A 230,686-nucleotide genomic window follows, 5' to 3' on the forward strand; every position below is an offset into this window, starting at 1 on the left:
CGCCGGGACTTTCAAAAAGGTCGCCGCACCGGTCAAGCGCAACTCCATCTCACGGTCCTGGGGCAGGTCGATCAGGCTGACTTTCAGTCGCGAAGCCTTGAAGGCCAGCTTCAGCAATGTCAGCCCGAAGCCCACCAGCACACCGGTGAGCAGGTCGGTAAAGATGATCGCCAGCGCCGTCGCGGCATAGGTGAACATCGGCATCCGCCCATAGCGGCCCAACGCCCGGAACGCCTTCACGTCCACCAGCTTGATCCCGGTGTACACCAGCACACCCGCCAGGCTCGCCACCGGAATGCTTTGCAGCACGCTCGACAGCAACAGCACGAACCCCAGCAGCCACAGGCCATGGAACATCGCCGACAACCGCGTGGTAGCGCCGGCCTGCACGTTGGCCGAGCTGCGCACGATCACGCCGGTCATCGGCAGGGCGCCCACCAAGCCGCAGAGCATGTTGCCCACACCTTGAGCAGACAATTCCTTGTCGAAATCAGAACGCTGACCGCTGTGCATACGGTCGACTGCAGCGGCAGACAGCAGGGTTTCCGCGCTGGCAATAAACGCCACGGCGAACGCGGCGATCAACAGCTGTGGATCAGCCAGGTTGAGGAGGTCACTGGGGCGCAACCAGTCGATCGCGTCAGCGAGGTTTTCCGGGACTTCCACGCGCTTGACCTGCAACGCCAGCACCAGGCTGGTGACCGTTGCCAGGCCCACGCCCAACAAGGCACCCGGCACAAACCGCAGTGCGTGGGGACGGAATTTGTCCCACAGGTACATCACCAGCATCGTCGACAGCCCCAGTAAACCGGCCTGCCAGCCAAGGCCACCGCCGAGGGTCGGAATGGCTTCAGCCACTGCGGCGGGGAAGCCTGCCAGGTTATCCAGCCCGGAAGGTTTGGGGGCGCCATCGAGCATCACATGCACCTGGGACAGCACAATCAGCACGCCGATCCCCGCCAGCATGCCGTACACCACGGCCGGGGCCGTGACCCGGAACCAGCAGCCCAGGCGCAAGCGCCCCGCCACCAATTGCAGGAAACCCGCCAGCAGCAGGATCGGTCCGAGCATCATCATGCCGTGCTGGCGCACCAACTCGAACACCAACACCGCCAGGCCCGCTGCCGGGCCGCTGACCTGCAGCGGCGAACCCGCCAACCAGCCCACTACCAGGCCACCGATAATCCCGGTGATCAGCCCTTTGGCCGGGGGCATACCGGAAGCAATCGCGATGCCCATGCACAAGGGCAGGGCGACCAGAAACACCACCACGGAGGCCAGCAGCTCCCGTGGCAAAACAGCTTTCAATTGAGCAGCACGCATGATGACTCTCCCGAGGCATTCGCCGGGAGCGGTAAAGCCTGGCTGCATCCATGGCAGCCACCGCTTTACCCGGCAGGGAAGTGTTTTAGAAGCGCGCTTTAGGCGTCGCGCAAGGGATTGGCCCGTCGCCGCCCAGCGGTCGGAACGCCGCCTGGTCTGCGTCGTATGCGCGAATTTCGCTGGTCTCGATGTTGTAGATCCAACCATGGATAAACAACTGACCATTGGCCATGCGCGAGGCCACGGAAGGGTGGGTGCGCAAATGTTGCAACTGGGCGATGACGTTTTCTTCGGTCAGCACCTTCATGCTTTCGCCTTCATTGGCGCAGTCGCAGTTGTCCTCGACCATGGACTTGGCGACCTCGGCGTGGCGCAACCAGGCCCTTACCGTCGGCATCTTTTCCAGGCTCTGGGGGTTGAGCACTGCGCGCATGGCGCCGCAATCGGAATGCCCGCACACAATGATGTGCTGCACGCCCAGGGCCAATACCGCGTACTCGATGGCGGTGGAAACACCACCGTTCATCTGGCCGTAGGGCGGCACCACGTTACCTACGTTACGGGTCACGAACAGGTCGCCGGGCGAGCTTTGGGTAATCAGCTCGGGCACGATGCGTGAGTCGGCGCAGGTAATGAACATTGCGCGCGGGCTCTGGGCCGTGGCGAGTTTCTTGAAGAGTTCTTCCTGCTGAGGGAAGACGTCGTGATGGAAATGCAAAAAGCCGTCAACGATGTGCTTTAGCGCTGCATCGGCGGTTTCCGCCACCTGAGGGGCTGAAGCCGACGCAGCCAACGGCTGTTTATCCTTGTCACTCATGATTCATCCTCTTGATTAATGCAGGGTGAGTGTTCAGGTCTATTCGACGCCCAGGCTGTGAAATAGTTGGAAAACCACACAAACCGAGGCGCCGACTCATCAGTCACTCGCTGAACAAGGTAACCGTCGAAACTTAACTCAAACTGAATGAACCGCTCTAGATCGTGGGTTTCATTGATGTCAAAACGCGACTATTCCTACAGAAACAATGCGTTCTTCCTCGTCAGTCTACAACAATGCCATTTGCCTGCCAGGCGGGCAAAACGCCGAACAATCCAGGTTAAACCCCTCCCGGCGATTGAGTCCCAGCCGCTTGATCGCCTTGCTGAAGCGCTGCGCCAACAAATCAGCAAACGGCCCCTCGCCGCGCATGCGCACACCAAAGCGGCTGTCGTACACCTCACCCCCACGCACCTGGCGCACCAGGCTCATCACATGGGCCGCCCGCTGCGGGTAATGCGCCGCCAGCCACTCCTCGAATAACGGCGCCACTTCCAATGGCAAGCGCAGCATCATATACGCGGCGCTCTGCGCCCCGGCCGCGTGAGCTTCGGTCAGCAGGCTTTCCAGTTCACTGTCGTTGATCATCGGAATCATCGGCGAGCACAGCACCCCCACCGGGATACCGGCCTCACGCATCACTCGAATCGCCCGCAATCGCGCCTTGGGCGCCGCCGTGCGCGGTTCCAGGATGCGCTTGAGCTCGTCGTCCAGGCTGGTGAGGCTGATCATCACCGCCACCAGGCGTTGGCGCGCCAATTCAGTGAGCACATCGAGATCGCGCAGGATCAGCGAACCCTTGGTGATGATCGTCACCGGGTGCCGATAACGCAGCAGCACTTCGAGGGTTTGCCGGGTGATTTTGTATTCGCGCTCGATAGGCTGGTACGGGTCGGTATTGGAGCCCAGATTGATCGGTGCGCACACATAGCCCGGCTTCGACAGCTGTTGTTCGAGCACGTCGGCGGCATTGGTTTTGGCGATCAGTTTGGTTTCGAAATCCAGCCCCGGCGACAGGTCCCAATAGGCATGGCTGGGCCGCGCATAGCAGTAGATGCAGCCATGCTCACAGCCGCGATAAGGGTTGATCGAGCGATCGAAGGGCAAGTCCGGCGAATTGTTGCGGGTGATGATGCTCTTGGCCGTCTCGATCCGCACTTCGGTGCCCTGGGTCGGCGGCACTTCCTGAAACCAGCCGTCGTCCTCGACCACGCTGGCAGTCGGCGCAAAACGGTTGTGCAGGTTGGTGGCCGTGCCCCGGCCACGGGGCGGCAACGGAGTAGACATGAAAACGCCTCGATACTGTTTTTATATACAGTATCGAGGCGCGAGGGTTCTGACCAGTGCCGTTTGGCGGTCAGGCCAGGATCAGTGCTTTTGCGTTACCTGCCCCAGGTCATCGCCTGAGGTGGTGCGCATGTCACTCTTGCGCAGGTCGGCCACGTCACTGGCTGTCACGGGCGCGCCTTTGTTACCCCAGCTGCCGCGAACGAAACTGACGACATCCGCCACTTCCTGGTCCGACAAACGCCAGGCAAAAGCCGGCATGGTGAATGTCGACGGCGCCGTGTGAGTTGCCGGCAAGGTTCCACCGTTCAACACAATGTTGATCAACGACGTGGCATCCGCCGTCTGCAACACCGGGTTACCCGCCAGTGCCGGGAACACCCGCGTATAACCATGGCCGTCCGTACGGTGGCAGGCGGCGCAGTTGTCGATATACACCGACGCGCCCGGTTTGCTGTCATCGCCTTTCCACAGCGCGTCGGCCACCTGTTTATCGTACTGATGCGGCTGATCCTTGGGATCGACCGCCGGCAGGCTTTTGAGGTAACGGGCGATAGCGGTCAGGTCGTCCTGCGACATGTACTGCATGCTGTGCACGACAACATCACTCATGCCGCCAAACACCGCGCTGCGGTCACTGCGACCGGTCTTGAGGAACTGCACCAGTTGCTCCTCGCTCCAACTGCCGAGGCCGTCCTTGTGGTCGCCACGCAGGCTTTTCGCGATCCAGCCTTCCAACGGCGCGCTGCCGGACAGGAAGGCAGTGCCGTCCGCGGCACTCAGGGCTTTTTCCTGCATGGTTAGCGCGCGCGGCGTATGGCAGGCGCCACAGTGGCCGAGGCCTTCAACCAGGTAGGCGCCACGGCTGATCACCGGGTCGGCGGCGACCTGTGCCGGATGCTCCTCAACCGTCGGGGCAAACATCCAGCGCCAGGCCGCCAACGGCCAGCGCATGCTCAAGGGCCACGGAATGTCACTGTCCTTGTTCGCTTGGGCGACCGGCTCAACCCCTTTCATGAAATACGCATACAACGCCTGCATATCGCTGTCGCTGACGCGTGCGTAGGACGGATACGGCATCGCCGGGTAAAGCGTACTACCGTTCTTGGCGACACCATGGCGCACGGCCTTGTCGAAGTCTTCGAAGCTGTAGTTGCCCAGGCCCGTGTTGTCCGGGGTGATGTTGGTGGAATAGATCACGCCGATGGGCGTTTCCATCGGCAGGCCGCCAGCGAACGGCTTGCCGCCCTTGGCAGTGTGGCAGGCCACACAGTCACCCGCGCGAGCCAGGTATTCGCCCTGCTTGATCAAGTCGGTTTCGGCGGCGCTTACCGAGCAGCTGCTGAGCAACGCCAGGGAGGCGATAACGAGTGCTTTCATGGTCATCGCTCCTTATGCCTGAACCAGTGGGCCGGGATTCTTGAGGTACTGCTCGCGGATCGCCCGCGCCGACCAGTAGGTCAACGCCGCCACCAGGCCGGTAGGGTTGTAACCCAAGCCTTGTGGGAAAGCGGATGCGCCCGGGACAAATACGTTGTGCACATCCCAACTCTGCAGGTAGCGGTTCAGCGCGCTGGTTTTCGGGTCGGTGCCCATGATCGCGCCACCGTTGAGGTGAGTGGTCTGGTAGGACGCCGTGTTGAAATGCTCGCCGACCTTTTTGCCCAGCACGGCAATGGCCTTGGGGTTCATCGCTTCAGCAACCTTGCCCATTTTTTCCATCATGAAACGGTTCATCTTGATGTCGTTTTCCTGCCAGTCGAACGTCATCCGCAGCAATGGCAAACCGTAGGCATCGCGGTACACCGGGTCGAGGTCCAGGTAGTTGGCTCGGTAGGATTGATGCGCGCCGTGGGAGTCCATCGACACCTGGTGGGTGTAGTAATCGGCGGTGGCACGTTTCCAGGCACTGCCCCACGCCGGGGTGCCCGGCGGGTTGGACGTACCGGCAATCGGCCGGCTGCCGGCCTGGTTGACCCACATCGGCGAGCCTCCCACAAAGCCGTGCGGCCCGTGGTCGAAGTTATCCGCGTTGAAGTCATCAATGGCCACGCCATTGCCGCCCGCACCGATGAAGTTGTTGGTGTGGGTGTCCTTGTCGAAGAAGGCCTTGATGGTGCCCATGTTCTGGTAGGCGAAGTTCCTGCCTACCACACCCTCATTGGTAATCGGGTCGTAGGGTTTGCCGATACCCGAGAGCAACATCAGACGTACGTTGTTGAACTGGAAGGAGCCGATGATCACCAGATCCGCCGGTTGCTCGCATTCCCGACCCTGGCCGTCGATATAGGTCACGCCGGTGGCCTTGCTCTTGGTGCTGTCGAGGTTGACCTTGAGTACGTGGGAATTGGGCCGCAGCTCAAAGTTCGGCACCTGGCGCAGTGCTGGCAGGATGTTTACGTTTGGCGAGGCCTTGGAATACATGTAGCACACGTAACCGCTGCAGAACCCGCAGAAGTTGCACGGGCCCATCTGCGCGCCGTAGGGGTTGGTGTACGGCCCCGAGGTATTGGCCGACGGCAGGTTGTAGGGTTTGTAACCGACCTCGGCAGCCGCCTTCTGAAACAGCTGTGCGGACACGGTGTTTTTCTGCGACTCCAGCGGGAACGGGTTGGAACGATCCGGTGCGTATGGGTTGCCGCCACGCCCTTCGCCCACCACCTGACCTTTTACGGTCCAGGCCTGACCGGAGGTGCCGAAGACTTTTTCCGCGTAGTCGAAAAACGGCTCCAATTCTTCGTAGCTCACGCCGAAGTCCTGGATGGTCATGTCTTTGGGAATGAAATTTTTGCCGTAGCGCTCTTCATAGTGGCTACGCATGCGCAGTTCGATAGGGTCGACGCGAAAATGCACGCCCGACCAGTGCAAACCCGCGCCGCCCACGCCATTGCCGGGCAGGAACGCGCCCAACTGGCGGTTGGGCAAGGCGACGTCATTCACGCTATGGCGAATGGTCACCGTCTCCTTGGAGATGTCCTGGAAGAGTTTTTTACGCACGCTGTAGGTCAGTTCGTCGATGACCTGCGGATAGTTGCCGTCCGGATAGGTGTCCTGCATCGGGCCGCGCTCCAGCGCAACCACATTGAGGCCTGCCTCGGTCAATTCCTTGGCCATGATCGCGCCTGTCCAGCCGAAGCCCACGATCACCGCGTCCACTTTCTTCATGATGGTCGCCACGTTTATGCCCTCTCGCCGCGAATGGAAACAGCCGGGAAGGGGTATTGCTCGTTGCGTTCAACCCAGTCCATGAAATCGGCGCGCGCGCCGGGGAAGCCGATCATTGTCCAGCCGACCATGCCTTTATTGCCGCCGTGGACCGGGTCGCAGAAGAACCCTTCCTTGGTGTTTTGCAGCAGCAGGTTGAAAAACATTTTCGCGGGCACGGCTTCGAAATGCGCCGTCATTTCACTGCCGCCAGCCTCCATGCGCCGTAGCATGTCGTCCTGGGTAGCGCTGTCTTGCGCAGCAAAAGCTTTGCCATTGAACGCCTTCGACCATGCATCCGTCGCGGCAATGCCCAGGCGATAGATGTCCTTGGGCACCAGTTTGCTCTGCCAGCCCATCTCCGGCGCCGCATCGGCGTTGAACGGGCCTTGCATGAACCACAGGGCGCCGGCGGCATACGGCGTGTTCATCTGGCGGTCGATGTATTCCGGCGCGCCGGCTTCCAGGGCGCCAGGGCCTTGGGCGTCAGCGGGAATCAGGCGGGCGACGGCCGCGTTGATGAACGCCCATTCTTCGGCGGTGAAGTAGCTCGGTTCATAGGCTTTGTCGCTGGCGGGCGGCTTGGCCGGAGCGGCCTGGGCCGGCTCCGGCGTGGCCATCAACATCGAGCCGCCAAGGCCGGTGCTGGCAACCGTGACCACCGGGATCAAGGTCAAGGATTTGCGCAAAAAGTCACGCCGGGGGTTGTCTTGATCTTGATCAGACATGGGTGCACCTCATCATGTGGTCACGGATTGATCAGCCGCTTCTGGGAGCAGCGTGAAGGTTTGCCGAGCAACTAGGAGCCAATGGGCTAGAGCAGGCTCGCAAACAATAGTTACAAATGATAGCAGGCTAAGAATTGAGAAGAATCGATTAACCGAGAAAAACAGCGGATCAGGTCGGGTCTTCACGATTCTTTGACGAGTACCTCACGCCATGTTGACCCCGCGCAGGCGAATCTGTGGCCTATCAGCCCTTCCTATTCGGTCCCAACGCGCATGTTCACAATCCGTTTGCTGCCTGCCCTCGGCCTGGCGTTCATGGCTCTGCTCAGCACACTGCAGGCTCAAGCCGACGAGGCCACGTCCCTGCGCTCAGCGGAGTGGGCCCAGCCTGTGGGCGGCCAATTCAACCTGCACCAGATGACGCCCACCCTGTATCGCAGCGCATTGCCGGACAGCAGCGCCGTGCCCGTACTGGAAAAACTCAAGATCGGCACGGTGATCAACTTCTTGCCGGAATCTGATGCGTCGTGGCTGAAGACATCTGATATCAAACAGGTGCAGCTGACTTATCGCACCAACCACGTCGACGATTCCGACGTGCTGGCGGCGCTCAGGGCCATCCAGCAAGCAGAAGTTAACGGCCCCGTGCTGATGCACTGCAAACACGGCTCTGACCGCACAGGCCTGATGGCCGCGATGTATCGCGTGGTGATCCAGGGGTGGAGCAAAGAAGACGCGCTGAACGAGATGACCTTGGGCGGCTTCGGCACCAGTAACGGCTTCAAGGACGGCGTTCGCTACATGATGAAGGCCGATATCGACAAGTTGCGTACAGCCTTGGCGAATGGCGATTGCAGCACCAGCGCGTTTGCCCTGTGCTCGATGAGCAGTTGGCTCAACACGGCCAGCAGCAGCCGTGTGGAGCCAAAGAAAGACACTGATTGGGTACGCACACCCTAAGCGGGCATCAGTCCTTTTTCAGCTTGGGATTGGGGAAAAACTGCACGGCCTGCACCTTCGGGTCCGGCGCCTTCAGCGCCGATGTATTCACCCGCGTGCCCAATTCCTTGGGCACCGACAAGCCTTGATCATTCAGCGTGTCGGTATAACCGCAGGCCACACACTCACGGTGCGGCACGCTGTCTTCAGTCCACATCTTCAACTTGTCCGGCTCGCTGCACGCCGGGCAGACCGCCCCGGCGATAAATTGCTTTTTGGTTATCACAGGCCCTTCGCTCATGCTGCCGCGTCCTCACTCAGGCCGCTGTGACGCAAGAGTGCGTCAATCGACGGCGCCCGTCCGCGGAAGTCGACGAACAGCACCATCGGCGCCTGGGAACCGCCCCGCGCCAGAATCGCTTCGCGGAAGGCGCGACCGGTTTCCGCGTTGAGCACACCCTCTTCCTCGAACTTGGAGAAGGCATCCGCCGACAACACTTCCGCCCACTTGTAGCTGTAATAGCCCGCCGCGTAACCGCCGGCAAAGATGTGCGCAAAGCTGTTAGGGAAGCGGTTGTAGGCCGGTGGGCGCATGACCGAGACTTCATCGCGCACGCCTTCAAGCACCTGCGCCACGGTGCGACCATCGCCATGGGTGGCGTGCAGCTCGAAGTCGAACAACGAGAATTCCAGTTGGCGCACCATCATCAGGCCGGACTGGAAGTTCTTCGCCGCCAGCATTTTTTCCAGCAGGTCCTGAGGCAGCGGCTCACCGGTTTCATAGTGGCCGGAGATCAGCGCCAGGCCTTCCGGCTCCCAGCACCAGTTCTCCATGAACTGGCTCGGCAACTCCACCGCATCCCAGGCCACACCGTTGATGCCGGACACGCCAGCGTGTTCAACGCGGGTCAGCAGGTGGTGCAAGCCGTGGCCGAATTCGTGGAACAGCGTGGTGACTTCATCGTGGGTCAGCAGCGCAGGTTTGCCGCTGTCGGCCGGGGTGAAGTTGCACACCAGGTTGGCCACCGGGCTTTGCAATACGCCGTCGATCGTGCGGCGACGGTCGCGCGCGCCATCCATCCAGGCACCGCCCCGCTTGTTGGCGCGGGCGTACAGGTCGAAGAAGAAACGCCCGACGTGCTGGCCGTTTTCCTTGATTTCAAACAGGCGAACATCCGGGTGCCAGGTGTCGAAGCCTTTTTGCTCGGCGATTTCGATGCCGTACAGGCGCTGGACGATGGCAAACAGCCCGCTGAGCACTTTGTCGATCGGGAAGTAGGCGCGCAGGGCTTCCTGGGAAACGCTGTAGCGCTGCTCGCGCAGTTTTTCACCGTAGAAACCGCTGTCCCAGCTTTGCAGGTCGGCGCAGCCTTGTTCGGCGGCGTAGGCCTTGAGCTGTTGCAGGTCCTGGGCGGCAAACGGCTTGCTGCGCTTGGCCAGGTCACGCAGGAAGCTCAGCACCTGGTCGCTGGATTCAGCCATTTTGGTGGCCAGGCTCAGCTCTGAGAAGGACGCATAACCCAACAGCGTGGCCAGTTCCTGACGCAGGTCGAGGATCTGTTCCATCACCGGGCCGTTATCGTTCTGACCGGCATTCGGGCCTTGGTCCGACGCACGGGTGCAGTAGGCCGCGTAGACTTCTTCACGCAGGGCGCGGTCCTGGGCGTAGGTCATCACCGCGTAGTAGCTCGGAAATTCAAGGGTGATCAGCCAGCCGTCGAGGCCTTTGGCCTGGGCGGCAGCCGCCATTTGCGCCTTGGCGGAGTCGGTCAGGCCGGCGAGAGTGGCTTCATCGGTGACGTGTTTGGTCCAGGCCTGAGTAGCATCCAGCAGTTGGTTGGAAAATTTGCTGCCCAGCTCGGACAGCTTGCTCTGCACCTCGGCGTAACGTTTTTGCTGCTCAGGCGGCAAATCGATACCCGAGAGGCGGAAGTCGCGCAGGGAATGTTCCAGGATGGTTTTTTGCGCCACATCGAAGCCGGCCGCTTCGGGGCTGTTGGCCAGGGCCTCGAAGGCCTGGAACAGTGCGCGGTTCTGGCCCATCTCGGTGGAGTAGGCGCTCAATGCTGGCAGGCAGCCTTCGTAAGCTTCGCGCAGCTCGGCACTGTTACACACGGCGTTGAGGTGGCTGACCGGGCTCCAGGCGGCGCCCAGGCGGTCATTCAGCTCGTCCATGGCCAGTATCAGACCGGCCCATGTCGGATTTTTGCCCTGGCTTTGCAGGATGCCTTCGATGGCAACGCGGTTGTCGGCGAGGATCTGTTCGATGGCCGGCTGAACGTGCTCGGCACGGATCGCCGAGAACGGCGGCAGGTCGTAGGACTGCAGAAGAGGGTTGTTCGCGCTCACGGTTGGCACCTTGGCTGAAGAAACATGTAAGAACAAAGATGGGGCCATCTTAATTACAATCAACGCCCACCGCAGCTATCAGCAGAAGAGAGAGAGGCTATCGTGACCCTTCGCACCTATCAGAACCACACGCCAACCCTGGGCGCCGGGGCTTTTGTCGATATTTCGGCGGTGGTGATCGGCGATGTCGAAATCGGCGCCGACAGCTCGGTTTGGCCGCTGACCGTGATTCGCGGCGACATGCACCGCATCCGCATCGGTGCGCGCACCAGCGTGCAGGACGGCTGTGTGCTGCACATCACCCATGCCGGGCCGTTCAACCCGGATGGCTTCCCGCTGCTGATCGGCGATGACGTGACCATCGCCCACAAGGTCATGCTGCATGGCTGCACCGTGGGCAATCGGATCTTGATCGGCATGGGCAGCATCGTGATGGACGGCGCGGTGGTCGAAGACGACGTCATCATCGGCGCCGGCAGCCTGGTGCCACCGGGCAAGACACTCGACAGCGGCTTTTTGTATGTGGGCAGCCCGGTTAAACAAATCCGTCCGTTGACTGACAAGGAACGCGCGTTCTTCACCTACAGCGCAGCAAACTACGTGAAGCTCAAAGACCTGCACTTGGCGGAAGGATTCGATCAATGACCCTGCATTACCCAACCGTCCTGTTCGACCTGGACGGCACCCTGACCGATCCGCGCGAAGGCATCACCCGCTCGATCCAGTATGCCCTCGGCAAACTGGGTATCGACGAGCCGGACCTGACCAAGCTGGAACACTTTATCGGCCCGCCGTTGCTGCAAGCCTTCATGCAGTTCTATGGCTTCGATGAAGCCAAGGCCTGGGAGGCGGTGAATTTCTATCGCGAGCGTTTCAAGGTCACCGGTCTGTACGAAAACCGCGTGTTCGACGGCGTCATGCCGTTACTGGAAACGCTGAACGGCCAGGGCCGTCAGCTGTATGTGGCCACGTCCAAGCCGTGGGTGTTCGCCCGCGAGATCGCCCGGCATTTCGATTTTGCCAAGCACTTCAAAGTCATCTACGGCAGCGAGCTGGATGGGACGCGCACGCATAAAGTCGAGCTGATTGCTCACTTGATGAGCGAAGAAGGCCTGGACCCGGCGACCACCTTGATGATTGGTGATCGCAAGCACGACCTGATCGGAGCACGCAGCAATGGCCTGGATTCGGCGGCGGTGGGGTATGGGTTCGGCAGTTTTGAAGAGTTGAATGCCGAGGCGCCGACTTGGCATTTTGCGACGTTGGATGAGATGCATCAGGCGTTTTTGCAGCGCGCTTGAGATCGCCTTCGCGAGCAAGCCCGCTCCCACACTTGACCGCATTCCAAGTGTGGAAATCGATCAACTGTGGGAGCTGGCTTGCCTGCGAAGAGGCCCTAACGGCCACCACTCTCCAATTGCCTTAACGCCGCCTTACGCTGCGCCACCGGCAACCCACCCAATTTTTCAACCGCCGCAAAAAACTTCACCCAATCCCCGCCTTCCTGCGCAAACAACGCCGCAAACGCCGGCACCCATTGGTCATACAGCCCGAACGGCAACAGCCGCGCATTGTTCATCGGCTGGTTGACCCACACGTCGTAACGTTTATCCCCGCCCCATTGGCTATCGCGCATGTGCTGATACGCTGTGCGCAAGCGCTCGAACTCTGCGGCTTTGGCCTGGCGCATTACATCCGTCGCCAGCGGTTGGGCGTAGAGTTGTTCCAAGCGCTTGCGGGTATCAAGTACCAGCCGAATAAACTGATCGCGTTGCTGCAACGCCGCATTGCTCAATGGCGCCAAGCCACGCGCCGCACGCCATTGGCGGGTGCCTTCCTGCTCGACGAAGTTGGCATAAGACTCGTTGAACTCGGTGTCATCCTTCACATAAAAACGCTGATGCGCCAATTCATGAAAAATCAGCGTGGCCAGGCGCTCATCGCCCCAGTGCATCATCGAACTCATGATCGGATCGTTGAACCAACCCAGCGTGGAATAAGCCTCGACACCGCCAATCGACACGTCCATTCCCCGTTGCTGCAGCACCGCCGCCTCGCCGCGCGCAGCGCCCTGGTTGTAGTAGCCGCGATAAGCGACGCAGCCGGCGATTGGAAAGCAATGGGTTTGCGGGGATAGAGAGAATTCCGGCGTGGCGAATACATTCCAGACCACATAGGGTCGGCCAATGTCGGCGTACAACCGGTAACTCTGGTTGTCAGGCAAGTGCAGGTGCTCGCTGGCAAAGGTGCGTGCCTTCTGCGATTGCGCCAGGTGATCGCGCAGCGCCTGTGGCCGAGAGGGGTCGGCGATGACCTCGGCAACCGGCTCGCGGGCCCTCAGCAATTGCCATTGGCCGTCAGCCAACTGGGCGTAATAACTGACGCTGGAACAGCCGCTGAGCAACACGACGATTAGCCCTGGAAGAAAACGCCTCAACATGCTCCGACCGCTCCTGGGTGACTGGCTCGCCAGACTATCCTGCCGGCGCGGAATTTTTCCATGCCGTGACGTGTTTATACTCATAGAGAGTCTGCCGCCTTGTGCGCCCGGCTCAATTCTTTCCTTCCGTTGAGTGCCTGCCATGCGCCAGCTCTTGCTTCCCGTCACCGCCTTGTTCCTCAGCGCCTGTGCTTCGACGCCATTGCCACCGGTCGATCCGCACCAGGCATGGGTCGATTTCGCCACCCCGACCCCGGGCGCCAAACTGGTGATGGCCCAGCGCCTGGACGGCAAGAACCTCAACGACGGGCGTTTCTTTCAGGTGCCACCCGGCAGCCACGAACTGATGGTGCGCTTTGATTTCGAGGTGCCAACCGGGGGCAGTTTGGGCGGGTTGTCGCAGACCCAGGACCGGACCTGCTTCATGACCTTGCAGTACGACAGTTTCCAGGCAGGCCAGCGCTATGTGCTGGAGGGCCGCTCGCTGGGCTACACGCCGAACATCCGGCTGTACAACACAGCGCGGCAGTTGCTGGCGCAAGAACGCAGCGTCAACTGCATCTGATCAGTCGTTGTTCTTTTGGTAGACGATAGCTTTGGTACCGTTCTCACAGCTGCCGACGACCATGGCAACGTCGTGCTTGTCGGCTTCTTCCTTGCTGACGATTTCCAAGGTGTAGGACGGCACTGCATTAGCCTGGATTTTGACCTCGATCTCTTTCCTGAGCTCTTCACAATCTTTTGGCGCGGCCACGGCCGACGTGGCCAAAACAGCGCAGATGATCGCCAAGGCAAAACGTTTCATGTGTGTAGCTCCCTGAATGCATGCGCACGGGTGTGCGCCTAAGTTGCATAGCGTATAGGACCACATCTGGGAAACACGAGTTCTGATTTAACGCACAACTAAATGTGGGAACGGGCTTGCTCGCGAATGCGGTGGGTCAGTCACAGTGATATTGACTGGTCCACCCCGTTCGCGAGCAAGCCCGCTCCCACATTGGAAGATGCTTTATCAGTTAACCAGCGTCGCATCCAGGCTGATGTTCGCATTCAGTACCTTGGATACCGGGCACCCTTCCTTGGCTTTCTTGCTCAGTTCGTCGAACTGGGCCTGGCTTGCGCCTGGAATCTTGGCCTTGAGGATCAGGTGCACGGCGGTGATTGCAAAGCCACCTTCCACTTGGTCCAGCGTCACTTCAGCCTGGGTGTCAATGCTGTCGGCCTTGAGGCCGGCGTCGCCGAGAATCATCGAAAACGCCATGGAGAAACAGCCGGCGTGGGCCGCACCGATCAATTCTTCAGGGTTGGTGCCCTTGCCTCCTTCGAAACGGGCCTTGAAGCCGTAAGGCGCTTCACGCAGCACGCCGGTTTCGGTGGAAATGGAACCCAGCCCAGTCTTCAGATCACCTTCCCAATGCGCGGATGCTTTTTTAACGATACTCATAGCGGTCTCCTCGAACGGTGGTTTTGCTTCAGTAAGGGTTCTGAGGATAGATGCGCGGGCAAAGTTCATCTTGTCGGAAAAACCTAGTTATTTAGTAGGAAATCTCTCCACCTCTATTGAATCTCGGGTATATGCCCTCATTGCATAGAACATGCACATGAAGCGGCAGGTTTTGGTTCGTCTATAAGCCTGCGCACCTAATGGAGAAGCAGGCTTATGAAATCGCTGTCCGACGTGAAGTTCTCGACCCTCGACCTCGTGCCCGTGCGCGCCAACGGGAGCATCGCGCAATCGTTGCGCAACTCTCTGGACCTCGCCCAGCACGTGGAAAAGTTCGGCTACAACCGTTTTTGGGTGGCCGAACACCACAACATGGACGGCATCGCCAGCTCGGCCACCTCGGTGTTGCTGGGCTATCTGGCCGGTGGCACCTCGACCATCCGCGTCGGCTCCGGCGGCGTCATGCTGCCCAACCACGCGCCCTTGGTCATTGCCGAGCAGTTCGGCACGCTGGAAAGCCTGTACCCCGGCCGTATCGACCTGGGCTTGGGCCGCGCGCCCGGTTCCGACCAGATGACCGCCCGCGCCCTGCGCCGTGAACGCTCGGGCAGCGCCGACGATTTCCCCGAAGACGTGGCCGAACTGATGGCCTACCTCGGCCCACGCACGCCTGACCAACGGGTGATCGCCGTGCCGGGCACTGGCACCAACGTACCGGTCTGGCTGCTGGGTTCCAGCCTGTTCAGCGCGCAGCTTGCGGGAGAGAGGGGTTTGCCCTACGCCTTCGCCTCACATTTCGCACCGCGCTTGATGCACGAGGCGATTCGCGTGTATCGCAATCACTTCAAGCCTTCAGCCGTGCTGGACAAGCCCTACGTGATGCTCGGCATTCCGCTGGTGGCGGCCGATACCGACGAGCAGGCCGATTACCTCGCCACGTCCGTGTACCAACGCATTCTGGCGCTGATGCGCGGGCAAAGCCTGGTGCAGCGCCCACCGGTGAAAAGCATGGACGGCCTGTGGCTACCCCATGAAAAAGACGCCGTCGGCAGCTTCCTCGGCTTGGCCATGGTCGGCGGCCCGGCCAAGATCCGCGCCAAACTGGAAGTGCTGATCGAGCAAACCGGTGCCGATGAGCTGATCTTTACCAGCGACCTCTACGAGCACGCTGACCGGATTCATTCCTACGAGCTGCTGGCACAGCTGATGAAAGGCTGAGCCCGAGGCGAAAAAAAACCGACGCACTCGCGTCGGTTTTTTATGTCTGGAACACGGGATTAACCGCGTTTGTAGACGATTTCCTTGGTGCCGCCTTCGCAGGAGCCAATCACCTTATCTCCATCGGCTGCAGCGCCTTTATCGACAACATCCAGGGAATAATGCTGAACGCCTTTCGCATCAAGCTTTGCTGCGAGTTCACTTTTCAGCTCCTCACAAGGCTTGCCCGCCGCCAGGGCTGTACCCGCGATGCTCAACAAACCTACCGCCAACAGGAACTTCTTCATCCGTTACTTTCCTTGCGCTGATCGAAAAGAGCGTGCCGATGCATTGCATCGGCACCCTAAGGGTGTAGCGCAGGTTATGGCAATCGGCCAGTCGGCAAGTTCAACCGACGTGATCAACTACTGGCAATTCGGAACCCCACCTTCAGCGTGACCTGGAAGTGCGCGGCCTTGCCGTCCTTGATGTGGCCACGGGTTTCGGTCACTTCAAACCACTCCAAGTGCTTGATGCTCTTATGCGCTTCGGCAATCGCGTTGTTGATGGCGTCTTCGATGCTGGTCGTCGACGAGCCCACCAGTTCGACTTTCTTGTAAGTGTGATGATCTGACATAGCGTTTCTCCTGAGGTCTCTACTGAGCGTAGCAGTCAATGTTCGTACTGCTTCTGGCGGCTATTCGTAGGTGAAAGTTCAGATTTACTGCACTTTCTGAAAACGCCGTAGTCGGTATCTACACACGCCACTCAATCACTTCAGGAGAGCCCACATGGCCAACACTTCTTTACGCAAAGCGTCGCTGGAAAGCATGGAAGCCGAGATTTCGAGCCTGCTCAAGTCCCTTGAGAGCCTCAAGGATGATGCATCCGATGAGTCGCGCAAAACGCTGAAGGCCCTGAAAAGTAATGCCGAGAATGCTCTCAAGCACTCCCGCCACCTGATCAGCGATGCCTACGAAGAAAGCAAAGTCAAAATCCGCGAAACCGGCGTCGCCACCCGCGACTACGCGCAAGAGCACCCATGGACTACCGCCGGCGTTGCCGTTGGCGCGTTGGGCCTGCTGGCCGCTTACCTGCTGTGCAAACGCGGTGACTGATTGACCGGCTACAGCGGTTGGCGCAGCAGCTCTGCCTTGAGCCACTGCGCCAGCTGACCGGCGCGCCCGTCTGCGGCGCGTTTGGGTAGCCACAACGCCAGGTGCGCCGGGGTTTCACTGAAACCCCACGGCGCCACCAGGCGACCCGCTCGCAGGTCCTCTGCCACCAGCGGTTCAGGTGCAATCGCCACTCCCAGCCCGGCAACAGCCGCCTCCAGCAAATAATACAAATGCTCAAAACCCTGGCCGAGTTTCAGCGCGCCGGGCTCGATGCCGTGTTGCTGCGCCCAACTGGGCCAGGCCTGCGGGCGCGAGGTGGTGTGCAACAGCGCTTCGCCACACAACGCCGAGGCAGGTGCATGACGCAGAGGCTCATAACCGGCGAAGCGCGGGCTCATCACCGGGCCAATCCGCTCGCTGGCCAGTTCGTACACTTGCATATCCACCGGCCACGGCGGTTCGGCGAAAACCAGCAGGGCGTCAAGACCGGGCCGCCGAGGATCAAGGTCGCCGTCACCGGCGGACAGGTGCAGGCGCAGGTCCGGTAAGTCTGCGTTCAAGCGGCCCAGGCGCGGGATCAACCAGCGCGCCAACAAGCTGCCCGAGCAGCCCAGCACGAAGGGCGCATCGGCGCTGGCTTGGGTGAGTTCTGCGCACACGTCCCTCAAGCGCTCGAAGGCTTCGGCACTCGCGTCGCGCAGGCGCACACCGGCATCTGTGAGTTTAAGGCCGCGCCCGTCCTTGACGAACAGGCTGACACCCAAATGCTCTTCCAGCACCTTCAACTGGCGACTGACGGCACCGTGGGTCACATGCAGTTGCTCAGCGGCCTGGCTGACGCTGTTGAGCCGGGCAGTGGCTTCGAACGCGCGCAGGGCATTGAGGGGCGGAAGGTCTCGGCTCATCTGTGAGTTTTCCTGACAGGTTACGGCGATCTTATCGGTTTTCAGCGCCGGATGTGAGGGGTAGAGTGACCGTCATTGCCTCTCACACGAATTATTTCCTGGAGCGCCCCATGACTCAGTCCCAGACCGACCTGCGCAACGGCCCCGACGCCAACGGCCTCTTTGGCGCGTTCGGCGGCCGCTACGTCGCTGAAACCCTGATGCCGTTGATCCTCGACCTGGCCCGCGAATACGAAGCGGCGAAGATTGATCCGGCTTTCAACGAAGAACTGGCCTACTTCCAGCGCGACTACGTCGGACGCCCAAGCCCGCTGTATTTCGCCGAGCGCCTGACTGAGTTCTGCGGCGGTGCCAAGATCTACCTCAAGCGCGAAGAGCTGAACCACACCGGCGCGCACAAGATCAACAACTGCATCGGCCAGATCCTGCTGGCGCGGCGCATGGGCAAAAAACGCATCATCGCCGAGACCGGCGCCGGCATGCACGGCGTGGCAACCGCCACCGTGGCCGCACGCTTTGGCCTCGACTGTGTGATCTACATGGGCACCACCGACATCGAGCGCCAACAGGCCAACGTGTTCCGCATGAAGCTGCTGGGCGCCGAAGTGATCCCGGTGGTCGCTGGCACCGGCACCCTCAAGGACGCAATGAACGAAGCCCTGCGTGACTGGGTGACCAACGTCGACGACACCTTCTACCTGATCGGCACCGTGGCCGGCCCGCACCCGTACCCGGCGATGGTGCGCGACTTCCAGGCCGTGATCGGCAAGGAAACCCGCACCCAGATGCAAGCCCAGGAAGGCCGCTTGCCGGACAGCCTGGTGGCCTGCATCGGCGGTGGCTCCAACGCCATGGGCCTGTTCCACCCGTTCCTGGATGACGCCAGCGTCGAGATTATCGGTGTTGAAGCAGCCGGCTACGGCATCGAAACCGGCAAGCATGCCGCCAGCCTCAACGGCGGCGTACCGGGCGTGCTGCACGGCAACCGCACCTTCCTGCTGCAGGACGACGACGGCCAGATCATCGACGCCCACTCGATTTCCGCCGGCCTCGACTACCCCGGCATCGGCCCTGAGCATGCCTGGTTGCATGATATCGGCCGCGCCCAATACACCTCGGTGACCGACGACGAGGCCCTGATCGCATTCCACAAATGCTGCCGCCTGGAAGGGATTATTCCCGCACTGGAAACCGCCCACGCCTTGGCCGAAGTGTTCAAACGCGCACCGAATCTGCCGAAGGATCACCTGATGGTGGTCAACCTCTCCGGCCGTGGCGACAAAGACATGCAGACCGTGATGCACCACATGGAACAGTCCCAGCAGGAGAAACACTGATGAGCCGCCTGCAAACCCGCTTTGCGCAGCTGAAAGTACAAAACCGCGCGGCCCTGGTGACCTTCGTCACCGCCGGCGACCCGGGTTATGACACCTCGCTGGCGATCCTCAAGGGTTTGCCGGCGGCCGGCGCCGACGTGATCGAGCTGGGCATGCCCTTCACCGACCCGATGGCCGACGGCCCGGCGATTCAACTGGCCAACATCCGCGCGCTGGAAGCCAAGCAGAATCTGGCGAAAACCCTGCAGATGGTTCGCGAGTTCCGCCAGGGCAATAACGACACACCACTGGTGCTGATGGGTTACTTCAACCCGATCCACAAATACGGTGTGCCACAGTTCATCACCGACGCGAAAGAAGCCGGCGTTGATGGCCTGATCGTGGTCGACATGCCGCCTGAGCATAACGGCGAGCTGTGCGACCCGGCCCAGGCAGCAGGCCTCGACTTTATCCGCCTGACCACGCCAACCACCGATGACGTACGCCTGCCGACCGTGCTCAACGGCAGCTCCGGCTTTGTGTATTACGTGTCGGTAGCCGGTGTCACCGGTGCCGGTGCGGCCACCCTGGAACACGTTGAAGAAGCGGTGACCCGCTTGCGCCGCCACACCGACCTGCCCATCAGCATCGGTTTTGGTATCCGCACGCCTGAGCAGGCTGCGGCCATCGCACGCTTGGCTGACGGTGTGGTGGTGGGTTCGGCGCTGATCGACCACATTGCCAATGCCAAAAATGATCAGCAAGCGATTGATGGCGTATTGGGCTTGTGCGCGGCGCTGTCGGAAGGTGTCCGCAACGCCCGTAAGTAAACGCCATGTAGCGGTAGGTAAAGTTCCTGATACAGAGGAATCATACTGTCGAATCAGTACCTAAACTGACAAGACCAAGGGATTTCGAACTCGGTTCGAAATCCCTTTTTTGTTGGTGCAGTACTGAGGAAACACCCCATGAAAATGCCTAAACGCTTGATCGCCGGTCTCGGCGTGCTGATGCTCGGCGCGAGTGCCTTGGTGCAGGCCGCGCCGCCTGACCAACGGGGTGATGGCGACGGCCCCGGCCGTGGCGGCCCGCAAGGCCAGCACGAGCAACGTGGCGACGACCATCGCGGCCCGCCGGACAACCGTCGCGGCGGCCCACCTCAGGACTTCGGCCCGGTGCGGCAGATCATCCACGACAACCACGGCCAATTCTCGCGCGGCGCACCGCCGCCGCCGAATGTACGTCTGGTTCGCGGCCAGCCCCTGCCACGCGGCTATTACGGTGAACGTCTCGACAATCGCGCCCTGGCACGCCTGCCGGTTTACCCAGGGTATGAATGGCGCCGTTCCGGGCCGGACGTGGTGTTGATCGCGGTGGGCACGGGGATCGTCTACGAAATCCTGAACGGCGTGCTCAACTGACCGCAATGCTTGGGTGGCAAGCCGGCTTGTTGAAGCGAGCGGGCTTGCCACAGGGGTCAGCCGCCGCCCTGATAATGGGTTTACAGTTCGATGCGTTCGACTTTGCCCACCAGCAACACGTAGGAAAGCGCCCCGAGCAATGCCAGCACCGCGATGTAGGTAATCGCTGGCGCAAATGAATCACCACTGGCCAGAAAGCCGATCACTATCGGCGTGGTAATCGCCGACAAGTTACCGATAAAGTTAAACACGCCCCCGGTGAGCCCCAACAAACGCGCAGGCGCCAAGGTCGATACCAGCGACCAGGTGATCGACGCCAAGCCATTGCCGAAAAACGCTAGCGCCAGAAACGCAATCACCCACGCTGTCGAGTCCACATAGTTGGCGCCGATGATCGCCGTGGAAATCAGCAGCCCGCCAATGATCGGCAACTTGCGCGCAAAGCCTACCGACGCGCCCCGGCGAATCAGCCAATCAGAAAAAATCCCCGAACACAGCACGCCGACAAATGCGGCGAGAAACGGCAACGACGCCAACAACCCGGACTTGATGAAGTCCATGCCCCGGTATTTCACCAGGTAGGTCGGGAACCACGTCAGGAAGAACCACAGCGTGGAGTTCAGGCAGAACTGCCCCAGGTAGATGCCCCACAACTTGCGCTGGCTCAGCACCACCCTCAGGTCGACCCAACTGAACGGCGCCTTGGCCGTTTGCGCCTGGATATCCACCAGCCCGCCACCGTCGCGGATCAGTTCGATTTCAGCCGCGTTGGCGCCTTTGAAATCCTTCGGCTCGCGGTACACCGCGTACCAGATCAGCGCCCACAGAATGCCCACACCCCCGGTGGCGACGAACACCATGTGCCAGCCAAACGCGTGCTGCAGCCAGGCCAGTACCGGCGTGAGAAAGGCGAGCCCGACAAATTGCCCCGAGGTGTAAACACCAATCGCCGTGGCGCGCTCGCGTTCCGGAAACCAGGTGGTGACCACGCGGCTGTTGATCGGGTAGGCCGGCGCTTCCAGCGCACCCACCGCCATACGCAGCACGAACAGCGCGATAAAGCTGGCGGCGAACCCGAGCAGCACGGTGGCAATCGACCACAGCAGCAGGGCGACGGTGTAGAGAATGCGCGGCGGCACCCGGTCGACCAGCCAGCCGCCGGGGATCTGCATGGCGGCGTAGGTCCAGCCGAAAGCCGAGAAGATCAGCCCGACGTGCACTGGGTCGATCCCCAGCTCGCTGGTCAGCGCCGGGGCGGCAATCGACAGGTTGCTGCGGTCGAGGTAGTTGATCACCACGGTGATAAACAGCAACACCATGATGAAGAAACGCTTTCTGCTGGGCGTGACTAAAGACGCCTGCCCGGTGAAGGATTCAGGGTGCATGGGGGAGTGCCTCTTCTTATGGTTATTGAGGACAAATCTGGCTGAACGAACGCGGTCAGTGTGGGAGCTGGCTTGCCTGGATGGCGGTATACCTGCGCCAGAGATGCAAGCTGGCCCACCGATATCGCCGGCAAGCCAGCTCCCACATTGACTGTGTTTCCTCAGGAGGGGCTTACCACTCGGCGAAGCTGCCGTCGGCATGGCGCCAGATCGGGTTGCGCCAGCGGTGGCCGATGGCCGCGCGTTCGATCACATACTCTTCGTTGATCTCGATGCCCAGGCCCGGCCCATTGGGGATCTTCACAAAGCCTTTGTCATAGTCGAACACGCCCGGGTCGCGCACGTAGTCGAGCAAGTCGTTGCTCTCGTTGTAGTGGATGCCCAGGCTTTGCTCCTGGATAAACGCGTTGTAGCAAACCGCGTCCAGTTGCAGGCAGGCCGCCAGGGCAATCGGACCCAGCGGGCAGTGCAGGGCCAGGGCCACGTCGTAGGCTTCGGCCATGTTGGCGATCTTGCGGGTTTCGGTGATGCCGCCGGCGTGGGACGCGTCCGGCTGGATGATGTCGACGTAACCTTCGCTGAGCACGCGCTTGAAGTCCCACCGCGAGAACAACCGCTCGCCGAGGGCGATCGGCGTGCTGGTCAGCGGCGCCAGTTCTTTCAGCGCCTCATAGTTTTCACTGAGCACTGGCTCTTCGATAAACATCAGTTTGTACGGGTCCAACTCTTTCATCAGCACCTTGGCCATGGGCTTGTGCACGCGGCCATGGAAGTCGACGCCGATGCCGACGTTAGGGCCGACGGCGTCGCGCACGGCAGCCACGTTGGCCAGGGCCAGGTCGACTTTTTCAAAGCTGTCGACGAACTGCAGTTCTTCAGTACCGTTCATTTTCACTGCGGTAAAACCACGCGCGACCGCCTCTTTGGCGGCGCGGGCGGTGTCGGCCGGGCGATCGCCGCCGATCCATGAATACACGCGGATCTTGTCGCGCACCTGGCCGCCCAACAGGTCGCTGACCGATACGCCAAGCGCCTTGCCCTTGATATCCCACAGCGCCTGGTCGATACCGGCCAGGGCACTCATGTGCACGGCGCCGCCACGGTAGAAGCCGCCCCGGTAGAGCACGGTCCAGATGTCTTCGATATTGCGTGGGTCTTTGCCGATCAGGTAGTCGCTGAGCTCTTCGACGGCAGCCGCCACCGTGTGGGCGCGACCTTCAACCACGGGCTCGCCCCAACCGGTCACGCCCTGGTCGGTTTCAACCTTGAGGAAGCACCAGCGCGGCGGCACGATGAAGGTAGTCAGTTTGGTGATTTTCATCTCTTATCTCTCTTGTCGATGCAGCGCCCAAGGCGCAAAGCTTGCACTCAGTTCAGGGGCATCAGTTAAGCGCGTTCCAGGCCGCGACATAGGCCTGGGCGCTGCTGGCGACTTGCGCCACCGACATACCCGGCTTGAACAACCCGGAACCCAGGCCGAAGCCCTTCGCGCCGGCGTCGAAATACACCTGCATGTTGTCCGGGGTCACACCGCCGACCGGCAGCAGCAACGTGCCCGTCGGCAATACCGCCAGCCACGCCTTGATCACCGCCGGGCCCATTTGCTCGGCCGGGAAGAGCTTCAATACGTCGGCACCCTCGGCCAGCGCGGCGAAGGCTTCGGTCGGCGTGGCGACACCCGGCGACAGGTACAGGCCCGCCGCTTTCGCAGCACGTAGCACCTTGGCGTCGCTGTGGGGCATGACAATCACCTGGCCGCCGGCCGCTTTCACCTGCGCCACTTGCTCCGGCGTCAACACCGTACCCGCGCCGATCAGGCAATCGGCGGGCAGGCTGCTGCGCAGCGTACGGATGCTGGTGTAAGGGTCGGGGGAGTTCAGCGGTACTTCAATCACGCGAAAGCCAGCCTGATAGAGCACCTGGCCAACCGCCTCCGCTTCGTCCGGTCGTATACCGCGCAGGATTGCGATCAAACCATTGTGTGCGAGTGCTTGCTTGAGCATGTCAGGCCTCCGATACAGGTTGAGTGAGCCCGGCCGCGACTGCCAGTTGCCACAAGCCGCGCTCGGTGGCTTCCTGCGCCAGGCTGACCGGGGCGAAACCGCACAGCGCGAGGGCGCGTTGGTAGCGGGCGCAGAGCGGTGCGGCGCCGACTAGGACGATGGGTTGGTGTTTCGCCTGGCGCGGCAAACCGGCGAGTTCATGGCCAATGAGCAGGCCGGACAGATAATCCGGTTGCTGTTCGGGTGCCAGTTGCGCGGTCAAGCCCAGGGTGCGCGCGCTGAACAGCGTCGAGAGCACGCCACGTTGGCCATCTGCTGATAACGCCACGTTCACGCCGCGATCAAATGCCTCGGCCTGGAAGTGTTCGGATGTTTTTTGAGTACGCCCGAGGAGGCTGTGCTTGCTCAGCACCGCGAACAGCTCGCCGGTCATGAAGGTGTCGAAATGAGTGATGCAGCCGCCTTTCACCTCGACCCATTTGGAATGACTGCCGGGCAGACCAATCAGGACCTCGGCCTCAAGGCCTTGCAGCACGCCCAGCACTTGGGTTTCTTCGCCGCGCATCACATTGGGCAAGCCGACCTGTTCGATCACGCCAGGCACGATATGCACATCCACCCCGCGCAGGCTGCGCACTGTGTGGAGCGCCTGGCCCAGGCTGGCGACATCGACTGGCGTATTGCGATAGGCCGCCTCGCTCCAACCCTGGGCGCTGCCCACCATGCCGCAGGCGATCACCGGCAAGTTGGGTTCGGCGTCGAGCCAGTCGCCGCAGGCGGCATCGAACGCCAACTCGAAGCCATCGCTGCAGCGAACGCCGGCAATCTCCCGCGGCTCAGTGGGCAGGTGCATGATGCCGAATGCCAGCGAGCGCTGTTCCAGCACCTCGCCGGCCGGCCCGAGTTTATAAGCACGAAGGGAGCTGGTCCCCCAGTCGAGCGCGATCAATTGCGCCTGCATCGCTTCACCTGAAATGAGTGGGTGCTGAAAAAAGCAGATGGGCGAATATAAACCTATGGCTGGCGAGATCTCAATATATAAATAACAGTCCCATATATTGGGTAATCATGAAAAAAATCCCGTCGCCTTTGCACAAGGGAACGGGATTTGTTTGGACACTGGTTAAAAAACAGACAGGTCCAGCGCGCGCATTGCGCCCATCCAGATCGCGTAATCGGTGTGGTCCTTCAAGTCATCGCCGGTCTCAGGGTGCAGAAACACCACCAGGCCTTCGCGATGCAACGCCAACCACGGCAGCACGACGCCGATGTACTCCGGCTCGAATGCCAGTTGGCAGCTCCAGTCAGGGTGCGGGCCCACTGGCCGTTCGTGCACACGGCCCATGCGCAGCGGGAACAGGCGCGCCGCGTCTTCGCACAGGTTGCGCGCCTGGCCGATAGTGCTGGCGTCGAAGTAGATATGGGCGTGGTAGCCCTTGATACGTTGCATGGAGAAATCCGCATCCAGTAGGCCCCGATCCTAGACCGCAATCGACGGCAGGGCCAGCCCGGTCAACGATTGCGCGCTGCTGGCTTGCTCGGCCACCAGCCAGTCGACAAAGCGCTCGACTAACTGACCGCGGCGCTTTCGCTGGGGCTGCACCACGTAATAGCCAAAACGCGAGATCACCGTGTCGGTGATCGGTCGGCACAGCCAGTTCTGTTCCAGCAGGTTATCCACCAAATGGCGCCAGCCGATGGCCACGCCCTGGCCAGCAATCGCGGCCTGGATCAGCAGGGTGTAGTTGTCGAAGCGTAATTGGCCAGGGGTGGGCACGGCGGTGATGCCCAGCTCGCGAAACACGCCGCTCCAGTCGAACCACTGGCTGTTGTTTTCCTGGCGCAGGTGCAACAGGGGATAGTCCGGCAAGGTCTGCACGGTCAACGCGGTGGCCTGGTCCTTCAGCCATTGCGGGCTGCACACCGGGAACACTTCCTCATTGAACAGCCAAAGACTGTCGCCCTGCTTGAAACGACCGTCGCCGAACAACACTGCCACGTCGATATCGCTGCGCAAGGTGGCGTGGTTGCGCTCGCTGGTGACCAGGCTCACGTCAACGTGTGGGTTGGCCTGGTGGAAGCGATGCAGGCGCGGCATCAGCCAGTAGGCGGCAAAGGCAAAGTCGGTGGCCACTTGCAGCACTTCATGCTGGTCCTGTTGAGTGATCGCGCTGAGGCCCGAATTGATCGCCTGCAAGCCGCCCTGGACGTGCTCGAACAACAGCGCGCCAGCGTCGGTCAGTTCGATGCCGCGGTAGATGCGATCAAACAGGCGGATCGCCAGCTGTTCTTCAAGGCGCTTGATTTGCTGGCTGATGGCCGGCTGAGTGGTGCCCAATTCCATCGCGGCGGCGGTGAAGCTGCGATGGCGTGCCGCCGCTTCGAAAGCGCGCAGCAGGTCGAGGGATAAATCGCCGAGGGCTTCATACATAAGCTGTGCTTATCCTAGACATTGCTTTTCATGGGCTTTACCCCATTTTCCATGGGCTGCATGCTCATTCGCATAAACACCGCCTATGGAATGCCGAAGACTCATGAAGCGCAAGAACATTCTTTTCATCATGGCCGATCAAATGGCCGCGCCGATGCTTCCGTTCTACGGACCTTCCCCGATCAAGCTGCCCAACCTGAGCCACCTCGCCGAACAGGGCGTGGTGTTCGACGCTGCTTATTGCAACAGCCCGTTGTGTGCGCCGTCGCGTTTCACCCTGGTCAGTGGCCAGTTGCCGAGCAAGATTGGCGCCTACGACAACGCGGCGGATTTCCCCGCCGATGTGCCGACTTACGCCCATTACTTGCGTCGCCTGGGCTACCGCACCGCGTTGTCCGGCAAAATGCACTTTTGCGGGCCAGACCAACTGCACGGTTACGAAGAACGCCTGACCAGTGACATCTACCCCGCCGACTATGGCTGGGCGGTGAATTGGGACGAGCCGGACGTGCGCCCCACCTGGTATCACAACATGTCTTCGGTGCTGCAAGCCGGCCCGTGCGTGCGCACCAACCAGCTGGATTTTGACGAAGAGGTGGTGTTCAAGGCCCAGCAGTATTTGTTCGACCATATTCGTGAAGACGGCGACCAGCCGTTCTGCCTGACCGTGTCGATGACTCACCCACATGACCCGTACACGATTCCCAAACCGTTCTGGGACCTGTACGACGACAGCGACATCCCATTGCCTACGACGCCAGCCCAGGCCGACCTCGACCCGCACTCCCAACGCCTGCTCAAGGTGTATGACCTGTGGGACAAGCCGCTGCCGCTGAACAAGATCCGTGATGCCCGCCGCGCCTACTTCGGCGCATGCAGCTATATCGACAGCAACGTCGGCAAACTCCTGCAAACCCTGCAAGACACCGGGCTGGCCGATGACACCATCATCATCTTCTCCGGCGACCACGGCGACATGCTCGGCGAGCGCGGCCTCTGGTACAAAATGCACTGGTTTGAAATGGCCGCCCGCGTGCCGCTGCTGGTCAGTGCGCCAGGCCAGTTTGCCGCTGGCCGCGTGTCTCGGGCCGTGTCGACGGCCGACCTGTTGCCGACACTGGTGGAACTGGCCGGCGGTGAACTGGACCCGCGTTTGCCGCTGGACGGCCGCTCACTGGTCCCGCACTTGCAGCGGCTGGGCGGGCACGACGAAGTGTTCGGTGAATACATGGCCGAAGGCACCATCAGCCCGCTGATGATGATTCGCCGTGGCACTTACAAGTTCATCTACAGCGAGGACGATCCGTGCCTACTGTTTGATGTACGCAACGACCCGCACGAGCGGGAAGACCTCAGCCAATCACCGGAACACCGGCCACTGTTCGAGGCGTTTTTGCGTGAGGCGCGGGCCAAATGGGACATCCCGGCGATCCACCAGCAGGTGCTCGCCAGCCAACGCCGTCGTCGCCTGGTATTTGAGGCGCTGACCCAGGGCAAGCTGAAGAGCTGGGACCACCAGCCACTGGTAGACGCCAGTCAGCAATACATGCGCAACCATATCGACCTCGACGATCTGGAGCGCAAGGCACGTTATCCACAACCCTGCCAAAACCAATAAAACTGAGGGGAAGGCCATGCAAAAGTTATCCACCGTGTTGAGCGTTGCACTGCTGGCGTTGAGCAGCGCCGGCGCCTATGCCGACTCAAGCTGCGATACCGTGAAGATGGCCGATCCGGGCTGGAGCGATATCGCCGCCACCAATGCCATCACCGGTTTTCTGTTGAACGGCATGGGCTACAAGGCCAAGGTCGACACCCTGGCGGTGCCGATTACGTTTGGCGGTCTCAAGGACGGCCAGGTGGATGTGTTCCTGGGTAACTGGATGCCGGCGCAGCAGGGCTTCTATGACAAGTTCGTGGCCAATGGCGACGTGGTGCAACTGGCGAAAAACCTCGACGGCACCGAGTTCACCCTCGCCGTCCCGGACTATGTGTGGGACGCCGGGGTGCATGACTTTGCTGACTTGAACAGGTTTGCGGATAAGTTCGACAAAAAGATCTACGGCATCGGCTCCGGCGCGCCGGCGAATATCTCGCTGCAGGAGATCATCAAGAAGAACGACTTCGACCTGGGCCAGTGGAAGCTGATCGAGTCGAGTGAGCAGGCGATGCTGGCTGAGGTGTCGCGCGCGGTGAAGAAACAGCGCTTCGTCACCTTCCTCGGCTGGACACCGCACCCGATGAACGTGCAGTTGAAAATGCATTACCTCAAGGGTGGCGAGAAGTACTTCGGTGACAAAGGCAGCGTGTTTACTCTGACCCGCAAGGGTTATGCACAGGCCTGCCCGAATGTCGGGAAGCTGCTGACCAACCTGAGTTTTACCCAGGACATGGAAAACAGCATCATGGCTGAGGTGGCCAATAACAAGGTCAGCAATGCCGACGCGGCGAAGGCGTGGATCAAGGCGAATCCGGCGGTGCTGGATAAATGGCTCGATGGCGTAAAAACCGTGGATGGCCAGGATGCGTTAGCGGCGGTAAAAGCCAAACTCTAATGCCAAACGCTAATCCCTGTGGGAGCTGGCTTGCCTGCGATAGCATCACCGCGGTGTATCGGTATTACCGAGGTGCCTGGATCGCAGGCAAGCCAGCTCCCACACACCCCCGCTCCCACAGGGGTCGGTGTGGACTGATACTCTGAGCCAACCCTTTCGACCGAGTTTGCGATGCCCCGGCTCAACCGCCATACACTCTTGCCCTTCCTCGCCTGGCTCCCGCGCCAAACCCGCGCCAGTGTCGGCCGGGATGCGATGGTCGGCCTCAGCGGCGCGGTACTCGCGCTGCCGCAGTCGATTGCCTACGCGCTGATCGCCGGTCTCCCACCCGAATACGGCTTATACGCCGCGATTATTCCGGTGCTGATCGCCTGCCTCTGGGGCTCCTCCTGGCACCTGATCTGTGGCCCGACGGCGGCGATTTCCATCGTGCTCTACGCCAGTATCAGTCCATTGGCCGTGCCGGGGTCGCAGGACTACATCACCTTGATCCTGTTGCTGACCTTCCTCGCCGGCGTTTTCCAGTGGTTGTTGGGCATGCTGCGCTTCGGCGCGCTGGTGAATTTCGTCTCCCATTCCGTGGTGCTGGGTTTCACCCTGGGGGCTGCCGTGGTGATTGCATTGGGGCAGTTACCCAACCTGCTGGGGCTGGAGTTACCAAGCGAGGCCACGGCGATCAATAGCCTGTTGGCGCTGATCAACCATGCTGGCGAGTGGGACCATGCCTCACTCGCCCTTGGCTTGGGCACCTTGCTGGTGGGCGCATTGCTCAAGTACCTGATGCCACGCTGGCCCACGCTATTGATCGCTCTGTCTCTGGGCAGCCTGGCCGCGTGGCTGTGGCCGACGATGTTTGGCCAGGTGGCGCTGGTCAGTTCGTTCGTGGGCAAACTGCCGCCATTCAGCCCATTGCCGATGGACCTGGATATGCTCCTGCGCCTGCTGCCCAGCGCCGTGGCGGTGGGCATGCTGGGGCTGGTGACGAGCCTGTCGATTGCCCGTTCGCTGTCGGCGCGCTCGCAGCAGTTACTCGACGCCAATCAGGAAGTCCGGGCGCAGGGTTTATCCAATATCGTCGGCGGATTTTTCTCTGGCTACTTGTCAGCCGGTTCCTTTACGCGTTCCGGCCTCAGCTACGAGGCAGGCGCGTGTTCGCCCTTGGCAGGTGTGTTTTCGGCCGCGTGGGTGGCGCTGTTTGCGCTGTTCGGCGCGGCGTTGATCGCGCACATTCCGATTCCCAGCATGGCCGCGAGCATCCTGTTGATCTGCTGGGGCCTGGTGGACCACCGCGGCATTCGCGCATTGTTTCGCGTGAGCCGGGCCGAGTTTGTGGTGATGAGCCTGACCTGCGTGGCCACCTTGCTGCTGGAGCTACAAACAGCGATTTACGCGGGGGTGCTGGCGTCGCTGTTTTTCTACCTCAAACGCACGTCGCAACCACGGGTTCAGCAATGGCGTGACGGTGACGAGGATGTATTGCGGGTCGGCGGCTCGATTTTTTTTGGCGCCAGCCATTACCTGCAAGTACGCCTGCAAAGCCTGCAAGGCGAGCGGGTGGTGATCGAGGCGCAACAGATCAACTTTATCGACTATTCCGGGGTGGAAATGTTGCACCAGGAGGCGCGGCGTTTGCACAGAGCGGGACGTAGCCTGACGTTGCGTCGAGCCAGGCCGCAGGTAGTGGAAGAATTAAAGAAATTGGAAGGGGCCGACAACTGCCCCATCCATTTTGAAGAATAAACACGGTTAAGACTGTGGGAGCGGGCTTGCTCGCGAATGCGGTGGCTCAGTTAAGTAATTATTGACTGACACACCGCTTTCGCGAGCAAGCCCGCTCCCACACTGACTGTGCCCACATTCGCTTTGTGTCAGGCCAACTGCCTACGCAACTCAGCCAACACCGGCGCCGAATCCGGGCGCACACCGCGCCACAGGAAAAAGGCTTCTGCGGCCTGCTCCACCAGCATGCCCAAACCGTCCATCGCCACCGCCGCGCCTTGCTCAGCAGCCCAGCGACAGAACGCGGTCGGTTCCTTGGCGTACATCATGTCGTAGCAGAAGGTCTTGCCCGGCTCGATCAGGCTGCCGGCAATCGGCGGTACATCGCCTGACAGGCTGGCGGACGTGGCATTGATGATCACGTCCACCGGCTCACGCAGCCAGTCGAAACCGCTGGCAGACACCGGGCCCAGGTCGTCGAACAGTTCGGCGAGCAACTCGGCTTTTGCCACGGTCCGATTGGCGATGATCAGCGAGGCCGGTTGCTCAGCCAACAACGGCTCCAGCGCCCCACGTACCGCGCCACCGGCGCCCAGCAGCAGGATACGCTTGCCTTTGAGGCTCAACCCGGCGTTCACCGTCAGGTCGCGCACAAGGCCCGCGCCATCAGTGTTATCGCCAAGCAGGCTGCCATCGGCCAACTGGCTTAAGGTGTTCACCGCGCCGGCGCGCTGGGCGCGTTCGGTCAGGCTGTTGGCCAGGCGATACGCGTCTTCCTTGAACGGCACGGTGACGTTGGCGCCACGGCCTTGCTGAAAAAACTCACGGGCACAGCCGGTGAAATCCTCCAGCGGCGCAAGCAGGGTGCTGTAGTCCAATTGCTCACCGGTTTGCGCGGCGAACATACGGTGAATCAGCGGCGATTTGCTGTGGCCGATGGGGTTGCCGAAGACGACATAACGGTCCATCAGACAGCTGCCTTGGGCGCGGCAATGCCGAGCCAGTCGCGATCTTGCAGGAAGTAATCAGTGAGGCGCGCTTCTTCGCTACCGGCCTCGGCTTTCCAGTCATAGCTCCAGCGCACCTGCGGCGGCAGCGACATCAGGATCGACTCGGTACGGCCGCCCGATTGCAGGCCGAACAGGGTGCCACGGTCATAGACGAGGTTGAACTCGACATAGCGCCCACGGCGGAACTCCTGGAACTGACGCTGCTGCTCGGTGTAGGCGGCGGCCTTGCGGCGCTGCACGATCGGCAGGTAGGCGTCGATGTAGGCGTCGCCGATGGCGCGGATGAAGGCGAAGCAGGTGTCGAAGTCCCACTCGTTCAAATCATCGAAGAACAGGCCGCCAATACCGCGTGGCTCATTGCGATGCTTGATGTGGAAGTAGGTGTCGCACCAGGCCTTGTAACGCGAGTACACATCCGCGCCGAACGGCGCACAGGCCTGCTCGGCCACGCGGTGCCAATGGATACAGTCTTCTTCATTGCCGTAATACGGCGTGAGGTCGAAGCCGCCACCGAACCACCACACCGGCTCTTCACCTTCTTTTTCGGCGATGAAAAAGCGCACGTTGGCGTGGGACGTCGGCACATGGGGGTTGTGCGGGTGGATCACCAGCGAAACGCCCAGGGCTTCAAACCCACGACCGGCCAGCTCAGGACGATGCGCGCTGGCGGACGGTGGGAGGCCGCTGCCAAACACGTGGGAAAAGTTAACACCGCCTTTTTCGATCACCGAACCGTTTTCGATCACACGGGTGCGACCGCCGCCGCCCGCAGGCCGGGTCCAGGCGTCTTCGATAAAGCGAGTGTCCGTCTCAAAGGTTTCCAGGGCGCTGCAAATACGGTCTTGCAGGTCAAGCAGGTAGGCTTTAACAGCCTCGGTGCGGGTAGTCATGGCATCACCTTGAATCGGGCAAAGCTACGCGAGGCCATTGGGCGTCGGCGGCAAATGGGCGCACAGGATACCACTGCACTCCAGTAAGCCGCAGTTGACGAAGATCAAGCTTAGGAGTCCGATAGAGGGCTACGCAAATGCGACCTCAGGAGAAGTGCAGATGGCCAAACGTATCCAGTTCCGTGCCCATGGCGGCCCCGAAGTACTTGAGTATGTGGACTACACCCCGGCAGAACCAGGCCCTCAGCAGGTTCGCGTGCGTAACGAGGCCATCGGCCTGAATTTTATCGACACCTATTTCCGCAGCGGTCTCTATGCGCCGCCAGCCCTGCCATCGGGCCTGGGTGCAGAAGGCGCCGGTGTGGTGGATGCGGTGGGCAGCGAGGTCACCCAGTTCAAGGTCGGTGACCGCGTGGCCTACGGCAGTGGCCCACTGGGCGCCTACAGCGAGCTGCATGTATTGCCCGCCGCCAACCTGGTGCACTTGCCGGATGACATCAGCTTCGAGCAAGCCGCCGGCGCCATGCTCAAAGGCCTGACCGTGCAGTACCTGCTGCGCCAGACTTACGAGCTGAAGGGTGGCGAGACCATTCTGTTCCATGCCGCTGCCGGTGGTGTGGGCTCCCTGGCCTGCCAATGGGCCAAGGCGTTAGGCGTTAAGTTGATCGGGACCGTGAGCTCCCCGGAAAAGGCCGCCCTGGCCAAATCCCTCGGTGCCTGGGAAACCATCGACTACAGCAAGGAAAACGTCGCACAACGCGTACTGGAATTGACCGACGGCAAGAAAGTGCCTGTGGTGTACGACGGCGTCGGCAAGGACACCTGGCTGACCTCGCTGGACAGCGTGGCGCCGCGTGGGCTGGTGGTGAGTTTTGGGAATGCGTCGGGCGCGGTAGACGGGGTGAACCTGGGCATTCTGGCCGCAAAGGGCTCGCTGTACGTCACTCGGCCGACCTTGGCGACCTATGCCAGCAATCCAAAAGACTTGCAGACCATGGCCGATGACCTGTTCTCGATGATCAAGAGCGGCAAGGTGCGCATTGATATCAACCAGCGGTTTTCGCTGGCCGAAGCGGCGAAGGCGCAGACGGAATTGTCAGGGCGACGCACGACGGGGTCGACCATTCTGTTGCCGTAAGGCGATTGATCTACTGAGGCGGTGAGGGCCTCATCACCGCCAAGCCCGCTGCCACATTTTGATCGGATTCCAACTGAAGGAACGCGATCGAATGTGGCAGCGGGCTTGCTCGCGAAGGCCGCACCTCAATCTTAAGAAGGCCGCACAACCTCGCCTGTCGCCAAATCGCGAATCAGGCTTGGGTTCTTGCGCCCACCCAGGGCGCCACCCAATACCCGATCAACCTGGCCACGGAAATACTGCTCCACACGAAGCCGCGTGCGCGCTGCCGGGCGGCCCTGCGGGTTGGCCGACGTGGAAATCAGCGGCCCGACCAATGAGCATAAATCCCTTACCAGCGGATGATCGCTGACCCGCAAGGCGACGGTGTCATGCACACCTGTGACCCATTCAGGCAGCAAGTCCTGATGGGGGACCAACCAGGTATTCGGCCCAGGCCAAGTGCTGGCCATGCGCTCGATCCAAGTGTCCGGGAAATCTTCAAAGAGAAAATCGAACTGGCGAATATTGTCCGCCACCAGGATCAGCCCCTTGTCCACTGACCGATTCTTGATCGCCAGCAGCCGGTCCACCGCCTCTTCATTCCACGGGTCGCAGCCAAGGCCCCAGACCGCTTCGGTCGGGTAGGCGATCACCGCGCCTGCGCGAATTTCTCGTGCGGTTTCCAGCACACGCCACCTGTTGACCATTGCTCACTCTCCGAACTAAAGCTCTGCGCAGTTTACCGATGTTCTTTACAAAACCTAGCAGCGCGCAAGCCACCGCCCGCTTTCGCAGATGACCTGGCCTTCGAGCTCCAGCTCGGTAAGGGTCGCCAGCACGTGGGACAAGGGCCGCCCGCTGGCAATCGCCAGGGCCTCGCTGGTGTGAGGCGCGGCATGCAGCAGCGCCACCAGCGGGTGCGTCACCGGCAGCGGTGCCGGGCGAGACAAGGCCTGCCAGCCGCGCAACCCGTCAAGAATATGCTCGATGGATTCCACCAACGTCGCACCATCGCGAATCAACTGATGACAGCCCTTGGCCCCCGGATGATGGATGGAGCCGGGGATCGCGTACACCTCACGCCCCTGCTCGGCAGCGAGCTTTGCTGTGATCAGCGAGCCGCTGGCCATGCTGGCCTCCACCACCAGCACCCCCAGCGACAGGCCACTGATGATCCGGTTGCGCCGGGGAAAGTTAGCGGCCTGGGGCGCGGCGCCCAGTGGAAACTCGGAAACCACCGCACTCCCTTGGGCAATCATCGCGGCTGCGAGCCGCCGGTGGCGCTGTGGATAAAAATTTTCCAGGCCGGTGCCAAGCACGCCGATTGTCTGCCCGCCGACATCCAATGCAGCTTGATGCGCAGCGCCGTCAATGCCCAGGGCCAACCCGCTGGTGATGACAAAACCGGCGCTCGCGAGGCTGCGGGAAAAGGCGGCGGCGGTGTCCAGCCCGGGCCTGGAAGCGCGCCGACTGCCGACCATGGCCAACTGCGGTTTCTCCAGGATTTTGGGGTCGCCGGCGACGAACAATAACGGCGGGGCGTCGTCAATCTGCGCAAGCAAGGCAGGGTAATCAGGTTGGTCCCACATCAGTAAATGCTGGGCGGGATGCTCCAACCACGCGAGCGCGTCACTGGCGCTGTCACGGATTTGCGGGCTGCGTCGGGCATCCGCGCTGGCAGGCGGCAACCCGAGGGAGCGCCAGGCACTGGCAGGCGCGCTGATAGCCTTTGAGGCAGAGCCGAATGCCTCGATCAACACGCGAAAACGCTTGGGACCCAGTTCTGGCAGCCTGTGCAAGCGTAGTCGGGCTTCCAGTTCTGACGGGGAAATTTCATCGCTGTTTGTCGGATACATTTGATCATCCTTGATCGGAACAAGCTGTGGATAACTCTGTTGGTAACTTATTTAGCAGGCTATTTATTGTGTTTGTTGGGCAGTCTCAAAACGGTCCAGCACCGCCAGCGACCTTGAAGCGCTGAGTACCAGGCCATAACTGAGCTTTTCATAGGTGCGGAACACCTGCAGGGTGCCGGCGCGCTCATCAGGCAGTTTCGTCAAAGCGCCGGTGAGGACATCCCTTACGGTCGCGCCCAGCTTGATCACCGTGAGCAGTTGGCCTTCGACCAGGCCGTCGCGGCGGCCCTTGTTCAAGGTGACGGCGTCCAACACGCCGATCTGGGTCACGCCTTTGGGGACGTCGATGATATGCCCTTTGATCAAGGCACCGGGGTGCGGCGGGGTTTGCAGCCGGGCCAGCTCGACGCCAGGTTCGGCGCGCAGCAATCGGTCGCCTGGGCGGACCTCCTGGGTCACTCGTTGTACTGCGAGGGTGCTCAGGTCACCGGCCGTCAAAAAACGTGCGGTGCCGATGTCATCGGCGTTAACCCCCAGCTGCTCCTGGGTGTTCGGGTCGGTGTAAACCTTGCCGCGGCGAAAGATTCCATAATTTGGCTGGGCCGGGTCCAGGTGGCCTCTGGCGTGCACACGTTCGCCACTGGCCCCCAACACTCGACCCGCCTCAGCCGCGACAATATAAGGCGCGTTATCCAGATCCTGAGGGGTATCGAGGATGCGGTTATGCAGCAAAAAGCGCTGCATGGCCTGTTGCGCCGCCTGATTCAGGCGCTGTTCGGGCGGTGTCAGCAGCGCCAGGGTGAGCGGCGCCCATAGCAGCAAGACGAGTAGCGATTTCCTCATGGGGTGAATCTCCTTTATTATGTACGTTCGCGTGAAATGCCATAGCCTTCGCGGCTTTCGAACCTTTCACACCGGCTGTCTGGGTCCATCCCAACGCCGATTTGCCTCTACCTCACATGTGCAGCAATTACGCTTATGGCTATTTTGAACATCCTCGAATTCCCCGACTCGCGCCTGCGCACGATCGCCAAACCGGTGGCCGTAGTGGACGACAAGGTTCGTCAGTTGGTCGATGACATGTTTGAAACAATGTATGAAGCTCCGGGCATCGGCCTCGCCGCGACCCAGGTCAACGTGCATCAGCGTGTCGTGGTCATGGACCTGTCAGAAGATCGCAGCGAGCCTCGGGTGTTTATCAACCCCGAGTTCGAACCGCTGACCGACGAGATGGGTGAATACCAGGAGGGCTGCCTCTCGGTGCCGGAGTTCTACGAGAACGTCGAACGCCCGGTGCGCGTGAAGATCAAGGCCCTGGACCGCGACGGCCAGCCCTACGAGCTGATCGCAGAGGGCCTGCTGGCGGTGTGCATTCAGCACGAATGCGACCACCTCAACGGCAAACTGTTTGTCGATTACCTGTCCACGCTTAAACGCGACCGGATCAAGAAGAAGCTGGAAAAAAAGCATCGCCAGCAAGCTTGATGCCCTTCTTCCAAAGGCTTGCTACGGCAAGCCTTTTTCTTTTGTGACTGTTTTTAACCGAGAACTCCGATGACCGAGCCACTGCGCATTGTTTTTGCCGGCACTCCTGAATTTGCCGCCGAACACCTGAAGGCCCTGCTTGCCAGCCCTTATGAGATCGTCGCGGTGTACACCCAGCCGGATCGTCCGGCCGGTCGCGGGCAAAAACTGATGCCAAGCCCGGTCAAGCAGCTGGCGCTTGAGCACAACATTCCGGTGCTGCAACCACCGACCCTGCGCAACACCGATGCCCAGGCGGAACTCGCCGCATTGCAGCCGGACCTGCTGGTGGTCGTGGCCTATGGCTTGATCCTGCCTCAGGCGGTGCTGGATATTCCGCGCCTGGGTTGCATTAACAGCCATGCCTCGCTGCTGCCGCGCTGGCGCGGTGCGGCGCCGATCCAGCGCGCCGTGGAAGCCGGTGACAGTGAAAGCGGCGTGACCGTGATGCGCATGGAGGCAGGTCTGGACACTGGCCCGATGCTGCTCAAAGTCACCACCCCGATCACCCGTGAAGACACCGGCGGCAGCTTGCACGACCGCTTGGCCGAGATGGGCCCGCCCGCCGTGGTACAGGCCATCGCCGGCCTGGCTGCCGGCACTCTGGAAGGCGAAGTGCAGGACGACAGCCTCGCCACCTATGCGCACAAACTGAACAAAGACGAAGCCCGTATCGACTGGAGCCGCCCGGCCGTGGAGCTGGAGCGCCTGGTACGCGCCTTCAACCCGTGGCCAATTTGCCACAGCACCCTTAATGGCGAAGCCTTGAAAGTATTGGCCGCCACCTTGGCTGACGGCAAAGGCGCTCCCGGTGAAGTCATCGGTGCCAGCAAGGAAGGCCTGCTGGTCGTGTGCGGTGAGCAAGCGTTGTGTCTGACGCGTCTGCAATTGCCCGGTGGTAAGGCGCTTAACTTCAGCGATTTGTTCAACAGCCGCCGTGAGAAGTTTGCGCTGGGCACGGTTCTCGGGGCGGTCGCTCAATGAACCCGCGTCTGGCCGCCGCCAAGGCCCTCGCCGCCGTCCTCAACGGCAAGGCTTCGTTGAACAGTTCGCTGCCTACGCAGATGGATAAAGTCGAAGACCGCGATCGCGGCTTCACCCAGGACCTGGCGTTTGGCACGGCCCGCTGGCAGCCACGCTTGTCGGCGCTCGCGGCCAAGCTGCTGCAAAAGCCATTCAAGGCAGCCGATGCCGATGTGGAAGCGCTGCTGCTGGTCGGCCTCTATCAGTTGCTCTACACCCGCGTACCGGCTCATGCCGCCATCGGTGAAACCGTCGGTTGCGCCGACAAACTGAAAAAGCCCTGGGCCAAAGCCCTGCTCAATGCCGTGCTACGCCGCGCCCAGCGCGAGAGCGAAGCGCTGCTGGCTGAACTGGAACACGACCCGGTGGTGCGTACTGCCCATCCGCGCTGGCTGCAAAAGTCCTTGAAAGCCTTCTGGCCTGAACAATGGGAAGCCATTTGCGCGGCCAACAATGCACATCCTCCGATGATTTTGCGGGTTAACCGCCGTCATCACAGCCGTGACGCGTACCTGCAATTACTGACTGACGCAGGCATTAATGCCTCGCCGTGTATGTACAGCGTCGATGGCATCGTGCTGGAAGCCGCCGCCGACGTCCGCAGCCTGCCGGGCTTTGCCGAAGGCTGGATCAGCGTGCAGGACGAAGCTGCGCAACTGGCCGCCGACCTGCTCGACCTGGCACCGGGCCAGCGCGTACTCGACGCCTGCTGCGCACCGGGCGGCAAGACCTGTCACATACTGGAGGTCGAAAAAGACCTCGCTGGCGTGGTCGCCGTCGACCTGGAAGCCAAGCGCCTGGTACGCGTGCGCGAAAACCTCGCGCGCCTTGGCCTGAGTGCCGACCTGATCGCCGCCGACGGCCGCGACACGGCCGCCTGGTGGGACGGCAAACCGTTCCAGCGCATCCTGCTGGATGCGCCATGCTCCGCCACCGGCGTGATCCGTCGCCACCCGGACATCAAGCTGACCCGTCAGCCCGACGACATCGCCGCCCTGGCGGTGCTGCAAGGCGAGCTGCTCGACGCCTTGTGGCCGACCCTCGACGTTGGCGGCATTCTGCTTTACGCCACCTGTTCCACCTTGCCCACCGAAAACACGCAGGTGATCGAAGCCTTCCTCGCCCGCACCAGCGGCGCGCGCGAGCTGGACCTCGCCACCACGGCCGGCATCAAGCAGCCCCATGGCCGCCAACTGCTTGCACAGGAAGGCGGGCACGATGGCTTCTACTACGCCAAACTGATCAAGATCGCCGCCGCGCGCGGCTGAACGGGTTTAAGGGAGTGACCGGATGAAAATCATCATCCTTGGGGCTGGGCAGGTCGGCGGCACGCTGGCTGAACATTTGGCCAGCGAAGCCAACGACATTACCGTGGTCGACACCGATGCCGAGCGCCTGCGCAACCTGGGTGACCGCCTGGACATCCGCACCGTGCAAGGTCGCGCGTCATTCCCGGCGGTGCTACGCCAGGCCGGTGCCGACGATGCCGACATGCTGGTGGCCGTCACCAACAGCGACGAAACCAACATGGTCGCCTGCCAGGTCGCCCACACTCTGTTCAACACCCCGACCAAGATCGCCCGCGTACGTGAAGGGGCTTATTTGAACCGTGCAGGGCTGTTCGATAACGACGCGATTCCGGTGGACGTGTTGATCAGCCCCGAGCAAGTGGTGACTCACTACATCAAGCGCCTGATCGAAATTCCCGGCGCGTTGCAGGTGATCGACTTTGCCGAGGGCAAGGCGCAACTGGTGGCGGTGAAGGCTTATTACGGCGGTCCGCTGGTGGGCCAGCAACTGCGCCAACTGCGCGAGCACATGCCGAATGTGGAAACCCGCGTAGCGGCGATTTTCCGGCGCGACCGGCCGATTCTGCCCCAGGGCGATACGGTGATCGAAGCCGACGACGAAGTCTTTTTCATCGCCGCCAAAGCCAATATTCGCGCGGTGATGAGCGAAATGCGCCGCCTGGATGAAACCTACAAGCGCATCGTCATCGCCGGCGGCGGGCAGATCGGCGAGCGTTTGGCGGAGGCGATCGAAAGCCGCTACCAAGTCAAGATCATCGAGATGAGCCCGGCACGCTGCCGGCATTTGTCCGACACCCTCGACAGCACCGTCGTACTCCAAGGCAGCGCCTCGGACCGCGACCTGTTGATGGAAGAGAACATCGCCGATGCCGATATCTTCCTGGCCCTGACCAACGATGACGAGGCCAACATCATGTCGTCCCTGCTGGCCAAACGGCTGGGGGCCAAGAAGGTGATGACCATCATCAACAACCCGGCCTATGTCGACCTGATCCAGGGCGGCGATATCGATATCGCTATCAGCCCGCAGCTGGCCACCATCGGCACGTTGCTCACCCACGTGCGCCGCGGCGATATCGTCAGCGTGCACTCCCTGCGCCGAGGCGCGGCGGAAGCCATTGAGGCGATTGCCCACGGCGATTCAAAATCGAGCAAAGTCATCGGCAAGGCCATCCGCGATATCGGCCTGCCGCCGGGCACCACCATCGGCGCAATCATTCGTGACGAAGAGGTGCTGATCGCCCACGACGATACGGTGATCGCCACGGGTGACCATGTGATTCTGTTTCTGGTGGATAAAAAACATATCCGCGATGTGGAGAAACTGTTCCACGTGGGGTTGAGCTTTTTCTGATCAACACACTCAGCGGAGCCTGCCGCCGCCATCGCGGGCAAGCCTCTCCCACAGGTGATCATGATGCTGCTATGGGAGCGGGTTCGCCCGCGATGCGTTATTGAAAACCCTACCTAGCTAAAGGATCCACAGCCATGCTCGAATCCCTCGAAAAAATGCTCGCCAAGGGTGTGGATAATTCACTGCTGCGCTTTGGCTTGGGCAAGGGTTATCTGGACGCAAAGGAAAACGCCAAGGCGGCGGAGCACCTGCAAAAATGCGTCGAGTTCGACCCGAAGTATTCGGCGGCGTGGAAGTTGTTGGGCAAGGCGCAGCAGGGGCTGGGGGATAGTGCAGCAGCACGGCAGGCGTGGGAAAAGGGTATCGAAGCGGCCCTGGCGCATGGCGACAAGCAGGCCGAGAAAGAGATGACGGTGTTTCTGAAAAAACTCGATCGCCAAGCCTAAGCGGATCCAAAATGTGGGAGCGGGCTTGCTCGCGAAGGCGTCGTGTCAGTCACTTAATGTGTGTCTGTTACACCGCATTCGCGAGCAAGCCCGCTCCCACACTAGTTTTGCATCGACCGTAAGTCAGTCGTAAATCAATACCACCGCGCCTCACCGGGCGGGCGTTTCTTGAAGCGTTTCATGCTCCACATGTACTGGCTCGGATACGCGCCGACATAGCGCTCCACCACCTTGCTCATCGCCGCGCAGGAGGTGGCGGTGTCGGTGCTGTACATATCTTCCGGCGCCGCTTCCAAAATCACTTTGTAACCCGAGCCGTCCGGCAGTCGCAGGGCATGCAGGAACACGCCCACGGCTTTGTGGCCCGCGAGCATGTTAGGCACGAACTTGCTGGTCAGCGCCTGGGTCGCAAAGAACGGCACGAAGATGCCTGCCGATTCCGCCGGTTCCGGGTCGGCGGGAATGCCGACCTGGCCACCTTTGCGCACTTCCTTGATGACACTGAGAATGCCTTCCTTGGTCGACGCGGCTACTCGGTTACCCAGCTGAACCCGCTGCTTGCGCAACAATTCGTCGACCGCTTTCAGCTTTGGCGGCCGGTAGAAGATGATCGGTTTGCACTGGCTGCAATAGAAGTGGTTCAACACTTCCCAGTTGCCCAGGTGACTGGTGATGCCGACCACGCCTTTGCCCGAGGCCAATGCTGCATGCAGCACTTCCAGGCCTTCGACTTCACGTACCAGGTCGATGGAGCGCTGGGCGGGCCAGATCCAGGCGCAGGCGCTTTCAGTCAGGGACTTGCCGATATCCATGAGGCTCTGGCCGACCAGGCGCTCACGTGCGACCGGGTCCATGTCCGGGAAGCACTTGGAGAGGTTGATCCGTACCGTGTCGCGGGAACGGTTGGGGGTTTTCCACATGATCCAGCCAATCGCCGTGCCGACCGCTTGAACCGCGCGCCAGGGCAATAGGGCAAACAACCGAAGAGCGCCTACCAGCAAGGCGCCTTTAAACTTTTCCACAGGTCACTCCTGATCGTGTGTGGTGCGCAAAGCCGCCATTCTAACCGGCGTTGGCCAAGTCCGCGTAACGGTCGCAGTCTTGAGTGTGGTCCATGACCATGCCCGAGGCCTGCATGAACGCGTAGCAAATGGTCGGCCCGACGAACGTGAAACCGGCTTTTTTCAAGGCTTTGCTCATGGCTTCAGCCTCTGGCGTAATGGCCGGGACTTGGCTGCGATCCTTGAAGTGATTGACCTTGGGCGCGCCGCCGACAAACGACCAGAGCACGCCCACCGGGTCTTCAAGGGCCAGCCAGGCTGCGGCGTTGCGGCGGGTGGCGTTGAGCTTCAGGCGGTTACGCACAATGCCAGGGTCGAGCATCAGTGCGTCGATTTCAGCATCGGTCAGGCGTGCCAAACGCTGGGCATCAAAGCCGAACAAGACCTTCCGATAATGCTCGCGTTTGCGTAAAACGGTGATCCAGGAAAGGCCCGCCTGGAACCCTTCGAGCAAAAGCAACTCGAACAGACCCTGCGCATCGCGCAGCGGCGTTCCCCACTCCTGATCGTGATAAGCCATGTACAGCGGATCTTCAGAACACCAAAAGCAGCGTGGCATAAGGCTCCAGGGGATGGTGGCGCGGCCGAATCGGGTATACTCCCGCTCTTTAAATCGCAGCCCAAGTAACAGGTGAATTTCGTGAGCCAGCCTACGCCAGCCGTGCGTACCTTCCAAGACTTGATCCTCGCCCTCCAGCAGTACTGGGCCGAGCAAGGTTGTGTGGTACTTCAGCCCTACGATATGGAAGTAGGCGCCGGCACTTTCCACACCGCTACATTCCTGCGGGCCATCGGCCCGGAAACCTGGAACGCCGCTTATGTGCAGCCCAGTCGTCGCCCGACTGACGGCCGCTACGGCGAAAACCCGAACCGTCTGCAGCACTACTACCAGTTCCAGGTGGTATTGAAGCCGAACCCGGACAACTTCCAGGAGCTGTACCTGGGCTCGCTGAAACATGTCGGCCTGGACCCACTGGTGCACGACATCCGTTTCGTCGAAGACAACTGGGAATCGCCAACCCTCGGCGCCTGGGGCCTGGGCTGGGAAGTCTGGCTCAACGGCATGGAAGTGACGCAGTTCACTTACTTCCAGCAAGCCGGCGGCATCGAGTGCTACCCGGTGACCGGCGAGATCACTTACGGTCTTGAGCGCCTGGCCATGTACCTGCAAGGCGTGGACTCGGTCTACGACCTGGTGTGGGCTGACGGCCCGTTCGGCAAAGTGACCTACGGCGACGTGTTCCACCAGAACGAAGTGGAGCAGTCCACTTACAACTTCGAACACGCCAACGTCGAGAAGCTGTTCGAACTGTTCGACTTCTATGAAAGCGAAGCCAAGCGCCTGATCGAACTTGACCAGCCGCTGCCGCTGCCGAGCTATGAAATGGTGTTGAAGGCGTCCCATACCTTCAACCTGCTGGACGCCCGTCGTGCCATTTCGGTAACCGCGCGCCAGCAATACATCCTCCGTGTACGCACCCTGGCGCGTTCCGTCGCCCAAGCCTACCTGATGGCTCGCGCCAAGCTGGGCTTCCCGATGGCTACCCCGGACCTGCGTGATGAAGTGTTGGCTAAGCTGGAGGCTGCACAATGAGTGCTCAAGATTTTCTGGTTGAACTGGGCACCGAAGAGCTGCCTCCCAAGGCACTCAATACCCTGGCCGACGCGTTCCTGGCCGGTATCGAAAAAGGCCTGCAGAGCGCCGGCCTGAAATTCGCCGCAAAAAAAGTCTATGCCGCGCCACGCCGCCTGGCCGTGTTGCTGACCGCGCTGGAAACCCAGCAGCCGGACCGCAGCATCAACCTCGACGGCCCGCCGCGTCAGGCCGCTTTTGACGCTGAAGGTAACCCGACCCAAGCGGCCCTTGGCTTCGCCAAGAAGTGCGGCGTCGAGCTGAGCGAGATCGACCAAAGCGGCCCGAAACTGCGTTTCAGCCAGGTCATCACCGGCAAGCCGACTGCCAGCCTGTTGCCAACGATCGTTGAAGACTCGCTGAACGACCTGCCGATCCCCAAGCGCATGCGCTGGGGTGCACGCAAGGAAGAATTCGTACGCCCGACCCAATGGCTGGTGATGCTGCTCGGTGACCACGTCATCGACTGCACCATCCTCGCCCAAAAGGCCGGTCGTGATTCCCGTGGTCATCGCTTCCACCATCCACACGCCGTGCGCATCACCTCGCCCGCCAACTATGCCGCCGATCTGCGCGCCGCTTATGTACTGGCCGATGCCAATGAGCGTCGTGAGCTGATCAGCAAGCGCACCGAAGAACTGGCGCGCCTGCAGGAAGGCACCGCCATCGTGCCGCCAAGCCTGCTCGACGAAGTGACCGCGCTGGTTGAATGGCCGGTGCCGCTGGTGTGCTCGTTTGAAGAGCGTTTCCTCGATGTGCCGCAAGAAGCCCTGATCACCACCATGCAGGACAACCAGAAGTACTTCTGCCTGCTGGATGTGGACGGTAAGTTGCTGCCGCGCTTTATCACCGTGGCCAACATCGAAAGCAAAGACCCCCAGCAGATCATCGCCGGTAACGAGAAAGTCGTTCGTCCGCGCCTGACGGATGCCGAGTTCTTCTTCAAGCAAGACAAGAAGCAGAAGCTCGAAGACTTCAACCAGCGCCTGCAAAACGTGGTGTTCCAGGAAAAACTCGGCAGCGTCTACGACAAGGCGGTGCGTGTTTCCAAACTGGCCGCGTACATTGCGCCGCGTATCGGCGGTGACGCTGCCTGGGCCGCACGTGCAGGGTTGCTGTCCAAGTGCGACCTGGCCACCGAGATGGTCGGCGAGTTCCCGGAAATGCAAGGTGTGGCCGGTTACTACTACGCCCTCAATGACGGCGAGCCGGACGATGTGGCGCTGGCCCTGAACGAGCAGTACATGCCACGCGGTGCCGGTGCTGAACTGCCGACCACCCTGACCGGTGCGGCGGTGGCCATCGCCGACAAGCTGGACACCCTCGTGGGTATCTTTGGTATCGGCATGCTGCCTACCGGCAGCAAAGACCCGTATGCCCTGCGCCGTGCGGCGCTGGGCGTGCTGCGTATCCTGATCGACAAGAAGCTTGACCTCGACCTGACCCAGGCCGTGGTGTTCGCTGTCGGCCAGTTCGGTGGCAAGGTCAAGCAAGCCGGCCTGGCCGAACAAGTGCTGGAATTCGTGTTCGATCGCTTGCGAGCGCGTTACGAAGACGAAGGCGTGGACGTTTCCGTCTACCTGTCGGTACGTGCCCTGCAGCCAGGTTCGGCGCTGGACTTCGACCAACGCGTACAAGCCGTCCAGGCGTTCCGCAAACTGCCGGAAGCCGGGGCCCTGGCCGCGGTGAACAAGCGTGTGTCGAACCTGCTGAGCAAGGCCGACAACCTCGGGAATGCCGAAGTCGACCCAGGCCTGTTTGCCGACGCCAAGGAGTTCTCGCTGAACTCGGCCATCGCCAAGGCAGAAAACGCAGTGAAGCCGCTGCTCGCCGAACGTAACTACGCCGAAGCACTGGCGCGCCTGGCCACCTTGCGTGAGCCGGTGGATGCGTTCTTCGAAGCGGTGATGATCAATGCCGAGGATGCGGGCGTACGGAAAAACCGCTACGCCATGCTGGCGCGTCTGCGTGGCTTGTTCATCAACATCGCTGACATTTCCGTACTGGGCTGATCATGTTGAAACTGCTGATTCTCGATCGGGACGGAGTGATCAATTACGACTCCGACGCTTACATCAAATCGGTGGCGGAATGGATTCCACTGCCGGGCTCGATCGAGGCCATCGCGCAGTTGAGCAAAGCCGGCTGGACGGTGGCCATCGCCACCAACCAGTCCGGCATCGCCCGCGGTTACTACGACATTGCCACCCTGGACGCCATGCACGCGCGCTTGCGCAGCTTAGTGGCGGCGCAGGGCGGTGAGGTGGGGCTGGTGGTGTACTGCCCCCACGGGCCGGATGAGGGCTGCGAATGCCGCAAACCCAAACCAGGCATGTTGAAAACCATTGCAGAACATTACAACGTGCCCCTGGCTGGGCTATGGTTCGTCGGGGACAGCCTCGGTGACCTGGAGGCTGCCAAAGCCGTCGACTCTCAGCCAGTTTTGGTTAAAACCGGGAAAGGCGAAAAGACCCAGGCGAAAAACCTGCCGGTAGGCACCTTGATTTTTGACGATCTGGCGGCCGTTGCCGCAGAACTTATCAACAACTAGCCGCCCTCGACTTCCTGGCCAAGGACTGTTCGGGCGTGCGCTTTTAACAGGCGGGCCGTGTCCCGCAACGGTAAATGCCGCCATGTCGATTTTGCAGGCCATCAGAACCTTCTTCTTTTACCTGCTGTTGGGCACCAGTTCGTTTCTTTGGTGCACCCTGAGCTTTTTTATCGCGCCATTCCTGCCGTTCAAGGCGCGCTATCGTTTTATCAACGTTTATTGGTGCCGCTGCGCGTTGTGGTTGTCCAAGGTGTTTTTGGGTATTCGCTACGAGATTAAAGGCGCTGAAAACGTCCCGGACCAGCCCTGCGTGATTCTGTCGAACCACCAGAGCACCTGGGAAACCTTTTTCCTTTCGGCGTACTTCTCGCCCCTGAGCCAGGTGCTCAAGCGTGAGCTGCTGTACGTGCCGTTCTTCGGCTGGGCGATGGCCATGTTGCGTCCGATCGCGATCGACCGTGACAACCCGAAGGCTGCACTCAAGCACGTAGCCAAGAAGGGTGACGAGCTGCTCAAGGATGGCGTTTGGGTGCTGATTTTCCCGGAAGGTACCCGGGTGCCGTATGGCACTGTGGGCAAGTTTTCGCGAGGCGGCACCGCGTTGGCGGTCAATGCCAACCTGCCGGTGTTGCCGATTGCACATAATGCCGGCAAGTTCTGGCCGAAGACCGGTTGGGCCAAACGTGCAGGCACCATCACCGTGGTGATCGGCGAGCCGATGTACGCCGAAGGTGAAGGCCCACGTGCCATTGCCGCGCTGAACGACCGTGCCGCCGCATGGAATGAAGCGCAGCAGCGTGCTATGGGTTCGTTGCCTGCACAGGCTGCCGTGGTTGAAACACCTGAGGTTTGAGGATCTGTGGATAACCTGTGTACGGTTTGTTGGCGAATGCATGTTTTTGATTCATAACAAGCTGATTTACTTACATATTTCTCAAGCTCATAAAATCTCGAAAAACGTGCATAAGTTTTTTGCGCATTAAAAAACCGGTCCTTGTGACCGGTTTTTTATGCACAGGCAAACAGTCCGTTTTTCACTCATCAAGCAGCGGCAGTTGCAGGCTGAAGGTTGAGCCTTTACCCAGCTCGCTTTCACACGTGATGCGGCCGCCATGACGCTCCACCACGGCCTTGACCATGGTCAATCCCAACCCCAGCCCCTCAACGCCTTGGGCCGAGTCGAAGCGTCGATACTGGCTAAAGAGTTCGGGCAAGTCTTCTGGCGCAATGCCAGGCCCCTGATCGCTGATGCTGCATTCCAACCACCCTTGCGTACAGCCATGGCTCAACGTCACGGTGGTGCCGGATGGGGAGTATTTAATAGCGTTCTCCAGCATGTTGAACAGCGCCCGAGTCAGCAGTGATTGATCGGCAGAGATCATGCTCTCATCTGCCTCGTCCAGGTCGTGCACCAAGTGAATGCCCTTGAGCTGCGCAATCACCGCCACCTGATCAAAAGCATCCATTACCAGCATGGCAAACAGTGAGGGATGGAAGTGGTAGCCGTCAGCTTCGGCTTTGGCCAACTGCACGAAAGACTCGGTGAGGCTCAAGGCGCGCTTCACCTGTTGTTCGATCTGGGAAAAGATCGGGGACTCACCGTTGTGCACATCCAGCATCGCCAGGATCGCCGAGTGTGGCGCACGCAGGTCGTGGGAAAGGAAGCGCAGCATCGTCTCGCGGTGCAATTGGGCTTCACGCTCCTTGCTCAGGTCCGTCAGGCTCAGCAGCCAGCCGAGGGCAACGTCGCCTTCTGCCGGCAGCAACGGCGCGAGTTCCATGCGCAGGCTGCGTTGGTGGATGTCACGGAACTCTACGAGTTCCAACACTGACAGGGCAGGGCGCACGCCATTGTGCAGCGGTGGATAGCCGAGGTCGGCCAGTTGCTCGAGCAGGTTTTCACTCACCAGGTCATTACCGAACACCTCACGCGCAATTCGGTTAGCCAGCAGGATGTTGCCTTTTGGGTCTGTGATCAGGGTTGCCACCGGCAAGCATTCCAAACCGTCCGCCATAAACCGTCGGGTGTCGCGTGTACGGCTTACCGCTTGTTCCAGGGCAAAGATCCGCGCTTGCAATACATCACCCTTACTGGCGGGCGCACGGCGACGTTCAGGGAGCACCTTGGGTTCGTTATCCAACCGCGCGAGCTCCCAGCCGAAGTAGGCAAGGATCACGCTGAGGCGGCGCCAATTCCAGATCAGGTAGCTGAGCAGCAACCCAATCAAACACGCAGCAGGCGACCACCAGTAGTCCAGGCGCAACAACACCCACGCGCCAAGCAACGCCGTCGTCATGCACCCCAGGGTCATCCACAGCGCATAGCGGGGGCGGTATAACAACAGGCCCAGCAGCAGGGCAACCAACGCTGTCGCCATGAGTGCCGACAACCCGCCAGGAAGGTCAACGAGGCTGCGCCCTAGCAAGAGACCATTCAGGACGTTGGCCTGGATCTCAACGCCGGCCGTCGTGCCGACCGTAGAGGAGAGCGGCGTAACGAAGCGATCACCCATACCGGATGCGGTGGAGCCCACCAGGATAAGGCGACCGCGCAGGCGCTCTGGAGGCACTTCACCGCGTAATACGCTGGCGTAGGACACACTGGGAAAGTGGGCACTGGCAGCGACGAAAGGAATACGAATGGCATTCTCCCGGTGCCAGTACTGGCTGATCGGCTGCAGGGGCTTTCCAGGCATTTCAGAGACTTGTCCGCTCGCCGTGTAGGCGATCCATGCCAGTTGCGGCGCCATGTTATCGGGCGGGCCTTCGCGCAAAAACAAGCTGCGGACTATGCCGTCGCTGTCCGCTTCGACATTGATATGCCCAAGGCCTTTCGCGCAATCGAGCAACGGCAACATTTTCGCGTCCGGTTGGCTGTAGCTGGTGACTTCTTCACGCAGCAGCGGCAACACAACATTGCCGGCACGACACACGGCTGCTGCGAGGCGTTGGTCGTTGGCGGGTACACCGGGCTCATTGAAAATCACATCGAACAGGATGGCTGACGGTTGCGCAGCACTCAGGCGATCAATCAGGTCCGCGTGCAAATTGCGCGGCCAGGGCCAGCGTCCCAGCTCTTTCAAACTTTGGTCGTCAATGGTCACCAGCAAGATACGTGGATCGACTGGCAGTGGCGCCAGACGTCGAAGGCTGTCGTACAACGGGTTGTTCAACGCCAAGCCCGGGCTCAACGATAGGTAAGCAGTGATAGGTAACAACAGCAGCCCTATCCACAACCACTCGCGAACCAACCCATGGAATAAACGTTGGGCGTGGGTGGGTTGGCGTTTCTCGGCCTTGTGCAAAAACATCATTGGTCAACCGCCGGAGGCCTGGACCTGGGTTGCAGGTGGGTAGTAGAAGATGTCATAGACCCCGGTTTCCCCCTCCAGGCCGTCCGCGTCATAGGCCGACAGGCGCACGTGATAAAACGATGCTTTGAGCCCAGTGAAGCGCATTTTCGGCTCACTGGAAAAGTTTTCCTGCTTGATGTTCAAGAAGGCCGTGTCGGTAGCAACCTGCGCGCGATAACGCTGTGCGCCGGGTAATGGCCGCAGGTACAAACTCCAGATTGGTGCCTCGCCTTTCTGGCCATCCTGACCAATCAACTCAGGCGCAGGGAGAAGGTTCACTGGCTTGAGTTCACCTTGTGCTTTGATCAGCAAACCTTGTCGCGCGTCCACCTTGACCTCACCTTCGACAGGCGTGGTTTTGATTTTGCGATTGACCGCCACCTGTCCGTTGAGCACTTCCAGAACCGATTGCTCGCCGTCGCTGCGAACGCGAAAGTGTGTACCTCGCACGCCCAGGACGCCCACCGGTGTCAGTATCTGGAAGCGATCATAGTCACTGGCCCGCTTGATCACATACGTCTCGACTTGGCCTTGCTCCAGAATAACTTGGGGAATCGACTGTTTATCTACCAAGTGCACTCGCACTTGCGAGCTGGAGGGCAGCACCACTCTGGAGCCGTCCCCGAACAGAAGGCTGACAAACGCCGATGTCGATGTCTTCACGCCTTCTTGCTCATCAATGGTCATGCCTTCCTGCAGCGGCTGCGCTTTACCCTTGGCATCGAGCTTCCAGGCTTCCCCGGTCAGATGCTGCACAACCGCCGGCAACGGTTGCGCACGACATAATGATTGATCGTCGATGTAGGCAGCGCGGTGCACCGTAGAAGCCTGCGTAGCACCTATGACCAAGATCAGTAATGAGGGCAGGGCACGGCATAATCGGTTAGCAGAAAAGGTCATGGCGCTCATCACGTTGGTAGTTCGAGAAGGCAACTGGCATCAAGACGCACATGTTTGCGAAAGCGCATGTGTCGGCTGATCCTTTTCCTCTGGGATGGGAGCCGGTATCTTTCCCACTTAGGTACGGAAGACTTTAAACGGATTAACAGCCCTTTGATATCAGCGTACCGACAGATCCAATGAGGCGTTGAGTCTGGCCACAATTATTCAGATTCACCCACCGACCCTGCGCAGTATGTAGGTGATTGAACAGGCCGTCGGCTGCCGTATTTTTTTGGAAAAGGACCCACCCATGCGTGTCGCAATACTGGACGATGAACCCGCTGAATTGCGTCGGGTTGAACAGACACTGCGACAGATCCCAAGCACCGCAGAGCAACCCTGGTCACTGCATTGCTTTGAGCGCGGTGAAGATCTGTTGCGTCAACTGCGCCGGGAAACGTTTGACCTGTTGATACTCGACTGGCAATTGCCCGATATCACGGGTATCGCACTGCTGCGCTGGACGCGCGAACACATGGACTCACCGCCTGCCGTAATCATGCTCACCAGCCGGGATGCCGAGAGCGATATCGTCACGGCGTTGAACAGCGGGGCGGATGATTACGTCAGTAAACCCTTTCGGCCTAACGAACTTAAAGCTCGGGTCAGTGCCGTCTTACGTCGTCATGGGCTGCAAAAGTCAGCCAGCAATGAGCTGCAAAGCTTCAACGACCTGACCTTTGATGACGCCGAATTGACGGTTACGCGAGCAGGCAAGCCGATCAATTTAACCGAGCGAGAGTATCGATTGGCCAGTTGCTTGTTTGCCAACCTGGCTCGACCACTCTCTCGCGAATACCTGTATGAACGGTTTTGGTCCCATGAGGAAATGGTGTCTTCAAGGCCACTGGACACTCATATCTATCGGTTGCGTAACAAACTGGGATTGACTGCCGACAGAGGCTGGCAACTGCTGACGATCTATGGATACGGCTATCGATTGGAAAGTGTTGCGGCTGCGACCCCAAGCTAAAACAGTGATGTTCCACGTGGAGCATTTGAAAATCAGCTATTCATCACCCAATAAAAAAGGCCAACGCTGAGCGTTGGCCTTTTTGTTTTAGCCGCGTTACCGGGTGCATGCAGGTTCGAAAAATAGACGATTCGGGAGGCCCGCTGACCAGGATAGTTTTTTCGCGGATAAACAAAACCCCTACCTGTATGCGCAGGTAGGGGTTTCGGAATTTAATCTTGACGATGACCTACTCTCACATGGGGAAACCCCACACTACCATCGGCGATGCATCGTTTCACTACTGAGTTCGGGATGGGATCAGGTGGTTCCAATGCTCTATGGTCGTCAAGAAATTCGGGTACTGAGTCGTGGCCAGTTGGCCTCGCTTCAGCAAATTGGGTATGTGATAGCTTTCGGTGTTTTGTGAAATTCGAACTTTCGGTTCTATCGTCTTCACACACCGCAATCTGATGCTTCTGCTTGTTTCCAAGTCAGGAGTAGTCAAATTGCTTGGGTGTTATATGGTCAAGCCTCACGGGCAATTAGTATTGGTTAGCTCAACGCCTCACAGCGCTTACACACCCAACCTATCAACGTCGTAGTCTTCGACGGCCCTTCAGGGGACTCAAGGTCCCAGTGAGATCTCATCTTGAGGCTAGTTTCCCGCTTAGATGCTTTCAGCGGTTATCTATTCCGAACATAGCTACCCGGCAATGCCACTGGCGTGACAACCGGAACACCAGAGGTTCGTCCACTCCGGTCCTCTCGTACTAGGAGCAGCCCCTCTCAAATCTCAAACGTCCACGGCAGATAGGGACCGAACTGTCTCACGACGTTCTAAACCCAGCTCGCGTACCACTTTAAATGGCGAACAGCCATACCCTTGGGACCGGCTTCAGCCCCAGGATGTGATGAGCCGACATCGAGGTGCCAAACACCGCCGTCGATATGAACTCTTGGGCGGTATCAGCCTGTTATCCCCGGAGTACCTTTTATCCGTTGAGCGATGGCCCTTCCATACAGAACCACCGGATCACTAAGACCTACTTTCGTACCTGCTCGACGTGTCTGTCTCGCAGTCAAGCGCGCTTTTGCCTTTATACTCTACGACCGATTTCCGACCGGTCTGAGCGCACCTTCGTACTCCTCCGTTACTCTTTAGGAGGAGACCGCCCCAGTCAAACTACCCACCATACACTGTCCTCGATCCGGATAACGGACCTGAGTTAGAACCTCAAAGTTGCCAGGGTGGTATTTCAAGGTTGGCTCCACGCGAACTGGCGTCCACGCTTCAAAGCCTCCCACCTATCCTACACAAGCAAATTCAAAGTCCAGTGCAAAGCTATAGTAAAGGTTCACGGGGTCTTTCCGTCTAGCCGCGGATACACTGCATCTTCACAGCGATTTCAATTTCACTGAGTCTCGGGTGGAGACAGCGCCGCCATCGTTACGCCATTCGTGCAGGTCGGAACTTACCCGACAAGGAATTTCGCTACCTTAGGACCGTTATAGTTACGGCCGCCGTTTACCGGGGCTTCGATCAAGAGCTTCGCGTTAGCTAACCCCATCAATTAACCTTCCGGCACCGGGCAGGCGTCACACCCTATACGTCCACTTTCGTGTTTGCAGAGTGCTGTGTTTTTAATAAACAGTCGCAGCGGCCTGGTATCTTCGACCGGCATGAGCTTACGGAGCAAGTCCTTCACCCTCACCGGCGCACCTTCTCCCGAAGTTACGGTGCCATTTTGCCTAGTTCCTTCACCCGAGTTCTCTCAAGCGCCTTGGTATTCTCTACCCAACCACCTGTGTCGGTTTGGGGTACGGTTCCTGGTTACCTGAAGCTTAGAAGCTTTTCTTGGAAGCATGGCATCAACCACTTCGTTAACTAAAAGTTAACTCGTCATCAGCTCTCGGCCTTAGAATCCCGGATTTACCTAAGATTCCAGCCTACCACCTTAAACTTGGACAACCAACGCCAAGCTGGCCTAGCCTTCTCCGTCCCTCCATCGCAATAACCAGAAGTACAGGAATATTAACCTGTTTTCCATCGACTACGCTTTTCAGCCTCGCCTTAGGGACCGACTAACCCTGCGTCGATTAACGTTGCGCAGGAAACCTTGGTCTTTCGGCGTGGGTGTTTTTCACACCCATTGTCGTTACTCATGTCAGCATTCGCACTTCTGATACCTCCAGCAAGCTTCTCAACTCACCTTCACAGGCTTACAGAACGCTCCTCTACCGCATCACTTACGTGATACCCGTAGCTTCGGTGTATGGTTTGAGCCCCGTTACATCTTCCGCGCAGGCCGACTCGACTAGTGAGCTATTACGCTTTCTTTAAAGGGTGGCTGCTTCTAAGCCAACCTCCTAGCTGTCTAAGCCTTCCCACATCGTTTCCCACTTAACCATAACTTTGGGACCTTAGCTGACGGTCTGGGTTGTTTCCCTTTTCACGACGGACGTTAGCACCCGCCGTGTGTCTCCCATGCTCGGCACTTGTAGGTATTCGGAGTTTGCATCGGTTTGGTAAGTCGGGATGACCCCCTAGCCGAAACAGTGCTCTACCCCCTACAGTGATACATGAGGCGCTACCTAAATAGCTTTCGAGGAGAACCAGCTATCTCCGAGCTTGATTAGCCTTTCACTCCGATCCACAGGTCATCCGCTAACTTTTCAACGGTAGTCGGTTCGGTCCTCCAGTTAGTGTTACCCAACCTTCAACCTGCCCATGGATAGATCGCCCGGTTTCGGGTCTATTCCCAGCGACTAGACGCCCTATTAAGACTCGCTTTCGCTACGCCTCCCCTATTCGGTTAAGCTCGCCACTGAAAATAAGTCGCTGACCCATTATACAAAAGGTACGCAGTCACAGAACAAAGTCTGCTCCCACTGCTTGTACGCATACGGTTTCAGGATCTATTTCACTCCCCTCTCCGGGGTTCTTTTCGCCTTTCCCTCACGGTACTAGTTCACTATCGGTCAGTCAGTAGTATTTAGCCTTGGAGGATGGTCCCCCCATATTCAGACAAAGTTTCTCGTGCTCCGTCCTACTCGATTTCATGACTAAGAGATTTTCGCGTACAGGGCTATCACCCACTATGGCCGCACTTTCCAGAGCGTTCCGCTAATCTCAAAGCCACTTAAGGGCTAGTCCCCGTTCGCTCGCCACTACTAAGGGAATCTCGGTTGATTTCTTTTCCTCAGGGTACTTAGATGTTTCAGTTCCCCTGGTTCGCCTCTTACGCCTATGTATTCAGCGTAAGATAACCATCTTATGATGGCTGGGTTCCCCCATTCAGACATCTCCGGATCAAAGTCTGTTTGCCGACTCCCCGAAGCTTTTCGCAGGCTACCACGTCTTTCATCGCCTCTGACTGCCAAGGCATCCACCGTATGCGCTTCTTCACTTGACCATATAACCCCAAGCAATCTGGTTATACTGTGAAGACAACATTCGCCGAAAATTCGATAATACTCAATTACGAGTAACTCACAAATTTTACCTTAGCCTGATCCGTTACCAGTGAAAGTAACGTTCAGTCTATCTTTCTATCACATACCCAAATTTTTAAAGAACGATCTAATCAAAGATTAGAAATCAACATTCACCATCATCACAATGGAATGCTCATTTCTAAGCTTTCATGCAACACAGTCACTCTCTTACTTAGAGAGCACACTGATCGTCTTCTTCAATGAATCAAGCAATTCGTGTGGGAACTTATGGAGCAGCTGATGTCGTCGATTAAGGAGGTGATCCAGCCGCAGGTTCCCCTACGGCTACCTTGTTACGACTTCACCCCAGTCATGAATCACACCGTGGTAACCGTCCTCCCGAAGGTTAGACTAGCTACTTCTGGTGCAACCCACTCCCATGGTGTGACGGGCGGTGTGTACAAGGCCCGGGAACGTATTCACCGCGACATTCTGATTCGCGATTACTAGCGATTCCGACTTCACGCAGTCGAGTTGCAGACTGCGATCCGGACTACGATCGGTTTTATGGGATTAGCTCCACCTCGCGGCTTGGCAACCCTCTGTACCGACCATTGTAGCACGTGTGTAGCCCAGGCCGTAAGGGCCATGATGACTTGACGTCATCCCCACCTTCCTCCGGTTTGTCACCGGCAGTCTCCTTAGAGTGCCCACCATTACGTGCTGGTAACTAAGGACAAGGGTTGCGCTCGTTACGGGACTTAACCCAACATCTCACGACACGAGCTGACGACAGCCATGCAGCACCTGTCTCAATGTTCCCGAAGGCACCAATCTATCTCTAGAAAGTTCATTGGATGTCAAGGCCTGGTAAGGTTCTTCGCGTTGCTTCGAATTAAACCACATGCTCCACCGCTTGTGCGGGCCCCCGTCAATTCATTTGAGTTTTAACCTTGCGGCCGTACTCCCCAGGCGGTCAACTTAATGCGTTAGCTGCGCCACTAAGAGCTCAAGGCTCCCAACGGCTAGTTGACATCGTTTACGGCGTGGACTACCAGGGTATCTAATCCTGTTTGCTCCCCACGCTTTCGCACCTCAGTGTCAGTATTAGTCCAGGTGGTCGCCTTCGCCACTGGTGTTCCTTCCTATATCTACGCATTTCACCGCTACACAGGAAATTCCACCACCCTCTACCATACTCTAGTCAGTCAGTTTTGAATGCAGTTCCCAGGTTGAGCCCGGGGATTTCACATCCAACTTAACAAACCACCTACGCGCGCTTTACGCCCAGTAATTCCGATTAACGCTTGCACCCTCTGTATTACCGCGGCTGCTGGCACAGAGTTAGCCGGTGCTTATTCTGTCGGTAACGTCAAAACACTAACGTATTAGGTTAATGCCCTTCCTCCCAACTTAAAGTGCTTTACAATCCGAAGACCTTCTTCACACACGCGGCATGGCTGGATCAGGCTTTCGCCCATTGTCCAATATTCCCCACTGCTGCCTCCCGTAGGAGTCTGGACCGTGTCTCAGTTCCAGTGTGACTGATCATCCTCTCAGACCAGTTACGGATCGTCGCCTTGGTGAGCCATTACCTCACCAACTAGCTAATCCGACCTAGGCTCATCTGATAGCGCAAGGCCCGAAGGTCCCCTGCTTTCTCCCGTAGGACGTATGCGGTATTAGCGTCCGTTTCCGAACGTTATCCCCCACTACCAGGCAGATTCCTAGGCTTTACTCACCCGTCCGCCGCTCTCAAGAGAAGCAAGCTTCTCTCTACCGCTCGACTTGCATGTGTTAGGCCTGCCGCCAGCGTTCAATCTGAGCCATGATCAAACTCTTCAGTTCAAACATCTTTGGGTTTTTAAGAAACCCTAAACTTGGCTCAGCAATCGTTGGTTACATCTTTGATTTCTCGCGGAGTAACTTGTGATGCTGATAATCTTGTTGACTATCAGTCTGACTCCACAAGCACCCACACGAATTGCTTGATTCAGTTGTTAAAGAGCGGTTGGTTAAGATCTTTCGTCTCAACCGAGGCGCGCATTCTACAGCACCTCAGCCGCTAACACACTTAATATTTTATGATCTTTTAACAAAATCAAATACTTAAGTAGCAACTCTGTTCAAGTTGCTCGTCAGCGGGAGGCGAATAATACAGTATTCAAATACGTGGTCAACCCCCCATCTAAAAATTATTTTTCCCATACTAAAAGCCGGGCTTTTGTTATCAAACGCCCCAAGACCTGTAAGCAAATAATGTGGGCAAAAAAAAGCCCGCTGTGCGCGGGCCTTCTTCGTAGGGTCGGCCTATCAGTGATGATTAGCCGAACCACTTTGTGACCTACACCTGATCAGAAGTCCAGGTTGGACACCGCCAAGGCATTGCTCTCGATGAAGTCACGGCGAGGTTCGACCGCATCACCCATCAGGGTGTTGAAGATCTGATCTGCGCCAATGGCGTCTTCGATGGTCACGCGCAGCATGCGACGCTGTGCTGGATCCATGGTGGTTTCCCACAACTGATCAGGGTTCATCTCGCCCAGACCTTTGTATCGCTGAATGGTGTGACGCTTGGTGCTTTCCGCCATCAGCCAGTCCAAGGCTTCCTTGAACTCCTTGACCGCTTTCTTACGCTCGCCACGTTGAATGTAAGCACCATCATCCAGCAAGGTGCTCAACTGCGCGCCGAGGGTCACGACCGTCTTGTAGTCATTACTGCCGAAGAAGTCGCGGTTGAACGTGACGTAATTCGACAGGCCGTGGGAGATCAACTCAACCTCTGGCAGCCACACGTTACGTTCACGGTCTTCACGCAGACTGGCTTTGTACACCAGGCCAGACTTCTCAACAGTGCGCAGGCGTACTTCGTACTGAGCCAGCCACTCTTGCATCGCTGCATGATCACCCAACTGCTCCAGACTGACGGCCGGCAGGTAGATGAAGTGCTCGGTCAGTTCCTGAGGGTACAGACGCGATAGACGCTTGAGGGTCTTCATCACCATACGGAAGTCGTTAACCAGACGCTCCAACGCCTCACCGGAGATACCCGGTGCTTCGTCGTTCAAGTGCAGGCTTGCATCTTCCAGGGCCGACTGCGTCATGTACTCTTCCATGGCGTCGTCGTCTTTGATGTACTGCTCTTGCTTGCCCTTTTTCACTTTGTACAACGGCGGCTGCGCGATATAGATGTAGCCACGCTCAATCAGCTCAGGCAACTGACGGAAGAAGAAGGTCAGCAGCAAGGTACGGATGTGCGAACCATCGACGTCAGCATCGGTCATGATGATGATGTTGTGGTAGCGCAGCTTGTCGATGTTGTACTCATCGCGGCCAATGCCGCAGCCCAACGCCGTAATCAAGGTGCCGACTTCCTGGGAGGAAATCATCTTGTCGAAGCGGGCCTTCTCTACGTTGAGAATCTTACCTTTCAACGGCAGGATCGCCTGGGTGCGACGGTTACGACCCTGCTTGGCGGAACCGCCAGCAGAGTCACCTTCCACCAGGTATAGCTCGGAGAGCGCTGGGTCCTTCTCCTGGCAGTCAGCCAACTTGCCAGGCAAGCCAGCAATATCCAGCGCGCCTTTACGACGGGTCATCTCACGGGCTTTACGCGCCGCTTCGCGAGCACGTGCAGCGTCGATCATCTTGCCGACGACCAGCTTGGCTTCGTTCGGGTTCTCCAGCAGGAAGTCGGAGAAGTACTTGCCCATCTCCTGTTCCACGGCGGTCTTCACCTCGGAAGAAACCAGCTTGTCTTTGGTCTGGGAGCTGAACTTGGGATCCGGCACTTTCACCGAGATAATCGCGGTCAGGCCTTCACGCGCATCGTCACCGGTGGTGGCGACTTTGTGCTTCTTGGCCAAGCCTTCGGCTTCGATGTAAGTGTTCAGGTTACGCGTCAGTGCGGAACGGAAACCCACCAAGTGAGTACCGCCATCGCGCTGTGGAATGTTGTTGGTGAAGCACAACAGGTTCTCGTTGAAGCTGTCGTTCCACTGCAGGGCGATTTCCACGCCGATGCCGTCTTCACGCTGAATGTTGAAGTGGAACACTTGGTTGACCGCGGTCTTATTGGTGTTCAGGTATTCAACGAACGCGCGCAGACCGCCTTCGTACTTGAACAGTTCTTCCTTGCCGCTGCGCTCGTCCTTGAGGACGATACCCACACCGGAGTTGAGGAAGGACAGTTCGCGAATCCGCTTGGCCAGGATGTCCCAGCTAAAGTGGATGTTCTTGAAGGTTTCAGCCGATGGCTTGAAGTGGATCTGCGTACCCGTGGATTCACTGTCGCCAACGATTTTCATCGGCTCTTGTGGCACACCATGGACGTACGTCTGCTCCCAAATCTTGCCGCTACGGCGAACGGTCAGGATCAGCTCTTCGGACAGTGCGTTCACTACCGACACACCTACACCGTGCAGACCGCCGGAGACTTTATAAGAGTTGTCATCGAACTTACCGCCGGCGTGCAGCACGGTCATGATGACCTCAGCCGCTGAAACACCTTCTTCTTTGTGCACATCGACCGGAATGCCGCGACCGTTGTCGCGCACCGTGATGGACTCATCCGGGTGGATGATAATGCTGATGTCGTCGCAGTGACCGGCCAAAGCTTCGTCGATGGAGTTGTCGACCACCTCGAACACCATGTGGTGCAGACCGCTACCATCATCGGTGTCGCCGATGTACATACCGGGACGTTTGCGTACGGCATCCAAACCTTTCAGCACTTTAATGCTGGTCGAGTCGTACGTGTTTTCTTCGCTCATGCCTTCACTCCCGATGGTCGTGGGTCTGGGTGATACGGCCCTGTTCCACGTGGAACAAAGCGACTGGCGTTTCCGTCTGCCAGCCTTCCCTCAATAATTCGTGGTCTACACAGGTGATAAACACCTGGCAGCGTAAGTCTTCCAACAAGCGGCATAACGCTCGGCGGTGTTGTTCGTCTAGTTCAGACGGCAAATCATCCACCAGATAAATACACTGACCGCGCCGGGCTTGGCTAACCAAGTGCCCTTGGGCAATACGCAGCGCGCACACCACCAACTTCTGCTGACCACGGGACAAGATATCCGCGGCATTATGAGCGCCTAGTCTAAGACGCAAATCAGCTCGTTGGGGCCCCGCCTGGGTATGGCCGATCTGCTGATCCCGTTGCAAGGACGTGGCGAGCACCGCGCTCAGTTCACGCTCTTTATCCCAACCACGGTAGTAGCTCAGCGTCAGCCCTTCGAGATCCAACAACTCACTCAAGGTCTGCTCAAAGACTGGTTTCAAGGCTTTGATATAGGCACGGCGGTATTCATCTATTTCGTCGCTGGCCAGGCACAGTTCCCGGTCCCAGGCCGCTTGCGAAGCGGCGTCAAGTGTACCATGCCGCAGCCACGAGTTCCGCTGCCGCAGGGCCTTCTGCAGGCGCTGCCAAGTGGCCATGAACCGCGGCTCCACATGGAAGACGCCCCAATCGAGGAACTGTCTGCGGATTTTCGGCGCACCTTCCAGAAGGCGAAAACTGTCAGGGTTGATCAGTTGCAACGGCAGGATTTCGGCCAGTTGCGCGGCACTACGGGCGTTTTGCCCGTCGATGCGAATTTGAAACTCCCCCTGGCGATCACGAGATATCCCCAGGCTGCTACACCCACCCTCAGCCAATTCGACTTGGCCAAATACCGTGCACGCCAACTGCTCGTACTGAATCACCGGCAATAGGCGAGCGCTGCGAAAGGAACGTGCGAGGCCCAACAGGTGAATGGCTTCCAGCACACTGGTTTTGCCACTGCCATTGGCGCCGTGGAGGATATTGATGCGAGGTGATGGGGAGAAGGTCACCGGGTGCAGATTGCGCACCGCGGTGACCGAGACGCGACTAAGGGACATCTAGCTTCTGCTGAGCATGATTACAGGCGCATCGGCATAACAACGTAAGCCGAGTCGTCGTTGTCGGATTCCTGCACCAGGGCGCTGCTATTGGAGTCCGACAGAATCAGGCGAACCTGTTCGGTGGTCATTACACCCAGCACGTCCAGCAGGTAGCTCACGTTAAAGCCGATTTCGAGCGAGCCGCCGTTGTAGTCGACACCCACTTCTTCTTCAGCCTCTTCCTGCTCCGGGTTATTGGCCTGAATTTTCAGCTGACCGTTGGCCAGTTGCAGGCGAATACCACGGTACTTTTCGTTCGACAGAATCGCAGTACGGCTGAACGCTTCACGCAGGGCCTGACGATCACCAATCACCAGCTTGTCGCCACCTTTAGGCAGCACGCGCTCGTAGTCCGGGAACTTGCCATCAACCAGCTTAGAGGTGAAGGTGAATTCGCCAGTGGTAGCTCGGATGTGGTGCTGACCCAGGACGATGCTGACATTGCCATCCGGCTCGGTGAGCAAACGCGCAAGCTCAAGAATACCTTTACGCGGCACAATCACCTGGTGACGGTCAGGCTGGCCGATATCGGCCTTCATCGAGCACATGGCCAGACGGTGACCATCGGTGGCAACGGCGCGGATAATGCCTTCCGATACTTCCAGCAACATGCCGTTGAGGTAGTAACGTACGTCCTGCTGGGCCATGGCGAAGCTGGTGCGCTCGATCAAACGGCGCAGCTTGCTTTGCTCCAGGCTGCAGGTCAGCGAGCCCGGGCCCTCTTCCACCGTTGGGAAGTCGTTGGCAGGCAACGTCGACAGGGTGAAACGGCTTCGACCGGCCTTGACCACCAGCTTCTGCTCATCAACCTTGATGTCGATCAGCGCGTCGTTGGGCAGGCTCTTGCAGATGTCCATCAGCTTGCGTGCTGGCACAGTGATTTCGCCCGGCTCAGCAGGCTCTTCCAGTTGAACACGGCCAACCAGCTCGACTTCCAGGTCGGTACCGGTCAAGGACAATTGCTGGCCTTCGACCACCAGCAATACGTTGGAGAGCACCGGCAAGGTCTGTCGGCGCTCGACGACGCCTGCGACCAGTTGCAGGGGTTTCAACAGGGCTTCGCGTTGAATGGTGAAATGCATGGTCTAGTCCCTTGCCTTAATAAGCTGCACTGGTGTCATCAAGTAGTCAGTGTACGCAGCAGGTTCTTGTAGTCCTCGCGAATATCCGCGTCGGATTCCTTAAGTTCGTTGATCTTGCGGCACGCGTGCAAGACCGTGGTGTGGTCGCGACCGCCAAACACATCACCGATTTCCGGCAGGCTGTGGTTGGTCAGCTCTTTGGAGAGCGCCATGGCCACCTGACGAGGACGTGCCACCGAGCGCGAGCGGCGCTTGGAAAGCAGGTCAGAAATCTTGATCTTGTAGTACTCAGCCACGGTGCGCTGAATGTTATCCACACTCACCAGCTTGTCTTGCAGTGCCAGCAGGTCTTTCAGGGATTCCCGAATCAACTCGATGGTGATGTCGCGACCCATGAAGTGCGAGTGAGCAATGACCCGCTTGAGCGCACCTTCCAACTCACGCACGTTGGAGCGAATGCGTTGAGCGATAAAGAAAGCAGCATCGTGGGGCAGATCGACTTTCGCCTGGTCGGCCTTTTTCATCAGGATCGCGACGCGGGTTTCCAGCTCCGGCGGCTCTACCGCAACGGTCAGCCCCCAGCCAAAGCGCGACTTCAAACGCTCTTCCAGGCCTTCGATTTCCTTCGGATAACGGTCACTGGTCAAGATGACCTGTTGGCCACCTTCGAGCAACGCGTTAAAGGTGTGGAAAAACTCTTCCTGGGAACGTTCCTTGCGAGCGAAGAATTGAATGTCATCGATCAGCAAGGCATCAACCGAGCGGTAGAAACGCTTGAACTCGTTGATGGCGTTGAGCTGCAACGCCTTGACCATGTCCGCTACGAAGCGCTCCGAGTGCAGGTACACGACCTTGGCATTCGGGTTCTTCTTTAATAGGTGGTTACCCACAGCATGCATCAAGTGCGTCTTACCCAAGCCAACACCACCATAAAGGAACAGCGGGTTGTAACCATGCTTGGGGTTATCGGCCACCTGCCAGGCTGCCGCGCGGGCCAGCTGGTTGGATTTACCTTCGACGAAGTTTTCGAAGGTGAACGTACGGTTCAAGTAACTGGTGTGCTTGAGCGCACCTTCTACCTGGACGGTGCGCTGTTCTGCGCGGACCGGCGCTTGCTGAGAGCTGGCACCGGCCATTGGATCGAAGCTGTCGCGCGACGGCTCTTCATTTATAGGTGCGTTTTTTTGCGACGCTGATTTCGAAGGCGTCTGGGCGACCGGTGCGGGTGAGTTATTAACAGGTGCCACTGCTGCCTGAGCCTGAGAGGCACTCGCGGCCAACGGCGCATTCGGCGCAGCACGCGGTGCAGAGCTGCGTTTGCTGCCTATTAATAAGGAAAGCACAGGCGCAAGGCCATTACCGTGCTCATCGAGCAATTCGAGAACGCGGCTCAGGTACTTCTCATTGACCCAGTCGAGAACAAAACGATTCGGCGCGTAGACACGCAACTCGTCGCCTTCGGCTTCGACCTGTAGCGGACGGATCCAGGTGTTGAATTGCTGGGCAGGCAGCTCTTCGCGCAAAAGCTCCACGCACTGCTGCCAAAGTTCCACTGACACGGATATCCCCTAAGTTGAAAGCCGGTGAGGCAAAAACAGCCGCCATTGTAGCGGTCAGTCGCCTACTTATCCACACGTAGGTTGCTCACAGGGCACCCAAAATCAATGCGTTAAGCGTAAAAAAGCCGACCAGTGGTCTGTGCATAAGCTCTGTGGATAAGCGCACCTAAGCTCGTTGTACAAGTGGGGTCGAAAGTCTGTGGGTAACTGGCCTGTGGATAAAACCCCATTCCACACACAGCTTATCCGACAGCGCAGCACAGGCAGAGCACCGTTTCTCCCCCGTGTTGTCATTCTCTGTACACCACGTGGAATATGGCCTTAAGGAAGTTATCCACAGATGATCGCCACCCTAGCTTTTATAAGCTTTACAGAAAAGCTTTAAATAACTTCCTTCTTTATTTTTATATCTATCGTCCTGCTCATGAAAGCCGAGCGAACAGAAACGCGCTGATAGGCCAGAAGAATCTAATTAAAGGAAAAGCTGGTTGGAAATTGACCTAGAGGCTTGCTTTCTCTAGAATCGCCGGTCTCTTAAAACGGGGGCCATTCCGGCCCGTTGTGGACGAACCAGGTAACAACGCCATGAAACGTACTTTCCAACCAAGCACCATCAAACGCGCCCGTACTCACGGCTTCCGTGCTCGCATGGCTACCAAGAACGGCCGTGCTGTCCTGTCGCGTCGCCGCGCCAAAGGTCGTGCGCGTCTGGCAGTTTGATAATCCGGTACTGGTGGTGAGTCAGGACTTCAGTCGGGAAAAGCGTCTGCTAACCCCCCGGCACTTCAAGGCAGTCTTTGACTCCCCCACCGGCAAGGTTCCGGGGAAAAATCTCCTGCTCCTTGCGCGTAACAACGATCTGGATCACCCCCGTCTCGGGTTGGTGATCGGCAAGAAGAGCGTAAAGCTCTCCGTTGAGCGCAATCGCCTCAAGCGTCTGATGCGCGAATCGTTTCGCCTCCACCAGGACACTCTGGTTGGTTGGGATATTGTTATCGTCGCGCGCAAAGGCTTGGGGGATGTAGAAAACCCCGAATTGATTCAGCATTTCGGCAAGCTCTGGAAACGTTTGGCGCGTACCAACAAGCCAGCACCAGCAGTCAGCACCGAAACTGTAGGGGTAGACAGCACCAATGCGTAAACTGGCCCTCGTTCCGATCCAGTTTTACCGTTATGCCATTAGTCCTCTGATGGCCGACCACTGTCGTTTCTACCCCAGTTGTTCCTGCTACGCGTTAGAGGCCATAGAAAATCATGGTCTTCTGCGCGGTGGCTGGCTGGCCTTTCGTCGTTTAGGCCGCTGTCATCCGTGGAATCCCGGTGGTTTTGACCCGGTTCCACCTATCCCTACCTCCCGTTCTTCTTCGATGGCCGAGTAATCATGGATATTAAACGCACGATCCTGATCGTCGCCCTGGCAATCGTGTCCTATGTCATGGTTCTTAAGTGGAACCAGGACTATGGCCAGGCTGCCCTGCCGACTCAGAATGTTGCTACCAATCAGGCTGCTCCGGCTATTCCGGACACCCCGTTGGGTAACAATGCGTCCGCCAGTGCCGATGTACCCAGCGCGAATGCCGATACCAGCACCCCTGTAGAAACGCCGGTTGTCACTAACAAAGACCTCATCCACGTAAAAACGGATGTGCTCGACCTGGCTATCGACCCTCAAGGTGGTGATATCGCGCAGTTGAAACTGCCGCTGTATCCACGTCGCCAAGACCATCCGGATGTTCCGTTCCAGCTGTTCGATAATGGCGGCGAACGTGTTTATCTGGCCCAAAGTGGCCTGACCGGCACTGACGGTCCGGATGCTCGTGCTACCGGTCGTCCGGTTTATTCGACCGAACAAAAGACTTATCAACTGGCTGATGGCCAGAACCAGTTGAACGTTGACCTGAAATTCAGTCACGACGGCGTCAATTACATCAAGCGTTTCAGCTTCACCCGTGGTTTGTACGACTTGAAGGTCACTTACCTGATCGACAACGAAAGCGCCAAACCGTGGACGGGCAACCTGTTTGCCCAGCTTAAGCGTGACAACAGCGCCGATCCTTCTTCCAGCACTGCCACCGGCACCGCGACTTACCTGGGCGCCGCCCTGTGGACAAGTAGCGAACCGTACAAAAAAGTGTCGATGAAAGACATCGACAAGGGCGCGCTGAAAGAAACAGTCCAAGGTGGATGGGTCGCCTGGTTGCAGCACTACTTCGTGACCGCATGGATCCCGAACAAGGGTGAAGCCAACCTGGTTCAAACCCGCAAAGACAGCCAAGGCAACTACATCATTGGTTTTACTGGCCCGGCGTTGACCGTCGCTCCAGGTGCCAAGGCTGAAACCAGCGCCACGCTGTATGCCGGCCCGAAAAGCCAAGCGGTACTGAAAGAGTTGTCCCCAGGTCTGGAACTGACTGTGGACTACGGCATTCTGTGGTTCATTGCCCAGCCGATCTTCTGGTTGCTGCAACATATCCACAGCATCGTTGGTAACTGGGGCTTCTCGATCATCTTGCTGACCATGCTGATCAAAGGGATCTTCTTCCCTCTGTCGGCAGCCAGCTACAAGTCGATGGCACGTATGCGGGCCGTGGCTCCGAAACTGGCCGCGCTGAAAGAGCAACATGGTGATGACCGGCAGAAAATGTCGCAGGCCATGATGGAGCTGTACAAGAAAGAGAAGATCAACCCGCTGGGTGGATGCTTGCCGATTCTGGTACAGATGCCGGTGTTCCTGTCGCTTTACTGGGTACTCCTGGAAAGCGTCGAAATGCGCCAGGCTCCGTTCATGCTGTGGATAACTGACCTGTCGATCAAAGACCCGTTCTTTATCCTGCCGATCATCATGGGCGCGACCATGTTTATCCAGCAGCGCTTGAACCCGACTCCGCCGGACCCGATGCAAGCCAAGGTAATGAAAATGATGCCAATCATCTTCACCTTCTTCTTCCTGTGGTTCCCTGCTGGTCTGGTGCTGTACTGGGTGGTCAACAACTGCCTGTCGATCTCTCAACAGTGGTACATCACACGTAAAATTGAAGCGGCTACCAAAAAAGCTGCAGCATAATTTACTCTGTGGATAACCACTCAAGACGCCCCCTAGTGGGGCGTTTTGCTTTCCGTCACTTTTGTTCTGGAACCTGCTGATGAGCGCTCCTCGTGAAACCATCGCTGCTGTCGCGACCGCCCAAGGTCGTGGCGGTGTCGGTATCGTTCGAATTTCCGGGCCTCTCGCCAGCGTGGCAGCCCAGGCCATCAGCGGCCGCGAGTTGAAACCCCGGTATGCCCACTACGGCCCATTTCTGGACGCCGATAGCACCGTGCTGGACGAAGGCCTGGCCCTGTATTTTCCTGGCCCAAACTCGTTCACGGGTGAAGATGTACTGGAACTACAAGGGCATGGCGGCCCGGTGGTATTGGATATGTTGCTACAGCGCTGCCTGCAGTTAGGTTGCCGCTTGGCTCGCCCGGGAGAGTTCAGCGAGCGGGCATTCCTCAACGATAAGCTTGACCTGGCCCAGGCCGAAGCGATTGCTGACCTTATCGAGGCCAGTTCTGCGCAAGCGGCGCGCAATGCGTTGCGCTCGCTGCAGGGGGCTTTTTCCCTGCGTGTGCACAACCTCACCGAGCAACTGATCAGCTTGCGCATCTACGTTGAGGCCGCCATTGATTTCCCAGAGGAAGAAATCGACTTCCTTGCCGATGGCCATGTCCTGGCAATGCTGGATAAAGTTCGTGATGAGTTATCCACAGTTTTGCGTGAAGCCGGACAGGGTGCATTGCTGCGCGACGGCATGACGGTAGTGATTGCCGGTCGTCCGAATGCAGGCAAGTCCAGCCTGCTGAATGCCCTGGCAGGTCGTGAAGCCGCCATCGTGACCGAGATTGCAGGCACCACCCGGGATATCTTGCGTGAACATATCCACATCGATGGCATGCCGCTGCACGTGGTTGATACCGCCGGCTTGCGCAATACCGATGACCAGGTCGAAAAGATCGGCGTGGAACGCGCGCTCAAGGCGATCGGCGAAGCGGATCGGGTGCTGCTGGTGGTGGATGCCACAGCACCTGAGGCCGTGGACCCGTTTGCCTTGTGGCCGGAGTTCCTTGAGCAGCGACCAGATCCCGCCAAAGTGACCTTGATCCGCAACAAGGCGGACCTGACCGGCGAAGCCATCGCCATGGAAACCAGCGAAGATGGCCACGTTACCATCAGCCTGAGTGCCAAGTCGGCCGGTGACGGCCTGGAGTTGTTACGCGACCATCTCAAGGCGTGCATGGGCTATGAGCAGACCTCGGAAAGCAGCTTCAGTGCACGCCGCAGGCACCTGGAGGCACTGCGTCATGCCAGCGCGGCGTTGGAGCACGGTCGGGCTCAGCTGACGTTGGCGGGCGCAGGGGAGCTGCTGGCTGAGGATTTACGTCAGGCACAACAGCTGCTGGGCGAAATAACCGGCGCATTCAGCTCCGATGACCTTCTGGGAAGGATCTTTTCCAGCTTCTGCATCGGTAAATAACCCTTCGTTGTCCACAGACAGGCCATTCGTGCCTGTCTGTTTCGCCCGCTTCAGGGCATCTCATTCCATCTTTTGATTCACCACTGTGCCTATGGCGGCTTTTGTGTGCGCGCTATTGGGTCACGTGGGCCAATTTCTGTGGATTAAGCCCTGTGAATAACCGCCCTTGTGCCCAGTTGATAACAGGGCTTGAAACCTGAGTAAAAACCCCTCTGTGGATAACAACCTGTTTAATCCACAGGCTTAAAGCACTTATCCAAGGGCCTCATTGGCACATGACCACAGACTTTTGAATCGCTGTACACATTGTAAATAAAGGCCTGTAGAGATCTATCCACAGAAAGTAGGCTCAGTAGAAATAAACATAAAAACAAAGATCTTATAAATTTCTTCTCTTTTAATTTCTATTGTCTGTGATTCATCCACAGCTGGTTAAATTTTGTGCAAAGGGTTCTTTAGGAAGGGCTAAGTCCCTATACTTGCCGCCAAAGCTCTAAAACTCTTTCAACAATCAATTCCTGATTACCTACATAAGCAGGCACGAGGTGCGTGGTGGATTTCCCTTCCCGTTTTGAAGTGATCGTCATCGGCGGCGGTCATGCCGGTACCGAGGCAGCACTGGCCTCAGCACGCATGGGCGTCAAAACCCTGTTGCTGACGCACAACGTGGAAACCCTCGGAGCCATGAGTTGCAACCCCGCCATTGGTGGCATCGGCAAAAGCCATCTGGTCAAAGAAATTGACGCCCTGGGCGGTGTCATGGCCATGGCTACCGACAAGGGTGGTATTCAATTTCGCGTGCTCAACAGCCGCAAAGGCCCGGCCGTTCGTGCGACTCGGGCGCAGGCTGATCGCATCCTGTACAAGGCGGCGGTTCGCGAAACCCTGGAAAACCAACCGAACCTGTGGATATTTCAACAAGCCGCGGATGACCTGATCGTCGAACAGGACCAGGTACGCGGTGTTGTCACCCAAATGGGCCTGCGTTTCTTCGCTGAATCCGTGGTGTTGACCACCGGTACATTCCTCGGCGGACTTATCCACATCGGTATGCAGAACTATTCCGGTGGTCGCGCTGGCGATCCGCCGTCGATTGCCTTGGCAAAACGCCTGCGTGAATTGCCGCTGCGTGTCGGTCGCCTGAAAACCGGGACCCCGCCGCGTATCGATGGGCGCTCTGTGGATTTTTCGGTAATGACCGAACAAGCCGGCGATACGCCGATTCCGGTGATGTCGTTCATGGGCTCCAAGGAACAGCACCCGAAACAGGTCAGTTGCTGGATTACCCACACCAACGCCCGTACCCACGAAATCATTGCCGCGAACCTTGATCGTTCGCCGATGTATTCCGGGGTGATTGAAGGCATTGGCCCGCGTTATTGCCCGTCGATCGAAGACAAGATCCACCGCTTTGCCGACAAGGAAAGTCATCAGGTCTTCATCGAGCCCGAAGGCTTGACCACTCACGAGCTATACCCGAACGGGATTTCCACGTCCCTGCCCTTCGACGTGCAGATCCAGATCGTGCAGTCGATTCGCGGCATGGAAAACGCACACATCGTGCGCCCGGGCTACGCCATCGAATACGACTACTTCGACCCGCGTGACCTGAAGTACAGCCTGGAAACCAAAGTGATCGGCGGCTTGTTCTTCGCCGGGCAAATCAACGGCACGACAGGTTACGAAGAAGCCGGCGCCCAAGGTTTGCTGGCCGGGACCAACGCAGCGCTGCGTGCGCAAGGCAAAGACAGCTGGTGCCCGCGTCGCGATGAGGCGTACATCGGCGTATTGGTCGACGACCTGATTACCCTGGGGACCCAGGAACCGTATCGGATGTTTACGTCCCGGGCGGAATACCGCCTGATCCTGCGCGAAGACAACGCTGACCTGCGCTTGACCGAAAAAGGTCGCGAGCTGGGCTTGGTCGACGACGCCCGCTGGGCCGCCTTCTGCAAAAAACGCGAAAGCATCACGCTGGAAGAGCAACGCCTGAAAAGTACCTGGGTTCGCCCGGGCACCCAGCAAGGCGACGCGATCGCCGAAAAATTCGGCACGCCGCTGACCCACGAATACAATTTGCTCAACCTGCTGTCCCGTCCGGAAATCGACTACGCTGGTCTGGTCGAAGTGACAGGCGAAGGTGCCGAAGACCCACAAGTGGCCGAGCAGGTTGAAATCAAGACCAAATACGCCGGTTACATTGACCGCCAGCAGGACGAGATCGCTCGCTTGCGCGCCAGTGAAAACACCAAGCTGCCTGTGGATATCGACTACACCGGGATTTCCGGTTTGTCGAAAGAAATTCAAAGCAAGCTGGGGATAACTCGGCCGGAGACATTGGGTCAGGCGTCACGTATTCCCGGCGTCACCCCGGCAGCGATTTCGCTGTTGATGATTCATTTGAAAAAACGCGGCGCGGGCCGTCAGTTGGAGCAAAGCGCTTGAGTTCGTTGGTCACCTCGCAACACGCCGAAGAGTTATCCACAGGGGCACGCCAGTTGGGTGTTGACCTGACTGCTGCCCAGCACGAATTACTGCTGGGCTACCTGGCCCTGTTGATCAAATGGAACAAGGCTTACAACCTGACTGCGGTGCGCAATCCTGACGAAATGGTTTCCCGTCATTTGCTCGACAGCCTGAGCGTGATGCCGTTTATCGAAAACGGCCGCTGGCTCGATGTTGGCAGTGGCGGTGGCATGCCAGGTATTCCCCTGGCCATCCTGTTTCCGGACTCGCAAGTGACGTGCCTGGACAGCAACGGCAAGAAAACCCGCTTCCTGACCCAGGTCAAACTCGAGCTCAAGTTGGATAACCTACAAGTTATCCACAGTCGGGTCGAAGAATTCACGCCTGAACAGCCTTTCAACGGAATTGTTTCCCGGGCGTTCAGCAGCATGGAGAACTTCAGTAACTGGACTCGCCACTTGGGCGACCGCGACACTCGCTGGCTGGCAATGAAGGGCGTTCATCCAAGCGACGAGCTGTTAGCATTGCCGGCAGACTTCCACCTCGATAGCGAACACGCCTTGGCCGTACCCGGTTGCCAAGGCCAACGCCATCTGCTGATACTGCGCCGCACGGCATGATTGGGAACACAAGCAAGAATGGCTAAGGTATTCGCGATAGCGAACCAGAAAGGTGGCGTGGGCAAAACCACCACCTGCATCAACCTCGCAGCATCCCTGGTTGCTACCAAGCGCCGGGTGCTGTTGATCGATCTCGATCCACAGGGCAACGCCACCATGGGTAGCGGTGTGGATAAACACGGCCTGGAAAACTCGGTCTACGACTTGCTGATCGGCGAGTGCGACCTGGCCCAGGCCATGCACTACTCCGAACACGGCGGTTATCAACTGCTGCCGGCCAACCGCGATTTGACGGCGGCGGAAGTGGTGTTGCTGGAAATGCAGATGAAAGAAAGCCGTCTGCGCAGCGCCTTGGCGCCGATCCGCGAGAACTACGACTACATTTTGATCGACTGCCCGCCTTCACTGTCGATGCTGACGCTGAACGCATTGGTGGCGGCCGATGGGGTCATTATCCCCATGCAGTGCGAGTACTACGCACTCGAAGGGTTGAGCGACCTTGTGGATAACATTAAGCGAATCGCTGAACTGCTCAACCCGAACCTGCAGATCGAAGGCCTGTTGCGCACGATGTTCGATCCGCGCCTGAGCCTGATGAACGATGTGTCGGCGCAGCTCAAGGAACACTTTGGCGATCAGCTTTACGACACCGTGATCCCACGTAACATCCGCCTGGCCGAAGCGCCAAGCTATGGCATGCCCGCGCTGGCGTACGACAAATCATCGCGTGGTGCCATTGCCTATCTGGCACTGGCCGGCGAGATGGTTCGCCGTCAACGCCGCAACTCACGCACCGCTGCTGCCCAGCCAACTTAAGGAATTCCCATGGCCGTCAAGAAACGAGGTCTCGGACGTGGACTGGATGCACTGCTGAGTGGTCCTACCGTCACTTCGCTTGAAGAACAAGCGGTGCAGGCCGACGAGCGCGAGCTGCAACACCTGCCGCTGGACCTGATCCAGCGTGGTAAATACCAGCCACGCCGCGACATGGACCCGCAGGCGTTGGAAGAGCTGGCCAATTCGATCAAGGCCCAGGGCGTAATGCAGCCGATCGTGGTGCGCCCGATCGGTGGCGGCCGCTTCGAAATCATTGCCGGCGAACGCCGCTGGCGTGCCAGCCAGCAGGCCGGTAAGGACACCATCCCGGCGATGGTGCGCGATGTGCCGGACGAAACCGCCATCGCCATGGCATTGATCGAGAACATCCAGCGTGAAGACCTCAACCCGATCGAAGAAGCGATCGCGTTGCAGCGCCTGCAGCAGGAATTCCAGCTGACCCAGCAACAAGTGGCCGATGCGGTGGGTAAATCCCGCGTGACGGTGTCCAACTTGCTGCGTTTGATCGCGCTGCCCGAAGTGATCAAGACCATGTTGTCCCATGGCGACCTGGAAATGGGTCATGCACGTGCTTTGCTCGGTTTGCCGGAAAATCAACAGGTTGAAGGGGCGCGACACGTTGTCGCACGGGGGCTCACCGTTCGTCAGACCGAGGCCTTGGTTCGGCAGTGGCTGAGCGGCAAACCTGCACCGGTCGAAACCGCCAAACCTGATCCGGATATCGCGCGTCTCGAGCAGCGCCTGGCCGAGCGCCTAGGCTCTGCGGTGCAAATTCGCCATGGCAAGAAAGGCAAAGGGCAATTGGTGATCGGATATAACTCGCTTGATGAGCTTCAAGGCGTCCTTGCCCACATCCGCTGAAACATTTGCTTATGTAGCGCGCGATCGGAAAACACTACCCGACAGTTGAATAGGGGCAGAACCGCCCCTATACTCTGCGCGCATTTTGTCGGCACAAATTATGCCAAGTTATTGATTTCCGGCAGCCGACCATTGAGGAGCGAGAGTGATGGAAACCCGCACGCCAAACACGTTGCCGTTCCATCGCTTGGCCGTTTTCCCGGTTTTATTGGCTCAATTTGTCGTTTTGCTGATCGCCGCATTGGCGCTTTGGTATTGGCATGGAGTCGTAGCCGGGTATTCAGGACTCTGCGGAGGCCTGATAGCCTTGCTGCCCAATATGTATTTTGCTCACAGGGCCTTTCGGTTTTCCGGCGCCCGAGCAGCCCAGTCCATCGTCCGGTCTTTTTATGCTGGCGAGGCAGGGAAATTGATTTTGACGGCAGTGCTGTTTGCACTGACCTTTGCAGGTGTGAAGCCATTGGCGCCGCTGGCTGTATTCGGCGTCTTCGTGTTGACCCAACTGGTCAGCTGGTTCGCTCCCCTGCTAATGAAAACAAGACTTTCGAAACCTTAGGGCGTTTGAGGCAACCATGGCAGAAACAACCGCTTCGGGCTATATCCAGCACCACTTGCAGAACCTGACCTTCGGTCAGCTTCCCAACGGCGGCTGGGGCTTCGCCCACACCGCAGCAGAAGCCAAAGAAATGGGCTTCTGGGCATTCCACCTGGATACTCTGGGTTGGTCTGTCGCATTGGGTCTGATCTTCGTCCTGATTTTCCGCATGGCGGCAAAGAAGGCGACTTCCGGTCAGCCAGGTGCTTTGCAGAACTTCGTTGAAGTATTGGTCGAATTCGTCGATGGCAGCGTGAAAGACAGCTTCCATGGCCGTAGCCCGGTGATTGCACCGCTGGCACTGACCATCTTCGTCTGGGTGTTCCTGATGAACGCCGTCGACCTGATTCCGGTCGACTGGATTCCTCAGCTGGCCATCCTGATCACCGGCGATCACCACATTCCATTCCGTGCGGTTTCCACCACGGACCCTAACGCCACCCTGGGCATGGCCCTGTCGGTGTTTGCGTTGATCATTTTCTACAGCATCAAGGTCAAGGGCATCGGCGGCTTCATCGGCGAACTGACCCTGCACCCGTTCGGCAGCAAGAACATCTTCGTTCAAGCCCTGCTGATCCCGGTGAACTTCCTGCTGGAGTTCGTGACCCTGGTCGCCAAGCCGATTTCCCTGGCCCTGCGACTGTTCGGCAACATGTACGCCGGCGAGCTGGTATTCATTCTGATCGCTGTGATGTTCGGCAGTGGTCTGCTCTGGCTTAGCGGCCTGGGCATCGTTCTGCAGTGGGCGTGGGCTGTGTTCCACATCCTGATCATCACCCTGCAGGCGTTCATCTTCATGATGCTGACCATCGTCTACCTGTCGATGGCGCACGAAGAGAACCATTAAGACCAGTCTCGACTAGTCTGATGTCCTTCCCGGTAACACGGGAAGGTGGCCCACCAGGGCTATGAAACGATTTGTTTTACCGCTTTAAAATCTAAAAAACCTAAACCATACGACGTAAAAGTCGGGAGGAAAGATGGAAACTGTAGTTGGTCTAACCGCTATCGCTGTTGCACTGTTGATCGGCCTGGGCGCCCTGGGTACTGCCATTGGTTTCGGCCTGCTGGGCGGCAAATTCCTGGAAGGCGCAGCGCGTCAGCCAGAAATGGTCCCAATGCTGCAAGTTAAAATGTTCATCGTCGCCGGCCTGCTCGACGCCGTGACCATGATCGGCGTTGGTATCGCTCTGTTCTTCACCTTCGCGAACCCTTTCGTTGGTCAACTCGCTGGCTAATCACTCGAATTTTTCGAGTTGATTGGGGTGATGGACAACGAATGAGCGAGGTGTTGGCGTGAACATTAATGCAACCCTGATTGGCCAATCCGTTGCGTTCTTCATTTTTGTAGTGTTTTGCATGAAGTTCGTGTGGCCTCCGGTCATCGCGGCTTTGCACGAACGTCAGAAGAAGATCGCGGATGGTTTGGACGCTGCCACCCGTGCAGCTCGCGACCTGGAGTTGGCCCAAGAGAAAGCGGGTCATCAACTGCGCGAAGCTAAAGCACAGGCAGCTGAAATCATTGAGCAAGCCAAGAAACGCGGTAACCAGATCGTCGAAGAGGCTGTTGATAAAGCCCGCGTCGAAGCTGACCGTGTGAAGGCTTCGGCTCATGCCGAGATCGAACAGGAACTGAACGGCGTCAAAGACGCGCTGCGTGCCCAACTGGGTGCTCTGGCGGTCGGCGGTGCTGAGAAGATCCTCGGTGCCACAATCGATCAAAACGCGCACGCGGAGCTGGTTAACAAACTGGCTGCTGAAATTTAAGCGAGGGCGATCATGGCAGAACTGACCACGTTGGCCCGACCTTACGCTAAGGCAGCCTTCGAGCACGCCCAGGCCCACCAGCAGCTGGCCTCTTGGTCAGCCATGCTCGGCCTGGCTGCAGCAGTGTCGCAAGACGACACCATGCAGCGCGTGCTCAAGGCCCCGCGCCTGACGAGCGCAGACAAGGCCGCCACTTTTATTGAAGTGTGCGGCGACAAGTTTGATGTGAAGGTGCAGAACTTCATCCACGTCGTTGCCGAAAACGACCGTCTCCCGCTTTTGCCGGAGATTGCCGCTCTGTTCGACCTGTACAAGGCCGAAGCAGAGAAATCGGTAGACGTTGAAGTGACCAGTGCTTTCGCATTGAACCAAGAACAGCAAGACAAACTCGCCAAGGTTCTCAGTGCACGACTCAATCGGGAAGTGCGCCTGCAAGCTACGGAGGACGCATCCCTGATTGGTGGTGTCGTTATCCGCGCCGGCGACCTGGTTATCGATGGCTCGATTCGCGGCAAAATCGCGAAACTTGCCGAAGCATTGAAATCTTGAGTTTGAAGGGGCAGCAGAGCAATGCAGCAACTCAATCCTTCCGAAATAAGTGAAATTATCAAGGGCCGCATCGACAAGCTCGATGTGACCTCCCAAGCCCGTAACGAAGGCACTGTCGTCAGCGTATCTGACGGCATCGTGCGGATTCACGGTCTGGCCGACGTAATGTACGGCGAGATGATCGAGTTTCCGGGCGGCGTCTACGGTATGGCCCTCAACCTGGAGCAAGACTCCGTAGGTGCCGTTGTATTGGGCGCGTACACCAGTCTGGCTGAAGGCATGAGCGCCAAGTGCACTGGCCGCATCCTGGAGGTTCCGGTTGGTAAGGAACTGCTGGGTCGCGTAGTCGACGCACTGGGTAACCCTGTTGACGGTAAAGGTCCACTGGGCAACACCGAGACCGACGCGGTCGAGAAAGTTGCTCCAGGCGTGATCTGGCGTAAGTCGGTAGACCAGCCTGTACAGACTGGCTACAAGGCTGTCGATGCCATGATCCCAGTCGGCCGTGGCCAGCGTGAGCTGATCATCGGTGACCGTCAGATCGGTAAAACCGCTCTGGCGATCGACGCGATCATCAACCAGAAGAACAGCGGCATTTTCTGCGTCTACGTAGCTATTGGTCAGAAGCAATCGACCATCGCCAACGTGGTTCGCAAGCTGGAAGAAAACGGCGCCCTGGCCAATACGATCATCGTGGCTGCCAGTGCTTCGGAATCTCCTGCGCTGCAATTCCTGGCACCGTACTCCGGTTGCACCATGGGTGAATTCTTCCGCGACCGCGGTGAAGACGCGCTGATCGTTTATGACGATCTGTCCAAGCAAGCAGTGGCTTACCGCCAGATTTCCCTGCTGCTGCGCCGTCCACCAGGCCGTGAAGCTTACCCAGGCGACGTGTTCTATCTCCACTCCCGTCTGCTGGAGCGCGCATCCCGCGTTTCGGAAGAATACGTAGAGAAGTTCACCAACGGCGCAGTGACCGGCAAAACCGGTTCCCTGACCGCATTGCCGATCATCGAAACCCAGGCTGGCGACGTTTCCGCGTTCGTTCCGACCAACGTGATTTCCATCACCGACGGTCAGATCTTCCTGGAATCGGCCATGTTCAACTCCGGGATCCGTCCTGCTGTGAACGCCGGTGTTTCGGTATCCCGTGTGGGTGGTGCCGCTCAGACCAAGATCATCAAGAAGCTCTCCGGTGGTATCCGTACCGCTCTGGCTCAGTACCGTGAACTGGCGGCATTCGCCCAATTCGCGTCTGACCTGGACGAAGCGACCCGTAAGCAACTTGAGCATGGTCAGCGCGTTACCGAGCTGATGAAGCAGAAGCAATACGCCCCAATGTCGATCGCTGACATGGCGTTGTCGCTGTATGCCGCTGAGCGTGGGTTCCTGACCGACGTTGAAATCACCAAGATCGGCAGCTTCGAACAAGCGCTGATTGCTTACTTCAACCGCGATCACGCCGAATTGATGGCGAAGATCAACGTGAAGGGTGACTTCAATGACGATATCGACGCTGGCATGAAAGCCGGTATCGAGAAGTTCAAGGCCACCCAAACCTGGTAAGCCGCAGCGGGAGCCGCAAGGCTCCCGCTTGCTAACCTGATAGGTGTTACATGGCAGGCGCAAAAGAGATTCGCAGTAAGATTGCGAGCATCAAAAGCACGCAAAAAATTACCAGCGCCATGGAAAAAGTGGCGGTCAGCAAAATGCGCAAGGCACAAATGCGCATGGCTGCTAGCCGTCCTTATGCGGAGCGTATCCGCCAGGTAATTGGGCATCTGGCCAACGCCAACCCGGAATACCGCCACCCGTTCATGATCGACCGCGAAGTTAAGCGTGTGGGTTATGTGGTAGTGAGCAGTGACCGTGGTTTGTGCGGTGGTTTGAATACCAACCTGTTCAAGGCCCTGGTCAAGGACATGGCGGTAAACCGCGAAAAGGGCGTCGAGATCGATCTGTGTGTTGTTGGTAGCAAGGGTGCGGCCTTTTTCCGCAACTTCGGCGGTAACGTCGTTGCAGCTATCAGCCACCTGGGTGAAGAGCCGTCGATCAATGATTTGATCGGCAGTGTGAAGGTGATGCTGGATGCGTACCTGGAAGGCCGGATTGACCGCCTGTCCGTGGTATCCAACAAGTTCATCAACACCATGACCCAGCAGCCAACCGTGGAGCAATTGATTCCACTGGTGGCGACTCCGGATCAGGAACTCAAGCACCACTGGGACTACCTCTACGAACCAGACGCCAAAGAGCTGCTTGACGGCTTGATGGTGCGCTACGTGGAGTCGCAGGTGTACCAGGCGGTGGTCGAGAACAACGCAGCTGAACAAGCGGCGCGGATGATCGCGATGAAAAACGCTACCGATAACGCCGGTGATCTGATCAGCGATTTGCAGCTGATCTACAACAAGGCGCGTCAGGCTGCGATCACCCAAGAGATCTCGGAAATCGTCGGCGGCGCTGCCGCGGTTTAACGGTTCAAATATTCAGAGGATCCAGCTATGAGTAGCGGACGTATCGTTCAAATCATCGGCGCCGTTATCGACGTGGAATTTCCACGCGACAGCGTACCGAGCATCTACAACGCGCTGAAAGTACAAGGCGCGGAAACTACTCTGGAAGTTCAGCAGCAGCTGGGCGACGGCGTAGTTCGTACCATTGCGATGGGTTCCACCGAAGGCTTGAAGCGCGGTCTGGACGTTGTCGACACTGGCGCAGCCATCTCCGTACCGGTCGGTAAAGCGACCCTGGGCCGGATCATGGACGTACTGGGCAACCCGATTGACGAAGCTGGCCCGATCGACACCGAAGAGCGCTGGGGCATTCACCGTCCAGCACCTTCGTTCGCCGAGCAAGCTGGCGGCAACGATCTGCTGGAAACCGGCATCAAGGTTATCGACCTGGTTTGCCCGTTCGCCAAAGGCGGTAAAGTCGGTCTGTTCGGTGGTGCCGGTGTAGGCAAAACCGTAAACATGATGGAACTGATCCGTAACATCGCCATCGAGCACAGCGGTTATTCCGTGTTCGCCGGTGTGGGTGAGCGTACTCGTGAGGGTAACGACTTCTACCACGAGATGAAGGACTCCAACGTTCTGGACAAAGTGGCACTGGTTTACGGTCAGATGAACGAGCCGCCGGGAAACCGTCTGCGCGTAGCACTGACTGGCCTGACCATGGCCGAGAAGTTCCGTGACGAAGGTAACGACGTTCTGCTGTTCGTCGACAACATCTACCGTTACACCCTGGCCGGTACTGAAGTATCCGCACTGCTGGGCCGTATGCCTTCGGCAGTAGGTTACCAGCCGACTCTGGCTGAAGAGATGGGCGTTCTGCAAGAACGTATCACTTCGACCAAAGAAGGTTCGATCACCTCGATCCAAGCGGTATACGTACCTGCGGATGACTTGACCGACCCGTCGCCAGCGACCACCTTCGCCCACTTGGACGCCACCGTCGTTCTGTCCCGTGACATCGCTTCCCTGGGTATCTACCCAGCGGTCGATCCACTCGACTCGACTTCGCGCCAGCTGGACCCGAACGTGATCGGCCAGGAGCACTACGACACCGCTCGTGGCGTTCAGTACGTGCTGCAGCGTTACAAAGAACTGAAGGACATCATTGCGATCCTGGGTATGGACGAGCTGTCGGAAGCCGACAAGCAGTTGGTAAACCGTGCTCGTAAGATCCAGCGTTTCTTGTCGCAGCCGTTCTTCGTGGCTGAAGTCTTCACCGGTGCATCGGGTAAATACGTTTCCCTGAAAGACACCATTGCTGGCTTCAAAGGCATCCTCAACGGTGACTACGACCACCTGCCAGAACAAGCGTTCTACATGGTCGGCGGCATCGAAGAAGCGATCGAGAAAGCCAAGAAACTGTAATCCCGGCGCCCGGCAACGGGCGCTCATCAGGTTGAGGCAATCAGATGGCTATGACAGTCCATTGCGATATCGTCAGCGCGGAAGGGGAAATCTTCTCCGGTCTGGTAGAAATGGTGATTGCACACGGCGAACTCGGTGACCTGGGTATTGCCATGGGCCACGCGCCATTGATCACCAGCTTGAAGCCAGGTCCGATCACTCTGACCAAGCAAGGCGGGGAAAAGGAGGTGTTTTACATCTCCGGTGGTTTCCTCGAGGTTCAGCCGAACATGGTCAAGGTACTTGCCGACACCGTGCAACGTGCTGGCGACCTGGATGAAGCCTCCGCTCAGGAAGCCGTCAAGGCTGCCGAGAAGGCCCTGAACGAAAAGGGCGCGGACTTCGACTACAGCGCTGCTGCTGTACGTCTGGCCGAAGCTGCAGCTCAGCTGCGCACGCTCCAGCAGATCCGCAAGAAGTAAGCGGCCCAGCCGCCATGCTTCAAGCGCGATTGATTAAAAAGGGTAGCCTCGGCTACCCTTTTTCTTTTTTAGCAAAACACTTCTCTGGTCTGAAGCCGGACCGTCCAGGATTGGTAGCCATTCATGTCTCTTGAAATTGTCATCCTCGCCGCAGGCCAGGGCACCCGCATGCGTTCGGCCCTGCCCAAGGTGCTTCACCCCGTCGCGGGCAACTCCATGCTTGGCCATGTTATCCACAGCGCCCGGCAACTGGACCCGCAGCGGATTCACGTGGTGATTGGCCACGGTGCCGATGTGGTGCGTGAACGCCTGGCTGCGGATGACCTGAATTTCGTATTGCAGGACAAACAACTCGGTACCGGCCACGCCACCGCGCAAGCCGTGCCGTTCATCAGTGCCGATACGGTGCTGATTCTTTATGGCGACGTGCCGCTGATCGAAGTGGAAACCCTGCAACGCCTGCTCAAGCACGTCGTCCCTGGCCAGATGGGCCTGCTTACCGTCGAGCTGGATGACCCTACCGGCTATGGCCGCATCGTGCGCAATGCCGACGGCAAGGTAGCGGCCATCGTCGAACACAAAGATGCCAGCGAAGCCCAGCGTGCGATTACCGAAGGCAACACCGGCATTCTCGCCGTTCCTGCCAGCAAACTTGCTGACTGGATGAGCCGTTTGTCCAACAACAACGTCCAGGGCGAGTATTACCTCACCGACGTCATCGAAATGGCCGTGAGTGATGGCCTGCTGGTTGCCACCGAGCAGCCCCACGACCCAATGGAAGTGCAGGGCGCCAACGACCGCAAGCAGCTTGCAGAACTGGAGCGCCACTACCAATTGCGCGAAGGCCGCCGCTTGATGGCCCAAGGGGTGACCTTGCGTGACCCGGCGCGTTTTGATGTACGCGGCGAGGTCACCGTGGGCCGCGACGTGCTGATTGATATCAACGTGATTCTCGAAGGCCGGGTGATCATTGAAGACGACGTGGTGATTGGCCCGAACTGCGTGATCAAGGACAGCACCCTGCGCAAGGGCGTGGTGGTCAAAGCCAACAGCCATATTGAAGGTGCGGTGATGGGCGAGGGCAGCGATGCTGGTCCATTTGCGCGGTTGCGTCCGGGCAGCGTGCTCGGCGCCAGGGCACATGTGGGTAATTTCGTCGAACTGAAAAATGCGCGTATGGGCGACGATGCCAAGGCCGGCCACCTGGCCTATCTGGGTGATGCGGTCATCGGTGCTCGCAGCAACATCGGCGCAGGTGCAATCACCTGCAACTACGATGGCGCCAACAAGTATCAGACGACGATTGGTGAGGATGTATTCATTGGCTCGAATAACTCGCTGATTGCACCCGTCACCATCGGCGATGGATCCAACACTGCTGCGGGCTCCACCATCAATCAGGATGTGGATAAGTCTCAACTGGCAGTGGCGCGAGCCCGCCAGCGCAACATCGACGGTTGGAAACGCCCGGTCAAAATCAAAAAGACCTGAGTTATCCACAGAGTCGAAATCAGCACCGTTCAAATGTGGGAGCGGGCTGCTCGCGAAAGCGTCGGTTCAGGCACTGAAAAGTTGACTGACACACCGCATTCGCGAGCAAGCCCGCTCCCACATTTTGCTCAGTGTTGTGTCAAAAAGACTTTTCGATCTGCTTGACGATTTCCTGCCAATAGGTTTTGATTGCCTTCGTTATCTTTCGAAACGAAACTTAAGACCATCATGTCGAAACGAAATACGCCCCAACGACGCCACAACATTCTGACGATGCTCAATGAACAGGGCGAAGTCAGCGTGGACGAGTTGGCCAAGCGTTTCGAAACTTCGGAAGTGACTATCCGCAAGGACCTGGCCGCTCTTGAGAGCAACGGCCTGTTGCTGCGCCGTTACGGTGGCGCGATCACCATGCCTCAGGAACTGGTGGGTGATGCCGCCCAGCCGATTTCGGCCTACAAGCGCGCCATCGCCCGTGCAGCCGTCATGCGTTTACGTGAACACGCGCGCATCATCATCGACAGCGGCAGCACCACCGCCGCCATGATCCCCGAGCTGGGCCACCAGCCAGGTCTGGTCGTCATGACCAACTCGCTCCACGTGGCCAGCGCCTTGAGCGAACTGGAACACGAGCCGGTGCTGTTGATGACGGGCGGCACCTGGGACCCGCATTCGGATTCGTTCCAGGGCCAGGTCGCCGAGCAAGTGCTGCGCTCCTACGACTTTGATCAATTGTTCATCGGCGCTGACGGCATTGATCTGGCGCGCGGTACTACCACCTTCAACGAATTGCTGGGCCTGAGCCGTGTGATGGCCGAGGTCGCCCGTGAAGTGGTGGTGATGGTCGAGTCCGACAAGATCGGCCGCAAGATTCCCAACCTGGAACTGCCCTGGAGCAGCGTCCATACCCTTATTACCGATGATCGCCTGCCGCTTGAGGCCCGCGACCAGATCCAAGCCCGCGGCATTACGCTGATATGCGCGGCAATCATCTAGGAGACATACCATGTGTGGAATTGTAGGCGCAGTCGCTGAACGCAACGTCACCGCCATCTTGCTCGAAGGCCTCAAGCGCCTGGAATATCGCGGCTACGACAGCGCCGGTGTGGCGGTTTTCACCAACGCCGGCAAGCTTGAGCGGATGCGTCGCCCGGGCAAGGTCGCTGAGCTGGAGCAAGCGCTGCTCGGCGAGCCGCTGGTCGGCCGTCTCGGCATTGCTCACACCCGCTGGGCCACCCATGGGGCGCCGTGCGAGCGCAATGCCCACCCGCACTTCTCCGGTGACCTGGCAGTGGTGCACAACGGCATCATCGAAAACCACGAAGTGCTGCGCGAACAGCTCAAGGGCCTGGGCTATGTGTTCACCTCGGACACCGACACCGAAGTCATCGCCCACCTGCTGAACCACAAGCTCAAGGACCTCGGCGACCTGACGGTTGCTCTCAAGGCCACCGTCAAGGAACTGCACGGCGCCTATGGCCTGGCCGTGGTCAGCGCCAGCCAACCCGACCGCGTGGTTGCTGCGCGCAGTGGCAGCCCGTTGGTGATCGGCCTCGGCCTGGGGGAAAACTTCCTCGCCTCCGACCAACTGGCCCTGCGCCAGGTCACCGACCGCTTCATGTACCTGGAAGAAGGCGATATCGCCGACATCCGCCGTGAAAGCGTGGCGATCTGGGACGTCAACGGCAATTCCGTCGAACGCGAAGCCGTGCAATACCGCGACGGCGCCGAAGCTGCCGACAAAGGCGCATTCCGCCACTTCATGCTCAAGGAAATCCACGAGCAACCGGCCGTGGTGCAGCGCACCTTGGAAGGTCGCCTGGGTGACAAGCAAGTACTGGTCAACGCTTTCGGCCCGCAAGCGGCCGAGCTGTTCGCCAAAGTGCGCAATGTACAGATTGTCGCCTGTGGCACCAGCTATCACGCCGGTATGGTTGCCCGTTACTGGCTGGAAGAACTGGCCGGCATTCCGTGCCAGGTCGAAGTCGCCAGCGAATTCCGCTACCGCAAGGTGGTGGTGCAGCCAGACACCCTGTTTGTGACCATCTCCCAGTCCGGCGAAACCGCCGACACCCTGGCCGCACTGCGCAACGCCAAAGAGCTGGGCTTCCTCGGTAGCCTGGCCATCTGCAACGTCAGCATCAGCTCCCTGGTGCGCGAGTCCGACCTGACCCTGTTGACCCAGGCCGGTCGCGAAATCGGCGTGGCGTCCACCAAAGCCTTCACCACCCAGCTTGTGGGCCTGTTGTTGCTGACCCTGTCCCTGGGCCAGGTTCGCGGCACCCTCGCCGAAGGCGTCGAAGCCACTCTGGTCGAAGAACTGCGCCGCCTGCCAACCCGCCTGGGCGAAGCCCTGGCCATGGACAGCACCGTAGAAAAAATCGCCGAACTGTTTGCCGACAAAAACCACACCTTGTTCCTCGGCCGTGGCGCGCAGTACCCGGTGGCGATGGAAGGCTCGCTGAAACTCAAGGAAATCTCGTACATCCACGCCGAAGCCTACCCGGCCGGTGAGCTGAAACACGGCCCGCTGGCCCTGGTGGATGACGACATGCCGGTGGTGACCGTTGCGCCGAACAACGAACTGCTGGAAAAACTCAAATCCAACCTGCAGGAAGTGCGTGCCCGTGGCGGCCAACTGATCGTGTTCGCCGACGAGAAAGCCGGCATGACCAACGGTGAAGGCACCCACGTCATCAACATGCCGCACATCCACGACACCCTGTCGCCGATCCTCTACACCATCCCGCTGCAGTTGCTGTCGTACTACGTGGCGGTGCTCAAGGGCACCGACGTCGACCAACCGCGCAACCTGGCGAAGTCGGTGACGGTGGAGTAATCCCCCAAGCGCCTGGAGGCCGTCGCGTCTCCAGGCCCTATCGAAAGGATGCGTCGTCGATGCAACCGTGCCTCGTTCACGAACGCTTGAACAACCGCCGATTTATAGTCGCCAGCAACACCCAAGGGCTCTCCGGTACCGGCACCGTGTTTCACTACCGTGTCGATGGGGACGCTGTTTCGGGCACTTACCAAGGCGGTCGAATCCGTATAGGCCAGCAGGTCGGACGTGTCACCGGGCCCGACAGCATTGAGCTGCTTTATCAGTGCCTGAACACCGAAGGTGAGCTGTTGGCCGGTTGGTCCCGGGGCACGGTAGGCCTTGATTCTGCCGGGCGCACTACGTTGAGTTTTGTGTGGGGGTGGCTGTCAGGTGCGACGGGCGGCGGCGAGTCCTGTTACGTGGAGGTCGGCGCCTAGAGGCCACGTGTTTCGCTGGGTCACGGCACAAACTCCACCTTCAACCCACGGCTCGCACTGCGTCCCTGATCATCACTGACCCGCAGCCGGTATTCCCCCGACTTGCCCGGCCGCCAGTTCAGTGTGGCTTGCGGCGGGCCCTGGCCGATCAGGGTCTGGTCGGCAAACCAATACAGCGTCGCCGCATCGCTGGCCGCATTGGCAGTGAGTGGGATACTTTCCTGCGGCTGGGACAGACGCAACTGATAGCTCACCTGCGTCAGCGGCGAGCGTATCTGCGGCGCTTCGGTTTGATCGCTGATGCGGTTGGGTTGGCAGTTCTTCATCACGTTGGGCGGCGTACGTCGAGGCAGGCCGGCTGCCCGGTACAGGCGCTGCACGTCACTGGGCCAGAACTCGAAGACTTCTTGGCGGGTGTATTGTGCATCGAACGGCGGGCACGCGGCCTTGCCGGTACGCGTGTCGATCAGTACCGGGCGGTGCAGGTTGGACACGCGAATCGGTGACACGCCGGGAATGTACCAAGTCTTGCGCGTCTGCGGGCACCAGCGGTTGGGTAACTCGCCGGAGGCGGCGCAAACATCAATGCGCACCAGCCCGGCGGGCGGCTTGTCGGCTTTAATCACGACATTGGGCAGCGCCAGAGGCAAGGCGTCGGCGATCCGAAAGAACAACGGCGCAGCGGTCTTGGCACCGATAAACGCCGGGTTCGGTCGGCCATCAAAGTTACCCACCCACACCACCAGCACGTACGGGCCGACCAAGCCTGCGCTCCAGGCATCGTGAAAACCCCAAGACGTGCCGGTTTTCCAGGCGGTGCGCCAGCGGCGGCCGGGCAAGCCATCCGGGCGTGGGTTGCGCCGTAGCATGTCGCGCACCATAAATGCGGCCTGGGGCGTGAGCAACGGCGCACCGGTGGCTTGCGGTTGTTCCTGCAAATAGCGCAACGGCCGCAAATGCCCGTCACCGGCCAGCATCACATACAAGCGCGCGAGCTCTTCCGGTGTCATCTCGCCGCCGCCCAAGGCCAGCGCCAGGCCGTAATGGCTTTCGTTGCGCAACCCTTTGATGCCGGCACGTTGCAGCAACCCATACAGCGAAGGCGACTGCACTTGGCTGGCGAGCCACACCGCCGGGATATTGCGACTGCGGATCAAAGCATCCCGCGCCGTCAGTGGCCCGACAAAGCTGCCGTCGAAATTTTCCGGCTGGAAGTAGCCGAAGTTACTCGGCAAGTCCTTGAGGATACTCATGGGGTGGATCACCCCCTGATCCAGCGCCAGCCCGTACAGAAATGGCTTGAGCGTCGACCCGGGTGAGCGGCGTGATAACACGCCGTTGACCTGGCCGTGGATGCTTGTGGATAAGTAATCCGCAGAACCCACCAAGGCCTTGACGCTCTGGTCGCGGCTGTCGATCAGGATCGCTGTGGCGTTTTCCACACCTGTACTGCGCCGTTCGGCAATAAAGCCTGTGATCAGGCGTTCGAGCAATTGCTGTAAGGGCAAGTTAAGCGTGGTGTTGAGTTCGTTGCCGGCCTGGGACGCCAACAGTTGTTCGCTCAGGTGTGGCGCCAGAAAAGGAATTTGCTGGCGGTTGCGCGCCTCCAGGGGCAAGTCGAGCAAACTGGCGTTGCGCGGGTCCTGTGGATAAGTTTCGCGCCATTCAGTCATCAATCGCAGCCGTGCATGTTGCAGCGATGGCCCGAAGCGCGCACGCCGACCCGGCTGTTGCGGAATCACCGCCAACGCCAAGGCTTCGGACAACGATAGCTGTGCCGCCGACTTGCCGAAATAAATGCGACTGGCCGCCTCGGCGCCTTCGATATTGCCGCCCATGGGCGCCAGGTTCAGATAGGCCTCAAGGATGTCGTGCTTGCTGTAGCGCGCTTCCAGCCACAGCGCCAATGCCATCTGCTGCAACTTGCCCGGTACTTGGCGAGTGTTGAGGTCCCACAGGCGGCGCGCCAGTTGCATGCTCAGTGTCGAGCCGCCCTGGCGCTGGCCACCGCTGTAGGTGGCCGCGGCCGCGCGCAGCAGCGCGGGGGGATTGATGCCCGGGTGCCAATAGAAATTGCGGTCTTCCTTGAGCAGCAACGCCTCGACCAGTGACGGCGACATACGCTCAAGGGGCAGCCACAGGCGGTACTGTCCGTCGTCCGCCAAGGTCATGCGCAGCAGCGAGCCGTCGTCGGCCAGCACTACCCGTGACGACGTCACGGCCTGTTCCAGCGGGGCATAGGGCCACAGCCGCAGCCCCGCCAGTAACACCGCCGCTGCCAACAGCGGCGTCAGGCGTTTAAGGCTTGGTAATTTCAAGCTGGCCTACTTTGCCGCGCCCTTGCAGGGTGGTTTCGTACATACCTTCGGCATAGGCCGGTGGCGTATTGAACGTACCTGCGTTGGTGGCGCGCACGCGGTAGACGAACGTGCCTACATCGCGCAGCGCGGTGCCGTACAACACCACGCGATCGTCACGCACATCCACATAGTCCGGCTGCCAATTGCTCAGCTCGGTCTCGCCGATAGGCGCTTGCCAGGTGTCGGCTTCTTCGCCGTCTGCGGTTTCGGCGTATTCGGAATCTTCACCCTCGCTTTCATCGGTACTGGCGGACTCCGGCTCCGGCGGCACGTTATACACAGGCTCGACGCCACCCGGCAGCAGGTCGACCACGGCCACTTGCTGCACTTGGTCACGGTCGGTGGCGCGCAGGCGCAGACGCACCAGGAACTCATCGCCGACCGCGACTTTGCTCACCGGCTCGCCTTTGAGGTCGAGGTACTCGTGGATGATTTCCAGGCCGTTGTTGATCGGCTTGAGCTGAGTACCCTTATCGAAGCCGGCTTCGCTGAGCATGTAGAACGCGGCTGGGCCGGCGGATTTTTCCATCACCAGCTTCTGCGTGGTGAGCGGCACGGCGGCGCGCGGTGGCTGGCCGGCCATTTCCAGCAGTTGCTGTTGCTTGTTACCCAGCCAGGCGGTGGCCTTGAGGGTCATGTCGCTTTGCGCACGCTGGCCATAGTTATCCAGGGCGCGCAGCAACAGGGCGGCGGACAGCGAGTTGTAACGCTGTTCGTTGAGGCGCTTGCCGAGTTTGTCCAGTAACGCCGTCGGCACATCGTCCAGCAGCTCGGGGAAATGACGCGCCAACAGATGCAAGTGTTCAGCGTCGTGCACCAGCGGGTCGTAGTACAGGCCGTCGCTGTCCCACTTATCCACAAGTGAACGCCACGGGACTTTACGGAACAGTGCATCCGCCTGGCGATCCTGTTTGAGCAGCTTGTAACTGGCAGCCAGGTAAGCGGCGCCCAGGTCGTCCTGCCAGGCGTCCTTGAAGTAATTCTCGTAGCGCTCGCGGATATCGCTCAAGGCGCCGCTCACCAGAATCCCCTGACGGCTCAGCAAGTAGCTGGCGTAGGCACGGTTGCGCAATTCCGACAGGCCTTCACTCGGACCATTGGCCAGGTCTGTCAGATACGCATTGGCGCGTACCAGCAGGTCTTCCGGCACCGGTAGCCCGCGTTCCCTCGCTTCGATCAGGAAGTCGGTCGCATACAAGCTGGCGTACGGCGCCACGTCCGGGTTGGCCGCCCACAAGCCAAAGCCGCCGGCCGAGTTCTGGCGTTGGCGCAGCATGCGGACCGCGCCACTGAATGCTTGCTCGGCTTCTGGCGCAGTGCCACCCCAGATCAACGCGGGCATGGCCTTGGACACCAGTTGTTCGGTGCAGGCATACCCATAGTCATCCAGGTAATGCTTGAGGCCGTTGGCCCACACCAGTGGCGAGGCCGCCACACCCAGTTGCACATCACGCAATTGGCTGAACAGTTCACGCGTTGGTTTGAGTTCTTTGCTGGCGCTGTCAAAGCGGCCCAGGCTCAGGGCCACGCGTTGCTCGCTCAGTGGGCGAATCGACGTGGTTTCCGCGACCTGAATGCGTTTGCCGTCCGGCAATACCGCGACAAAACGCAGGTCCGCCGAGCCGAGGGTTTCGCCGACCTTGATCTTGAACTCTGCCGTGCCTTCCTTGCGCGGTTGCAGTGACAAGGTGCTGCCCTTGTCGCCCTGCACGTTGAGGCCGTCGCTGGTCTGCACTTCAAACTTCACATCCGTCGCAGCCTCCAGGTTGCTGAACACCCCGGCGCTGACATTGAACACATCTCCCGGCGCGACAAACGCCGGTACGTTCGGCGTTATCACTATTGGCCCGCGCACCTCGGTATTGGCCTCGCTGACACCGACGCTGTCGGTATCCACCGCCACCGCAAACAGGTGCAGCTTGCCGTTGAAGCTGTCCGGCACCTGGTAATGCAGCACCGTCTCACCGGCGGGCAAATCCACCAGCCCAGACCACCAGGCCACTGGCGGCTGATGCTTACGCTTGAACGGGTTGAGATGATTGGCCAGGCCGCCTTCTGTATCGCCACCGGGTGCTGCGCCACTGAGCAGGCGGCTGAATTCCGGCAGGATCAGGTCAAGAATCTGACTGGTGCCGACTTCAAGCGCACGCTTCTGGAAGAAGAAGCCCAACGGGTCCGGCGTCTGATAGCGCGCCACTTGCAGGATACCTTCGTCCACCGCGTAGACCACCGCGCGACCGGGGCGGTCGGCAGTGACCTTGATATCCAGAGTCTGCCCCGGCTCAATCTTCGCCGGGCCTTCGACCTTCAGCGCCATGCGCCGTGCATCCAGGTTGATGCTGAACGGCACCACGCCATAGGACAGCGGGCTCATGTAGACCTCGGACGAGCCGATGTCCCGCACAAACTGCACGTTGACGTAGGCATTGCCCTCAAGCCCTGCAGGCACGCGGATATGTTGCACGCTGTTGGTGCTGTCGGCTTTGAACCACTGCTGTGTGTAAACCTTGTCACGCTCGATGGTGATCAAGCCGGCACCGGTGTACGGCGCGCGAATGCTGATCGCGATCTCGTCACCTGTGGCGTAGCTGCGTTTATCCAGGCGCAATTGCAACTCGGCGTTACGCTCCAGGGAGCGCGAAGTGTTGCCGCGCCCGGCCACGCTGTAGTCGATCTGGTTGAGCAGGTTGCCGTTGGCGTCCTTGAGTTGCAGGGTGAAATCGCCCGGCGTGCCGGTGTTCAGGGGCTGCTTGGCACCTTCCTTGGTCATCACCAGCGGCGAGGCCGGTTGGCTGATGTTCTTGATGCGCGACTCGTACTTGTAGGTGCCGTTGGACTGTTTCACCAGCACCGACACATAGCGGTGCTCGATGACTTCGCTGGTCAGGCCGTCCACCGCCACGGGTGTAAGGTCCGGCGCGACGGCCAGCCATTGCACTTGGCGTGGGGCGTCTTTGGCAACGTACGACAGCGAATCCTGACTTTTCACACCGACCAGATAAGGCGCGGATGACACCAGCAGCGCATTTTGCGCAGCGACGTTACGGCCACCTTCAGCTTCGAACACTTGGGTCATCACTTGCAGGCGATAGGTGCTATTGGCGAAGCGTTGCAAGTTGAGGTCAAGCAGCGCCTGGCCGTTGTCGTCGACCGTGGTTTCCGCCAGGTCTTCGGTGCTGGCTTCTTCCAGCGAGTCGTTGAGGCGGAAGCGGTACTCGGGGTAACGGTCGAAGGCCGCCAGTGTGGGGCTCAGGGACATTTTGGCGGTGACGCGACGGCCCGATGCCGGGGCGCCGAACAGGTGCATCGCGGTGACTTTGGCCACCACTTGGTCGGGTGGAATCCAGCCCAACACCGGGGTGTCGTGCAGGCTCAGGCTGACCTTCATGCGGTCTGGCTCGAAATCACGCACTTTGAAGCTGACACTGCCCAGGTCGGTGCGCGTGTTTTTCTGGCCAATCAGTTGCAAGGTCGCGGTGTAGTCCCCGGCGGGGGCGACTTCACTGCTGGGGAAATCAAAGGTTTCAAAACCGCTGGTGGACAGTTTCAGCGGCTGGCGAATGACTTCCAGGCCCCGTGGGTCGGTGATTTGCAGCTCCACTGGCAGGCCTTGTAATGCGCCTTTCCAATTGCCGCTGCGCACGATCATGCCCAGGTGCGCCGTTTCGCCGGGCCGATACAGGCCGCGGTCGGTGAACAGGTAGGCGCTCAGGCGATCAATCGCGCCGTCTTCTTCCAAACCGCCAACGTCAAAACGCGACAAATCCAGCTGTTGCGACTGACGGGCAATCGGCAGGAACGACTGGTCGTTGCCGCGAGTGACGACATACATCAGCGGCGTTTTCTCACGGCGCAATTCATCCAGCTTGGCGAAATGCGCATGGCCTTCGGCATCGGTGCGGCCGCTGCTGACCGGCAACCCGTTACGACCAATGATGTCGACTTGTGCGTCGGCCACTGGCGAGCCGTTATCAATGGATTGCACGTAAACATCGTGGCTGCCGTCGCTGGAGCGTTTGGCGATGATGCCAAGGTCGGTGACCACGATGAAACGCAAGTCACTGGTGCTGCTGCGCGAGTAATCGAACGTGCGCTCGGCGGGGTCATCCTGAGGGCTGAGCTTGAGCACAAAGATGCCGCGACGGCCGCCGTTGGCGGTGAGGTAGTGGCTCAGGTCGACGTTGTCGTAGACGGTTTTCGCCGGGTCATTGGACGACAGCGGAATATCCAGCGACTGACGCTCCACCATGCGGTCGAAATACTCATTGCCAAAATTCGGACGGGCGAAGCTGCCGCTGCTCTGGTCCACCAGGTGCTGCAACTGATTGGGCAGCAGGCGGGCGATTTCCACATGGGCGCCGGGCACGCCACGGGCCATGAAGCCCAGGCGTTTTTCGCCGTTGAGGCTGAGCAAGGCGCCGTCGGACAGGAACTGCAACGTGCGCGGGTACGCCGGCATGCTGATCAGCGACGCCGTAGGGTCTTTCGCCAGGTAGCCGCCGATGGCTTCCAGGTTGGCGGGCACGCGTACATACAGTGCGCGGCCTGCCGGCGCCTTGAACTTGAAGGCGTGAAGCGTATTCAGCGGTTCGACGCTGGGTACGTGGGTCAGGTTGACCTTTGAACTACGCGCCAGCAGTGCATCGTCGATCTCGTTGCTGTAATAGGGGCGGGTATCATCCTGGGCTTTTTCCGGCAGCAGCCAGGCCTGGACCTTACCGGCAATGGTGTCATCGGCCACGGCGCTGGAACTGCTGAACATCAGCACGGGTTCGGGTTCACCGCGCGCGTTGTCGACAAAGCTGACTTCGGCGCCGGTAAAAGTCAGGCGATAGCGACCGGGTACGGTGACTTCAGAGACCAGCGGTGCGGTACTGGCATTGCCGCCGTCGCGGGCCTTGATCCCCTCATCGAGCTTGGCGCTGACGGGCGTGCTTTCCAAGGGCGTGGCCAGGGCGGCGGAGCGTACGTAGGCGTTGAGCCTGGTGTCGTCGAAGGTGATTTCCGGGCGGTTGGGTAACTGGGCATCGCGGTAGGCCAAGCCTTTGCCGAGGGTTACCGAGACGCGCTTGCGTAGGCTGTCTTCATCGACGGGGTGGGAAAAATGAAAAGTCGCCACCAGCTGTTTCAACGTCGGGTTGGACGGGTCTTGATACAGCTCGTTTTGCGCCAGGGTGGCACGGAACGGTTGAGTGGAAAACTGACTGCTGTACTGGGTGAGCAATACACCGTCGGCCAGCAGCTTTTTCTTGGCCAGGTCGAGGGTGTAATGGGCGTCGACGGGCCAGTCTTTTTCCGGTACGAACAACAAGGTGTGGTCGTCGGACCAACGCCAGGTGCCGGCCACTTCAGGTCTTAGGGTGATGCCTTCAGTGACGGGCTTGCCAATGGCCGCCAGCGGAGCCACGGACTCGGCAAAGCGCACCTGCAAGTTATCCACAACCGGTGGTTGTTGGGTGTAATCAGTCAGGTTCGGTTTGTGCAGCGAATAGCCGACGGTGTGCGGTTGCGGCAGGTGCGAGTACCACTGCCAGCCATAGAAGCCGGCAGCGGCCAGCAATACCAGACCCAACAGCCCGGCACCGGCCTGGCGCGGGTAAGCGCGTGCTTTATGGCCCAGGTTTGCCAGGCCATGGCCAATGGCGCGCAGCCAGGGCGGCGGTTGCCATTGGCCGAAGAGAGCACTCACCACAGTCAGTAAAGCGCCGAGAATCCGGCGGCTGGTCGCTTTCAACGAATCGAGCATGGTGAGCATCCCTGGCTAAGTGCGGCCTATATTACACGCGTCTTTGATACAAAAGATGACGTGAAATCGCCGACTTGCTCAGGCGTGCTGCACAAAAGTGAGACGCACCGCAAAACCAATCAAAAGACTGCCAAATAACCACTGTTGCACGCGCTGTGCCGAGCGATTGCGCGCCAGCCAGTGGCCGATGCGCGCGCCGGCCAGGGCGTAGCAGCCGTCGAATACGAAACCGACGCTCACCAGGATCACACCGAGTAACGCAAACTGCGCTGCCACCGGGCCTGCTTGCGGGTTGATGAATTGCGGCAGCAGCACCGAGCAGAACAGCAGCGCCTTGGGGTTGAGCAGATTGGTGAGCAGGCCGCGCTGAAAGGCCGTGCGCCAGGCATGCACCGAAGGTGCGCCCTGGCTTTCGTTGAGCGACGTCAGCCGATTGGCGCGCAGGCACTGCACGCCAAGCCACAACAAGTAGGCCGCGCCACCGAGGCGCACCACGTCGAACGTCCACGGCGCCACTTTGAACAAGGTCGCCAAGCCCATACCGGCCAACGCCACATGGCATGCCCGGGCCAGCCCCAAGCCGAGTGCCGTGGTCAGCGCCAAGGCCTTGCCCTGGCGTGCGCCGGTTTGCAGCAGCAGGATCATGTCCGGCCCCGGCAACAGGAAAGCGACCGATAAGGCCAACAGAAATAACCAGAGCTGCGCCATGTTTCACCTCCCTCGATTGGTCGGCCAATTCTAGGATTGAAAGGCAGGGCAGGTGCTTGCGAAGTCAGCCAGATAAGCGTCTAGTCTTGGCACTATCTGCCACCAATACAGCCTACGGCCATCCACTTATGCCAAATTTCAAACTTGACGCGTTCGACCGCAAGATTCTTGAGGCCCTGCAACGGGACGGTCGCCTGAGCAATGTGCAACTGGCTGATGAGATCGGTCTGTCCGCCTCCCCGTGTTTGCGCCGCGTGCGTCTGTTGGAAGAGGCCGGGGTGATTCGCGGTTATCAGGCCACGCTGGACCGCGATGAAGTGGGGCTGGGCATGATGGTGTTTGTGGGCGTGAAGGTGGAGCGGCACAACGACACCGAGGCGAATGCCTTTCGCGAGGCGGTGACGGCATTACCCGAGGTGATCTCGGCATTTTTGGTTTCGGGGGAGTCGGACTTTCTATTGCAGGTGGTGGTGCCGGATTTGCGCGGCTATGAACGGTTCGTCACTGGCAGCCTGTTGAAGCTGCCGGGGGTGAGGGATATTCGCAGCAACTTCGCGATCCAGACCGTGAAAACCCCAGGCGCCTTGCCCCTGGGGCATTTGCCGGGTTAAGGGCTGGAAAACACTGCAAAACCAGTGTGGGAGCAGGCAAGCCAGCTCCCACCGTTGCTCCACATTGGGCTTGAGGCGCTATTTCTCAGGTCCACCAGTAGCGAACGAGATGAAAGAAAATCGGCGCAGCAAAACACACCGAATCCAGCCGATCCAGCATCCCGCCATGGCCTTCGATCATATGCCCCCAATCCTTAACGCCCCGGTCGCGCTTGATCGCCGACATCACAATGCCGCCGGCAAAACCCAACAGGTTGATCAACAAGGCGATCAAAAATGACTGCCACGGATTAAACGGCGTCGTCCACCACAACGCCGCACCGATCAGGGACGACAGCAGAATCCCGCCAACAAACCCTTCAACCGTTTTGGAGGGCGACAGGTTGGGCGCGATCTTGTGTTTGCCGAACAGTTTGCCGCACACGTACTGCAGCACGTCAGACAGTTGCACCACGATCACCAGATAGGCGATCAGCAAGAGGTTGCGGCCTTCGTAACCGGGGATGTCGAGGGTCAACAGGGCCGGCACGAACGACACGCAGAAGACCGCGATCATCAGGCCCCACTGCACTTTCGACGCCCGTTCGAGAAAGTGCGTGCTGTCGCCTCCGAGGGACGCGAGGATCGGCAGCAGCAGGAACACGTACACCGGGATAAAGATCGAGAACAGCCCATACCAGTCCGAGTAGATCAGCATGTATTGCAAGGGCAGGGCCACGTAAAACGCGGCCACCAGCGCCGGGTAGTCGCTGCGGCGCGTGGGGGTCAGGGTGAGGAATTCGCGCAGGGCATAGAACGACACCGCGTAGAACAGCAGGATCACCGCGCCGGTACCCAGCCAGAAGGCAATACCGATGACCACCACCATCACCCACCAGGCGTTGATGCGGGCGTTGAGGTTGTCGATCACCGCATTCGGCGTGCCACGGGTGCGCAGTTTGAGGATCAGTCCGATCAATGAGGCGAGTACCAGGATCGCGCCGATCCCACCGAACAACATCAGGGTTTGGCTATCCATCTCAGACATGCTCCGGGGCAAGGGCGAGCAGGGCGTCGCGGGTACGGGCGAGGAACGCGGCTTTGTCTTCGCCCTCTTCCAGTTGCAACGGCGCGCCGAAGCTGGTGGTGCACAACAACGGCAGTGGCAGCACGCGGCCCTTGGGCATGACGCGGTTGAGGTTGGCTATCCACACCGGGATCAATTCCGCCTGTGGGTAACTTTTTGCCAGGTGATACAGGCCGCTTTTGAATGGCAGCAGGCCGTCTTCCAGATTGCGCGTGCCTTCGGGGAAGATGATCAGCGAGTCGCCGCCTTCAAGCGCGGCCAGCATCGGCTGCAAAGGGTTATCCACAGGGTCTTTACGCTCGCGGTCGATCAGCACGCCATTGAATACGCGGTTGATGATGTAGCGGCGCAACGCGCTTTTGTTCCAATAATCGCTACCGGCCACCGGGCGCGTGAATTTGCGCAGGTTCTGCGGCAGTGATGCCCACAGCAGCACGAAGTCGCCGTGGCTGCTGTGGTTGGCGAAGTAAATGCGTTGCACCGGGACCGGCGCGCAGCCCAGCCACAGGCTACGGGCGCCGGTGACGGTGCGGGCCATCGAGGTAATCAGCGTGGCGACCACAGGTTCGAACATGGGAATTCCTTATCCGGCAAAAGGTAGCCAAGGGCTGGCGAGTATCACGAGCAGGGTCAGCAGCACTTGCGCGCCCAGCAGCCAGGCCTGCTTGCGCAACAATTTAAGGGCGCCGCGACGGCGCTCGGTCCAGGGCCGGCCAGCGCGTTTGGGCGATTGCAGGCCGAGGGTTTGCAAGGCCTGGTCGAGATCGGGTGTGCGCTGGGGGTCGCGGGCCAGCAGCGCGAACAGGTCGGCGTCGAAAGCCACGCGCAGCGCCCAGTACTTTTGCAGCAGGCCGAGAATAATCATCCACAGGCTGAGCAGCAGGCAGATTGTCGAAATACTCGCCATCAGCAATTGAGCCAGGCCGAACAGCACACCGACCACGGTCAGGCCTGTGGATAACTGATCGAGTGATCGGCCACGGCGCAGAAGGCTGGCGACCACTTGGAGTTCCATATCAGCAGGCATGGGGTAAACCCTCCAGAGCTTCACGGTGAGTGGGATGCAGGACCACGCTGGGCCTCGCTGTACGAATAATAGCCAGCGCTTCCTCGACACTGGCCGCGCGACCACTGTGCAGCAACCAGGCAGCGACTGCCGTGGCGCTGCGCGAATAACCCAAGGCGCAGCACACCAGCACGGGGCCGCTGAGGCGCAAGCGTTCAATGGCTTGCGCGGCGTGCAGGCATTCGGCGGGGGTTGGGGCGATCAAGTCGAGCACAGGGATGCATTGATAGGCGCGGCCCTGGGGATTCATCGGCAATTCCGCACACAGATCGACGATAGCCTTGAATGAACCCTGCTCGCTGACGGTAGGAATTCGACCCAGCCAAACGTTATCCACAACCTGGTCAGATTGTGGATGGTTTCGCGTCCACCACCGCGAGTTAATCCAGGCCGCAGCCAAGTAGGGCGCGTACAACCAGCGTGCGGCGGGCGTCAGACGGCCATCGGCGCGTTTCTGAAAGCCTGCGGCGCCCAGCACCAGGTAGTTCGCCTTTATCAGCGCAAGGGACACCGCCGGCCAGATCAGCCACAGCCACCCGCCGCCCAAGGTCAGCGCCACAATCAACAGCACCACCGACCCCGCGCCGTAACGCAAACCCAGCCGCCAGTGCTGCGAATCCCGCGCAAGCCGTGCATTCAACAGCGGGCTCGGGTGCTCCACTGGCCACAACCACACGCATAACCAGCCCGCGAGGGCGCCTGTGGGTAAGTCAATAAAGTGATGTTGATAAGTGGACAGCACCGAAATGCCGATCAACGTGAACCAGCCATGCACCACCCAACGCCAGAGCCCTTGAGTGTGGCGCTGGTACATGACCCACAGGATCACCAGCAGCGCGATGTGCAGTGAGGGCGCCTGGTTAAACGGTTTGTCGAAGCCGGCCAGCACCGCAAACAGCCAGCCAAACACACCGTCCAGTTCCGGCCGTTCAAAGGTGAAACGCAGTGGCCAGATGAGGAAGCAGCTCACGGCAATCACTTGCGCACTGAGCAGGCGCAACGCGTGTTGTTTCAGCTCATGGCGAGTGTTGGGCAACAGCAAGGAGAACCCGTAGAGCAGGTCAATGGACCAATACGGCACGATGGTCCAGGCCCAGAACGGCATATGGGTTTCCCAGCCGAATACCAGTGTGCCGACATCGCTGCGCTGGCTGGTGACCCAGGTGGCGAAGCCGTAGGTAGCGAAAAACAACGGCGCCAACAACAGCAGCCACAGGACGGCCGGTTTCAATAAGCCGGGTTCGCGCATGCTCAGATCTTCTGTGCCAGGGACACGGTGAAAATGCCCCACTCGTCCACACGCTGGGTGAGCTTGCGAAAGCCTGCGGCCTCAACCAACTGATCCATTTCTGCCTGGCTGCGCCGGCGCATCACCCAGGCCTGGCCCTGGCGATGGCTGGTGAGCGCGCGGGCGATCAATTCCAGCTGCGGATGCCACGGTTGGCCGGTGTAAACCAGATAACCGCCAGGCTCCACCGCTTCGGCCAGACCTGCCAACGAACCGCCGACCATGCCGTTATCGGCAAACAACTCATACAGCCCGGACACCACTGCCAAGCTCGGCTTGGGGTCCAGGGCCGCCAGATCAGCCCGGTCAAACGCATCACCTTTGACGAACTGGGCGATATCCCCAAGGCCTTTTTCGCGGATCAGCGCGCCACCGTCGCGTACGTTGATGTCACTGTAGTCGCGCAGCAGGATTGATTCCGGCAGCGGCGAAACGCCCTGCAAGGCTTCGAGAATGTAGCGGCCGTGGCCGGCGGCGATATCGACAATTCGCACCTCACGATCATCTGCACGCAACTTGGCCATGGCCAGGCGCAGCAGTTCTTCGACATTCAGCTTGCGCTGGCGAATGCCCCGCCAGCCGATGGAGTTGAGGTAATTGGTGTCGATCATCCGCCCCAGCCCGCCCTTGCCGGTGGGCGTGTTGCGGTACACGTAGTCCAGCGTGCTGCCGGAGTCGAAGCCGGTGTCGAAGCCCAATTTCACCCCGGCCGACAGGTTCTTGCCCAAGCCCATGCTGGCGCGGGTCATGCGCCAGTACAGGTCGCGCAATGAATGACGGGGCAGCGGCGCGGCGAGGGATTCTGACTCGGCGCAGGTGGCGCCCAGTTTGTCGGCGTCGAGCAAAGACGCGCGGTCCAGCGGGTGAGCGAAGTTCTGCAGGATAAAGCGCTTGGCGCTGCTCAGGGCGATCGCTCGGTCGCGTTCGCCGAGGGTGTCGTGGAAAAAGCCGGGAAGAATATGCAGCTCTTTTTTCAGGCTGCCGAGGCGGTCGAAAAATTGCTGCTGGGGTTTACGGTGCACCACAAAGTCGGAGCCGGAGATCAACAGCTGTGTGGGCACTTGAATCGCCTGGGCATCGGCTACAACGCGATCGGCAGCTTCGTACAACCCGAGCAGCACATTCACTGAAATGGCTTTGGTGATCAAGGGGTCGCTGTCGTAGGACGCGACTCGCTCCGGGTCGTGGCTGAGGAACTTGGCCTTGACGTAACTGTTGACGAAAAAGTTGCCGCGCACTTTGCGCATCAGCGCCAGGCCCGGTCGCGCAAAAGGTACGTAGAGCTTGACCTTGAACGCCGGGGAGGCCAGCACCAGGGCGCGGATTTTGGGGGCGTAATCGTGCACCCAGGTGGCGGCGATCACGGCGCCCACGCTTTGGGCGATGACGGCGACGTTCTCTTCGTCGATGCCGTAAGTGGCGCCGATATGCTCGCAGAAGGTCTGCACGTCGCGCGCGCTGGTGGCGAAGCTGGGGCTGTCACCGCGTGCACCGGGGGATTGGCCGTGGCCGCGTGCGTCCCAGGCGAAGAAATCGAATTGCGGCAGGTCGAGTTCGTCGACCAAGTGAGCAATGCGCCCCGAATGCTCGTGGCCGCGATGAAACAGCAGGATCGCCTTGCGCGGCTCGTCGCCCGCAGGCGCCGTGGCCGGCCAGTGCCGATAGAAAAGCTCGACGCCATCATGGGTACTGAAGGTGTGATCGTGCTGTTCGCGCATCGCAAATTCCTTATGCAGAAGGGGAAGTGGTTTCTTTGAGACCTTGGCGCACGCGGTTGACCAAGGTATAGGCGAGCAGGGCGGCGACCAGCCACATCACCGTGTCGACCCAGCCAGCATTGAGCCAACCCAGTGCCACGCCGGTGGCGAGCACCCCGAGTACAAACGCGCGATCACTCTTACCCATCGGCCCGTCGTAGCGGCGCGAAGCGCCCACCATTGGCCCGAGCACGCCAGCGTATTCACTGAACACGGCGAGCAGCGCCACCAGCAATACGGGCACCAGGCTGGCATCGGGGATCAGCGCAAAGGGCAGGATCAGCGCGCTGTCGGCGATGACGTCGCACAGTTCATTGAGGTAGGCGCCGAGGCGCGACTGCTGGCCAAAGTCCCGGGCGAGCATGCCGTCGATGGCGTTGAGGGCCATGCGCAGGATCATCCACAGCGGGATCAGCGCAAACAGCCAAAGGTGTTGGGCGAAGCTGGCGATCAACAGGCCGACCAGCAGGGAAATCACGCCAGCCAACACGGTGATCTGGTTGGCGGTGGTGCCGTTGTCATAGAGACGCTGCACGAGGGGGCGCAGCAGGTTTTGAAAACGCGGCTTGAGTTGATAGATCGAAATCATGGGGAGTGGCGCTTCCTTGTCCGTGAACCCGCGAAAAACTGTTTTGGAGTGTGCCGATTAATCCGTGCCTGCACCAGTGATGGCGCGTGTTTATGGGGGTTTAGTCACGGTCTCGCCGGTGCCGCAGGGAATTTGTGGCAGGCAGCTTGCGCCTGATAGCGGTGGGCCAGGCAGTACAGGCATCAACTGCCCCATCGCCATCGCGAGTAAGCCCTGTGCACAGGGGCACAGCGCAGGGCTCAAAAACGGTGTTTAGCGAACAAAAATTTCACGCCGCGTGTTATATCGTAACGAACTGTGTGTAAGCGGGCGTTAAGTGGATGCAAGTGGATTTGGAAGCTGATGGCGCTTCGGTTGAAGGCCTCGCGCGTTTTCAACAAGGGGTGTTCCATGCCCGTCGATTGAGGCAGGCCGGCATCAGCCTGACCGCCCTGGCTGTCGCCGGTTGGGTGCTGGCGTTGTTTGTCGCGCTGTTTGCGCCGTTGTCGATCTGGCCCGTGGTGCTGATCAATTGCGCGAGCGCTCTGCTGGTGCTGGTAGCCGGGTTGCAATCGGCGTGGTGGGTCGCCGATTGGCGTGCCCAGGCGCTGGAGGAACCGGCAGCGGAATTAATCGAACGGCCCCTCGAAGAGCGGGGCGGATACACGCGTCTGCTGGAGCGTTTCGGCAGTGGCTTGCTGGCCCAGATCGGCGCGCCGGTGTTGTGGCTCTGTGGTTGGTCGTTGTTGGCGTTGCTCAGCATCATTGAATTCTGGAACCTGGCCTTGCCCGCATCGCCCGTGGGGCAATCCGCGAGTATCGGCGCTGCGCTGGCGTTGGCGCTGGCCTTTGGCTTGCTGGTATTGGAGCGCCGTCTGGCTCAGGAAACCGCTGCGCAATGGCCTGAAGCGTCGCAGTTGGCGCAGTTGGTCCGGGTGGCGATTGTTGTTTGGGTGGTCAGTGCGATCTGCTTGTTGTTTGCCGGCGCGCAATCCGTGTGGCCGTTGCGCTTGGCGACGGTCATTGGCCTGTTGCCAGCGCTGGTGGCGCTGGAGTTCCTCTTAAGAGGCACGCTGTCGCTGTTCAGCCCGCGCCAGCCACGGCTCGAACCCCGCCTGATGGCGCAAAGCTTCATCGCCGGTCTGCTGCGTTGGCCGCCACAACCCTTGCTCGCTTTGCAGCACGAACTGCACAACCGCTTCGGCATCGACTTGCGCCAGATCTGGGCGTTTACCTACATGCGCCGGGCGTTCTTGCCGGTGCTGCTGGTGGTGCTGGCGGTAGGCTGGTCACTGACCGGCGTGCACGAAGTGCCTCTGCAAGGCCGTGGGATTTATGAGCGGTTCGGCAAACCGGTGGAAGTCTTCGGCCCGGGCCTGCATGCCGGGTTGCCGTGGCCATTGGGTCGCGTTTTGAACGTGGAAAACGGCGTTGTGCACGAGCTCGCCACCAGCGCCAGCGACGCCGCCGCAGTGCCGTTGGCACCTGCCGAAGGCCCGGCGCCGCTGATCGCCAACCGGTTGTGGGATGCCAGCCATGTGAATGACAAGTCCCAGGTGATCGCCAGCAGCAGCGGCGACAAGCAAAGCTTCCAGATCGTCAATATGGATGTCCGCTTCGTCTACCGCATTGGCCTGACCGACCAGGCCGCACTGGCTGCCACCTATAACAGCGCCGATGTGCCGACGCTGATTCGCAGTACCGCCAGCCGCATCCTCGTGCACGACTTTGCCTCGCGCACCCTCGACGAGCTCCTCGGCGAACAACGCACCCGCCTCGCTGATGAGGTCGGCCGCGCAGTGCAGGCGGACCTGCAAAAACTTAACAGTGGCGTGGAAATTCTGGCCACGGTGGTGGAGGCCATTCACCCACCGGCCGGCGCCGCCAATGCCTACCACGGTGTGCAGGCGGCACAGATTGGTGCCCAGGCGCTGATTTCCCGTGAGCGCGGCGCCGCCAGCGAACAAACCAACCAGGCTTTGCTGCAGGCCAGCACTGCGCGCGACCAGGCGATGGCCACCGCCCGTGAAGTCAGCGCGGGCGCCCAAGCGGCAGACCTGCGCTTTGGCGCCGAACAAAAGGCTTACGCCACCGCAGGCCGTGCCTTCGTGCTGGAGCAGTATCTCGCTCAACTGAGCCAAGGGCTGGCGCACGCCAAGCTGCTTATTCTGGATCACCGCCTGGGCGCCGATGGCGCGCCAACGATCGATCTGCGTTCTTTTACTTTGCCGGCCGATCCTTCGGTGCCGCGTAAAGCCGTTCAATAAGGAGTCTGTCTGTTGAGCGCTCATTCTCACGATCACGGTCATCACCACCACGGCCATCATCACCACCACCATGGCGATGAGCAGGCGGCCGGGCCATTTCCTTGGAGGCGCATGGCCTGGGCCGTGTTGCTGGTGCTGTTTGCCGTCGCGGCTGCCAGCCTGGTGCAAGTGCGCTCCGGCGAGGCCACAGTGATTACGCGGTTCGGCAACCCGTCGCGGGTACTGCTGGAGCCGGGCCTGGGCTGGCGCTGGCCGGCACCGTTCGAAGCGGCGATCCCGGTGGACCTGCGCCTGCGCACTACCTCCAGCGGTTTACAGGATGTGGGTACCCGCGACGGCCTGCGGATCATCGTGCAGGCCTATGTGGCGTGGCAGGTGCAGGGCGATGCCGACAATGTGCAGCGCTTTATGCGTGCGGTGCAGAACCAGCCGGACGAAGCGGCGCGGCAGATTCGCACGTTCGTCGGCTCGGCGCTGGAAACCACAGCAGCCAGCTTCGACCTGTCGAGCTTGATTAACACCGACGCCAGCCAGGTGCGCATTGCTGATTTCGAGGCGCAATTGCGCCAGCAGATTGATCAACAATTGCTCACCACCTACGGCGTGCGCGTGGTGCAAGTCGGTATCGAGCGCCTGACCCTGCCGTCGGTCACCCTCACGGCCACCGTCGACCGCATGCGTGCCGAGCGTGAAACCATTGCCACCGAACGCACCGCTGTCGGTAAGCGTGAAGCCGCGCAGATCCGCTCTGCCGCCGAGCGTGACGCGCGTATTGTGCAAGCCGATGCCACGGTGAAAGCCGCCGATATCGAAGCCCAATCGCGGGTTGAAGCGGCGCAGATTTATGGCCGGGCCTACGCGGGCAATCCGCAGCTGTACAACCTGCTGCGCTCGCTCGACACCTTGGGCACGGTGGTCACGCCGAGCACCCGAATCATCCTGCGTACCGACGCGGCGCCGTTCCGTGCACTGGTGGACGGGCCGAAGGACGTTCAACCATGACCGAGCGTGACGGCCCGGACAGCCCGTGGATCCAGGCCGGGCGCCTGACCTTCCTGGCGCTGTACGCGGTGACGGTGCTGGCGGCGCTGGCCTGGGCGTTTTCCAATGTGCGGCAGATCGACCCGCAAAACCGCGCCGTGGTGCTGCACTTCGGCGCGCTGGACCGGATTCAGAACGCCGGGCTCCTGCTGGCGTGGCCGCAGCCGTTCGAGCAGGTTGTGTTGTTACCCGCTGCGGACCGTGTGATTGAACGTCGGGTGGAGAACCTGCTGCGCTCCGATGCGGCAACCCAGGCCGACCGTGTCGCCAGTTTCGCCACGCCGTTGAGCGATGCACTGGCCGGTTCCGGTTACTTGCTGACCGGCGATGCCGGTGTGGTGCAGCTGGATGTGCGGGTGTTTTACAAAGTCACCGAACCCTATGCGTTTGTGCTGCAGGGCGAGCACGTGCTGCCGGCGTTGGATCGTCTGGTGACGCGCAGCGCAGTGGCGCTGACGGCTGCGCGGGATCTGGACACGATTCTGGTGGCGCGCCCGGAACTGATCGGCACCGACAACGGCGCCGCCGAGCGCCGCGAGCGGCTGCGCGCCGACCTGGTGCAAGGTATCAATAAGCGCCTGGCGGAGCTGGCCGCGACGGGTTTGGGGCTGGGCATTGAGGTCACCCGCGTGGATGTGCAATCGAGCCTGCCGGGCCCGGCGGTGAATGCGTTCAACGCGGTGCTGACCGCCAGCCAGCAAGCCGATAAAGCCGTGGCCAATGCGCGCACCGAAGCGGAAAAACTCACCCAGACCGCCAACCAGGCGGCTGACCGCCTGGTGCAAGTGGCCCACGCCCAGGCCAGTGAGCGCCTGGCCAGCGCCCAGGCGCAAACCGCCACCGTCGCCAGCCTGGCGCAGGTTAAAGACCCTGGCTTGCTGCTGCGCCTTTACCGCGAGCGCGTGCCGAACATTCTTGGCCAGGCCGGTTCAGTCACTACGGTCGACCCTAAAGACGACTCCCGCTTGATCATTCAGGGAGCCGAGCAATGAGCGCACCCATGTTGACCTCCGCCGAGCAGCGCAGCGCTGCCCGGCAATTGACGCTGGCCATGCTGGCCCTGGGTTTGCTGATGTTGGGGCTGGTGTGGCGTTGGTTGGCGCCGGATCAGACCGGTGTCAGCCAATTGCTGCTCGGCGTCGCTTCCTTGCTGGTGGCCGTGCCGGTGATGCGTTCGGCCTGGTACAGCCTGCGTTACCCGAGCCTGCATGGCATCACCGACCAATTGATCGCGCTGGCGATGATGGGCGCGTGGGCCACGGGCGACCTGCTGACCGCTGCCTTGCTGCCGATCATCATGATCTTCGGCCATGTGCTGGAAGAGCGCAGCGTGATCGGCTCTCAGGAGGCGATTCACGCGCTGGGCAAACTGACCCGCAGCCACGCGCGCCTGGTGCAGGCCGACGGCAGCATTGTTGAAGTGGATAACGGCACGCTGAACACCGGCGATATCGTCGAAGTGCGTGCCGGCGACCGGGTACCCGCCGATGGCGTGGTGCTGTCGGGCCAAGCCAGCCTGGACACGGCGCCTATCACCGGGGAGTCGGTGCCGTTGGAAGCCAGCGTCGGCGTGCAGGTGTTTGGTGGGGCGATCAACCTTGATGGCTTGTTGCGCTTGCAAGTGACGCGCACCGGTGATGAGTCGACCTTGGGCAAAGTCATCGCGCTGATGCAGAACGCCGAGCGCTCCAAACCGCCGATCACGCGGCTGCTGGAGCGCTATGCCGGCAGCTATATGGTGCTGGTGTTATTGCTGGCGGCGGTGACCTGGTTTGTCACCCATGACGCCCAGGCAATGCTCGCCGTGCTGGTGGCGGCGTGCCCGTGTGCGTTGGTGCTGTCGGCACCGGCCACGGCGATTGCCGGGATTGCGGTGGCAGCGCGCCATGGGATTTTAATTCGCAGCTCGGCGTTTCTGGAGGAGCTGGCGGACCTGACCTCGTTGGTGGTCGACAAGACCGGTACGCTGACCTTTGGCACCTTGCGCCTGCAGTCCATTGAAACCACGGCGCCGGATCGGCAGCGGGTGTTGAACCTGGCGGCCAGCCTCGGTTCGGCCAGCAGCCACCCGGTCAGTCGTGCACTGGCGAGTTTGGCGACTCAGGAACAAATGCTGGCACTCACGGATATTCGCGAACGCCAGGGCCTTGGCGTGGTGGCACAGACCGAGCAGGGCGAAGCGGCCCTTGGGCGACCGGAGTTATTTGAGCAATTGGGCATCGTCAGCACCCACGTCCCCCGTCACGATGGCCCGATTGCCGGGCTGGCGCTGAACGGGCAATTCCTCGCCTGGCTGTTGCTGGCCGACAGCGTCAAGCCGGAGGCACGGCAGGCACTGCAAGAGTTGCGGGATCTAGGCCTGGGCCGCCAATTGCTGCTGACCGGCGACCGTCAAAGCGTGGCCGACAGCCTCGCGCTGGACGTAGGCATCAGCGACGTCGAAGCGCAGGCCTTGCCGGAAGATAAGCTCAACCGCGTGTTGGGCGAGATCCGCAGTGGTTTCCGGCCGATGGTGGTGGGCGACGGCATCAACGACTCCCTGGCGCTCAAGGCGGGTGTGGTCGGCGTGGCGATGGGCGCGGGCGGGGCGGACATCGCCCTCGCGTCGGCGGACGTGGTGTTGATCGGCAGCGACCTGCGTCGCCTGGGCACCTGTGTGCGCTTGAGTCGTCAGTGCCGACACACATTGCAGGTCAATGTGATCATCGGCTTGGGCTGGACCTTGGCCATCGTGGTGTTCGCGGCGTTTGGCTGGTTGGGCGCAGCAGGCGCGATGATCGCGGCGGTGTTGCATAACCTCAGCACCTTGCTGGTACTGGGCAACGCCGGGCGTTTGCTACGCTTTCAGGAGCCGCTTTTGAAGCTCGACGAATAATTTTCAGAAATATTTTCACTGGGCTGTAACGCCAATGCGGGACCTCACTCTAGTGGTATGTCGAGACTGAACAATCCGTTCAGACCGACTCCATTAGCTCATGAGGAATACGAGAATGAACATTAAATCCGCTGCTGCCGGTGCCGCCCTCGCTATGGCTGCCGCTACCATGTTTGCTGGTGTTGCCACTCAGGCTCAAGCCGCTGATACCGCTGTGCATTGCTATGGCGTCAACGCCTGCAAAGGCCAGAACGACTGCAAAACCAAAGACCACGCGTGCAAAGGTCAAGGTTCTTGCAAAGGCCAGGGCTTCCTCTCCATGAGCAAAGCCATGTGCGACCAAAAAGGCGGCAAAGTCGGCGAATAACCGGCAAACCAGTGCAACCGCAGCGGACGCCCCCTGCCGCTGCGGACACTTTGCCCAGGAGTTGTCGTATGTCCGCTTCCTTTCCCAATCTGGGCTACGGCCTGGGTTTACGCAGTGAGTATTACCAGCAGATCCTTGAACAGTCGCCGGCCGTGGATTGGTTCGAAGTGATCTCCGAGAATTATCTGGTCCAGGGCGGCAAAGCCTTGTACTACCTGGACGCGATAGCCGAGCGCTATCCCCTGGTGATGCACGGTGTGTCCCTGTCCATCGGTGGGCCCCATGCCCTCGATACCGATTACCTGAAACACATCAAACAGCTCGCCGAGCGCATTCAACCCGCGTGGATTTCCGATCACTTGTGCTGGAGTCGCGGTAGCGCGCATCAGTTGCACGATTTGCTGCCATTGCCTTACACCGAAGAAAGTCTCTACCACGTGGCCGGCCGTGTGCGCCAAGTGCAGGACGTGTTGCAGCGTCCGTTGGTGCTGGAAAATGTCTCCAGCTATGTACGCTCCAAGGCGGACGAATTCACTGAGTGGGAATTCCTCAATGCCTTGGCGCACCTCACTGGGTGCCAGTTGCTGCTGGACGTCAACAATGTGTGTGTCAGTTCGCGCAATCACGGGTTCGATGCGTGGACGTTTATCCGCAGCCTGCCGCCCGAGAGTATTCGCCAACTGCATTTGGCCGGGCATATGGACTACGGCGATTATGTGGTCGATACCCATGACCATCCGGTGTGCGATCCGGTGTGGGCGCTCTATCAACAGACACTTGAGCATTTGGGGCCGGTGTCGACGCTGTTGGAGCGCGATGATCATTTCCCACCGTTCGAAGAACTGCTTGCCGAGCTGAGCAAGGCCCGTGAACTGGGGGCTACCGCGCTGGCCCGGAGGTCGCTATGCGCCTGACCGATTGGCAGTTGGCCTTTGAGCAGCATCTGCTATCCGAAACGACGGTGGACAACCGGGGTTTCGCCGCCACTTTGCTCGGTGGCCCGACCCTGGATGTCGACACGGGGCTGGCGATTTATCACAACGCCTACGTGTCGCGGTTGCAGGAAGTGTTGCGCCATGATTTCGGCGCCATCTGGTATTGGCTGGGGGATGATGAGTTCGCGTTATTGACACAGGCCTATGTGCGACGTTATCCGTCCGCTCATTACAGCCTGCGTTGGTTGGGTGAGCGGTTCCCGGCGTTCATTGTTGAGCACCTGGTGGCTGAGCAGAGCGCCCCGCTGGCTGAACTGGCGCGGTTGGAGTGGGCCTTTACCCTGGCGTTTGATGCGCCGCAGGGTGAGCCGCTGACCCTGAATGATATGGCGCAACTGCCACCCGAAGCCTGGCCGGGTTTGCAGGTAGCCCTGGCGCCTTGCGTGCAGCAGATGCTCTGCCAGTTCAATACCGTGGCGATTTGGCGAGCGAGTAAGGATGAGTCGGACTTCCCCGACAGCCATGCACTGGAGGTCGCGCAGATTTGCCTGGTATGGCGCCACCAGAACGTGTGCCACTACCGCAGCCTGGAACCCGCTGAAGCCTGCGCACTGGCAGGCATGGTCGCCACCGGCTGGCGCTTTTCAGAACTGTGCGCAGAGTTGGCAGTCACTTATAAAGAGGGTGCAGCGCTGCAAGCGGTGACGTGGCTGAAACAGTGGGTCCAAGACGGTTTGCTCGAGTTTCGGGCGCAGTAGAGCGGCGCTATCGATTCGATAGCCCCCTACTTTGTCTTTGGATGGTCTACCCTCATTCCAGACGTCTGAAACAAGGGGGGACTACTCATGCTCGCGCCACTTCCACCGGCCTTACAGAATCTAAAGCTACCGCTTCGTCTTCGACTCTGGGATGGCCATGAATTCAACTTGGGCCCTGAGCCCAGTGTGACCATCGTGGTGAAGGACCCCACAGCGGTTTCCATGCTGACCCATCCAACGCTCGACTCATTGGGTGAAGCGTTCGTCGAAGGCAAACTGGAGCTTGAGGGTTCCATCACCGAGGTCATTCGGGTCTGTGACGAGTTGAGTCACGCGCTGATCGAAGACGACCTGGAAAGTCATCCGGTGCGCTCGATCCACGACAAGGCGACCGACGCAGCCGCCATTTCCTACCATTACGACCTGTCCAACGAGTTCTACCAACTTTGGCTGGACCAGGACATGGCGTACTCCTGCGGCTACTTTGAAACCGGCAGTGAATCCATCGACCAGGCTCAACAAGACAAATTTCGCCACTTGTGCCGCAAGCTGCGCTTGCAACCGGGTGAGTATTTGCTGGATGTGGGCTGTGGCTGGGGCGGGCTGGCGCGTTTTGCGGCGCGGGAATTCGGGGTCAAAGTGTTTGGTATCACCCTGAGCAAGGAGCAGTTGGCACTGGCCCGGGAACGCGTCAAAGCGGATGGCCTGGAAGACCAGGTGGACCTGCAATTGCTCGACTATCGCGACCTACCCCAAGACGGTCGTTTCGACAAAGTGGTCAGCGTGGGCATGTTCGAACACGTTGGCCATGCCAACCTGGCGCAATACTGCCAAACCCTGTTTGGTGCGGTGCGTGAAGGCGGCCTGGTGATGAACCACGGCATCACTGCCAAGCACACGGATGGTCGACCTGTCGGCCGTGGCGCCGGGGATTTTATCGAGCGTTACGTGTTCCCCAACGGTGAGTTGCCCCATCTGGCGATGATGACTGCCGAAATCAGTGAAGTCGGGCTGGAAGTGGTCGACGTCGAGAGCCTGCGCCTGCATTACGCGCGCACGCTGGACCATTGGAGCGAGCGGCTGGAAGACAACCTTGAAGCGGCGGCGAAGATGGTGCCGGAGCAAGCGTTGCGTATTTGGCGGCTGTACCTGGCCGGTTGTGCCTATGCGTTCGCCCGTGGCTGGATCAACCTGCATCAGATCCTGGCAGTAAAACCTCATGCCGATGGCAGCCATGAATTGCCGTGGACGCGGGAAGATATCTACCGCTGAAACAGTGCTGCGAAGACCCAGAAGATGTAAATGTGTTCTGTGTTGGCTGTCAGAGAATCGGTGAAATAAGCCGCGCGACTCGCATGCCCAGTTGTTGCAGGCGGCGGGTTTCGCGGCTTTCTTCCTGGCTGACTTCGTGGGCGACGGCGAAGTCGTCCAGCAGCATCTGTTCCACTTCGCTGGCAAACGCCTCGTCCACGGTCAGCAGCATCACTTCGAAATTAAGCCGGAACGAACGGTTGTCCATGTTCGCGCTGCCGATGGCGCTGATTTCGCTGTCCACCAACACCACTTTTTGATGCAGGAAGCCCGGCTTATAGCGGAATACCCGCACACCGGCGCGCACCGCTTCGATGGCGTAGAGGCTGGAGGCGGCATACACAATGCGGTGATCGGGCCGCGACGGCAGCAGCAGGCGCACATCCACCCCGCGTAACACCGCCAGGCGCAGGGCGGCGAATACGGCTTCGTCGGGCACGAAATAGGGGCTGGTGATCCACACCCGCTCGGTCGCGGCATGGATCGCTTCGACGAAAAACAGCGAGCAGGTTTCATACGGGTCAGCCGGGCCACTGGCGAGCAGTTGGCAGAGCACGCCGTCTTCAGGGTAAGTGTCCGGCAGGATCAGTGGCGGCAACTCGCGCGCGGCCCAGAACCAGTCTTCGGCAAACGATTCCTGCAGGCAGGCCACGACCGGGCCGGTGACCTGTACATGGGTATCGCGCCATGGCGCCAACGGCGGCTTTTTGCCCAGGTACTCATCGCCGACGTTATGCCCGCCGACAAATCCGGTAACGCCGTCCACTACCACGATCTTGCGATGGTTGCGGAAGTTGACCTGGAAGCGGTTGAGCCAGCCGCTGCGGGTGGCGAATGCTTTGACCTTGACGCCGGCGTCGCGCAGCGATTGCACGTAGCGAGAGGGCAGGGCGTGGCTGCCGATGCGGTCGTAGAGCACGTGGATGTCTACGCCTTCGGCGGCCTTCTCCTTGAGCAAGGTGTGCAGTTGGCGGCCGAGTTCGTCGTCATGGATGATGAAAAACTGGAACAGCACCGCCGTTTTGGCCGTGCGGATAGCGTCGAAGATTGCGCTGAAAGTCGCCTCGCCATTGATCAGCAAGCGTACTTCGTTATTGGCCAGGCATGGCATGCGGCCAAGTTTGGGCATGGCACGCAGGGACGCATAGGCATCGGAGTTGCGTGCGGCGAGCGCTTCATCGACCCAGGGGCGCCAGTTCAGCGCGGTGATGGCGGTGTGCATTTCCTGGTTGGCCTGGCGACGCGCCTGGATATAAGCGTCGAAGGTGCTGCGACCAAAAATCAGGTACGGAATCAGCGTCAGGTAAGGCATGAACATCAGCGACAGGGCCCAAGCGATTGAGCCTTGGGCGGTCCTGACGGTCAGCACCGCGTGAATCGCGGCCAGAGTCCCGAGAAAGTGCAGCGTGGCAATGAAGTAGGCGAGCAAGTGCGGGCCAAAAAAATCCATGAACGACGTAACTCCAGGCAATCAAGTGCCTAACAGACCATGTTCGACGGTGAATGTCGCTATTTTATTTGTCGTGCAACACTGGCAGCTTTGCGGCGTCTAACGCCCACAATTATCCAGGAGTTACCCGATGAATGCTCGCCTGCTTGGTTTGGCCATGGTTGTTGGATTGTCGCTGCCCGTGGCGGCTCAGGCGCAGATGTTGGCGCCGGGCTTGTGGGAATTGACCACCAGTAATATGAAAGTGGATAACCAGGACTTGCCCGACCTGTCGCTGATCCTCGGTCAGCTCAAACAACAGATGACCCCTGAACAGCGCGCGATGCTCGAAAAACAGGGCATCACCATGGCCGGTAAAGGCGTGCAGGTGTGCCTCACGCCGGCCCAGGTTGCCTCTGACTCAATCCCGCTGACGGACCCGCAATCGGGTTGTAAACAGCAAGTGACCGACAAGACCGGCAACCAATGGAAGTTTCGTTTCAGCTGCCCGAAAGCCCAGGGCACCGGTGTAGCGACGTTCCAGAGCCAGCAGGAGTTCACCACGACCGTCAACGGCACTTTCAATGCCACCGGCGTTCAGCAGAAGGGCAGCCTGGACACCCACGCTCAGTGGCTGGGTAACGATTGCGGTACGGTCAAACCCCGCGCTTAACGCAGAAAGAGCAGGGGCAAGCCCTGGCAACTGTCGACCACCTGGCCGTTGTGCCACGCCAGGTGGCCTGACACCAGCGTGGTGCTGACGCTGTGGCGAAAGCTGCGCTCGGCGAAGGGCGTCCAACCGCAGCGCGCGAGAATGGGCTGGCTGTTGACGGGTCTGCCTTCGGGCTCAGGTTTGATCAGCACCAGGTCTGCCCAATAGCCTTCGCGCAAGTAGCCGCGATCGGGAATGGCGAACAGGTCGGCTACCCGGTGACTGGTCTTGGCCACCAGGGTAGGCAGGGGCAAGAGCCCGTCCGCAACCAACTCCAATAACGCCGGCAACGCGTGCTGCACCAACGGCAGCCCGGACGGCGCTTCGCGGTAGCTCAACTGTTTTTGCGCCCAGGTGTGTGGCGCATGGTCACTGCCAATTACATCCAGACGATCAGTCAGCAAGGCACGGCGCAGGGCGTCGCGGTCGGCGCGGGTCTTGATCGCCGGGTTGCATTTGATCTGGTGGCCGAGGCGGTGATAGTCGTGGTCATCGAACAGCAGATGGTGCAGGCAGACTTCGGCGGTGATGCGCTTTTCGGCAAGGGGAATGTCGTCGAACAGCGCCAACTCGATGGCGCTGGTCAGGTGCAACACGTGCAGGCGGGTGCCGTGACGCTTGGCCAGTTCCACTGCAAACGATGATGAGCGATAGCAGGCTTCGGCATCCCGGATCAGCGGGTGGGCAACCGCGGGAATATGTTCGCCGAAGCGCTCGCGCAGGCGTTGCTCGTTGGCCAGGATGCTGGGTGTGTGTTCGCAGTGAGCAAGCAGGAGGGTGGGGACTTCGGCAAACAGTCGCTCCAGAATCCGTGGGTCGTCCACCAGCATGTTGCCGGTGGAGGCGCCCATGAACACTTTCACCCCGGCCACTTCGCGTGGGTCCAGGGCGGCGACCGTGTCGAGGTTGTCGTTGCTGACCCCAAAGTGAAAGCCGTAGTTGGCCACTGAGTGCAGCGCGGCGCGGCGCTTTTTATCGGCCAGGGCCTCCAGGTTAAGTGTGGCGGGGTGGGTGTTGGGCATGTCCATGAAGCTGGTAATGCCACCCGCCACTGCGGCGCGGGATTCGCTATAGAAACTGCCTTTTTCGGGCGCGCCGGGTTCGCGAAAGTGCACCTGGTCATCAATCATTCCCGGCAGCAGCCATTGGCCTTGGGCGTCGATTTCTACCGGTTCGTTGTAGCCTTCAAGGCTGGTAGCGATCTTCTCGATACGGCCATTGGCGACCAGTACATCAGCGTCGAATAACTGGCCTTCATTCACCAGGCGGGCATTGCGAATCAGCAGGCGGCTCATGGTTCAGAACTCGTTTTGCAGGGCTTTGTAACCGCGCACCAGATCGACGTTGGTGCGCGCCACGTCTTCGGAAAACTCCGAGGCACTGACACTCACCGGCGGGAATTGCGACAGGTCGGTGTTCGGGCCGATGCGGGTGGTGGAGGGCACATAGAAGTCGGCGGGCAAGTCACGGCCGTCGACCACCGAGTTATGGCGCACCACGCAGCCATCACCGACGGCGCAGTTGAACAGCACGCTGTTGAAACCAATGAAGACGCGGTCGCCGACGGAGCAGGGGCCGTGGACGATGGAGCGGTGCGCGATAGAGGTGAACTCGCCGATGGTCACCGCCGCCCCGGATTTGGAGTGGATGACCACGCCGTCCTGGATATTGGAGTTGGCACCGATGGTGATGGGGTCCATGGCACCGCTGGCGTCGACTTCGTCGGCGCGGATGACGGCGTAGGGACCGACGAACACGTTCTCGCCGATGATGACCTTGCCGCAAATGATGGCGGTTTTGTCGACGTAGGCTGATTCGGCAATCACCGGCAGATCGCCGGAGGGGTTCTTGCGGATCATGCAGCGGGCTCCGTAATGATATGAACGTAGGCGCCATCGATGGCGTTGTAGAAGCAGGTGGGCCGGCCGGTGTGGTAGGCCGGGCCTTGCTGGTCGACAATCAGCAGCACGGCGTCGCCATCGCAATCCAGCCGCGCTTCGACCAACTGTTGCCAGTGGCCGGAGCTTTCGCCTTTGCGCCATAGTTGCTGGCGCGAGCGCGACCAGTAGCAGACCTGCCCTGTGGCCAGGGTTTCATCGAGGGCCTGGCGGTTCATCCAGGCCAGCATCAACACCTGGCCGCTGCCGTGTTGCTGGACGATGGCGGCAATCAGGCCATCGCTGTTCCACGGCAGGGCGTTGAGTACCGGCTCGAGTGGAAAGCGGCTGCCAATGGCAGCCCCTTCCAGGTCGCGCATGCTCAAGGTCATGGCTTGCTCAGGGCGGCGCACAGGGTGTTGAGGTTGTACTCGAACAGACCGGTGAAGGTGCTGGCCGGGCCTTCGGCAGCGAGGGCGTCGGAGTACAGCGTGCCGCCGATCTGCGCGCCGCTTTCGTCAGCGATTTGCTTGAGCAGGCGCGAGTCCTTGATGTTTTCCATGAACACGGCTTTGACCTTGTCCTTGCGGATCTGGGTGATCAGCGCAGCGACTTCGGCCGCTGAGGGTTCACGCTCGGTCGACAGCCCTTGTGGCGCCAGGAACTGGATGCCGTAGGCCTGGCCCAGGTAACCGAAGGCATCATGGGAGGTAATGATGCGGCGGTTGCCAGGCGGCAATGCACCGAACTTGGTTTTGGCTTCGGCCAGCAGGCGGTAGATTTCTTTCAGGTACGCTTGGCTGTTGCGCAGGTAGTCGGCCTTGTTGGCCGGGTCAGCGGCCACCAGCGCCTTGGTGATGTTGTTCACATAGATTTCGGCGTTGGCCAGGTTGTGCCAGGCGTGCGGATCGGGAATGGTTTCGCCGTCTTCTTCCATGGTGTGGGAGATCACGCCTTTGCTGGCGGTGACCACAGTGGCTTTGGTTTCGGTGCTGGTGACCAGGCGGTCCAGCCAGGGTTCGAAGCCGAGGCCGTTCTTGATGATGACCTTGGCCTTGAGCAGCGCCTTGGCGTCATCCGGTGTCGGTTCGTAGGTATGGGCGTCGGCGTCCGGGCCGACCATGTTGCTGATCTGGATGTGCTCGCCACCGATCTGGTGGGTGATGTCATCGAGAATGCTGAAGCTGGTAACCACTTGAAGTTTGTCGGCGGCCTGAGCCATCGACAATGGCAGCAGAATGCTGAACAGCACGAGTAGAGCGCGCATCGGAAAACACCTCATTGGGATGTAAGCAAGGGCGGGCGGCGCAGCAAGCCGTGCACCGGACCGAAGACCACGGACAGCAAATACCCGCCGCCAGCCACCAGCACAATCGCCGGGCCGCTGGGTAGCGAGTAGTAGAACGACAGCAACAAACCCAACCACACCGACAGGCATCCCAGCACTGCCGATACCGCGATCAACACCGGCAGGCGCCGGCTCCAGAAGCGTGAAGCAATGGCCGGCAACATCATCAAACCCACCACCATTAACGCGCCGATGGCCTGGAAACCAATCACCAGGTTCAGCACCACCAACGTCAGAAATAAGCCGTGGGCGAGTGGGCCCAGGCGGCTGACGGTTTGCAGGAACAGCGGGTCAAGAGTGTCCAGCAGCAGCGGTTTGTAGATCAGCGCCATGGCGATCAGGCTGAAGCCGGACACCCAGAGCATGCCGGTCAGGGTGGTCTCATCCACTGCCAGGGCTGAGCCGAACAGCAGGTGCAAGAGGTCCAGACGCTTGCCGGCGATGCCCAGGATCAGCACGCCCGCTGCCAGGGAGATGGGATAAATGGCGGCGAGGCTGGCGTCTTCGCGCAGGCCGGTACGGCGGGTGATCCAGGCTGACACGCCGGCCATGCTCAGGCCTGCGCCAAGGCCGCCGATGGTCAGGGCGGGCAGGCTGAGGCCGGCGAACCAGAAGCCCAGTGCGGCGCCGGGCAGGATGCCATGGGCAACGGCGTCACCGATCAGGCTCATGCGGCGCAGGATCAGGAACACGCCCAGCGGCGCGGTGCTGCACGCAAGCACCAGCCCGCCGATGAGCGCGCGGCGCATAAATACGAAGTCGAGGAACGGCATCCACAGGTGGGCGGTGAAGTGCATCAAGCCACCTGCATGTGCGGTTGCGGGCGGATCAGCTCTTTGCTGGGCCCGAACAGGCAGCCGGTGCTTTTGATCTGCACCACTTGCTGGGTGTGCTGACGCACCGACGCCAAGTCATGACAGACGACGATCAGCGTGCGGCCTGCGTCGTGCCAGGCGTGGATGTGTTTCCAGCAGAGTGCCTGGCCTTCTTCGTCGAGGGCGGCGTGAGGTTCGTCGAGTAGCAGGACCGGCGCTTCGGCCAGGCTCATGCGCGCGAGCAGGGCACGTTGCAGTTCGCCGCCGGACAGCGCCATCAATGGGCGGTGTTCCAAACCACTGAGGCACCATTCTTCCAGCACCGCTTGCAGGCGTTGGCTGCGTTGTTCCGGGGTGAGTTTGGTGCCCCAGAAACCGGCGGCGACCAGCGCTTGCAGGCTGATCGGAAACTGCCGGTCCAGGTGTTGCTGCTGCGGCAGGAATGACAAGCCGCCACGGCGTGGAACCTCCACGCTGACAGTGCCTGCCAACGGTTTTTGCAGGCCGGCAATGACTTTGAGCAGGCTGCTCTTGCCTGTGCCGTTGGCGCCGATGATGCCGGTGAGGCTGCCTTTTTCCAGCGTCAAATCCAGCGCCGGTGTGAGCGGTTGCCCGGGGGCACCCCAGCGCAAAGCGTTGCAGGTGATCATGCAGAGTCTCTCGTCCAGCGGCTTTCAGCCACGGCATCGTGCGCGTGCAGGCTTTCGGCGTGGATCACTTTGAGGTGGAAGGCTTTGACGGCATCCGAGCGTTTCAAGGCGAGGTTCAGGCGGCGAGCGGCGTCTTCGCAGAACATCAGGTTCTGCCCATTGGCCAAAGCGAAGGCTTGTTCATCCGCACGTTTCACAGCAGTTTGCACGGCAGTGCCGAGGGCGGCCTCGACATCATCGATCAGGTCGGTAAGCGGCAAGGTGGACTGATTGGCGTCCAGTTGGATCGACAACTCTGCGCTGCTTCGTTGGCTATGAGGCGTGGCGACGATGCCATTGGCGCTGCCGAGCCAGGTCAGCACATCCTCGTGCTGCAACGGCGTGTTGGCGAAATCTTCGAGAAATTGCTGTTGAATCAACTGCCTGGCGAGCGCGGCCGAGCACGGGCAGGTTGACGAGTAAGTAACGTCAATTTTTAGTTCCACGTGGAACATCTGGTTTTCCAGGCGTGCTTCGATGCACACCGGGTAGCCTTTCCAGCCAGCTAATGGACTGACCAGCGCGGGGCGTTTGAGCAATAAGTCGGTGTGGATACGCAGGTAGGCGTTCTTAGATAAACCTTCATGACTCTCAAGAAAGCGCTCAAGTAGAGTACGCAGAAGCGCAGGCGTCAGAGGCTGTTGGTCGAGCATTTCCAGGGCCAGGTACAGGCGTGACATATGAATGCCACGGGCCTCGCCATCGTCCAGGCTGACGCCCGCATCGGCAGTGGCGCTCAAGCGTTGGCCGTCGATGAGGATCGGCAGGGCAATGCCACACATGCCTACCCAGTCGAGTGGCACGGCTTGGCGTGAAGCCTGCGCGGCAATATCCGGCAGAGTCAGCGCATTCATGGGCAGGTCCATCGTTGGAAATAAAAAGACATGTTATATTATAACTATTGAATCGACGATGATTTTTCTGCTCCCGCCTTTCTTCAGTCATGTCGAGCAAGGACGCTCCTCTATTTGCGGTATATGTCATGCACAGACGTCAGCTCCTCAACCTGCTGCTGCTCAGTCCCCTGTTCACCTTGCCTTTGGGGGCCTACGCCACGCAGATCCGCAATGCGCGCCTGTGGCGCTCGGACGATAAATTACGCTTGGTGTTCGACCTCAGCGGCCCGGTGCAATACAAGACCTTTTCCCTGACCTCTCCGGAACGGTTGATCATCGATCTGAGCGGCGCCGGGCTGTCGGGGGATTTTTCTCAGTTGGCGTTGAAGAACAGCGGGATTACTTCAATCCGCTCCGGGCATTTCGGCAAAGGCGACACACGCATCGTGCTGGACCTGGCCACGCCGATGCAGCTCAACAGCTTTCTATTGCCGCCCCAGGATGGCCAAGGTCATCGCCTGGTGCTCGACCTGACCAACGCCACTCATGCCCCTCGCCAAATCGCAGCGGAACCGCCGCCTCTGGTTGCGCCGGTCGATAAAGCACATCCCAAGCGCGACATCATCGTGGTGGTTGACCCCGGCCACGGCGGCAAAGACCCTGGCGCCATCGGCTCCAGGGGCCAGCGCGAAAAGGACGTGGTGCTGTCCATCGCCCAATTACTGGCCAAACGTTTGAAGCGTGAGAAGGGCTTTGACGTGAAACTGGTGCGCAACGATGACTTCTTTGTGCCGCTGCGCAAGCGTGTGGACATTGCCCACCAGCACAAGGCCGATATGTTTATCTCGGTGCATGCAGACGCCGCGCCACGACTGACGGCGTCCGGGGCCTCGGTGTATGCGTTGTCTGAAGGTGGCGCAACTTCCGCCACGGCGCGCTTCATGGCGCAGCGCGAAAACGGCGCGGACCTGCTGGGTGCCACAACCTTGCTCAATCTCAAGGACAAGGACCCGATGTTGGCCGGGGTGATTCTCGATATGTCGATGAACGCCACCATCGCTTCCAGCCTGCAGCTGGGCAGCTCAGTGTTGGGCAGCCTGCAAAGCATCACCACGCTGCACCAGAAACGCGTGGAGCAAGCTGGTTTTGCGGTACTTAAATCACCGGACGTCCCCTCTATTCTGGTCGAGACCGGGTTTATCTCTAATACCCAGGACGCCCAGCGGTTGGTGACTGCGCGTCATCAAAAGGCGGTGGCGGATGGTCTGTTTGAGGGGCTGAAAAAATACTTCGAAAAGAACCCTCCGATGAACAGCTACATGGCCTGGGTTCAAGAGCAGAAGAACGGCCAGGTCTAACAGCCGGTCATACGGCTGCACGTGAACTTGGCACTGGCACCACCTGAGCTGGAAAACCGGTTGAGGGTGGTCCAGCCCACGCGCCGTGTGTAGCCGACCCACGCCTCTCCGTCGGACGCTAACCCAGTAAAGAACGTCAACTGCCCATAGCGGCTGTTGGTTTGTGCCCAGTAGCGTTTGCCGATCACCTCGAACCCTCGCAAGTACGTGGTGCTGCCCACGGTCGCCACGCTGTAGGCGTTCCCCAGCGGGTCCACGCAGGCCAGCAGGTTGGCGCTGCGCGTGCAGTTTGCCAACAGGCTTGGCGGTTGAGCGCAGGCAGGTCCTGCCGCTGCCAATAACAGGGCGCACAACAGGCGTTTCATGGCGATTCTCGGGGTAAGGAAGGGCTCAAGCATTGCGCCCTTCGTCGTGGTGAGCAAGTCGGATTGGCTTATTTGTGTTGTTATACTATAACATAAAAACACAGCCTGACCCGTGACCCGCTTCCCATGACTGAACAAGACCTCCTGGCCCAACCGCCCACCGACTACATGAATGAAGCCCAGCAACGGTTCTTCCGTGAACTGCTGCTTGCCCAGCGTACTGAGCTGCAGGCGCGCATCGAGGGCGAGTTCCTGGCGCTGCGTGAGCAGGAAACCAACAGCGACCCGGCCGACATGGGCAGCGCCGAAGAACAGCGCCAGTGGCAACTGCGTCTGTTAGAGCGGGAAAAGAAGCTGTTGGACAAGATCGACGACGCCCTCGAATTGCTGGCCCGCGGCGAGTACGGCTGGTGCCGTGACACCGGCGAATCGATTGGTCTGCAACGCTTGCTACTGCGCCCCACCGCAACCTTGTGTATCGAAGCCAAAGAACGTGAAGAGCTGCGCGAACGCCATCGACGGGCGATTTGACCGGCCAACCCTGATGAGGAATACCTGATGCCCGATCGTCTCCCCGTTACCGTGTTGTCCGGTTTTCTCGGCGCCGGTAAAAGCACGCTGCTCAATTACGTCCTGCGTAACCGCGAAAACCTGCGGGTGGCGGTGATCGTCAACGACATGAGCGAAATCAATATCGACGGCAGCGAGGTTCAGCGTGATGTCACCCTGAACCGCTCCGAAGAAAAACTGGTAGAAATGAGCAACGGCTGCATCTGCTGCACCTTGCGTGAGGACTTGCTGGAAGAGGTCGGAAAACTCGCCAAGGAAGGTCGGTTTGATTACCTGTTGATCGAATCCACTGGCATTTCCGAGCCATTGCCGGTGGCCGAAACATTCACCTTCCGAGATGAAAACGAGCAAAGCCTGGCCGATATCGCGCGTCTGGACACCATGGTCACCGTGGTGGATGGCATGAACTTCCTGCTCGACTACCAAGCCGCTGAAAGCCTGGCCTCACGCGGCGAAACCCTCGGCGAAGACGATGAACGCTCGATCACCGACCTGTTGATCGAGCAGATCGAGTTCGCCGACGTGATCCTGATCAGCAAGATCGACCTGATCAGCAGCTGCGAGCGCGAAGAACTGATGGCCATCCTCGAGCGCCTCAACGCGCAGGCAGAAATCATCCCGATGGTCATGGGTGAGGTGCCGCTGAACAAGATCCTGAACACCGGCCGCTTCGACTTCGAACGCGCCGCCCAGGCCCCAGGCTGGTTGCAGGAATTGCGCGGTGAACATGTACCGGAAACGCAAGAATACGGCATCGCTTCCACGGCTTATCGTGCGCGCCGGCCATTTCATCCGCAGCGCTTTTTCAACTTCATCGACCGTCCGTGGGTAAACGGCAAACTGCTGCGCTCCAAAGGCTTTTTCTGGCTGGCCAGCAAGCACCAGGATGCGGGCAGTTGGTCCCAGGCCGGAGGGTTGATGCGCCATGGTTTTGCTGGGCGCTGGTGGCGTTTTGTGCCGAAAAGCCAATGGCCTCAGGACGAAGAAAGCGTGGCAGCGATCATGGGCAACTGGCAGCTGAGCACCGGCGATTGCCGCCAGGAACTGGTGTTTATCGGGCAAAACATCGACTTCAGCCAGATGCGCGCCGAGCTGGACGCCTGTTTGCTCACGGATGAAGAAATGGCCCTGGGTGTCGACAGTTGGCGCCTGCTGGCCGACCCCTTTGGCCCTTGGTATGAAGAGGTCGCGTGATGTTGGCACCGGTTATTCCCCTGCGTCCCGTGATACGTCAGACCCACGGTGAAACCCCGCTGGCACTGTCCGATATCCTGGAAGACGGCGTAAATCTGGCGTTATGGCAGCGCCAGTTGCCCCATCATATTGCCGAGTTCGGCGCCTTGCTGGTGGCGCTCAATGAACCGTTGGCCGATGCCCTGGTGATCGAGCTTAACCAGGACGACGCTGAGCCGAACTTGCAGGGTTTGGCGTCCAGTTGTCGTGATCTTGAAGGCTACGAAGGGTTTATCGCCGATGTGTCGTGGCTGGTCAGCGCGTTCGCCTGCCTGCTCGGTGCCAAGCGTATAGGCGTGCGTTTGCGGCTGTTGGACAAAGCCATGTGCCCACGTTTTCACGTTGACCATGTGCCCGTTCGGTTGATTACCACCTATGCCGGAGTCGGTAGTCAGTGGTTGCGCGAAGGGGTGATGGACCGCCGAAAACTGAGCCAACCGGATGCCGAACCGACTGAGCGCATTGAGCAAATCCACTGTGGCGAGGTGGCCTTGCTCAAGGGCACCAAGTGGCACGGCAACGAAGGCCACGGCCTGATCCATCGCTCGCCCGCACTCAAAGCCGATGAGCGACGGTTGATCCTGACGCTGGATTGGCTGGCATAACCGGGTAGGATCAAGCTCTCTATATGGTCTGAATGATGCCCCTCATGCTGCAGAACATTCCCACCCACGTGATTGCCGGGCCGCTGGGCGCCGGCAAGACCAGCCTGATCAAGCACCTGCTGGCGCAACGCCCGGCCAACGAGCGCTGGGCGGTACTGATCAATGAATTCGGGCAGATTGGTCTGGATGCGGCGTTACTCACTCAGGACGATGATGGCATTGCCTTGGGTGAAGTCGCCGGTGGCTGTTTGTGCTGTGTGAACGGCGCACCGTTCCAGGTAGGCCTGGGCCGCTTGTTGCGTAAGGCTAAACCGGACCGGTTGTTTATCGAGCCCTCGGGTTTGGGCCATCCCGCGCAGTTGCTCAAGCAATTACGTGAGGCGCCCTGGCAACACGTGCTGGCAGTCCAGCCCTGTGTGTTGGTGCTGGATGCCCAGGCATTGGCGGCGGGCAAACCTTTGCCGCCAGCGCAGCGCGAGGCCTTGGCCAGCGCCGGGTTGCTGGTGTTGAACAAGGACGAAACGCTGGATACCGCGCAGCGCCAAGCCGTCGAACGCCTATTACCCGACTGCCCGCTGCACTGGACCCGCCAGGCACACTTGCCGCTGGCGCTGTTGCCGGGCCTCCATACCCAGGCCGGCGCCGCTGTGGATAACGTTGAGGTGCCCAGCGGCGTGGCGCAGATGCCAGCCATCTGGAGCGATCCGACACTGCCCATCTGCCTGAGCCAGGCTCAAGAGGGAGGCTGGAGCATCGGGTGGCGCTGGCACCCGAGCCAGCAATTCGACACCGGGCGCCTGGACCATTGGCTCACAAGCCTTGCGTGGCGCCGCGCCAAACTGGTTATCCACAGCGGCCATGGATGGGTCAGCGCCAACGCTGTGGATAACAGCCCACTGGCTTGGCAACCCAGCGAATGGCGGCGCGACTCGCGCATTGAATTGATTTTCAGCGAGCCACAGGACGTAGTCGCATTGCAGAGCGCGCTGGCCGCCTGTCGTCAGTGACGCGTCTTGGTGGCGTGGTCCTGGCGCCACTGGCTTAGCTCGATCACTTCCGCGCTGGGCAGCGGCGTCTTGATCTCGAACGGGTAGGGCGCCAGTTCAATCTGCGCGCTGTGGGCGCCGAACTGGGTGATAGTCCCGGGATGGCGGGTTTCGCCGGTCACGGTGAACTCAAAGTTATAGATACGTGCCAGGCGCCGACGACCCTTGGCATCCCTCACAAAACCGATGCGTTTTAAAGCCACCGCACCGTCGAGCAGTTCGATATCGAGCTTGGCGCAATGCTGCTTGACCCGCTCCAGCGCCCGCTCGCGCAGGCCGTGGTTGTGCCACACCCAAGCGGCGCCAGTCGCCAGCAGCATCAACACAAAGATGTTTCCCAGGGTCAGCATGCGATGAACTCCAACAAAGTGAGAGCAGCTTAACTGTGTCTCTGGTCTGTCGTATAGGCCGTGTTTAGTCGCATACTGCGCGGCCAGAATTTCAACGGCTTTACGGAAATCTCCCGCATGAAACGCACACCTCATCTGCTTGCGATCCAGTCTCATGTGGTCTTTGGCCACGCCGGAAACAGCGCCGCCGTGTTCCCCATGCAGCGGGTCGGGGTGAATGTCTGGCCGCTGAACACCGTGCAATTCTCCAATCACACTCAGTATGGCCAGTGGGCGGGCGAAGTGTTGGCGCCGCAGCAAATTCCGGCATTGGTGGAAGGCATTGCCGCCATTGGCGAGCTCGGCAACTGCGATGCGGTGCTGTCCGGCTACCTCGGCAGTGCAGACCAGGGCCGGGCGATTCTGACCGGTGTGGCGCGGATTAAAGCCATCAACCCCAAGGCCCTGTACCTGTGCGACCCGGTGATGGGCCATCCGGAAAAGGGCTGTATCGTGCCTCAGGAAGTCAGTGATTTCCTGCTGGACGAGGCGGCGGCTATGGCGGATTTCCTGTGCCCCAACCAGCTGGAACTGGACAGCTTTGCCGGGCGCAAGCCGCAATCGCTGTTCGACTGCCTGGGCATGGCCAAGGCATTGCTGGCACGCGGGCCGAAGGCGGTCCTGGTCAAACACCTGGATTACCCGGGTAAGTTGCCGGATGGTTTTGAGATGCTGCTGGTGACTGCCGATGGTAGCTGGCACTTGCGGCGGCCGTTGCTGGCGTTCCCGCGCCAGCCGGTGGGCGTGGGCGACCTGACATCAGGGTTGTTCCTGGCGCGGGTGCTGTTGGGCGACAGCTTGGTGGCGGCCTTTGAGTTCACGGCCGCCGCGGTGCATGAAGTGCTGCTGGAAACCCAGGCCTGCGCCAGTTACGAGTTGGAACTGGTCCGCGCCCAGGACCGTATTGCCCATCCCCGGGTACGCTTCGAGGCCACACCGATCAGTCTGTAGTCACACCAAACCCAGTGTGGGTGCTGGCTTGCCTGCGCTGGCATCACCGCGGTGCAACTTGAAAACCGAGGTGAACCCATCGCGGGCAAGCCCGGCTTTCACGCTTGATTGGGTTTACAGCCTGGGATTTACGGCGCGTCGGCTTTGATTTCCTGATAGCGCTTTTCCAGCTCCTGGCGAATCTGCCGACGCTGCTGGGCCTGCACAAACCGGCGCTTGTCTTCGCTGTTCTGCGGCTGCAGCGGCGGTACGGCGGCGGGTTTGCGCTGGTCGTCGACGGCCACCATGGTGAAAAAGCAGCTGTTGGTATGGCGCACCGAACGCTCACGGATGTTCTCGGTCACCACCTTGATGCCCACTTCCATCGAGGTGTTGCCGGTGTAGTTGACCGAGGCAAGGAAGGTCACCAGCTCGCCGACATGAATCGGTTCGCGAAAAATCACCTGGTCGACCGACAGTGTGACGACGTAGCGGCCCGCGTAACGGCTCGCGCAGGCGTAGGCCACTTCGTCGAGGTACTTGAGCAGGGTGCCGCCGTGGACATTGCCTGAGAAGTTGGCCATGTCAGGGGTCATCAATACCGTCATCGACAGCTGGGCGTTTCCGGGTTCCATAGCACACTCACGGGTTGTAGGCATTGGTTGGGGGAGGCACCTCTGCGGGTGCTGAACGCTTTGCAGCGCGCTCCCTAACGGGACGCCGGCGGGTCGCTTGCCGTCACGCGTGCAGCGATCTGTTTCCATATATTGCACCGGCTTTCTGCCGGAAGTCGCGGTGTTACCCTTCAAACGCCCATCTCAGGGCATTTCTTACGATCAAGGCAGACTTTTCCTTCCGCTCTTTGCGACTGTTCAAAGGTGCGAGTGGAAGTGGGAAAAGCGCCAGTACCCTCAAGGAGCCCCTCGCCATGCACGCCATCAGCTTTATTCAGGACTTGGCCGTGATCATGCTGGTAGCAGGGGTTGTGACTGTCCTGTTTCATCGTCTCAAGCAGCCCGTGGTGCTGGGGTATATCGTCGCCGGGTTCATCATCGGCCCCCACACCCCGCCATTTGGCCTGATCCATGACGAAGACACGATCAAGACCCTTGCCGAGCTGGGGGTGATCTTCCTGATGTTCTGTCTGGGCCTTGAGTTCAGCCTGCGCAAGTTGTTCAAGGTCGGTGCCACCGCGTTTATAGCGGCGTTCCTCGAAATCATTCTGATGATCTGGATCGGCTACGAAATCGGCCGCTGGTTCGACTGGAACACCATGGACTCGCTGTTCCTCGGCGCGATCCTGGCGATCTCCTCGACCACCATCATCGTCAAGGCACTCAATGACCTGAAGATGAAAAACCAGCGGTTTGCCCAGCTGATTTTTGGCGTATTGATTGTTGAGGACATCCTCGGCATCGGCATTATCGCCTTGCTGTCGAGTATTGCCGTCAGTGGTACGGTCAGCTCCGGCGAGGTGTTTTCCACGGTCGGAAAACTCTCGCTGTTCATGATCGTCGCGCTGGTCATCGGTATTTTGCTGGTGCCGCGCCTGCTGGCCTACGTGGCCAAGTTCGAAAGCAACGAGATGCTGCTGATCACCGTGTTGGGCCTGTGTTTCGGCTTCTGCCTGCTGGTGGTCAAGCTGGAATACAGCATGGTGCTGGGCGCGTTCCTGATCGGCGCGATCATGGCCGAGTCCCGCCAGTTGATTAAGATCGAGCGCCTTATCGAGCCTGTTCGCGACATGTTCAGTGCGATCTTCTTTGTCGCCATCGGTTTGATGATCGACCCGCAAATCCTGCTGCAGTACGCCTGGCCGATCGCGGTGATTACCGTTGCGGTGGTGCTGGGCAAGATGTTGTCCTGCGGCCTGGGGGCTTTTATCGCTGGCAACGACGGCCGCACCTCACTGCGGGTTGGCATGGGGCTGTCACAGATTGGCGAGTTTTCATTCATCATCGCTGCGCTGGGCATGACGCTGCAGGTCACCAGTGACTTCCTCTATCCGGTGGCGGTTGCCGTTTCGGCAATTACCACCTTGCTGACGCCTTACCTGATCCGCGGTGCCGACCCGTTGTCGTTAAAGATTGCCTCGGTGATGCCTAAGCGCATGAGCCGGGTATTTGGGATGTATGGCGAATGGCTGCGCAGCATCCAGCCTCAGGGTGAGGGTGCAATGCTGGCGTCGATGATCCGCAAAATCATCCTGCAAGTGGGGGTCAACCTGGCGCTGGTGGTGGCGATCTTCTTCACCGGCAGCTTTTTCGCGGTGCGTATCGGCGGTTATCTGGAAGGCTGGATCAGTGATCCGAGTTGGCAGAAGGCATTGATCTGGGGCGCGGCGTTGCTGTTGTCGCTGCCGTTCCTGATTGCGGCGTATCGCAAACTAAAGGCGCTGTCGATGTTGCTGGCGGAGATGAGCGTGAAGCCGGAAATGGCCGGGCGGCATACCCAGCGCGTGCGGCGGGTGATTGCCGAACTGATCCCCATCCTCTCGTTGCTGGTGATTTTCCTGCTATTGGCAGCCTTGTCGGCCAGTATTCTGCCGACCAACAAGTTGCTGGTGCTGATTGCCGTCGTCACGGCCGCGGTAGCGGCCGTGCTCTGGCGGTGGTTCATCCGCGTGCATACGCGGATGCAGGTCGCCTTGCTGGAGACGCTGGATAACCATAAGGATACGCCGGAGCACTAGAGGCCCGGGCGCTGCGACTCAGCTTTCCAGCCAGACGTCCCGCGCCCAGTGCCATACCGATTCCCAGGTCTCTTCGGTGACGAGTTCTTCTTCGCCGGACCACAGCACCACGGTGCCGTCTTCTTCGACGCAGTAGTAGTCGTCGCCGTCCTGGCAGATCGGGATCATGCTGCGGTCAACACCGGCATCCCAGGCGTTGGCGGCCACGTCCGGCAGGTAGGTATGGGACTGCGGGTCGGTGACGGTCACCGGCTCGAGGCTGCCATACACCACGTCGCTGACGGTCAGCAGGAATTCGCGGAAGACAAAGGGGATGTCGATGAACAGTTGTTCTTCGATTTCCACCAGTTGGTCTTCGTCAGGCAGCTCCAGAGGAACCGGGACCGGTTCGTTGGCTTCACGCAATTGTTCGATGATTTCTTCCACGGCCGGGATCCTCTTGCTAGATGGCGCGGTTTATAGGGGCGTTTTATACAGTAGCTCGCTATAAGTGCAACCGTGAAATAGAAAACCCCGGAACATGTCCGGGGTTTTTATCACCAAGTGCTCAAACGCGCAGCTATCAGCCGTTCTGGCGGATACCGGCGACCAGCCAAGGCTGGTTGTCGCCTTGGGCGCGTTCCATGTTCCAGCTTTCGCTGAACACTTCGCCCTGGTCGAAACGTGAAGTCTTCGACACGCCACTGAACGTCAGGGTCGCGATGGTCTTGTCGGCGCGATCATCCACACCGTCCAGCTGGACACGCAGGTCGTCGATGTAGGTCGACTGGAAGCCGTCGCCCAGGTCGGCGCGTTCGCGCTTGAGGAAATCCAGCAGTTGCGGGGTCACGAACTCGGAGATCTTGTCCATTTCGTTGGCGTCCCAGTGTTGCTGCAGGGACTGGAAGTGGCTGCGGGCCGCTTCGACGAAACGCTCTTCGTTGAACCAGGCCGGTGCATTGATTACCGGACGGGCGGCCGCCGGTGCAGCCGAACCACCGAAGATCGAACCCATGGCTGGTTTTTGCTCGAACACTTCACGCTGCATCGGCGCGCCGGCTGGAGCCATGTGCTCCTGCTGCTTGCGGCGACGGGCGGCGATAAAGCGGAAGATCAGGAAGGCGATGACCGCCATGATCAGGATGTCGAAGATCTGCATGCCCTGGAAGCCGCCGCCCATGAACATGGACGCGAGCAGGCCACCGGCGGCGATACCGGCCAGAGGGCCTAACCAGCGCGAAGCACCGCCGGCCTTGGCTGCCGCGCCAGCCGCACCGGCTGCGCCTGCGGTAGCCGCTGCGCCGCCGGCACCGGCGGCGGGAGCCATTTGGCTGGTCTGGTGAGTCGGTGCCGAGCCCATGCTTTTGCCGCCACCGAAGCGCTTGGCGTTGGCGTCGAGGCTCATCGTCAGGCCGATGCACAACGCCATGGCGATGCTAAGAAAACGTTTCATAAAGGGAATTCCCATTTGTGGATTGCACGCGCGCCATGTTGCACAGGTGTCGTGACAGTGGCTAGCGACATAATGTTTCGGGCTTTTGCGTAGGACCGAATCAGAATGGCCTGTAGGACTTATTACTGATATTGGCCCGCGCTTGTTAAAAACAAGGGCGGGCCAACAACCTTCATACAGTGAAGATGTATCAGATTGCTTCGAGCTTCGCGTAGCCCATCATCAGCCACTTGCTGCCTTCGGCGAAATTCACCTGCACCCGTGCCTGGGCGCCGGCGCCTTCGAAGTTGAGAATCACGCCTTCGCCGAAGATCGCATGTTTGACCTGCTGGCCAAGGCTGAAAGGGGTTTCCGGGATCTCGGAACCGGCAAACATGCTGCTGGAGTTCTGCTGCTGGCCGCCGCCGAACGGGCGGCTGACACTGTTGGACAGGCGCACTTCCTGGATCAGCCCCTTCGGCACTTCACGTACGAAGCGCGACACCTTGTTGTAGGTCTCGCTGCCGTACAGGCGTCGGGTCTCGGCATAGGTCATCACCAGGTTCTGCATGGCACGCGTGATGCCCACGTAGGCCAGGCGGCGTTCTTCCTCAAGGCGGCCGGGCTCTTCCAGGCTCATCTTGTGCGGGAACAGGCCTTCTTCCATGCCCACCAGGAACACATACGGAAACTCCAGGCCCTTGGCGCTGTGCAAGGTCATCAGCTGGATGCTGTCTTCATGCTCGTCGGCCTGGGTATCGCCGGCTTCAAGCGAGGCATGACCAAGGAAGGCGGCGAGCGGGGTCAGCTCTTCATCGTCTTCGGTATTTTCGAACGCGCGCGCGGCGCTGACCAGTTCCTCAAGGTTTTCTACTCGGGCCTGGCCTTTCTCGCCTTTTTCCGCTTCGTGATAGGCAATCAGCCCGGACTGCTCGATCACGGTCTGGGTCATCAAGTGCAGCGGCATTTCTGCGCACTTGGCCGCCAGGTTCTCGATCAGTTCGACAAACACGCCCAGGGCACCGGCGGCGCGGCCGGTCAGGCCTTTATTGGCGATCAGCAAGCGCATGGCTTCCCACATCGACACATCGGCGTGGCGCGCATGGTCGCGAATAGCCTCGACGGTTTTTTCGCCGATGCCACGCGCCGGGATATTGATCACCCGCTCCAGCGCCGCATCGTTGCCACGACCTTCCAGCAAGCGCAGGTAGGCCATGGCGTTCTTGATTTCCGCCCGCTCGAAGAAGCGCTGGCCGCCATAGATGCGGTACGGAATGCGTTCGCGCAGCAGGGCTTCTTCCAATACCCGCGATTGGGCGTTGGAGCGATACAGAATGGCGATATCGCTGCGCGCCAAACCGGTTTTCAGCGCGCTCTCGATGGTTTCCACCACATAGCGCGCTTCATCGTGCTCGTTGAACGCGGCGTACAGGTTGATCGCTTCGCCTTCGCCGCCGTCGGTCCACAGCTCTTTGCCCATGCGCCCGGTGTTATTGGCGATCAGCGCGTTGGCCGCCTTGAGGATGCCGGCCGTGGAGCGATAGTTCTGCTCCAGGCGGATGGTGATCGCGTCCGGGAAGTCGTCGGAGTACTGGTAGATGTTCTCGATTTTCGCGCCGCGCCAGCCGTAGATCGACTGGTCGTCGTCGCCCACCACCATCAGGCTGTCACCGCCCTTGGCCAGCAAGCGCAACCAGGCGTACTGCACGGCGTTGGTGTCCTGGAACTCGTCCACCAGAATGTGCCGGAAGCGCTTCTGGTAATGCGCCAGCAAGCCGGGGTTGTCGCGCCACAGGTCGAGGGCGCGCAGCAGCAGCTCGGAGAAGTCGATCACGCCGGCGCGCACACAGGCCGCCTCGTACGCTTCATAGATGCTGCGCATGGTCGCCAGGAACAAATCGCCGCTGGCCTGGATATGTTGCGGGCGCAAGCCTTCGTCTTTCTGGCCGTTGATAAACCATTGCGCCTGGCGCGCAGGCCAGCGTTGTTCGTCGAGGCCCAGTTCGCGGATCACGCGCTTGACCAAGCGTTGCTGGTCGTCGCTGTCGAGGATCTGGAACGTCTGGCTCAAGCCCGCTTCTTGCCAGTGCGCTCGCAACAGGCGATGTGCCAGGCCGTGGAACGTGCCCACCCACATGCCGGCGGGGCTGATGCCCATCAACTGCTCGATGCGGTGACGCATCTCGGCAGCGGCCTTGTTGGTGAAAGTCACCGACAGGATCGAATGCGGGGACGCGTTTTCGACCTGGATCAACCAGGCGATACGGTGCACCAGCACGCGGGTTTTACCGGAGCCAGCACCGGCCAGGACCAACTGACGGCCAACGGGGGCTGCTACGGCCTGGCGTTGGGCATCGTTGAGGGAGTTCAGCAAAAGAGAGAGATCATCGCGCATCGACGCATTCTATGGGCCTAACGGGAGTGGGGCAAATCCCAATGCCGGGTGGTCGATGGAAAACAACCGGCGTGCCCGTGGCCGGGCAAACTTTCTGCCGCGGGTGATGACTGGTTGGTCATGGGCCACAGCCCGCGCGGGCCCTCGCTCAAGCAGTCTGGCTCCAAGGTTTGCGGCCGATTCCAGGGCGGTTTTTATGACGTGGAGCAGTTTGGCCCAAGCGCTTGCTTGTGTATGCTCCGTCCACGTTTCGGGCTCACCATTATAAGAACACTGCCTATGACCCTCAGTCCTGATCTGTTCGGCCCCCCGGCGGCGCCCGCGCAGGTCATCCGTAAACATTACGCAACCGAGATGGCGGTCGAGCGCACTCGCCTCTTGTATCAGGGGTCATTGCTGCCGACGTTATTGATGTTGGTCAACGGCCTGGTGTGTGCCTGGTTGCTGTGGAACCCCAAGCAATATGTGTTGGACAGCATCTGGTTGGTCTGGCTGCTCGCCCTGGTGGCGCTGCGTGTGATCCAGGTAGCGGCTTTTGATTCGGCGATGCCCAGCCGCCAGGCCCAGCCGATCTGGCGACGCATGTTCATGCTGGGCTCGGCGGTCAGCGGCCTGACACTGGCGACTGCCGCCATCGCCCTGGTGCCGGTTGACAGTTTCATGCAGCAAGCCTGGGTGTTCGGCCTGATCGGCGCCGCCACGCTGTCGGCCAGCGTGGCCTATGCCGTGAGCCTGTCCGCGTTCCTGTCATTTGCCCTACCGTGCCTGGTGCCGGCGATTGTCTATCTGTTCTGGAATGGTGCCCCGCAGCAGCAAGGTTGGGGTGTGCTCGGCCTGATTCTGCTGGCCTCCTTGAGCCTGGTGGCGTGGCAGGTCAACCGCCTGATTCAGCGCGGGTTGCTGCGGCGCTTCCAGAACCAGGCGCTGATCGAGCATCTCCAGCAGGCGCAGCAGCGCAGCGAGCAATTGAATCAGGAACTGGTGCGTGAAGTTGGCCAGCGCCGTCAGGTCGAACAGGAATTGCGCGAGGCGCAAACCGGTTTGCAAGACCGTGTGGCGCAACGCAGCCAGGAGCTGGACGCCGCCAGCCTCGCCCTGAACAAAAGCGAAGCGCGCCTGGCCATGGCCCTGCAAGCCAGCGAACTGGGCTTGTGGGACTGGAACCTGCAAACCGATGAAGTGCACCACACCCAACTCAAGGAGCTGTTCGGCCTGGAGCCTGAGTACGTTACGGCGATGCTCAGCCATCTCAAGCCACGCCTGCACCCCGACGACCTGCCGCTGCTCAAGCGCGCCCTGGTGGAACACCTCAAGGGCCGCAGCGAGGATTATCAGGTCGAATACCGCGTGCGCCATGGCGCAGGCCATTGGGTGTGGATCGAGGACCGTGGCCGCGCCGTGGAACGCACGCCCAGCGGACGCGTCACGCGCATGCTCGGCACCCGCCGCGACATCAGCGCCGGCAAGGCCCTTGAAGAGCAGCAGCGCCTTGCCTCGACGGTGTTCGAAGCCGCCAGCGAAGGCATCGTGATTCTCGACCCGGAATACGTACTGATTGCTGTCAACCAGGCCTTCAGCCGTGTCACCGGCTTTGAAATCGACGACATGATTGGCCGCAATGTGGTCGAACTGCCCTGCAGCCGTGACGCCCGTCGGCATTTTCCGGTGATCCGTCAGGCGCTGCTCAGCCACGGCACCTGGCAGGGCGAGTTGGTGGAAACGCGCAAAAACGGCGAGCTGTACCCGCAATGGCTGCAATTGAATGTGGTGCGCGATGCTCGCGGAAAAGTCAGCCATATTGTGGGCTTCTTCGCCGATCTGTCTGCGCGGCGTGAATCCGAAGAGCGCATGCGCTACCTCACTCACTATGACGAGTTGACCGGCCTGGCCAATCGCTCGCTGTTTCGCGAACGGCTGCGCGAAGCTCACCAACGTGTACGCCAGGGCGGGCGCAGCCTGGCACTGCTGCATATCAACCTGGACCGCTTCAAGCTGCTTAACGACAGCCTCGGCCATGAAGTCGCGGATCAGCTGTTGCAGAAAATGGCGCGGCGGTTGATCAATGCCTTGCCCGAAGCCGACACCATTGCACGGCTGTCCGGTGATGAATTTGCCGTGCTGTTCGACGCCTACGGCAACTTGTCGAGCCTGGCGCGCGTGGCGACGCGGCTCCTGGCCAAATTGCGCGTGCCGGTGACGGTAGAGGGGCATGAGCTGGTGGTCAGCGCCTCAATGGGCGTAAGCCTGCTGCCGGATAATGCGCGGGAAATTTCTGCGCTGGTCAGCCAATCGAACATGGCCATGCAGCACGCCAAACACTTGGGCGGCAATAATTTCCAGTTCTACACCGACAGCCTGCAAGCCAGCACCCTGGAGCGTTTGCAACTGGAGAACCACTTGCGCAAGGCCATCGACGAGCGCCAGCTCACGGTGTTCTACCAGCCGAAACTGTGCCTGGCCACGGGCAAACTGAACGCTGCCGAGGCGCTGGTTCGTTGGGAGCATCCGCAATGGGGCATGGTGCCGCCAGGGGACTTTATCGGCCTGGCCGAAGAGACCGGCCTGATCGTACCGCTGGGCGAGTTCGTGTTGCGCCAGGCGTGTTGGCAGGCGTGCGAGTGGCAGCGTCAGGGGCTCGCACCGATTCGGGTGTCGGTGAACCTGTCAGTGCATCAGTTGCGCCAGGGCAAGCTGGTCAGCCTGGTGCGCCAGGTACTGGAAGAAACCGGCCTGGACCCGCAATACCTGGAGCTGGAGCTGACCGAAAGCCAGCTGCTCGACAGCGTTGAGCACATCATCGCCACCTTCCAGCAGCTACGCGATTTGGGCGTGAAGCTGGCCATTGACGACTTCGGCACAGGCTACTCGTCCCTCAGCTACCTCAAGCGTATCCCGGTGGACTACGTGAAAATTGACCAGACGTTTATTCGCGGGCTGGGCCAAGGCCGTGAAGACGCGGCCATTACCCGGGCGATTATTGCCATGGCCCATGGCCTGGCACTTAAAGTGGTGGCCGAAGGGGTGGAAGATCAGCAGCAGCTGGATTTCCTGCGAGGGGAGCGATGCGATGAGGTGCAGGGCTACCTCATCAGCCGGCCGATGCAGGCCGAGGGGTTGGCAGATTTGTTACGGAAAAATGCAGATTTTTCTTAATGACGCCAAGGCCGCCCATGTGGCTACAAAGCCTCTGCCCTTTGAATTAGAGGGCAGCAGGGCGATTTAGTGATGCATCGGACGGGCAAAACGACAATTCTTGTAGTATAACTACAAGCTTGCTACATCCCTGGCACCCGCCAATAACAAGAGTCCTGCCCTTTGAACCTGTTGCAACATATCGCCCAGTCGCGCCACCTGTTACGCAAATCGGAACTCAAGGTTGCCGATCACGTGCTGCTTGATCCTGCGGCTGTGATGCACAGTTCCATGGCCGACCTGGCCCACAGCGTGGGCATCAGTGAGCCGACCATCGTGCGCTTCTGCCGCGCCATCGGTTGCTCCGGGTTCCAGGACTTGAAACTCAAGCTGGCCCAGAGCCTGGCAGCGGGTGCGAGTTTCGGGCAGTTTGCGATTCACGAAGACGATTCCGTCGCCGACTACAGCCTGAAAATCTTCGACACCACCTTGCACACCCTCATGGAAGTGCGCGAGAAGCTCGACCCGGTGGAGCTGCAGAAAGCGGTGACGGCCATGTCTCAGGCGCAGCGTGTGGAGTTTTATGGCTTCGGCGCGTCGGGCGCCGTTGCTGCGGATGCCCAGCACAAATTCTTCCGCCTGCTGCTCACTGCGGCGGCGTATAGCGACCCGCACATGCAGGCGATGTCGGCGGTCACGCTGAAACCGACTGACGTGGCCATCTGCATTTCCCAGTCCGGTCGCTCCAAAGACTTGCTGATTACCGCCAACCTGGTGCGTGAAAGTGGCGCGACGCTGATCACCCTGTGCCCAAGCCAGACGCCGTTGGCGGAACTGTCCACGGTGAACCTGGCGATTGATGTACACGAAGACACCGAGATCTACACCCCGTTGACCTCGCGTATCGCCCATCTGGTGGTGATCGACGTGCTGGCGATGGGCGTGGCCATGGCGCGCGGGCCGAGCCTGGTCAACCACCTCAAGAGCGTTAAACGCAGCTTGCGCAGCCTGCGGTTGTCGCCAAAATCGGTCAAAGCCCTCGACGATTAATGGGGTGTACGCAGGTCAGTGTGGGAGCGGGCTTGCTCGCGGATGCAGAGCGTCAGTCACTATAAGTATTGGCGGACCGGTCGTATTCGCCAGCAAGCCTGTTCCCACATTGGGATTTCCTACCGATCCAGAATATTCATCGTCCTGTAACCCCTGCGCCGCCAAACCGTCATCCCCTGCGCTCATCCTGACCTCCCCGTACTCGCATTGGGAGACTCAAAATGGCCCGGCAATACGAAGACAGCAGCACCGTCAAAACCCGTCGTCAACAGGAAGATCAGCGCCGTATGGCGTTCCGTCGCGCAATCGAAGACCGTTGCGAGGAGCGCCAATTGCTCAAGAGCATCAGTGACTACCCGGAACTCCACTGGCAGGCACCCGCGGCTGCCCAGCGAAGCGTTCAGCCAGCGCGCTGATCTGCACCCGTTCGCTGCGGATAAAGCCCAGGAACGCATGGGCCACCGGTGACAGGCGCTTGGCTTTGGCTTGCACCAGGCACCAACTGCGGTACAGCGGCAGTTCCTCCACCGGCAGCTCCTTGAGCCCGCCGGTGGCCAGCTCCAGGTTGACCGCGTGGCGCGTCAGCAGCGCCACGCCCAACCCCGCGCTCACACACTCGCGCTGCGCCTCGGCCGAGGCCACTTCCACCGTCTGGGTGAAGTGCACGCGCTTTTCCTTGAAGTACTCCTCGCAGGCCATTCGCGTGCCCGACCCCGGTTCACGTGTCAGCAGCGTATAAGGCTCCAGGTCCTGCAGGCGCAGCGGACCTTGCTGGCTCAACGGGTGATCGAGGGGTGCCACGGCGACAATCGGGTTGTTGAGAAACGGCAGGAATTCCAGGCCCATGTCCTGGGGCACCATGGACATGATCACCAGGTCATCGCGGTTATCTGAAAGCCGGCGAATCACCTGGGCGCGGTTGACCACCGTCAGGTGCAGTTGGACCTCGGGGTGCTGGCGCTTGAAGGCGGCAAACAGGTGCGGCACGAAGTACTTGGCGCTGGACTCCACCGCCAGTTTCAGTTGGCCCTGCAGCGAGCCCTGCATGTCCGACAGCTGCATATCGAGGTTTTCCAAACGCCCGAAAATATCGCGGCTGGCCCGTTGCAAGGCTTCGGCGGCCTCGGTCATGTAGAGCTTTTTGCCGACGTAATCAAACAGCGGTTGGCCGATCAGTTCTTCCAGCTGGCGAATTTGTAGGCTAACGGCCGGCTGTGTGAGGGACATTTCTTCGGCTGCGCGGCTGTAGGAACGCAAATCACACACCTCATTAAAGATCTGCAACTGACGTAATGTCATACGCATCAATGACTTACGCATTATTTAAGTCCTCTCGCTTCGGGCCGGTCGGCCAACTATAAGTCTTTACTTATGCACGACCCAATAATTATTGATTTTTGTTAATCCTCCGGTGCGCATAGTGTGTGTCTCGCGACTGTCATGAAACATTTGGTCACGCGCCGACCCTGATTCAGAGGGTTGAAGAACGCAGCAATCGGCTCAAGGGAATTTCCAAGTGATAAAAAAGATCCTGATCGCCAACCGTGGTGAAATTGCCGTACGAATCGTGCGTGCTTGCGCCGAGATGGGCATTCGCTCGGTCGCGGTCTATTCCGACGCCGACCGCCATGCGTTGCACGTCAAACGTGCCGACGAAGCCCACAGCATTGGTGCCGAGCCCCTGGCCGGTTACCTGAACCCGCGCAAGCTGGTGAACCTGGCGGTGGAAACCGGTTGTGATGCGCTGCACCCCGGCTATGGTTTCCTGTCGGAAAACGCCGAACTGGCGGACATCTGCGCCGAACGCGGCATCAAATTCATTGGCCCGTCGGCAGAAGTCATTCGCCGCATGGGCGACAAGACCGAAGCGCGGCGCAGCATGATCAAGGCCGGTGTGCCGGTCACGCCGGGCACCGAAGGTAACGTTGCGGACATCGCCGAAGCCCTGACTGAAGGTGACCGCATTGGTTACCCGGTAATGCTCAAGGCCACCTCCGGCGGTGGCGGTCGCGGTATCCGTCGTTGCAACAGCCGCGAAGAACTTGAACAAGCCTTCCCCCGCGTTATATCCGAAGCCACCAAGGCGTTCGGCTCGGCGGAAGTGTTCCTGGAAAAATGCATCGTCAACCCCAAGCACATCGAGGCGCAGATCCTCGGTGACAGCTTCGGCAACGTGGTGCATTTGTTCGAGCGTGATTGCTCGATTCAGCGCCGTAACCAGAAGCTCATCGAAATTGCCCCAAGCCCGCAGCTGACCCCTGAACAGCGCGCCTACATCGGCGACCTGTCGGTGCGCGCTGCCAAGGCCGTGGGTTACGAAAACGCCGGCACCGTGGAGTTCCTGCTCGCCGAGGGCGAGGTGTACTTCATGGAGATGAATACCCGGGTGCAGGTGGAACACACCATCACCGAAGAAATTACCGGCATCGACATCGTGCGTGAGCAGATCCGCATCGCCTCGGGCCTGCCACTGTCGGTGAAACAGGAAGACATTCAGCACCGTGGCTTCGCGTTGCAGTTCCGCATCAACGCCGAAGACCCGAAGAACAACTTCCTGCCCAGCTTCGGCAAGATCACCCGTTACTACGCACCCGGCGGTCCCGGCGTGCGGACCGACACGGCGATCTACACCGGCTACACCATCCCGCCGTTCTACGACTCCATGTGCCTGAAACTGGTGGTGTGGGCGTTGACCTGGGAAGAAGCCATGGACCGCGGCCTGCGTGCCCTGGATGACATGCGCCTGCAAGGCGTGAAGACCACCGCCGCCTACTACCAGGAAATCCTGCGCAACCCGGAATTCCGCAGCGGCCAATTTAATACCAGCTTTGTGGAAAGCCATCCTGAGCTGACCAACTACTCGATCAAGCGCAAACCCGAAGAGCTGGCCCTGGCCATCGCCGCCGCCATCGCCGCCCACGCAGGCCTGTGAGGAATATAAGAATGAGCAAGAAGATCTTCGTAACCGACACCATCCTGCGCGACGCCCACCAATCGTTGCTGGCCACCCGCATGCGCACCGACGACATGCTGCCGATCTGCGGCAAGCTCGACAAAGTCGGCTACTGGTCCCTGGAAGTCTGGGGCGGCGCGACTTTCGACGCCTGCGTACGCTTTTTGAAAGAAGACCCGTGGGAGCGCCTGCGCAAACTGCGCGCCGCATTGCCTAACACGCGTCTGCAAATGCTGCTGCGCGGTCAGAACCTGCTGGGCTACCGGCATTACAGCGACGATGTGGTCAAAGCTTTTGTCGCCAAGGCCGCCGTCAACGGCATCGACGTGTTCCGCATCTTCGACGCAATGAACGACGTGCGTAACCTGCGCGTGGCCATCGAGGCGGTCAAAGCCGCCGGCAAACATGCCCAGGGCACCATCGCCTACACCACCAGCCCGGTGCACACCATCGATGCGTTTGTGGCCCAGGCCAAGCAAATGGAAGCCATGGGTTGCGACTCGGTGGCCATCAAAGACATGGCCGGCCTGTTGACTCCGTACGCCACCGGCGAGTTGGTCAAGGCGTTGAAGGCCGAGCAGAGTCTGCCGATCTTCATTCACTCCCACGACACCGCTGGTCTGGCCGCGATGTGCCAACTCAAAGCCATCGAAAACGGTGCCGATCACATCGACACCGCCATCTCCAGCTTTGCCTGGGGCACCAGCCATCCGGGCACCGAGTCGATGGTCGCCGCCCTTAAAGGCAGCGAGTTCGACACCGGCCTCGACCTGGAACTGCTGCAGGAAATCGGCCTGTACTTCTACGCCGTGCGTAAGAAATACCACCAGTTCGAAAGCGAATTCACCGCCGTCGACACCCGTGTGCAAGTCAACCAGGTGCCGGGCGGGATGATTTCCAACCTGGCCAACCAGTTGAAAGAGCAAGGCGCACTCAACCGCATGGGCGAAGTGCTGGCTGAAATCCCACGGGTGCGTGAAGACCTCGGTTTCCCGCCATTGGTGACGCCGACTTCGCAGATCGTTGGCACCCAGGCGTTCTTCAATGTGCTGGCCGGCGAACGCTACAAGACCATCACCAACGAAGTGAAGCTCTACCTGCAAGGCGGCTACGGCAAAGCGCCGGGCACGGTGAACGAAAAACTGCGTCGCCAGGCCATCGGCAGCGAAGACGTGATCGACCATCGACCGGCTGATTTGCTCAAGCCGGAAATGACCAAGCTGCGCGGCGAAATCGGTGCGTTGGCCAAGTCCGAAGAAGACGTGCTGACCTATGCCATGTTCCCGGACATCGGTCGCAAGTTCCTCGAAGAACGCGACGCCGGCACCCTGGCCCCTGAAGTGCTGTTGCCGATCCCTGAGGCTGGCGGTGTGGCCCGTGCCGGTGGCGAAGGCGTGCCGACCGAGTTCGTTATCGACGTGCACGGCGAAAGCTACCGCGTCGACATTACGGGGGTTGGCGTGAAGGCTGAAGGCAAGCGTCACTTTTACCTGTCCATCGACGGCATGCCGGAAGAAGTGGTGTTCGAACCGCTCAACGAGTTTGTCAGCAGTGGCGGCAGCAAGCGCAAGCACGCCACGGAGCCGGGCCATGTCAGCACGGCGATGCCGGGCAATATCGTCGACGTACTGGTCAAGGAAGGCGACGTGGTGAAAGCCGGCCAGGCCGTGCTGATTACCGAAGCCATGAAAATGGAAACCGAAGTGCAGGCAGCGATTGCCGGCAAGGTGACCGCCGTTCATGTGGCCAAGGGCGACCGGGTGAACCCTGGCGAGATCCTGATTGAAATCGAAGGCTGATTCAGCCTTCGACACTACCGCTTAATCCTCGGGGGGGCAGGTGCCCCCCTTTTTTTTGCCCGGGATTTACTGCTCGGCGCAGTTAAAAGCTCATCTTCCATTGCCCCATCAGGCCCTGGCTTTGGCTTCGGCTGCCGGTTTGGGCGTTATAGGCCAGGCCGACGGTGTGTTGGCTGGATAAGGCGAGGTCCAGGCCGGCTTGCACGTCGAGGCTGTTGCGGTCCAGTGATGTGCCGGTGATGTTGAAGCCGTCAATCAGGCCTGGCGCGTAGCGATAGGATTGACGCACCTGGCTGTCGACTTCGCCGTAGAGGCGTTTCCAGCCGGCACTCACGTGGGGTGTGAGGCTCATCCGGTTGTCGAATCGGTACACGGTGGCCAGCCGCAGGCCAAGGGTGCTGCTCAGATTCTGCTGGGTTTGTGAGCCGACATTCAACGCGCTCAGGCCAGCCTTTTCCTTGAAGCTGTTGCGGTGATAACGCTGATAGCCAAGGCCTGCAAAGGGTTCCACGTGCAGGTCCGCACTGCCCAATTGGTAGCCCAGCTCGGAAAATACGGTTTGGCTTTGGGCGCTGTAATCGCCTCTTATCTGTTCCTTGTAGCTGAGCAGGTTGACGCTGCGTTTGTTTTTCCCGGTGTGATCGCTATAGATCGCCCCCAGGCGCAGAGCCAATGGGCCGTCCTGGCGCACCGCGTAACCGCCCAAGTGCAAGCTGTCGAGCTCACCCCGAAAGTGTTGGGCGCTCAGCTCACTGGAAGATTTTGCCCTCATCACACCGACTCGCCAGGCGTCGGCCACCGCCCAATCGGCGCCCAGCATCAGGCCTTTGGTGTCATGTTTGAGGCCGTCGCTGCCGCCTCGCTTGTCGAGCTTGCCGTCGTTGCCCAGGCCTTGCACCCAGAAGTGGCCATCGCCGTCAGTGGGCAGCGTGCGCAGGGTTGAGAGCAACTGGCTGCTGATTTGTCCCGTGACGGCCTGGGTTGCACCCGCCAGATTGGCATTTTGGCTGCCCGCCAATTGTTCGAGCGCAGCGCCGGTCCCTCCGGGCTGGCCAGCCAAATCTTCACCGAAGCGTTGCAGTGCGTTGACCTGTGCTCTGGACAATTCACCGGACGCCAGCAGGCGACTCAATGCGGGTTCCAGGACCTTGGCGACCTGCAAACCGTTATGCGTGGTGGCCTGCCGAGTGAGGTAACCGTCGATGGAGGGTGCTTGCTCTACGGGGGTGTAAAACCCCGCGTCGTTAAATGCGGGGAGGGGATCAAATACGGAGGGTGTTGAAGCGATATCACCTCGCGCATACGCGGGTTGCAGGCTGGCGGCACTGATCGTAAGGGCTATGAGCAGGGCAAATCTGTGATGTGTAAGGAGCATGTAATCCCGACCTCTGATGAATGAGGCCGGGAATTTAGCGAGGTAGCGGGGTGATAACTGTCAGGTCATCGCCCCTTGGTTTGCGGGAGCTTTCTCTAGTACGGCGCGATTAAAAACTCATCTGCCTTTGCCCCGTCAGCGCATCTGTTGTTGCGGATGGCTGTGATGCTTTGAAGGCGTTGGGCTGCAAGGTGGGCAAAGGCGGCTGAACCCATCGTTTGAAATCACTGAAGATCTAAAGTGTGGTGCTGTGTTGTCAGTGCGAATCAGGCTCGGCACTCGGCCAGTGTCTTCAGCTGGCCGGAACGGCTCTGGTTCGCCTCGGACAACCACGCTTCAAACCCGGCCTCAATGGTTGGCCATTCAGAATCCAGGATCGAATACCACGCCGTATCGCGGTTCTGGCCCTTGACCACCATGTGCTGGCGAAACACGCCTTCAAAACTGAACCCCAATCGCTCGGCCGCGTATTTTGAGCGTGCATTGCCGTTGTTGCACTTCCATTCCAGGCGACGGTAGCCCTGTTCAAACGCGTACTTGGCCAGCAAGTACACGGCCTCGGTGCTTTTCGGTGAGCGCTGCATCGGCGCGCCGAAGGTGACGTGGCCTATTTCGATACGGCCCTGGGCCGGGACGATGGACATCAGGCTGAGGATGCCTTGGACGTCGCCGCTGGCGCGGTCGATGATGCTGAAGAAATACGGGTCGCTGTGCTGGGCATGGTTGTTGAGCCAGGTATCAAACGCGCCGCGTTCGGTAAACGGGCCGTAGGGCAAATAGTCCCACAGCTTCGGGTCGGCGCCGGGGCCATTCAGGGCTTCAAACAGTTTGTCGCTATGGCGGGCCGGGTCGAGTTTTTCCAGGCGAATGTAGCGCCCTTCAAGCAACTGAACCGTGGGCGCGGGGACGCCTTTCCAGTCGGCGGGTGAGATAGGCATGCTGCGCTCCTTAAAGACTTAAAGACCTTTGCGAAATTGAATGAAACCGGGGCGTTCGGCAATGCGTTCATACAGTTGAATTGCCGTGGCGTTGGTCTCGTGAGTCAGCCAATGAACCTTGCAGCAGCCATCGTGCTTGGCGGTGGCGTAGACGAATTCGATGAGCTTACGCCCCACGCCGGTACCGCGTTGCGCCGGGTCCACCAGCAAGTCCTGCAAGTAGCAGGCGTTTTCGATGCTCCAGTTGGAACGGTGGTAGATGAAGTTGACCATACCCACCGCCTTGCCGTCCTGCCAGGCGAGGGCCGAATGAGTCGGCTCGCTGGCGTCGATCAGGCGTTGCCAGGTGTTTTGGCTGACGGCGTCCGGCAGTTCGGTGTTGTAAAACTTTAAATACGCTTGCCACAGCGGTAACCAGGCACCGTGGTCGGCGGCAGTCACCTGGCGGATGTCGATCTGGATCATTCTGAAACTCCTTGGGAAATAAAGCGGGCGAGGGTCTGGTCGCGCACATCCACGCTGGCAGCCAGGCCCTCGCGTACGCCTGCGATGTCGGCCGGGTTGCGGTTCTGGCTGAGTTTGCGCTTGCCGAGCAGGCGCTCGATCGGCAGGGCGAAGCCGACGATGGCCTTGAGCATGCCGTCGATATAGTCGGCGGGGGCGTCGCTGACTTTCCAGGGCTGGGCGCGGCGGCCTTCGTGACGGTCGGTGAGGGCGCTGACCACCGTCAGCAGGCGCTCAGCGTCGGTAAACACCTCGGCTTTGCCATAGGCATGTACAGCGAGGTAATTCCAGGTCGGCACCACTTTGCCGTGCTCGGCCTTGGACGGGTAAAACGCCGGGCTGACATAGCCTTCGGCACCGGCAAATATCACGAGGGCTTCGCTGCCATTTTGCAGCTCGCGCCACTGCGGATTAGCCTTGGCGAGGTGCCCGTAGAGCGTGCCATTCGGGCCTTCGTCGGGGTTGAGCAGCAGCGGCAAGTGGCTGGCTTGCAAGCCTTGTTCGCCCAAGGTCACCAACTGCGCCAGCCGGGTGTGCTGCATCAGTTGCTGCAGTTCAGGCAAATCTTCGAGAGCAAAGGCGCGTGGTGTGTACATGAAATTTTCCTTGGCGAATGCCTGCATCCTAGGCAGGCTAATGGTTCGTTGTAAGAGCCATCTAGCACCAATTTCATGGGTCCAATATGCCGCCTATTTCGCCGCCGTTGTTATTCAACCCCGCAGGCATTGAGCTGGATCGCCGTCAGGGCCTGACTCGCCAACTCTACGGCGCGTTGCGCCAGCGAGTGCTGGACGGGCGGCTGGTCAGTGGTACGCGGTTGCCCGCCACCCGCGACTTGGCGGCAGCACTTTCAATCTCGCGCAACAGTGTGGTGCGCGCCTACGATCAGTTGTATGCGGAGGGGTTTATTGAGAGCCGGGTGGGTGATGGCACTTATGTGGCCCAATTGCCCACGCCAAAAAAACTATCCACAAAAGTATCCACAGGGTTTTCCACAGGCTTACCCACAGCCTTATCCACAAAATGGGCGGATTTGCCGGAAGATCTCGACAATGAAGTTATCCACAGCGCGGGCTTGGCGCGGGTAAAAAACAACCACCTTTCCCTGCCTCCCGCGGGGCCACCTCGGGCATTTCGCGTGGGGGTGCCGGCCTTTGATCTGTTTCCGTTTGAGGTGTGGGCCAAGCTGAATGGGGCGTTTTGGCGCAAGCCGGACCTGCAACAGCTTTGCTATGGCGACCCGGCCGGTGACAGCCGTCTGCGTGGTTTGATCGCCGCTTACCTGCGCAGCTCACGGGGGATGCAGTGTTCGGCTGAGCAAATTGTAATCACCTGTGGTGCGCAACAGGCAATCAGCCTTTGTGCACAGTTGCTGGTGGAGCCGGGAGATGGGGTCGCGGTGGAAAATCCGGGCTATCGCGCGGCTGGGCATGCATTTGCCCTGGCGGGTGGCCGACTGCAGGGCGTACCGGTGGACGGCGAGGGGATTGATTGCCAGGTGCTCAACACACTGGATGACTGCCGTGTGGCGTATGTCACGCCTTCTCACCAGTACCCGTTGGGTGTGGTGATGAGCCTGGCGCGGCGCCTGGAGCTGCTGGCCTGGGCTGAACGTACGGGCGGCTGGATCATCGAAGACGACTACGACGGAGAGTACCGCTACAGCGGCGCGCCTCTGTCGCCGTTGGCGGCGTTGGATCGCAGTGGCCGCGTGCTGTACGTCGGCACCTTCGGCAAGGTGGCGTTCCCGGCCTTGCGCCTGGGCTACCTGGTATTGCCGGCGGGCCTGGTGGACGCATTCACCCGGCGTCGCGCCGTGGACATGCGCCATTCTGAAGTCAGCACCCAGGCGGTGATGGCCGAATTCATGGCCGCCGGGCATTTCCAACGCCACATTCGCCGGATGCGCCGCGCTGCGCTGAGCCGGCGCAATGCTTTGTTAGCCGGTTGGCCGGACGGGTTACCCGGCGTCGGCGCCTTGCCCAGCGTTGCGGCCGGGCTGCACCTGACAGTGCGAGTGGACAGCCTGGCCCGCGAGCAGGTGTTGCTCGCACAGGCCCATGCGGTAAATGTCGAGATCAACGGTTTGAGTAGCTATTGGCTGGCTGGCAAAAGCCCATCATCGGACCAGCGCGCAGGCCTGGTGATGGGGTTTGCCGCCGTGCCAGAGGCGGCCATTGCACAGGCGCTGGCACGTTTGCGCCAGGCGTGGCAGGCATAAAAGGCGATCAGCTGTTGAAGAACAGCGACTTGGCCAGTTGATCACCGATGCTGCTGCGGTGGATTTCTATCATTTCCCAGTCACTGGGGCCGGTGCGTTGGCGAGAGCCACCAAGCCGCTGTTGTTCACGAGTTTTGAGGTGGGCCTTCTCGAATCTCTCAGGGGCGGCGCCTTTCGTTGCGTAGTGAAAGTGCGCGTACCACAGCACAGTGTTGGTCTCTTTATCGCGTACTTCGTACTCATCCAGATAGCCCTTCGGAGGCCCTTTGACGGCGCGGCGGCTGAAGGTTTTGGCGATCCTTATCAGCCCTTGGCTATGCAGCCACTCCACCCGCGCGGCAGTGGGCGGTTGCTGTTTGATCATGTCGATGTAGGTTTTTCTGCCCAGGCGATAAAGCCGCTGTGCTGCGTCGTTGAGGTTGCGCTTGGTCGACGCGGCGGAAGTATGATCGCTTTCGGTGAGATTGCGCCGAGTCAGCGCCTGCTCGATATCGTTTGATGCGTCCTCCAGTTTTTTGGCGTAGGCGTCGAACATATCCTGGAGGTCCTGGGGCGAATGCCAGGGTTTACGCGAGAAATTCCGGTACTTGTGGGTTTCCGCGTGCTCGTTATCCAAAAGCGTTTGCCCGGTGTTGATGCTGGTATCCAGGTCTACAGCGGCAGGCGCTGGCGGTGGCGGGGTGACCTTTTGCCGTTTGACCCAGACGCCTGGGGTTTTTTCATGAAACGTAGCGAGCACCTTACCCGTCACGGACGCCCTGACATCAGCCAGCGTGCTGTCGGACTCATGGGGGTGGGCTATCAAAATGCCGTCGTAGCGTGTCTTGATGACTTTGCGCTGTGGCGCACGTGGGGCCTTTGAACCGCCGGGCTTGGGTTCCAGGGCTTTTTTCTCGCGCAGCAGTTGCGCCAGGTCGTGAGTGGCCCGCTGGCTGAAGTCGCTAATTTGCTGTCGAAAGCTTTCCAGGCGGGATTTCAGCAGAAACTGCGGGTGGTCGGCATGCAGGTCCAGCAGGCGTTGATCTGCGCTGGAAAATTGCTCAACCAGGCTGTTGAGCACATCAATGCGTTCATCCAGCGTGCCGTTACCCCGTTTCATGATTTCATTGAAACTCTCGACGTTAAGTTCGGCTGTATCGACGCTTTGGTTCATCTGCTCTCGCAGCGTGGCAGGGATCTGGCTTTGCTCTTCATCGATACACAAGTAGCGAGCCAAGCCGATCTCCAGAGATTTGAGCTCAGCGAGGGTGAGCGGTGGCAACTCGCCCATGGTTTTGTGAATGACCGCTGCGCCGTCATCTCCCAGCACTTTGAGATCGCTGAAACGGTCGTTGATGAACTCCAGGCGCTTGATGATTGCCAGGTTCAAGGTGGACAGATTTTGCGCGCTTCGCGCCTGGCTTTTATAGTCAATGTCTACCTCGGCATCGAGGATTGAGAACGACGATTTTAAGGCCTCGCTATAGCTCACCAATTGTTGTTCCACGGCTATCTGAGTCAGTTGTATTTGCTGCTTCAGGTAACCACTCATGTTGCTCTGATAGGCGGGCATGGCGTCGATGATGCTCAAGGACTTCAGCTGACTGATCGCTTCATCGTATGCCACCAGCCGGCTGTCGACCTCACCTATGAACGCTGTACGCCGCAGGTCGGTGGAAGGGCCGGGGGCCGCATCCAGCGCGGGCCTTGACTCAAGCACGTCCAGTTGTCTGCGGGCGGCGACCGCGTCGAAGGTGTTGAGCTGGGTCCTGAGTGCCGTAATGCGCGCAGGCTGATTGATCTTGACCGCTCGCCGACGGTTTCGAAGACCTCCGCCTCGTAGTCGCAAACGGACATCGACAAACCATTGGCCCGCCAGGTTGCTGATCAGCGGCGGGCCGGTACGCAACGGTGCCTTCGGGTCGATGGTGATGACACTGTCGTTGTCATCCACTATCACCTCGAACCAGCGCTTGCCAACCGGTGCATACCATTTGTCTGCAAGCGGATAGAGATTTAGGTGGCGACCGGGGGCTTTGTTTTGTTCGCCAAGCTTATTGGGTTTGGTGACATTGAAACTGTCGAGTGCCTTGGCCAGGCTCTGGTGGCTATTACTCAAGGCCCCGCTGGTATGCACGTCGCCTTGATGCTTGGCGGGAAGTTGGCCGTCGGGGATATTTGCTTGTTGCACAGCAGTATATTTTTTCTCGGCAACTGACGGTTTACGCGCCGCTTCGATTGTCGTTGGCTCCGATTCAGTATTGATCTTGAGGCCATCGAGTTGCTGCTGCGGGCGAGGGTGGCGCAGAGCCGTGTGCAGGATCAGCGCCATACCCAGGTTGAGGAATACATCCACCAACGCTGCCCAGGACGCGGGCTGGTCATCCTTGCTCACGGCCTGCGCGGCGTCTTGCAAATCATCCATGATTTGCCAGATCCAGGCGGCGATTCCGAGGGTTCGCCCCATAAAGGGCAGCGCGGCATTGAATATTTGCCAGCCGGCCTGTCGAAAGGTCGCCCAACGTTTCTGCACGTTGGACACTGACTGGCGTGTCGCCAACTCGACCATGGCATTGGCATTGGCCTTGAACAGCGTCGCCAAAGTGTCGCTCCCCATCTCTTCATCGGTCAGCATCACCGGGCCGCTCATGTACAGCACGGTAAGCGGTTCGACCAGCACGCGCACCACGGTCCAGGGGGAGGGCAGGGTATCGGGAAAAACGTACTGGGCGTAATTGAACCTTTGTGCTTCGGGTAGCCATGCCAACACCGACTCGCGCAAGGACCGGTCATGTTTGATGGCGTACAACAGGTTTTGCCGCGACGCAAATTGCACCAGGGTTGGTTCAAGCATGGGCCGATAAAGCATGCAGGGGCCGGCGTCGGATTGCCTTGGGCCTATCACGAACATATTGGCAACCACGTCTTGCTCATGGCCGGGGCGCAAGGTGGGTATGAAGGCCAGGCGACGGATGACGATGGGTTGCCCATCTACGTGGCGCTCATGTCCATCGGTGCGCATCACGGCAGCGATGTAGCGGTAACCGAGTTCATCAATGCCGCCCTGGTTGCGGATTTTCATTTGCAGAGCCAGCAACGGCAGTTGTATCTGCAGGTGACTGGTGTAGAGCTGCTGTCGGTGGCTGGATTGCAGCGGGTCGTCGAGTAACTTTTGTTTGATCAGGGCGGGGTAGTACTGGCCTATATTGATGTCTTCGATCACGCCTTTCAGGTAGTCGTAAGTCAGCCAGGCCGGTACGCCGTTCTCCTCGCCGTCGTAGTGCACCGTCGCATTGCCGGTGGGCAGGCCCGTGAGGTTTTCCAGGGCCAGGTCGATCAGGCTGCGGCGGGTGGTGTCCACAGCTCCCGGTACGATAAACGTGCCCCACAGAACCGGGCTTTGGATAACAATCTCGATTTTGTCCAGGTTCAGGCTCACGTCCTTTTCAGGCGCGCGGATACGGCTGTGCAACTGTGCCCGGGCATAGTCACGAATGGGAGGAATATCGCCCTGGAACGTTTCGCCTTGGTAACGGGTGTGCAGGTGGGCCAGGTCGATCAGGTAGCGGCTGTAGGCGGCGGTATCGTAGTCCGTCGCCGAGGCCAGCCAATCTGGAAGTTGTTGGTGAATCTCGCGGATACTCGACAGTTGGTGATCGCTCATTTCTTCGATGCTGGGCGCGATGTGGGCGACGGGGGGAGCACCTGACCCGGACCCACCGAAACTCCCAATGACCTGGATTTGCAGCGAGACCAGAGTGCAGGCCAGCGTATCGAAGAAGTTGCCGTCGGGCTCATACAAGCGCCATTGTAAGGTGGTGTCTCGCTCGGGCGCAGGCAGCCGGGCAGCCAGCGAGTCGCCGAACTGGGTCAGGGACTCGAACACCTCATATCCGCTCACCAGCGAGTGCGTCAGTACTATCTGGCGCTTCTCGTGCTCACCTACCAATACGGTGATGTCCAGGAAGCTGGTGTGGGTGGACTGGCCGTCCTGAAGAGTATCTATATCAACCATGTAAGCATGGCTTTTGTAAGGGTCTTTCAGTGAACGCTTGGCCCGGTCGGGTTCCTGGAAAACCGTGCGAGCCATGGCACATTCGTGTTCACCCAGGTCTTGCTCTTCGCTGATGTTCCACACCTTTCTCAGAGAGTGGGAAAGGGACTGCCAGCGGGAGCCGGTGGCACCGTTGGACCCGTTCCAGAAGTCCAGCTGCTGTTCCTGGAAGGCGGTGAACAGCAGATCGGATAACTCGTTGATCAGACGTGCGATGGCATCGATTTTCACCGCGAGGTGTACAGGCGCCGCAGCGTTCGGTTGCAATGTGAGGAAGTGTTGGCCGTCGATGTAGGTCACTCTGTCGCCGGACAATGCCTGATGAGCCAGCACCGAGGCGAGCGATTCGATAATGGCCGGTGCACGCTCGACGGCGTTACCGACCACCTCCCATTGAGGGCTGACCACCACGGCCAGATCGGGGTCGATATTCAGCGAGGGGTACAACTCTTTGAGTGCCGAATGTAGTGTGGCGGCGGCGACTTCCCGGGTGGTAGGGCCGGTGGTCAATTGGGTGAGCAGTTCATAGGTACTGGGTGGGCGGTGGTTATCAGCGATGTCATTGGGCATGTGCTGCTCCTTTGCATTCGATGGCCCGGGCGGGCTTCAGGAATGGGCAAGGTAGCGAGCGGCGTTGCGGCTGGAGCGGTAGATACGTCGAGGTGCAGCCGTTACGCCAAACAATGAGGGCCGCTGTCGTTGTTCTGGTGCCCGTAGGTGACCAGCTGTTGCTGGAAGGCCAGGCTCGGCCAGCCAAGTAGGCGGTCTTACCTGAGCCTACCGCTATACCCGCGCCTGGCGCCGCCTCACATCCCGGATTTGATCTTGGTCCAGGCCCTTGTCCTGGCGCGCTCGACTTTGCTGTCCAGGGGCTTGAGCGTGTAAAGCGTGGCCATCGCCGCCTCGGTCGGGTACAGGTTGGGATTATTGCGAATCGCCGGGTCGACCTGCTCGGTAGCGTCCTTGTTCGGGTTGGGGTAGCCGACAAAATCACTGATCGGCGCAATCACCTGAGGTTGCAGCAGGTAGTTGATGAAGGTGTAGGCGTCCTGCGGGTTTTGCGCGCCCTTGGGGATGGCGAGCATGTCGAACCAGATCGGCGCGCCTTCTTTGGGCAGGCGCATGTCCACGGTCACGCCATTTTTGGCCTCTTTGGCGCGGTTGGCGGCCTGGGAAAAGCTACCGGAATAACCCACGGCCACACAAATGTCGCCGTTGGCGATATCGGCCATGTATTTGGACGAGTGAAAGTAGGTGATGTAGGGGCGGATTTTCATCAACAGCGCCTCCGCTTTGACGTAATCCTTGGGGTTGCTGCTGTTGGGGTCCAGGCCCAAATGTTGCAAGGCCAGCGGCAGAATTTCCGAGGGCGAATCCAACAGGGCGACCCCGCATTGTTTGAGTTTGCTGATGTTCTCTTCCTTGAAGATCAGGTCCCAACTGTCCACCGGCGCATTGTCGCCCAACACCGCTTTGACCTTGGCCGGGTTGAAGCCGATCAGGATGGTGCCGTACATGTAGGGCACGGCGAATTTATTGCCGGGGTCGTTGGCTTCGATCAGCTTCATCAGCTTGGGGTCGAGGTGGTTCCAGTTGGGCAACTGGCTTCGGTCCAGCGCCTGGAACACGCCGGCTTCGATCTGCTTGGCCAGGAACACGTTGGACGGCACCACCACGTCATAGCCCGAGTTGCCGGTGAGCAACTTGGCCTCAAGGGCTTCGTTGGTGTCGAAGATGTCGTACACCAGCTTGACCTGCGGGTGCTGTGCCTTGAAGTCTTCGAGCGCCTTGGGGGTGATGTAGTCGAACCAGTTGTAGACCTTGAGGGGTTTCTCTTCGGCGTGGGCCGCGCCGCCAAGAACGGCTGCGCAGAGGACGAGTGACTTGAGCATGTTCATTGGGCGGACTCCTCAAAACCTTCGAGCACGTTGACGGCGTTGATGCCGATTTCTTCCACGGCGTAGCCGCCTTCCATCACAAACAGCGTGGGTTTGCCCAAGCGGGCGATGCGTGCGCCCATCGCCAGGTAGTCCGGGCTGTCGAGTTTGAATTGCGAAATCGGGTCGTCTTTGAACGTATCCACACCCAGGGAAACGACGATGATGTCGGCGCCATAGCGCGCAATCTCGGTGCAGGCTTCTTCGAGTGCTGCGCTCCAGCGATCCCAGCCGGAACCTGCCGGCAATGAGTAGTTGAAATTGAAGCCTGCGCCGGCGTCTTCTCCCCGTTCGTCGGCATACCCCAGGAAAAACGGAAACTCCGCTTCCGGGTGCCCATGGATCGAGGTGAAGAGCACGTCACTGCGGGCATAAAAAATCGACTGCGTGCCGTTGCCGTGGTGGTAATCCACGTCGAGAATCGCGACCTTTTTGTGGCCTTGGTCGAGGAATGCCTGAGCGGCAATGGCCGCGTTGTTGAGGTAGCAATACCCGCCCATCAAATCGCTGGCGGCGTGATGCCCCGGCGGGCGACACAGGGCAAAGGCGGCGTTTGCACCTTGTGCGATTGCCTGCTGCGCCGTCAGGGCGACTTGCGCGGCGCTGTAGGCGGCTTGCCACGTGCCGGCGGTAATCGGTGCGCCACCGTCAAAACTGTAATAACCCAGTTGGCCGTGCAGGCTGGCAGGCAGTACCCGGCGCAGGGTGCGGGCAGGCCAGGTGTAGGGCAGCAAGTCGCCGTCCTGGCCGAACTCGGTCCAGCGCGCCCAGGCACCCTTGAAGAAGTCGAGGTAGTCGCGGCTGTGAATGCGTTGCAGTGGTGCCAGGCCAAAGTCCTGCGGCGCCTGAACCGGGCCCAGGTCGCGGTCCTTGACCCGTTGCAACACATGGTCGGCGCGCGATGGCATTTCGAAGCAGGGCATCAGTCGCCCGTCCATCAATTCGCAACGGCCGTGATGCAGGTGGTGATCGTCCGAGTAGATCGTCAGCATTTATTGTTCTCCGCAGGCTGTATCGGTGGATGCAGTCTTGCGGCGGGCGGGTTTTAAGAGAACGGCAGGAGCGGCCAAAAGGGGATAAATCTGGCCAAATTGTCTGTCCTCAATTCGCCCCGAAATGGCGCGGCCATGCGCCTTCAACTGGCATCAGGGCCGGAACTGGCTGGGCGCCACGCCGCTCCAGCGCACGAAGGCATGCCGAAAACTGGCGGTTTCGCTGAAGCCGAGTTGCTCGGCGATCCGGTAGATGGGCAGTTCATCGTCGGCCAGCCATTGCTTGGCTCGCTCAAAGCGCAACTCGTCGAGCAGCTCCTGGTAGCTGCAGCCCAGATCATGCAGGTGTCGACGCAGGGTACGGGCCGAGCAGTTCATCTGTTCGGCCAGGCCTTCAATCCCGGGCGCCGCGCTGAGTTGGTTGGCAAGCAGTTGGCGGATTCTGCCAAGCCAGGCCTGGCGACCGGTGAATTCCAGGTTCTGTTTGCGGCAACGCTCGGCCATGGCCTGGTGAGTGATCGCGTCGGCCAGAGGCAAAGGCTGGTCCAACCAGCGTTTGTCGAAGGCAAACGCGTTGGTGGTGGTTTCAAACTGCAGCGAGCAGGCAAAGCACTCGCTGTAGCGCGCCTGATAATCCGGTGCGCTGTGCTCAAAGCGCGCGGCGAGCAGCGGCAGTGGTTGGCCGAGCAAGTCTTCGCAGATGACCTTCAGCGACGCCAGGCACAGTTCAACGTTGAACATCGCAAGGCTCGGGGTTTCCCGGTAGTCGCTGGCGGTGAACCAGATACGCTCAGCGTCTTCTTCAAGGCTGAGCTCGAAAAGTGTTCCCAGCAGCGCCGGATAACGCAACGCCAGGCGCAAAGCGTCACCGAAGGTGGCACTGGTGAGCAAGGCGTAACCGAGCATGCCGTAGGCCGAGACATGCATCCGGCGGCCCAACTCCAGGCCCACATCCCGGCGCAGGGCCACGGCGTTGGCGCAGACGCGCATTTCCTGATTGGTGGTGATGCGCGTATCGGCGCGGCTCAAGTCCGCCGCACAGATGCCACTGCCGGCGAGCAGCGCTTCAAAGGGCAAGCCTTCGGCCTTGAACGTGCTGAGCACCAGGGAAACGGCATTGAGGGTGGTGAGGTGGGAGTGCAGCATGGGAACTTCCAGCCAGGGGATGGCTGGAAGTGGAGCAAGTTACATGCCGGTCAGCTCAGTTCGCCGCACAGGTCCAGTTCCACCAGGCGGCGTACCTCGTTGGTCGCCAGCCCGGCACCCAGCAGCACCTGCAGCTTGCCGAACACCGCTTCGCGGGTCATGCCGCCACCGGACAGCACGCCCACACCGCGCAGACGGCTGCCGGCCTCGTAGACGTCGAGTTCCACGCCACCTTCATGGCATTGGGTGATCGCCACCACGACCACGCCCAGGGCCTGCGCGCGCTTGAGGCTGGCGAGGAACGCCGGGTTATCGCTCGGCCCGGTGCCGCTGCCGAAGCATTCCAGCACCAACGCCTGAATGCCGCTGTCGATCAGTGCGTCCAGTTGCGCGGCGGCGATACCCGGCACCAGCGGCAGCACGCCGACGTTGGCCAGCGCTTTGGGTTGGCGGTAATCCAGGGCGGACGGCAGTGCATCGGCCTTGGCTACGCCGCCATTGCGCTGCAAGGCGGCAAATGGATGGCGACCAAAGCTGCGAATCTTCGCGCATCGGGTCGGTGCCATCAGTGCGCCGTGGAAGTACAGCTGCACACCTGGTGCAAGGCCTTCGCCCAATGCCAGCAGGGCGCCGCTGACGTTTTCCCAGGCATCGCTGTCGGGCACGCCGGCAGGCAGCATGGAACCGGTGAACACAACCGGCGCCGGCAGGCCGAGCAGTTGGAAACTCATCGCCGCCGCGCTGTAGGCCAGGGTGTCGGTGCCGTGCAGGATCAGCACGGCGTCGCAGCCGTCGTCCACGGCTTCAATCACAGCGGTGCGCAGGCGCTGCCAGTAGGCGGGGGTCATGTTGGCGCTGTCGATCAGCGGCGCCATTTCCCGGAAGCGCCAAACAGGCACTGGCAGGTCGGCAAGCTGTTCGCGCATACGTGCTTCGAAACCGGAAGCCGGGGCCAGGCCGTTGGCGCTGGCCTGCATGCCGATGGTACCGCCGGTGTAGAGCACCATGATGTTGTTAGCTTTGGACATCGAGAATTCTCCTGAACGAAAAACGCCGCCGGGCCCAGAGCATGCCCAAGGCCGGGCGGCGTGTCATCTATCTAGGCTTTCTACGCTCAGCGTTGCGCTTGAGCGTTCAGTTCAGCCGATGCTTGAGCGCCAGGCTCAGGCGTCGCCGGGTTTGCCGGCCACGCTTTGCGGTCCAGGTCCAGGTCAGGGAACTTGCTGGAATCGAACACTGGCGTCTTGATGCCTGCCGCACGCTGGCCATCGTAGTCATTCAGGATGCGCATGGCGATCTTGAACAGGAACGCCAGGGCGAACAGGTTGACGAACGCCAGCAGGGTCATGGTGATGTCGGCGAAGGCGAACACGGTGCTCAGGTTCTCGATGGAACCCCAGAAAATCAGCACCAGCACCAGCGCACGGTAGCCCATCAGCACCTTGCGGTTGTTGCCGACCAGGAAGCGCAGGTTGCTCTCGCCGAGGTAGTAGTTGTACATGATCGAGGTGAACACGAACAACGCCAGGGCCACCGAGATGAACATGCGGCCCCAGTCGCCGACCACGGCTGCCAGGGAGTTCTGGGTCAGGGCAATGCCGTCGCCTTCAAAGCCTGGGGTGTAGAAACCGGAGAGCAGGATCAGCAACGCGGTGCAGGTGCAGATCACGAAGGTATCGAGGAACACGCTGAATGCCTGTACCACGCCTTGTGCGATCGGGTGTTCGACCGAGGCCACGGCGGCCACGTTAGGCGCACTGCCCAAACCGGCTTCGTTGGCGAACACGCCGCGTTTCACACCCATGATGATTGCGCTGCCCACCAGGCCACCGAAGGCTTGGTCGAGACCGAAAGCGCTCTTGACGATGGTCGCGAGCATGGCCGGCACGTGGTCGAATTGCAGCACGATCACGTAGAGGGTCACGGCGATGTAGACCAGGGTCTTGACCGGCACCAGCAGGTCGGCGATCGAGGCGATACGCTTGATCCCGCCGATGAACACCAGGCCCAGCAATACCGCCAGCGCGAGGCCGGTGTAGGTGGTGTCGAGGCCAAAAGCATTGTTCAGCGAGTGGGTCACGGCGTGGGCTTGCAGGCCGTTGAAGGCGAAACCGAAGGTCACCAGCAACAGGAACGCCATGACCATACCCAGCCAGCGCTTATGCAGGCCGTGCTGGATGTAGTAGGCCGGGCCACCACGGTAGGTGCCTTCAGCGTCGGTGCGCTTATACAGCTGGCCGAGGGAGCATTCGATGAAGCTCGAAGACATGCCCACCAGCGCGGTGACCCACATCCAGAACACGGCACCCGGGCCACCCAGGGTGACGGCAATGCCGACACCGGCGATGTTACCGGCACCGACGCGGCCGGCCAGGCTGAGCATCAGCGCCTGGAACGAGCTGAGTTGGCCGGCGCTGCTCTTCAGGCTGTCTTTAAACACCGAGAACATGTGGAAAAAGTGACGCAATTGAACGAAACGCGAGCGGATCGTGAAATAACCGCCGAGCCCGACAATGAGCACGATCAGTACTTTCCCTGAGAGGAAGTCGTTGATGACTTCGAGCATGGAGTGTTCCTCGCTGATTTTTCTAATGGCAAACGCAGGACGGTCCGACGCGTCGCTCGGCACCAGGCAGTGCACGACGCTTCGCCCCAATCCTTTTGCGGGTGTTGTTATTCATGCGCTTTCGCGTTGTATCCGGGCCTCGTTACCGACGGCCGCAGACGCGAAGAGGGGCGGCACTATACCTAGGCGAGCGTGATCCGTCTGCACGGGGCGATTAAAGGTTTCAGCCAAGCTATTGCAGGCAAGGAGGGTTTGTAGGGCGTTATTGGATTTTTTATGGGCGTCATTTCACAACCTTGAGGCAAAAAAAAGGGCCTGAAGAACGAGCCTTCAGGCCCTCAAAAGGTGAGAGGTGTCTAGTCCCTCATCCTGGTGAGCAGTGCAACAAACGTTAGGCCTTCAGCGGGACCAAACGTGGGGCAATCATGTTTTCGGGGCGCAGGATGTCGTCGAGCATGGCGTCGTCGAGCAAGCCTTCTTCGCGCACCAGTTCCAGCACACCGCGACCGCTTTCAAGGGCGATGCGCGCAATGCGGGTGGCGTTTTCATAGCCGATGTACGGGTTCAGCGCGGTGACCAGGCCGATGGAGTGCTCCACCAGCTCGCGGCAGCGTGCTTCGTTGGCGGTGATGCCGACGATGCAGTGCTCACGCAGCATGTCCATGGCGCGTTGCAGCAGGCGGATCGAGTCGAAGATCTTGAACGCGATCAGCGGCTCCATCACGTTCAACTGCAGTTGGCCGCCTTCGGCCGCCATGGTCAGGGCCAGGTCGTTACCGATGACTTGGAACGCCACCTGGTTAACAGCTTCCGGGATCACCGGGTTGACCTTGCCGGGCATGATCGAGCTGCCTGGCTGGCGTGCCGGCAGGTTGATCTCGTTGATGCCGGTGCGTGGGCCGCTGGACAACAGGCGCAGGTCGTTGCAGATCTTCGACAGTTTCACTGCGGTACGCTTGAGCATGCCGGAGAACAGCACGAAGGCGCCCATGTCGGAGGTGGCTTCGATCAAGTCGGCAGCCGGTACCAGCGGCTGGCCGCTGATCAGGGCCAGGCGCTGCACGGCCAGGGCCTGGTAGCGCGGGTCGGCGTTGATGCCGGTGCCGATCGCGGTGCCGCCCAGGTTCACTTCGGTCAACAGCTCAGGCGCCAGGGTTTTCAGGCGGGCCAGGTCTTCACCGAGGGTGGTGGCGAAGGCGCGGAATTCCTGGCCGAGGGTCATCGGCACGGCGTCTTGCAATTGGGTGCGGCCCATTTTCAGCACGTGGCTGAACTCGACGCCCTTGGCGGCGAACGCCTGGATCAGGCTGTCGAGGCTGGCCAGCAGTGCATCATGGCCCAGCAGCAGACCCAAGCGGATCGCGGTCGGGTAGGCGTCGTTGGTCGACTGCGCCATGTTCACGTCGTTGTTAGGGTGCAGGTACTGATATTCGCCCTTGTTGTGGCCCATGGCCTCCAACGCGATGTTGGCGATGACTTCGTTGGCATTCATGTTTGTTGAAGTGCCGGCGCCGCCTTGAATCATGTCCACCACGAATTCTTCGTGGAAATCGCCGCGGATCAGGCGGGCACAGGCTTCGCTGATGGCAGCGTGCTTGGCTTCGCTGAGCTGGCCCAACTCGCGGTTGGCGTCAGCGGCTGCTTGCTTGACCATTGCCAGGCCGACCACCAATTTCGGGTAATGCGAAATCGGAACGCCCGAGAGGCGGAAGTTATTCACCGCTCGCAGGGTCTGGATGCCGTAGTACGCTTGAGCAGGTACTTCAAGTACGCCAAGCAGGTCTTTTTCTGTGCGGAATGATGCAGCGGAGGACATGACGGAAATCATCTCGATATGGACCCGGAACAGGCCGGAACGCTGTGAATGCTAGGCTTGTGGGAGTTTTTGGGCCAATGCTGTTAAACACTGGCCTATGCACAAACGGCATAATGAAGGTGTGACCCAGCTATCATGGCGGGCGTGTGTGCCAAAATGGTGCATACCCGTGGGAGGAAGTGATGAACCTTGAGAGCAAATGGCTGGAAGACTTCAGCGCCTTGGCGGCCACCCGCAGCTTTTCCCAGGCGGCAGAGCGACGCTTTGTTACCCAGCCGGCGTTCAGCCGTCGTATTCGCAGCCTGGAAGCTGCGCTGGGCTTGACCTTGGTCAACCGCTCGCGCACGCCAGTCGAATTAACGGCGGCGGGGCAGTTGTTCCTGGTGACTGCGCGCACGGTGGTCGAGCAACTCGGTGAAGTGCTGCGCCATTTGCATCACCTGGAAGGCGGGCAGGGCGAAGTCATGCAAGTGGCGGCGGCGCATTCCCTGGCATTGGGCTTCTTCCCACGCTGGATCGCGCAACTGCGCAACGAAGGCCTGAACATCGCCACGCGACTGGTCGCCACCAACGTCGGTGACGCCGTGCACGCCCTGCGTGAAGGCGGCTGCGATTTGATGCTGGCGTTCTACGACCCGGATGCCGCCATGCAGATGGATCCGGAGATCTTCCCGTCGCTGCACCTGGGCAATACCGAAATGCTCCCGGTGTGCGCCGCCGATGCCGAGGGCAAGCCGTTGTTCGACCTGGAAGGCGAGGGCAGTGTGCCGCTGCTGGCCTACAGCGCCGGCGCATTTCTCGGGCGCTCGGTGAACCTGTTGCTGCGCCAGCGCGCACTGCGTTTTACCACGGTGTACGAAACCGCCATGGCCGATAGCCTCAAGAGCATGGCGCTGGAAGGCCTCGGCATTGCCTGGGTGCCGCAACTGAGCGTGCGGGCCGAACTGGCGCGCGGTGAGCTGGTGGTGTGCGGCGGGCCGCAATGGCACGTGCCGTTGGAAATTCGCCTGTATCGCTGCGCGTTGGTGCGCAAGGCGAACGTGCGGTTGTTGTGGCGTAAACTTGAAGGTGGTGCTGCGGGGGCGACTTCTGGATGAGCAGGTGAAGTCGCCGACGCCGACGTCTGATGTACATCTGGTGTGTCAGCTGAACTTGCTTAGATAGGTGCGGATGTTTGTTCGGTTCTTATCGCTGAAGCGGTAATCGTTTGCGTGCATTGTTGAAACACTACTATCGTTCATGACAGTTTCATACCACCAAGGGAAATGATAGTTAACTTCGGCGTCGCTTGGTTTGGCGCCGAACATAAGCCCTACGGCGTGGGCAATTCCCCTGTCGTCATTCAATGCAGCAATGCCGGCGTCCAAGCCCGGAGCGCCTGATCCAGGGTGACCGTCTTCACTTTTTGGCGTTATAAACAAGTATTTTTTGAGTTCTTCCGAGTTGTCGGTAGCGTGTTGCTTCTGTTGGCGCTTCAAATAGTCGACCTGTGAGTTCAGGTCGCTGAGCTTGTCGCCGCCTTTGCTGAAGCCACGCAGATGTGAGTAATGATCGACGTTGAACTTGACCTCGCGCCCAGCATATTTTTTAAATTCAGACTGGATCAGGTTGAAGTTTTTTTGCATTCGGTCTTCCTGCGACTGAGTAAGCCTGATGCTCTCATGCAAGATAACTTGTATTTCAACAGGTTTTTTTTCAGTGCTGGCAAGTACAGGGCTGTTAACTTTTGCAACTTGCCAGAAGTCAAAGGGTGATCTGTGAATGGATTGCATGACTAGCGCTCTCTATCGACTCAAAGGCTTATTTAATAAATCAATCACGCCGGGCATGTAAAACGCTTACTTGTTAACATGTGTGTTCAAGTGTTTATTTCCTACAAATTGTTGCTCAAGAACGCTGTTCGATCTTTCGAGCACATTCGGAGCGTCGTCAGCGCCGGCCTGACTTTTAAGTCAGTTTGTGCGATTGGTCAGGCCTGTGACGGGCGGTCTTCCAAGGGGCTGTTTATCTGGATTATTACGGTATACTGCGCGGCCTTCGGCCGGTCTAACCGGCCTTAATTCGTACACCAAGCCACGCCGGATTTCCCGCGTGGCTTGTTGTTTTTTGACGCGCCTGTGGGCGCCCAGAGAGAAGAGGCACGACGATGAGTGCATTGGTTGGCGTGATCATGGGCTCCAAGTCCGATTGGTCCACCCTTAGCCACACCGCCGATATGCTGGAAAAACTCGGCATTCCGTATGAAGTGAAAGTGGTCTCTGCCCACCGCACCCCGGATTTGCTGTTCCAGTATGCCGATGAAGCAGAATCCCGTGGCATCGAGGTGATCATCGCCGGTGCCGGCGGTGCGGCGCACCTGCCAGGCATGTGTGCGGCCAAGACCCACCTGCCGGTGCTCGGTGTGCCGGTGCAGTCGTCGATGCTCTCGGGCGTGGATTCGCTGTTGTCCATCGTGCAGATGCCCGCCGGTATTCCGGTGGCCACCCTGGCAATCGGCAAGGCCGGCGCGATCAATGCTGCGTTGCTGTCCGCCAGCATCCTGGGCGCCAAGCACCCGCAGTTCCATGCGGTGCTGAAAAAATTCCGTGCTGAGCAGACAGACAGCGTGCTGGACAATCCAGACCCACGCATCGCCTGAGGTTATTGACGATGAAGATCGGTGTAATCGGTGGCGGCCAATTGGGCCGCATGCTGGCCTTGGCGGGAACCCCGCTGGGGATGAACTTCGCTTTCCTGGACCCGGCGCCCGACGCTTGCGCCGCGGCCCTCGGCGAGCACCTGCGGGCTGACTACAGCGACCCGGATCACCTGCGCCAACTGGCTGACGAAGTTGACCTGGTGACCTTCGAGTTCGAAAGCGTCCCGGCCGAAACCGTGGCCTTCCTGTCGCAGTTCGTACCGGTGTACCCGAGCGCCGAAGCCTTGCGCATCGCGCGTGACCGCTGGTTCGAGAAGAGCATGTTCAAGGATTTGGGCATCCCGACGCCGGCGTTTGCCGACATCCAGTCCCAAGCGGACCTGGACGCCGCCGTCGCCAGCATCGGCCTGCCGGCTGTGCTTAAAACCCGCACCCTGGGTTACGACGGCAAGGGCCAGAAAGTCCTGCGCACGGCTGCCGATGTGGTCGGCACCTTCGCCGAGCTGGGCAGCGTCGCCTGCCTGCTGGAAGGCTTCGTGCCGTTCACCGGTGAAGTCTCCCTGATCGCCGTGCGTGCGCGTGATGGCGAAACCCGCTTCTACCCGTTGGTGCACAACACCCACGATAGCGGAATCCTCAAGCTGTCCGTGGCCAGCACCGACCATCCGTTGCAGGCTCTGGCCGAAGACTATTCCAGCCGCGTACTTAAGCAACTGGATTACGTCGGCGTGATGGCGTTCGAGTTCTTTGAAGTCGACGGTGGCCTCAAGGCCAACGAAATCGCCCCGCGTGTGCACAACTCCGGGCACTGGACCACCGAAGGCGCCGAGTGCAGCCAGTTCGAAAACCACCTGCGGGCGGTGGCTGGCTTGCCGTTGGGCTCCACGGCCAAGGTCGGTGAGAGCGCCATGCTCAACTTCATCGGTGTTGTACCGCCAGTGGAAAAAGTCATCGCCATCGACGACTGCCACCTGCATCACTACGGCAAGGCCTTCAAGGCCGGGCGCAAGGTCGGCCACGCCAACCTGCGCTGCAAGGACCGCGCGACCCTGCAAGGGCAGATCCTCAAGGTCGAAGCGCTGATCGCCGAGCAATAACCCGGGGGTCGGCGGGAACCATTGGTTGCCGCCGTCTCTCTGATTGCAGGATGGCAAAGCCTGACTAGGCTTTGGCATGACTCACATTCAATTCAGAGGGAAATGCCATGGGTATCATCGGAACCATTTTTATCGGCCTGATCGTCGGTCTGCTCGCGCGTTTCCTCAAGCCTGGCGACGACAGCATGGGCTGGATCATGACCATCCTGTTGGGTATCGCAGGTTCCCTGGCCGCCACTTACGGTGGTCAGGCCCTGGGCATCTACCAGGCGGGTCAAGGCGCAGGCTTTATCGGTGCGCTGATCGGCGCCATCGTGTTGCTGGTGATTTACGGTCTGCTGCGTAAAAAGTAATTAAGCGACAAAGCCCTCTGCGCTGCGCAGGCGCAGAGGGCTAGAATGCTCGGCATCTGAACTTGCCGAGTTTTTTCATGCGCCGTCTTTTATTCACACTCCTCCTGTTGGGCTCAGGCCTGGCGCACGCCGGTGAACTGCCGGAAACCGATTGGCTCGACCTGATGCCGCTGTCGGATCAGAAAGCCCTCGAAGCCATGCCCGAGATCGACCACAACTCCCCCGAAGCCCAAGGCACGTTCACTGACAAAGGTGGCCTGAAGCAGAGCAAGGGCTTGCCGGCGGTGATGTATTCGACCAAGACCGTGGCCGCCATGAACGGCAAGAATATCCGTATCGGCGGCTACCCGGTGCCGTTGGAAACCGATGCCAAAGGCCGCAGCACGCTGTTCTTCCTGGTGCCTTACCCAGGCGCCTGCATCCATGTGCCGCCACCGCCCCCTAACCAGTTGGTGCTGGTGCGTTATCCCAAGGGGTTGAAGCTGGATGATATCTACACGCCGCTGTGGGTCACGGGCACGTTGAAGGTGGAGAAGGTCAATAACGATTTGGCGGATGCGGCGTATGCGCTGGATGCGGGGAAGGTGCGGGTGGTGAAAGAGTCCGATCTCTAGATCATGACGCAGAACCCAATGTGGGAGCGGGCTTGCTCGCGAAGGCGTAGTGTCAGTCAATATAACGTTGACTGGTCCACCGCATTCGCGAGCAAGCCCGCTCCCACATTTTGATCAGCGTTTACTACAGGGCGATACGGGTGATGCTCACGCCCAAAGTATGGCTTTCACCCGGCGCCAGGCTCACCACATCATCCAGCACATTTGCCGTCTCGATGCACAACATGCCCTGCCAGCCATCATCGGCCATGTCGTCGAACGCCTTGGCGCGCTCGGTCCAGGGGTTCCAGATCACCGTCGAGTTCGAGCCCCGGCTGGTCAACTGGAGGCGGCGCTGCCAGTCTTTATCGACAATGTTCAACTGCGCCGGGGTATTGAGGTAGATACGGTCGGTCTCGGCCGTGAAGTGCAGCAAACCGGATTGCTGTTTGTTGCTCCAGCCGTCGGCGGTATCGATATACGCCAGCCCATCCAAGCCTTCGACCTGTACGTTGCGCACGTCGCTCACGGCGAAATAGGTGTGCAGCGCCTGGCTAAGGCTTACCGTATCGGTGCCACGGTTGTGGCTGGTCAGGTGGATATGCAGTTGATCGTCGAGCAGCAGGCTCAGCTTCAGGTCGACCTGATGGGGCCAGCCAGGAAAACCGCCCGCAGGCACCGGCAATACCAGGTCGACGCGCAATGCATCGCCTTCAATCGTGGTCCCGGCCAATTCCCAGCGCGCGGTCCGTACAAAACCGTGGGCGCCGGCAGGTTGATCGCTCTGGCGCATCGCTTTTACGCTGTGCGGGTTGCGGTCGAACACACCGAACCACGGCCAGCACACCGGCACGCCGGTACGGATGCCTTTGCCTTGTTTGAACACCGCCTCGGGGTTCGGCCAGATCAACGGCTGCTCGCCCTGGCGCTGGTAACTGAAGATATGCGCGCCCTGTTGGGCCACCTGCAGTTCGGCGCCGTTGTGACGGATGCGCCAGCAGTCCAGCTCGTCGACTTTCACGGTTTCAACGTGGGGCGTAGGCATACAAAGCACTCTTGATGGCAGGCAATGGGGCAATTGACCGTCAAAACCCAGCGAGGTTTAACGTGCGCGTGACGGCACCGAACGCGTGCGGCCGCTGCCATCGATGGCGACGAACACAAACACCGCCTCGGTGACCTTGCGCCATTCGCTGGACAGCGGGTCATCGCTCCAGACTTCGACCATCATCTGGATCGAACTGCGGCCGATTTCCAGGGCCTGGGTATAGAAGGACAATTGCGCGCCCACTGCCACCGGTACCAGGAATGCCATGCGATCAATGGCCACGGTGGCCACGCGGCCGCCGGCGACCTTGCTGGCCATGGCCGTGCCGGCCAAGTCCATCTGCGCGACCAGCCAGCCGCCGAAAATATCGCCAAAACCGTTGGTTTCACGCGGCAGGGCGGTGATTTGCAGAGCGAGATCGCCTTGCGGGATAGGATCTTCTTGTTCGAGTTCGATCATGCCGAGGGTGCCTCTGACCCGTGACGCTTCATGGGTATTTCAAGTGGATAGCCGTCTTCCGGAAAAACGTTTCAGCACCAACATACACCGCTCGATACGTTTCTCATAAGGCGTACTAAAGGGAAACTCTGCCAAATCGGCTGGATGGCACCCAACGACGTTTTGGCACAGCAGCCCGTCAAGACAGCGGGTTTGGCGCTTGCACGGGCCGAGTATATCGAGACCCTGGCGCCACGACGACCTCCCGGCACTCATTTGGTCGGCAAATCGCGGCTGTAATGCGGCTTTTTCGCGTAACTGTGCTTCTGGTGGCAAATAAAGCGCAGGAACGAGGAATAACGCACGCCTTTAAACTGTTATTCGGTGGGCGCTGTGCTTTTTCAAGCGATTTGCTATCTTGCCAGACCCGCCGCAAGTCCCGGGCTTGCCGTCACTACTATAAGAGAAGCCTTGCCATGTCCTCCGTGCCCGCAAGCAGTGCGCAACCGTCGCGCCCGCTGACCCGCAACGACTACAAAACCCTGTCACTGTCTGCCTTGGGCGGGGCGCTGGAGTTTTACGACTTCATCATCTTTGTGTTTTTCGCCACCGTGGTCGGAAAACTGTTTTTCCCTGTGGACATGCCGGAATGGCTGCGCATGATGCAGACCTTCGGCATCTTCGCCGCCGGCTACCTGGCGCGGCCGTTGGGCGGCATCATCATGGCGCACTTCGGCGACTTGCTGGGTCGCAAGAAGATGTTCACCTTGAGCATCTTCATGATGGCCGTGCCGACCTTGATCATGGGCCTGCTGCCGACCTATGCGCAGATCGGCCTGTGGGCGCCACTCCTGCTTCTGTTGATGCGCGTTATCCAGGGCGCGGCGATTGGCGGCGAAGTACCCGGCGCCTGGGTGTTCGTCTCCGAACACGTACCGCCGCGCCATATCGGCTACGCCTGCGGCACCCTGACCAGCGGCCTCACCGCCGGCATCCTGCTTGGCTCGCTGGTGGCTACCGCCATCAACAGCCTTTATAGCCCGGAGCAAGTGTCGGATTACGCCTGGCGAATCCCGTTCCTGCTGGGTGGCGTGTTCGGCCTGCTCTCGGTTTACCTGCGCCGCTGGTTGCATGAAACGCCGATCTTCGCCGAAATGCAGCAACGCAAAACCCTGGCTGCCGAGCTGCCCCTGCGCGCCGTATTACGCGACCACCGTGGCGCCATCGTGCTGTCGATGTTGCTGACCTGGTTGCTGTCGGCCGGTGTTGTCGTGGTCATCCTGATGACCCCGACGGTGCTGCAAACCGTCTATCACTTCAGCCCGACCATTGCGCTGCAAGCCAATAGCCTGGCCATCGTCACCCTCAGCCTGGGCTGCATCGCCTCCGGCGCCCTGGCCGACCGCTTTGGCGCCGGCCGTGTGCTGGTTATTGGCTGCTTGTTGCTGTTGGCGACGTCGTGGACGCTGTACCACAGCCTGATCGATCACCCGAACTGGCTCTTCCCGCTGTACACCCTGACGGGCCTGTTTGTCGGTGTGATCGGCGTGGTGCCTTACGTGATGGTGAAAGCCTTCCCACCCGTCGTGCGCTTCAGCGGCTTGTCGTTTTCCTACAACGTCGCCTACGCCGTATTTGGTGGTTTGACGCCGTTGGCGGTGTCGCTGCTGATGAAGGAAAGCCCAATGGGCCCTGCTTACTATGTCGCCGTGCTGTGTGTCATGGGGACGTTGGTGGGTGGGTACCTGTGGAAGCGTGGGCGGTAAGCCGCCATTTGAGGGGCGTTCCTACGCAGCTGCGTAGGAACGTTCATAGATTACAGAGTATTTCTGAAACACCGCTTCAAGCGCTTCAACCTCCTCGCAAGCCCCGAATTTATTGACCTTTGCCCTTCCTGTCAGGTTTTTCATAAATGCTGGCCTTTCATCTAATTGTCACATTGCAGACATAGAGTGTTCACACGGCCTACCGATACTTGGCCCCGATCCAACTATCCCTATCTGCTAGGAGCAAGGCATGAAACTGAAGCGTTTGATGGCGGCAATGACTTTTGTCGCTGCTGGCGTTGCGACCGCCCACGCGGTGGCCGCTGGTGTTGACCCGGCAATTCCGGCTTACGCCAAGACCACCGGTGTCTCGGGCAACTTGTCCAGCGTTGGTTCCGACACCCTGGCTAACCTGATGACCCTGTGGGCTGAGTCCTACAAAAAGGAATACCCGAACGTCAACATTCAGATTCAGGCTGCCGGCTCCGCCACTGCACCTCCTGCGCTGACTGAAGGCACCTCTAACCTGGGCCCGATGAGCCGCAAAATGAAGGACACCGAACTGGCGGCCTTCGAGCAGAAGTACGGCTACAAGCCAACCGCTATCCCGGTGGCTGTGGATGCCCTGGCCGTGTTCGTGCACAAGGACAACCCAATCCAGCACCTGACCATGGAACAAGTCGACGCGATCTTCTCGTCTACTCGTCTGTGCGGTGCTAAAGCCGACGTGAAAACCTGGGGCGACCTGGGTGTGACCGGCGACCTGGCCAACAAGCCGGTGCAACTGTTCGGTCGTAACTCGGTATCCGGCACCTACGGCTACTTCAAAGAAGAAGCCCTGTGCAAAGGCGACTACAAGCCAAACGTGAACGAACAACCAGGCTCGGCTTCGGTCGTGCAGTCGATCAGCTCCTCGCTGAACGGCATCGGTTATTCGGGCATCGGCTACAAGACTGCAAGCGTGAAGACTGTGGCCCTGGCCAAGAAAGGCAGCACTGACTTCATCGAAGACAGCGAAGAAAACGCCCTGAACGGCAAATACCCGCTGTCGCGTTTCCTCTACGTGTACGTCAACAAAGCCCCGAACAAGCCTCTGGCCCCGCTGGAAGCTGAGTTCGTGAAACTGGTTCTGTCCAAACAGGGCCAGGAAGTGGTCGTCAAAGACGGCTACATCCCACTGCCAGCCAAAGTTGCCGCCAAGGCCCTGGCTGACCTGGGTTTGAAAGAAGGCAACTAAGCCTGCAAGACCTGGTGTAGACGCATGTTGTTCTGTGGGAGCGGGCAAACCCGCTCCACCACTCACCGTCTACACCTCTTATTTTTTAGTCCGCTGCCAGCTCTGCTCCGCGGCGGATTTCTTGCGTCACTGCATTGTCATCTTTCTGTCATACAGGATCGCTAGGGTGTGCGCATGAATGATCTGGCCAATTCCACCATGACGACGACTTCTCCCCCCAAGCGCATTGATTTCAATACGCCTGAGCTGCAACGCAAGCGCCGTATTCGCGCGCTTAAAGATCGCCTGACCCGTTGGTACGTGTTGATCGGCGGCCTCGCCGTCCTCGGCGCTATCACGCTGATTTTCTTCTTCCTCGCTTATGTCGTTGCGCCGTTGTTCCAAGGTGCTTCGCTGACCAAGGAAGACGCGCTGACGCCCGCCTGGATTCAGGACGCCGGCAAGCCGCTGATGATCTCCCTCGAAGAACAGAACCAGGTCGCCATGCGGGTTTCCGACAAGGGCCAGGCGCTGTTCTTTAATGTGGACACGGGTGCCGAGCTCAAGCGTGTCGACTTGCCGCTTCCGGCAGGCACAAGTGTTGCTTCGATTGGTGAAGACCAGCCGGGCAGCCCGCTGGTGATCCTCGGTTTGTCGAATGGCCAATCCCTGGTGTTCCGCCACACCTATAAGGTGTCCTACCCGGACGGCAAGAAAACCATTACGCCTGCGGTTGAATACCCTTACGGCGAAACGCCCATCGTGCTCGATGATGCCGGTCGTCCATTGGAGCACGTCGCCCTCAATGCCACCGACTCGTCGCTGGTGGTCGCCGGTTCGGCCGGTTCGCACTTGAACGTGCTGGCCCTGAGCCGTGAAGAAAACATGATGACGGGCGAAGTCACCAGCGAGCAGAAGCGTATCGAGCTGCCGCAAATGACCGAGCCGGTGAAGGCGATCTTCATCGACCCACGCCAGCAGTGGCTGTATGTGATCAACGGTCGCGCCCTGGCGGATGTGTTCAGCCTGCGCGACAAGAGCCTCAACGGGCGCTACAAACTGCTCGAAGACGGCGACGCCGAAATCACCGCCAGCACCCAGCTGGTGGGCGGTATCTCGCTGATCGTCGGCAACTCCAAGGGTGGCCTGGCGCAGTGGTTCATGGCGCGCGACCCGGATGGCGAACAGCGTCTGAAGCAGATCCGTACTTTCCAGATGGGCACTACGCCGATTGTGGAAATCACCGCTGAAGAACGTCGCAAAGGCTTCACGGCGCTCGATGCGTCCGGCAAGTTCGGCGTGTTCCACAGCACCGCGCACCGCACCCTGTTGGTCGACCCGGTGGTCGATGGCCAAGGCGTGTTCGGCATGTCGCCACGTGCCAACCGTGTGATCGTCGAAGCCGGTGGCAAGCTGCAACCGCTGCTGCTGGACAACCCGCACCCGGAAGTGTCCTGGAGCGCGCTGTGGAGCAAGGTCTGGTACGAGAACTACGACGAGCCTAAATACGTCTGGCAATCGACGGCCGCCAACACCGACTTCGAACCTAAGATGAGCCTGGCGCCGCTGACCTTCGGTACGCTGAAAGCCGCGTTCTACGCCATGCTGCTGGCCGCGCCACTGGCTGTCGCCGCTGCGATCTACACCGCTTACTTCATGGCCCCGAGCCTGCGCCGCAAGGTCAAGCCGGTGATCGAACTGATGGAAGCGATGCCGACGGTGATCCTCGGCTTCTTCGCCGGCCTGTTCCTGGCGCCGTATGTGGAAGGGCATCTGCCGGGGATCTTCAGCCTGCTGATGCTGTTGCCGATTGGTATCCTGGTCGCCGGTTTTATCTTCAGCCGCCTGCCTGAGTCGATCCGCCTGCGTGTGCCCGACGGTTGGGAAAGCGCCATTCTGATTCCGGTGATCCTGTTTGTGGGCTGGCTCTCGCTGTACATGAGCCCGTACCTGGAAACATGGTTCTTCGGCGGCGACATGCGCATGTGGATCTCCCATGACCTGGGTATCACCTACGACCAGCGCAACGCCCTGGTCGTCGGTTTGGCCATGGGCTTTGCGGTCATCCCGAACATCTACTCCATCGCCGAAGACGCCGTGTTCAGCGTGCCGCGCGGCCTGACCCTGGGCTCCCTGGCCTTGGGCGCCACGCCATGGCAGACCATGACGCGCGTGGTCATCCTGACCGCCAGCCCGGGGATTTTCTCGGCGCTGATGATCGGTATGGGGCGCGCCGTCGGCGAGACCATGATCGTGCTGATGGCCACCGGTAACACCCCGGTGATGGAGATGAACCTGTTCGAAGGCCTGCGCACCCTGGCGGCCAACGTTGCAGTGGAAATGCCTGAGTCGGAAGTCGGTGGTAGTCACTACCGCGTGCTGTTCCTCTCGGCGCTGGTGCTGCTGCTGTTCACTTTCATCATGAACACCCTCGCCGAGCTGATTCGTCAGCGTCTGCGCAAGAAATACTCGTCGCTTTAAGAAAGGTAGAAGTCTGTGAAACAGAACTCCCTGAATGGATGGTTCAAGAGCGGCGCCCCCGGCGTCTGGATCAGCGGTGGCGCGGTGTCCATCGCGGTCATCATGACCATTGGTTTGCTGGCTGTGATTGCCGTGCGCGGTTTGGGCCACTTCTGGCCGGCTGACCTGATCCAGGCCAACTACACCGTGCCGGGCCAGGAAAACCATATCGTCATCGGCGAAGTGGTGCAGAAGGAAGAAGTACCCCGCGAGCGCCTGAAAAGCGCTGGCCTGCCGGTACCGGACCAAGGCCCGGAATTCATGACCCGCGAGCTGATCAAGGTCGGCAACCGTGACTTGAACGGCAACGACTTCACCTGGATCGTCGGCGAGTGGCTCAAGGACCAGACCAAGCCTGCCAATCTGATGACCATCGAGCGCCGTGAGTGGGGCAACTTCTACGGCACGCTGGTCAACGTTAAGCAGGATGGCAAGGTGATCGCCGAAGGCGAGGCTGCGTGGCCGGAGCTGCAAGCCCGCGTCGACCGCGTGAACAAGTTGGCTGCCCAGCTCAAGAGCCTGGAAAAAACCGATATCGGCGCGATCAACGCCGGGTTGGAGCGCATCCGTCTGCACGGTCGCAAGCTGGAGCTGGAAGGTAAGCTCGATGCTACCGCCCAAGCGGACATGGATTCGGGCCGCGCCGAACTGAACAACCGCTACAAGGACGTCGAAGCGCGCCTGGCCGACTTGCACGCCCAGTTCAACCGCGACAGCCTGACCGCTCGCGACGGCAACGGCAAAGAAGTCGAAATCGGCATCGGCAAAGTGGTGCATGCCTACCAGCCGAACGCCATGGGCACGCTGACCAAGGTCAGCTTCTACTTCAGCAAGGTCTGGGAATTCCTCAGCGACGACCCACGGGAAGCCAACACCGAAGGCGGGATCTTCCCGGCGATTTTCGGCACGGTGATGATGACCCTGATCATGGCGATGATCGTGACCCCGTTCGGGGTGCTGGCGGCGGTGTACCTGCGTGAATACGCCAAGCAGAACGCCCTGACCCGCATTATCCGTATCGCCGTGAACAACTTGGCCGGCGTACCGGCCATCGTCTACGGCGTGTTCGGCCTGGGCTTCTTTGTGTATGTGCTGGGTGGCTCGGTCGACCGTTTGTTCTTCGCTGAAGCTCTGCCGGCGCCGACCTTCGGTACGCCTGGCCTGTTGTGGGCTTCGCTGACCCTGGCGTTGCTGGCGGTGCCGGTGGTGATTGTCGCGACCGAAGAAGGCCTGGCGCGGATTCCTCGCACGGTGCGTGAAGGTTCGTTGGCACTGGGCGCGACCAAGGCGGAAACGCTGTGGAAGATCGTGCTGCCAATGGCCAGCCCGGCGATGATGACCGGCATGATCCTCGCCGTGGCCCGTGCCGCCGGTGAAGTGGCGCCGCTGATGCTGGTCGGTGTGGTGAAACTGGCACCGTCGCTGCCGCTGGATGGCAACTACCCGTACCTGCACCTGGACCAGAAAATCATGCACTTGGGCTTCCATATTTATGACGTCGGCTTCCAGAGCCCCAACGTCGAAGCCGCACGACCGCTGGTATACGCCACCGCCTTGCTGCTGGTGCTGGTGATCGCCACGCTCAACCTGTCGGCGGTGTGGATTCGTAACCACCTGCGCGAAAAATACAAGGCGCTGGACAGCTGATCTGAATTGAACGCGGACTAAATGTGGGAGCGGGCTTGCTCGCGAATGCGGTGTATCAGAAACACATGTGCTGGCTGACCCACCGCTTTCGCGAGCAAGCCCGCTCCCACATGGACCGCGTAACACACAGATTTTTGAGTAGACCGCCCCGGCGGTCCAACACAACGAATTGGTAGCACAGGGAGCATCCCATGCAACATGAAACCCCTACCCACGGCATCAACATGTCGGCCCTGGGTCGCGACAAGCAGAGCCTGAGCCTGGCCCAGGAAACCGTGGCCATCGAAGTACCGGGCTTGAGCCTGTACTACGGTGAAAAGCAGGCGCTGTTCGATGTCAGCATGAACATTCCCAAGCAGCGCGTGACCGCCTTTATCGGCCCGTCCGGCTGCGGCAAGTCCACGCTGCTGCGCACGTTCAACCGCATGAATGACCTGGTGGACGGTTGCCGCGTAGAAGGTGCAATCAACCTCTACGGCAGCAACATCTACCGCAAGGGCGAGGACGTGGCCGAGCTGCGCCGTCGTGTGGGCATGGTGTTCCAGAAGCCGAACCCGTTCCCCAAGACCATCTACGAAAACGTGGTCTACGGCCTGCGTATCCAGGGCATCAACAAAAAACGCATCCTCGACGAAGCGGTGGAGTGGGCCCTGAAAGGCGCGGCGCTGTGGGAAGAGGTCAAAGACCGCCTGCACGATTCGGCACTCGGCCTGTCCGGCGGCCAGCAGCAGCGTCTGGTGATCGCGCGTACCATCGCCGTGGAACCGGAAGTCTTGCTGCTCGACGAACCGTGCTCGGCACTTGACCCGATCTCGACACTGAAAGTCGAAGAGCTGATCTACGAGCTCAAGTCTAAGTTCACCATCGTCATCGTGACCCACAACATGCAACAGGCGGCGCGGGTTTCCGACTACACCGCGTTCATGTACATGGGCAAACTGGTGGAGTTCGGCGACACCGATACCCTGTTCACCAATCCGGCGAAGAAGCAGACCGAAGACTACATCACCGGTCGCTACGGCTAGTATGCGGTGGTTCTGATTGCACTGAATGCTGCGGTTCTCCGCACCTTACCGGACGTTCCAAGGACGCCAACATGATTAGCAAAGAAGGCCTTACCCATCACATCTCCGCGCAGTTCAACGCCGAGCTTGAGGAAGTGCGCAGCCACCTCCTGGCGATGGGCGGGCTGGTGGAGAAGCAAGTCAACGATGCCGTCACTGCGCTGATCGAGGCCGACTCTGGCCTGGCCCAGCAAGTGCGCGAGATTGATGACCAGATCAACCAGATGGAACGCAATATCGACGAAGAATGCCTGCGCATTCTGGCGCGTCGCCAACCGGCGGCGTCTGACTTGCGTTTGATCATCAGCATCTCCAAGTCGGTAATCGACCTGGAGCGTATTGGCGACGAAGCCACCAAAATCGCCCGCCGCGCCATCCAGCTGTGCGAAGAAGGCGAAGCACCGCGCGGTTATGTGGAAGTGCGCCATATCGGTGACCAGGTGCGTAACATGGTGCGCGACGCTCTCGACGCCTTTGCCCGTTTCGACGCCGAGCTGGCGTTGTCGGTGGCGCAGTACGACAAGACCATCGACCGCGAATACAAGACTGCACTGCGCGAGCTGGCCACCTACATGATGGAAGACCCGCGCTCTATCTCGCGGGTCTTGAACATTATTTGGGTGCTACGCTCTCTGGAGCGGATCGGCGACCACGCGCGCAATATCTCGGAACTGGTGATTTACCTGGTGCGCGGTACCGACGTACGGCACATGGGGCTCAAGCGCATGAAAGCCGAAGTTGAAGGCACGGCCGATCAAATCCCTAATGTTCCGGGCGAATCTGACGATAAGTAAGGTTGCCCGAGAAATTAACGCCCGGCCTTTGGTCGGGCGTTTTCGTTTGCGGTATCTGAATATTTTGCGCAGCAGGAGCAATATAGTCCTTCTGCGACCAGCGAGTTTTGGCAAAATGCCATCAGTCAGGCGTTTTGTGTGCCGAAGTTTTTATAGGATGAAGGGTCGATGAGTAAAGTCAGTGTGTTGGTGGTGGATGACGCCTCGTTTATCCGCGACCTGGTGAAGAAGTGCCTGCGCAACTACTTCCCCGGGATCAAGATTGAAGATGCGGTGAACGGCAAAAAGGCGCAAACCATCCTGATGCGCGAGACCTTCGACCTGGTGCTGTGCGACTGGGAAATGCCCGAGATGTCCGGTCTTGAGCTGCTGACCTGGTGCCGTGAGCAAGCCCATTTGAAGGCCATGCCCTTCGTGATGGTGACCAGCCGTGGCGACAAGGAAAACGTGGTCCAGGCGATTCAGGCCGGGGTTTCCGGCTATGTCAGCAAGCCGTTCACCAACGAGCAGTTGCTGAACAAGGTCAAACAGGCCCTGCACAAGATCGGCCGCCTCGACGCGCTGGTCGCCAGCGCGCCGACCAAGATGAACTCGGCCTTTGGCAACGACTCCCTGAGCGCCTTGACTGGCGGCAAGCCTGAAGCGGTCAAAGCTGCTCCTGTGGCGGCGCCGAGCAAAGGCCTGCTTAACAGCCAGCCGGTGCAGGCGGCTCCGGCTGCTTCGCCGGCAGGTGGGCGTGGCCAGGGCCAACTGCGCCTGTCCAGCGGCACCCAGCAATGTGTGATCAAGGCGCTGAGCATCAAGGAGGCGCTGCTGGTGGTGCGTCGCGGTGAAGTGCTGCCTCAGGTGCTGGAAAGCGCGGTACTGGACCTTGAGCAAGGCGACAACGCCGAAGTCGCACGCCTCAACGGCTACCTGCACGCGATCGTCGCCTACGAGCCGAGGCCGGACAGCGACTGGCTGCAACTGACCTTCCGGTTTATCGACCAGGATGCGCAGAAGCTCGACTACATCTCCCGCCTGATCGCGCGCGGCACGGCGCAGAAGCATTTTGTGCCGGGTGCGTGATCTACACCGCGCCCCATAACCAATGTGGGAGCGGGCTTGCTCGCGAAGGCGGTGTATCAGTCAACATCTTCGATGACTGACACCCTGCTTTCGCGAGCAAGCCCGCTCCCACATTTTGATCTTCAGTGTTTAGCCGAAGGTGTTGTTGCTCAATCGAGCAACAGCACCTTGGCCAACACGATCTTCGGCCCTTTCATCTTCTTGATGATGATGCGCAAGCCTTCAACTTCCAGCACTTCTTCTTCTTCCGGCACCCGCTTGAGGGTGTCGTAGATCAAACCGGCCAGGGTTTCGGCTTCGATGTGGTCCAGGTCGACGCCCAGCAGGCGTTCCACCTTGAACAGCGGCGTATCGCCACGCACCAGCAGTTTGCCCGGCTGGTAGGCGAGGATGCCGCGCTCGGCCTTGCGGTGTTCGTCCTGGATATCGCCGACCAACACTTCCAGCACATCTTCCATGGTCAGGTAGCCGATGATCTTGCCATCGGCTTCTTCCACCAGGGCGAAGTGCGCGCCGCCTTTGCGGAACTGCTCCAGCAACTGCGACAACGGCATGTGCCGCGACACGCGCTCCAGCGGGCGGGTCAGCTCGGCCAGGTTGAACGACTCGGGGATGTGGTCCAGGGCCGCCAGTTCCAGCAGCAGGTCCTTGATGTGCAGCAGGCCGACGAACTCGTTGCGCACCGCGTCGTACACCGGGTAGCGACTGAATTTGTGACGGCGGAACAGCGCCAGGATTTCCTTGAGCGGGGCGTTGAAGTCCAGGGTCACCAGGTCTTCCCGGGAGTTGGCCCAGTCCACCACTTCCAGTTCGCCCATTTCCACCGCAGAGGCGAGCACGCGCATGCCCTGATCGCTCGGGTCCTGGCCACGGCTTGAGTGCAGGATCAGCTTGAGTTCTTCGCGGCTGTAATGGTGCTCATGGTGTGGGCCAGGCTCGCCTTGGCCGGCGATACGCAAGATGGCGTTGGCGCTGGCGTTGAGCAGGTAGATCGCCGGGTACATCGCCCAGTAGAACAGGTACAACGGCACTGCCGTCCACAGCGACAGCAACTCGGGTTTGCGAATCGCCCAGGATTTGGGTGCCAATTCACCGACCACGATGTGCAGGTAAGAAATCACGAAGAAGGCGGCAAAGAACGACACGCCCTTGATCACCTCAGGCGATTGCACGCCCACGGCGCCCAGCAACGGCTCGAGGATGTGCGCAAAGGCCGGCTCACCGACCCAGCCCAGGCCCAGGGAGGCGAGGGTGATACCCAGCTGGCAGGCCGACAGATAGGCGTCGAGCTGGCTGTGCACGGTGCGCAGGATCTGCCCGCGCCAGCCGTTTTTGTGGGCGATGGCCTCGACCCGAGTGGCGCGCAATTTGACCATGGCAAATTCCGCCGCAACGAAGAAACCGTTGAGCAGTACCAGGATCAGTGCAAAAAGAATCATGCCGAAGTCGGCGAAGAGTGTGGCGAGGGTGATACCAGGGGAAGGGTCCATGATGGGGTTTTGCAGGTTCCGTGTGTTCAATGAGGGATGACAGGAGGGCCTGAAAAGCAGCCGCAAGTCGGCCAATGTAGCGGCTGGCGGGGCGCTTGCCTAGTGCCCGCTGCCGGGCGGGGCCTGGAATACATACGTCCACACGCGGCATGTCCAATGTGGGAGCGGGCTTGTTCGCGAAGGCGGTGGGTCAGCCAACACATTCATAGCTGACCTGCTGCCTTCGCGAGCAAGCCCGCTCCCACACTTAGTTCAGCGTCGTTTTCGGGTTATTCCTCGGTGTCGATCACCCGCGAGCGGGTCACCTGCGCTGGCGGAAAGTGGCAGGTAAAGGTGCTGCCATGGCCCAGCACGCTGCTGATTTCCAGCCGTGCACGGTGGCGCAGCAGCACGTGTTTGACGATGGCCAGGCCCAGCCCGGTGCCGCCGGTGTTGGAGTTGCGGCTGGAGTCGACGCGGTAGAAGCGCTCGGTCAGGCGGGGCAGGTGCTTGGCGTCGATGCCGATACCGGAATCCTGCACGCTCAGGTGTGCGCCGTGCTCGTCGGCCCACCAGCGGATGCGGATATTGCCCTTGTCCTGGGTGTACTTCACGGCGTTGAACACCAGGTTGGAAAAAGCGCTGCGCAACTCGCCCTCACTGCCTTTGAGCAAAACCAGCGGGTCGGCTTCCAGACTGATCTGCTGCCCGCGTTCACCGGAAAGCGCCTGGGCGTCGTTCTTGATGGTCTGCAACAGGCTTTGCACCGCCACCGGATGGTTATCCGACGGGTAGTCGGTGGCCTCAAGCTTGGCCAGCAACAGCAGGTCGTTGAGCAGTGTCTGCATGCGTGAACCTTGCTGTTGCATCTGTTGCAGGGCTCGGCTCCAGCGCGGGTTGATCTCGTCGACGTTGTCCAGCAGCGTCTCCAGGTAGCCACAGATCACCGTCAGCGGCGTGCGCAGCTCATGGGACACATTGGCGACGAAGTCTTTGCGCATTTGTTCCAACTGGTGGATGCGGGTGACGTCGCGCACCAGCATCAGGTGTTCGTTGTTGCCGTAGCGGGTCAGGTACAGCTGGATACGCACACGGTCGTTGGTGGGCGAAGGGATTTCCAGGGCTTCTTCGTAGTTTTCCTGCTCGAAATACTCTTTGAAGCGCGGGTGGCGCACCAGGTTGGTCACCGGCTGGCCACTGTCCTGAGGCGTCTTGAGGCCCAGCAGGGTCTCGGCGGCGCGGTTCCACCATTCCAGGTTGCCGTCGCTGTCGAGCATGATTACCGCGTCTTTGAGCGCGGCGGTGGACTCCTGCACACGGTCGATCACCGCTTGCAGGCGCCCGCGTACCCGTTGGTCGCGGCGTTGCAGGTGGTAGATGCTGTCGAACACCTCGCCCCACAGGCCGTAGCCATCGGGTGGTGCTTCATCGGGTTTGTGTTGGCGCAGCCATTCATGCAGGCGGAGCAGCTGTTTGAGCGTCCAGCCCAGATACAGGCCGATACCGACGGCCAGGCTCCAGCCGTAATAGCCGCTGACCAGGCCTACCACCAGGCAGCCGGTGATCAACAGCAGCATGTGGCGGATCAGGGTGCCATGCCAGTTCTGGTTCACTTAAACATGCGTCCTTGTCAGCTGTTAAGGAAGGGAAGGGCTGGCTCAGCCTTTGGTGGAAAAGCGGTAGCCGGTGCCGCGCACGGTTTGTACCAGATTCTCGTAGGCATCGCCCAAGGCTTTGCGCAGGCGGCGGATATGCACGTCCACGGTGCGCTCTTCCACGTACACATTGCCGCCCCACACCTGGTCGAGCAATTGGCCACGGGTGTAGGCGCGCTCCTGGTGGGTCATGAAAAATTGCAGCAGGCGATATTCGGTCGGGCCCATCTCGGCCGGCTTGCCGTCGATGGTCACGCGGTGGCTGATCGGGTCCAGAATCAGGCCGTCGACTTCGATCGGCGCTTCGCCATCGGTAGGGCCGGCGCGGCGCAATACAGCTTTCAGACGGGCGACCAGTTCACGTGGGGAAAATGGCTTGGTGATGTAGTCATCAGCGCCAACTTCCAGGCCCTGGATCTTGTTGTCCTCTTCACCCTTGGCGGTGAGCATGATGATCGGGATATCCCCGGTCAGCTCGTCACGCTTGAGGCGGCGGGCCAGTTCGATACCGGATGTGCCGGGCAGCATCCAGTCGAGCAGGATCAGGTCCGGCTTGCGGTCGACAATGATGGCGTGGGCCTGCTGGGAGTTCTCCGCCTCCAGGCAGTCATAGCCGGCCATTTCCAACGCAACGGCGATCATCTCGCGAATGGGCGCTTCGTCGTCAACGATCAGAATGCTCCTGCCAACCATGCCTAAATCCTCTTGTCATTTAACTGTCTTGCGCCGCATTAGATAACGGAATTATTGCAGTCGTGTGACAGTAATTTAGTCGCTTGGGCAATTCTTGGCACTCTGGACTACCCTTCGGGTCCGAATCCTGACAACCACAAAAGGAAGGTTCCGATGACTTACAGTACTTTTTCCTGGAAAGCCCTGCTGGTAACGGCGGCGTTGACGCTGCCGACACTGGCGTTTGCGGCCGAGCCTGCGATGACCAAAGACGGCATGTTGGTGGATCACAAGGGTATGACGCTCTACACCTTCGCCAAGGATTCTGGTGACAAGTCCATGTGCAACGACAAGTGCGCCACCAACTGGCCGCCGTTGATGGCCGAATCCACCGACAAGCCGATGGGCAAATGGACCGTCATCACCCGTGACGATCAAAAGAGCCAGTGGGCCTACAGCGGCAAACCGCTCTACACCTTCGTCATGGACAAGAAGGCCGGTGACATGACCGGTGAAGGCAAAATGGACGGCGCCTGGAAGGTCGCCAAGCCTTAGTTAAACCCGCTGGCGATGAGGGGCCTGGCCCCTCATCGAAACCCGTAATCCGCCACGATCCCGACAAAAATCGCCAACCCGGCCCAGTGGTTGTGCAAAAACGCCTTGAAGCATTTCATGCGGTCTTTGTCGCGGGTGTACCAGAACTCCCAGGCAAAACAGCCCGCCGCCGCCAGCAATCCAAGGTGGAACCAGCCTCCCAGCTCGAACTGCGCGCCCGCCAGCAACAGGCAGGCCAGTGACAGGCCTTGCAGGGTGAGGATGATCACGCGGTCGGCATCGCCAAACAGAATGGCCGTGGATTTCACCCCGATCTTCAAGTCATCGTCGCGGTCGGTCATCGCGTAATACGTGTCGTAACCCACCGTCCACAGCAAATTGGCGATGTACAGCAGCCACGCAGTGGCAGGCAGGTGGCCCGTCTCGGCGGTGAACGCCATTGGCATGCCCCACGAAAACGCCGCGCCCAACACCACTTGCGGGTAATAGGTATAGCGCTTCATGAACGGGTAGCTCGCCGCCAGCGCCAAACCGCCGAGGGACAGCAGGATGGTGGTGGCGTTGGTCAGCAGCACCAGCATGAAACTGACGCCCATCAACACGGCGAAAAACACCAGTGCCTCTTTGGCGCTGATCTTGCCGCTTACCAGCGGGCGTTGCTCGGTGCGTTTCACATGGCCGTCGACCTTGCGGTCTGCCCAGTCATTGATCACGCAGCCCCCGGCGCGGGTCAGCACCACACCCAGTACAAAAATCACGATATTGATCAAGGACGGCGAGCCCTTGCCGGCGATCCACAGCGCCCACAGCGTTGGCCATAGCAGCAGGTAGATGCCGATGGGCTTGTCCATGCGGGTCAACTGAATGAAATCCCAGGCCCTGGGGTTCAGGCGGTTCAAGGATTTAAGCAGGCGTTGATACATCAGCAGTTCTCCGGATGGTCATGCAACGCGTGCCAGAAGCTCGGCAGGAAAATTTCCGCCACCAGCACACTCAGCGGCCCGCGATCAAAGCGTGAGCGGCGCCCCCACAAGCCGTCGGCCTGGTCCGCGCTCGGCAGCCATTGCCGTGGGTAATGGCACACCTCGATGGGCTGGCGGGTGAAGGCGTGATCGCAAAACAGCAACTCGCCCAACGAACGGCTGCCCAACGCGTCCATATGCAACCCGTCGCCCTGCAGGGCACTGCGCGCCGCCACGCTGCGGGCGAACACCCACGGCTGGCCATGCCCGCGCAGATACACCTCGCGCACCCAACCGACAGTGGCCGGGGCCAGGCCCAGCGCCGCACATTCATCCTCGCGCAACGGCTGCCAGCCTTCGAACAGCGGCGTGACGCTGAACCCATCGTTGGACAGCCGCGTGAGCCGGCGCGTCAGCGAGCCTTCGTCGAACAGCCAATCGAGGGTCAAAGGCGCGGGCAAAGGGCTCAGAAGGCTCTGGGTCAGCCATTGGCAAGCATCGGGAAGGGCGATTGAGTGCGGCACGGTGAGTCAGTATTGGCAGCAAAAGAGGCGGCGAGCTTACCATGGCGTCCTGGGCTTTTGCCTTGCTGAACCGGCCCCATGCGTCGATCGTGCTTGCATCTGCCGGCCCCGATCAGTACAAAACGCCCTGAGCCGCACGGCAACGTAGGTCTATCGACCGTCGGCCAAGATGCCTGGACCCTGAGGAAGCAAGTAATGAAGAAGTGGCAATGTGTAGTCTGCGGCCTGATCTATGACGAAAAAGACGGCTGGCCGGATGACGGTATCGCACCGGGCACGCAGTGGCAGGACGTCCCTGAAGATTGGCTGTGCCCGGACTGCGGCGTGGGCAAAATGGATTTCGAAATGATCGAAATCGGTTAATGCCTCGAATTTAAGCACTGAGTTTAAGAAACGTACTACAAGGAGAAAGGAATGAACGCACCTGTCGTGATCATCGGCACAGGATTGGCCGGTTACAACGTGGCCCGGGAGTTTCGCAAGCTCGACAGCGAGACCCCATTGCTGCTGATCACCGCGGATGATGGGCGCTCCTACTCCAAGCCCATGCTCTCCACCGGCTTTGGCAAGAACAAGGAAGCCGATGGCCTGAGCATGGCTGAACCGGGTGCCATGGCCGAGCAACTCAAGGCCGAAGTGCGCACCCACACGCGCATCAGCGGCATCGACCCAGGCCACAAGCGCCTGTGGATCGGCGAGGAAGCGGTGGCCTACCGCGACCTGATCCTGGCGTGGGGCGCAGAAACTGTGCGCGTTCCGGTTGAAGGTGATGCGGCTGAGCTGATTTTCCCGATCAACGACCTCGAAGACTACGCCCGCTTTCGCGCCGCTGCCGCCGGCAAGCGCCGCGTGCTGGTGCTGGGCGCCGGCCTGATCGGCTGCGAGTTCGCCAACGACCTGATCCTCGGCGGTTACGAAATCGACCTGGTGGCGCCGTGCGAGCAGGTCATGCCGACCCTGCTGCATCCCGCCGCCGCTGCAGCAGTGCAAGCCGGCCTGGAAGGCCTTGGTGCGCGTTTCCACCTGGGCCCGGTGCTCAACCGCCTGCAGCGTAGCGCTGACGGCCTGGAAGCGCACCTGTCGGACGGTGAGGTCATCCACTGCGACCTGGTGGTCTCGGCCATCGGCCTGCGCCCGCGCATCGACCTTGCCGCCGCTGCCGGCCTGCAAATCAACCGTGGAATCATGGTGGACCGCCACCTCAAGACCTCCCACGCCAACATCTACGCCCTGGGCGACTGCGCCGAGGTTGACGGCCTCAACCTGCTCTACGTGATGCCACTGATGAGCTGCGCCCGCGCCCTGGCCCAGACCCTGGCTGGCAACGCTACGGCGGTCAGCTATGGGCCGATGCCGATCACGGTGAAAACCCCGATCTGCCCGCTGGTAGTCTCGCCCCCGCCACGCGGCACCGAAGGTGTGTGGAGCGTCGAAGGGCAGGGCGCCGACATCAAGGCCTTGTGCCGCGACGCCAGCGGCCGCCTGCTGGGTTACGCGCTGACCGGCAGTGCGGTTATGGAAAAACTGGCCTTGAACAAAGAACTTCCGCCGTTGCTGGCGTAAATACCGGTCGTTCTGTCGGAATAACCCTGTTTTTCGCTCTAGAAAGGTCGCCGCGAGACTGGCGGAGCGTGCGAGGGCATGCCATCCTCACTCCCGTCTGCCGCAGAGTAGAGCCTGCGGCGCCTTGGGCGTTGCTCCATAAGAGAGCAGCACGGACATAACAACAAAAAACCGTCAAAGAGGCTTCACTTATGCGTAAACCAGAACTCGCAGCCGCCATCGCTGAAAAAGCGGATCTCACCAAAGAACAGGCCAACCGCGTCCTCAACGCCGTTCTCGAAGAAATCACCGGCGCCCTGCACCGCAAGGACAGCGTCACACTGGTTGGCTTCGGCACCTTCCTGCAACGCCACCGCGGCGCCCGCACCGGCAAAAACCCGCAAACCGGTGAGCCTGTGAAGATCAAGGCGAGCAACACCGTTGCGTTCAAGCCGGGCAAGTCGCTCAAAGACAGCGTCAACCCGTAAGAGCAGGACCGTCTGAAGGGAGGCGGGTTGGTAAGAAAATGGGCACGCCGACTGGGTTGGGTGCCCATTTTTGTTGGGCTGTGTAATCACAGCTTTCAATGCATCTTGGCGTCGTCACGTTTATCCCCGAACTAACTCGTCATGCCCGTCTGGCGGTTCTTTTGCGACGAGCTCTTCGTAGTTCGCAGGTTCTGAGTTTAAATTCCCGGGAATCCATTCTCCATTTAATTGCTTGTAGCTGCTGGCTCTATACGGATACAAGTTCATGATTGCTGTAATTTCTTTTTGTAGGTTTTTTCCTTCATACCAAACACTGCCGCACTCGCCACAGCCCCAAAAGGGCGGGGATTGCTCATCAATCAGATCAACCCAGCCGGCGCATTGGCTAATCGGGCACCGATAATTGGCAGGCTGCGGTGCTGTGATTGGGGGTTGCTCAGCCTTCACGTATTGCGTTGAAGAACCGCAGGAAGGGCACTCAATCATGATAAAACGCTGGCCTTTTGCAAGGAGCGGTGCAATGAATTGTTGTTGCTTCGCGTCCAGCTCAAATGTCTCTTTGCAGAGCTGGCATCGGGCGTTATTAATTGAGTCCATATGGATTTTCCCCTTCAGGATACCAATGCAGGGCTTTGCTATTAGCTTTGTGGTAGGACTTGTCCATGAGTTCAAGGTTGCTCTGGCGGTTATTGCCACCCCTGAATATTGGCTTTTTATGATGCACGTCAAAGCCCTCGGGAACTTGGCCTTTTTTCATTCTATCTACCCCGGCCGGACCATATTTCTGAAGTGATTTGGGGTCTTTGGCCATTTTTTTCATGTACTTCTCTTTGGCACCACCTTTTTTGTCGAAGTTGGCGCGTATTTTTTTGATCTCACTCTTCGTTCTCTTGTGATAGCAGGTCTTCAGCCCCCATGGATCGATCCATGTAAGGGGGTTCGGTGAGTATTGGTAGAGGTTGAAACCTCCCTCCAACCCCACCGGGTCGGGAGTGGTAAACCGCCCCACATCCGGATCATAAAACCTGAACGTATTGAAATGCAGCCCCGTCTCGCGGTCCAGATACTGCCCCTGAAACCGTAGATTTTGCTCCTCGATGTAATAAGGCTCGCGCACCTCTTCCAGCGTGTTGCCCCACACCCGATAAGTCGCTTGCCAGACGCTGTGTCCGTCAGCTTCGGTCAGTTGCTCCGGCAACCCGTTCAGGTCGTTGTGGTAGTAACGAATTTTCTGCAGTGGGCCGTCACCGTCGACGCGGGCCAACAGTTGATAGCCGCCGTCGTCTTCATACACATAAAGACTGGTTTGACTGTGCTTGTGCTCCTGCAACAACCGCAGCCCATCCCACATGAACCGGGTTTCCCCCAACGGATACCCATCGCTGCCATGCTCGGTTTTTTCAACCCGCCGCCCCAGCGGGTCATACGCCATCCTGACCACGCTACCGCTTTCATTGCGCACTTCAACCAACCGGCTTTCCGCGTCATACGCAAACCGCTGCACACCACGCTTGGCACTGCGCTTCTCGACCATCCGCCCAAACGCGTCGTAGCGATAACGCTTGTCCTCATACGTCAGCAGCTTGTTATGCACCACCAACCCGGCACCCGCTTGCGGGCCATCCAGCAGGTTGGCGGCGGCGTCGTATTTGCTTCGGGTGCTGAGCTGGCCCTGGGTGCGCAGGCGAAACCCAGGGTATGTGAAGGTGACGGCCATGAAGTGATCGACCGCATCGCGTTCCTGCCGGTGGATGATGGACGCGGGTGGCTTCTCGGATAAGGGCCGGATTTACTTAGCTGGTTAATTCAAATCAATCTGTCTCACTCATCCTCAAGTGAATTGAACGAGGAAGTAACCACCCGTATCTCCCTCTTTCATCTTTTTCGCTCGATTATCGGCAAAAATGTAGCCGATACCTCCACCGAATATTCCTTCGTGGCTAGGGCTTATTTTTGCGATGTCAGCGTCGATTAGCTGAGCTAAAAAATAGTAACGAGGACTTTCATACAAAGGGTCTTGCAACCACGCCGGGCGCCCTAAAACCTTGCTAATACCCGCGCCACACTCCAAGTCCTCCAATTCTTCTTCCATTTGTTCGGGAGTCAGCGGCTGCTGGGCAATGTACGTCCGCGGAATCGGGTCAACCAACGTGGTAGGTGTGAGTTCACAGGTTGCCAGCGTGTGAAGCAGAACGCAGCTAAGGCCAAGTTTAAGCTTGTCCATCTCGCTTTGTTGATGGACGGTCAGCTGACGTACCGAAGAACGTGTGTAGGTTTCGTCATTTCGCTCAACGCAAACGAACACTGTCAGCGCCATTCCGGCGGGAATAAATGAGACGCCCAGGAACGCTGGGGTCATCATCATCACCGGTAGCATCAGTTGACCGGTTTTCGGATCCTTAGGCCACAGAGCAAGGTCTGTCAGCCAAGCTCCTCCGCCAATTTGCCCAAGGTTATGGTCTTGCTCTGAGAGAATGATTTGATTGATGCCCATAGCCCTTGATCCTTTAGAAACAACCTTTTCGTTTGGCAAATGACGTGGCAGACCGCCTCGCCGTTCTGGCCTGCTGTTGTGTGATGATGCCGGTTTTGACCAGCGAGTTGTGTATGGCTTGGGACATGATACGAATCTCCAGCTTCCCACGTTTGAGCATCTGGTTGGGCCCCATCCCTCGAGCGCGCCGCAAACGATTTTCCTCGGCATGCACCATGTCATGATGCTCGGGCGACAGCGCGATGGATGGATTGCCCTTGTAGCGCCGGCCCTTGGCTATACCTTTTTCTTCTAGGAATTTATTGCGGACAATTTCGTGTGCTTCCAGTCCGTCATTCTTATGGGCCTTGGCGCCATAACCAGCAACCTCGCCTTCTTTGAGCAGGCCCAGCGGGTCAATCCATCCGGACGTATTAGGGGCGTATTGGTAGAGGTTATCGCCACCCGCCAACCCAATTGGGTCTGGCGTCGTAAACCGTCCCACATCCGGATCATAAAACCGAAACGTGTTGTAGTGCAGCCCAATCTCCCGGTCCAGGTACTGCCCCTGAAACCGTAAATTCTGTTCTTCGATAAAGTACGCTTCACGGACCTCTTGAACTGTATTTCCCCAAACCTGATACCGCGCCTGCCACACGGTTACCCCGTCAGTTTCGGTCAATTGCTCCGGCAACCCGTTCAGATCGTTATGGTAATAGCGCACACTTTGATGCTTGTTCGCCCCATCCACACGCGCCAGCGGCGCATAGCTATCTTCTTCATAGATGTAGAGGCTGGTCTGGCTATGCCGATGTTCCTGCAGCAGACGCATACCTTCCCAGTCAAAACGGCTTTCGCCTAAGGGGTAACCTTGGCTGTCATGTTCAGTTTTGGCGGTGCGGCGGCCGAGCGGGTCATAAGTCATTTTCACGACTGTCTCCCGTCCATCTTTCTGACTGCGCACTTCAACCAGCCGGCTTTCAGCGTCATACGCAAACCGCTGCACGCCACGCTTGGCACTGCGCTTCTCGACCATCCGCCCAAACGCGTCGTAGCGATAACGCTTGTCCTGATACGTCAGCAGCTTGTTATGCACCACCAACCCGGCACCCGCTTGCGGGCCATCCAGCAGGTTGGCAGCGGCGTCGTAGGCGAAGGTTTCGCGCTGGCCGTGCAGGCTGTCCTGGCTGGCGATGATGCGGCCGGTGGCGTCGTAGTGCAGCAGTTGGCGATGTTGCGCGGTGGTTTGCTGGTCGAGCTTGCCGATCAGGTTGTCGGCGGGGTCGTATTCGAATTGCTTTTGCGTTGCCGCCGGCATCAGCGATGGCTGGCTGTTCAGGCGGCGCTGGCGTGAACGCAGGCGGCCGCTGCGGTCGTATTCGCTGCGGGTGCTGAGCTGGCCTTGGGTGCGCAGCACTTCGCGGTGCAGGCGGTCGCGTTCGAAGTCGCTGATGACCTGACCGTCGAGGTTGATCTGATGCAGGTGGCCGCTGCCGTAGTACAGGCGATTGAGCCAGCGCCCGTCCGGCAGTTGGGTCTGGATCAGGTTGCCGAGTTCGTCGTAGTGATGTTGCAGGTTGCCGGCGGCACTCTGTTCGGCAAGCAACTGGCCGACAGCGTCGTAGGCGAAACCCAAGGCTTGGGAATTGCCTTGCAGATCAGTGAAGGTCACAGCCGTGAGCTGATCCACGGCATCGTAGCTGTAGTCGGTGCGGCCATCGTCGGTGGTTTTGGCCACCAGTCGCCCGAGCGCATCACGCTCCAGCCGATGAACGATGGGCGCGGGTGGCGTCTCGGGCACTACCGCCAGTCCATTGCCATAAGGCGCAGGAAGCGCAGTCACCGCTGTGATGTTGTCGAGCAAGTCGTAGTCGTAGCGCTTGGCGCTGCCGTCGAGGTCTTGCTGCTCGGTCAGCCGATCCCCGGCGTCCCATGCAAACCGATAGCTTTCACCGTTCTCGTTGACCAGCGCTTGCAGCCGCCCGTAGCTGTCATACCCAAACTGCACCTGTCGACCATGGGCGTCGGTGCGCTGACGTACCTGGCCACGCCGGTTGTGTAGGTAGAGCGTGGTGTGCCCGGCGGGGTCGGTGTAGCCCACCAACTGCCCGCTGGCGTTGCGCTGATACAACTCGGTGCGCCCATCCGGTAATTGGCTGCTGAGCAAGCGGCCCTGAGCGTCATAGCTGAACTGCGTGCGTTCACCAAGTGCATCGGTGATGACCTGCAAATAGCCACGGTCGTCGTAGCTGAAACGCGTCGGGTAGCCCGAGCAATCGATATGCTCGACCAACTGCCCGAATGCATTCCAGCGCAGTTTTTTGCTTTTGCCGGTGGCGTCGACAATCTCCACGACTTGGCCATGGGCGTCATAGCGATAGCGGGTGATATAACCCAGCGGATCGGTCTCGGCAATGCAGTTACCGCGTGGGTCATAGCGATATTGCCAGCTGTTGTCGGCCGCGTCGGTTTCCACCAGCGGCAATGCCCAATGTTCCAGCCACAAGGTCGAATCACTGCGGCCCAGCGGGTCGGTTTCGCCGATTACGTTGCCGCTCTCATCGTAGCTGTATTCATAGCGCCCACCCAACGGATCAGTCGCGCTGAGCAATTGGCGTTCGTCGTTCCATTCGAATAGCCAAGTCTGGCCGAGGTTGTCGCTGTACTGAATGATCTGGTGCTGAGTGTTCCAGTACCGCGTGCTCACACGCTGCAGGCCATCGGTGATGCGCGTAATACCGGCCTGCAGGTCATAGTCGAACTGGTAAGCGTCGCCCTCATCGGTCCAATGCCTAACCACGCGCCATTCCAGGCCTTCAACCAGTACCCACTCATAGAAACAGCGCAATCCGGTGGGCAATTGATGTTCCACCATTCGGCGCCCGGCATCGTAGGCGAAGCGCCGCTGGACTTGATCGGTTGCATCGCGCACTTGCGCGAGATTGCCCGCCGCGTCGTAGCCGTAGCTCACCAGCACCTCGCGACGTTGATCCGGGTACAGGCGTTCAATGCGGCTCACATAGCCCTGATCACGGATCAGCTCAACCTGCACCAGATCGAACGTGTCGCGCAGACGCACCAAGTGCCCGGCTTCGTCATAGTCGAGGTAGATACGGTTGTCGTTACGATCACCCAATTGGCTCAGGCGCAGTCGTGTCGAGTTTGCGGGCGCCGGTTCGAACAAACGGTACATGCCGTCGTCGCTTTCGATCAGCAATTGCCCATTGAGGTGTCGCCGCACCGCAAGCCCTTCGCCCGCGCTGAACACTGCGCCGCCCAACGGAATGGAGCCCATGTCGATGGGCCGGCCCTGCTCGTCGGTATACACGAGCGTTTCGCCGCCCTCGGGATGCGGCTGAATGTCGACGCACACCTCGTAGGGCACGCTCCAACCGGCGCCAAACAGGCTGCTCGGGCGTTCATCGCGGCTGTTGTAGAAGCGCTGCCAGTCAATCGGGAGGATACCCGGCAGCACAAAATCCAGGTCGTCGACGTCGCCCAGTACCTTTGCGCCCGTCGCGGCATGCACCGGGTTCGACGAGCCCATCGCGGCGTTGGCCGCAGCGCCCATCGCGCTGCTGATGGCCATCGAGGTCGCACCGCTGACCAACATGCACGGCAACTTGCTGAAGAACTTGCCCTTGCCACCCTTGAGCATCAACAACGCCGTGACCGCCAGCCCAACCCCCGGGGTCTTGCCGCTGCGAATTTCACGCACCACCACCGAGCCGCCGCCGATGGCCACGTTGGATGAGATCAAACCGGACGACACCACCGTCGCATCGCAGGTACTGCGATCACCACTGCGCACAGCGGGCTGACCATTGATCGTGACCTTTTCCGAGCCTTCGGCAAGAAACTGCGGCGGCATTGGCGGGTGCTTCATGCACACGACCAAGTCCAGCGGCTTCGGCACGGCGCCTGGCGCGGGCGTTGCGACGGTGGGGCGCCACATCTGCGAGAAGAAGCCTTCGGCCATGTCCAGGTAACTGGGCTCTGGCTCAGGCTTGGTTTCTTCCAGCTCGGTGCCGGCCGGTGTGACATGGGAGCTGATCGCCCCTGCCGCGCGGGCGGCGGGGATGTTATTGGTGAGGGTGTTGGTGGAGCCGGTGAGAATGTTCGCCTGCACGGTGGGCGGAAATAAGGCGTTGCTAAAGGCATCGCATATCTTGGTCAGCCCTTTGTCCGCGCCACTCTTGCTCATGGCCAGGCCGACAATCGTGCCCACTACCGCGCCCAGCAGGAAGCAGCCGAGGCCGCCGGTGGCCACGGTAATGCCGGTGGCGGCCACCACGGCAGCGGTCGCGACCGCAGTAATCGCGATATTGGCCGCCACTTCCAGCACACCGCCGAGGATGTCCGCCATCATCGAGGTGTGGGATAGCGCATCGCCCATCCGGGCCGCCCATAACGCGTCAGACATGCAGGTTGCTCATCAGGAGATAGCGTCGAACGACAGCGAATTTTTTATTAATGCCCAGTGCGTTGCCTCAGCTTCCCCGAGTTTTTCGGCCTTCACATAACTCAAGGCGAGCATCTTGCGCGTACCCGGCAACACCAGCGCCAACTGATACTGGAACACCTTGTCATTGCCCTTGTTGAACTGGCTGCGCAACTCGATACCTTCCACCTCTTGAGCGGCGCCCAGTCGCACGGTGACGCTCGGTTGGCAGCGCAAGTCCTGCACCTGTTTTTCCAGACGCTTGAGCTGGTCGTCGAAGTTGCTGTGCAGGGTTTCGCCTTCGGCGAGCAAGCTGCGGCTGACGATCAGAGACGTGCCCAGCTCGGGGAACTTGAGGATATTGATCGTTGCGTCCTGCAACTCTGCGGCCGGCAGCTGGAACTGAAATTCGTTGATTCGGTACGTCATGGCAAACAGGTCTCGTCAGGAGCTTTTAGGCGTGGGGAACGCGGCTTTGATGTTGGCGTCGATACTGGCTTTCTGGCCTTGGCCATCGGGTGTGGCGCCCGGGCCGCCGCCGTTGTTCAGGTGCAGGAGGCCGCCGGTATTAAACTCGGCATCGCCGCTGGCATAGAAACTGATATTCACACCCGTGAGGTTGATCTGCCCGCTGGCATTCAACTCCAGAATGCTTTCGCCGCACACCAGCCGCAGGTTCTCGCCCACTTCAATCACGTAGCTCTGGCTGATGCTGTCGGTCTTCCTTTGGCCCACCGAGAGAATGTCCTCCTGCTTGACGATGCGCAGGCGGTTATTACCAATCGTCACCGTTTCGTTATGCCCAATGCTTTTGTTGCGGTCATGCCCGACGGCGTGGCTTTCATCCACTTCCACCACGATGTCCTGATTGCGCTCGGCATGGATATACAACTGCTCCAGCCCCTTCTTGTCCTCCATGCGGATTTCATTGAAGTTGGCTGGGGTGCCGCCCTTGCTGGAGCGACTTTTCATACCGCTCTGGGTGGCATTCTCCGGCAGGTCGTAAGGCACCGTCTGCTCGGCGTTGTACACCCGGCCGGTAATGATCGGCCGGTCCGGGTCACCTTCCAGAAAGCTCACAATCACTTCCTGGCCGATCCGCGGGATCTGCATCGAGCCCCAGTTCTTACCGGCCCAGGATTGCGATACACGAATCCAGCATGAGCTGTTTTCGTTGGATTGGTCATGGCGGTCCCAGTAAAAGTGCACCTTCACGCGGCCATACTGGTCGGTCCAGATTTCTTCACCTTTGGGGCCGACCACCAAGGCCGTCTGCGGGCCTTTGACAATCGGTCGGTGGGTGTTGGCCAAAGGGCGAAAACTTTGTTGGGCATCGATGCAGGTGAGGCTGCTTTCGAATTGCGCCGGGCCTGAGCCGCCGCCGCTTTCCAGGCTTTCCTGGACGATGTAGTAACGGCAACCGACGATCAGATATTCGCGGTTCTGGTCCTGGCGGCTGAAGCCGGTGAGGCTGAACAAGTGGCCCGAACCGAGGCCGCGCGCGTTGCCGCTGAACTCGATCTGCTCATGCAGGGTTTGCAAGGCTTCGATGCGGGTGCGCGCGTAGTGTTCGCCGTCTTCACTTTGCACATAAGTGCCGGGGTAGTCGTACAACGGGTAGTCGCCGGCAGTGTGCGGGCGCGGCATCGCCGAGCGCACGTCGATGCTCGCGCTGGGGCGCTGGAAGTCGTAGTCGTTCAGCTCCAGCGACCCCGGCTGCACTTCGTGCGCCAGGTGCCAGTTGTGCATATGGTCGCGTTCGCGCTGCTGCTCGTCCTTGGGGTAGTACGGAATCGACGCGTAGCCCGGCACGGTGGTGTGGGCGCCATAGGCGTCGGCCAGCACCAGCACATGGCGGTCCTGTTCATGGCGGAAAAAGTAGTAGATACCTTCCTGTTCCATCAACCGGCTGACGAAGTCGAAGCTGGTTTCGCGGTACTGCACGCAGTATTCCCACTCGCGGTACGGGCGGCTCAGGGCGTCTTCGAAGTCGGAAAAGCCCAGGTCGCGAAACACCTGCTTGATGATCTGCGGGATGCTCAGGTTCTGGAAAATCCGACAGTCCGAGGTGCGGCTCAGCAGCCAGAACCATGGGCGCAGCGTCACTTGGTAACTGGCGAACTGGCCCTGGTCGATGTTCTGGCTGCACCGCGCGACGATGCCGTGGAAATGCCGCTCGCCACCGTCCGCCAGTTGCACGCTCACACTCATCGGCTTGCCCAGCAGCTGGTTGAGGTCGATGTTGGCGTCGAGCGAGGTCAGTTGCAGCTCATAGTTGAACAAGCGGCCCAGCTCTTCGCCGCCCCCCATTTCATTGAGCAACAGCACATCCGCCCCCAGGGAGCTGGTGATCTTGGCCAGGCGTGAGGCTTGGTTGAATAGCATCGGTTAACCCGTAAATGACTTAATAGCTGAAGAAACCGAATTCAACTGTGGGAGGGGGCTTGCTCCCGATAGCAGTGCGTCAGTTGATGCCTGAGGTGACTGATTCACCGCTATCGGGGCAAGCCCCCTCCCGCCGTTGTGATCGCATTCCGTCAGGTCAATCGGCGTCGTTGAAGTCGTAGTGCAATTCGTTGTCCCGGCTGCTGATGCGCACACCCGCCAGCGCCTTGCCTTCGAGCATGCGCGTGAGGAATTCACGGCTCATGTCCGGCAACAGGCTGTTGGTGAGGATGGTGTCGATCATGCGCCCGCCGCTTTCGGTTTCGGTGCAGCGTGAGACGATCAAGTCGACCACCGCGTCGTCGTAGTCGAAAGCGACTTTGTGCGTATTCTCCACGCGCTTTTTGATGCGGTTGAGTTGCAGGCGGGTAATTGCCTTGAGCATCTCGTCGCTCAGCGGGTAGTAAGGGATCGTCACCAAACGGCCAAGCAATGCCGGTGGGAAAATCTCCAGCAGCGGCTGGCGCAAGGCCTTGGCGATGTCTTCTGGCTCAGGCATGTTCGCCGGGTCTTTGCAGACGCGGGAGATCAGCTCAGTGCCGGCGTTGGTGGTCAGCAGAATCAGGGTGTTCTTGAAGTCGATCACGCGGCCTTCACCGTCTTCCATCACGCCCTTGTCGAACACCTGGAAGAAGATTTCATGCACGTCCGGGTGGGCTTTTTCGACCTCGTCCAACAGCACGACGCTGTAGGGTTTGCGCCGTACCGCTTCGGTCAGCACACCGCCTTCGCCATAGCCGATATAGCCCGGCGGCGCGCCCTTGAGGGTCGACACGGTATGGGCTTCCTGGAACTCGCTCATGTTGATGGTGATCACGTTCTGCTCACCGCCGTACATGGCTTCGGCCAGGGCCAGGGCTGTTTCGGTCTTGCCCACGCCGGACGTGCCGGCGAGCATGAACACGCCAATGGGCTTGCTCGGGTTGTCGAGGCCGGCGCGAGAGGTTTGGATGCGTTTGGCGATCATCTGCAGGGCGTGGTCCTGGCCGATGATGCGTTTTTTCAGGTGCTGGTCGAGGTTGAGCACCGTCTCCAGTTCGTTGCGCGCCATGCGGCCCACGGGAATGCCGGTCCAGTCGGCGACCACCGAGGCCACCGCCTGGTAATCCACGGTTGGCAGGATCAGCGGGGTTTCGCCTTGCAGGGCAGTGAGGCGTTGTTGCAGGTCCACCAGCTGTGCGCGCAATGCATCGTTGCCGCTGTCGACTTCACCGACCTTCTCACGCAGCGTCGCGCGAGTGGCGAGCAACTCGTCCACCAGCGCTTTCTCTTCGGCCCAGCGGCTTTCCAGGGTTGCGAGGCGTTCACGTTCAGCGCTCAGCAGGGCTTCGCTGTTGCTTTGGCGCGCGCCAATCACGATGCCAATGGCATGCTCGCGGGCGATGATTTGCAGCTCGGTTTCCAGCGCCTCGATGCGGCGGCGGCTGTCGTCCACTTCGGCGGGCACCGCGTGCAGGCTGATGGCAACACGCGCGCAAGCGGTGTCCAGCAGGCTCACGGATTTATCCGGTAGCTGGCGGGCAGGAATGTAGCGGTGCGACAGCTTCACCGAAGCTTCCAGGGCTTCATCAAGGATCTGCACCTGATGGTGTTTTTCCATGGTCGAGGCCACGCCGCGCATCATCAACAGCGCCTTGTCTTCCGACGGCTCGGCGACTTGCACCACTTGGAAGCGGCGGGTCAACGCCGGGTCTTTTTCGATGTGTTTTTTGTACTCGGCCCAGGTCGTGGCGGCGACGGTGCGCAAGGTGCCGCGGGCGAGGGCGGGCTTGAGCAGGTTGGCCGCATCACCGGTGCCGGCGGCGCCACCGGCACCCACCAGGGTGTGGGCTTCGTCGATAAACAGAATAATCGGTTTGGGCGAAGCCTGCACATCCTCGATGACTTGGCGCAGGCGCTGCTCGAACTCGCCTTTCATGCTGGCACCGGCTTGCAGCAGGCCCACATCGAGGCTGCGCAGTTCCACGTCTTTGAGTGCGGGCGGCACGTCACCGGCGACGATGCGCAGGGCGAAACCTTCGACCACGGCAGTCTTGCCCACGCCGGCTTCACCCGTGAGGATCGGGTTGTTCTGGCGCCGACGCATCAGGATGTCGACCAGTTGGCGGATCTCTTCATCACGCCCAACGATCGGGTCGAGCTTGCCGCTGCGGGCCTGTTCGGTGAGGTCGACGGTGAAGCGCTTGAGCGCTTCCTGCTTACCCATCGCGCTCGGCGCCATGGCACCACTGGCCTCGCCCGGGACTGCGCCGGCATTAAATCCGTCGTTGGCACTGAGGGCGTTTTCCGGCGAGTCGCCGACGTATTCGTCAAAGCGTTCGCTCAGGGTGTCGGCCTTGATCTTGTTGAACTCGGAAGACAAGCCCAGCAGCGCATTGCGCAGGCTCGGTGTCTTGAGAATGCCGAGCACCAGGTAACCGGTGCGCACCTGGCTCTCGCCGAACATCAGGCTGCCGTAGACCCAGCCGCGTTCCACGGCTTCTTCCACGTGGGACGACAGGTCGGTGATTGACGTCGAGCCGCGCGGCAGGCGGTCCAGGGCTTCGGTCAGGTCGCGGGCCAGGCGCGCCGGCTCCACGTTGAACTGGCGGACGATGCGGTGCAGGTCCGAGTCCTGCAACTGCAGCAGTTGGTGAAACCAGTGAGCCAGTTCCACGTACGGGTTGCCCCGCAGTTTGCAGAACACGGTGGCGGCTTCGATGGCCTTGTAGGCCACGCTGTTGAGTTTGCCGAACAGTGCGGCGCGACTGATTTCACCCATGCTCTGGATTCCTTGAGGTGCTGGCGTGATCGGCGTAATGCCGAGCCAGGATTAGGTCGTTGGCGTCGTGCGCGGGGCAGCCGAGCCATGTGTTGAAGCCCAGGCGGAACTGGCCGTTAAGCTGCAGCTTCGGGACTTCAGGTTGTTGCAAAATCAGGTTCAAGTCCCAGTCCAATTCATGGCCCAGGTACTCGGCCACCCACGCCACCAGCTCGTTGAACGGCTGGCTGCCAGGCAGCATGCCCATGTAGTCATCCAGCTTGAGCGGGCCCAGGCGGATGCGAAACTTATGCTGGCGGTCCCACACGTGGCTGCCCAGGCAAAAGTCCACGCCCAGTTGGTTGGCGCTGACACTGACGCGGCTGCGCTCGGGCAGTTCCAGCCACTGGCCGACGTATTCTTCAATCTCAACGGGCAAGCCGAAGTATTCGCTGAGGATCGCCTTCAAACCGTCCGGGTAGCGGGTCTGTGCCGACAAGTGGCCGCTGTAATGCAACTTCGCCGTGTCGGGAATCAGCCCCTGATTCAGCAGGCTCGGCATACCTCGGCCGCTCAGTGCTGCCAGGCGTGCCGACCAGTAATCATCGTCCGGTCGGTCGTGGCTGACCGTCGGCCGCGCTTCGGCCCAGGCCCGGTAGAACAGGCTGAGCAGGCGATGGTGGAACACGTCCAAAAACTGTTTGCTGGTGCTGTCGGCGTTATTGCGCTGACGCTCGCGCACGTACTCGGTGATGTGCAGCGGCAACGGGCCGTTGGGGCCGCCGAGGCCAAAGAAGAACTGTTCCAGCCGCGCAGGCTTACCGTCGCCGCCGGGATCGACCGAGGCCAGGGTGGCCGGGGCGAACGTGCAATCGGCTTGCTGCCCCAGGCGTAACGGGTCATCCGCCAGGCGCAGGGAATGGCCCAGGCGCGGCAGCTCTGGCGATTCGCACTCGATACGCCGCAGTGCCTGAAAGAAATCGTATTCCCAGGGCTCCTGATGCATCGCATCCAGTGTGTTCACAGGGTCGGACGCCGCCCGGGCTTGGCTTTCCATCGCATGATCTCGCCGCGTTCGGTGGTACGGATCACCGTCTCGGTAAAACTGTTGATCGACACGTAACGTGCCAGAAAGCGCTCCAGCACCGCACCGAGCAGGAACACGCCGGTGCCGCGAAACGCGTTTTCATCAAATTCCAGGGTGATTTCCAAGCCGCGGCCAAACACGATCGGACCCGGCATCGGCAGGCGCCGGGTCACGGCTTTGCTGCTGACTTCGCGCAGGCCTTCGATCTGCAATTGCAGGGCCGCGTCATTGCTGTCGCCGTACAAGCGCAGCAGTTCGCGCAAGGCGCCCGCGCCCTGGCCTTGCTCGCTCAGCGACAGGTAGTTGAGCGACAACTGGCTGATCAGGCGCCAGGCCTTGGCGTCGTGGGCATGGCTGGCGCGCGGGCGACTCGGGCCGGCCACACAGCGTACGGACAATACCGGGGCGCTGTCGGCCAGGGTGAAGTCGGTCTTGCCGTTGCCCACACTCATGAACAGCGGCAAATCGCGGTTGGTGCACAGTGCGGTTACGCCGAGTTGGCGCAGGTCGTGGCGGTACGGCGCTTGCTGGCTGTCGACCAGGCTGACGAAGGTTTCGCTGCCCACATAGGTGGAGCGCGGGCCGTTACGGCGTTGGTCGCTGGACAGCACGCGTGGTTCGCGGCGTACGGTGTAATACGCTTTGTCGCGACCATAGCGCGACGGGTCGCGCACCGCGTAGAACGGCAGGAACGGCTGCTCCGGCCCGGTGCCGTGCCCAGTGATGCCGCTCAGCGAATGAATCTCGAAATCCATCGGCCGGGTGCGGTCAGCGATTACATGGTGTTCGTTGACGCGGTCGGACAGGTGGATACGGTCCACGCGTTTCGGGAACAGGTTGATCGCCGGCGTGCAGAACGGCATGAACTGCGCCGCGCCGACACTGCCTTCCAGGCTCGGCTCGTGGCGGTCGAACAGCACGATCAGTTCCAGCTCCTGGCCGTCGCAGCGTTTGACTGCACGGCTCAGTTCGGCGAACTCGACGAACAGGAAGCGATGGGGCAGGGCGAAGTATTCCTGCAACAACCGGTAGCCCTGAAACGCGCGCGCCACCACCGGCATGGCTGCGTCGGCATCGTCAAAACCCCGTGAGCGCAGCGCGTCTTGCGGCAGGCGTTCAACCCAGTCACCGCCGGGCTTGCGTGCAAACACCGCGCAGGCGTTGCCGAGCAATTGTTCGTAGAGGCGGAACGGTTGCTCATCGGCGCCGCTGAGGTACAGCGGCAGGCTGTCGAGGTCGAGGCTGTTGAACGGCAACTCGGCGCCAGTGCGCAGGGTCAGGCGCAAGCCGGCCTTGGCTTTCGGCTCGCTGGCAGCCAGGCGCCCGAGTACGGCGGCGGGGTTGCCGAAGTATTCGGCGCCGCTGACCTGCAACGGCCACAACGTCACCGGGTGTGCGGTGCGGTACTCGCAGCAGGTCTGGGTTTCGCGACCCAGTGCGGCGCGCAACACCGTGTCGCGGGGTAGCGGGAAACCGCTGGCCAAGGAGCCTTCGTCGGGGTCGGTCTGCAATTGCACCACGGTCATCGACGGCGTCGGCGCCAGGTAGTGCGGGTAAGCGATTTCCAGCAGGTTATGGGTGAAGGTCGGGTACTCGGCGTCGAGCTTGAGCTGTACGCGGGCGGTGAGGTAGGCAAAGCCCTCAAGCAAACGTTCGACGTACGGGTCGGCGCAGTCCATACCGGACAGGGTCAGCCGACTGGCGATCTTCGGGTATTCCTTGGCGAACTCGGCGGCGCTTTCGCGCACGTGGTGCAGTTCCTGGTTGTACAGCTCCAGCAGGCGCGGGTTCATGGGCGTCTCCGCTGGTCGGCATTCACTACGCGCACATGCCCGGACTCCAGGTCGAGGTCGGTTTGCAGCAACAGGCGTAACGGCACCGGCTGTGCCCACAGGTCGCCTTCGATCTCGAAGCTCAGCGCATTGTGGTTCATCTCGCCATGGCCGACGCGGGCTTTGACGCGCAGTGTGTGGCGCAGAATACGTGGCTCAAAGGTGGCAATCGCCTGGTAGATCAGGGCTTCCAGGGCCTTGATATCAACACTGGAAACGCTGTTGCCAGCCAGTGCCGGCAGGCCGTAATTGACCACCGACGTACCGGCCGCGGTGTGCAGCGTGGCATCGGCATCCAGCAACGACGTGGTGTTGAGCAGCCACGCCAGGTCGCGCAGAACCGAGGCTTTCAATTGGGTCAGGGACAGCACGCGTTTGTCGGCGCTTTCCTTGGGATTGGTTGGGTCGTCGTCGGTCAGCCGGTCCAGCAAGGACGGTTGCAGACGGTCGCGGGAAGCGATTTCAGTTACCACCAAAGCAGCTCCACGGACGGGTTGTGAGAGGGACGGTTGTGCAGCAGGGCCGGTGCCGGGGGCCGTAGCGCAGGGCTACGGCCTCCAGGGCTATCAGCGTTTGGTGTTGGAACGGATGTTCCAGCCAAACTTGATCGCGCCGCCGTCTTTGGTGCCGTCGGCTTTCTGCGGCTGGTAGTCGACCATCACTTGGGCGAAGTTCAGGGTGACGTTTTCGGTCAGGCGATCATCAGTGCCCGAGCCGCCGGTGCTCAGGGACGTGACCAGCACTTCTTCCAGGTTGATCACCATGTACTCGACCTGGCTTTCACCACCGGCCTTGCGCACGGTCAGCTTGACCTTGTCGATGTGCTTGCCGCTGGCGCAGTGCATCATCAGGTTCGGCGACGCCTTGTCGACGTACTTGGTCAGCGACAGGTCCTGGATATTCACCTTGCCCGCGCCGCCGCCACCGCCAACATGCATGTTGCCGGACTGGGCCATGCCCCAGCTCCAGTTCAGCACGTCGATTTCGTCCTTGTGGGCCTTGTCCATGGACTCGCCCTTGATGTCGCCGATCTTGATGAAAATATCAACAGCCATGTTTTCTCCCTGTGTGGTCTCAGCCACAGAATTTATTAACGCTGATCGTTCCCACGCTCTGCGTGGTAACGCATCCTGTGACGCTCTGCGTCACTGGGACGCGGAGCGCCCCGGGCGGCATTCCCACGCAGAGCGTGGGAACGAGCGACAGCTACTTACGCGCTTTTCGCCGACGGCAGCTTCGATACCAGGCGCAGCGACACGGTCAGCCCTTCCAGCTGATAGTGCGGGCGCAGGTAGAACTTCGAGTTGTAGTAACCCGGGTTGCCTTCGACGTCTTCCACGATCACTTCGGCGGCAGCCAACGGGTGCTGGGCCTTGGTGGTTTCGGTGGAGTGCGCCGGGTCGCCGTCGACGTAGTTGAGGATCCAGTCCTGCAACCAACGCTGCATCTCGTCCTTCTCTTTGAAGGAACCGATTTTGTCGCGCACGATGCACTTGAGGTAGTGAGCGAAACGGCAGGTGGCGAACAGGTACGGCAGGCGCGCGGCCAGGTTGGCGTTGGCGGTGGCGTCCGGGTCATCGTATTCGGCCGGTTTCTGCAACGACTGGGCGCCAATGAAGGCGGCGAAGTCGGTGTTTTTCTTGTGCAGCAGCGGCATGAAACCGTTCTTCGCCAGTTCCGCTTCGCGGCGGTCGCTGATGGCGATTTCGGTCGGGCACTTCATGTCCACACCGCCGTCATCGGTCGGGAACGTGTGGGCAGGCAGGTTTTCCACTTCACCGCCGGACTCCACGCCACGGATGCGCGAGCACCAGCCGTAGTGTTTGAACGAACGGTTGATGTTCACCGCCATCGCGTACGCGGCGTTGGCCCAGGTGTACTTGGAGCTGTCCGCACCGTCGGTGTTTTCTTCGAAGGCGAAGGCTTCCACCGGGTCGGTTTTGGCGCCATACGGCAGGCGTGCCAGGAAGCGCGGCATGGTCAGGCCGATGTAGCGCGAATCTTCCGATTCACGCAGCGAGCGCCAGCCGGCGTATTCCGGGGTGGTGAAGATCTTGGTCAGGTCGCGCGGGTTCGACAGTTCCTGCCAGGAGCCCATGCCCATCACGGTCGGCGAAGCCGCAGCGATAAACGGGGCGTGCATGGCAGCGCAGACTTTCGACAGCTCGCCCAGCAGCTCCACGTCGGGTGGCGACTGGTCGAAGTAGTAGTCGCCCACCAGGCAACCGTAAGGTTCGCCGCCGAACTGGCCGTATTCTTCTTCGTACATCTTCTTGAAGATCGGGCTCTGGTCCCACGCGGTGCCCTTGAATTTCTTCAGGGTCTTGTGCAGGTCCGGCTTGGAGATGTTGAGCACGCGAATCTTCAGCTGCTCATCGCTCTCGGTGTTGTTGACCAGGTAGTGCAGGCCACGCCAGACGCTTTCCAGTTGCTGGAAATCCTGGTGATGGATGATCTGGTTAACCTGGGCGGTGAGCTTGGCGTCGATGGCGGCGATGATCGATTCAATCGACTTGATCGCGTCATTGGACACCAGGTCTGTCTGCGCCAGAGCCTGTTCGGCCAGGGTGCGCACGGCAGTTTCCACGGCTTCGCGGGCACGCTCGGTCTTGGGTTTGAATTCTTGCAACAGCAGGTTCGCGAACTCGCTGGCTTCTTCGGTAGCGCCCAGGATCTGGGAGCCTTCGCGGGCGGTATTCTCGGTCATGATTACTGGTCCCCTGCCGGCTTAGGCGCGCTTGCAAGGGCCTGCAGCAATGCCGGGTCCTTGATCGCTTTCATGATGATTTCTTCAGCGCCGGTCTTGCCGTCCATGTAGGTCAGCAGGTTGGCGAGCTGGGTGCGGGCTTCGAGCAGCTGTTTGAGCGAATCGACCTTGCGGGCCACGGCGGCCGGGCTGAAGTCGTCCATGCTTTCGAAGGTGATGTCCAGGCTCAGGTTACCTTCGCCGGTCAACTCGTTCGGTACATGGAACGCCACACGCGGCTGCATGGCCTTGAGGCGCGAGTCGAAGTTATCGACGTCCACTTCAAGGAACTTGCGGTCGGCCACAGGGGCGAGCGGTTCGGCAGGCTTGCCGGCGAGGTCGGCCATCACGCCCATTACGAAGGGCAGCTGGACCTTTTTCTCGGCGCCGTAAAGCTCGACGTCGTACTCGATCTGCACTCGAGGCGCACGGTTGCGCGCGATGAATTTCTGAGAACTTTGCTTCGCCACGTTGCTGCTCCTGGTCGCTTGAGCGACGGTGTTGTTACTGCACAGCCGGGCGGCTTACTCGCCGTCCGGGCCACGCAGGTTTTCAAATTGGGACATGCCATCGGGAATCAGATTGCGCACGATGGCCGCGAAGTCGGCGTGCACCAGATTTTTCGCGCGGTTCAACAGCACCGGCAGCGGGCTCGAAGGCTCGTGTCGGGTGTAGTACGCAAGGATCTTGTCGAGGCTGCGCAGCACGTCATCGCGGCTGGCGATGTCGCCCGTTGGGCGCGGTGCGGCGGGGGCAGCAGCGTATTCAACCGAGGGGGCATTGTCGTCACTGACGGCCTCGGGCGCGCTGCGGGTATCGCTGTTCGGTACGAATTGGTTGAGGACTTGCAGCGCCTGCTTGAGCGGTTGCTTCAACAGGCTGAGGTCCACGCCCTGGGCCGAACCGACCTGGTCGCTGACCTGTTGTTCGATGGCTTCGCAGGCGGCACGCGCGGCGCTCAAGGCATCGTGGGTGGCTTGCAGTTGTTCCGGGTCGCTGTCGAGGAACGCGGCGTTCAGTTGCTGGGCACCGAGTTGTTCATCAGGGAAACTCATCAGGCCGCTGGCGTTCAACGCAGCGCGCAGGCTCACCGGCCCGAACGTGCGTGAGCGCGTGAGGATACTTTCGCGCAGCAGACGAATGGTCGCGTCGCTGGTCAAGCCCGAGAGGGCGTTGATGCGCACGGTGGGGTCGTTATCGTCGTCGGCATCCAGGCGCGGGTGCAGGTCGGCCCAGTATTCACGCAGTAGCGCATTGATCAGCGTAAGCACTTCGGCGAGCCCGACCGGGCCTTGCAGGGCGAGGGAGCTTTGCAACAGGAAATGGGTTATGCGCAGGTCTTTGCTGCGCTGCAGCAAGTCGAGGCTTTGCTGCTGGATGCTGCGCCAGTCCGGCGGTTCAGCGGGCAGGATCGAGTCGCCCATGCTGCGCTCGGGTTGGCCTTTGGCGGCACGCTCCAGGTGGAGAAAGTCCGCGTCATATTCCATGTCTTCGCCACAAGGCGAAGTCGCGGAAACGGCGGCGAGCAGCAACGGCACATCCACTTGATTCGATCTCCCTATCGGCCCGTTAGATATCGGGCAATTCATGCATTAGTTGCGTAATGAACTTTGCATGGTTTCTTGGTCATATACGTCGAGGTGCCACTAATGTGCCACCACTGATGTTCAAGAAGTTGTGCATTTTTGGTGTAGTAGTTACGCCTTGTCAAGGTAAGCTATTCGCCCTCTGTGACAGATGTGCGGTGTTTAACACCTTGCGCGACTGACGGGTCTAACGGTGCCCCAAGATAGGATTTTTGTCATAGAGGCCGGGTAAGATCAGCGATCATGCTGACAAAAGCAGATTTTCAAGGTCGTTTGCACGACCTGGCGGTGATCTCTCGGGAGGACGGGCCCCTTTGGGTAGCCCCCGGTTAGACCGCGCGCGATGTATCAGCAAGGAGGCAAGATGTCGCTGTGTTTGACTATCACTAGTTATCACAAAATTACCCCTGGGCAATGCCCTGAAAAGTCCATGAATCAGGGCGTGATGGCTATTGGCCGCAGTTCTGATAATGACTGGGTATTGCCCGACCCAGAGCGCCTTGTCTCTTCACAGCACTGCGTTATTCAATACAAAGATGGTCGTTACTATTTAACCGATAACAGTACAAACGGCGTGGAATTGGTCAACGCCGGTATCCGTATGCGCAGGGGCAACAGCGAGCCGTTGCAAGATGGTGAGTTGATCCGCATCGGCGATTACGAAATTCAGGCGCGCATCGACTTTAACGTGCAAGCCGTCGATAGCCAGTCGTTTGCCGGCGATTCGCCGAACAGTTTTGAGGCGCTGATGGGGGCGGTGGTAAACCCGCCTGCGTCGACGCCGGCGATTGCGCCGCAGTTCCAGGGTGCGTCGTCGATGGACACGCTGCCGGATCTGTTCGACTTCCTCACCCCGACCACCGTACCGCCACCGACCGTGGCGGACCACGTACCCTCCGAGCAACACGACTTCCGTCCACCGACGCCGGTTGCCGTGCCGGTGATCGAGCCGCCGGTGGTATCCGGTTCAGTCATTCCCGAAGACTGGGACCTGTTTGGCGACACGCCAGCGCCTGTCGTCACCGCCCCTCAGCCTGTTGCGCCGCCCGAACCGCCACCGCCACCGGCGCCGAGCGTTCAGCCGGTCATCCAGCCGACCGCCCAGCCGACCACCCCGGACACTCAGCAGCCCGACCTGCTGCAAGCCTTCCTGCGCGGCGCCGGCCTTGACCAGCTGCGCCTCGACAAAGCCGACGCCTGCGCGCAAATGGAAAGCATCGGCCGCAGCTATCGGCTGATGGTCGAAGGCCTGATCGATGTATTGCGTGCCCGTGCCAGCCTCAAGGGCGAGTTCCGCATGCAGCAGACGATGATCCGGCCGGCCGAAAACAATCCGTTGAAATTCGCGCCGAATGCCGACGAAGCCTTACTGCTGCTGCTTCGCCACGGTAACCAAGCGTTTATGGCGCCGGACGTCGCTGTGCGCGACAGTTTCGACGACCTGCGCGCCCACCAACTGGCGGTGATGGCCGGTGTGGAAGCGGCGATCAAACACTTGCTCGCGCGCTTTGAACCGGCACAGCTGGAAGAGCGCATGGGTAAGCCCGGCGGGCTGTCGAGTCTTTTTAACGGCTCGCGTCAGGCCCAGTACTGGCAGCAGTTCACCGAGCTCTACAGCAATATTTCCCGCGAGGCCCAGGAAGATTTCCAGGACCTGTTCGGCCGCGAATTCAGCCGAGCCTACGAAGAACACAGCGCACGACAGCGACGCTAAATCGCGCCGCAGTAATGGATAAAACGGATAGCTAAGTACGTCATTGAGGACGCAGGATGATTCCCAGGTTTTTACTCGCAGCAGCCACCGCGTTGCTGCTGACGGCGTGTGCCAAGGATGCCGCCAAACCCCAGGCGGTTGCCGAGGCCGAGGCGGACACCGCCGCCGTCGAGTTGCACTTTCACGCGATTAACGGGCTCAACCCCGGCGCCAACGGCCAGGCCGCGCCGGTGCGGGTGCGCATCTTCGAACTGAAAAACGCCGCCACTTTCAGTCGCTCCGACTACTTCGCGCTGGCTGACCGTGCGCAATCCACCCTCGGCCTGGACCTGCTGGACCAGGACGAAGTGATGGTCCAACCCGGCCAGCAATTGAGCATTCAACGCGACCTCGACCCTTCCACGCGCCAAATCGGTTTGCTGGTGGGCTATCGCGAGTTGGACCGCGCGCAATGGCGCACGGTGCTCAATGTGCCGGCTCGCCAGTACACCGAATACCAGATCAGCCTCGATGTGCGCGCCGTGCGCGCCGACGTCGTGGTTCCCCCATCCAGCCCTGCCCAATAAGAAGCAATCGGAGCCCCCATGTCCTGGAACAATCGCGTGGTCTGGTCGGAAGGCATGTTCATTGGAACGCAGCACTTCCAGCAGCATGACCGTTATCTGGAAAACCTGATCGACGCCCGTAGCCGTCCGTTATCCGCTGGCGCGTGGGGCTTTTCCGAGTTGCTGATCGACCAGGGCCTGCTGGCGCAGGGCAAGCTGGCGATCGTTTCGGCGCGCGGCCTGTTGCCTGATGGCACGCCGTTCAATATTCCCCAGGACGACCTGGCGCCGAGCCCGTTGAACATCGACGACAACCTGCGCGATGGCCTGGTGTACCTGGCCCTGCCGCTCAAGCGCGCGGGCGCCCGTGACACGGTCGACGACGGCGAAGACCTTGGCGGCGCGCGCTATGTGAGCCAAGTGCGTGAAGTCCGTGACGACAACGCGCCGTTCGAAAACCGCGCGCCGGTGGCCGTGGGCTCGCGGGCGCTGCGTTTGCTGACCGCGCAAGATGGCATCAGCGATTACGCGGCCATCGGTCTGGTACGCATCAAGGAGAAGCGCGCCGACCGCGCGTTGGTCCTCGATGACACCTACATCCCGCCGGTTCTGGACGTGGCCGCGAGCAAACCGCTGACGGCCTTTCGCAGCGAATTGCTGGGCCTGCTGCACCAGCGCGGCGAAGCCTTGGCGGGCCGTGTCGTTGCCTCCGGCGCCGGTGGCGCCTCGGAGATTGCCGATTTCATGCTGCTGCAATTGGTCAACCGCGCGCAGCCGCTGCTCCAGCATTTCAGCCAGTTGAGCCCGTTGCACCCGGAGCGTCTTTTCAGCGAGCTGGTGAGCCTGGCTGGCGAGTTTTCCACCTTCTCCACCTCGGGCCGCCGCCCCCAGGAATACCCGCAATACCAGCACGACGACCTGGCCCTGAGCTTCGCCCCGGTGATGGCGGCCCTGCGTGAAGCGCTGTCGATGCTGATCGACAGCAAGGCCACGCCGATTCCAATTGTGGAGAAAGCCTACGGCATCCACGTGGCGATGCTCGCCGACAAAACCCTGCTCGACAGCGCCAGTTTCATCCTCGTGGTGCGCGCCGACGTGCCTGGCGAAACCCTGCGCGGGCGCTTCGGTCAGCAGAGCAAAGTCGGCTCGGTGGAGCACATCCGCGACATGGTCAACCTGCAATTGCCGGGCATTGGCCTGCTGCCGTTGCCGGTGGCGCCACGGCAGATCCCGTACCACGCAGGCAGCACCTATTACGAGTTGGACCGAGGCAGCGAACACTGGCAGCAACTGAACAACTCCGGCGGTTTTGCCTTCCATATCGCCGGGCAGTTCCCGGGTTTGAACCTGGCCTTCTGGGCGATCCGAGGATAATCCGCGATGCATCCCAATGATGATGACCGCACCCAGTTCATGCCGCGCCCGGGTGGCCGTGCGCCGGAGCCTGCGCGTGCAGAACCGGAACCGCTGTCGATGCCGGCCGCGCCAATCCTGACCGGTAAAAGCCAAGGCCTCAACCCGCTGGAAAGCGCCGCGGGCCCGTTGCTCGCGCTGCTGACACGCCTGCGCAACACCATCGCGCACCCGGCGCCGGCCAGTCTGCGCGCGCAGTTACTGGCCTACTTGCGTCAGTTCGAAGAACGCGCCGAAGCCGCCGGTGTGGCGCGCAACGAAGTGTTGCTGGCGCGTTACGCGCTGTGCACCGCGCTGGATGAGGCGGTGTTGAGTACGCCATGGGGCAGCACCAGCGACTGGGGCAAACAGAGCTTGTTGATCACTGTGCACAACGAAGCCTGGGGCGGCGAAAAAGTCTTCCAGTTGCTCGACCACTGCCTGCAAAGCCCGCGCGAGCGCCTGTATTTGCTGGAGCTGTTGTACCTGTGCATGTGCCTGGGTTTCGAGGGCCGCTACCGCGTGATGAACGACGGTCGCAGCCAGTTGGAAGCCTTGCGTGAACGCACTGCCGCGGCCATTCGCAGCGCCCGTGGTGAGCACGAGCGTGAGCTGTCGCCGCATTGGCGCGGCGTGACCGTGGCGCGTGATCGCCTGGCGCAATTCATGCCGCCATGGATCGCCGTGGCCATCGGCCTGGCGCTGCTGTTGGCGTTGCTGTTCGGTTTGCGCATGAAACTGGCATCGGATGCCGAGCCGGTGTTCAAGAATATCCATGCCCTGGGCGAGATCCCGGTGCAGGCCATCGACCGTCCTGTGGTGCAACCGAAAGTAATCGAACGGCCACGCCTGGCAGGCTTTTTGGTGGAAGACATCAAGGCGGGCCGCGTGGCCGTGGAAGACAAGGTCGACCGTTCCGTCGTGACGATCCGGGGCGATGAGCTGTTCGCGTCGGCCAGTTCCAGCATTGTCGATGACTACCAGCCGCTGATGCTGCGCATCGCCGATGCCATCCGCAAGGTCAAGGGCCAGGTGCGCGTCACCGGGCACAGCGATAACCGCCCGATTGCCACGCTGCGGTTCCCGTCCAACTGGGCGTTGTCCGAAGCGCGCGCCAAGTCGGTGCTGGAGATTCTGGCGGCCAAGACCGGCCAGGCGGATCGCTTCAGCGCCGAAGGCAGAAGCGACACCACGCCGGTGGCCACTAATGCCACTGCCGAAGGCCGTGCCCGCAATCGTCGGGTTGAAATCACCGTATTGGCGGAGGGCGTCGAGTGAAGGCGTTTTTCAGTTTTATGATTCGCTGGGTGATCCCGTTGCTGGGCCTGATCGCCCTCAGCCTGATCATCTGGTTTGTCGGGCCGTTGCTCGATTTCCTGGTGCCGGAAGGGCGCCGTTGGGCGCTGATCATCCTGGTGTTTGCCGTATGGATCGCTTACCGCGTGTTCCGCATTATCCAGGCCCGGCGCCAGGCCGCCGAAGTGATGCGCAGCCTGGCGGCCGAAACGCCGGTCGACCCCAACAGTGTCGCCACTGCCGAAGAGTTATCGACCCTGCGCCAGCGCATGGACGAAGCCCTCACGCTGCTGAAAAAGGCCAAGCTTGGCGGTGACGAACGTCGCAACCTCTACGAGCTGCCGTGGTACGTGATCATCGGCCCGCCGGGCTCGGGCAAGACCACCGCGCTGGTCAACTCCGGCCTGCATTTTCCGCTCGCCGCGCAATTGGGCGCCGGTGCGGTGCGGGGCGTTGGCGGTACGCGCAATTGCGACTGGTGGTTTACCGATCAAGCCGTTTTGCTCGACACCGCTGGCCGCTACACCACGCAAGACAGCAACTCCACGGTGGATAAAGCCGCGTGGCTGGGCTTCCTTGACCTGCTGAAAAAGCAGCGCTCGCGCCGCCCGATCGACGGTGCTTTTATCGCTATCAGCCTGTCCGATTTGCTGCTGGGCAGCGATGCCGAGCGCGCCGCCCATGCTGCCGCGATTCGCCTGCGTATCCAGGAGCTGTACACCCAGCTGGGCGTGCGTTTCCCGATCTACCTGATGCTGACCAAGCTCGACCTGGTGCCGGGCTTCATGGAGTTCTTCGACAACCTGAGCAAAGAAGACCGCGCCCAGGTGTGGGGCATGACCTTTGCCCTGGATGACGGCAAGAACAGCGACAGCCCGTTGGCCCATCTGCAAAGCGAATTTGCAGGCTTGGAACAGCGCCTCAACGAACGCTTGGTGGAACGCTTGCAACAGGAGCGCGACCCGGCGCGGCGCGACCTGATCTACGGCTTCCCGCAGCAGTTCGGCGCGTTGAAGGATTGCCTGCAAAGCTTCCTTGAGGGCGTGTTCAAGCCCAATGCTTTTGAAGAGCGTGTATTGCTGCGCGGCGTGTACTTCACCAGCGGCACCCAGGAAGGCAGCCCGATTGATCGCTTGATCGGCGCCATGGCCCAGAGCATGAATCTGGACCGCCAGCACCTGGCGCGCCAGAGCGGTACCGGGCGCAGTTATTTCATCGAAAAACTGTTCACTGCCGTGGCGTTTGCCGAGCGTGGCCTGGTGGGGGTGAACCCGAAGGTCGAGCGGCGGCGCAAATGGATCGCACGCGGCGTATTGGCCGCTACCGTGGCCCTGGTCGTGGTGGTGAGCAGTTTGTGGTGGGTGAGTTATCGCGCCAATCAGGCCTACATCGCCCAAGTCGACCAGAAGGTCGCGCCGCTGGGCCAGACGGTACAGAACCTCAGCCCGGCGCAGCGTGACGTCCTCGCCGTGCTGCCGTTGCTCAATGCGGTGAAGAACCTCGCGGGTGATTCGCCGAACTGGTCCGAAGGGCTGGGCCTGTATCAAGGCGACATGCTTGAAGCTGAGTCCGCCAGTGTCTACCGCAAGCTGTTGATCGCAGTATTCGCGCCCCGCCTGGTGACGCGCATCGAGGAGCAACTGCACGGCGGTGGCAATTCCGACTTCCTCTATGAAGGCCTCAAGGCCTACCTGATGCTCGCCGACAATGAGCATTACGACCCGGACTTCATCAAGGCCTGGATCGCCCTGGACTGGGACCGCAGCTTGCCGCGTGACCTGCCGGCCGATCAGCGCCAGGCGTTGACCGGGCATTTGCAGGCGCTGTTCGAGCGCCATCCGCCGAACGCGCGACTCGACCCACGGCTGATCGACGACCTGCGTCGGCAACTGCAACAACTGCCGGTGGCCCAGCGCGTCTATGACCGGGTCAAACGTCAGAAACTGCCCGATGGCATTCCTGACTTTCGTATCAACGAAGCCGCCGGCCGTGACGCGGCGCTGGTGTTCAGCCGTAAAAGTGGCAAGCCGCTGGGCGAGCCGTTGAGTGGGTTTTTCACCGCCAAGGGCTATCGTCAGGCGTTCCTGCTGAGCAGCTTGAATCAGACGGGCACCCTGGCTGAAGAGCAGTGGGTGCTGGGCCGCGAACAGGCGGACCAGCAGAACGTGGCGAGCCTCGCCGCCGATGTGCGCCGCCTGTATTTCCAGGATTACCAGCGCCAGTGGGATGCCTTGCTTGCGGATATCGACTTCGTGCCGATCACCAGCGTGGCCCAGGCCGCCGATGTGCTGCGAGTGATATCCGGCCCGACGTCGCCGCTGAAAAAACTGCTGGTTGCGGTGGCCAGGGAAACCGACCTGCAAGCCGAAGAGCGCCAATTGGCCGCCAAAGGCGTGCCGGTGGAAGGCGGTGTCGACAAGCTCAAGGAGCGCCTCGGCAGCCTGCTCGGCCAGGAGCAACAGACCACCAGCACTGCGCAAGCGGCGGATGATCCGGTGACCGCGCATTTCGCTGAACTCAACAGCATCGTCAGCAAAAACGAAGGCGAACCGGCCGCTATCGACGGCCTGCTCGCGGATATGAACGCGCTGTATGTGCAGGTCAGCGCCATGGTCGGTGCCAGTGGCGATGCGTTGCTCGGCGAGGCGAAGAACCAGGCGGCGGCAGCGGCCACGCGGGTCAGCCTGAATGCGGAGCGCCAGCCGCCGCTGGTGCAGGGCATGGTCAAGTCGGTGGTCAATTCCACCACCAACAGCATGATGGGCGGCGTGCGTAACCAACTGAACGCAGCGTGGGTCAGCGAAGTGGTCAACGTGTATCGCCAGTCCCTGGCCGGTCGTTACCCGATGTCGCCAGGCAGCGCGCGCGACGCCACGCTGGATGACTTTGGGCAGTTTTTTGGTGTGGGCGGGGTGATGGATAACTACTTCCGCAAATACCTGCAGCCTTACGTGGACACGTCCGCGTCGACCTGGCGCTGGCAGCCTGGCGCAGCGCAGAAGCTCGGGATTGCGCCGGGCGTGCTGCAAACCTTCCAGCGTGCGGCGGCCATTCGTGATGCGTTCTTCCGCGCCGGCGGCACCCAGCCGATTGTGCGTTTCGAACTCAAGCCGGTGTCGATGGACCCGACGATCACTCAGTTCCTGCTGGATCTGGACGGCCAGCAATTGAGCTACGACCACGGCCCAAGCCGCCCGGTGGCCATGCAGTGGCCGAACCCGGGCAGCATTGGCGTGGTGCGTATTTCCATCATGCCGCCGTCGGCCAGCGGCCGTTCGGGCGTGACCCTGGACGGGCCGTGGGCGTGGTTCCGCCTGCTGGAGCAATCGGACCTCACCGCCGGTAACTCGCCGGACCGTTTCAACCTGCGCCTGCGAGTAGACGGCGCGAGCATCGCCTACGAGTTGCGTGCCAACAGCGCCTTCAACCCGTTCAAGAGCCGTGTGCTCAGCGGCTTCAGCCTGCCGGAGCGGCTATGACGACGCTGGGTTTCTACGGCAAGTTGGCCAGCCGCGGTGACTTTGTCAGTCGCGCCTTGCCCCAGAGTTTTATCGGCCCGTGGGACAGCTGGCTGGCGGCGGGGTTGCTCGCCAGCCAGAACAGCCTGGGCGGCGACTGGCTCAACGTGTACCTGGTCAGCCCGTTGTGGCGCTTTGTGCTGGCGCCCGGTGTGTGCGGGCCGGACGCTGCGGCGGGCGTGGTGATGCCAAGCATTGACCGGGTCGGGCGGTATTTTCCGTTGGCGGTGGTCGCTTTGCTGGATCACGACACCAATCCGGCTTCGCTGGTCGGCGGGCCGGACACCTGGTTCGAACAGGCTGAAGAGCTGTTGCTCAGCACCCTGGACGCGGGCGCGACCTTTGAAGGCTTCAACGACGACCTCGACAAACTGGGCATTCCAGCCAGTGAGCCGCGCGCCGTGGACAGCCGCTTTGCGGGCCTGCAACGGGTTGCCGCCACCGTGCCCCACAGCCGAATGACCGCGCTCGCCGAACAGGCCTGCGAAGGCGCCAGCCTGTGGTGGGGGCGTGGTTCGCAGGTGATTTCTCCTGGTTTATTACGGTGTCAGGGTTTGCCTGCCGCCAGTGATTTTGCGCAGTTTTTGCTCGGACAAGAAGGTGTGGTGTAGATGGGGTCGACGTTCAAATCCGCGAGCAAAAGCCATGTGGGCATGGTGCGCCAGGTCAATGAAGACGCGTGCCTGGACCTGCCGGAAAACCGCCTGTGGGTGGTGGCCGATGGCATGGGCGGGCATGCGGCAGGGGACTATGTCAGCAGCCTGATCGTCGACAGCCTGCGCAATGTGCCGGTGGGGCGGTCTCTGGATGAGTATTCGGCGGCCCTGCGCAATGACCTGATCCGCATCAACGCGAGCGTGCGTGAAGAAACGGCCAACCGTGGCGTGACGATGATGGGCAGTACCGTCGTTGTGCTGGCGGCACGCGGCCTGCGTGGCGTGTGTTTGTGGGCCGGTGACAGTCGCTTGTACCGCCTGCGCGATGGCGTGCTCGAAGGCATTTCCCGCGACCACAGCTACGTGCAGGACCTGCAGGACAGCGGCTTGCTCAGCGAAGCCGATGCCCGCGTGCACCCGCGCGCCAATATCGTCACCCGCGCGGTGGGTGTGGAGGCGCAGCTGGAATTGGCCGTGGTCGACTTGCTGATCGCGCCCGGCGACAGCTACCTGCTGTGCAGCGACGGCCTGAACAAGACCGTCGAGGACCATGAAATCCGCGAGGTCCTCAGCCATGACGCCCCGGATGAAATCGTGCGCAGCCTGGTGCACCTGGGGCTTAACCGGGGCGCGCCGGACAACATCACCGCCATTGTCGTGAAGGTTTCGCCATGAACATCGTGATTGCGGGTTATGACATCGAAGGCGAGATCGGCGAAGGCGCCATGGCCAGCGTGTACCTGGCGACCCAACGCTCGCTGGAGCGCAAGGTGGCGTTGAAGGTGATGGCGGCGGCGTTGGCGGCTGATCCGAGTTTTTGCGAGCGTTTCCTGCGCGAGGGCAAGACCCTGGCGCGCCTGTCCCACCCGCACACGGTGACCATCCATGACATCGGCAATGTCGGTGAGCTGTATTACATGGCCATGGAGTACCTGCCCAACGGCACGCTCAAAGAGCGTATCGCTGCCGGGCTGACGCCGGAGCAGGGCGTGACCCTGATCCGCCAGATCGCCTCGGCCCTGGGCTATGCGCATGCCCAGGGGCTGGTGCACCGCGACGTCAAACCGGCGAATATTCTGTTCCGCGCCGACGGCACCGCGGTGTTGTCGGACTTCGGTATCGCCAAGTCGCTGGACGACCGTACCCAGTTCACCCAGGCCGGATTTGCCGTGGGCACGCCGAGCTACATGAGCCCGGAACAGGCGCGCGGCCAGGAGATTGATGGCCGCGCCGACCTGTACGCGCTGGGCGTGGTGCTCTATGAAATCCTTGTCGGCAAGCTGCCCTACACCGGCACCGATGCACTCTCCACCGCGCTGGCTCACCTGACCGAGCCGCTGCCGGAGTTGCCGGTGCACCACGGCCGTTATCAGGACGTGCTGCGTAAGCTGTTGGCCAAGGACCCGGCCGAGCGTTTCCCGGATGCGGCGGCGTTGTTGCGGGCCTTGGATCAACTGCCGGCGGACTCGCCTGAAGCGACGCTGGTGCGGCCGTTGCCGATTCCGCTGAGTTTTGATCTGGCGGGTATGACTCCGGTGTCCATCGAGATTCCGACTGAAAAGCCTCAGCCACAACCGGTGCGCCAGCCAGTGGTGACACCGACGCAACACCACGCCGTGTCCGAACAGCGTCGAGGGCCGGTGCTGGCGTTGGCTGCAGTCGCGGTGGCGGTGGCGCTGGCGATTGGCGGTGCCAGTTACTGGTGGCTGAGCAGCGGCGATACGCCTGCGGCACCGCCCGCCGCCGTAGTCCCGAAAACACCGGCGACCCCGACGCCGCCACCTACGCCGGTAAAACCGGCCGTGGCGGATGTGGATGGCGGCCAGCGGCCTTTGCTGATGGCCGGCAAAAAGACCTTGTTTCAACGGGTGCTCAGCAAGCCCGGCGCCAAGCTGTCCCATGACGCCGGTGGTACGGCCGACGAGGCGCTGCCGGCGTTTTCCGTGCTCTACGTTTACCAGCGCAAAGACATCGATGGCAGCCCGTGGGTGCGTGTCGGTGCCGCCACCGATGGGCGCAGCGATGGCTGGTTGCCAGCCGCTCAGGTCAGCGACTGGAAGCAAAGCCTGGTGCTCAAGTTCACCGAGCGCTCGGGCCGTGCGCCGGTGATGTTCCTGCGCCAATCCTCTGAGGTGGAAAAACTGTTGGCGGATCCCGCTGCCGCGAAAACCGCCTTGGCCAAGGCGCAGAAGAACAGCGAAGACAATCAACAAGTGCTGGCGCTTGAGCCGACGGCCAGCGCGGTCCCGCAAAACCAGTTTTACCTGCTGCCGATCTTCGACGCCAAGGAGAGCTTCGATGAAAACGGCCAACCGGTGCAGTTGCTTAACGTAGCGTCCATCGATCCCGGGAGTGCTGCTGCCGCCAAACCGGCCGCCCGTGTGCTCAGCGCCAATGCCGACGCCTTCCGCACCGCGGTGGTGTTGGTGGTCGACACCACCGTGTCGATGCAGCCTTATATCGACCAGGTCCGCGACGTCGTACATGAGCTGCAAACCCGCATTGCCGAGCGCGGCGAGTTGGACAGCGTCAGCTTCGGCCTGGTGGGTTTTCGCAACAGCATCAAGAAAACCCCGGGCCTGGAATATGTGGCCAAGACCCTGATCACCCTTGATCAGGGTCGCGATCCGCAACGCTTCCTCGACATGGCGCGTCAGGTCAAGGCGTCTACCGTGTCCAGCCACTCGTTCAACGAAGACGCGTTTGCCGGTGTGATGCAGGCGGTGGATGACATGGATTGGTCCGGCTACGGCGGGCGCATTATCCTGCTGGTCACCGACGCCGGCGCGCTGCGTAAAAACGATCCGTTTGCCGCCACCCAAATGAACGAAGCCGAAGTGCGCCAGGCGGCACTGGGCAAGCAGATCAAGATCTACGCCCTGCACCTGCGCACCGACGCCGGCAAGAAAACCCATGCCGGTGCGGAAAGCCAATATCGCGTGCTCACCGCCGACGCCAACCCGCAGATCGGCGACCTCTATACGCCGGTGCCGGGCGGTGATGTGCGCAAGCTCGGCGAGCGTGTCGATGAGATTGGCAGCGTGTTTGCCAACCTCGTGCACCAAGTGCGCAGCAATACGCCGCAACCGGTGCCGCTGCTGAGCTCCGCGCCGAGCCTGGCCGATAAGTCCGCCGCTGTCGGCTACGCCATGCACATGGATTTTCTCGGCCGCAAAACCGCGAGCCAGGCCCCGCAATTGGTCAGCGCCTGGACGGCCGACCGGGACCTGACGAACCCGGCGCTGCCGGCGTTCCAGGTGTGCGTGATGTTAACCAAGTTGCAGCTCAATGACCTGCAGCAATCGTTGAAGCTGATCGTCGATGCCGCGCGCAAAACCCAGACCTCGCCCAAAGACTTCTTCCAGGAAATCGCCAGCGCCTCGGCCTATATGAGCCGCGACCCGCAAGCCCTGCGCAAGGGCGGCAACCTGGCCGACGGCGGCCTTCTCGGCGAATACCTGGAAGGCCTGCCGTACCGCAGCAAGTCGCTGAACATGACGCAGGACTTGTGGTTGTCGTTGAGTGTCGCCGAGCAGGAAGACTTTATTGACGAGCTGGATTCGAAAATCCGTCTCTACGAAACCTTCCACAATGACGTGGCCAATTGGGTCCGTTTCGGCGATGCCGAACCGGGCGATGCGTTGTATCGCGTGCCGTTGTCGACGCTGCCGTGATGTTGACTGTGAGCGCGGTGCATAAGAGCCGGGGCCTCGGTAGCCAGCGCTATAGCCTGGTGATTCCGGCGCTGACGCTGCGGGCGGGTGAGCAACTGGCAATTGTCGGGCCGAGTGGCTGTGGCAAAAGCACGTTGCTGGATCTGTTGGCGCTGGTGTTGGCGCCGGATCAGGTTGGCCAGTTTGTCTTCAACCAGGTCGACATTGGCGGCTTGTGGCGTGGCGATCAACACTCCACGTTGGCCGGGTTACGTAGCCGGCACTTGGGCTATGTGCTGCAAACCGGTGGGCTGCTGGGGTTTCTCGATGTGCGCGGGAATATCGCTCTGTCCCGGCAACTGTTGGGGTTGAAGGACGACGGCAGCGTGGCGCGGCTGGCCGAGCAACTGGAAATCAGCGATCAGTTGGCCAAAAAACCGGCCTCGCTGTCAGTGGGCCAACGCCAGCGCGTCAGCTGCGCCCGAGCCTTGGCCCACGCGCCGCAACTGGTGCTGGCGGATGAGCCGACGGCGTCCCTTGACCCGCTTAATGCTGAGCGTGTGATGCAGGCGCTGCTGGCCCAGGCCCTCGAACACCGTGCGGCCTGCGTGATCGCCACGCATGACGAACCCCTGGCCCGTGCCAGCGGCTTGCAGGTGCGGCGCATCACTTGCCGTCGTGACACCGACGGCGGCGTCACCGCGACCCTCGGGGAGGCGTGCTGATGCGCAGCGGTCTGGTTGCCTCACTGGCCTGGCAGGATTACCGCAACGATGCCTGGCTGTCCGCCTGTTCGGTGCTGGCGCTGGTGGCCGTCATGGTGCCGTTGCTGGTGTTATTTGGCCTGAAGTTTGGACTGGTTAGCAGTTTGACCGAACGCCTGGAGACCGATCCCGCCACCCGTGAAATTATTCCGTTGGGCGGTGGTCGATTCAGCAGCGCGTTTATCGAGCAGCTCGGCCTGCGCAGTGATGTCGGGTTTGCCGTGCCGCGTACCCGGCAGATTGCGGCGACCGCGCAGGTGGGCACGCTCACCCTGGAAATGCTGCCGACGGCGCCGGGCGATCCTTTGCTGGCGGATTTGCCGATGCCGCGCGGCCTGGACCAGATTGTGCTGAGCCACACCGCCGCTGAAAAGCTCGCGGCGCGACCTGGGGATTGGTTGGAAGCCCGTTTTGCGCGACAAGTGGCGGGGCGTGTCGAAGACCAGCGCACACGGCTGCAGGTGCAGGCGGTATTGCCGCTGGAAGCCTTTGCCCGCGATGGGTTGTTGGCAGATTTGGGCCTGCTGGAAGCGGCCGAAGATTATCGCGACGGTCGCGCGGTGCCCGCATTGGGTTGGGAGGGTGACGCGGTGGGTGTGAGTGAGCAGCGTGTGTACCCGGCGTTTCGCCTGTACGCACGCACCCTTACCGATGTAGATCCGTTGCGAGTGTATTTTGCCGGGCAGAATCTGTTGGTCTCGACCCAGGCGCAAACCATCGCCCAGGTGCAGTCGTTGAGCCGCAACCTGTCGATCGTGTTCTGGATCATCGCCGGGCTGGCCTTGGCGGGCGCGTTTGCGGCGATCTTTGCCGGGGCGTTGGCCGCCGTGGCGCGCAAGCGCCGGGAGTTATCCGTGTTGCGTCTGCTGGGGTTTTCCACCGGCGCACTGTTGCTGTTTGTGGTGATGCAGGCGCTCTACAGCGCAGGTTTCGCCGCTGTGCTGAGTGCCGGGCTCTATGGCTTGGCCGAGATGGGTTTGAATCAATTATTTGTGCAGGTGCCGGGCGAATACGCCAGTCACCTGCTGGCGCGTCACTACGGCCTGGCCCTGGTTGCAATCCTTGGCGTCAGCGCCGTGGCGGCGGCCTGTGGTGGTTGGCGAGTGGCGCGTATCCAGGCTTCTGAAGGAATCAGAGATGTATAAGTTACTGGGCGCCTGTGTGGTGCTGAGCGTGGCGTCGATAGCGTGGGCCGATGAGGCCAGCGACAAACTCGACAACCCCAAACCGCTGCCGGACGACGTCAGCCTGCCGCTGCCCTGCGAAGGCAACATGGTGTTCCGCTATGCCTACGTGCTGGCCCAGGGCACCTTGGATGACCGTGAGATCAGCCTCGGCTACCCCTTCGCCGAAGGTGAGGCGGGTTATCAGCAGTCGTTTATTTCCGGCTACCGGCGCGACTTCATCAACGGCCAGTTCACCCTCAAGGACCTGCCGAAGGACTGGAACACAGTCATCGCGCCGTTGATGCCGAAGACCGACGCGAAAACCCCGCTCAAGCCGATGCTGTACTTCATTGGCAAGTATGAAGTGACTGCACGCCAGTACGCCCAGGTGATGTCCCAGGCGCAGTCGTTGGCCAGCGGTGAGCCGGCCCCGGCCTGCGATTTGCCCACCGGCATGGCCGCGCGTTTGCCCAAGGTGAAACTCTCGCGTTTTGAAGCCGAGCGCTTCTCGGCGGTGTACAGCGCCTGGCTGATGAAATACCACCGTGACTTGCTGCCGGTCAGCGGCCGCGGCGCCTCGGCGGAAGACGGTGGCCTGGGCTTTGTGCGCCTGCCCACCGAAGTGGAATGGGAATACGCCGCGCGCGGTGGCCAGGCAGTGAGCCGCCAGGACCTGGAAGGGCGCCTGTTCCCACGGCGCGTCGAAGGCAGCGAAAGCGACGGCCCGCTGGCCGATTACGCGGTATTCAACCAGGTTGCCGGCGGCACTGGCCAGGCCGCGCGCCTGATGCCCATCGGCACCAAACTGCCCAACCCGATCGGCATGTTCGATGTGATCGGCAATGCGGCGGAAATGGTCCAGGAATCCTTCCAGCTGGTGCATGCCGGGCGTCGCCAGGGCACCTACGGCGGTTTTGTGGTCAAGGGCGGCAATTACCTGGAAGGCGAGGGCACGCTGTTCACCGGCATGCGCCGCGAGTATCCGCTGTTCGCCGCTGACGGCACCGAGCAAAGCAACGAGACCACGGGTTTTCGCGTGGCGGTGGGGGCGTTGTCGGCGCCGCGCTCGCGTTACAAGGAGCTGTTCGCCCAGTGGCAAAAAGAGGGCCGCCTGGCCTCGTTGACCGACGCGATTGACGATGCCCAGGACCCGACCAAGCGCCTGGACAGCATTATCTCGGCCAGCGTCGATCCCAAGCTGCAAGCCGAACTGGGGCTGGTCAACGAAGAGCTCAAGCGCAACGTCTCGCTGATCGCCCAGCAACGCGAAGAGGCGGCGGGCAACCTGATCCAGTCGGCTGCATTGGTGGCCGAGACCATCAGCAACTACAACATTCGCCTGACCAACCTGCAGAAGAGTCGCCAGCAGGCCTTGGACAACAAGGACACGGCCAGCGCCCAGCTGTTTGCCACGGCCATCGACAATGGGCGTAGCGCGCTTGATGGCGCGGTGGCGATCTACATCGACAACCTGGCCACCGGCACGCGCTACACCGATGCGGTTATCCAGGCGCAGTTTCAACGTATCAAGGAAGAGTTGGATCGCAAGCCAGTGCTCGGTAAAAGCCTGGTGACGCGCGCGACACTGTTCGTTCGCCATGTCGGCAACTACCGCAAGCAACAGCGGGCCGACCCGGCAACGATCTTGAAGGAATTGCTCGCAGCGAGCGGTCAGCGGTCTTGACCGCTGGTTGTATAGCGAGCTTGGAAGGGACTCAGGCGGCGGTGGGCCGTGCTGGGCAAGTCAAACTTAAAAGAGAACACACCTATGCTTTTTTCCCGTAAGGCGGTTTCCAAGCGTCACCTGCTGCTGATCGCAGCCGGTTTCAGCACCGTGTTGACTGGTTGCGCCACGTCACCGGCGTCCAAGGTCGCGTCAAGCACCAAGGTCGAGTACTACCCGAACTGCTACGAGCCGGTGCAGCACTTGCGTGCAACCGATTCGAACATGACCAAGTCGGTTGTGACCGGTGCGGCCCTCGGCGCGGCCGGCGGTGCTCTGTTGGGTGCGCTGACCGGCGACTCCGAAAAGCGCGGCCGTAACGCCGCTATCGGTGCAGCGGGCGGCGCCCTGGCTGGCGGCGCAGCGGGTTACTACACCGAGCGTCAGAAGCAGATCACGGATGACAACCAGCGCATCGCGTCGTACTCCACGGACTTCAACAAAAGCGCTTCCGACATCGACCGTAGCACCGCTTACGCCAAGGCGTCCCAGCAGTGCTACCAGAGCGCGTTCACCAAGCTGGTGGCCGATCGTAAAGCCAAGGCCGTCAACGACACCGAAGGCCGCAAGCGCCTGGCGGAAATCGTTGCAGGCTTGAAGGAGTCCAATGACCTGATCGTTGCGGTCAACGGTAAAGCCAGCGAAGACCTGAATAACTACACCCAGGCCTACGAGAAAGACCTGCAGCAAGTCGGTGTGCAGCGCAACGATGTGGTAACCGTTGCCCAGGCCGATGTAACGCCGCCAGTTGTACCGGCCAAGAAAGGCAAAGCACCGGCAAAAGTCGCGAAAAAGCCAGTATTGCCAACCGTGCCGAAAGAAGCGGTGACCACCGAGAAGAGCATCCAGACCGTGCAGGCCAAGCAAGCTGAAAGCAAGCAGGTCGCCAGCGCCGGTAAAGCACAGATCGAAGGCACCTGCCGCGATCCTAACCTCGCCGATTGGGCGCCGGTGCCTTGCCCTAACGTTTAAGTAACATGTTGCTATAAGCGTTAAACGCCAACCGATCTCCTGCTAAAGCGCGAGATCGGTGGCGTTCCTTCTGCAAATCGTTACACTGCTGCGGCCACTTAATAAATACACCGAGGCCGTGTGCATGAAATTTCGTCTTCTGCTGTGGGTGCTTGGCCTGATGATGGGCAAAGCCAGCCGCACCAACCCTGCTTTCCAGCAACAACTGGGTGACAAAGACCTGGCGTTCCAGTTGCAGACCCTCGACGGCAAGGTTGCCCGTCACTTCATCGTCAAAGACCAGCGCATCACCAGCCGTTCAGGGGTTCACCCTGCGCCGGCATTTGCTATCGCGTTCAAAGATGCGGCCTACGGCTTCGCCACGATGCAGGCGAAGAACAAGCAACTGGCGTTCATGACGGGGATTCAGGACAAGTCGATCCAGATCAAGGGCAACCCGGCGCTGGTGATCTGGTTCCAGGGGCTGACCAAGTATTTGAAGCCGAAGAAAAAGAAGAAGGCCTGAAGGGTTTCTTCAGGGGGACCGAGTTGAATTCATCGCAGGCAAGCCAGCTCCCACAGTTGACTGCATTCCAGGGTTGGAACTCGGTCAACTGTGGGAGCTGGCTTGCCTGCGATAGCGGTTTATCAGGTGACCGTGTCAGCCCTGGCTGAACTGCGATGCCAATTCACGCAACAGCACTTCGGCATCCAACACCTTGCCGACCACTTCTTCAGCCTTGTCACGGCTCAAGCCCAGACGCTCAAGCAGCTCATCCGGAATCGCCTCATCCGGTCCGGAGCCAATGCCACGGCTGCGCAACAAGCGCACGGCCAAACACACCAGGTTCGGATATTCAGCGTATTGCCCGTCGTAGGTCGGGTCGTGCTGGAAGCGCAGGGCGGTGGACAGTTCGTCCGGCATGTCCCAGTAGCGCATCAGCCACGCGCCGATCTGCTCGCGGCTGATGCCCAGCAGGTGTTGCTCGACATAGCTGTGGCACAGGTGCGGGTTGACCTCAAGGTGGCGGCAGATCAGCGAAAAGTGCGGCGGAAACACGTGGGCCAGCAGCAGATAACCGAAGTTGTGCAGCAAACCGGCGAGGTAGGTCAGGCCGGCTTCCGGGCGCTGGGCGCGAGGCATGGCGCGGGTCAGGCCTTCGATCACGGCGGCGGTGTAGATCGACTGGTGCCAGTACGGGGTGGACTGATGCGGATGGTCTTTGGGCAGGCTCAGGGTTTTGCCCAGGGCCAGGCCCAGCGCCAGGTTGATCACCAGGTCAAAGCCGAGCACGCGCACGATGGCGTCTTCCACTGAACGAATCTTGCCTGGCGAGGCGTAGTACGGCGACGCCGCCCAGCTCACCACTTGAGCGGCCAAGGCTGGGTCAGTCTCGACGACACCGGTGATGTCATCGATGGTGGCGTTGGGGTCGACGCGCAGCTTGATAATCTTCTGCGCCGTGTCGGCCAGCGGCGGAATCTCGATGGTTGCTTCCAGGCGCTGCTGGATGCGGCGAGCGGTGAAGGCCTGCATCGCCTGGGTGATTTCCTCGCGGTCATCATTGGGGCGGTCGAGGTTGGGGCGGATATTGCTCAGGGGCTCGCCGAAATGACCGGCGCTGGCCTTGGTGAGCATGGTCTTGAAGTCGCCGCTGGCAATTTCCAGCAGCAGCCCGGCTTCGCCTGAGTGCACCAGCAGGCTCGGTTCGTTGAGCAGGCTGCCTTCGTACAGGCACGGCGAGCTGGTCAGTGCCGGCAGGCCGGGCAGCAGGCTCAGTTCATGCTTGGCCAGCATGCGCTCGATGCGATCCGGCGACACGGCGATAAGGCGGCGACCGGTCAGCTCGGCGAGACGGTTGAGGTCAAGCAACTGGCTTTGCGGGAACAACACCATGAGCGCGCCGACGGCGTCTTCCAGCAACACAGCCTGGACCTTTTGCGCGGGATTCAGGCCGGGCTGTTCGACAACCTCTGTGTAAGGGATGGCGAGCTTTGCGAGCAGAGCCCGAATGACCGGCGGGGCGGTCAGTGGGACTGTGGCGAGGGCGACTTCTGACATGGCCTGATCCAATTTCTTACAGTCATCGAAGTATAACCAGCTTGATACAACTGTAGGTTGGATAAGTGAGTCAGGCGTCACACTTGGCCGTATTGCTGCCCATGCCTGAGCCAACGATCGAGCAACGGGCTGACGTGATCCGGCCAGCGTTCAAGCAGTGCCTGCGCCGCATCACGCACGGCGGGCAGCAGGTCGGCGTCGCGCATCAGGTCGGCGACCTTGAATTGCAGCAGGCCGGTCTGGCGGGTGCCGAGCATTTCGCCGGGGCCGCGCAGCTCAAGGTCTTTTTCGGCGATGACAAAGCCGTCGTTGGTTTCGCGCATGATGCCCAGGCGCTGACGGCCGATCTGTGACAGCGGCGGGTGGTAGAGCAGCACGCAGTGGCTGGCGGCGCTGCCCCGGCCAACACGGCCGCGCAACTGGTGCAGTTGGGCGAGGCCCAGGCGCTCGGGGTTTTCGATAATCATCAGGCTGGCATTGGGCACGTCCACACCGACCTCGATCACGGTGGTGGCCACCAGCAGTTGCAGGTTGCCGGCCTTGAATTCGGCCATCACCGCGGCTTTTTCCGCAGGTTTCATGCGGCCGTGGATCAGCCCGACCTTGAGCTCGCCCAAGGCACTGGTGAGGTCTTCATAGGTGGTTTCGGCAGCCTGGCAGGTCAGTTCTTCGGACTCTTCAATCAGCGTACATACCCAGTACGCCTGACGCCCTTCGGCGCAGGCACCGCGCACGCGCTCGATGACCTCCACACGCCGCGTGTCGGTCACCAGCACGGTATTGACCGGTGTGCGGCCTGGCGGCAGCTCATCGAGAATTGACGTGTCGAGATCGGCATAGGCGCTCATGGCCAGCGTGCGCGGGATCGGCGTGGCCGTCATGATCAGTTGGTGCGGGTTCATGCGTCCGCCCACGCCTTTCTGGCGTAAGGCCAGGCGTTGCTGCACGCCGAAACGATGCTGTTCGTCGATGATCACCAGTGCGAGGTTCTTGAACTGCACTTCATCCTGGAACAACGCGTGGGTGCCCACCACCATCGGTGCACCTGCGGCGATCTGTTCCAGCGCCGCCGCGCGGACCTTGCCCTTGAGCTTACCCGCCAGCCATGCCACTTCCAGGCCGAGCGGTTCGAGCCAGCGCTTGAACGTGATGAAATGTTGTTCGGCGAGGATCTCGGTGGGCGCCATCAGCGCCACCTGGTAACCGGCTTCCAATGCTTGCAGGGCGGCGAGGGCGGCGACCACGGTCTTGCCCGCGCCCACGTCGCCCTGGATCAGCCGCAACATCGGTTCGTGCTGGCTGAGGTCATAGGCAATTTCATTGCCCACGCGTTGCTGGGCGCCTGTCGGCGCAAAGCCGAGGTTGGCCAGGTATTGCGCCGGCAGGCGCGTGGCCTTGGGCATCGCGGGTGCACGCAGGGAGCGCATGCTTTCGCGCAGGCGTTGCTGAGACAGCTGGTGGGTCAGCAGTTCTTCGAAGGCCAGGCGGTGTTGTGCCCAGTGATGACCGAGCGCGAGTTCGTCGACATCGGCATCGGCTGGCGGGTTGTGCAGGTAACGAATCGCATCGTCCAGCGGCGCCAGTTGATAGTCGCGGGCCAGTTCCAGGGGCAGCCAGTCGGGCAGGCTTTTCGGGCCGAGCAGGGTCAGGGTCTGCATGCACAGCTGGCGCAGGCGTTGTTGTGTCAGGCCTTCGGTCAGTGGGTAGATCGGCGTGAGCGTGGTATCGACCGGGGGCGGCTCGTCGCCGGTGATGGCGCGGTACTCCGGGTGATAGATTTCCAGGCCCGACGCGCCAGGCCGGGCTTCACCGTAACAGCGCACGCGGGTGCCACGCTTGAGGCCTTCCTTTTGCGCATTGCTGAAGTGATAGAAGCGCAGGCTCAGCCCGCCGGTACCGTCCTGCAGCCGTACGACCAGGCTGCGGCGCTTGCCCATCACCACATCGGCACCGCTGACGGTGCCTTCAACCACGGCGTCCTGGCCCGGCCGCAATTGGCCGATGGGCACCACACGTGTGCGGTCCTGATAGCGCAGAGGCAAGTGAAACAGCACATCCTGGAGGTTCTCCAGGCCGACCTTGGCCAACTTCTCGGCCATGGCTTCACCGACACCTTTGAGTGCCGTCACCGACACTCGCGACAGCTCAGTCATACGCTTACTTAGCTCGCAGCAGGCGGCTTGGCCACCGAGCACAGGCGGATCGAGTCGGCGAGGATCTCAATGGCTTTCGGCCGCGGGAAGCTGGCACGCCAGGCAATGGCCACGGTACGGAACGGCACTGGCGGCGTGAGTGGGCGCACCGCAATCACGCCAGGGGCGTAGTGATGGCTGTCGACTGCCGACAGCGGCAGGATCGAAATACCCAGGCCGGAAGCCACCATGTGACGAATGGTTTCCAGGGAGCTGGATTCTACGGTGGTGTGCTTGGCGCCGTCGTTGCCCTTGGTCAGGGTCGGGCAGGCTTCCAGTACCTGGTCGCGGAAGCAGTGGCCTTCACCGAGCAGCAGCAAGCTCTTGTCGTTGAGCAGGCCGGCGTCGATGGTGTCTTTCTGTGTCCACGGGTGTGAGGCGGGCATCAACACGTAGAACGGCTCGTCGTAGAGCGGCAGGGTCAACACGTCTGCCTCGTTGAACGGCAGGGCGATAATGATCGCGTCCAGCTCGCCGTTGCGCAGTTTGTCGCGCAATACGTGGGTGAAGTTTTCTTCGATATACAACGGCATCTGCGGCGCAACGCGGTGCAGTTGCGGGATCAGGTGCGGGAACAGGTACGGGCCGACGGTATAGATGGCGCCGACTTTCAGCGGTGCGGTCAGCTGGTTCTTGCCGGCCTGGGCCAGCTCGCGAATGCTTTGGGCTTGTTCCAGTACCTTCTGGGCCTGGGCAACAATGCCTTCGCCCACTGGCGTGAGGCGCACGGCGCTCTTGCTGCGCTCGAAAATCAGCACACCGAGTTCGTCTTCAAGCTTTTTCACGCCCACCGACAGCGTCGGCTGGCTGACGTGGCAACGCTCGGCCGCATGGCCGAAGTGCTGTTCTTGGGCGAGGGTCACGATGTAGCGTAATTCTGTAAGAGTCATAGCGGGCGTCCATGAGGTTGCAGGCCAAGCATAACGGCTGCAATCGATAGACGCACGTTATCAGAACTTTGATGGGGATTGAGCGGGGAGTGGCGCGGATTTAGCTGAAAAAGGATTTTTAGAGCTGATGAAATCAAACGTGGGAGCAAGCTTGTTCGCGAAAGCGGTGGGTCAGCCAATAAAATCGGTGACTGACACTCCACTTTCGCGAGCAAGCCCGCTCCCACACGCACGCCCGTTTTTGCAAGCCTTAGCGGCGACGCTTCTCGATGTTGTAAACAAACGGCGCGACGATCTCGACGCTGCCGCCTTTCAACATATCGGCCGGTGGCTTGGGCAGTGGCTGGGCACGACGGATCATGTCCAGGGTCGCACGGTCCAGGTCAGCGTTGCCGGAGCGGCCGACCAGCTCGTACGACAGCACGTTGCCTTCGGCATCGACTACAAAGCGCAGGCGGTTCAAACCTTCCTTGCCACGCTGTTGGGCGCTTGGCGGGTACTTCTTGTACTTCTGCAAGTGCGCCAGCAGGGCGCCTTCCCAGGACGCCTTGGCCGCTACCTGTGCGGGCGATGGGCCGGGCACGGGCTGGGCGGACTTCTCAGCCGGGGCTTTGGTCGGTGGGGTTTCGCTCGGTGGCTCCTCGGAAGGTTTTTCCTTGGGCGGCTCGGGCTTCTTCTCCACGGGTTTGGGCGGCTGAGGCTTCGGTTTGGGCTTGACCGGCTTGGGTACCTGGATCGTGGGCTTGGGTGCCTCGGCCATTTTCGGCAGGGGCAGTTCTTCCACCGGTGCCGGCGGCTGCGGCGGTGTAATGACTTTGGGCGGTGCCGGAGGCGGCGGTGCAGGCATCGGCGCCAGGTCGATGACCATGGCCGCCGGTGGCAGTTGGACCGGATGCGGCGCGGACCATTGGAGCGCGATGATGATCGCGACGGCATGCACGCCCAGCACGACGGCGAGGCTGGTGCCATAACGCGTCAGTTTGTGGCGCGTCGTGATCATTTCTTGGCTGCCGTCTCAAGTCCGACCAGGCCAACCTTGAGGTAGCCGGCTGCCCGCAGGGCATCCATCACGCTCATCAGGTCGCCGTAGTCCACGCCCTTGTCGGCCTGGAAGAAGATCGTCGTGTCTTTCTTGCCTTGGGTCTTGGCGTCGAGCACCGGGCCCAGGGTTTCGGCTTTGACTTCTTCTTCGCCCAGGAACAGGCGTTGGTCCGCTTTGACGCTGAGGAAAATCGGTTTTTCCGGCCGCGGCGCAGGTTTGGCGCTGGACGCAGGCAGGTCGACCTTGATGTCCACGGTGGCCAGTGGGGCCGCCACCATGAAGATGATCAGCAGCACCAGCATCACGTCGATAAACGGTGTGACGTTGATTTCGTGGTTCTCGACGAGTTCGTCGTCGCCTTGATTCAAATGCAGGCCCATGGCCGATTACCCCACTTTCACCATGTGCGGTTGCGAGCTGCGCTCGGTAGGCAGGTGATCGAGGTCGCGGCTGACCAGCAGCAGGACTTCTGCCGATGCGTCCGATACCTGAGCCTTGTAGCCGGCAATCGAACGGGCAAAGACGTTGTAGATCACCACCGCAGGAATCGCGGCAACCAGGCCCAGAGCCGTAGCCAGCAGGGCTTCGGCGATGCCAGGGGCAACGACGGCGAGGTTGGTGGTTTGGGTTTTGGCGATGCCGATGAAGCTGTTCATGATGCCCCACACGGTGCCGAACAGGCCGACGAAAGGCGCGGTGGAACCAATCGTAGCCAGAACCCCGGTGCCGCTGCTCATGTTCCGGCCACAGGCTGCAACCAGCCGCTCCAGGCGGAAGCTGACGCGTTCCTTGATGCCTTCTTTTTCACGGGTATTGGCCGACAGGCGCATTTCTTCCAGCGCGTCCTGTACCAGCAGGTTGGCCAGGGTGCCCTTCTTGGTCGCGGTTTCGCTGGCTTGCTTGAGGGTGGTGGCCTTCTTCAGGTGGACGATTTCAGTGCGCAGGCGGCGCTTGGCGCCCAGCAGCTCGAAGCCCTTGGCGATCCAGATGGTCCAGGTAATGATCGAGGCGATGGCCAGGCCGATCATCACGGCTTTCACCACGACGTCGGCGTTCTGGTACATGCCCCAGGGTGACAGGTCATGGGCCATGCCCAAGGTGTTGTCTTGTTCGAGCACTACACCGGAGTCGTCGGCAGGCGCCGGGTTGGCCGCCTGAGCAGGGTCGGTGGCGACCGGTGCGGCAGCAGGCGCAGCCGGAGTTGCCGCGGTGTGCTCGGCAGCCGCCGGAGCGGCTGGGGCGGTGGCATCAGCGAAGGCGGCGGTCGGTGCCAGCAGTACGCTGAACAGCAGCGCAGCAATCGCACGCCAGGCGCGGGATGGGCTGTGAAGCTTGGTTGGCGAAGCGGGGTTTGTATTACGTGTCATGCTGGCCGGACCTGAGAGAGAAATGAGTGATCGTCCTGCCAGACCCTGTGAGGCCGAGGACAAATTGGGGGGTTATTATTGCAAGTAATTCTTGTTAACAAAAGTAATACAGTTACTTAATTTGTCCTTTTGCTGGCCGCTGGTCATCTCTGGCGGCTAATCTGCGCCTTTAAGAATGGAGTTTTGTGATGTCTGCGCCTTCTGTTGTAATTGCCGGTTGCGGCGATGTGGGTAGTCGGCTGGCTAGCCAATTGCTGGCCTCGGGATGGGAGGTTCATGGGCTGCGACGCGATATTTCGCGGCTTCCCGACGGGGTCATCGGCATTGCCGGCGACCTGTTCAAAAAAGATTGCCCTGACACCTGGCCGATCGGCGGGGTGGATTACCTGGTGTACTGCGCTGCTGCCACGGACCACGATGAAGCCGGCTATCGCGCGGCGTATGTGCAAGGGTTGCAGCATGTATTGGAGTGGCTGGGCGACTACGGCCAGGAACCCAAGCATCTGTTGTTTGTGTCCAGCAGCAGTGTGTACGGCCAGCAAAAGGGTGAGTGGGTCGACGAAACCTCCGACACCCTGGCGAAGGGATATTCGGGCCAGGTGATGCTGGAGGCCGAGCAAGTGGCCCTTAACAGCGCAATCCCTGCGAGTATCGTGCGGTTGACCGGGATCTACGGTCCCGGCCGCGAATGGCTGTTGACCCAGGTGCGCCAGGGCTACCGCGTGGCAGTTGATCCACCTTTATATGGCAACCGGATTCACGCGGATGACGCCGCGGGCTTGCTCGCGTTTTTGTTGCGGCATGTGGAGCAGGGCGGTGCGCTGGATAAGATCTACATCGGCGTGGACGATGCGCCTGCGCCGTTGGCGGAAGTGGTCGGCTGGTTGCGCGAGTACCTGGGCGTAACCGAGTGGGCGGATGATGCGAGTGTGCGTCGTGCCGGCAGCAAGCAATGCAGCAATGCCCGCGCCAAGGCGCTGGGCTGGGTGCCGACGTATCCGACCTATCGCGAGGGGTATGCAGCGATTCTAAAGGGCTAAACGCGATCAAAAAAATGTGGGATCGGGCTTGTTCGCGAATGCGCGGGTTCAGTCACTGATGATTTGACTGTTACACCGTATTCGCGAGCAAGCCCGCTCCCACATTTAGCGTTGTGTTTGGCTGCCTATTTTTTTTCAAGCAACCACTGTCGCGGGCCGGGCGTGAACGAAGGTACTTCGTCGGTATGCGCGGTGTTTACCGCCTGGAAAATTTCCAGCTGCTTGCCTTTGCGCACGAAGATCCACGGGTTGCCCTGGCCGTTCAGTTGCAGCCAGATACTGTCGTAGCCGCCGCTCATCGAGGCGCAGTCACCCGCCAGGCACAGCGAGTAGCGGTCGACGCCTGGCAGGCCAGCGACCTTGCCGTCAGCCTGGAACTGCACCGTGGCGCCGTCGCCGTTGCCGTCAGTGATCTTCCAGTCGCCGCCCATGTAGGCTGCATACAGCGCCCGTTCGAAGTTGGCGCCCAATGGCGCGCCCTCCGGAGCCGGGTCTTTGGCGCGGGCGAACAATTGTTCTGGCTCGTTATCGTTGGCCACTTGCAACAGTTGTTTGCCCTTGCGCTTGAGTTCGGTAGCCGAGCTGCCGTAGAACTCGACGCTCCAGGCGCCGGATTTCTCACCCAGCAACTTGCCTTCAGCGACTTCAAACCCATTGTAGTAGCGTGCCTGCGAAGCCTTGGTATTGACCTCCCATTCGAGGTTCGGGCCAAAGGATTGCAGGGCTTCACGCAAAGGGCCGCCCTTGGCTGCCGCGTTGATGGCGGCCTGGTTGATCCAGGTGCCGCTCACATCCAGGTCGGCGGGGTTGCTGGCGCAGCCGCCCAGCAACAGGGCGAGCAACGAAGAGGCTACAAGCGCTTTGCGCATTACGAAATCCTTCTAAAACGAAGTCGGCGCAGCCCGTGAAGGCTGCGCCGGGTGTTTTACTCGATGACCAGAATCGCGTCCATCTCAACCTGTGCGCCTTTAGGCAAGGCAGCAACGCCGATGGCGGCGCGGGCTGGGTACGGCTGTTCGAAGTACTTGCCCATGATCTCGTTGACCTTGGCGAAGTGGCTCAGGTCGGTGAGGAAGATGTTCAGCTTGACGATGTCCTTGAACGAACCGCCAGCGGCTTCGGCCACGGACTTGAGGTTTTCGAAGACTTGTACGGTTTGTGCTTCGAAGCCTTCAACCAGTTCCATGGTCTTTGGGTCCAGTGGGATCTGGCCGGACATGTAGACGGTGTTGCCCGCCTTGATCGCCTGGGAGTAAGTACCGATGGCGGCCGGGGCCTTGTCGCTGGTGATAACAGTCTTGGTCATGAGTGACTCCTTGTAAGAGAACGGCTATGCACGCATGCGGGTGATGCGGATCACTCCCGTCAGGGCGCGCAGTTTCTTGATCACACGGGCCAGGTGCACGCGGTCGTGCACGCTGACCACCAGCTGGACCACGCTGATGCGGCCATCGCGCTCATCCATGCTGATTTTCTCGATATTGCCGTCGGCCGCGTTGACGCTGCTGGCCAGCAGGGCGATCAGGCCGCGCTGGTGCTCCAGCTCAACCCGCAGCTCGACGTTGAATTCACCGGTGACATCCTTGGCCCACGAAAGCTGGATGCATTTTTCGGGGTTGTGACGGATCTCGCTGATATTGCGGCAGTTGTCCAGGTGCACCACCATGCCTTTGCCTGCAGACAAGTGGCCGACAATCGGGTCGCCTGGGATCGGCGTACAGCACTTGGCGTAGCTGAGCACCAGGCCTTCGGTGCCGCGAATGGCCAGCGGGCCTTCGGGGCTTGGCAGTTGTTCGCCTTCGCCGAGCAGGCGGCGGGCGACCACATAGGCCATGCGGTTGCCCAGGCCGATATCTTCCAGCAGGTCTTCGATGGTTTCCTGGCGGTACTCGTGGAGCATTGCTTGCACGCGTTCGGCCGGGATTTTTTCGAGGGCGCTGTCGAAACCGTTGAGCACCTTGTTCAGCAGGCGTTCGCCCAGGCTGATGGATTCGGAGCGGCGTTGCAGTTTGAGCGCGTGGCGGATGTGTGTCCGCGCTTTACCCGTGACCACGAAGTTAAGCCAGGCCGGATTCGGGCGCGCGCCGGGTGCACTGACGATCTCGACCGTGGAGCCGCTTTGCAGCGGTTCGGACAGCGGTGCGAGACGACGGTTGATCCGGCAGGCAATGCAGCTGTTGCCGACATCGGTGTGCACCGCGTAGGCAAAGTCGACCGCCGTGGAGCCTTTGGGCAGCTCCATGATCCGGCCTTTGGGCGTGAATACGTAGACCTCGTCCGGGAACAGGTCGATCTTCACGCTTTCGATAAATTCCAGGGAGTTGCCGGCACGTTGCTGCATTTCCAGCACGCCTTTGACCCACTGGCGGGCGCGGGCATGGGTGCCTTTGGGTTGCTCGTCGCCGCTGGATTTGTACAGCCAATGGGCGGCGATGCCGTTGTTGGCCATTTCTTCCATTTCCCGCGTGCGGATCTGGATCTCGATCGGCACCCCATGCATACCGAACAACGTGGTATGCAGCGACTGATAGCCGTTGGCCTTGGGAATGGCGATGTAGTCCTTGAAGCGGCCTGGCAGAGGTTTGTACAAATTATGTACAGCGCCCAGCACGCGGTAGCAGGTATCGACCTTGTCGACGATGATCCGGAACGCATACACGTCCATGATCTCGTTGAAGGCCCGGCGCTTGCCGCGCATCTTCTTGTAGATGCCGTAGATGTGTTTCTGCCGGCCGCTGACCTCGCCTTCAATCTCGTCGATCGCCAGGCAGTGGCTCAGCGACTCTTCGATCTTGTTGACGATTTCCTTGCGGTTGCCACGGGCGCGCTTTACCGCCTGGTAGATGCGCGCCGAGCGCATCGGGTGCATGGCCTTGAAGCCGAGGTCTTCGAATTCGATACGAATGGCATGCATGCCCAGCCGGTTGGCGATGGGCGCGTAGATTTCCAGGGTTTCCTTGGCGATGCGCCGGCGTTTTTCGCCGGACAGCACTTCCAGCGTGCGCATGTTGTGCAGCCGGTCCGCCAACTTGACCAGAATGACCCGAATGTCGCGGGCCATGGCCATGGCCATCTTCTGGAAGTTTTCTGCCTGGGCTTCGGCCTTGGTCTCGAAGTTCATCTGGGTCAGTTTGCTGACCCCGTCGACCAGTTCGGCCACGGTTTCGCCAAATTGCGCGCTGAGCGCTTCCTTGGCGATGCCGGTGTCTTCAATCACGTCATGCAGCATCGCAGCCATCAGGCTCTGATGGTCCATGTGCATGTCGGCGAGAATATTTGCCACGGCAAGAGGATGCGTGACATACGCTTCACCACTGCGGCGGCGTTGGCCGTCGTGGGCTTGTTCGGCGTAGAAATACGCTCGGCGGACCAGGTTGACCTGGTCTGGGCCGAGGTAGGCCGATAAGCGATCGGCGAGGGCGTCTATGCTCGGCAAAGTGTTAACTCCTGCCGTTGGCTGTGACCCCGCGCCGTGCTACGTCGACCAGGCATAGGCTTAGACGGCCTCGTTGGACTCGTCCTCGAACGCTGCAAACAGCGGTTCGTCTTCAACGATTTCGGCGTTAGCGATGAACTCGTAGCTCATCAGGCCTTCAGCGATTTCACGCAGGGCTACAACGGTAGGCTTGTCGTTTTCCCACTGGACCAGTGGCTCTTTGCCGCCAGTGGCCAATTGACGGGCACGCTTGGTAGAGAGCATGACCAGCTCAAAGCGGTTATCCACGTGTTCTAGGCAGTCTTCAACGGTTACGCGGGCCATGGTATTCCTCGGAGCGAATGCAAGATGCGCGCTGCCCGGTTGGGCGAGCGGACTAAACAGTTTAAAAAATCACCAGCGTTTAGGGAAGCGCTGTTTTTTCGCAGGCCCTCGCAAAACCGCTACAAGTGCCAATGTAAAGCCCTTGCAGCGGTTTTGGGAAGCGTCAATCAACCCAGCAGTTCGGCCAGTAATTTACCGAAACGCTGTTGTTGGCGCTTCTGCTGGAGCTGATTGGTACGGAAAATCGCCTTCAAATCGTCCAGGGCATGCGCAAAATCGTCGTTGATGATCAGGTAGTCATAGTCGACGTAGTGGCTCATTTCGCTGACGGCTTCACGCATGCGGCCTTCGATGATCTCGTCGCTGTCCTGGCCACGGTTGGTCAAGCGCTGGTGCAAGGCTTCGAGCGAAGGTGGCAGGATGAAGATCGAGCGCGCCTTGGGCATCAACTGACGCACTTGCTCAGCGCCCTGCCAGTCGATTTCCAGGATCAGGTCGTGGCCTTCGTCCAGGGTCTGCTGCAAATGGCTTTGCGAAGTGCCGTAGAGGTTGCCGAAGACTTCGGCACGCTCAAGGAAGTCGCCGTGTTCGATCATCTTCACGAACTCGGTGCGCTCGACGAAGTGATAGTGCACGCCGTCCACTTCGCCCGGGCGCATGGCGCGGGTGGTGTGCGAGACCGAGATGCGGATTTGCTCGTCAG

At 60.3% G+C, this 230,686-nt stretch carries 198 protein-coding genes, 3 rRNA genes and 1 pseudogene (2 of these 202 cut by a window edge); 98 read left to right on the top strand and 104 right to left on the bottom strand.

All coding sequences use genetic code 11. The features are described 5' to 3' along the window. The 6 genes from JFT85_RS15605 to JFT85_RS15630 all read right to left on the bottom strand — a co-directional run. Positions 1–1,323 carry the 5' portion of a SulP family inorganic anion transporter gene (locus JFT85_RS15605; RefSeq protein WP_053253652.1) on the bottom strand. 219 nt of this gene lie to the left of the window's left edge, so only the first 1,323 of its 1,542 coding nucleotides appear in the window; it begins with the start codon at positions 1,321–1,323; its stop codon lies off the left edge, out of view. An 85-nt stretch (positions 1,324–1,408) separates the two neighbouring features. Continuing rightward, on the bottom strand, positions 1,409–2,140 hold the full coding sequence (locus JFT85_RS15610; protein WP_053253651.1) for a carbonic anhydrase: 732 nt from the start codon (positions 2,138–2,140) through the stop codon (positions 1,409–1,411). Positions 2,141–2,368: 228 nt separating this feature from the next. Continuing rightward, on the bottom strand, positions 2,369–3,427 hold the full coding sequence (locus JFT85_RS15615) for a PA0069 family radical SAM protein (RefSeq protein WP_073638257.1): 1,059 nt from the start codon (positions 3,425–3,427) through the stop codon (positions 2,369–2,371). Between the two features lie 81 nt (positions 3,428–3,508). After that, positions 3,509–4,807, bottom strand: coding sequence for a cytochrome c (locus JFT85_RS15620; RefSeq protein ID WP_201230095.1), 1,299 nt, complete (start codon positions 4,805–4,807; stop codon positions 3,509–3,511). 12 nt (positions 4,808–4,819) lie between these two features. After that, complete coding sequence (locus tag JFT85_RS15625) at positions 4,820–6,604, bottom strand: GMC family oxidoreductase (RefSeq protein ID WP_053253648.1); 1,785 nt, start codon at positions 6,602–6,604, stop codon at positions 4,820–4,822. A gap of 2 nt (positions 6,605–6,606) precedes the next feature. Continuing rightward, positions 6,607–7,359, bottom strand: coding sequence for a gluconate 2-dehydrogenase subunit 3 family protein (locus JFT85_RS15630; protein WP_053253647.1), 753 nt, complete (start codon positions 7,357–7,359; stop codon positions 6,607–6,609). 273 nt (positions 7,360–7,632) lie between these two features. Here JFT85_RS15630 and JFT85_RS15635 point away from each other — a divergent pair, with 273 nt between their 5' ends. Next, the gene (locus JFT85_RS15635) at positions 7,633–8,319 is read left to right on the top strand and encodes a dual specificity protein phosphatase family protein (RefSeq protein ID WP_201230097.1); all 687 of its coding nucleotides are present in this window, start codon (positions 7,633–7,635) and stop codon (positions 8,317–8,319) included. A gap of 7 nt (positions 8,320–8,326) precedes the next feature. On the opposite strand, the gene JFT85_RS15640 is transcribed toward JFT85_RS15635, so the two are convergent. After that, on the bottom strand, positions 8,327–8,599 hold the full coding sequence (locus tag JFT85_RS15640) for a YheV family putative zinc ribbon protein (protein WP_027608125.1): 273 nt from the start codon (positions 8,597–8,599) through the stop codon (positions 8,327–8,329). Then, on the bottom strand, positions 8,596–10,647 hold the full coding sequence (prlC, locus tag JFT85_RS15645; protein WP_053253645.1) for an oligopeptidase A: 2,052 nt from the start codon (positions 10,645–10,647) through the stop codon (positions 8,596–8,598). Before prlC ends, JFT85_RS15640 begins: the two co-directional genes overlap by 4 nt. A gap of 102 nt (positions 10,648–10,749) precedes the next feature. Between prlC and JFT85_RS15650 the strand changes: the two genes are divergently transcribed. After that, on the top strand, positions 10,750–11,292 hold the full coding sequence (locus tag JFT85_RS15650; protein WP_069551787.1) for a gamma carbonic anhydrase family protein: 543 nt from the start codon (positions 10,750–10,752) through the stop codon (positions 11,290–11,292). Continuing rightward, entirely contained in the window at positions 11,289–11,948 is a 660-nt protein-coding gene (locus JFT85_RS15655; protein WP_069551786.1) for an HAD family hydrolase, read from the top strand. Before JFT85_RS15650 ends, JFT85_RS15655 begins: the two co-directional genes overlap by 4 nt. 95 nt (positions 11,949–12,043) lie before the next feature. Here JFT85_RS15655 and JFT85_RS15660 read toward each other — a convergent pair whose 3' ends face one another. Next, positions 12,044–13,087, bottom strand: coding sequence for an aminopeptidase (locus tag JFT85_RS15660; RefSeq protein ID WP_169876332.1), 1,044 nt, complete (start codon positions 13,085–13,087; stop codon positions 12,044–12,046). Positions 13,088–13,229: 142 nt separating this feature from the next. Between JFT85_RS15660 and JFT85_RS15665 the strand changes: the two genes are divergently transcribed. After that, positions 13,230–13,652 (top strand): PA0061/PA0062 family lipoprotein, encoded by a 423-nt coding sequence (locus JFT85_RS15665; protein WP_073638262.1) that lies wholly within the window; start codon positions 13,230–13,232, stop codon positions 13,650–13,652. On the opposite strand, the gene JFT85_RS15670 is transcribed toward JFT85_RS15665, so the two are convergent. Both JFT85_RS15670 and JFT85_RS15675 read right to left on the bottom strand, forming a co-directional pair. Then, positions 13,653–13,892, bottom strand: a complete 240-nt coding sequence (locus tag JFT85_RS15670; RefSeq protein ID WP_069551784.1) for a DUF1161 domain-containing protein — start codon at positions 13,890–13,892, stop codon at positions 13,653–13,655. It lies immediately after the preceding gene. 207 nt (positions 13,893–14,099) lie between these two features. Next, entirely contained in the window at positions 14,100–14,531 is a 432-nt protein-coding gene (locus JFT85_RS15675) for an OsmC family protein (protein WP_053253639.1), read from the bottom strand. Positions 14,532–14,747: 216 nt separating this feature from the next. On the opposite strand from JFT85_RS15675, the gene JFT85_RS15680 reads away from it, so the two are divergent. Beyond that, positions 14,748–15,749, top strand: a complete 1,002-nt coding sequence (locus tag JFT85_RS15680; protein WP_053253638.1) for an LLM class flavin-dependent oxidoreductase — start codon at positions 14,748–14,750, stop codon at positions 15,747–15,749. Between the two features lie 59 nt (positions 15,750–15,808). Here JFT85_RS15680 and JFT85_RS15685 read toward each other — a convergent pair whose 3' ends face one another. Together JFT85_RS15685 and JFT85_RS15690 are read right to left on the bottom strand one after the other, a co-directional pair. Next, entirely contained in the window at positions 15,809–16,036 is a 228-nt protein-coding gene (locus tag JFT85_RS15685; RefSeq protein WP_053253637.1) for a DUF1161 domain-containing protein, read from the bottom strand. Positions 16,037–16,149: 113 nt separating this feature from the next. After that, positions 16,150–16,365: a dodecin gene (locus tag JFT85_RS15690; protein ID WP_016969657.1), complete on the bottom strand. Its 216-nt coding sequence runs from the start codon at positions 16,363–16,365 to the stop codon at positions 16,150–16,152. Positions 16,366–16,519: 154 nt separating this feature from the next. Between JFT85_RS15690 and JFT85_RS15695 the strand changes: the two genes are divergently transcribed. After that, complete coding sequence (locus tag JFT85_RS15695; protein WP_003170746.1) at positions 16,520–16,846, top strand: DUF883 family protein; 327 nt, start codon at positions 16,520–16,522, stop codon at positions 16,844–16,846. Positions 16,847–16,854: 8 nt separating this feature from the next. Here JFT85_RS15695 and JFT85_RS15700 read toward each other — a convergent pair whose 3' ends face one another. Then, complete coding sequence (locus JFT85_RS15700) at positions 16,855–17,751, bottom strand: LysR family transcriptional regulator (RefSeq protein ID WP_069551782.1); 897 nt, start codon at positions 17,749–17,751, stop codon at positions 16,855–16,857. Between the two features lie 110 nt (positions 17,752–17,861). Between JFT85_RS15700 and trpB the strand changes: the two genes are divergently transcribed. The 3 genes from trpB to JFT85_RS15715 all read left to right on the top strand — a co-directional run bounded on the left by trpB (position 17,862) and on the right by JFT85_RS15715 (position 20,488). Then, complete coding sequence (gene trpB, locus JFT85_RS15705; protein WP_053253635.1) at positions 17,862–19,088, top strand: tryptophan synthase subunit beta; 1,227 nt, start codon at positions 17,862–17,864, stop codon at positions 19,086–19,088. Next, positions 19,088–19,897, top strand: coding sequence for a tryptophan synthase subunit alpha (gene trpA, locus JFT85_RS15710; RefSeq protein ID WP_069551781.1), 810 nt, complete (start codon positions 19,088–19,090; stop codon positions 19,895–19,897). The genes trpB and trpA overlap by 1 nt, the downstream gene beginning before the upstream one ends. Positions 19,898–20,035: 138 nt before the next feature. Next, positions 20,036–20,488 carry an anti-virulence regulator CigR family protein gene (locus JFT85_RS15715; protein ID WP_053253633.1) on the top strand — a complete coding sequence of 151 codons (453 nt, stop codon included), beginning with the start codon at positions 20,036–20,038 and terminating at the stop codon, positions 20,486–20,488. An 80-nt stretch (positions 20,489–20,568) separates the two neighbouring features. Here JFT85_RS15715 and JFT85_RS15720 read toward each other — a convergent pair whose 3' ends face one another. From JFT85_RS15720 to JFT85_RS15745, 6 genes are all read right to left on the bottom strand, one after another. After that, positions 20,569–21,873: an MFS transporter gene (locus tag JFT85_RS15720; RefSeq protein ID WP_053253632.1), complete on the bottom strand. Its 1,305-nt coding sequence runs from the start codon at positions 21,871–21,873 to the stop codon at positions 20,569–20,571. Positions 21,874–22,045: 172 nt separating this feature from the next. Continuing rightward, the gene (gene dgoD, locus JFT85_RS15725) at positions 22,046–23,194 is read right to left on the bottom strand and encodes a galactonate dehydratase (RefSeq protein ID WP_017137927.1); all 1,149 of its coding nucleotides are present in this window, start codon (positions 23,192–23,194) and stop codon (positions 22,046–22,048) included. A gap of 61 nt (positions 23,195–23,255) precedes the next feature. Beyond that, positions 23,256–23,876 carry a 2-dehydro-3-deoxy-6-phosphogalactonate aldolase gene (locus tag JFT85_RS15730; RefSeq protein ID WP_073638263.1) on the bottom strand — a complete coding sequence of 207 codons (621 nt, stop codon included), beginning with the start codon at positions 23,874–23,876 and terminating at the stop codon, positions 23,256–23,258. A 1-nt stretch (position 23,877) separates the two neighbouring features. Then, complete coding sequence (locus tag JFT85_RS15735; RefSeq protein WP_073638264.1) at positions 23,878–24,837, bottom strand: 2-dehydro-3-deoxygalactonokinase; 960 nt, start codon at positions 24,835–24,837, stop codon at positions 23,878–23,880. A 162-nt stretch (positions 24,838–24,999) separates the two neighbouring features. Then, positions 25,000–25,326 (bottom strand): DOPA 4,5-dioxygenase family protein, encoded by a 327-nt coding sequence (locus JFT85_RS15740; protein WP_073638265.1) that lies wholly within the window; start codon positions 25,324–25,326, stop codon positions 25,000–25,002. 30 nt (positions 25,327–25,356) lie between these two features. After that, positions 25,357–26,307, bottom strand: coding sequence for a choline sulfate utilization transcriptional regulator (locus JFT85_RS15745; protein ID WP_169876327.1), 951 nt, complete (start codon positions 26,305–26,307; stop codon positions 25,357–25,359). Between the two features lie 103 nt (positions 26,308–26,410). Between JFT85_RS15745 and betC the strand changes: the two genes are divergently transcribed. The 3 genes from betC to JFT85_RS15760 all read left to right on the top strand — a co-directional run bounded on the left by betC (position 26,411) and on the right by JFT85_RS15760 (position 30,602). Next, positions 26,411–27,925, top strand: coding sequence for a choline-sulfatase (betC, locus tag JFT85_RS15750; RefSeq protein WP_201230099.1), 1,515 nt, complete (start codon positions 26,411–26,413; stop codon positions 27,923–27,925). Positions 27,926–27,941: 16 nt separating this feature from the next. Next, positions 27,942–28,862 (top strand): choline ABC transporter substrate-binding protein, encoded by a 921-nt coding sequence (gene choX, locus JFT85_RS15755; protein ID WP_053253626.1) that lies wholly within the window; start codon positions 27,942–27,944, stop codon positions 28,860–28,862. A gap of 171 nt (positions 28,863–29,033) precedes the next feature. Continuing rightward, complete coding sequence (locus JFT85_RS15760) at positions 29,034–30,602, top strand: SulP family inorganic anion transporter (protein ID WP_053253625.1); 1,569 nt, start codon at positions 29,034–29,036, stop codon at positions 30,600–30,602. Between the two features lie 128 nt (positions 30,603–30,730). Here JFT85_RS15760 and aroE read toward each other — a convergent pair whose 3' ends face one another. Both aroE and hemF read right to left on the bottom strand, forming a co-directional pair. Further along, on the bottom strand, positions 30,731–31,549 hold the full coding sequence (gene aroE, locus JFT85_RS15765; RefSeq protein WP_187602400.1) for a shikimate dehydrogenase: 819 nt from the start codon (positions 31,547–31,549) through the stop codon (positions 30,731–30,733). After that, positions 31,549–32,481, bottom strand: coding sequence for an oxygen-dependent coproporphyrinogen oxidase (gene hemF / locus JFT85_RS15770; RefSeq protein WP_053253623.1), 933 nt, complete (start codon positions 32,479–32,481; stop codon positions 31,549–31,551). The genes aroE and hemF overlap by 1 nt, the downstream gene beginning before the upstream one ends. 160 nt (positions 32,482–32,641) lie before the next feature. On the opposite strand from hemF, the gene JFT85_RS15775 reads away from it, so the two are divergent. Further along, positions 32,642–33,619, top strand: coding sequence for an NADPH:quinone reductase (locus JFT85_RS15775; RefSeq protein ID WP_053253622.1), 978 nt, complete (start codon positions 32,642–32,644; stop codon positions 33,617–33,619). A gap of 131 nt (positions 33,620–33,750) precedes the next feature. Here the strand turns inward: JFT85_RS15775 and JFT85_RS15780 are convergent, their stop codons facing one another. The 3 genes from JFT85_RS15780 to JFT85_RS15790 form a co-directional block, all read right to left on the bottom strand. Beyond that, the gene (locus JFT85_RS15780) at positions 33,751–34,308 is read right to left on the bottom strand and encodes an L-threonylcarbamoyladenylate synthase (RefSeq protein ID WP_053253621.1); all 558 of its coding nucleotides are present in this window, start codon (positions 34,306–34,308) and stop codon (positions 33,751–33,753) included. 54 nt (positions 34,309–34,362) lie between these two features. Further along, the gene (gene dprA / locus JFT85_RS15785) at positions 34,363–35,457 is read right to left on the bottom strand and encodes a DNA-processing protein DprA (RefSeq protein ID WP_201230103.1); all 1,095 of its coding nucleotides are present in this window, start codon (positions 35,455–35,457) and stop codon (positions 34,363–34,365) included. A gap of 63 nt (positions 35,458–35,520) precedes the next feature. Continuing rightward, a complete protein-coding gene (locus JFT85_RS15790; protein ID WP_053253619.1) occupies positions 35,521–36,300 on the bottom strand; it encodes a hypothetical protein in 780 nt (259 codons plus the stop codon). Positions 36,301–36,435: 135 nt separating this feature from the next. On the opposite strand from JFT85_RS15790, the gene def reads away from it, so the two are divergent. The 5 genes from def to JFT85_RS15815 all read left to right on the top strand — a co-directional run bounded on the left by def (position 36,436) and on the right by JFT85_RS15815 (position 41,114). Then, on the top strand, positions 36,436–36,942 hold the full coding sequence (def, locus tag JFT85_RS15795) for a peptide deformylase (protein ID WP_053253618.1): 507 nt from the start codon (positions 36,436–36,438) through the stop codon (positions 36,940–36,942). Between the two features lie 69 nt (positions 36,943–37,011). Beyond that, the gene (gene fmt / locus JFT85_RS15800) at positions 37,012–37,965 is read left to right on the top strand and encodes a methionyl-tRNA formyltransferase (protein WP_053253617.1); all 954 of its coding nucleotides are present in this window, start codon (positions 37,012–37,014) and stop codon (positions 37,963–37,965) included. Continuing rightward, on the top strand, positions 37,962–39,272 hold the full coding sequence (gene rsmB, locus JFT85_RS15805; RefSeq protein ID WP_069551773.1) for a 16S rRNA (cytosine(967)-C(5))-methyltransferase RsmB: 1,311 nt from the start codon (positions 37,962–37,964) through the stop codon (positions 39,270–39,272). The genes fmt and rsmB overlap by 4 nt, the downstream gene beginning before the upstream one ends. Before the next feature lie 22 nt (positions 39,273–39,294). After that, positions 39,295–40,668: a Trk system potassium transporter TrkA gene (trkA, locus tag JFT85_RS15810; protein WP_053253615.1), complete on the top strand. Its 1,374-nt coding sequence runs from the start codon at positions 39,295–39,297 to the stop codon at positions 40,666–40,668. Positions 40,669–40,802: 134 nt separating this feature from the next. Further along, the gene (locus JFT85_RS15815) at positions 40,803–41,114 is read left to right on the top strand and encodes a tetratricopeptide repeat protein (RefSeq protein WP_053253614.1); all 312 of its coding nucleotides are present in this window, start codon (positions 40,803–40,805) and stop codon (positions 41,112–41,114) included. 134 nt (positions 41,115–41,248) lie between these two features. Here the strand turns inward: JFT85_RS15815 and JFT85_RS15820 are convergent, their stop codons facing one another. Further along, entirely contained in the window at positions 41,249–42,136 is an 888-nt protein-coding gene (locus JFT85_RS15820) for a lysophospholipid acyltransferase (protein ID WP_053253613.1), read from the bottom strand. 40 nt (positions 42,137–42,176) lie between these two features. Beyond that, a complete protein-coding gene (locus JFT85_RS15825) occupies positions 42,177–42,734 on the bottom strand; it encodes a DNA-3-methyladenine glycosylase I (protein ID WP_078827549.1) in 558 nt (185 codons plus the stop codon). Positions 42,735–42,815: 81 nt separating this feature from the next. Between JFT85_RS15825 and glyQ the strand changes: the two genes are divergently transcribed. The 4 genes from glyQ (at position 42,816) to JFT85_RS15845 (ending at position 47,212) form a co-directional block, all read left to right on the top strand. Further along, positions 42,816–43,769 (top strand): glycine--tRNA ligase subunit alpha, encoded by a 954-nt coding sequence (gene glyQ / locus JFT85_RS15830; RefSeq protein ID WP_053253611.1) that lies wholly within the window; start codon positions 42,816–42,818, stop codon positions 43,767–43,769. After that, complete coding sequence (gene glyS / locus JFT85_RS15835) at positions 43,766–45,820, top strand: glycine--tRNA ligase subunit beta (protein WP_053253610.1); 2,055 nt, start codon at positions 43,766–43,768, stop codon at positions 45,818–45,820. Before glyQ ends, glyS begins: the two co-directional genes overlap by 4 nt. After that, a complete protein-coding gene (gene gmhB / locus JFT85_RS15840) occupies positions 45,820–46,359 on the top strand; it encodes a D-glycero-beta-D-manno-heptose 1,7-bisphosphate 7-phosphatase (protein ID WP_169876355.1) in 540 nt (179 codons plus the stop codon). Before glyS ends, gmhB begins: the two co-directional genes overlap by 1 nt. Positions 46,360–46,441: 82 nt before the next feature. After that, on the top strand, positions 46,442–47,212 hold the full coding sequence (locus JFT85_RS15845; protein WP_053253609.1) for a lysophospholipid acyltransferase family protein: 771 nt from the start codon (positions 46,442–46,444) through the stop codon (positions 47,210–47,212). Between the two features lie 181 nt (positions 47,213–47,393). Here JFT85_RS15845 and JFT85_RS15850 read toward each other — a convergent pair whose 3' ends face one another. Together JFT85_RS15850 and JFT85_RS15855 are read right to left on the bottom strand one after the other, a co-directional pair. After that, on the bottom strand, positions 47,394–49,673 hold the full coding sequence (locus JFT85_RS15850) for a CHASE2 domain-containing protein (RefSeq protein ID WP_169876319.1): 2,280 nt from the start codon (positions 49,671–49,673) through the stop codon (positions 47,394–47,396). Between the two features lie 3 nt (positions 49,674–49,676). Continuing rightward, a complete protein-coding gene (locus tag JFT85_RS15855; protein ID WP_169876317.1) occupies positions 49,677–50,612 on the bottom strand; it encodes a FecR family protein in 936 nt (311 codons plus the stop codon). 292 nt (positions 50,613–50,904) lie between these two features. Between JFT85_RS15855 and JFT85_RS15860 the strand changes: the two genes are divergently transcribed. Further along, positions 50,905–51,627 carry a response regulator transcription factor gene (locus JFT85_RS15860; protein WP_053253606.1) on the top strand — a complete coding sequence of 241 codons (723 nt, stop codon included), beginning with the start codon at positions 50,905–50,907 and terminating at the stop codon, positions 51,625–51,627. 216 nt (positions 51,628–51,843) lie between these two features. Here the strand turns inward: JFT85_RS15860 and rrf are convergent. The 7 genes from rrf to dnaA all read right to left on the bottom strand — a co-directional run bounded on the left by rrf (position 51,844) and on the right by dnaA (position 63,607). Next, positions 51,844–51,959 (bottom strand): 5S ribosomal RNA (gene rrf / locus JFT85_RS15865). Positions 51,960–52,130: 171 nt separating this feature from the next. Next, positions 52,131–55,022: ribosomal RNA gene (locus JFT85_RS15870) — 23S ribosomal RNA — on the bottom strand. A gap of 333 nt (positions 55,023–55,355) precedes the next feature. Next, a 16S ribosomal RNA gene (locus JFT85_RS15875) occupies positions 55,356–56,892 on the bottom strand. Together the 16S, 23S and 5S rRNA genes form the textbook arrangement of a ribosomal RNA operon. A 506-nt stretch (positions 56,893–57,398) precedes the next feature. After that, complete coding sequence (gyrB, locus tag JFT85_RS15880; protein WP_053258804.1) at positions 57,399–59,816, bottom strand: DNA topoisomerase (ATP-hydrolyzing) subunit B; 2,418 nt, start codon at positions 59,814–59,816, stop codon at positions 57,399–57,401. A 4-nt stretch (positions 59,817–59,820) separates the two neighbouring features. Beyond that, the gene (recF, locus tag JFT85_RS15885; RefSeq protein ID WP_053258803.1) at positions 59,821–60,924 is read right to left on the bottom strand and encodes a DNA replication/repair protein RecF; all 1,104 of its coding nucleotides are present in this window, start codon (positions 60,922–60,924) and stop codon (positions 59,821–59,823) included. A 20-nt stretch (positions 60,925–60,944) separates the two neighbouring features. Then, complete coding sequence (gene dnaN / locus JFT85_RS15890; RefSeq protein ID WP_053258802.1) at positions 60,945–62,048, bottom strand: DNA polymerase III subunit beta; 1,104 nt, start codon at positions 62,046–62,048, stop codon at positions 60,945–60,947. Positions 62,049–62,086: 38 nt separating this feature from the next. Continuing rightward, positions 62,087–63,607, bottom strand: coding sequence for a chromosomal replication initiator protein DnaA (dnaA, locus tag JFT85_RS15895; RefSeq protein ID WP_053258801.1), 1,521 nt, complete (start codon positions 63,605–63,607; stop codon positions 62,087–62,089). Positions 63,608–64,192: 585 nt separating this feature from the next. Between dnaA and rpmH the strand changes: the two genes are divergently transcribed. The 22 genes from rpmH (at position 64,193) to JFT85_RS16005 (ending at position 84,907) form a co-directional block, all read left to right on the top strand. Next, positions 64,193–64,327, top strand: a complete 135-nt coding sequence (gene rpmH, locus JFT85_RS15900) for a 50S ribosomal protein L34 (RefSeq protein WP_003213577.1) — start codon at positions 64,193–64,195, stop codon at positions 64,325–64,327. Between the two features lie 16 nt (positions 64,328–64,343). Further along, a complete protein-coding gene (gene rnpA, locus JFT85_RS15905) occupies positions 64,344–64,748 on the top strand; it encodes a ribonuclease P protein component (protein ID WP_026013533.1) in 405 nt (134 codons plus the stop codon). Next, positions 64,741–64,986 carry a membrane protein insertion efficiency factor YidD gene (yidD, locus tag JFT85_RS15910; protein ID WP_073636650.1) on the top strand — a complete coding sequence of 82 codons (246 nt, stop codon included), beginning with the start codon at positions 64,741–64,743 and terminating at the stop codon, positions 64,984–64,986. Before rnpA ends, yidD begins: the two co-directional genes overlap by 8 nt. Positions 64,987–64,988: 2 nt before the next feature. Then, positions 64,989–66,671, top strand: a complete 1,683-nt coding sequence (yidC, locus tag JFT85_RS15915) for a membrane protein insertase YidC (protein WP_053258800.1) — start codon at positions 64,989–64,991, stop codon at positions 66,669–66,671. A gap of 79 nt (positions 66,672–66,750) precedes the next feature. After that, positions 66,751–68,121, top strand: a complete 1,371-nt coding sequence (gene mnmE / locus JFT85_RS15920) for a tRNA uridine-5-carboxymethylaminomethyl(34) synthesis GTPase MnmE (protein WP_053258799.1) — start codon at positions 66,751–66,753, stop codon at positions 68,119–68,121. A 552-nt stretch (positions 68,122–68,673) separates the two neighbouring features. Beyond that, positions 68,674–70,566: a tRNA uridine-5-carboxymethylaminomethyl(34) synthesis enzyme MnmG gene (gene mnmG / locus JFT85_RS15925; protein WP_053258822.1), complete on the top strand. Its 1,893-nt coding sequence runs from the start codon at positions 68,674–68,676 to the stop codon at positions 70,564–70,566. Next, positions 70,563–71,207, top strand: coding sequence for a 16S rRNA (guanine(527)-N(7))-methyltransferase RsmG (rsmG, locus tag JFT85_RS15930; RefSeq protein ID WP_053258798.1), 645 nt, complete (start codon positions 70,563–70,565; stop codon positions 71,205–71,207). Before mnmG ends, rsmG begins: the two co-directional genes overlap by 4 nt. Before the next feature lie 18 nt (positions 71,208–71,225). Next, positions 71,226–72,023: a ParA family protein gene (locus tag JFT85_RS15935; RefSeq protein ID WP_016978715.1), complete on the top strand. Its 798-nt coding sequence runs from the start codon at positions 71,226–71,228 to the stop codon at positions 72,021–72,023. A gap of 9 nt (positions 72,024–72,032) precedes the next feature. After that, complete coding sequence (locus JFT85_RS15940; RefSeq protein WP_053258797.1) at positions 72,033–72,905, top strand: ParB/RepB/Spo0J family partition protein; 873 nt, start codon at positions 72,033–72,035, stop codon at positions 72,903–72,905. 148 nt (positions 72,906–73,053) lie between these two features. Next, positions 73,054–73,461: a F0F1 ATP synthase subunit I gene (locus JFT85_RS15945; protein ID WP_053258796.1), complete on the top strand. Its 408-nt coding sequence runs from the start codon at positions 73,054–73,056 to the stop codon at positions 73,459–73,461. A gap of 16 nt (positions 73,462–73,477) precedes the next feature. Further along, positions 73,478–74,347, top strand: a complete 870-nt coding sequence (gene atpB, locus JFT85_RS15950) for a F0F1 ATP synthase subunit A (RefSeq protein WP_053258795.1) — start codon at positions 73,478–73,480, stop codon at positions 74,345–74,347. 133 nt (positions 74,348–74,480) lie between these two features. Continuing rightward, entirely contained in the window at positions 74,481–74,738 is a 258-nt protein-coding gene (gene atpE / locus JFT85_RS15955) for a F0F1 ATP synthase subunit C (protein WP_002555987.1), read from the top strand. A gap of 58 nt (positions 74,739–74,796) precedes the next feature. After that, on the top strand, positions 74,797–75,267 hold the full coding sequence (locus JFT85_RS15960; protein WP_016970692.1) for a F0F1 ATP synthase subunit B: 471 nt from the start codon (positions 74,797–74,799) through the stop codon (positions 75,265–75,267). Positions 75,268–75,279: 12 nt separating this feature from the next. Beyond that, positions 75,280–75,816: a F0F1 ATP synthase subunit delta gene (locus JFT85_RS15965; protein WP_053258794.1), complete on the top strand. Its 537-nt coding sequence runs from the start codon at positions 75,280–75,282 to the stop codon at positions 75,814–75,816. Between the two features lie 21 nt (positions 75,817–75,837). Then, the gene (atpA, locus tag JFT85_RS15970; RefSeq protein ID WP_053258793.1) at positions 75,838–77,382 is read left to right on the top strand and encodes a F0F1 ATP synthase subunit alpha; all 1,545 of its coding nucleotides are present in this window, start codon (positions 75,838–75,840) and stop codon (positions 77,380–77,382) included. A 50-nt stretch (positions 77,383–77,432) separates the two neighbouring features. Continuing rightward, a complete protein-coding gene (atpG, locus tag JFT85_RS15975) occupies positions 77,433–78,293 on the top strand; it encodes a F0F1 ATP synthase subunit gamma (RefSeq protein ID WP_010207685.1) in 861 nt (286 codons plus the stop codon). A 27-nt stretch (positions 78,294–78,320) separates the two neighbouring features. Further along, positions 78,321–79,697 carry a F0F1 ATP synthase subunit beta gene (gene atpD / locus JFT85_RS15980; protein WP_017135118.1) on the top strand — a complete coding sequence of 459 codons (1,377 nt, stop codon included), beginning with the start codon at positions 78,321–78,323 and terminating at the stop codon, positions 79,695–79,697. A gap of 44 nt (positions 79,698–79,741) precedes the next feature. Then, on the top strand, positions 79,742–80,158 hold the full coding sequence (locus JFT85_RS15985) for a F0F1 ATP synthase subunit epsilon (protein WP_003177061.1): 417 nt from the start codon (positions 79,742–79,744) through the stop codon (positions 80,156–80,158). A gap of 123 nt (positions 80,159–80,281) precedes the next feature. Continuing rightward, positions 80,282–81,649, top strand: a complete 1,368-nt coding sequence (gene glmU, locus JFT85_RS15990; RefSeq protein WP_201230104.1) for a bifunctional UDP-N-acetylglucosamine diphosphorylase/glucosamine-1-phosphate N-acetyltransferase GlmU — start codon at positions 80,282–80,284, stop codon at positions 81,647–81,649. A gap of 225 nt (positions 81,650–81,874) precedes the next feature. Continuing rightward, the gene (locus JFT85_RS15995; protein ID WP_169876596.1) at positions 81,875–82,645 is read left to right on the top strand and encodes a DeoR/GlpR family DNA-binding transcription regulator; all 771 of its coding nucleotides are present in this window, start codon (positions 81,875–81,877) and stop codon (positions 82,643–82,645) included. A gap of 10 nt (positions 82,646–82,655) precedes the next feature. Continuing rightward, positions 82,656–84,488 (top strand): glutamine--fructose-6-phosphate transaminase (isomerizing), encoded by a 1,833-nt coding sequence (gene glmS, locus JFT85_RS16000; protein WP_078827542.1) that lies wholly within the window; start codon positions 82,656–82,658, stop codon positions 84,486–84,488. 59 nt (positions 84,489–84,547) lie between these two features. After that, entirely contained in the window at positions 84,548–84,907 is a 360-nt protein-coding gene (locus JFT85_RS16005; RefSeq protein ID WP_053258767.1) for a hypothetical protein, read from the top strand. A gap of 20 nt (positions 84,908–84,927) precedes the next feature. Here the strand turns inward: JFT85_RS16005 and pbpC are convergent, their stop codons facing one another. The 3 genes from pbpC to JFT85_RS16020 form a co-directional block, all read right to left on the bottom strand. Continuing rightward, positions 84,928–87,225, bottom strand: coding sequence for a penicillin-binding protein 1C (gene pbpC, locus JFT85_RS16010; protein ID WP_201230105.1), 2,298 nt, complete (start codon positions 87,223–87,225; stop codon positions 84,928–84,930). Further along, positions 87,206–93,013 (bottom strand): MG2 domain-containing protein, encoded by a 5,808-nt coding sequence (locus JFT85_RS16015; RefSeq protein WP_201230107.1) that lies wholly within the window; start codon positions 93,011–93,013, stop codon positions 87,206–87,208. Before JFT85_RS16015 ends, pbpC begins: the two co-directional genes overlap by 20 nt. Positions 93,014–93,091: 78 nt before the next feature. Then, the gene (locus JFT85_RS16020) at positions 93,092–93,721 is read right to left on the bottom strand and encodes a LysE family translocator (protein ID WP_069552835.1); all 630 of its coding nucleotides are present in this window, start codon (positions 93,719–93,721) and stop codon (positions 93,092–93,094) included. 128 nt (positions 93,722–93,849) lie between these two features. Here JFT85_RS16020 and JFT85_RS16025 point away from each other — a divergent pair, with 128 nt between their 5' ends. Continuing rightward, positions 93,850–94,332, top strand: coding sequence for an Lrp/AsnC family transcriptional regulator (locus JFT85_RS16025; protein ID WP_053258764.1), 483 nt, complete (start codon positions 93,850–93,852; stop codon positions 94,330–94,332). An 85-nt stretch (positions 94,333–94,417) separates the two neighbouring features. Here JFT85_RS16025 and JFT85_RS16030 read toward each other — a convergent pair whose 3' ends face one another. The 6 genes from JFT85_RS16030 to JFT85_RS16055 are packed head-to-tail and all read right to left on the bottom strand — an operon-like array spanning position 94,418 to position 100,098. After that, a complete protein-coding gene (locus tag JFT85_RS16030; protein ID WP_053258763.1) occupies positions 94,418–95,350 on the bottom strand; it encodes a phosphatidate cytidylyltransferase in 933 nt (310 codons plus the stop codon). Between the two features lies 1 nt (position 95,351). Then, the gene (locus JFT85_RS16035) at positions 95,352–95,972 is read right to left on the bottom strand and encodes a lysophospholipid acyltransferase family protein (RefSeq protein ID WP_053258762.1); all 621 of its coding nucleotides are present in this window, start codon (positions 95,970–95,972) and stop codon (positions 95,352–95,354) included. 9 nt (positions 95,973–95,981) lie between these two features. Next, on the bottom strand, positions 95,982–96,425 hold the full coding sequence (locus tag JFT85_RS16040; RefSeq protein WP_069552833.1) for a hypothetical protein: 444 nt from the start codon (positions 96,423–96,425) through the stop codon (positions 95,982–95,984). Next, the gene (locus JFT85_RS16045) at positions 96,415–97,713 is read right to left on the bottom strand and encodes a phosphatase PAP2/dual specificity phosphatase family protein (RefSeq protein WP_053258760.1); all 1,299 of its coding nucleotides are present in this window, start codon (positions 97,711–97,713) and stop codon (positions 96,415–96,417) included. The genes JFT85_RS16040 and JFT85_RS16045 overlap by 11 nt, the downstream gene beginning before the upstream one ends. 2 nt (positions 97,714–97,715) lie before the next feature. Next, positions 97,716–99,470, bottom strand: coding sequence for a bifunctional alpha/beta hydrolase/class I SAM-dependent methyltransferase (locus JFT85_RS16050; RefSeq protein WP_053258759.1), 1,755 nt, complete (start codon positions 99,468–99,470; stop codon positions 97,716–97,718). Positions 99,471–99,480: 10 nt separating this feature from the next. Next, entirely contained in the window at positions 99,481–100,098 is a 618-nt protein-coding gene (locus tag JFT85_RS16055; protein WP_053258758.1) for a CDP-alcohol phosphatidyltransferase family protein, read from the bottom strand. Between the two features lie 320 nt (positions 100,099–100,418). On the opposite strand from JFT85_RS16055, the gene hflK (JFT85_RS16060) reads away from it, so the two are divergent. From hflK (JFT85_RS16060) to cfaB, 8 genes are all read left to right on the top strand, one after another. Next, positions 100,419–102,344 carry a protease modulator HflK gene (gene hflK, locus JFT85_RS16060; RefSeq protein WP_053258757.1) on the top strand — a complete coding sequence of 642 codons (1,926 nt, stop codon included), beginning with the start codon at positions 100,419–100,421 and terminating at the stop codon, positions 102,342–102,344. 12 nt (positions 102,345–102,356) lie between these two features. Next, the gene (gene hflC / locus JFT85_RS16065) at positions 102,357–103,346 is read left to right on the top strand and encodes a protease modulator HflC (RefSeq protein ID WP_053258756.1); all 990 of its coding nucleotides are present in this window, start codon (positions 102,357–102,359) and stop codon (positions 103,344–103,346) included. After that, a complete protein-coding gene (gene hflK, locus JFT85_RS16070; protein WP_078827536.1) occupies positions 103,343–104,377 on the top strand; it encodes a protease modulator HflK in 1,035 nt (344 codons plus the stop codon). The genes hflC and hflK (JFT85_RS16070) overlap by 4 nt, the downstream gene beginning before the upstream one ends. After that, positions 104,374–106,260 (top strand): cation-translocating P-type ATPase, encoded by a 1,887-nt coding sequence (locus JFT85_RS16075; protein ID WP_053258754.1) that lies wholly within the window; start codon positions 104,374–104,376, stop codon positions 106,258–106,260. Before hflK (JFT85_RS16070) ends, JFT85_RS16075 begins: the two co-directional genes overlap by 4 nt. 115 nt (positions 106,261–106,375) lie before the next feature. Then, entirely contained in the window at positions 106,376–106,627 is a 252-nt protein-coding gene (gene bufA2, locus JFT85_RS16080; RefSeq protein ID WP_201230109.1) for a BufA2 family periplasmic bufferin-type metallophore, read from the top strand. Positions 106,628–106,695: 68 nt separating this feature from the next. Next, positions 106,696–107,541 (top strand): MNIO family bufferin maturase, encoded by an 846-nt coding sequence (gene bufB / locus JFT85_RS16085; RefSeq protein ID WP_201230111.1) that lies wholly within the window; start codon positions 106,696–106,698, stop codon positions 107,539–107,541. Further along, on the top strand, positions 107,532–108,320 hold the full coding sequence (locus JFT85_RS16090; RefSeq protein WP_201230113.1) for an HvfC/BufC N-terminal domain-containing protein: 789 nt from the start codon (positions 107,532–107,534) through the stop codon (positions 108,318–108,320). The genes bufB and JFT85_RS16090 overlap by 10 nt, the downstream gene beginning before the upstream one ends. An 87-nt stretch (positions 108,321–108,407) precedes the next feature. Then, positions 108,408–109,592, top strand: a complete 1,185-nt coding sequence (gene cfaB, locus JFT85_RS16095; RefSeq protein WP_053258750.1) for a C17 cyclopropane fatty acid synthase CfaB — start codon at positions 108,408–108,410, stop codon at positions 109,590–109,592. Positions 109,593–109,641: 49 nt separating this feature from the next. On the opposite strand, the gene cls is transcribed toward cfaB, so the two are convergent. After that, positions 109,642–111,081 carry a cardiolipin synthase gene (gene cls / locus JFT85_RS16100; protein ID WP_201230115.1) on the bottom strand — a complete coding sequence of 480 codons (1,440 nt, stop codon included), beginning with the start codon at positions 111,079–111,081 and terminating at the stop codon, positions 109,642–109,644. A 130-nt stretch (positions 111,082–111,211) separates the two neighbouring features. On the opposite strand from cls, the gene JFT85_RS16105 reads away from it, so the two are divergent. Further along, positions 111,212–111,733: a DUF3617 domain-containing protein gene (locus JFT85_RS16105; protein WP_053258748.1), complete on the top strand. Its 522-nt coding sequence runs from the start codon at positions 111,212–111,214 to the stop codon at positions 111,731–111,733. Here JFT85_RS16105 and JFT85_RS16110 read toward each other — a convergent pair. The 7 genes from JFT85_RS16110 to folE2 are packed head-to-tail and all read right to left on the bottom strand — an operon-like array spanning position 111,730 to position 117,355. After that, positions 111,730–113,067 carry a dihydroorotase gene (locus tag JFT85_RS16110; protein ID WP_201230117.1) on the bottom strand — a complete coding sequence of 446 codons (1,338 nt, stop codon included), beginning with the start codon at positions 113,065–113,067 and terminating at the stop codon, positions 111,730–111,732. The genes JFT85_RS16105 and JFT85_RS16110 overlap by 4 nt on opposite strands. 3 nt (positions 113,068–113,070) lie before the next feature. Beyond that, complete coding sequence (locus JFT85_RS16115; protein WP_069552826.1) at positions 113,071–113,631, bottom strand: gamma carbonic anhydrase family protein; 561 nt, start codon at positions 113,629–113,631, stop codon at positions 113,071–113,073. Beyond that, entirely contained in the window at positions 113,628–114,041 is a 414-nt protein-coding gene (gene hisI, locus JFT85_RS16120; RefSeq protein ID WP_201230119.1) for a phosphoribosyl-AMP cyclohydrolase, read from the bottom strand. The genes JFT85_RS16115 and hisI overlap by 4 nt, the downstream gene beginning before the upstream one ends. Then, positions 114,038–114,916, bottom strand: a complete 879-nt coding sequence (locus JFT85_RS16125) for a metal ABC transporter substrate-binding protein (protein ID WP_201230121.1) — start codon at positions 114,914–114,916, stop codon at positions 114,038–114,040. The genes hisI and JFT85_RS16125 overlap by 4 nt, the downstream gene beginning before the upstream one ends. A gap of 11 nt (positions 114,917–114,927) precedes the next feature. Then, the gene (locus tag JFT85_RS16130; RefSeq protein WP_069552824.1) at positions 114,928–115,794 is read right to left on the bottom strand and encodes a metal ABC transporter permease; all 867 of its coding nucleotides are present in this window, start codon (positions 115,792–115,794) and stop codon (positions 114,928–114,930) included. Further along, a complete protein-coding gene (locus JFT85_RS16135; RefSeq protein WP_069552823.1) occupies positions 115,794–116,462 on the bottom strand; it encodes a metal ABC transporter ATP-binding protein in 669 nt (222 codons plus the stop codon). Before JFT85_RS16135 ends, JFT85_RS16130 begins: the two co-directional genes overlap by 1 nt. Beyond that, positions 116,459–117,355 (bottom strand): GTP cyclohydrolase FolE2, encoded by an 897-nt coding sequence (folE2, locus tag JFT85_RS16140; protein ID WP_053258741.1) that lies wholly within the window; start codon positions 117,353–117,355, stop codon positions 116,459–116,461. The genes JFT85_RS16135 and folE2 overlap by 4 nt, the downstream gene beginning before the upstream one ends. Before the next feature lie 128 nt (positions 117,356–117,483). Between folE2 and JFT85_RS16145 the strand changes: the two genes are divergently transcribed. Continuing rightward, the gene (locus tag JFT85_RS16145; protein WP_053258740.1) at positions 117,484–118,695 is read left to right on the top strand and encodes an N-acetylmuramoyl-L-alanine amidase; all 1,212 of its coding nucleotides are present in this window, start codon (positions 117,484–117,486) and stop codon (positions 118,693–118,695) included. Here JFT85_RS16145 and JFT85_RS16150 read toward each other — a convergent pair. Then, positions 118,692–119,060: a hypothetical protein gene (locus JFT85_RS16150; protein WP_053258739.1), complete on the bottom strand. Its 369-nt coding sequence runs from the start codon at positions 119,058–119,060 to the stop codon at positions 118,692–118,694. The genes JFT85_RS16145 and JFT85_RS16150 overlap by 4 nt on opposite strands. 126 nt (positions 119,061–119,186) lie before the next feature. Here JFT85_RS16150 and dksA point away from each other — a divergent pair, with 126 nt between their 5' ends. Genes dksA through JFT85_RS16170 form a run of 4 tightly spaced genes read left to right on the top strand, consistent with a single transcriptional unit; the run spans position 119,187 to position 122,475 of the window. Then, positions 119,187–119,591, top strand: a complete 405-nt coding sequence (dksA, locus tag JFT85_RS16155; protein WP_201230129.1) for an RNA polymerase-binding protein DksA — start codon at positions 119,187–119,189, stop codon at positions 119,589–119,591. Between the two features lie 27 nt (positions 119,592–119,618). Beyond that, positions 119,619–120,824 carry a zinc metallochaperone GTPase ZigA gene (gene zigA / locus JFT85_RS16160; RefSeq protein ID WP_053258737.1) on the top strand — a complete coding sequence of 402 codons (1,206 nt, stop codon included), beginning with the start codon at positions 119,619–119,621 and terminating at the stop codon, positions 120,822–120,824. Beyond that, positions 120,824–121,468: a DUF1826 domain-containing protein gene (locus JFT85_RS16165; RefSeq protein WP_053258736.1), complete on the top strand. Its 645-nt coding sequence runs from the start codon at positions 120,824–120,826 to the stop codon at positions 121,466–121,468. The genes zigA and JFT85_RS16165 overlap by 1 nt, the downstream gene beginning before the upstream one ends. A 44-nt stretch (positions 121,469–121,512) precedes the next feature. Beyond that, positions 121,513–122,475 carry a CobW family GTP-binding protein gene (locus tag JFT85_RS16170; protein WP_201230131.1) on the top strand — a complete coding sequence of 321 codons (963 nt, stop codon included), beginning with the start codon at positions 121,513–121,515 and terminating at the stop codon, positions 122,473–122,475. Here JFT85_RS16170 and JFT85_RS16175 read toward each other — a convergent pair. Next, positions 122,469–122,864 (bottom strand): DUF3301 domain-containing protein, encoded by a 396-nt coding sequence (locus JFT85_RS16175; RefSeq protein ID WP_053258734.1) that lies wholly within the window; start codon positions 122,862–122,864, stop codon positions 122,469–122,471. The two genes, JFT85_RS16170 and JFT85_RS16175, sit on opposite strands and share 7 nt — an antisense overlap. 117 nt (positions 122,865–122,981) lie before the next feature. On the opposite strand from JFT85_RS16175, the gene pdxY reads away from it, so the two are divergent. Beyond that, positions 122,982–123,854 carry a pyridoxal kinase PdxY gene (gene pdxY, locus JFT85_RS16180; RefSeq protein ID WP_069552820.1) on the top strand — a complete coding sequence of 291 codons (873 nt, stop codon included), beginning with the start codon at positions 122,982–122,984 and terminating at the stop codon, positions 123,852–123,854. Positions 123,855–123,982: 128 nt separating this feature from the next. On the opposite strand, the gene JFT85_RS16185 is transcribed toward pdxY, so the two are convergent. Continuing rightward, on the bottom strand, positions 123,983–124,468 hold the full coding sequence (locus JFT85_RS16185) for an acyl-CoA thioesterase (RefSeq protein ID WP_053258732.1): 486 nt from the start codon (positions 124,466–124,468) through the stop codon (positions 123,983–123,985). A gap of 293 nt (positions 124,469–124,761) precedes the next feature. On the opposite strand from JFT85_RS16185, the gene JFT85_RS16190 reads away from it, so the two are divergent. After that, positions 124,762–126,525 (top strand): cation:proton antiporter, encoded by a 1,764-nt coding sequence (locus JFT85_RS16190; RefSeq protein ID WP_053258731.1) that lies wholly within the window; start codon positions 124,762–124,764, stop codon positions 126,523–126,525. Between the two features lie 18 nt (positions 126,526–126,543). Here JFT85_RS16190 and JFT85_RS16195 read toward each other — a convergent pair whose 3' ends face one another. The 3 genes from JFT85_RS16195 to uvrD all read right to left on the bottom strand — a co-directional run bounded on the left by JFT85_RS16195 (position 126,544) and on the right by uvrD (position 130,331). Next, complete coding sequence (locus tag JFT85_RS16195; protein ID WP_017739032.1) at positions 126,544–126,951, bottom strand: SMI1/KNR4 family protein; 408 nt, start codon at positions 126,949–126,951, stop codon at positions 126,544–126,546. Between the two features lie 136 nt (positions 126,952–127,087). Next, positions 127,088–127,957, bottom strand: coding sequence for a Tim44 domain-containing protein (locus JFT85_RS16200; RefSeq protein WP_053258730.1), 870 nt, complete (start codon positions 127,955–127,957; stop codon positions 127,088–127,090). Positions 127,958–128,147: 190 nt separating this feature from the next. Then, on the bottom strand, positions 128,148–130,331 hold the full coding sequence (gene uvrD / locus JFT85_RS16205; protein WP_053258729.1) for a DNA helicase II: 2,184 nt from the start codon (positions 130,329–130,331) through the stop codon (positions 128,148–128,150). Between the two features lie 279 nt (positions 130,332–130,610). On the opposite strand from uvrD, the gene JFT85_RS16210 reads away from it, so the two are divergent. The 3 genes from JFT85_RS16210 to JFT85_RS28480 all read left to right on the top strand — a co-directional run bounded on the left by JFT85_RS16210 (position 130,611) and on the right by JFT85_RS28480 (position 134,929). Further along, positions 130,611–133,484, top strand: coding sequence for an EAL domain-containing protein (locus JFT85_RS16210; RefSeq protein WP_053258728.1), 2,874 nt, complete (start codon positions 130,611–130,613; stop codon positions 133,482–133,484). Positions 133,485–133,646: 162 nt separating this feature from the next. Beyond that, positions 133,647–134,513: a transcriptional regulator HexR gene (gene hexR / locus JFT85_RS16215; RefSeq protein WP_010168370.1), complete on the top strand. Its 867-nt coding sequence runs from the start codon at positions 133,647–133,649 to the stop codon at positions 134,511–134,513. A 221-nt stretch (positions 134,514–134,734) separates the two neighbouring features. Continuing rightward, positions 134,735–134,929 carry a PA3496 family putative envelope integrity protein gene (locus tag JFT85_RS28480; protein WP_073636665.1) on the top strand — a complete coding sequence of 65 codons (195 nt, stop codon included), beginning with the start codon at positions 134,735–134,737 and terminating at the stop codon, positions 134,927–134,929. On the opposite strand, the gene JFT85_RS16220 is transcribed toward JFT85_RS28480, so the two are convergent. Continuing rightward, positions 134,859–135,833: a LysR family transcriptional regulator gene (locus JFT85_RS16220; protein WP_053258727.1), complete on the bottom strand. Its 975-nt coding sequence runs from the start codon at positions 135,831–135,833 to the stop codon at positions 134,859–134,861. The genes JFT85_RS28480 and JFT85_RS16220 overlap by 71 nt on opposite strands. A gap of 196 nt (positions 135,834–136,029) precedes the next feature. Here JFT85_RS16220 and JFT85_RS16225 point away from each other — a divergent pair, with 196 nt between their 5' ends. Both JFT85_RS16225 and oadA read left to right on the top strand, forming a co-directional pair. Next, positions 136,030–137,445: an acetyl-CoA carboxylase biotin carboxylase subunit gene (locus JFT85_RS16225; protein ID WP_003213442.1), complete on the top strand. Its 1,416-nt coding sequence runs from the start codon at positions 136,030–136,032 to the stop codon at positions 137,443–137,445. 11 nt (positions 137,446–137,456) lie between these two features. Then, positions 137,457–139,265, top strand: a complete 1,809-nt coding sequence (gene oadA / locus JFT85_RS16230) for a sodium-extruding oxaloacetate decarboxylase subunit alpha (RefSeq protein ID WP_201230132.1) — start codon at positions 137,457–137,459, stop codon at positions 139,263–139,265. 82 nt (positions 139,266–139,347) lie between these two features. On the opposite strand, the gene JFT85_RS16235 is transcribed toward oadA, so the two are convergent. The 4 genes from JFT85_RS16235 to JFT85_RS16250 form a co-directional block, all read right to left on the bottom strand. Next, a complete protein-coding gene (locus JFT85_RS16235; RefSeq protein WP_201230133.1) occupies positions 139,348–140,640 on the bottom strand; it encodes an autotransporter outer membrane beta-barrel domain-containing protein in 1,293 nt (430 codons plus the stop codon). Positions 140,641–140,906: 266 nt separating this feature from the next. Beyond that, positions 140,907–141,578: a GNAT family N-acetyltransferase gene (locus JFT85_RS16240; protein WP_201230134.1), complete on the bottom strand. Its 672-nt coding sequence runs from the start codon at positions 141,576–141,578 to the stop codon at positions 140,907–140,909. Positions 141,579–141,596: 18 nt separating this feature from the next. After that, positions 141,597–142,043, bottom strand: a complete 447-nt coding sequence (locus JFT85_RS16245; protein ID WP_073636667.1) for a GNAT family N-acetyltransferase — start codon at positions 142,041–142,043, stop codon at positions 141,597–141,599. Next, entirely contained in the window at positions 142,040–142,678 is a 639-nt protein-coding gene (locus JFT85_RS16250) for an FMN-binding negative transcriptional regulator (protein WP_201230135.1), read from the bottom strand. The genes JFT85_RS16245 and JFT85_RS16250 overlap by 4 nt, the downstream gene beginning before the upstream one ends. Before the next feature lie 86 nt (positions 142,679–142,764). On the opposite strand from JFT85_RS16250, the gene pdxR reads away from it, so the two are divergent. Next, the gene (gene pdxR / locus JFT85_RS16255) at positions 142,765–144,303 is read left to right on the top strand and encodes a MocR-like pyridoxine biosynthesis transcription factor PdxR (protein WP_078827528.1); all 1,539 of its coding nucleotides are present in this window, start codon (positions 142,765–142,767) and stop codon (positions 144,301–144,303) included. Positions 144,304–144,310: 7 nt separating this feature from the next. On the opposite strand, the gene JFT85_RS16260 is transcribed toward pdxR, so the two are convergent. From JFT85_RS16260 to aspA, 7 genes are all read right to left on the bottom strand, one after another. Further along, positions 144,311–148,906, bottom strand: coding sequence for a dermonecrotic toxin domain-containing protein (locus tag JFT85_RS16260; protein ID WP_201230137.1), 4,596 nt, complete (start codon positions 148,904–148,906; stop codon positions 144,311–144,313). A gap of 236 nt (positions 148,907–149,142) precedes the next feature. Continuing rightward, positions 149,143–150,234: a polyamine ABC transporter substrate-binding protein gene (locus tag JFT85_RS16265; protein ID WP_053258719.1), complete on the bottom strand. Its 1,092-nt coding sequence runs from the start codon at positions 150,232–150,234 to the stop codon at positions 149,143–149,145. After that, positions 150,231–151,265, bottom strand: coding sequence for a histone deacetylase family protein (locus tag JFT85_RS16270; protein WP_201230138.1), 1,035 nt, complete (start codon positions 151,263–151,265; stop codon positions 150,231–150,233). Before JFT85_RS16270 ends, JFT85_RS16265 begins: the two co-directional genes overlap by 4 nt. A 153-nt stretch (positions 151,266–151,418) precedes the next feature. After that, a complete protein-coding gene (locus JFT85_RS16275) occupies positions 151,419–152,411 on the bottom strand; it encodes an AraC family transcriptional regulator (RefSeq protein ID WP_201230139.1) in 993 nt (330 codons plus the stop codon). Positions 152,412–152,461: 50 nt separating this feature from the next. After that, entirely contained in the window at positions 152,462–153,439 is a 978-nt protein-coding gene (locus JFT85_RS16280; protein ID WP_201230140.1) for an asparaginase, read from the bottom strand. A gap of 86 nt (positions 153,440–153,525) precedes the next feature. Next, the gene (locus JFT85_RS16285; RefSeq protein WP_069551182.1) at positions 153,526–154,977 is read right to left on the bottom strand and encodes an alanine/glycine:cation symporter family protein; all 1,452 of its coding nucleotides are present in this window, start codon (positions 154,975–154,977) and stop codon (positions 153,526–153,528) included. Positions 154,978–155,368: 391 nt separating this feature from the next. Beyond that, positions 155,369–156,793, bottom strand: coding sequence for an aspartate ammonia-lyase (gene aspA / locus JFT85_RS16290; protein ID WP_053258714.1), 1,425 nt, complete (start codon positions 156,791–156,793; stop codon positions 155,369–155,371). A 182-nt stretch (positions 156,794–156,975) separates the two neighbouring features. Between aspA and JFT85_RS16295 the strand changes: the two genes are divergently transcribed. Next, the gene (locus tag JFT85_RS16295; protein WP_053258713.1) at positions 156,976–157,890 is read left to right on the top strand and encodes a LysR substrate-binding domain-containing protein; all 915 of its coding nucleotides are present in this window, start codon (positions 156,976–156,978) and stop codon (positions 157,888–157,890) included. A gap of 45 nt (positions 157,891–157,935) precedes the next feature. On the opposite strand, the gene JFT85_RS16300 is transcribed toward JFT85_RS16295, so the two are convergent. Further along, complete coding sequence (locus tag JFT85_RS16300; protein WP_069551181.1) at positions 157,936–158,565, bottom strand: hypothetical protein; 630 nt, start codon at positions 158,563–158,565, stop codon at positions 157,936–157,938. A 374-nt stretch (positions 158,566–158,939) separates the two neighbouring features. Between JFT85_RS16300 and purE the strand changes: the two genes are divergently transcribed. The 4 genes from purE to JFT85_RS16320 all read left to right on the top strand — a co-directional run bounded on the left by purE (position 158,940) and on the right by JFT85_RS16320 (position 161,495). Beyond that, entirely contained in the window at positions 158,940–159,431 is a 492-nt protein-coding gene (gene purE, locus JFT85_RS16305) for a 5-(carboxyamino)imidazole ribonucleotide mutase (protein ID WP_003195648.1), read from the top strand. An 11-nt stretch (positions 159,432–159,442) separates the two neighbouring features. Beyond that, positions 159,443–160,528 (top strand): 5-(carboxyamino)imidazole ribonucleotide synthase, encoded by a 1,086-nt coding sequence (locus JFT85_RS16310; protein ID WP_053258711.1) that lies wholly within the window; start codon positions 159,443–159,445, stop codon positions 160,526–160,528. Between the two features lie 107 nt (positions 160,529–160,635). After that, positions 160,636–160,881 carry a GlsB/YeaQ/YmgE family stress response membrane protein gene (locus tag JFT85_RS16315; RefSeq protein WP_053258710.1) on the top strand — a complete coding sequence of 82 codons (246 nt, stop codon included), beginning with the start codon at positions 160,636–160,638 and terminating at the stop codon, positions 160,879–160,881. Between the two features lie 77 nt (positions 160,882–160,958). Continuing rightward, positions 160,959–161,495: a DUF3299 domain-containing protein gene (locus tag JFT85_RS16320; RefSeq protein WP_017135795.1), complete on the top strand. Its 537-nt coding sequence runs from the start codon at positions 160,959–160,961 to the stop codon at positions 161,493–161,495. A gap of 124 nt (positions 161,496–161,619) precedes the next feature. Here JFT85_RS16320 and JFT85_RS16325 read toward each other — a convergent pair whose 3' ends face one another. Both JFT85_RS16325 and JFT85_RS16330 read right to left on the bottom strand, forming a co-directional pair. After that, on the bottom strand, positions 161,620–162,519 hold the full coding sequence (locus tag JFT85_RS16325; protein ID WP_053258709.1) for a D-hexose-6-phosphate mutarotase: 900 nt from the start codon (positions 162,517–162,519) through the stop codon (positions 161,620–161,622). Between the two features lie 57 nt (positions 162,520–162,576). Further along, on the bottom strand, positions 162,577–162,981 hold the full coding sequence (locus JFT85_RS16330) for an acyl-CoA thioesterase (protein ID WP_003176975.1): 405 nt from the start codon (positions 162,979–162,981) through the stop codon (positions 162,577–162,579). 455 nt (positions 162,982–163,436) lie between these two features. On the opposite strand from JFT85_RS16330, the gene JFT85_RS16335 reads away from it, so the two are divergent. From JFT85_RS16335 to JFT85_RS16365, 7 genes are all read left to right on the top strand, one after another. Then, positions 163,437–164,726, top strand: a complete 1,290-nt coding sequence (locus tag JFT85_RS16335) for an MFS transporter (protein WP_053258708.1) — start codon at positions 163,437–163,439, stop codon at positions 164,724–164,726. A gap of 250 nt (positions 164,727–164,976) precedes the next feature. After that, the gene (locus JFT85_RS16340; protein WP_053258707.1) at positions 164,977–165,963 is read left to right on the top strand and encodes a phosphate ABC transporter substrate-binding protein PstS; all 987 of its coding nucleotides are present in this window, start codon (positions 164,977–164,979) and stop codon (positions 165,961–165,963) included. 426 nt (positions 165,964–166,389) lie between these two features. Then, positions 166,390–168,423: an ABC transporter permease subunit gene (locus tag JFT85_RS16345; protein ID WP_169875571.1), complete on the top strand. Its 2,034-nt coding sequence runs from the start codon at positions 166,390–166,392 to the stop codon at positions 168,421–168,423. Positions 168,424–168,438: 15 nt separating this feature from the next. After that, positions 168,439–170,109 (top strand): phosphate ABC transporter permease PstA, encoded by a 1,671-nt coding sequence (gene pstA, locus JFT85_RS16350; RefSeq protein ID WP_053258705.1) that lies wholly within the window; start codon positions 168,439–168,441, stop codon positions 170,107–170,109. 191 nt (positions 170,110–170,300) lie between these two features. Next, entirely contained in the window at positions 170,301–171,134 is an 834-nt protein-coding gene (gene pstB, locus JFT85_RS16355) for a phosphate ABC transporter ATP-binding protein PstB (protein ID WP_053258704.1), read from the top strand. A gap of 71 nt (positions 171,135–171,205) precedes the next feature. Beyond that, complete coding sequence (phoU, locus tag JFT85_RS16360; RefSeq protein WP_053258703.1) at positions 171,206–171,967, top strand: phosphate signaling complex protein PhoU; 762 nt, start codon at positions 171,206–171,208, stop codon at positions 171,965–171,967. Positions 171,968–172,135: 168 nt separating this feature from the next. Continuing rightward, complete coding sequence (locus JFT85_RS16365) at positions 172,136–173,035, top strand: response regulator (RefSeq protein ID WP_053258702.1); 900 nt, start codon at positions 172,136–172,138, stop codon at positions 173,033–173,035. A gap of 149 nt (positions 173,036–173,184) precedes the next feature. Here JFT85_RS16365 and JFT85_RS16370 read toward each other — a convergent pair whose 3' ends face one another. The 3 genes from JFT85_RS16370 to phoB form a co-directional block, all read right to left on the bottom strand. Continuing rightward, a complete protein-coding gene (locus JFT85_RS16370; RefSeq protein WP_053258701.1) occupies positions 173,185–174,525 on the bottom strand; it encodes a hemolysin family protein in 1,341 nt (446 codons plus the stop codon). A 269-nt stretch (positions 174,526–174,794) separates the two neighbouring features. Then, a complete protein-coding gene (gene phoR, locus JFT85_RS16375) occupies positions 174,795–176,081 on the bottom strand; it encodes a phosphate regulon sensor histidine kinase PhoR (RefSeq protein ID WP_207201206.1) in 1,287 nt (428 codons plus the stop codon). An 81-nt stretch (positions 176,082–176,162) separates the two neighbouring features. Next, complete coding sequence (gene phoB, locus JFT85_RS16380; protein WP_003195617.1) at positions 176,163–176,852, bottom strand: phosphate regulon transcriptional regulator PhoB; 690 nt, start codon at positions 176,850–176,852, stop codon at positions 176,163–176,165. 153 nt (positions 176,853–177,005) lie between these two features. On the opposite strand from phoB, the gene JFT85_RS16385 reads away from it, so the two are divergent. Further along, positions 177,006–177,386 carry a COG4315 family predicted lipoprotein gene (locus tag JFT85_RS16385; protein ID WP_053258699.1) on the top strand — a complete coding sequence of 127 codons (381 nt, stop codon included), beginning with the start codon at positions 177,006–177,008 and terminating at the stop codon, positions 177,384–177,386. 32 nt (positions 177,387–177,418) lie between these two features. Here JFT85_RS16385 and ubiA read toward each other — a convergent pair whose 3' ends face one another. After that, entirely contained in the window at positions 177,419–178,309 is an 891-nt protein-coding gene (gene ubiA, locus JFT85_RS16390; protein WP_201230141.1) for a 4-hydroxybenzoate octaprenyltransferase, read from the bottom strand. Next, a complete protein-coding gene (locus tag JFT85_RS16395; protein ID WP_069551177.1) occupies positions 178,309–178,872 on the bottom strand; it encodes a chorismate--pyruvate lyase family protein in 564 nt (187 codons plus the stop codon). The genes ubiA and JFT85_RS16395 overlap by 1 nt, the downstream gene beginning before the upstream one ends. Positions 178,873–179,067: 195 nt before the next feature. Here JFT85_RS16395 and JFT85_RS16400 point away from each other — a divergent pair, with 195 nt between their 5' ends. The 3 genes from JFT85_RS16400 to JFT85_RS16410 all read left to right on the top strand — a co-directional run bounded on the left by JFT85_RS16400 (position 179,068) and on the right by JFT85_RS16410 (position 180,902). After that, on the top strand, positions 179,068–179,235 hold the full coding sequence (locus JFT85_RS16400; RefSeq protein WP_053258696.1) for a rubredoxin: 168 nt from the start codon (positions 179,068–179,070) through the stop codon (positions 179,233–179,235). A 51-nt stretch (positions 179,236–179,286) separates the two neighbouring features. Further along, positions 179,287–180,435: an NAD(P)/FAD-dependent oxidoreductase gene (locus JFT85_RS16405; protein ID WP_078827520.1), complete on the top strand. Its 1,149-nt coding sequence runs from the start codon at positions 179,287–179,289 to the stop codon at positions 180,433–180,435. A gap of 191 nt (positions 180,436–180,626) precedes the next feature. Next, a complete protein-coding gene (locus tag JFT85_RS16410; protein ID WP_003213368.1) occupies positions 180,627–180,902 on the top strand; it encodes an HU family DNA-binding protein in 276 nt (91 codons plus the stop codon). Between the two features lie 120 nt (positions 180,903–181,022). Here JFT85_RS16410 and JFT85_RS16415 read toward each other — a convergent pair whose 3' ends face one another. The 14 genes and pseudogenes from JFT85_RS16415 to tssA all read right to left on the bottom strand — a co-directional run bounded on the left by JFT85_RS16415 (position 181,023) and on the right by tssA (position 200,210). After that, positions 181,023–181,499, bottom strand: a complete 477-nt coding sequence (locus JFT85_RS16415; RefSeq protein WP_201230142.1) for a hypothetical protein — start codon at positions 181,497–181,499, stop codon at positions 181,023–181,025. Between the two features lie 306 nt (positions 181,500–181,805). Continuing rightward, positions 181,806–182,550 (bottom strand): annotated as a pseudogene (locus tag JFT85_RS16420) (RHS repeat domain-containing protein); the annotation flags it as partial. A 183-nt stretch (positions 182,551–182,733) separates the two neighbouring features. Next, complete coding sequence (locus JFT85_RS16425) at positions 182,734–183,396, bottom strand: hypothetical protein (RefSeq protein WP_053258693.1); 663 nt, start codon at positions 183,394–183,396, stop codon at positions 182,734–182,736. A gap of 13 nt (positions 183,397–183,409) precedes the next feature. Then, positions 183,410–187,798 (bottom strand): RHS repeat-associated core domain-containing protein, encoded by a 4,389-nt coding sequence (locus tag JFT85_RS16430; protein WP_242486541.1) that lies wholly within the window; start codon positions 187,796–187,798, stop codon positions 183,410–183,412. 12 nt (positions 187,799–187,810) lie between these two features. After that, on the bottom strand, positions 187,811–188,245 hold the full coding sequence (locus JFT85_RS16435; RefSeq protein ID WP_069551174.1) for a DcrB-related protein: 435 nt from the start codon (positions 188,243–188,245) through the stop codon (positions 187,811–187,813). 15 nt (positions 188,246–188,260) lie between these two features. Continuing rightward, positions 188,261–190,201 (bottom strand): type VI secretion system Vgr family protein, encoded by a 1,941-nt coding sequence (locus tag JFT85_RS16440; protein ID WP_201230146.1) that lies wholly within the window; start codon positions 190,199–190,201, stop codon positions 188,261–188,263. Between the two features lie 157 nt (positions 190,202–190,358). Beyond that, the gene (tssH, locus tag JFT85_RS16445) at positions 190,359–193,022 is read right to left on the bottom strand and encodes a type VI secretion system ATPase TssH (RefSeq protein WP_053258690.1); all 2,664 of its coding nucleotides are present in this window, start codon (positions 193,020–193,022) and stop codon (positions 190,359–190,361) included. Further along, positions 193,015–194,058: a type VI secretion system baseplate subunit TssG gene (tssG, locus tag JFT85_RS16450; protein ID WP_053258689.1), complete on the bottom strand. Its 1,044-nt coding sequence runs from the start codon at positions 194,056–194,058 to the stop codon at positions 193,015–193,017. Before tssG ends, tssH begins: the two co-directional genes overlap by 8 nt. Then, a complete protein-coding gene (gene tssF / locus JFT85_RS16455) occupies positions 194,022–195,881 on the bottom strand; it encodes a type VI secretion system baseplate subunit TssF (protein WP_053258688.1) in 1,860 nt (619 codons plus the stop codon). The genes tssG and tssF overlap by 37 nt, the downstream gene beginning before the upstream one ends. Next, positions 195,878–196,393 carry a type VI secretion system baseplate subunit TssE gene (gene tssE / locus JFT85_RS16460; protein ID WP_053258817.1) on the bottom strand — a complete coding sequence of 172 codons (516 nt, stop codon included), beginning with the start codon at positions 196,391–196,393 and terminating at the stop codon, positions 195,878–195,880. The genes tssF and tssE overlap by 4 nt, the downstream gene beginning before the upstream one ends. A gap of 93 nt (positions 196,394–196,486) precedes the next feature. Continuing rightward, a complete protein-coding gene (locus JFT85_RS16465; RefSeq protein WP_005792512.1) occupies positions 196,487–196,975 on the bottom strand; it encodes an Hcp family type VI secretion system effector in 489 nt (162 codons plus the stop codon). A gap of 155 nt (positions 196,976–197,130) precedes the next feature. Beyond that, positions 197,131–198,627, bottom strand: coding sequence for a type VI secretion system contractile sheath large subunit (gene tssC, locus JFT85_RS16470; RefSeq protein WP_201230149.1), 1,497 nt, complete (start codon positions 198,625–198,627; stop codon positions 197,131–197,133). Between the two features lie 2 nt (positions 198,628–198,629). Further along, the gene (gene tssB / locus JFT85_RS16475; protein ID WP_017135823.1) at positions 198,630–199,136 is read right to left on the bottom strand and encodes a type VI secretion system contractile sheath small subunit; all 507 of its coding nucleotides are present in this window, start codon (positions 199,134–199,136) and stop codon (positions 198,630–198,632) included. A 54-nt stretch (positions 199,137–199,190) separates the two neighbouring features. Beyond that, positions 199,191–200,210, bottom strand: a complete 1,020-nt coding sequence (gene tssA, locus JFT85_RS16480; RefSeq protein WP_053258686.1) for a type VI secretion system protein TssA — start codon at positions 200,208–200,210, stop codon at positions 199,191–199,193. A gap of 406 nt (positions 200,211–200,616) precedes the next feature. Between tssA and tagH the strand changes: the two genes are divergently transcribed. From tagH to JFT85_RS16545, 13 genes are all read left to right on the top strand, one after another. Next, the gene (tagH, locus tag JFT85_RS16485; RefSeq protein ID WP_078827517.1) at positions 200,617–201,966 is read left to right on the top strand and encodes a type VI secretion system-associated FHA domain protein TagH; all 1,350 of its coding nucleotides are present in this window, start codon (positions 200,617–200,619) and stop codon (positions 201,964–201,966) included. A gap of 56 nt (positions 201,967–202,022) precedes the next feature. Then, on the top strand, positions 202,023–202,532 hold the full coding sequence (tssJ, locus tag JFT85_RS16490; protein ID WP_053258684.1) for a type VI secretion system lipoprotein TssJ: 510 nt from the start codon (positions 202,023–202,025) through the stop codon (positions 202,530–202,532). Positions 202,533–202,550: 18 nt separating this feature from the next. Beyond that, positions 202,551–203,885 carry a type VI secretion system baseplate subunit TssK gene (gene tssK / locus JFT85_RS16495; protein WP_053258683.1) on the top strand — a complete coding sequence of 445 codons (1,335 nt, stop codon included), beginning with the start codon at positions 202,551–202,553 and terminating at the stop codon, positions 203,883–203,885. A 6-nt stretch (positions 203,886–203,891) separates the two neighbouring features. Next, positions 203,892–205,181, top strand: coding sequence for a DotU family type VI secretion system protein (locus tag JFT85_RS16500; RefSeq protein WP_201230151.1), 1,290 nt, complete (start codon positions 203,892–203,894; stop codon positions 205,179–205,181). Continuing rightward, positions 205,178–208,678, top strand: coding sequence for a type VI secretion system membrane subunit TssM (gene tssM / locus JFT85_RS16505; protein WP_069551169.1), 3,501 nt, complete (start codon positions 205,178–205,180; stop codon positions 208,676–208,678). The genes JFT85_RS16500 and tssM overlap by 4 nt, the downstream gene beginning before the upstream one ends. Further along, entirely contained in the window at positions 208,675–209,328 is a 654-nt protein-coding gene (gene tagF, locus JFT85_RS16510; protein ID WP_053258680.1) for a type VI secretion system-associated protein TagF, read from the top strand. The genes tssM and tagF overlap by 4 nt, the downstream gene beginning before the upstream one ends. Further along, complete coding sequence (locus tag JFT85_RS16515) at positions 209,329–210,048, top strand: PP2C family protein-serine/threonine phosphatase (RefSeq protein ID WP_069551168.1); 720 nt, start codon at positions 209,329–209,331, stop codon at positions 210,046–210,048. Further along, complete coding sequence (locus JFT85_RS16520) at positions 210,045–213,047, top strand: serine/threonine-protein kinase (RefSeq protein WP_201230152.1); 3,003 nt, start codon at positions 210,045–210,047, stop codon at positions 213,045–213,047. The genes JFT85_RS16515 and JFT85_RS16520 overlap by 4 nt, the downstream gene beginning before the upstream one ends. Next, complete coding sequence (locus JFT85_RS16525) at positions 213,047–213,751, top strand: ABC transporter ATP-binding protein (RefSeq protein WP_053258677.1); 705 nt, start codon at positions 213,047–213,049, stop codon at positions 213,749–213,751. The genes JFT85_RS16520 and JFT85_RS16525 overlap by 1 nt, the downstream gene beginning before the upstream one ends. Beyond that, a complete protein-coding gene (locus JFT85_RS16530) occupies positions 213,751–214,935 on the top strand; it encodes an ABC transporter permease (RefSeq protein ID WP_201230153.1) in 1,185 nt (394 codons plus the stop codon). The genes JFT85_RS16525 and JFT85_RS16530 overlap by 1 nt, the downstream gene beginning before the upstream one ends. Next, positions 214,928–216,640: a formylglycine-generating enzyme family protein gene (locus JFT85_RS16535; RefSeq protein WP_053258675.1), complete on the top strand. Its 1,713-nt coding sequence runs from the start codon at positions 214,928–214,930 to the stop codon at positions 216,638–216,640. Before JFT85_RS16530 ends, JFT85_RS16535 begins: the two co-directional genes overlap by 8 nt. Positions 216,641–216,724: 84 nt before the next feature. Then, positions 216,725–217,651 carry a type VI secretion system-associated lipoprotein TagQ gene (tagQ, locus tag JFT85_RS16540; RefSeq protein WP_053258674.1) on the top strand — a complete coding sequence of 309 codons (927 nt, stop codon included), beginning with the start codon at positions 216,725–216,727 and terminating at the stop codon, positions 217,649–217,651. Positions 217,652–217,775: 124 nt separating this feature from the next. Further along, positions 217,776–218,156 carry a hypothetical protein gene (locus tag JFT85_RS16545; protein ID WP_053258816.1) on the top strand — a complete coding sequence of 127 codons (381 nt, stop codon included), beginning with the start codon at positions 217,776–217,778 and terminating at the stop codon, positions 218,154–218,156. A gap of 135 nt (positions 218,157–218,291) precedes the next feature. Here the strand turns inward: JFT85_RS16545 and JFT85_RS16550 are convergent, their stop codons facing one another. From JFT85_RS16550 to exbB, 6 genes are all read right to left on the bottom strand, one after another. Then, positions 218,292–219,692: an aminoacyl-tRNA deacylase and HDOD domain-containing protein gene (locus JFT85_RS16550; RefSeq protein ID WP_053258673.1), complete on the bottom strand. Its 1,401-nt coding sequence runs from the start codon at positions 219,690–219,692 to the stop codon at positions 218,292–218,294. A 77-nt stretch (positions 219,693–219,769) separates the two neighbouring features. Then, positions 219,770–221,845 carry an ATP-dependent DNA helicase RecG gene (recG, locus tag JFT85_RS16555; RefSeq protein ID WP_053258672.1) on the bottom strand — a complete coding sequence of 692 codons (2,076 nt, stop codon included), beginning with the start codon at positions 221,843–221,845 and terminating at the stop codon, positions 219,770–219,772. An 8-nt stretch (positions 221,846–221,853) separates the two neighbouring features. Next, the gene (locus JFT85_RS16560) at positions 221,854–222,774 is read right to left on the bottom strand and encodes a hydrogen peroxide-inducible genes activator (RefSeq protein ID WP_003213305.1); all 921 of its coding nucleotides are present in this window, start codon (positions 222,772–222,774) and stop codon (positions 221,854–221,856) included. Between the two features lie 250 nt (positions 222,775–223,024). Beyond that, positions 223,025–223,774: an energy transducer TonB family protein gene (locus tag JFT85_RS16565; protein WP_053258671.1), complete on the bottom strand. Its 750-nt coding sequence runs from the start codon at positions 223,772–223,774 to the stop codon at positions 223,025–223,027. After that, positions 223,771–224,196 (bottom strand): TonB system transport protein ExbD, encoded by a 426-nt coding sequence (gene exbD / locus JFT85_RS16570; RefSeq protein ID WP_003195519.1) that lies wholly within the window; start codon positions 224,194–224,196, stop codon positions 223,771–223,773. The genes JFT85_RS16565 and exbD overlap by 4 nt, the downstream gene beginning before the upstream one ends. A gap of 6 nt (positions 224,197–224,202) precedes the next feature. Next, positions 224,203–225,183 (bottom strand): tonB-system energizer ExbB, encoded by a 981-nt coding sequence (exbB, locus tag JFT85_RS16575; RefSeq protein WP_053258670.1) that lies wholly within the window; start codon positions 225,181–225,183, stop codon positions 224,203–224,205. A gap of 188 nt (positions 225,184–225,371) precedes the next feature. Here exbB and JFT85_RS16580 point away from each other — a divergent pair, with 188 nt between their 5' ends. Then, positions 225,372–226,223 carry an SDR family oxidoreductase gene (locus JFT85_RS16580; RefSeq protein WP_053258669.1) on the top strand — a complete coding sequence of 284 codons (852 nt, stop codon included), beginning with the start codon at positions 225,372–225,374 and terminating at the stop codon, positions 226,221–226,223. Positions 226,224–226,348: 125 nt separating this feature from the next. On the opposite strand, the gene JFT85_RS16585 is transcribed toward JFT85_RS16580, so the two are convergent. The 5 genes from JFT85_RS16585 to gmk all read right to left on the bottom strand — a co-directional run. Next, a complete protein-coding gene (locus tag JFT85_RS16585; RefSeq protein WP_169875521.1) occupies positions 226,349–227,092 on the bottom strand; it encodes a hypothetical protein in 744 nt (247 codons plus the stop codon). A 56-nt stretch (positions 227,093–227,148) separates the two neighbouring features. After that, positions 227,149–227,529 carry a RidA family protein gene (locus JFT85_RS16590; protein WP_003176922.1) on the bottom strand — a complete coding sequence of 127 codons (381 nt, stop codon included), beginning with the start codon at positions 227,527–227,529 and terminating at the stop codon, positions 227,149–227,151. A 24-nt stretch (positions 227,530–227,553) separates the two neighbouring features. Next, positions 227,554–229,659: a bifunctional GTP diphosphokinase/guanosine-3',5'-bis pyrophosphate 3'-pyrophosphohydrolase gene (spoT, locus tag JFT85_RS16595; protein WP_053258667.1), complete on the bottom strand. Its 2,106-nt coding sequence runs from the start codon at positions 229,657–229,659 to the stop codon at positions 227,554–227,556. Positions 229,660–229,719: 60 nt separating this feature from the next. Then, complete coding sequence (gene rpoZ, locus JFT85_RS16600) at positions 229,720–229,983, bottom strand: DNA-directed RNA polymerase subunit omega (protein WP_003176920.1); 264 nt, start codon at positions 229,981–229,983, stop codon at positions 229,720–229,722. 167 nt (positions 229,984–230,150) lie between these two features. Further along, a protein-coding gene (gene gmk / locus JFT85_RS16605) for a guanylate kinase (RefSeq protein WP_053258666.1) crosses the window boundary here: on the bottom strand, positions 230,151–230,686 show its 3' portion. 85 nt of this gene lie beyond the right edge of the window; only the last 536 of its 621 coding nucleotides appear in the window; its start codon lies beyond the right edge, outside the window — the gene reads right to left on this strand; the stop codon is at positions 230,151–230,153.

Source organism: Pseudomonas sp. TH04, assembly GCF_016651355.1.
Lineage (GTDB): Bacteria > Pseudomonadota > Gammaproteobacteria > Pseudomonadales > Pseudomonadaceae > Aquipseudomonas > Aquipseudomonas fluorescens.

What these genes read in the sequence shown, in the direction of transcription:
- JFT85_RS15610 (WP_053253651.1), bottom strand. Translation starts at nt 2,140, where the DNA reads ATGAGTGACAAGGATAAACAGCCGTTGGCTGCGTCGGCTTCAGCCCCT.
- JFT85_RS15615 (WP_073638257.1), bottom strand. Translation starts at nt 3,427, where the DNA reads ATGTCTACTCCGTTGCCGCCCCGTGGCCGGGGCACGGCCACCAACCTG.
- JFT85_RS15620 (WP_201230095.1), bottom strand. Translation starts at nt 4,807, where the DNA reads ATGAAAGCACTCGTTATCGCCTCCCTGGCGTTGCTCAGCAGCTGCTCG.
- JFT85_RS15630 (WP_053253647.1), bottom strand. Translation starts at nt 7,359, where the DNA reads ATGTCTGATCAAGATCAAGACAACCCCCGGCGTGACTTTTTGCGCAAA.
- JFT85_RS15635 (WP_201230097.1), top strand. Translation starts at nt 7,633, where the DNA reads ATGTTCACAATCCGTTTGCTGCCTGCCCTCGGCCTGGCGTTCATGGCT.
- JFT85_RS15640 (WP_027608125.1), bottom strand. Translation starts at nt 8,599, where the DNA reads ATGAGCGAAGGGCCTGTGATAACCAAAAAGCAATTTATCGCCGGGGCG.
- JFT85_RS15655 (WP_069551786.1), top strand. Translation starts at nt 11,289, where the DNA reads ATGACCCTGCATTACCCAACCGTCCTGTTCGACCTGGACGGCACCCTG.
- JFT85_RS15660 (WP_169876332.1), bottom strand. Translation starts at nt 13,087, where the DNA reads ATGTTGAGGCGTTTTCTTCCAGGGCTAATCGTCGTGTTGCTCAGCGGC.
- JFT85_RS15665 (WP_073638262.1), top strand. Translation starts at nt 13,230, where the DNA reads ATGCGCCAGCTCTTGCTTCCCGTCACCGCCTTGTTCCTCAGCGCCTGT.
- JFT85_RS15670 (WP_069551784.1), bottom strand. Translation starts at nt 13,892, where the DNA reads ATGAAACGTTTTGCCTTGGCGATCATCTGCGCTGTTTTGGCCACGTCG.
- JFT85_RS15675 (WP_053253639.1), bottom strand. Translation starts at nt 14,531, where the DNA reads ATGAGTATCGTTAAAAAAGCATCCGCGCATTGGGAAGGTGATCTGAAG.
- JFT85_RS15680 (WP_053253638.1), top strand. Translation starts at nt 14,748, where the DNA reads ATGAAATCGCTGTCCGACGTGAAGTTCTCGACCCTCGACCTCGTGCCC.
- JFT85_RS15685 (WP_053253637.1), bottom strand. Translation starts at nt 16,036, where the DNA reads ATGAAGAAGTTCCTGTTGGCGGTAGGTTTGTTGAGCATCGCGGGTACA.
- JFT85_RS15690 (WP_016969657.1), bottom strand. Translation starts at nt 16,365, where the DNA reads ATGTCAGATCATCACACTTACAAGAAAGTCGAACTGGTGGGCTCGTCG.
- JFT85_RS15695 (WP_003170746.1), top strand. Translation starts at nt 16,520, where the DNA reads ATGGCCAACACTTCTTTACGCAAAGCGTCGCTGGAAAGCATGGAAGCC.
- JFT85_RS15700 (WP_069551782.1), bottom strand. Translation starts at nt 17,751, where the DNA reads ATGAGCCGAGACCTTCCGCCCCTCAATGCCCTGCGCGCGTTCGAAGCC.
- trpB (WP_053253635.1), top strand. Translation starts at nt 17,862, where the DNA reads ATGACTCAGTCCCAGACCGACCTGCGCAACGGCCCCGACGCCAACGGC.
- trpA (WP_069551781.1), top strand. Translation starts at nt 19,088, where the DNA reads ATGAGCCGCCTGCAAACCCGCTTTGCGCAGCTGAAAGTACAAAACCGC.
- JFT85_RS15715 (WP_053253633.1), top strand. Translation starts at nt 20,036, where the DNA reads ATGAAAATGCCTAAACGCTTGATCGCCGGTCTCGGCGTGCTGATGCTC.
- JFT85_RS15720 (WP_053253632.1), bottom strand. Translation starts at nt 21,873, where the DNA reads ATGCACCCTGAATCCTTCACCGGGCAGGCGTCTTTAGTCACGCCCAGC.
- dgoD (WP_017137927.1), bottom strand. Translation starts at nt 23,194, where the DNA reads ATGAAAATCACCAAACTGACTACCTTCATCGTGCCGCCGCGCTGGTGC.
- JFT85_RS15730 (WP_073638263.1), bottom strand. Translation starts at nt 23,876, where the DNA reads ATGCTCAAGCAAGCACTCGCACACAATGGTTTGATCGCAATCCTGCGC.
- JFT85_RS15735 (WP_073638264.1), bottom strand. Translation starts at nt 24,837, where the DNA reads ATGCAGGCGCAATTGATCGCGCTCGACTGGGGGACCAGCTCCCTTCGT.
- JFT85_RS15740 (WP_073638265.1), bottom strand. Translation starts at nt 25,326, where the DNA reads ATGCAACGTATCAAGGGCTACCACGCCCATATCTACTTCGACGCCAGC.
- JFT85_RS15745 (WP_169876327.1), bottom strand. Translation starts at nt 26,307, where the DNA reads ATGTATGAAGCCCTCGGCGATTTATCCCTCGACCTGCTGCGCGCTTTC.
- betC (WP_201230099.1), top strand. Translation starts at nt 26,411, where the DNA reads ATGAAGCGCAAGAACATTCTTTTCATCATGGCCGATCAAATGGCCGCG.
- choX (WP_053253626.1), top strand. Translation starts at nt 27,942, where the DNA reads ATGCAAAAGTTATCCACCGTGTTGAGCGTTGCACTGCTGGCGTTGAGC.
- JFT85_RS15760 (WP_053253625.1), top strand. Translation starts at nt 29,034, where the DNA reads ATGCCCCGGCTCAACCGCCATACACTCTTGCCCTTCCTCGCCTGGCTC.
- aroE (WP_187602400.1), bottom strand. Translation starts at nt 31,549, where the DNA reads ATGGACCGTTATGTCGTCTTCGGCAACCCCATCGGCCACAGCAAATCG.
- hemF (WP_053253623.1), bottom strand. Translation starts at nt 32,481, where the DNA reads ATGACTACCCGCACCGAGGCTGTTAAAGCCTACCTGCTTGACCTGCAA.
- JFT85_RS15775 (WP_053253622.1), top strand. Translation starts at nt 32,642, where the DNA reads ATGGCCAAACGTATCCAGTTCCGTGCCCATGGCGGCCCCGAAGTACTT.
- JFT85_RS15780 (WP_053253621.1), bottom strand. Translation starts at nt 34,308, where the DNA reads ATGGTCAACAGGTGGCGTGTGCTGGAAACCGCACGAGAAATTCGCGCA.
- dprA (WP_201230103.1), bottom strand. Translation starts at nt 35,457, where the DNA reads ATGTATCCGACAAACAGCGATGAAATTTCCCCGTCAGAACTGGAAGCC.
- JFT85_RS15790 (WP_053253619.1), bottom strand. Translation starts at nt 36,300, where the DNA reads ATGAGGAAATCGCTACTCGTCTTGCTGCTATGGGCGCCGCTCACCCTG.
- def (WP_053253618.1), top strand. Translation starts at nt 36,436, where the DNA reads ATGGCTATTTTGAACATCCTCGAATTCCCCGACTCGCGCCTGCGCACG.
- fmt (WP_053253617.1), top strand. Translation starts at nt 37,012, where the DNA reads ATGACCGAGCCACTGCGCATTGTTTTTGCCGGCACTCCTGAATTTGCC.
- rsmB (WP_069551773.1), top strand. Translation starts at nt 37,962, where the DNA reads ATGAACCCGCGTCTGGCCGCCGCCAAGGCCCTCGCCGCCGTCCTCAAC.
- trkA (WP_053253615.1), top strand. Translation starts at nt 39,295, where the DNA reads ATGAAAATCATCATCCTTGGGGCTGGGCAGGTCGGCGGCACGCTGGCT.
- JFT85_RS15815 (WP_053253614.1), top strand. Translation starts at nt 40,803, where the DNA reads ATGCTCGAATCCCTCGAAAAAATGCTCGCCAAGGGTGTGGATAATTCA.
- JFT85_RS15825 (WP_078827549.1), bottom strand. Translation starts at nt 42,734, where the DNA reads ATGCCACGCTGCTTTTGGTGTTCTGAAGATCCGCTGTACATGGCTTAT.
- glyS (WP_053253610.1), top strand. Translation starts at nt 43,766, where the DNA reads ATGAGTGCTCAAGATTTTCTGGTTGAACTGGGCACCGAAGAGCTGCCT.
- JFT85_RS15845 (WP_053253609.1), top strand. Translation starts at nt 46,442, where the DNA reads ATGTCGATTTTGCAGGCCATCAGAACCTTCTTCTTTTACCTGCTGTTG.
- JFT85_RS15850 (WP_169876319.1), bottom strand. Translation starts at nt 49,673, where the DNA reads ATGATGTTTTTGCACAAGGCCGAGAAACGCCAACCCACCCACGCCCAA.
- JFT85_RS15855 (WP_169876317.1), bottom strand. Translation starts at nt 50,612, where the DNA reads ATGACCTTTTCTGCTAACCGATTATGCCGTGCCCTGCCCTCATTACTG.
- JFT85_RS15860 (WP_053253606.1), top strand. Translation starts at nt 50,905, where the DNA reads ATGCGTGTCGCAATACTGGACGATGAACCCGCTGAATTGCGTCGGGTT.
- gyrB (WP_053258804.1), bottom strand. Translation starts at nt 59,816, where the DNA reads ATGAGCGAAGAAAACACGTACGACTCGACCAGCATTAAAGTGCTGAAA.
- recF (WP_053258803.1), bottom strand. Translation starts at nt 60,924, where the DNA reads ATGTCCCTTAGTCGCGTCTCGGTCACCGCGGTGCGCAATCTGCACCCG.
- dnaN (WP_053258802.1), bottom strand. Translation starts at nt 62,048, where the DNA reads ATGCATTTCACCATTCAACGCGAAGCCCTGTTGAAACCCCTGCAACTG.
- rpmH (WP_003213577.1), top strand. Translation starts at nt 64,193, where the DNA reads ATGAAACGTACTTTCCAACCAAGCACCATCAAACGCGCCCGTACTCAC.
- yidD (WP_073636650.1), top strand. Translation starts at nt 64,741, where the DNA reads ATGCGTAAACTGGCCCTCGTTCCGATCCAGTTTTACCGTTATGCCATT.
- yidC (WP_053258800.1), top strand. Translation starts at nt 64,989, where the DNA reads ATGGATATTAAACGCACGATCCTGATCGTCGCCCTGGCAATCGTGTCC.
- mnmE (WP_053258799.1), top strand. Translation starts at nt 66,751, where the DNA reads ATGAGCGCTCCTCGTGAAACCATCGCTGCTGTCGCGACCGCCCAAGGT.
- JFT85_RS15935 (WP_016978715.1), top strand. Translation starts at nt 71,226, where the DNA reads ATGGCTAAGGTATTCGCGATAGCGAACCAGAAAGGTGGCGTGGGCAAA.
- JFT85_RS15940 (WP_053258797.1), top strand. Translation starts at nt 72,033, where the DNA reads ATGGCCGTCAAGAAACGAGGTCTCGGACGTGGACTGGATGCACTGCTG.
- JFT85_RS15945 (WP_053258796.1), top strand. Translation starts at nt 73,054, where the DNA reads ATGGAAACCCGCACGCCAAACACGTTGCCGTTCCATCGCTTGGCCGTT.
- atpB (WP_053258795.1), top strand. Translation starts at nt 73,478, where the DNA reads ATGGCAGAAACAACCGCTTCGGGCTATATCCAGCACCACTTGCAGAAC.
- atpE (WP_002555987.1), top strand. Translation starts at nt 74,481, where the DNA reads ATGGAAACTGTAGTTGGTCTAACCGCTATCGCTGTTGCACTGTTGATC.
- JFT85_RS15965 (WP_053258794.1), top strand. Translation starts at nt 75,280, where the DNA reads ATGGCAGAACTGACCACGTTGGCCCGACCTTACGCTAAGGCAGCCTTC.
- atpA (WP_053258793.1), top strand. Translation starts at nt 75,838, where the DNA reads ATGCAGCAACTCAATCCTTCCGAAATAAGTGAAATTATCAAGGGCCGC.
- atpG (WP_010207685.1), top strand. Translation starts at nt 77,433, where the DNA reads ATGGCAGGCGCAAAAGAGATTCGCAGTAAGATTGCGAGCATCAAAAGC.
- atpD (WP_017135118.1), top strand. Translation starts at nt 78,321, where the DNA reads ATGAGTAGCGGACGTATCGTTCAAATCATCGGCGCCGTTATCGACGTG.
- JFT85_RS15985 (WP_003177061.1), top strand. Translation starts at nt 79,742, where the DNA reads ATGGCTATGACAGTCCATTGCGATATCGTCAGCGCGGAAGGGGAAATC.
- glmU (WP_201230104.1), top strand. Translation starts at nt 80,282, where the DNA reads ATGTCTCTTGAAATTGTCATCCTCGCCGCAGGCCAGGGCACCCGCATG.
- glmS (WP_078827542.1), top strand. Translation starts at nt 82,656, where the DNA reads ATGTGTGGAATTGTAGGCGCAGTCGCTGAACGCAACGTCACCGCCATC.
- JFT85_RS16005 (WP_053258767.1), top strand. Translation starts at nt 84,548, where the DNA reads ATGCAACCGTGCCTCGTTCACGAACGCTTGAACAACCGCCGATTTATA.
- JFT85_RS16015 (WP_201230107.1), bottom strand. Translation starts at nt 93,013, where the DNA reads ATGCTCGATTCGTTGAAAGCGACCAGCCGCCGGATTCTCGGCGCTTTA.
- JFT85_RS16020 (WP_069552835.1), bottom strand. Translation starts at nt 93,721, where the DNA reads ATGGCGCAGCTCTGGTTATTTCTGTTGGCCTTATCGGTCGCTTTCCTG.
- JFT85_RS16025 (WP_053258764.1), top strand. Translation starts at nt 93,850, where the DNA reads ATGCCAAATTTCAAACTTGACGCGTTCGACCGCAAGATTCTTGAGGCC.
- JFT85_RS16030 (WP_053258763.1), bottom strand. Translation starts at nt 95,350, where the DNA reads ATGGATAGCCAAACCCTGATGTTGTTCGGTGGGATCGGCGCGATCCTG.
- JFT85_RS16035 (WP_053258762.1), bottom strand. Translation starts at nt 95,972, where the DNA reads ATGTTCGAACCTGTGGTCGCCACGCTGATTACCTCGATGGCCCGCACC.
- JFT85_RS16040 (WP_069552833.1), bottom strand. Translation starts at nt 96,425, where the DNA reads ATGCCTGCTGATATGGAACTCCAAGTGGTCGCCAGCCTTCTGCGCCGT.
- JFT85_RS16045 (WP_053258760.1), bottom strand. Translation starts at nt 97,713, where the DNA reads ATGCGCGAACCCGGCTTATTGAAACCGGCCGTCCTGTGGCTGCTGTTG.
- JFT85_RS16050 (WP_053258759.1), bottom strand. Translation starts at nt 99,470, where the DNA reads ATGCGCGAACAGCACGATCACACCTTCAGTACCCATGATGGCGTCGAG.
- JFT85_RS16055 (WP_053258758.1), bottom strand. Translation starts at nt 100,098, where the DNA reads ATGATTTCGATCTATCAACTCAAGCCGCGTTTTCAAAACCTGCTGCGC.
- hflK (WP_053258757.1), top strand. Translation starts at nt 100,419, where the DNA reads ATGCAAGTGGATTTGGAAGCTGATGGCGCTTCGGTTGAAGGCCTCGCG.
- hflK (WP_078827536.1), top strand. Translation starts at nt 103,343, where the DNA reads ATGACCGAGCGTGACGGCCCGGACAGCCCGTGGATCCAGGCCGGGCGC.
- JFT85_RS16075 (WP_053258754.1), top strand. Translation starts at nt 104,374, where the DNA reads ATGAGCGCACCCATGTTGACCTCCGCCGAGCAGCGCAGCGCTGCCCGG.
- bufA2 (WP_201230109.1), top strand. Translation starts at nt 106,376, where the DNA reads ATGAACATTAAATCCGCTGCTGCCGGTGCCGCCCTCGCTATGGCTGCC.
- bufB (WP_201230111.1), top strand. Translation starts at nt 106,696, where the DNA reads ATGTCCGCTTCCTTTCCCAATCTGGGCTACGGCCTGGGTTTACGCAGT.
- JFT85_RS16090 (WP_201230113.1), top strand. Translation starts at nt 107,532, where the DNA reads ATGCGCCTGACCGATTGGCAGTTGGCCTTTGAGCAGCATCTGCTATCC.
- cfaB (WP_053258750.1), top strand. Translation starts at nt 108,408, where the DNA reads ATGCTCGCGCCACTTCCACCGGCCTTACAGAATCTAAAGCTACCGCTT.
- cls (WP_201230115.1), bottom strand. Translation starts at nt 111,081, where the DNA reads ATGGATTTTTTTGGCCCGCACTTGCTCGCCTACTTCATTGCCACGCTG.
- JFT85_RS16105 (WP_053258748.1), top strand. Translation starts at nt 111,212, where the DNA reads ATGAATGCTCGCCTGCTTGGTTTGGCCATGGTTGTTGGATTGTCGCTG.
- JFT85_RS16110 (WP_201230117.1), bottom strand. Translation starts at nt 113,067, where the DNA reads ATGAGCCGCCTGCTGATTCGCAATGCCCGCCTGGTGAATGAAGGCCAG.
- JFT85_RS16115 (WP_069552826.1), bottom strand. Translation starts at nt 113,631, where the DNA reads ATGATCCGCAAGAACCCCTCCGGCGATCTGCCGGTGATTGCCGAATCA.
- hisI (WP_201230119.1), bottom strand. Translation starts at nt 114,041, where the DNA reads ATGACCTTGAGCATGCGCGACCTGGAAGGGGCTGCCATTGGCAGCCGC.
- JFT85_RS16125 (WP_201230121.1), bottom strand. Translation starts at nt 114,916, where the DNA reads ATGCGCGCTCTACTCGTGCTGTTCAGCATTCTGCTGCCATTGTCGATG.
- JFT85_RS16130 (WP_069552824.1), bottom strand. Translation starts at nt 115,794, where the DNA reads ATGCACTTCACCGCCCACCTGTGGATGCCGTTCCTCGACTTCGTATTT.
- JFT85_RS16135 (WP_069552823.1), bottom strand. Translation starts at nt 116,462, where the DNA reads ATGATCACCTGCAACGCTTTGCGCTGGGGTGCCCCCGGGCAACCGCTC.
- folE2 (WP_053258741.1), bottom strand. Translation starts at nt 117,355, where the DNA reads ATGAATGCGCTGACTCTGCCGGATATTGCCGCGCAGGCTTCACGCCAA.
- JFT85_RS16145 (WP_053258740.1), top strand. Translation starts at nt 117,484, where the DNA reads ATGCACAGACGTCAGCTCCTCAACCTGCTGCTGCTCAGTCCCCTGTTC.
- JFT85_RS16150 (WP_053258739.1), bottom strand. Translation starts at nt 119,060, where the DNA reads ATGAAACGCCTGTTGTGCGCCCTGTTATTGGCAGCGGCAGGACCTGCC.
- dksA (WP_201230129.1), top strand. Translation starts at nt 119,187, where the DNA reads ATGACTGAACAAGACCTCCTGGCCCAACCGCCCACCGACTACATGAAT.
- zigA (WP_053258737.1), top strand. Translation starts at nt 119,619, where the DNA reads ATGCCCGATCGTCTCCCCGTTACCGTGTTGTCCGGTTTTCTCGGCGCC.
- JFT85_RS16165 (WP_053258736.1), top strand. Translation starts at nt 120,824, where the DNA reads ATGTTGGCACCGGTTATTCCCCTGCGTCCCGTGATACGTCAGACCCAC.
- JFT85_RS16170 (WP_201230131.1), top strand. Translation starts at nt 121,513, where the DNA reads ATGCTGCAGAACATTCCCACCCACGTGATTGCCGGGCCGCTGGGCGCC.
- JFT85_RS16175 (WP_053258734.1), bottom strand. Translation starts at nt 122,864, where the DNA reads ATGCTGACCCTGGGAAACATCTTTGTGTTGATGCTGCTGGCGACTGGC.
- pdxY (WP_069552820.1), top strand. Translation starts at nt 122,982, where the DNA reads ATGAAACGCACACCTCATCTGCTTGCGATCCAGTCTCATGTGGTCTTT.
- JFT85_RS16185 (WP_053258732.1), bottom strand. Translation starts at nt 124,468, where the DNA reads ATGGAACCCGGAAACGCCCAGCTGTCGATGACGGTATTGATGACCCCT.
- JFT85_RS16190 (WP_053258731.1), top strand. Translation starts at nt 124,762, where the DNA reads ATGCACGCCATCAGCTTTATTCAGGACTTGGCCGTGATCATGCTGGTA.
- JFT85_RS16200 (WP_053258730.1), bottom strand. Translation starts at nt 127,957, where the DNA reads ATGAAACGTTTTCTTAGCATCGCCATGGCGTTGTGCATCGGCCTGACG.
- uvrD (WP_053258729.1), bottom strand. Translation starts at nt 130,331, where the DNA reads ATGCGCGATGATCTCTCTCTTTTGCTGAACTCCCTCAACGATGCCCAA.
- JFT85_RS16210 (WP_053258728.1), top strand. Translation starts at nt 130,611, where the DNA reads ATGACCCTCAGTCCTGATCTGTTCGGCCCCCCGGCGGCGCCCGCGCAG.
- JFT85_RS28480 (WP_073636665.1), top strand. Translation starts at nt 134,735, where the DNA reads ATGGCCCGGCAATACGAAGACAGCAGCACCGTCAAAACCCGTCGTCAA.
- JFT85_RS16220 (WP_053258727.1), bottom strand. Translation starts at nt 135,833, where the DNA reads ATGCGTAAGTCATTGATGCGTATGACATTACGTCAGTTGCAGATCTTT.
- oadA (WP_201230132.1), top strand. Translation starts at nt 137,457, where the DNA reads ATGAGCAAGAAGATCTTCGTAACCGACACCATCCTGCGCGACGCCCAC.
- JFT85_RS16235 (WP_201230133.1), bottom strand. Translation starts at nt 140,640, where the DNA reads ATGCTCCTTACACATCACAGATTTGCCCTGCTCATAGCCCTTACGATC.
- JFT85_RS16240 (WP_201230134.1), bottom strand. Translation starts at nt 141,578, where the DNA reads ATGCCTATCTCACCCGCCGACTGGAAAGGCGTCCCCGCGCCCACGGTT.
- JFT85_RS16245 (WP_073636667.1), bottom strand. Translation starts at nt 142,043, where the DNA reads ATGATCCAGATCGACATCCGCCAGGTGACTGCCGCCGACCACGGTGCC.
- JFT85_RS16250 (WP_201230135.1), bottom strand. Translation starts at nt 142,678, where the DNA reads ATGTACACACCACGCGCCTTTGCTCTCGAAGATTTGCCTGAACTGCAG.
- pdxR (WP_078827528.1), top strand. Translation starts at nt 142,765, where the DNA reads ATGCCGCCTATTTCGCCGCCGTTGTTATTCAACCCCGCAGGCATTGAG.
- JFT85_RS16260 (WP_201230137.1), bottom strand. Translation starts at nt 148,906, where the DNA reads ATGCCCAATGACATCGCTGATAACCACCGCCCACCCAGTACCTATGAA.
- JFT85_RS16265 (WP_053258719.1), bottom strand. Translation starts at nt 150,234, where the DNA reads ATGAACATGCTCAAGTCACTCGTCCTCTGCGCAGCCGTTCTTGGCGGC.
- JFT85_RS16270 (WP_201230138.1), bottom strand. Translation starts at nt 151,265, where the DNA reads ATGCTGACGATCTACTCGGACGATCACCACCTGCATCACGGCCGTTGC.
- JFT85_RS16275 (WP_201230139.1), bottom strand. Translation starts at nt 152,411, where the DNA reads ATGCTGCACTCCCACCTCACCACCCTCAATGCCGTTTCCCTGGTGCTC.
- JFT85_RS16280 (WP_201230140.1), bottom strand. Translation starts at nt 153,439, where the DNA reads ATGTCCAAAGCTAACAACATCATGGTGCTCTACACCGGCGGTACCATC.
- JFT85_RS16285 (WP_069551182.1), bottom strand. Translation starts at nt 154,977, where the DNA reads ATGCTCGAAGTCATCAACGACTTCCTCTCAGGGAAAGTACTGATCGTG.
- aspA (WP_053258714.1), bottom strand. Translation starts at nt 156,793, where the DNA reads ATGTCCTCCGCTGCATCATTCCGCACAGAAAAAGACCTGCTTGGCGTA.
- JFT85_RS16295 (WP_053258713.1), top strand. Translation starts at nt 156,976, where the DNA reads ATGAACCTTGAGAGCAAATGGCTGGAAGACTTCAGCGCCTTGGCGGCC.
- JFT85_RS16300 (WP_069551181.1), bottom strand. Translation starts at nt 158,565, where the DNA reads ATGCAATCCATTCACAGATCACCCTTTGACTTCTGGCAAGTTGCAAAA.
- purE (WP_003195648.1), top strand. Translation starts at nt 158,940, where the DNA reads ATGAGTGCATTGGTTGGCGTGATCATGGGCTCCAAGTCCGATTGGTCC.
- JFT85_RS16310 (WP_053258711.1), top strand. Translation starts at nt 159,443, where the DNA reads ATGAAGATCGGTGTAATCGGTGGCGGCCAATTGGGCCGCATGCTGGCC.
- JFT85_RS16315 (WP_053258710.1), top strand. Translation starts at nt 160,636, where the DNA reads ATGGGTATCATCGGAACCATTTTTATCGGCCTGATCGTCGGTCTGCTC.
- JFT85_RS16320 (WP_017135795.1), top strand. Translation starts at nt 160,959, where the DNA reads ATGCGCCGTCTTTTATTCACACTCCTCCTGTTGGGCTCAGGCCTGGCG.
- JFT85_RS16325 (WP_053258709.1), bottom strand. Translation starts at nt 162,519, where the DNA reads ATGCCTACGCCCCACGTTGAAACCGTGAAAGTCGACGAGCTGGACTGC.
- JFT85_RS16330 (WP_003176975.1), bottom strand. Translation starts at nt 162,981, where the DNA reads ATGATCGAACTCGAACAAGAAGATCCTATCCCGCAAGGCGATCTCGCT.
- JFT85_RS16335 (WP_053258708.1), top strand. Translation starts at nt 163,437, where the DNA reads ATGTCCTCCGTGCCCGCAAGCAGTGCGCAACCGTCGCGCCCGCTGACC.
- JFT85_RS16340 (WP_053258707.1), top strand. Translation starts at nt 164,977, where the DNA reads ATGAAACTGAAGCGTTTGATGGCGGCAATGACTTTTGTCGCTGCTGGC.
- pstB (WP_053258704.1), top strand. Translation starts at nt 170,301, where the DNA reads ATGCAACATGAAACCCCTACCCACGGCATCAACATGTCGGCCCTGGGT.
- phoU (WP_053258703.1), top strand. Translation starts at nt 171,206, where the DNA reads ATGATTAGCAAAGAAGGCCTTACCCATCACATCTCCGCGCAGTTCAAC.
- JFT85_RS16365 (WP_053258702.1), top strand. Translation starts at nt 172,136, where the DNA reads ATGAGTAAAGTCAGTGTGTTGGTGGTGGATGACGCCTCGTTTATCCGC.
- JFT85_RS16370 (WP_053258701.1), bottom strand. Translation starts at nt 174,525, where the DNA reads ATGGACCCTTCCCCTGGTATCACCCTCGCCACACTCTTCGCCGACTTC.
- phoR (WP_207201206.1), bottom strand. Translation starts at nt 176,081, where the DNA reads ATGCTGCTGTTGATCACCGGCTGCCTGGTGGTAGGCCTGGTCAGCGGC.
- phoB (WP_003195617.1), bottom strand. Translation starts at nt 176,852, where the DNA reads ATGGTTGGCAGGAGCATTCTGATCGTTGACGACGAAGCGCCCATTCGC.
- JFT85_RS16385 (WP_053258699.1), top strand. Translation starts at nt 177,006, where the DNA reads ATGACTTACAGTACTTTTTCCTGGAAAGCCCTGCTGGTAACGGCGGCG.
- ubiA (WP_201230141.1), bottom strand. Translation starts at nt 178,309, where the DNA reads ATGTATCAACGCCTGCTTAAATCCTTGAACCGCCTGAACCCCAGGGCC.
- JFT85_RS16400 (WP_053258696.1), top strand. Translation starts at nt 179,068, where the DNA reads ATGAAGAAGTGGCAATGTGTAGTCTGCGGCCTGATCTATGACGAAAAA.
- JFT85_RS16405 (WP_078827520.1), top strand. Translation starts at nt 179,287, where the DNA reads ATGAACGCACCTGTCGTGATCATCGGCACAGGATTGGCCGGTTACAAC.
- JFT85_RS16410 (WP_003213368.1), top strand. Translation starts at nt 180,627, where the DNA reads ATGCGTAAACCAGAACTCGCAGCCGCCATCGCTGAAAAAGCGGATCTC.
- JFT85_RS16415 (WP_201230142.1), bottom strand. Translation starts at nt 181,499, where the DNA reads ATGGACTCAATTAATAACGCCCGATGCCAGCTCTGCAAAGAGACATTT.
- JFT85_RS16425 (WP_053258693.1), bottom strand. Translation starts at nt 183,396, where the DNA reads ATGGGCATCAATCAAATCATTCTCTCAGAGCAAGACCATAACCTTGGG.
- JFT85_RS16430 (WP_242486541.1), bottom strand. Translation starts at nt 187,798, where the DNA reads ATGTCTGACGCGTTATGGGCGGCCCGGATGGGCGATGCGCTATCCCAC.
- JFT85_RS16435 (WP_069551174.1), bottom strand. Translation starts at nt 188,245, where the DNA reads ATGACGTACCGAATCAACGAATTTCAGTTCCAGCTGCCGGCCGCAGAG.
- JFT85_RS16440 (WP_201230146.1), bottom strand. Translation starts at nt 190,201, where the DNA reads ATGCTATTCAACCAAGCCTCACGCCTGGCCAAGATCACCAGCTCCCTG.
- tssH (WP_053258690.1), bottom strand. Translation starts at nt 193,022, where the DNA reads ATGGGTGAAATCAGTCGCGCCGCACTGTTCGGCAAACTCAACAGCGTG.
- tssG (WP_053258689.1), bottom strand. Translation starts at nt 194,058, where the DNA reads ATGGAAAGCCAAGCCCGGGCGGCGTCCGACCCTGTGAACACACTGGAT.
- tssF (WP_053258688.1), bottom strand. Translation starts at nt 195,881, where the DNA reads ATGAACCCGCGCCTGCTGGAGCTGTACAACCAGGAACTGCACCACGTG.
- JFT85_RS16465 (WP_005792512.1), bottom strand. Translation starts at nt 196,975, where the DNA reads ATGGCTGTTGATATTTTCATCAAGATCGGCGACATCAAGGGCGAGTCC.
- tssC (WP_201230149.1), bottom strand. Translation starts at nt 198,627, where the DNA reads ATGACCGAGAATACCGCCCGCGAAGGCTCCCAGATCCTGGGCGCTACC.
- tagH (WP_078827517.1), top strand. Translation starts at nt 200,617, where the DNA reads ATGTCGCTGTGTTTGACTATCACTAGTTATCACAAAATTACCCCTGGG.
- tssJ (WP_053258684.1), top strand. Translation starts at nt 202,023, where the DNA reads ATGATTCCCAGGTTTTTACTCGCAGCAGCCACCGCGTTGCTGCTGACG.
- tssK (WP_053258683.1), top strand. Translation starts at nt 202,551, where the DNA reads ATGTCCTGGAACAATCGCGTGGTCTGGTCGGAAGGCATGTTCATTGGA.
- JFT85_RS16500 (WP_201230151.1), top strand. Translation starts at nt 203,892, where the DNA reads ATGCATCCCAATGATGATGACCGCACCCAGTTCATGCCGCGCCCGGGT.
- tagF (WP_053258680.1), top strand. Translation starts at nt 208,675, where the DNA reads ATGACGACGCTGGGTTTCTACGGCAAGTTGGCCAGCCGCGGTGACTTT.
- JFT85_RS16515 (WP_069551168.1), top strand. Translation starts at nt 209,329, where the DNA reads ATGGGGTCGACGTTCAAATCCGCGAGCAAAAGCCATGTGGGCATGGTG.
- JFT85_RS16520 (WP_201230152.1), top strand. Translation starts at nt 210,045, where the DNA reads ATGAACATCGTGATTGCGGGTTATGACATCGAAGGCGAGATCGGCGAA.
- JFT85_RS16525 (WP_053258677.1), top strand. Translation starts at nt 213,047, where the DNA reads ATGTTGACTGTGAGCGCGGTGCATAAGAGCCGGGGCCTCGGTAGCCAG.
- JFT85_RS16530 (WP_201230153.1), top strand. Translation starts at nt 213,751, where the DNA reads ATGCGCAGCGGTCTGGTTGCCTCACTGGCCTGGCAGGATTACCGCAAC.
- JFT85_RS16535 (WP_053258675.1), top strand. Translation starts at nt 214,928, where the DNA reads ATGTATAAGTTACTGGGCGCCTGTGTGGTGCTGAGCGTGGCGTCGATA.
- tagQ (WP_053258674.1), top strand. Translation starts at nt 216,725, where the DNA reads ATGCTTTTTTCCCGTAAGGCGGTTTCCAAGCGTCACCTGCTGCTGATC.
- JFT85_RS16545 (WP_053258816.1), top strand. Translation starts at nt 217,776, where the DNA reads ATGAAATTTCGTCTTCTGCTGTGGGTGCTTGGCCTGATGATGGGCAAA.
- JFT85_RS16550 (WP_053258673.1), bottom strand. Translation starts at nt 219,692, where the DNA reads ATGTCAGAAGTCGCCCTCGCCACAGTCCCACTGACCGCCCCGCCGGTC.
- recG (WP_053258672.1), bottom strand. Translation starts at nt 221,845, where the DNA reads ATGACTGAGCTGTCGCGAGTGTCGGTGACGGCACTCAAAGGTGTCGGT.
- JFT85_RS16560 (WP_003213305.1), bottom strand. Translation starts at nt 222,774, where the DNA reads ATGACTCTTACAGAATTACGCTACATCGTGACCCTCGCCCAAGAACAG.
- JFT85_RS16565 (WP_053258671.1), bottom strand. Translation starts at nt 223,774, where the DNA reads ATGATCACGACGCGCCACAAACTGACGCGTTATGGCACCAGCCTCGCC.
- exbD (WP_003195519.1), bottom strand. Translation starts at nt 224,196, where the DNA reads ATGGGCCTGCATTTGAATCAAGGCGACGACGAACTCGTCGAGAACCAC.
- exbB (WP_053258670.1), bottom strand. Translation starts at nt 225,183, where the DNA reads ATGACACGTAATACAAACCCCGCTTCGCCAACCAAGCTTCACAGCCCA.
- JFT85_RS16580 (WP_053258669.1), top strand. Translation starts at nt 225,372, where the DNA reads ATGTCTGCGCCTTCTGTTGTAATTGCCGGTTGCGGCGATGTGGGTAGT.
- JFT85_RS16585 (WP_169875521.1), bottom strand. Translation starts at nt 227,092, where the DNA reads ATGCGCAAAGCGCTTGTAGCCTCTTCGTTGCTCGCCCTGTTGCTGGGC.
- JFT85_RS16590 (WP_003176922.1), bottom strand. Translation starts at nt 227,529, where the DNA reads ATGACCAAGACTGTTATCACCAGCGACAAGGCCCCGGCCGCCATCGGT.
- rpoZ (WP_003176920.1), bottom strand. Translation starts at nt 229,983, where the DNA reads ATGGCCCGCGTAACCGTTGAAGACTGCCTAGAACACGTGGATAACCGC.